At 67.6% G+C, this 200229-nt stretch carries 178 protein-coding genes, 7 tRNA genes, 3 pseudogenes and 1 riboswitch; of the genes and pseudogenes, 83 read left to right on the top strand and 105 right to left on the bottom strand.

The features are described from left to right. Positions 1 to 30: 30 nt before the first annotated feature. Complete coding sequence (locus tag Q3A80_RS17745) at positions 31 to 1209, bottom strand: tyrosine-type recombinase/integrase (RefSeq protein WP_446330222.1); 1179 nt, start codon at positions 1207 to 1209, stop codon at positions 31 to 33. A gap of 835 nt (positions 1210 to 2044) precedes the next feature. Between Q3A80_RS17745 and Q3A80_RS17740 the strand changes: the two genes are divergently transcribed. The 7 genes from Q3A80_RS17740 to Q3A80_RS17710 all read left to right on the top strand — a co-directional run bounded on the left by Q3A80_RS17740 (position 2045) and on the right by Q3A80_RS17710 (position 9700). Beyond that, positions 2045 to 3070, top strand: a complete 1026-nt coding sequence (locus Q3A80_RS17740) for a LacI family DNA-binding transcriptional regulator (protein ID WP_446330221.1) — start codon at positions 2045 to 2047, stop codon at positions 3068 to 3070. A gap of 89 nt (positions 3071 to 3159) precedes the next feature. After that, positions 3160 to 4188, top strand: coding sequence for an ABC transporter substrate-binding protein (locus Q3A80_RS17735; protein ID WP_446330220.1), 1029 nt, complete (start codon positions 3160 to 3162; stop codon positions 4186 to 4188). 17 nt (positions 4189 to 4205) lie between these two features. Then, on the top strand, positions 4206 to 5030 hold the full coding sequence (locus Q3A80_RS17730) for an ABC transporter permease (protein ID WP_446330219.1): 825 nt from the start codon (positions 4206 to 4208) through the stop codon (positions 5028 to 5030). A 10-nt stretch (positions 5031 to 5040) separates the two neighbouring features. Further along, positions 5041 to 5937: an ABC transporter permease gene (locus tag Q3A80_RS17725; RefSeq protein ID WP_446330218.1), complete on the top strand. Its 897-nt coding sequence runs from the start codon at positions 5041 to 5043 to the stop codon at positions 5935 to 5937. Positions 5938 to 5961: 24 nt separating this feature from the next. Next, positions 5962 to 6993, top strand: coding sequence for an ABC transporter ATP-binding protein (locus tag Q3A80_RS17720; RefSeq protein WP_446330217.1), 1032 nt, complete (start codon positions 5962 to 5964; stop codon positions 6991 to 6993). Between the two features lie 37 nt (positions 6994 to 7030). Then, positions 7031 to 7855: a phosphodiesterase gene (locus Q3A80_RS17715; RefSeq protein ID WP_446330216.1), complete on the top strand. Its 825-nt coding sequence runs from the start codon at positions 7031 to 7033 to the stop codon at positions 7853 to 7855. Positions 7856 to 8500: 645 nt separating this feature from the next. Then, a complete protein-coding gene (locus Q3A80_RS17710) occupies positions 8501 to 9700 on the top strand; it encodes an MFS transporter (RefSeq protein WP_446330215.1) in 1200 nt (399 codons plus the stop codon). Positions 9701 to 9731: 31 nt separating this feature from the next. Here Q3A80_RS17710 and Q3A80_RS17705 read toward each other — a convergent pair whose 3' ends face one another. The 4 genes from Q3A80_RS17705 to Q3A80_RS17690 form a co-directional block, all read right to left on the bottom strand. Then, positions 9732 to 10931, bottom strand: coding sequence for an EamA family transporter (locus Q3A80_RS17705; protein ID WP_446330214.1), 1200 nt, complete (start codon positions 10929 to 10931; stop codon positions 9732 to 9734). A 489-nt stretch (positions 10932 to 11420) separates the two neighbouring features. Further along, positions 11421 to 12209: a molybdopterin-dependent oxidoreductase gene (locus Q3A80_RS17700; protein WP_446330213.1), complete on the bottom strand. Its 789-nt coding sequence runs from the start codon at positions 12207 to 12209 to the stop codon at positions 11421 to 11423. A 28-nt stretch (positions 12210 to 12237) separates the two neighbouring features. Continuing rightward, entirely contained in the window at positions 12238 to 12870 is a 633-nt protein-coding gene (locus tag Q3A80_RS17695; RefSeq protein WP_446330212.1) for a cytochrome b/b6 domain-containing protein, read from the bottom strand. Between the two features lie 103 nt (positions 12871 to 12973). Then, positions 12974 to 13255 carry a pentapeptide MXKDX repeat protein gene (locus tag Q3A80_RS17690; RefSeq protein WP_446330227.1) on the bottom strand — a complete coding sequence of 94 codons (282 nt, stop codon included), beginning with the start codon at positions 13253 to 13255 and terminating at the stop codon, positions 12974 to 12976. 267 nt (positions 13256 to 13522) lie between these two features. Beyond that, positions 13523 to 13639: riboswitch (TPP riboswitch) on the top strand. A 123-nt stretch (positions 13640 to 13762) separates the two neighbouring features. Between Q3A80_RS17690 and thiC the strand changes: the two genes are divergently transcribed. From thiC to Q3A80_RS17665, 5 genes are all read left to right on the top strand, one after another. Continuing rightward, positions 13763 to 15694 carry a phosphomethylpyrimidine synthase ThiC gene (gene thiC / locus Q3A80_RS17685; protein ID WP_446330211.1) on the top strand — a complete coding sequence of 644 codons (1932 nt, stop codon included), beginning with the start codon at positions 13763 to 13765 and terminating at the stop codon, positions 15692 to 15694. A gap of 254 nt (positions 15695 to 15948) precedes the next feature. Beyond that, positions 15949 to 16164 carry a glycine zipper 2TM domain-containing protein gene (locus tag Q3A80_RS17680; RefSeq protein ID WP_440625286.1) on the top strand — a complete coding sequence of 72 codons (216 nt, stop codon included), beginning with the start codon at positions 15949 to 15951 and terminating at the stop codon, positions 16162 to 16164. A 216-nt stretch (positions 16165 to 16380) separates the two neighbouring features. After that, positions 16381 to 16629: a hypothetical protein gene (locus tag Q3A80_RS17675; RefSeq protein WP_446330210.1), complete on the top strand. Its 249-nt coding sequence runs from the start codon at positions 16381 to 16383 to the stop codon at positions 16627 to 16629. A gap of 140 nt (positions 16630 to 16769) precedes the next feature. After that, the gene (locus Q3A80_RS17670; RefSeq protein WP_446330209.1) at positions 16770 to 17696 is read left to right on the top strand and encodes a DMT family transporter; all 927 of its coding nucleotides are present in this window, start codon (positions 16770 to 16772) and stop codon (positions 17694 to 17696) included. Between the two features lie 515 nt (positions 17697 to 18211). After that, positions 18212 to 19492 carry an EAL domain-containing protein gene (locus Q3A80_RS17665; RefSeq protein ID WP_446330208.1) on the top strand — a complete coding sequence of 427 codons (1281 nt, stop codon included), beginning with the start codon at positions 18212 to 18214 and terminating at the stop codon, positions 19490 to 19492. Between the two features lie 51 nt (positions 19493 to 19543). On the opposite strand, the gene arfB is transcribed toward Q3A80_RS17665, so the two are convergent. From arfB to recC, 4 genes are read right to left on the bottom strand one after another with little or no spacing between them, the layout of a single operon-like run. Beyond that, positions 19544 to 19948, bottom strand: a complete 405-nt coding sequence (gene arfB / locus Q3A80_RS17660) for an alternative ribosome rescue aminoacyl-tRNA hydrolase ArfB (RefSeq protein WP_446330207.1) — start codon at positions 19946 to 19948, stop codon at positions 19544 to 19546. Further along, positions 19945 to 22251 carry an AAA family ATPase gene (locus Q3A80_RS17655; protein ID WP_446330206.1) on the bottom strand — a complete coding sequence of 769 codons (2307 nt, stop codon included), beginning with the start codon at positions 22249 to 22251 and terminating at the stop codon, positions 19945 to 19947. The genes arfB and Q3A80_RS17655 overlap by 4 nt, the downstream gene beginning before the upstream one ends. Next, a complete protein-coding gene (gene recB, locus Q3A80_RS17650) occupies positions 22248 to 25952 on the bottom strand; it encodes an exodeoxyribonuclease V subunit beta (RefSeq protein WP_446330205.1) in 3705 nt (1234 codons plus the stop codon). Before recB ends, Q3A80_RS17655 begins: the two co-directional genes overlap by 4 nt. Beyond that, entirely contained in the window at positions 25949 to 29287 is a 3339-nt protein-coding gene (gene recC / locus Q3A80_RS17645) for an exodeoxyribonuclease V subunit gamma (RefSeq protein ID WP_446330204.1), read from the bottom strand. Before recC ends, recB begins: the two co-directional genes overlap by 4 nt. Before the next feature lie 181 nt (positions 29288 to 29468). On the opposite strand from recC, the gene Q3A80_RS17640 reads away from it, so the two are divergent. Further along, a complete protein-coding gene (locus Q3A80_RS17640; RefSeq protein WP_446330203.1) occupies positions 29469 to 31760 on the top strand; it encodes an FUSC family protein in 2292 nt (763 codons plus the stop codon). A 302-nt stretch (positions 31761 to 32062) separates the two neighbouring features. Next, positions 32063 to 33430, top strand: coding sequence for an amino acid permease (locus Q3A80_RS17635; protein ID WP_446330202.1), 1368 nt, complete (start codon positions 32063 to 32065; stop codon positions 33428 to 33430). 172 nt (positions 33431 to 33602) lie between these two features. Here the strand turns inward: Q3A80_RS17635 and Q3A80_RS17630 are convergent, their stop codons facing one another. Beyond that, positions 33603 to 33770 carry a hypothetical protein gene (locus tag Q3A80_RS17630; protein WP_014897547.1) on the bottom strand — a complete coding sequence of 56 codons (168 nt, stop codon included), beginning with the start codon at positions 33768 to 33770 and terminating at the stop codon, positions 33603 to 33605. A 243-nt stretch (positions 33771 to 34013) separates the two neighbouring features. Between Q3A80_RS17630 and Q3A80_RS17625 the strand changes: the two genes are divergently transcribed. Genes Q3A80_RS17625 through Q3A80_RS17615 form a run of 3 tightly spaced genes read left to right on the top strand, consistent with a single transcriptional unit; the run spans position 34014 to position 37501 of the window. Beyond that, positions 34014 to 35057, top strand: a complete 1044-nt coding sequence (locus tag Q3A80_RS17625) for a Fe(3+) ABC transporter substrate-binding protein (protein WP_446330201.1) — start codon at positions 34014 to 34016, stop codon at positions 35055 to 35057. Beyond that, positions 35047 to 36723, top strand: coding sequence for an ABC transporter permease (locus Q3A80_RS17620; RefSeq protein ID WP_446330200.1), 1677 nt, complete (start codon positions 35047 to 35049; stop codon positions 36721 to 36723). The genes Q3A80_RS17625 and Q3A80_RS17620 overlap by 11 nt, the downstream gene beginning before the upstream one ends. 4 nt (positions 36724 to 36727) lie before the next feature. Continuing rightward, positions 36728 to 37501, top strand: coding sequence for an ABC transporter ATP-binding protein (locus Q3A80_RS17615; protein WP_446330199.1), 774 nt, complete (start codon positions 36728 to 36730; stop codon positions 37499 to 37501). Positions 37502 to 37709: 208 nt separating this feature from the next. On the opposite strand, the gene Q3A80_RS17610 is transcribed toward Q3A80_RS17615, so the two are convergent. The 4 genes from Q3A80_RS17610 to Q3A80_RS17595 form a co-directional block, all read right to left on the bottom strand. Beyond that, complete coding sequence (locus tag Q3A80_RS17610) at positions 37710 to 38180, bottom strand: Lrp/AsnC family transcriptional regulator (protein WP_446330198.1); 471 nt, start codon at positions 38178 to 38180, stop codon at positions 37710 to 37712. A gap of 307 nt (positions 38181 to 38487) precedes the next feature. Beyond that, positions 38488 to 39129 (bottom strand): NAD(P)-dependent oxidoreductase, encoded by a 642-nt coding sequence (locus Q3A80_RS17605; RefSeq protein ID WP_446330197.1) that lies wholly within the window; start codon positions 39127 to 39129, stop codon positions 38488 to 38490. Between the two features lie 132 nt (positions 39130 to 39261). Further along, a complete protein-coding gene (locus Q3A80_RS17600; protein WP_446330196.1) occupies positions 39262 to 39717 on the bottom strand; it encodes an Rrf2 family transcriptional regulator in 456 nt (151 codons plus the stop codon). A 92-nt stretch (positions 39718 to 39809) separates the two neighbouring features. Then, on the bottom strand, positions 39810 to 40238 hold the full coding sequence (locus tag Q3A80_RS17595) for a hypothetical protein (RefSeq protein WP_446330195.1): 429 nt from the start codon (positions 40236 to 40238) through the stop codon (positions 39810 to 39812). A 201-nt stretch (positions 40239 to 40439) separates the two neighbouring features. On the opposite strand from Q3A80_RS17595, the gene Q3A80_RS17590 reads away from it, so the two are divergent. From Q3A80_RS17590 to Q3A80_RS17560, 7 genes are all read left to right on the top strand, one after another. Then, positions 40440 to 40778, top strand: coding sequence for a hypothetical protein (locus Q3A80_RS17590; RefSeq protein WP_446330194.1), 339 nt, complete (start codon positions 40440 to 40442; stop codon positions 40776 to 40778). Between the two features lie 265 nt (positions 40779 to 41043). Then, entirely contained in the window at positions 41044 to 42237 is a 1194-nt protein-coding gene (locus Q3A80_RS17585; RefSeq protein ID WP_446330193.1) for an ammonium transporter, read from the top strand. 198 nt (positions 42238 to 42435) lie between these two features. After that, positions 42436 to 44394: a PhoX family protein gene (locus tag Q3A80_RS17580; RefSeq protein ID WP_446330192.1), complete on the top strand. Its 1959-nt coding sequence runs from the start codon at positions 42436 to 42438 to the stop codon at positions 44392 to 44394. 610 nt (positions 44395 to 45004) lie between these two features. Continuing rightward, entirely contained in the window at positions 45005 to 45829 is an 825-nt protein-coding gene (locus Q3A80_RS17575; protein ID WP_446330191.1) for an IclR family transcriptional regulator, read from the top strand. 244 nt (positions 45830 to 46073) lie between these two features. Continuing rightward, complete coding sequence (locus Q3A80_RS17570) at positions 46074 to 47447, top strand: MdtA/MuxA family multidrug efflux RND transporter periplasmic adaptor subunit (protein ID WP_446330190.1); 1374 nt, start codon at positions 46074 to 46076, stop codon at positions 47445 to 47447. Positions 47448 to 47462: 15 nt separating this feature from the next. Beyond that, complete coding sequence (locus Q3A80_RS17565; protein WP_446330189.1) at positions 47463 to 50582, top strand: MdtB/MuxB family multidrug efflux RND transporter permease subunit; 3120 nt, start codon at positions 47463 to 47465, stop codon at positions 50580 to 50582. 3 nt (positions 50583 to 50585) lie between these two features. Continuing rightward, on the top strand, positions 50586 to 53894 hold the full coding sequence (locus tag Q3A80_RS17560) for an efflux RND transporter permease subunit (RefSeq protein WP_446330188.1): 3309 nt from the start codon (positions 50586 to 50588) through the stop codon (positions 53892 to 53894). A gap of 66 nt (positions 53895 to 53960) precedes the next feature. Here the strand turns inward: Q3A80_RS17560 and Q3A80_RS17555 are convergent, their stop codons facing one another. From Q3A80_RS17555 to Q3A80_RS17540, 4 genes are all read right to left on the bottom strand, one after another. Further along, on the bottom strand, positions 53961 to 54923 hold the full coding sequence (locus tag Q3A80_RS17555) for an AraC family transcriptional regulator (protein ID WP_446330187.1): 963 nt from the start codon (positions 54921 to 54923) through the stop codon (positions 53961 to 53963). Between the two features lie 31 nt (positions 54924 to 54954). Continuing rightward, positions 54955 to 56058, bottom strand: coding sequence for a porin (locus Q3A80_RS17550; protein WP_446330186.1), 1104 nt, complete (start codon positions 56056 to 56058; stop codon positions 54955 to 54957). Positions 56059 to 56147: 89 nt separating this feature from the next. After that, positions 56148 to 58343, bottom strand: coding sequence for a molybdopterin cofactor-binding domain-containing protein (locus tag Q3A80_RS17545; protein WP_446330185.1), 2196 nt, complete (start codon positions 58341 to 58343; stop codon positions 56148 to 56150). Further along, positions 58327 to 58767 carry a (2Fe-2S)-binding protein gene (locus Q3A80_RS17540; RefSeq protein ID WP_446330184.1) on the bottom strand — a complete coding sequence of 147 codons (441 nt, stop codon included), beginning with the start codon at positions 58765 to 58767 and terminating at the stop codon, positions 58327 to 58329. The genes Q3A80_RS17545 and Q3A80_RS17540 overlap by 17 nt, the downstream gene beginning before the upstream one ends. A gap of 252 nt (positions 58768 to 59019) precedes the next feature. On the opposite strand from Q3A80_RS17540, the gene Q3A80_RS17535 reads away from it, so the two are divergent. Then, complete coding sequence (locus tag Q3A80_RS17535; protein WP_446330183.1) at positions 59020 to 59403, top strand: VOC family protein; 384 nt, start codon at positions 59020 to 59022, stop codon at positions 59401 to 59403. Between the two features lie 99 nt (positions 59404 to 59502). Here the strand turns inward: Q3A80_RS17535 and Q3A80_RS17530 are convergent, their stop codons facing one another. Continuing rightward, positions 59503 to 61005, bottom strand: a complete 1503-nt coding sequence (locus tag Q3A80_RS17530) for an NYN domain-containing protein (RefSeq protein ID WP_446330182.1) — start codon at positions 61003 to 61005, stop codon at positions 59503 to 59505. A gap of 260 nt (positions 61006 to 61265) precedes the next feature. On the opposite strand from Q3A80_RS17530, the gene Q3A80_RS17525 reads away from it, so the two are divergent. Then, entirely contained in the window at positions 61266 to 61892 is a 627-nt protein-coding gene (locus tag Q3A80_RS17525; protein ID WP_446330181.1) for an SDR family oxidoreductase, read from the top strand. 92 nt (positions 61893 to 61984) lie between these two features. Here Q3A80_RS17525 and Q3A80_RS17520 read toward each other — a convergent pair whose 3' ends face one another. Next, complete coding sequence (locus tag Q3A80_RS17520) at positions 61985 to 62536, bottom strand: peroxiredoxin (protein WP_446330180.1); 552 nt, start codon at positions 62534 to 62536, stop codon at positions 61985 to 61987. A gap of 282 nt (positions 62537 to 62818) precedes the next feature. Here Q3A80_RS17520 and cdpA point away from each other — a divergent pair, with 282 nt between their 5' ends. After that, complete coding sequence (gene cdpA, locus Q3A80_RS17515; RefSeq protein ID WP_446330226.1) at positions 62819 to 64558, top strand: cyclic di-GMP phosphodiesterase CdpA; 1740 nt, start codon at positions 62819 to 62821, stop codon at positions 64556 to 64558. A gap of 28 nt (positions 64559 to 64586) precedes the next feature. Further along, positions 64587 to 66119, top strand: coding sequence for an HDOD domain-containing protein (locus tag Q3A80_RS17510; RefSeq protein ID WP_446330179.1), 1533 nt, complete (start codon positions 64587 to 64589; stop codon positions 66117 to 66119). 102 nt (positions 66120 to 66221) lie between these two features. On the opposite strand, the gene Q3A80_RS17505 is transcribed toward Q3A80_RS17510, so the two are convergent. The 16 genes from Q3A80_RS17505 to hpnI form a co-directional block, all read right to left on the bottom strand. After that, positions 66222 to 67016 (bottom strand): ABC transporter substrate-binding protein, encoded by a 795-nt coding sequence (locus tag Q3A80_RS17505; RefSeq protein ID WP_446330178.1) that lies wholly within the window; start codon positions 67014 to 67016, stop codon positions 66222 to 66224. 356 nt (positions 67017 to 67372) lie between these two features. Further along, complete coding sequence (gene astE, locus Q3A80_RS17500; RefSeq protein WP_446330225.1) at positions 67373 to 68407, bottom strand: succinylglutamate desuccinylase; 1035 nt, start codon at positions 68405 to 68407, stop codon at positions 67373 to 67375. A 7-nt stretch (positions 68408 to 68414) separates the two neighbouring features. Continuing rightward, positions 68415 to 69755 (bottom strand): N-succinylarginine dihydrolase, encoded by a 1341-nt coding sequence (gene astB / locus Q3A80_RS17495; protein ID WP_446330177.1) that lies wholly within the window; start codon positions 69753 to 69755, stop codon positions 68415 to 68417. A 14-nt stretch (positions 69756 to 69769) separates the two neighbouring features. Continuing rightward, positions 69770 to 71233, bottom strand: coding sequence for a succinylglutamate-semialdehyde dehydrogenase (gene astD, locus Q3A80_RS17490; RefSeq protein WP_446330176.1), 1464 nt, complete (start codon positions 71231 to 71233; stop codon positions 69770 to 69772). A 7-nt stretch (positions 71234 to 71240) separates the two neighbouring features. Then, complete coding sequence (astA, locus tag Q3A80_RS17485) at positions 71241 to 72272, bottom strand: arginine N-succinyltransferase (RefSeq protein WP_446330175.1); 1032 nt, start codon at positions 72270 to 72272, stop codon at positions 71241 to 71243. Further along, positions 72269 to 73318, bottom strand: coding sequence for an arginine/ornithine succinyltransferase subunit alpha (aruF, locus tag Q3A80_RS17480; RefSeq protein WP_446330174.1), 1050 nt, complete (start codon positions 73316 to 73318; stop codon positions 72269 to 72271). The genes astA and aruF overlap by 4 nt, the downstream gene beginning before the upstream one ends. Before the next feature lie 31 nt (positions 73319 to 73349). Further along, positions 73350 to 74582, bottom strand: a complete 1233-nt coding sequence (locus tag Q3A80_RS17475; protein WP_446330173.1) for an aspartate aminotransferase family protein — start codon at positions 74580 to 74582, stop codon at positions 73350 to 73352. A 943-nt stretch (positions 74583 to 75525) separates the two neighbouring features. Continuing rightward, positions 75526 to 76566 (bottom strand): GlxA family transcriptional regulator, encoded by a 1041-nt coding sequence (locus tag Q3A80_RS17470; RefSeq protein WP_446330172.1) that lies wholly within the window; start codon positions 76564 to 76566, stop codon positions 75526 to 75528. Positions 76567 to 76587: 21 nt separating this feature from the next. Next, complete coding sequence (locus tag Q3A80_RS17465; protein WP_006488736.1) at positions 76588 to 77388, bottom strand: ABC transporter ATP-binding protein; 801 nt, start codon at positions 77386 to 77388, stop codon at positions 76588 to 76590. A 21-nt stretch (positions 77389 to 77409) separates the two neighbouring features. Then, positions 77410 to 78123: an ABC transporter permease gene (locus Q3A80_RS17460; protein WP_446330171.1), complete on the bottom strand. Its 714-nt coding sequence runs from the start codon at positions 78121 to 78123 to the stop codon at positions 77410 to 77412. Further along, positions 78120 to 78809: an ABC transporter permease gene (locus Q3A80_RS17455; RefSeq protein WP_009690868.1), complete on the bottom strand. Its 690-nt coding sequence runs from the start codon at positions 78807 to 78809 to the stop codon at positions 78120 to 78122. Before Q3A80_RS17455 ends, Q3A80_RS17460 begins: the two co-directional genes overlap by 4 nt. Positions 78810 to 79075: 266 nt before the next feature. Further along, the gene (locus tag Q3A80_RS17450; RefSeq protein ID WP_446330170.1) at positions 79076 to 79633 is read right to left on the bottom strand and encodes a hypothetical protein; all 558 of its coding nucleotides are present in this window, start codon (positions 79631 to 79633) and stop codon (positions 79076 to 79078) included. 88 nt (positions 79634 to 79721) lie between these two features. Continuing rightward, positions 79722 to 80777 (bottom strand): HpnL family protein, encoded by a 1056-nt coding sequence (locus Q3A80_RS17445; RefSeq protein ID WP_446330169.1) that lies wholly within the window; start codon positions 80775 to 80777, stop codon positions 79722 to 79724. Continuing rightward, positions 80774 to 81658 (bottom strand): hopanoid biosynthesis-associated protein HpnK, encoded by an 885-nt coding sequence (gene hpnK / locus Q3A80_RS17440; protein ID WP_446330168.1) that lies wholly within the window; start codon positions 81656 to 81658, stop codon positions 80774 to 80776. The genes Q3A80_RS17445 and hpnK overlap by 4 nt, the downstream gene beginning before the upstream one ends. 3 nt (positions 81659 to 81661) lie before the next feature. Continuing rightward, positions 81662 to 83104 (bottom strand): hopanoid biosynthesis associated radical SAM protein HpnJ, encoded by a 1443-nt coding sequence (gene hpnJ, locus Q3A80_RS17435; protein WP_446330167.1) that lies wholly within the window; start codon positions 83102 to 83104, stop codon positions 81662 to 81664. Between the two features lie 172 nt (positions 83105 to 83276). Further along, positions 83277 to 84452, bottom strand: coding sequence for a bacteriohopanetetrol glucosamine biosynthesis glycosyltransferase HpnI (gene hpnI, locus Q3A80_RS17430; protein WP_446330166.1), 1176 nt, complete (start codon positions 84450 to 84452; stop codon positions 83277 to 83279). A 638-nt stretch (positions 84453 to 85090) separates the two neighbouring features. Here hpnI and Q3A80_RS17425 point away from each other — a divergent pair. After that, positions 85091 to 86089, top strand: a complete 999-nt coding sequence (locus tag Q3A80_RS17425; protein ID WP_446330165.1) for an LLM class flavin-dependent oxidoreductase — start codon at positions 85091 to 85093, stop codon at positions 86087 to 86089. 39 nt (positions 86090 to 86128) lie between these two features. Here the strand turns inward: Q3A80_RS17425 and Q3A80_RS17420 are convergent, their stop codons facing one another. Continuing rightward, the gene (locus Q3A80_RS17420; RefSeq protein WP_446330164.1) at positions 86129 to 87190 is read right to left on the bottom strand and encodes an alpha/beta fold hydrolase; all 1062 of its coding nucleotides are present in this window, start codon (positions 87188 to 87190) and stop codon (positions 86129 to 86131) included. Positions 87191 to 87379: 189 nt separating this feature from the next. On the opposite strand from Q3A80_RS17420, the gene pdxY reads away from it, so the two are divergent. The 3 genes from pdxY to Q3A80_RS17405 all read left to right on the top strand — a co-directional run bounded on the left by pdxY (position 87380) and on the right by Q3A80_RS17405 (position 92281). After that, positions 87380 to 88240: a pyridoxal kinase PdxY gene (gene pdxY, locus Q3A80_RS17415; protein ID WP_446330163.1), complete on the top strand. Its 861-nt coding sequence runs from the start codon at positions 87380 to 87382 to the stop codon at positions 88238 to 88240. Between the two features lie 392 nt (positions 88241 to 88632). Continuing rightward, a complete protein-coding gene (locus tag Q3A80_RS17410) occupies positions 88633 to 90777 on the top strand; it encodes a phosphocholine-specific phospholipase C (RefSeq protein WP_446330162.1) in 2145 nt (714 codons plus the stop codon). A 355-nt stretch (positions 90778 to 91132) separates the two neighbouring features. Continuing rightward, the gene (locus tag Q3A80_RS17405) at positions 91133 to 92281 is read left to right on the top strand and encodes a branched-chain amino acid ABC transporter substrate-binding protein (RefSeq protein ID WP_446330161.1); all 1149 of its coding nucleotides are present in this window, start codon (positions 91133 to 91135) and stop codon (positions 92279 to 92281) included. 241 nt (positions 92282 to 92522) lie between these two features. Here Q3A80_RS17405 and Q3A80_RS17400 read toward each other — a convergent pair whose 3' ends face one another. Further along, positions 92523 to 93284 (bottom strand): FadR/GntR family transcriptional regulator, encoded by a 762-nt coding sequence (locus Q3A80_RS17400; RefSeq protein ID WP_446330160.1) that lies wholly within the window; start codon positions 93282 to 93284, stop codon positions 92523 to 92525. Between the two features lie 422 nt (positions 93285 to 93706). Between Q3A80_RS17400 and gudD the strand changes: the two genes are divergently transcribed. Further along, the gene (gene gudD, locus Q3A80_RS17395) at positions 93707 to 95059 is read left to right on the top strand and encodes a glucarate dehydratase (RefSeq protein WP_446330159.1); all 1353 of its coding nucleotides are present in this window, start codon (positions 93707 to 93709) and stop codon (positions 95057 to 95059) included. A 98-nt stretch (positions 95060 to 95157) separates the two neighbouring features. Here gudD and Q3A80_RS17390 read toward each other — a convergent pair whose 3' ends face one another. From Q3A80_RS17390 to Q3A80_RS17380, 3 genes are all read right to left on the bottom strand, one after another. Continuing rightward, a complete protein-coding gene (locus Q3A80_RS17390; RefSeq protein ID WP_446330158.1) occupies positions 95158 to 95622 on the bottom strand; it encodes a DUF2214 family protein in 465 nt (154 codons plus the stop codon). Between the two features lie 37 nt (positions 95623 to 95659). Then, positions 95660 to 96463 (bottom strand): hypothetical protein, encoded by an 804-nt coding sequence (locus tag Q3A80_RS17385; protein WP_446330157.1) that lies wholly within the window; start codon positions 96461 to 96463, stop codon positions 95660 to 95662. Positions 96464 to 96687: 224 nt separating this feature from the next. Further along, positions 96688 to 97752 carry a glycosyltransferase family 4 protein gene (locus Q3A80_RS17380; protein ID WP_044844742.1) on the bottom strand — a complete coding sequence of 355 codons (1065 nt, stop codon included), beginning with the start codon at positions 97750 to 97752 and terminating at the stop codon, positions 96688 to 96690. Positions 97753 to 98313: 561 nt separating this feature from the next. Between Q3A80_RS17380 and Q3A80_RS17375 the strand changes: the two genes are divergently transcribed. Then, on the top strand, positions 98314 to 100143 hold the full coding sequence (locus Q3A80_RS17375) for an ABC transporter ATP-binding protein (protein WP_446330156.1): 1830 nt from the start codon (positions 98314 to 98316) through the stop codon (positions 100141 to 100143). A 99-nt stretch (positions 100144 to 100242) separates the two neighbouring features. Here Q3A80_RS17375 and otsA read toward each other — a convergent pair whose 3' ends face one another. Continuing rightward, positions 100243 to 101622 carry an alpha,alpha-trehalose-phosphate synthase (UDP-forming) gene (gene otsA, locus Q3A80_RS17370; RefSeq protein WP_446330155.1) on the bottom strand — a complete coding sequence of 460 codons (1380 nt, stop codon included), beginning with the start codon at positions 101620 to 101622 and terminating at the stop codon, positions 100243 to 100245. Further along, the gene (gene otsB / locus Q3A80_RS17365) at positions 101619 to 102371 is read right to left on the bottom strand and encodes a trehalose-phosphatase (protein WP_446330154.1); all 753 of its coding nucleotides are present in this window, start codon (positions 102369 to 102371) and stop codon (positions 101619 to 101621) included. The genes otsA and otsB overlap by 4 nt, the downstream gene beginning before the upstream one ends. Positions 102372 to 102652: 281 nt before the next feature. Here otsB and Q3A80_RS17360 point away from each other — a divergent pair, with 281 nt between their 5' ends. Genes Q3A80_RS17360 through Q3A80_RS17350 form a run of 3 tightly spaced genes read left to right on the top strand, consistent with a single transcriptional unit; the run spans position 102653 to position 104639 of the window. After that, positions 102653 to 103300 (top strand): SCO family protein, encoded by a 648-nt coding sequence (locus tag Q3A80_RS17360; RefSeq protein WP_446330153.1) that lies wholly within the window; start codon positions 102653 to 102655, stop codon positions 103298 to 103300. Between the two features lie 15 nt (positions 103301 to 103315). Continuing rightward, positions 103316 to 103756 (top strand): copper chaperone PCu(A)C, encoded by a 441-nt coding sequence (locus Q3A80_RS17355; RefSeq protein WP_446330152.1) that lies wholly within the window; start codon positions 103316 to 103318, stop codon positions 103754 to 103756. A gap of 10 nt (positions 103757 to 103766) precedes the next feature. Continuing rightward, a complete protein-coding gene (locus tag Q3A80_RS17350; RefSeq protein WP_446330151.1) occupies positions 103767 to 104639 on the top strand; it encodes a cytochrome c oxidase assembly protein in 873 nt (290 codons plus the stop codon). Between the two features lie 19 nt (positions 104640 to 104658). Here the strand turns inward: Q3A80_RS17350 and Q3A80_RS17345 are convergent, their stop codons facing one another. After that, positions 104659 to 105150 carry a GNAT family N-acetyltransferase gene (locus tag Q3A80_RS17345; RefSeq protein ID WP_446330150.1) on the bottom strand — a complete coding sequence of 164 codons (492 nt, stop codon included), beginning with the start codon at positions 105148 to 105150 and terminating at the stop codon, positions 104659 to 104661. Positions 105151 to 105298: 148 nt separating this feature from the next. After that, entirely contained in the window at positions 105299 to 106165 is an 867-nt protein-coding gene (locus Q3A80_RS17340) for a pirin family protein (RefSeq protein WP_446330149.1), read from the bottom strand. A 110-nt stretch (positions 106166 to 106275) separates the two neighbouring features. On the opposite strand from Q3A80_RS17340, the gene Q3A80_RS17335 reads away from it, so the two are divergent. Beyond that, positions 106276 to 107193 carry a LysR family transcriptional regulator gene (locus Q3A80_RS17335; protein ID WP_446330148.1) on the top strand — a complete coding sequence of 306 codons (918 nt, stop codon included), beginning with the start codon at positions 106276 to 106278 and terminating at the stop codon, positions 107191 to 107193. Positions 107194 to 107353: 160 nt separating this feature from the next. Next, a complete protein-coding gene (locus Q3A80_RS17330; RefSeq protein ID WP_446330147.1) occupies positions 107354 to 107860 on the top strand; it encodes a GAF domain-containing protein in 507 nt (168 codons plus the stop codon). A 124-nt stretch (positions 107861 to 107984) separates the two neighbouring features. Here the strand turns inward: Q3A80_RS17330 and map are convergent, their stop codons facing one another. Continuing rightward, positions 107985 to 108791 (bottom strand): type I methionyl aminopeptidase, encoded by an 807-nt coding sequence (gene map / locus Q3A80_RS17325; RefSeq protein ID WP_446330146.1) that lies wholly within the window; start codon positions 108789 to 108791, stop codon positions 107985 to 107987. Next, entirely contained in the window at positions 108791 to 109027 is a 237-nt protein-coding gene (locus tag Q3A80_RS17320) for a ParD-like family protein (protein ID WP_446330145.1), read from the bottom strand. Before Q3A80_RS17320 ends, map begins: the two co-directional genes overlap by 1 nt. A 143-nt stretch (positions 109028 to 109170) precedes the next feature. Here Q3A80_RS17320 and Q3A80_RS17315 point away from each other — a divergent pair, with 143 nt between their 5' ends. Next, a complete protein-coding gene (locus tag Q3A80_RS17315) occupies positions 109171 to 109800 on the top strand; it encodes a helix-turn-helix domain-containing protein (RefSeq protein WP_446330144.1) in 630 nt (209 codons plus the stop codon). A 38-nt stretch (positions 109801 to 109838) separates the two neighbouring features. Continuing rightward, the gene (locus Q3A80_RS17310) at positions 109839 to 110387 is read left to right on the top strand and encodes an N-acetyltransferase family protein (RefSeq protein ID WP_446330143.1); all 549 of its coding nucleotides are present in this window, start codon (positions 109839 to 109841) and stop codon (positions 110385 to 110387) included. Positions 110388 to 110519: 132 nt separating this feature from the next. Here Q3A80_RS17310 and Q3A80_RS17305 read toward each other — a convergent pair whose 3' ends face one another. From Q3A80_RS17305 to Q3A80_RS17295, 3 genes are all read right to left on the bottom strand, one after another. Continuing rightward, entirely contained in the window at positions 110520 to 111185 is a 666-nt protein-coding gene (locus Q3A80_RS17305) for a TetR/AcrR family transcriptional regulator (RefSeq protein WP_446330142.1), read from the bottom strand. 45 nt (positions 111186 to 111230) lie between these two features. After that, positions 111231 to 111923 carry a DAPG hydrolase family protein gene (locus Q3A80_RS17300; protein ID WP_446330141.1) on the bottom strand — a complete coding sequence of 231 codons (693 nt, stop codon included), beginning with the start codon at positions 111921 to 111923 and terminating at the stop codon, positions 111231 to 111233. Between the two features lie 243 nt (positions 111924 to 112166). After that, positions 112167 to 112286, bottom strand: a tRNA-Cys gene (locus Q3A80_RS17295). Between the two features lie 75 nt (positions 112287 to 112361). Between Q3A80_RS17295 and Q3A80_RS17290 the strand changes: the two genes are divergently transcribed. Continuing rightward, entirely contained in the window at positions 112362 to 113294 is a 933-nt protein-coding gene (locus Q3A80_RS17290) for a hypothetical protein (protein WP_446330140.1), read from the top strand. 264 nt (positions 113295 to 113558) lie between these two features. Beyond that, entirely contained in the window at positions 113559 to 114476 is a 918-nt protein-coding gene (locus Q3A80_RS17285) for a hypothetical protein (RefSeq protein WP_446330139.1), read from the top strand. Between the two features lie 1962 nt (positions 114477 to 116438). Here Q3A80_RS17285 and Q3A80_RS17280 read toward each other — a convergent pair. After that, positions 116439 to 116504, bottom strand: a pseudogene (locus tag Q3A80_RS17280) (SEC-C metal-binding domain-containing protein); the annotation flags it as partial. 104 nt (positions 116505 to 116608) lie between these two features. Continuing rightward, positions 116609 to 117314 (bottom strand): annotated as a pseudogene (locus Q3A80_RS17275) (SOS response-associated peptidase family protein). Between the two features lie 76 nt (positions 117315 to 117390). Here Q3A80_RS17275 and Q3A80_RS17270 point away from each other — a divergent pair. The 6 genes from Q3A80_RS17270 (at position 117391) to Q3A80_RS17245 (ending at position 120534) form a co-directional block, all read left to right on the top strand. Continuing rightward, on the top strand, positions 117391 to 117858 hold the full coding sequence (locus Q3A80_RS17270) for a hypothetical protein (RefSeq protein WP_446330138.1): 468 nt from the start codon (positions 117391 to 117393) through the stop codon (positions 117856 to 117858). A gap of 100 nt (positions 117859 to 117958) precedes the next feature. Beyond that, complete coding sequence (locus tag Q3A80_RS17265) at positions 117959 to 118366, top strand: PAAR domain-containing protein (RefSeq protein WP_446330137.1); 408 nt, start codon at positions 117959 to 117961, stop codon at positions 118364 to 118366. Positions 118367 to 118370: 4 nt separating this feature from the next. Continuing rightward, on the top strand, positions 118371 to 118874 hold the full coding sequence (locus Q3A80_RS17260) for a DUF4123 domain-containing protein (protein ID WP_446330136.1): 504 nt from the start codon (positions 118371 to 118373) through the stop codon (positions 118872 to 118874). Then, positions 118867 to 119346, top strand: a complete 480-nt coding sequence (locus Q3A80_RS17255) for a hypothetical protein (protein WP_446330135.1) — start codon at positions 118867 to 118869, stop codon at positions 119344 to 119346. The genes Q3A80_RS17260 and Q3A80_RS17255 overlap by 8 nt, the downstream gene beginning before the upstream one ends. Beyond that, entirely contained in the window at positions 119231 to 119824 is a 594-nt protein-coding gene (locus Q3A80_RS17250; protein WP_446330134.1) for a restriction endonuclease fold toxin 5 domain-containing protein, read from the top strand. The genes Q3A80_RS17255 and Q3A80_RS17250 overlap by 116 nt, the downstream gene beginning before the upstream one ends. A gap of 2 nt (positions 119825 to 119826) precedes the next feature. Next, positions 119827 to 120534 carry an immunity 52 family protein gene (locus Q3A80_RS17245; RefSeq protein WP_446330133.1) on the top strand — a complete coding sequence of 236 codons (708 nt, stop codon included), beginning with the start codon at positions 119827 to 119829 and terminating at the stop codon, positions 120532 to 120534. 35 nt (positions 120535 to 120569) lie between these two features. Here Q3A80_RS17245 and Q3A80_RS17240 read toward each other — a convergent pair. From Q3A80_RS17240 to uvrC, 7 genes and pseudogenes are all read right to left on the bottom strand, one after another. Beyond that, a pseudogene (locus tag Q3A80_RS17240) lies at positions 120570 to 121076 on the bottom strand (DNA adenine methylase); the annotation flags it as partial. A 282-nt stretch (positions 121077 to 121358) separates the two neighbouring features. Then, positions 121359 to 121432, bottom strand: a tRNA-Cys gene (locus Q3A80_RS17235). Positions 121433 to 121531: 99 nt separating this feature from the next. Beyond that, a tRNA-Gly gene (locus Q3A80_RS17230) sits at positions 121532 to 121607 on the bottom strand. A 51-nt stretch (positions 121608 to 121658) separates the two neighbouring features. After that, positions 121659 to 121734, bottom strand: a tRNA-Gly gene (locus Q3A80_RS17225). A 52-nt stretch (positions 121735 to 121786) separates the two neighbouring features. Continuing rightward, a tRNA-Gly gene (locus Q3A80_RS17220) sits at positions 121787 to 121862 on the bottom strand. A 144-nt stretch (positions 121863 to 122006) separates the two neighbouring features. Next, complete coding sequence (gene pgsA, locus Q3A80_RS17215) at positions 122007 to 122594, bottom strand: CDP-diacylglycerol--glycerol-3-phosphate 3-phosphatidyltransferase (RefSeq protein WP_006757520.1); 588 nt, start codon at positions 122592 to 122594, stop codon at positions 122007 to 122009. A 108-nt stretch (positions 122595 to 122702) separates the two neighbouring features. Continuing rightward, positions 122703 to 124742, bottom strand: a complete 2040-nt coding sequence (uvrC, locus tag Q3A80_RS17210) for an excinuclease ABC subunit UvrC (RefSeq protein ID WP_446330132.1) — start codon at positions 124740 to 124742, stop codon at positions 122703 to 122705. Between the two features lie 76 nt (positions 124743 to 124818). Between uvrC and earP the strand changes: the two genes are divergently transcribed. The 3 genes from earP to Q3A80_RS17195 all read left to right on the top strand — a co-directional run bounded on the left by earP (position 124819) and on the right by Q3A80_RS17195 (position 128369). Next, positions 124819 to 126015 carry an elongation factor P maturation arginine rhamnosyltransferase EarP gene (gene earP / locus Q3A80_RS17205; RefSeq protein WP_446330131.1) on the top strand — a complete coding sequence of 399 codons (1197 nt, stop codon included), beginning with the start codon at positions 124819 to 124821 and terminating at the stop codon, positions 126013 to 126015. A gap of 138 nt (positions 126016 to 126153) precedes the next feature. Then, entirely contained in the window at positions 126154 to 126711 is a 558-nt protein-coding gene (efp, locus tag Q3A80_RS17200; RefSeq protein ID WP_034206788.1) for an elongation factor P, read from the top strand. Between the two features lie 272 nt (positions 126712 to 126983). Then, positions 126984 to 128369 (top strand): sigma-54-dependent transcriptional regulator, encoded by a 1386-nt coding sequence (locus Q3A80_RS17195; RefSeq protein ID WP_446330130.1) that lies wholly within the window; start codon positions 126984 to 126986, stop codon positions 128367 to 128369. 162 nt (positions 128370 to 128531) lie between these two features. Here Q3A80_RS17195 and nagZ read toward each other — a convergent pair whose 3' ends face one another. The 22 genes from nagZ to Q3A80_RS17085 all read right to left on the bottom strand — a co-directional run bounded on the left by nagZ (position 128532) and on the right by Q3A80_RS17085 (position 148486). After that, positions 128532 to 129560 (bottom strand): beta-N-acetylhexosaminidase, encoded by a 1029-nt coding sequence (nagZ, locus tag Q3A80_RS17190; protein WP_446330129.1) that lies wholly within the window; start codon positions 129558 to 129560, stop codon positions 128532 to 128534. 16 nt (positions 129561 to 129576) lie between these two features. After that, positions 129577 to 130017: a holo-ACP synthase gene (acpS, locus tag Q3A80_RS17185; RefSeq protein ID WP_446330128.1), complete on the bottom strand. Its 441-nt coding sequence runs from the start codon at positions 130015 to 130017 to the stop codon at positions 129577 to 129579. A 69-nt stretch (positions 130018 to 130086) separates the two neighbouring features. Next, on the bottom strand, positions 130087 to 130863 hold the full coding sequence (pdxJ, locus tag Q3A80_RS17180; protein WP_446330127.1) for a pyridoxine 5'-phosphate synthase: 777 nt from the start codon (positions 130861 to 130863) through the stop codon (positions 130087 to 130089). Further along, on the bottom strand, positions 130860 to 131699 hold the full coding sequence (gene recO, locus Q3A80_RS17175) for a DNA repair protein RecO (protein ID WP_006751876.1): 840 nt from the start codon (positions 131697 to 131699) through the stop codon (positions 130860 to 130862). Before recO ends, pdxJ begins: the two co-directional genes overlap by 4 nt. Next, complete coding sequence (era, locus tag Q3A80_RS17170; protein WP_040143767.1) at positions 131686 to 132585, bottom strand: GTPase Era; 900 nt, start codon at positions 132583 to 132585, stop codon at positions 131686 to 131688. The genes recO and era overlap by 14 nt, the downstream gene beginning before the upstream one ends. Before the next feature lie 60 nt (positions 132586 to 132645). Continuing rightward, positions 132646 to 133950: a ribonuclease III gene (gene rnc, locus Q3A80_RS17165; protein WP_446330126.1), complete on the bottom strand. Its 1305-nt coding sequence runs from the start codon at positions 133948 to 133950 to the stop codon at positions 132646 to 132648. Positions 133951 to 134103: 153 nt separating this feature from the next. Beyond that, positions 134104 to 134997 (bottom strand): signal peptidase I, encoded by an 894-nt coding sequence (gene lepB, locus Q3A80_RS17160; RefSeq protein ID WP_446330125.1) that lies wholly within the window; start codon positions 134995 to 134997, stop codon positions 134104 to 134106. Between the two features lie 16 nt (positions 134998 to 135013). After that, positions 135014 to 136807, bottom strand: a complete 1794-nt coding sequence (gene lepA / locus Q3A80_RS17155; protein ID WP_446330124.1) for a translation elongation factor 4 — start codon at positions 136805 to 136807, stop codon at positions 135014 to 135016. 266 nt (positions 136808 to 137073) lie between these two features. Beyond that, the gene (locus tag Q3A80_RS17150) at positions 137074 to 137310 is read right to left on the bottom strand and encodes a glutaredoxin family protein (RefSeq protein ID WP_446330123.1); all 237 of its coding nucleotides are present in this window, start codon (positions 137308 to 137310) and stop codon (positions 137074 to 137076) included. A 7-nt stretch (positions 137311 to 137317) separates the two neighbouring features. Further along, the gene (locus tag Q3A80_RS17145) at positions 137318 to 138817 is read right to left on the bottom strand and encodes a DegQ family serine endoprotease (protein ID WP_446330122.1); all 1500 of its coding nucleotides are present in this window, start codon (positions 138815 to 138817) and stop codon (positions 137318 to 137320) included. Between the two features lie 16 nt (positions 138818 to 138833). Continuing rightward, on the bottom strand, positions 138834 to 139886 hold the full coding sequence (locus tag Q3A80_RS17140; RefSeq protein ID WP_446330121.1) for a MucB/RseB C-terminal domain-containing protein: 1053 nt from the start codon (positions 139884 to 139886) through the stop codon (positions 138834 to 138836). 5 nt (positions 139887 to 139891) lie between these two features. Continuing rightward, entirely contained in the window at positions 139892 to 140509 is a 618-nt protein-coding gene (locus Q3A80_RS17135; RefSeq protein ID WP_446330224.1) for a sigma-E factor negative regulatory protein, read from the bottom strand. 88 nt (positions 140510 to 140597) lie between these two features. Beyond that, positions 140598 to 141197 (bottom strand): RNA polymerase sigma factor RpoE, encoded by a 600-nt coding sequence (rpoE, locus tag Q3A80_RS17130; protein ID WP_006752490.1) that lies wholly within the window; start codon positions 141195 to 141197, stop codon positions 140598 to 140600. A 91-nt stretch (positions 141198 to 141288) separates the two neighbouring features. After that, positions 141289 to 141753 (bottom strand): hypothetical protein, encoded by a 465-nt coding sequence (locus Q3A80_RS17125; protein ID WP_446330120.1) that lies wholly within the window; start codon positions 141751 to 141753, stop codon positions 141289 to 141291. 11 nt (positions 141754 to 141764) lie between these two features. Further along, a complete protein-coding gene (gene fabF / locus Q3A80_RS17120; protein ID WP_446330119.1) occupies positions 141765 to 142997 on the bottom strand; it encodes a beta-ketoacyl-ACP synthase II in 1233 nt (410 codons plus the stop codon). 161 nt (positions 142998 to 143158) lie between these two features. Continuing rightward, complete coding sequence (gene acpP / locus Q3A80_RS17115) at positions 143159 to 143398, bottom strand: acyl carrier protein (RefSeq protein WP_004197638.1); 240 nt, start codon at positions 143396 to 143398, stop codon at positions 143159 to 143161. A gap of 144 nt (positions 143399 to 143542) precedes the next feature. Beyond that, positions 143543 to 144292: a 3-oxoacyl-ACP reductase FabG gene (gene fabG, locus Q3A80_RS17110; protein ID WP_040143757.1), complete on the bottom strand. Its 750-nt coding sequence runs from the start codon at positions 144290 to 144292 to the stop codon at positions 143543 to 143545. A 36-nt stretch (positions 144293 to 144328) separates the two neighbouring features. After that, the gene (gene fabD / locus Q3A80_RS17105; RefSeq protein ID WP_446330118.1) at positions 144329 to 145261 is read right to left on the bottom strand and encodes an ACP S-malonyltransferase; all 933 of its coding nucleotides are present in this window, start codon (positions 145259 to 145261) and stop codon (positions 144329 to 144331) included. A gap of 85 nt (positions 145262 to 145346) precedes the next feature. Then, entirely contained in the window at positions 145347 to 146336 is a 990-nt protein-coding gene (locus Q3A80_RS17100) for a beta-ketoacyl-ACP synthase III (protein WP_446330117.1), read from the bottom strand. Beyond that, on the bottom strand, positions 146337 to 147443 hold the full coding sequence (gene plsX / locus Q3A80_RS17095) for a phosphate acyltransferase PlsX (RefSeq protein WP_446330116.1): 1107 nt from the start codon (positions 147441 to 147443) through the stop codon (positions 146337 to 146339). It abuts the gene before it with no gap. Between the two features lie 129 nt (positions 147444 to 147572). After that, entirely contained in the window at positions 147573 to 147752 is a 180-nt protein-coding gene (gene rpmF / locus Q3A80_RS17090; protein WP_006051932.1) for a 50S ribosomal protein L32, read from the bottom strand. Between the two features lie 98 nt (positions 147753 to 147850). Continuing rightward, positions 147851 to 148486, bottom strand: coding sequence for a DUF177 domain-containing protein (locus Q3A80_RS17085; protein ID WP_446330115.1), 636 nt, complete (start codon positions 148484 to 148486; stop codon positions 147851 to 147853). Positions 148487 to 148742: 256 nt separating this feature from the next. Here Q3A80_RS17085 and Q3A80_RS17080 point away from each other — a divergent pair, with 256 nt between their 5' ends. Together Q3A80_RS17080 and Q3A80_RS17075 are read left to right on the top strand one after the other, a co-directional pair. Beyond that, positions 148743 to 149372, top strand: coding sequence for a Maf-like protein (locus Q3A80_RS17080; RefSeq protein WP_446330114.1), 630 nt, complete (start codon positions 148743 to 148745; stop codon positions 149370 to 149372). Then, positions 149369 to 150091: an SAM-dependent methyltransferase gene (locus Q3A80_RS17075; protein WP_446330113.1), complete on the top strand. Its 723-nt coding sequence runs from the start codon at positions 149369 to 149371 to the stop codon at positions 150089 to 150091. Before Q3A80_RS17080 ends, Q3A80_RS17075 begins: the two co-directional genes overlap by 4 nt. Positions 150092 to 150169: 78 nt before the next feature. Here Q3A80_RS17075 and Q3A80_RS17070 read toward each other — a convergent pair whose 3' ends face one another. Genes Q3A80_RS17070 through Q3A80_RS17055 form a run of 4 tightly spaced genes read right to left on the bottom strand, consistent with a single transcriptional unit; the run spans position 150170 to position 153251 of the window. Continuing rightward, positions 150170 to 151162, bottom strand: a complete 993-nt coding sequence (locus Q3A80_RS17070) for a S49 family peptidase (RefSeq protein WP_446330112.1) — start codon at positions 151160 to 151162, stop codon at positions 150170 to 150172. 12 nt (positions 151163 to 151174) lie between these two features. Continuing rightward, positions 151175 to 151585 (bottom strand): Rieske (2Fe-2S) protein, encoded by a 411-nt coding sequence (locus Q3A80_RS17065; RefSeq protein ID WP_446330111.1) that lies wholly within the window; start codon positions 151583 to 151585, stop codon positions 151175 to 151177. Then, positions 151582 to 152241 carry an HAD-IA family hydrolase gene (locus Q3A80_RS17060; protein WP_446330110.1) on the bottom strand — a complete coding sequence of 220 codons (660 nt, stop codon included), beginning with the start codon at positions 152239 to 152241 and terminating at the stop codon, positions 151582 to 151584. The genes Q3A80_RS17065 and Q3A80_RS17060 overlap by 4 nt, the downstream gene beginning before the upstream one ends. A 5-nt stretch (positions 152242 to 152246) precedes the next feature. Next, a complete protein-coding gene (locus tag Q3A80_RS17055; RefSeq protein ID WP_446330109.1) occupies positions 152247 to 153251 on the bottom strand; it encodes an RluA family pseudouridine synthase in 1005 nt (334 codons plus the stop codon). Positions 153252 to 153975: 724 nt separating this feature from the next. On the opposite strand from Q3A80_RS17055, the gene Q3A80_RS17050 reads away from it, so the two are divergent. From Q3A80_RS17050 to Q3A80_RS17025, 6 genes are all read left to right on the top strand, one after another. Further along, positions 153976 to 157146, top strand: a complete 3171-nt coding sequence (locus Q3A80_RS17050) for an Rne/Rng family ribonuclease (protein ID WP_446330108.1) — start codon at positions 153976 to 153978, stop codon at positions 157144 to 157146. A 132-nt stretch (positions 157147 to 157278) separates the two neighbouring features. Next, a complete protein-coding gene (moaA, locus tag Q3A80_RS17045) occupies positions 157279 to 158391 on the top strand; it encodes a GTP 3',8-cyclase MoaA (protein WP_446330107.1) in 1113 nt (370 codons plus the stop codon). A gap of 28 nt (positions 158392 to 158419) precedes the next feature. Beyond that, positions 158420 to 159037: a molybdenum cofactor guanylyltransferase MobA gene (mobA, locus tag Q3A80_RS17040; protein ID WP_446330106.1), complete on the top strand. Its 618-nt coding sequence runs from the start codon at positions 158420 to 158422 to the stop codon at positions 159035 to 159037. Positions 159038 to 159142: 105 nt separating this feature from the next. Continuing rightward, a complete protein-coding gene (gene moeA / locus Q3A80_RS17035) occupies positions 159143 to 160438 on the top strand; it encodes a molybdopterin molybdotransferase MoeA (RefSeq protein WP_446330105.1) in 1296 nt (431 codons plus the stop codon). Between the two features lie 37 nt (positions 160439 to 160475). Beyond that, the gene (locus Q3A80_RS17030; RefSeq protein ID WP_006476519.1) at positions 160476 to 160751 is read left to right on the top strand and encodes a hypothetical protein; all 276 of its coding nucleotides are present in this window, start codon (positions 160476 to 160478) and stop codon (positions 160749 to 160751) included. Continuing rightward, complete coding sequence (locus tag Q3A80_RS17025) at positions 160748 to 161233, top strand: N-acetyltransferase family protein (RefSeq protein ID WP_446330104.1); 486 nt, start codon at positions 160748 to 160750, stop codon at positions 161231 to 161233. Before Q3A80_RS17030 ends, Q3A80_RS17025 begins: the two co-directional genes overlap by 4 nt. A gap of 90 nt (positions 161234 to 161323) precedes the next feature. Here Q3A80_RS17025 and rmuC read toward each other — a convergent pair whose 3' ends face one another. The 5 genes from rmuC to pncB all read right to left on the bottom strand — a co-directional run bounded on the left by rmuC (position 161324) and on the right by pncB (position 167289). After that, positions 161324 to 162799 carry a DNA recombination protein RmuC gene (gene rmuC, locus Q3A80_RS17020; protein WP_446330103.1) on the bottom strand — a complete coding sequence of 492 codons (1476 nt, stop codon included), beginning with the start codon at positions 162797 to 162799 and terminating at the stop codon, positions 161324 to 161326. Further along, positions 162796 to 163785, bottom strand: coding sequence for a 2-hydroxyacid dehydrogenase (locus Q3A80_RS17015; RefSeq protein ID WP_446330102.1), 990 nt, complete (start codon positions 163783 to 163785; stop codon positions 162796 to 162798). Before Q3A80_RS17015 ends, rmuC begins: the two co-directional genes overlap by 4 nt. Before the next feature lie 81 nt (positions 163786 to 163866). Beyond that, the gene (locus Q3A80_RS17010; RefSeq protein WP_446330101.1) at positions 163867 to 165297 is read right to left on the bottom strand and encodes a sodium:proton antiporter; all 1431 of its coding nucleotides are present in this window, start codon (positions 165295 to 165297) and stop codon (positions 163867 to 163869) included. Between the two features lie 43 nt (positions 165298 to 165340). Continuing rightward, the gene (locus Q3A80_RS17005) at positions 165341 to 166003 is read right to left on the bottom strand and encodes a LutC/YkgG family protein (RefSeq protein ID WP_446330100.1); all 663 of its coding nucleotides are present in this window, start codon (positions 166001 to 166003) and stop codon (positions 165341 to 165343) included. Between the two features lie 86 nt (positions 166004 to 166089). Continuing rightward, positions 166090 to 167289, bottom strand: coding sequence for a nicotinate phosphoribosyltransferase (gene pncB, locus Q3A80_RS17000; RefSeq protein ID WP_446330099.1), 1200 nt, complete (start codon positions 167287 to 167289; stop codon positions 166090 to 166092). Positions 167290 to 167567: 278 nt separating this feature from the next. On the opposite strand from pncB, the gene fdxA reads away from it, so the two are divergent. From fdxA to Q3A80_RS16960, 8 genes are all read left to right on the top strand, one after another. After that, entirely contained in the window at positions 167568 to 167891 is a 324-nt protein-coding gene (gene fdxA / locus Q3A80_RS16995; RefSeq protein ID WP_011544919.1) for a ferredoxin FdxA, read from the top strand. Positions 167892 to 167995: 104 nt separating this feature from the next. Further along, a tRNA-Asn gene (locus Q3A80_RS16990) sits at positions 167996 to 168071 on the top strand. Between the two features lie 73 nt (positions 168072 to 168144). Continuing rightward, positions 168145 to 168220 (top strand) — tRNA-Asn (locus tag Q3A80_RS16985). 107 nt (positions 168221 to 168327) lie between these two features. Further along, positions 168328 to 168813, top strand: a complete 486-nt coding sequence (locus Q3A80_RS16980; protein WP_446330098.1) for a CreA family protein — start codon at positions 168328 to 168330, stop codon at positions 168811 to 168813. A 61-nt stretch (positions 168814 to 168874) separates the two neighbouring features. Continuing rightward, on the top strand, positions 168875 to 169777 hold the full coding sequence (locus Q3A80_RS16975; RefSeq protein WP_446330097.1) for an AraC family transcriptional regulator: 903 nt from the start codon (positions 168875 to 168877) through the stop codon (positions 169775 to 169777). 260 nt (positions 169778 to 170037) lie between these two features. Continuing rightward, entirely contained in the window at positions 170038 to 170814 is a 777-nt protein-coding gene (locus tag Q3A80_RS16970) for an AzlC family ABC transporter permease (RefSeq protein WP_446330096.1), read from the top strand. After that, positions 170811 to 171149 carry an AzlD domain-containing protein gene (locus Q3A80_RS16965; protein WP_446330095.1) on the top strand — a complete coding sequence of 113 codons (339 nt, stop codon included), beginning with the start codon at positions 170811 to 170813 and terminating at the stop codon, positions 171147 to 171149. Before Q3A80_RS16970 ends, Q3A80_RS16965 begins: the two co-directional genes overlap by 4 nt. A 160-nt stretch (positions 171150 to 171309) precedes the next feature. Beyond that, positions 171310 to 172083, top strand: a complete 774-nt coding sequence (locus Q3A80_RS16960) for a DUF4088 family protein (protein ID WP_446330094.1) — start codon at positions 171310 to 171312, stop codon at positions 172081 to 172083. A 117-nt stretch (positions 172084 to 172200) separates the two neighbouring features. On the opposite strand, the gene Q3A80_RS16955 is transcribed toward Q3A80_RS16960, so the two are convergent. After that, positions 172201 to 172617, bottom strand: coding sequence for a hypothetical protein (locus tag Q3A80_RS16955; protein WP_446330093.1), 417 nt, complete (start codon positions 172615 to 172617; stop codon positions 172201 to 172203). 279 nt (positions 172618 to 172896) lie between these two features. On the opposite strand from Q3A80_RS16955, the gene Q3A80_RS16950 reads away from it, so the two are divergent. From Q3A80_RS16950 to fumC, 3 genes are all read left to right on the top strand, one after another. Continuing rightward, entirely contained in the window at positions 172897 to 173115 is a 219-nt protein-coding gene (locus tag Q3A80_RS16950; RefSeq protein ID WP_006753074.1) for an RNA-binding S4 domain-containing protein, read from the top strand. A 138-nt stretch (positions 173116 to 173253) separates the two neighbouring features. After that, the gene (gene norM / locus Q3A80_RS16945; protein ID WP_446330092.1) at positions 173254 to 174642 is read left to right on the top strand and encodes a multidrug efflux MATE transporter NorM; all 1389 of its coding nucleotides are present in this window, start codon (positions 173254 to 173256) and stop codon (positions 174640 to 174642) included. Positions 174643 to 174783: 141 nt separating this feature from the next. Next, positions 174784 to 176178, top strand: a complete 1395-nt coding sequence (gene fumC, locus Q3A80_RS16940; RefSeq protein ID WP_446330091.1) for a class II fumarate hydratase — start codon at positions 174784 to 174786, stop codon at positions 176176 to 176178. A gap of 57 nt (positions 176179 to 176235) precedes the next feature. On the opposite strand, the gene Q3A80_RS16935 is transcribed toward fumC, so the two are convergent. Together Q3A80_RS16935 and Q3A80_RS16930 are read right to left on the bottom strand one after the other, a co-directional pair. After that, a complete protein-coding gene (locus Q3A80_RS16935) occupies positions 176236 to 176748 on the bottom strand; it encodes an acyl-CoA thioesterase (RefSeq protein WP_446330090.1) in 513 nt (170 codons plus the stop codon). 133 nt (positions 176749 to 176881) lie between these two features. Then, positions 176882 to 177022: a hypothetical protein gene (locus tag Q3A80_RS16930; RefSeq protein ID WP_006753078.1), complete on the bottom strand. Its 141-nt coding sequence runs from the start codon at positions 177020 to 177022 to the stop codon at positions 176882 to 176884. Positions 177023 to 177202: 180 nt separating this feature from the next. Here Q3A80_RS16930 and Q3A80_RS16925 point away from each other — a divergent pair, with 180 nt between their 5' ends. Then, on the top strand, positions 177203 to 177910 hold the full coding sequence (locus tag Q3A80_RS16925; protein ID WP_446330089.1) for an ArsR/SmtB family transcription factor: 708 nt from the start codon (positions 177203 to 177205) through the stop codon (positions 177908 to 177910). Positions 177911 to 178072: 162 nt separating this feature from the next. After that, on the top strand, positions 178073 to 180592 hold the full coding sequence (locus tag Q3A80_RS16920; RefSeq protein ID WP_446330088.1) for a DUF6600 domain-containing protein: 2520 nt from the start codon (positions 178073 to 178075) through the stop codon (positions 180590 to 180592). Positions 180593 to 180699: 107 nt separating this feature from the next. Here Q3A80_RS16920 and Q3A80_RS16915 read toward each other — a convergent pair whose 3' ends face one another. Next, positions 180700 to 181671 (bottom strand): thymidylate synthase, encoded by a 972-nt coding sequence (locus Q3A80_RS16915; RefSeq protein WP_446330087.1) that lies wholly within the window; start codon positions 181669 to 181671, stop codon positions 180700 to 180702. A 41-nt stretch (positions 181672 to 181712) separates the two neighbouring features. Further along, the gene (locus Q3A80_RS16910) at positions 181713 to 183110 is read right to left on the bottom strand and encodes a sigma 54-interacting transcriptional regulator (RefSeq protein ID WP_446330086.1); all 1398 of its coding nucleotides are present in this window, start codon (positions 183108 to 183110) and stop codon (positions 181713 to 181715) included. Between the two features lie 541 nt (positions 183111 to 183651). Here Q3A80_RS16910 and Q3A80_RS16905 point away from each other — a divergent pair. Together Q3A80_RS16905 and Q3A80_RS16900 are read left to right on the top strand one after the other, a co-directional pair. Then, entirely contained in the window at positions 183652 to 183945 is a 294-nt protein-coding gene (locus Q3A80_RS16905) for a hypothetical protein (RefSeq protein WP_446330085.1), read from the top strand. Between the two features lie 290 nt (positions 183946 to 184235). Then, positions 184236 to 184736 carry a dihydrofolate reductase gene (locus Q3A80_RS16900; protein WP_446330084.1) on the top strand — a complete coding sequence of 167 codons (501 nt, stop codon included), beginning with the start codon at positions 184236 to 184238 and terminating at the stop codon, positions 184734 to 184736. 90 nt (positions 184737 to 184826) lie between these two features. On the opposite strand, the gene pmbA is transcribed toward Q3A80_RS16900, so the two are convergent. Beyond that, positions 184827 to 186197, bottom strand: a complete 1371-nt coding sequence (gene pmbA / locus Q3A80_RS16895; protein ID WP_446330083.1) for a metalloprotease PmbA — start codon at positions 186195 to 186197, stop codon at positions 184827 to 184829. A 127-nt stretch (positions 186198 to 186324) separates the two neighbouring features. On the opposite strand from pmbA, the gene yjgA reads away from it, so the two are divergent. Further along, complete coding sequence (gene yjgA, locus Q3A80_RS16890) at positions 186325 to 186930, top strand: ribosome biogenesis factor YjgA (protein WP_446330082.1); 606 nt, start codon at positions 186325 to 186327, stop codon at positions 186928 to 186930. Next, complete coding sequence (gene mog, locus Q3A80_RS16885) at positions 186914 to 187528, top strand: molybdopterin adenylyltransferase (protein WP_446330081.1); 615 nt, start codon at positions 186914 to 186916, stop codon at positions 187526 to 187528. The genes yjgA and mog overlap by 17 nt, the downstream gene beginning before the upstream one ends. Before the next feature lie 34 nt (positions 187529 to 187562). Here mog and orn read toward each other — a convergent pair whose 3' ends face one another. Next, complete coding sequence (orn, locus tag Q3A80_RS16880) at positions 187563 to 188183, bottom strand: oligoribonuclease (RefSeq protein ID WP_446330080.1); 621 nt, start codon at positions 188181 to 188183, stop codon at positions 187563 to 187565. A gap of 117 nt (positions 188184 to 188300) precedes the next feature. On the opposite strand from orn, the gene Q3A80_RS16875 reads away from it, so the two are divergent. The 3 genes from Q3A80_RS16875 to Q3A80_RS16865 all read left to right on the top strand — a co-directional run bounded on the left by Q3A80_RS16875 (position 188301) and on the right by Q3A80_RS16865 (position 190878). After that, positions 188301 to 189560 (top strand): M48 family metallopeptidase, encoded by a 1260-nt coding sequence (locus tag Q3A80_RS16875; RefSeq protein ID WP_446330079.1) that lies wholly within the window; start codon positions 188301 to 188303, stop codon positions 189558 to 189560. Beyond that, complete coding sequence (gene rsgA, locus Q3A80_RS16870) at positions 189557 to 190498, top strand: ribosome small subunit-dependent GTPase A (protein WP_446330078.1); 942 nt, start codon at positions 189557 to 189559, stop codon at positions 190496 to 190498. Before Q3A80_RS16875 ends, rsgA begins: the two co-directional genes overlap by 4 nt. Before the next feature lie 62 nt (positions 190499 to 190560). After that, positions 190561 to 190878: a putative signal transducing protein gene (locus tag Q3A80_RS16865; protein ID WP_059465154.1), complete on the top strand. Its 318-nt coding sequence runs from the start codon at positions 190561 to 190563 to the stop codon at positions 190876 to 190878. A gap of 78 nt (positions 190879 to 190956) precedes the next feature. Here the strand turns inward: Q3A80_RS16865 and Q3A80_RS16860 are convergent, their stop codons facing one another. The 6 genes from Q3A80_RS16860 to rpsP all read right to left on the bottom strand — a co-directional run bounded on the left by Q3A80_RS16860 (position 190957) and on the right by rpsP (position 195084). Beyond that, positions 190957 to 191895: a CobD/CbiB family protein gene (locus tag Q3A80_RS16860; RefSeq protein WP_446330077.1), complete on the bottom strand. Its 939-nt coding sequence runs from the start codon at positions 191893 to 191895 to the stop codon at positions 190957 to 190959. A 120-nt stretch (positions 191896 to 192015) separates the two neighbouring features. Then, on the bottom strand, positions 192016 to 192702 hold the full coding sequence (locus Q3A80_RS16855; RefSeq protein ID WP_446330076.1) for a CoA pyrophosphatase: 687 nt from the start codon (positions 192700 to 192702) through the stop codon (positions 192016 to 192018). Positions 192703 to 192789: 87 nt separating this feature from the next. Continuing rightward, complete coding sequence (gene rplS, locus Q3A80_RS16850; RefSeq protein ID WP_011883860.1) at positions 192790 to 193182, bottom strand: 50S ribosomal protein L19; 393 nt, start codon at positions 193180 to 193182, stop codon at positions 192790 to 192792. Between the two features lie 133 nt (positions 193183 to 193315). Then, on the bottom strand, positions 193316 to 194110 hold the full coding sequence (gene trmD / locus Q3A80_RS16845) for a tRNA (guanosine(37)-N1)-methyltransferase TrmD (RefSeq protein ID WP_446330075.1): 795 nt from the start codon (positions 194108 to 194110) through the stop codon (positions 193316 to 193318). After that, the gene (rimM, locus tag Q3A80_RS16840) at positions 194107 to 194787 is read right to left on the bottom strand and encodes a ribosome maturation factor RimM (protein ID WP_446330074.1); all 681 of its coding nucleotides are present in this window, start codon (positions 194785 to 194787) and stop codon (positions 194107 to 194109) included. Before rimM ends, trmD begins: the two co-directional genes overlap by 4 nt. A 42-nt stretch (positions 194788 to 194829) precedes the next feature. Beyond that, the gene (gene rpsP, locus Q3A80_RS16835) at positions 194830 to 195084 is read right to left on the bottom strand and encodes a 30S ribosomal protein S16 (RefSeq protein WP_006476550.1); all 255 of its coding nucleotides are present in this window, start codon (positions 195082 to 195084) and stop codon (positions 194830 to 194832) included. A gap of 153 nt (positions 195085 to 195237) precedes the next feature. Here rpsP and Q3A80_RS16830 point away from each other — a divergent pair, with 153 nt between their 5' ends. Next, positions 195238 to 196377, top strand: coding sequence for a PQQ-dependent sugar dehydrogenase (locus Q3A80_RS16830; protein ID WP_446330223.1), 1140 nt, complete (start codon positions 195238 to 195240; stop codon positions 196375 to 196377). Between the two features lie 108 nt (positions 196378 to 196485). Continuing rightward, positions 196486 to 196953, top strand: a complete 468-nt coding sequence (locus Q3A80_RS16825; RefSeq protein WP_151063712.1) for an NINE protein — start codon at positions 196486 to 196488, stop codon at positions 196951 to 196953. A 17-nt stretch (positions 196954 to 196970) separates the two neighbouring features. On the opposite strand, the gene Q3A80_RS16820 is transcribed toward Q3A80_RS16825, so the two are convergent. Together Q3A80_RS16820 and Q3A80_RS16815 are read right to left on the bottom strand one after the other, a co-directional pair. Next, a complete protein-coding gene (locus Q3A80_RS16820; RefSeq protein WP_446330073.1) occupies positions 196971 to 198149 on the bottom strand; it encodes a PA0069 family radical SAM protein in 1179 nt (392 codons plus the stop codon). 103 nt (positions 198150 to 198252) lie between these two features. Further along, positions 198253 to 198741, bottom strand: coding sequence for an Lrp/AsnC ligand binding domain-containing protein (locus Q3A80_RS16815; protein WP_006762687.1), 489 nt, complete (start codon positions 198739 to 198741; stop codon positions 198253 to 198255). 145 nt (positions 198742 to 198886) lie between these two features. Between Q3A80_RS16815 and Q3A80_RS16810 the strand changes: the two genes are divergently transcribed. Continuing rightward, positions 198887 to 200173, top strand: coding sequence for a D-amino acid dehydrogenase (locus Q3A80_RS16810; protein WP_446330072.1), 1287 nt, complete (start codon positions 198887 to 198889; stop codon positions 200171 to 200173). Positions 200174 to 200229: the final 56 nt, after the last annotated feature.

Below are 200229 nucleotides of genomic sequence, written 5' to 3'. Positions count from 1 at the left end.
AAACACCGCCCCAATTTTGCGATGACACAACTACCCACCACACGCTGACGCCAGATAATCGCCCCACCACTGCATCATCTTCCGGCGCTCCGGCAGGTACTCCGCGTGGTTGTACGCCGCCCGGATGCTGTCGCGTTCGCTATGGGCCAGCTGGCGTTCGATCCAGTCCCGGTTGAAGCCGTGTTCGTTGAGGATTGTCGACGCAAGGCCCCGAAAGCCGTGCCCCGTCATCCGTGAGTGGTAGCCCATCCGATACAGCGCGAAGATGATCGTGTTTTCGCTCATCGGCTTCTTAGAGCTGGACCGGCTCGGGAAAAGGTACTGACTATCGCCGTTCAATTCTCGCAGCTTCGCCACCACCTCAAGAGCTTGCTTCGACAACGGCACGATGTGCGGCGTGCGCATTTTCATTTTCTCGGCCGGGATGCGCCACTCCTTCTTCTTCTCGTCGATCTCGGTCCACTCAGCGAACCTCAATTCGATCGTCCGAACGAAAGTCAAAGCCATGAACCGCATCGCAAGTCGCGTCTGGTAGTCTCCATCATACGTGTCGATCTTGCGCATCAGCTCAGGGAGCTCGGCTTCGCTCACACGCTTCATGTGCACGACGGTACGGGTCTTCAGCGCGCCGCGGAGATCCGGCGCAGGGTCACGCTCAGCCCTGCCGGTGGCGATCGCATACCGAAAGATCTGGCTCGTTGCCTGGATGGTCTTGTGCGCAAGCTCGATGGCGCCACGCGACTCGATCTTTCGAATCACCGCAAGCAGCTCCGGCGCCGATACCTCGCTGATCGGGCGTGCACCGAGCACCGGAAACAACTCGCGCTCGAGCAGCTTCATGATTCGTACAGCGTGGCCCTCACTCCACGACTCCTTTCGCTGTTCATGCCACTCCCTGGCGATGGGCTCGAACGAATTCACGCGGCCTAGGATGCGCTGCGCCTTTACGCGCTTCTTTTCGTGCGATGGATCGAGGCCGGCGCGCAACTGGTCCTTGATCTCGTCGCGGGCTTTCCTAGCAGCCAGCAATGTGACGGCCGGATAGACCCCGAGGGCCATCCGTTTCTCCTTGCCGTCGATGCGATACTTCAGGCGCCAGTACTTCGAGCCGTTCGGCATAACCTCGAGGTACATGCCCTGGCCGTCGGCCAGCTTGTAGGACTTTTCGAGAGGCTTGGCCGCACGGACAGCGACATCGGTCAGGGGCATTTGAGCAAGGGGGCATTTCGATGCCCCAAATGAAGGAAACTGCCCCCTACGATGCCCCCTGATTCTGTGGGTGTCAATGGGAAAGCATGGGGCAAGATGGCAACAAAAAGCCCCGCAAGTGCTTGACTGACGGGGCTTTTTGGCAAACTATGGAAACACTTGGGAGTATGTGTGGTGCCGGGGACCGGACTTGAACCGGCAAGCCAATTAAGGCGGCGGATTTTCGTCACACTGCTTCTTTCGAAGTCGGCGTCGTCGGAACGACACCGTTCGTGCGCTGGACTATGCCTTCGCCGTCGCGCCGGGCGGGATCGCCGCCCATGCGCCTTAGGCGCCCCCCGTCTAGTCTCTACACCTTCCTCGCCGCAGTCGAGCCGCGAGGCTTGGCTCGGCGTTGCCTCGACGCGCGTCGCACATCAGGGGTTTCGCCGAATTTGAAGGGTTCTGCACCGGCCGTTTCCGGCCGGGCACTCAATCGTTTAAGTCCGCTATGTTTACCAATTTCATCACCCCGGCAAAAGGGCGGACGCGATTCTACCATTGCTTGCACATGCGTTCGCTGATTCGGACACGGCACATCGCGACGCAGCACGTTTGCCGCCCGCCTCCGCGCCGGATTTCATCGGTCGTGGCCGACATCGATACGACACCGCGCGCGATTTCCTCCCGCGCCGCAGCAACCGCCGATACAATCGAATCCGCCCTGCTCCCCGGGCATCAAACGTCTGATGTTTGTATCGTGCTTTTTTGCGAAACAGACGTCTCGCGCGTCATCGCGAAGTCACAAACGTTTTCGATAATTTGCCCGTCGAAAACGTTTACATCGCGTCACGCCATGACCCCCACCATCAAGGATGTCGCTGCCCTCGCGGGCTTCTCGATCGCCACCGTATCGCGTGCGATCAATGCGCCGCATACCGTCAGCCCCGCGACGCTCGCGACGATCCGCACCGCCATCGACACGCTGCAGTTCCGCCCGAGCCCGCTCGGCCGGCAGCTGCGAGGCGAGCGCACGCGCCTCGTCGGCGTCGTGCTGCCGACGCTGTCGAACCCGGTGTTCGCCGATTGCCTGCACGGCATCGACGAGCTCGCGACCGCGGCCGGCTTCAAGCTGATCCTGATGACGACCGAATACGATGCGGCGCGCGAGCGCCACGCGATCGAGACGCTGCGCGAGCAGCGCGTCGAAGGGCTGATCCTGACCGTCGCCGACGCGGACACGCATCCGCTGCTCGACATGCTCGACCGCGACGGCCCGCACTACGTGCTGATGCACAACGACACGCAACGCCGCCCGTCGGTGTCGGTCGACAACCGCCGCGCCGCGTACGACGGCGTGCGGCTGCTGACCGCGCGCGGCCATCGCCGCGTGCTGATGCTCGCCGGCTCGCTCGCAGCATCGGATCGCGCACGCCAGCGTCATCTCGGCTATGCGCAAGCGCTCGAGGAAGCCGGTGTCGCGACGCTGCCGCCGGTCGAAGTCGACTTCAACGCGGCCGAGCTGCCCGACGCGGTGCTCGCGCATCTCACCGCGCAAGCCACGCGCCCGACCGCGCTGTTCTGCAGCAACGACCTGCTCGCGATGGTCGTGATGCGCGGGCTGCGCCGCGCGGGCTTCTCGATTCCCGACGACCTGTCGGTGCTCGGCTTCGACGGAATCGCGATCGGCGAGCTGCTCGCGCCGCCGCTCGCGAGCGTCGCGACGCCGAACCAGGACATCGGCCGCCACGCGTGGCGGCGCCTCGTCGAATGCATCGGCGGCGCGACGATCGAACGCACGTCGCTGATCCTGCCGCACACGGTGCGCGACGGCGCGACGGTCGCGCCGCCGGCCGCCGGCCTGCAGTTGCGCCACGCATGAACGCGCGCGCCGCGCGATCGTGCGCGGCGTGGCGAGATACGCCGCGAGCTATCCACGAAATACCCCGCTACCCCGCCCGGAGACCCACCGTGTCCTTTCGCCTGACCTCGCTGCTGCGCATGCTCGCAGCCCCCGTTGCCTGCGCCGCGCTCGTCGCGTTCGCACCCGCGGCCCATGCCGACGACACCGCGATCTGCTACAACTGCCCGCCCGAATGGGCCGACTGGGCCGCGCAGATCGCGGCGATCAAGCAGAAGACCGGCATCCGCGTGCCGTTCGACAACAAGAACTCGGGCCAGGCGATCGCACAGCTGATCGCCGAGCAGAAGAGCCCGGTCGCCGACGTCGTCTACCTCGGCGTGTCGTCGGCGTTCCAGGCGAAGGACAAGGGCGTGATCGCGCCGTACAAGCCCGCGCACTGGAACGACATCCCCGCGAACCTGAAGGATCCGCAAGGCTACTGGTTCGCGATCCACTCGGGCACGCTCGGCTTCTTCGTGAACAAGGACGCACTCGACGGCAAGCCGGTGCCGCGCTCGTGGGCCGATCTGCTGAAGCCGGAATACAAGGGCATGGTCGGCTACCTCGATCCGTCGAGCGCGTTCGTCGGCTATGCGGGCGCGGTCGCGGTGAACCAGGCGCTCGGCGGCAGCCTCGACAACTTCAAGCCGGGCCTCGACTGGTTCCGCAAGCTGAAGGCGAACGCGCCGATCGTGCCGAAGCAGACGGCCTATGCGCGCGTGCTGTCCGGCGAGATTCCGATCCTGCTCGACTACGACTTCGACGCGTATCGCGCGAAGTACAAGGATCACGCGAACGTCGAATTCGTGATTCCGACCGAAGGCACGATCGCGGTGCCGTACGTGATGAGCCTCGTGAAGGGCGCGCCGCACGATGCGAACGGCAGGAAGGTGCTCGACTTCGTGTTGTCCGACGAAGGCCAGAAGCTGTGGGCGAACGCGTATCTGCGGCCGGTGCGCGCGCAGACGCTCGGCGCCGACGTCGCCGCGAAATTCCTGCCGGCGAGCGAATACGCACGCGCCAAGCCGGTCGACTTCGGCAAGATGGCGGCCGGCCAGCAGGCATTCGGCCAGCAGTACCTGCAGGTGATGCAGTAAGCGGCCGGCCCCGAACCATGCTCGACCTGACTTTCCCGCTGCGCTGGCGCGTCGCGCTCGTCGCGCCGGCGCTCGCGGTGTTCGCCGCGTTCTGGCTGTTGCCGATGGTATCGCTCGTGCAGGTGTCCGCCGACGGCGCGCTCTTCAAACAGTACGCGGCACTGCTCGGCAATGCGCGCTACATGAAGAGCCTCGGCGAAACGGTCGCGTTGTCGGCCGGCGTCACGCTCGCGACGCTCGCGCTGTCGACGATCTCCGGGCTGCTGCTCGCGCGCCGCGAATTCGCGGGCAAGCGCGTACTGCTCGCGCTGCTCACGTTCCCGCTCGCATTTCCGGGCGTCGTGGTCGGCTTCATGGTGATCATGCTCGCCGGGCGGCAAGGGTTGATCGGGATGCTGTCCGCGAAGCTGACCGGCGACAAATGGGTGTTCGCGTATTCGGTGGGCGGGCTGTTCGTCGGTTACCTGTACTTCTCGATTCCGCGCGTGATCGTCACCGTGATCGCGGCCGCGTCGAAGCTCGACGCATCGCTCGAGGAAGCCGCGCGTTCGCTCGGCGCGTCGCCGTGGCGCATCTTCGTCGACATCGTGCTGCCGGCGCTCGCGCCGGGGCTGATCGCGGCCGGCGCGATCTGCTTCGCGACCGCGATGGGCGCGTTCGGTACCGCGTTCACGCTCGCCACCGACCTGAACGTGCTGCCGATGACGATCTACACCGAGTTCACGCTGAACGCGAACATCGCGACGGCGGCCGGGCTGTCGATCGTGCTCGGCATCGTCACGTGGAGCGTGCTCGCGCTCGCGCGCCGCTTCACCGGACACACCGCCGCTGCCGCGGCCTGAGGATTCCTTCATGCAATCGCTTTCCGGTTCGTCCGCGCCGTCGCCGGCGCCCGCCCCGTCGCATGCGAGCGGCACCGCTCGGCGCGCGCCGCGCGTGTCCGGCGCGCGCGCGATCGCCGCGCTGCAATGGGGCGTCACGCTGCTGCTGTGCGCGTTCCTGATCGTGCCCGTCGTGATGTCGGTCCTCGCGGGCGTTACCGTCAACTATTTCCGCGGACTGTCGAGCGGCCTCACGCTGCGCTGGCTCGAACAGGTGTGGCAGCAATATCAGGGTTCGGTCGCGCTGTCGCTCGGCGTCGCGTTCGCGACGCTCGCGATCGTGCTCGTCGTCGGCGTGCCGGCAGGCTATGCGCTCGCGCGCAGCAAGAGCCGCGCCGCCCGCGCGCTCGAGGAAGCGCTCGTGCTGCCGGTCGCGCTGCCGGGCCTCGCGTCGGCGCTCGCGCTGCTGGTCGTCTACGGCGGCTTCACCGCGTTCCGGATGAGCCTGTGGTTCATCGTCGTCGGCCACGTGGTGTTCACGCTGCCGTTCATGGTGCGCGCGGTCGCAGCGGTTGCGGCCGGTGCCGACCTGCGCACGCTCGAGGAAGGCGCGGCGAGCCTCGGCGCGTCGTTCGTCACGCGCTTCGTCACGATCGTGCTGCCGAACCTGCGTCCCGGCATCGTCGCGGGCGCGCTCGCGGTGCTCACGCTGTCGATCGGCGAATTCAACCTGACGTGGATGCTGCATACACCCGATACCAAGACGCTGCCGGTCGGGCTCGCCGATACCTACGCATCGCTGCGTCTCGAAGTCGGCAGCGCGTACACGATCGTGTTCCTGCTGATGACGCTGCCGCTGCTCGTCGCGATGCAGTGGCTCGGCGTCGATCCGTCCGGCACGCGCGCGGCGAAGCGCCGCCCGCGCTGATCCCGCGCAGAACCTATCGCTCCCATGAAACTCGATTCCACTCCCATCACCCTGACCCGCTGCGCAAAGACGTTCCGCGGCACGCGCGTGCTCGAACCGCTCGATCTGTCGATCGGCGCCGGCGAAACGCTCGTGCTGCTCGGCCCGTCGGGCTGCGGCAAGACGACGACGCTGCGCCTGATCGCGGGCCTCGACACGCCGGATGCCGGCGGCACGATCGCGTTCGGCAACGACGACGTCACCGCGCTGCCGATCGAACGCCGCCAGGTCGGCATGGTGTTCCAGAACTACGCGCTGTTTCCGAACCTGACGGTACGCGGCAACGTCGGCTACGGACTGAAGATCCGCAAGACCGACCCGCGCGCGCTGCGCGAACGCGTCGACGAACTGCTCGCGATGATGCGGCTCGACGCGCATGCGGACAAACCGGTCGACCAGCTGTCGGGCGGCCAGCGCCAGCGGGTCGCGCTGGCGCGCGCGCTTGCGGTGCGCCCGCGCGTGCTGCTGCTCGACGAGCCGCTGACCGCGCTCGACGCGAAGCTGCGTGACGTGCTGCGCCGCGACATGAATGCGCTGCTGCGCGAGCTCGGCGTGACGACCGTCTACGTGACGCACGATCAGGCGGAGGCGATGGAGCTCGGCGACCGGATCGTCGTGATGGGCGCGGGCCGCATCGAGCAGATCGGCACGCCGCGCGACATCTACTACCGGCCGGCGAACCGCACGGTCGCGCAGTTCATCGGCACGCTGAACCGGCTTGCGGGACAATGGCGCGACGGCGCGCTCGTGACGACCGGCGGTTCGATCGTCACGCCGCACGCCGCCGACGAGTGGTTCTTCCGCCCGGAGGACGCGCAGCTCGCCGATCCCGCGCATGCGCCGCTGCGCGGCGCGATCGGCGCGTGCGCGTTCCTCGGCGAGCGCACGCGGCTCACGATCGAGCATGCGGCGCCCGATGCGCTCGTGATCGACGTGCCGGGCCGCATCGAGCTCGCGCGCGGCACGGCGGTCGGCATCGCGATCGCGGCGGAAGGGCTGATCGCGCTCGCCTCGTAATACCGCCCACAATAACCAGACACTCCGAGGAACGACGATGCTGCTTGCTCAAATCAGCGATCTTCACATCAAGCGTCCGGGCCAGCTCGCGTACCGGCGCGTCGACACGGCCGCCGCGCTCGCGCGCTGCGTCGCGAAGCTGAACGCGCTGGTGCCGCGCCCCGACGCGGTGCTGATCACGGGCGACCTGACCGATTTCGGCCACGACGACGAATACCGTCATCTGCGCGCGCTGCTCGCGCCGCTCGAGATTCCGTATTACCTGATGGTCGGCAATCACGACGATCGTGCGGGCCTGCGCCGCGCGTTCGCCGATCGCCCCGAGCTGCAGGACGGCGAGTTCGTGCAGTACGCACTGGATGTCGGGGCCGTGCGCGTGCTCGCGCTCGATTCGCAGGTGCCCGGCACGAGCAGCGGCGATCTGTGCGATGCGCGGCTCGCGTGGCTCGCCGCGCAGCTCGACGCGGCGCGCGACCGGCCGGTGATCGTCGCGCTGCATCACCCGCCGTTCGTCTCCGGGATCGGCCACATGGACGCGCTGCGCCTCGCACCTGCCGCCGCCGCGAAGCTCGATGCATTGCTGCGCGGCTATCCGAACGTCGAACGCGTGCTGTGCGGACACGTGCACCGGACGATGTTCACGCGCTTCGGCGGCACGCTCGCGTCGGCCGTGCCGGCGCCCGCGCATCAGGTCGCGTTCGATCTGCGCGCGGACGCGCCGTCCACGTTCCGGCTCGAACCGCCCGCGTTCGCGGTGCATCGCCATACGCCGGACGCGGGGATGACGTCCCATCACGTGTATGTGGACGAAGGCGACGGACCGTATCCGTTTTATGAGCCGAGCGGGGAATTGGTCGACTGAGCCTGCGCATTGCGCGCATGACGGGCGGGTGAGGCGGGTGGCGTGCGTTGCGGGTGATCGCGGGGCGATAGCAGGTCATAGCGATCACTCGAGGCCCGTCGTGCCGCGAGTGCGCGGCCGGCCGCGTGTGCGCCTATCCGCCCGCTTGCCTGTCTGCCTGTCTGCCTGTCTGCCTGTCTGCCTGTCCGCCTGTCCGCCTGGCCACCTGTCCGCCTGTCCGCCTGTCCGCCTGTCCGGCTAACGGCTAACGGCTAACGGCCCCGACGCCCCTGACTGCACGGCTCGCCGCTGCCCCCCCGCGCGGGACCGTATATTCGCCCGCCTCCCCTGCTCCCCGGCCGTTTGGCCGTTTGGCCGTTTGGCCGTTTGGCCGTTTGGCCGTTTGGCTTCTTGGCTTCTTGGCTTCTTGGCTTCTTGGCTTCTTGGCTTCTTGGCTTCTTGGCTTCTTGGCTTCTTGGCAGCTTGGCAGCTTGGCAGCTTGGCTGCCTGGTCGCCTGGCTGCGCGGCTCCCGCCGCCCATCCCCCTCGCCGGCAGAATTCCCGGTGCTCCGGTATGATCGGCAGCCTCGATCGGCGCACCGGCCGCCTGCGCAACCGCTGTTGCGCGGCGCGCCCCGCGCCGCCCCACTCCGTTCCGTTGCAGCCATGTCCTCCGCCTCCACCGAACGTCCGACCGACGCCGTCTCGCCCCATTACTCGCGCAGCCTGCTGTTGCTGCTCGCGACGATCGCGGGTGTGTCGGTCGCGAACATCTACTACAACCAGCCGCTGCTCGACAGTTTCCGCTCAGCCTTTCCCGACGGCGCGTCGTGGATCGGCGCGGTGCCGACCGCGACGCAGCTCGGCTACGCGGCCGGGATGTTCCTGCTCGCGCCGCTCGGCGACCGCTTCGATCGCCGCGGGCTGATCCTGATGCAGATCGCGGGCCTGTCGATCGCGCTGATCGTCGCCGCGACCGCGCCGTCGCTGGCGGTGCTCGCCGTCGCGAGCCTCGCGATCGGCGTGCTCGCGACGATCGCGCAGCAGGCCGTGCCGTTCGCAGCCGAAATCGCGCCGCCGGCCGAGCGCGGCCATGCGGTCGGCACCGTGATGAGCGGCCTGCTCCTGGGGATCCTGCTGGCGCGCACGGCAGCCGGCGTCGTCGCCGAATATTTCGGCTGGCGGGCGGTGTTCGGCGCGTCGGTGGCGGCGCTGGTCGCGCTCGCCGCGGTGATCGTGTTGCGGCTGCCGCGCAGCTCGCCGACGTCGACGCTGCCGTACGGCAAGCTGCTCGGCTCGATGTGGCATCTGGCAGTCGAACTGCGCGGGCTGCGCGAGGCGTCGCTGACGGGCGCCGCGCTGTTCGCCGCATTCAGCGCGTTCTGGCCGGTGCTCACGCTGCTGCTGGCAGGGCCGCCGTTCCATCTGGGTCCGCAAGCCGCGGGCCTCTTCGGCATCGTCGGCGCGGCCGGTGCGCTGGCCGCCCCGTACGCAGGCCGTTTCGCGGACAAGCGCGGCCCGCGCGCGATCATCTCGCTCGCGATCGCGCTGCTCGCGGCGTCGTTCGTGATTTTCGCGCTGTCGGGGACGAGCCTTGTCGGGCTCGTGATCGGCGTGATCGTGCTGGATGTCGGCGTGCAGGCCGCGCAGATCTCGAACCAGTCGCGCATCTACGCGCTGAAGCCCGAGGCACGCAGCCGCGTGAACACCGTGTACATGGTGTGCTACTTCATCGGCGGTGCGCTCGGCTCGTCGGCCGGCGTCGCCGCGTGGCGCGCATTCGGCTGGACCGGCATGTGCGCGGCGGGGCTCCTCTTTACGGCGCTCGCCGGCGGGTTCCACTACCGCGGCGCACGGCGCGGCTGACCGCGGCTGACCGCGGCCGGACGCGCCGGCGTCACGCATCGGCGCGCGACGCGGCCGGTTCGCCGGCCGGTGGCGCCGTGAATGCCGGCGCGGGATCCATCACCGCGGCCGGGTCCACGACGGCGCCCGGTGCGGGCACCGCGAGCGGTACCGCGGAAGGCGCGAGGATCGGCGCCGGATCCGGCATCGCGGGCTGATCCGGCGCGGCTGCCGCCGCCGCTGCAGATTCGGCGGCGACGCTGGCGCCGGCGGTAACGCCGGCCGCGGCTGACGAAGCGTCGGCCGCCGCGCGCGCCGCGGGCCGGCGCGCGGGATCGAACAGGAACGACAACCCGACGCTGCCGAGGATCGCGACGGTCGCGACCACGGTCGCCGTCGTCACCGGTTCGCCGAGCATCAGCGCGCCGAGCGCGACCGCGACGATCGGGTTCACGTACATGCAGCTGCTCGCGATGATCGGGCTCGTATGGCGGATCAGGTAGCCGTACGCGACATACGCGGCCATCGTGCAGAACACCATCAGGTACAGGAACGCGAACACCGGCCCGGCCGCGACCTGCTCGATGCGCTCGCCCATCAGCCACGCGGCGAGCGTGGACAGCAGGCCGCCGAGCCCGATCTGCAGCGACGTCGACAGGAACAGGTCCGACGGCAGCTTGAGCCGCGTCGCGAGATGCGCGCCGCCCGCCCAGAACAGCGCGCCGGCCAGCACGCAGATCGTGCCGAGCGCGGAGTTCGCGGCGGCCGCGCCGCCCGAGTTCAGTACGACGATGCCGACCATCCCGAGCGCGACGGCCGCCCACTCGCCCTTCGTCACCGGCCGGCCGGCGACCGCCGCGATCACGGTCGCGAACAGCGGCACCGTGGCCACCATCACCGCAGCCGAGCCGCTGCTGACGGTGCGCATGCCGAGCGCGATCGTGCCCGAGGACAGCGCGACCAGCATCGTGCCGACGATCGCCGAGTTGCGGATTTCCAGCAAAGTCGGCCATTCGGGCTTGCGGCGCAGCGCGAAGATGAAGAGGCCGATGCCGCCCAGCAGGTTGCGCAGCCCCGACAGCAGCAGCGGCGGGAACGACTGCAGCGCGAAATGCAGCCCGCTGTACGTCGAACCCCAGACGAAATAGATGAAGACGAGGGCCAGCGCGACGCGGCCGCCGCGGCTTTGCGGCAGGCGGATCCGGATCGGCAGGCGGGCCAGGAAATCGAGAAGGCGGTCGAGCGGCGTCATCGTTCAGCCCGCCCGCACGATGAGTCGCGTGCTCCGCTGAAAGGCGCCGGCGAGGCCGGCAAGCGATCCCGACGGGACCAGGAAGGCGGAAGCGAACGTGCGGAACGACATGGCAGTGCGAACGGCGACGAATGAAAACCGGCAAGCGGCGGCTGAGGGTCAGGAAAACGTGCGCGAACCGCTTCGGCCGCCCACGCTCGGCATTATGGCATCAAGAATTCGAAAGCATCGTAAGACCCGACTGAAAGGATATCGGCTGATGTTTCGGCGCGACATCCGCGGCGAGCCGGACCGGTTGAATCCGCGGCCGGACACGCGCTGCGCGGGGCGCTCCGCCGCTTCCGCGCAGCGCGATCGATACCTCGGCCTGCCGGCCGGTCATGCACTTCACGGGTCGCTTCGCGCTTATGGTGTGACGCTCGGCATGCCTGTCCCGCAGCCGGCGTACCGCGCGTTCCGCGTAACGCGCGCGTCACGGCGCCCGGCCGCTCACGATCCGCCGAACCAGTTGTAGCCCTGATCGACCCAATAGCCGCCCGGGTAGGTATCGGTCACGAAGATTTCCATGATGTGCTTCGGATTCTTGTAGCCGAGCTTGGTCGGCATCCGCAGCTTCATCGGAAAACCGAACACCGGCGGCAGACGATGGCCGTCGTAGTCGAACGCGAGCAGCGTCTGCGGGTGCAGCGCGGTCGGCATGTCGATGCTTTCGTAGTAATCGTCCGCGCATTTGAAGCCGACGTACTTTGCATGCGGATCGGCGCCGGCGCGTGCGAGGAACGCGCCGAACGGCGTGCCACCCCAGCGGCCGATCGCGCTCCACCCTTCCACGCAGATGTGCCGCGTGATCTGCTCCGCGTGCGGCAGCGCGTACAGCTCGTCGAGCGTCCATACGCGCTTGCCCGTCACGCGGCCCGACAGCACGAGCCGGTACGTCGACGCGTCGACGTGCGGCACCTCGTCGATGCCGTAGTACGCGTTGAACGGGAACGGCCGCGTGATGTCGGCTTCGGTGTAGGTCGGCGCGAGCCGCTCGCCGCTGAAGAGCCACGCCTGCACGCGATCGTTCAGCCGCGATACGCGCTCGAGAAACGTGTTGACCGATGCGTCGTCGTGCAGCGTGCAGCCGGTCAGCATCGTCAGGCCGCCGAGCGTCAGGATGCGCCGGTTGAACAGCCGCCGCGACGGCATTTCGAGTTCGCGGCGCACGTCGAGCTCGAGCGACTTGCGATCGAGCGCCCAGCGCGTACCGTCGCGCTTTACTTCGGATTCCGACATGATGATTTCCTTCACCCGATGTTGACGGTCAACGGCCGCGCAGCATCGCGAGCAGCGAGCGCGGCACGAGCAGCGCCATCGCGACGTGTACGACGAAGAATGCGACAAGCAGCGACATCGCCCAGAAGTGCACGATGCGCGCGTCGTCGTAGCCCCCGAACAGTTCGCGCAGCAGCGGGAACTGCACGGATTTCCAGATCGTGAGCCCGGACAGCACCAGCACGACGAGATCGGCGATCGCGACCAGATACGCGGCACGCTGCACCGCGTTGTAGACGCTCAGGTCGTCGTGTGCGAGGCGCCCGCGCAATGCCGCACGCACGTCGCGCCACACCGATGCAGGCGTGACCGGCAGCAGCTTGCGCGCGAGACGGCCGGTCGCGATCGCCATCGTCAGATAGAACAGCCCGTTGCCGACGAGCAGCCACATCGCCGCGAAATGCCATTGCAGCGCGCCGCCGAGCCAGCCGCCGAGCGTGATGCCGTGCGCAAACGTGAACGACGGATAGATCGGCGACGCATCGTAGATGCGCCAGCCGGACAGCGCCATCAGGATGGCCGCGAGCGCGTTGAGCCAGTGGCTCGCGCGCACCCACAGCGGATGAATCGGGCGCGCGGGCGGCGCGGCGGCCGCACGCCCGGTGGCGGGAACGGTTTGCATGATGAAGACTCCCGAAACGTGTCGTCGAGGCGGGACAAAACGAGACGCAGGCGGGCGGCCGTCGTCGTGCATGCGCGCCGGCCGCGCGCCCTGCCCGGCGCCGTCAGTTCGACGGCGCCATCTTGTCGCCCGACATCGGCTTGCCCATCGCGTCGTGCGACATCGCGTCCTTCTTCATCGCATGCTTCTTCATGGCGCCCTTCTTCATCGCACCATCCTTCGCCATTGCATCGTGGCCCATCGCGTCTTTCGCCATCGCGTCGTGACCCATCGCGTCCTTCGACATCGACGAACCGTTTTGCGACATCGCGTCGTTCTGCGCGTATGCGCCCGTTGCAAGCGTGGCGAAAGCCGCGACACAGGCGGCGATCAATACGTTTTTCATGACATCTCTCCGGAACATGGGTTTGAGGAGCCCAATAGACGGACGACGTCGCGCGAAATGACAGCCGGTTCGAAAATATTTTTCGCTGGCCCCGGCGCCGCGCGATGCTGCACTGCTGCGCCACTGCGGGCCGGGTTCCCGGCGCGGGCGGCGGCAATCCATGATGCGGCGCATCGCCGGCCCACCGCGCCCGCGTGGCCGGGCCGGTGCCGGCAAACCGCTGCACTGCCGGTTGAAACCGCCGCCAAGCCGGTGTATCGTGTGCCCTTGCTAACGCGGGGGTCCTGCAATGCGTTCGGTCGAACAACCGGCATTGCGGGTGAGAAATACCCTTTGAACCTGATCTGGATAATGCCAGCGCAGGGAAGCGTACGGATTCCGCCGCCATCCTTCTGACGAATCCGCCGCCTCACCAAACCTCGTCTCCTGCTTAGCTCGAGCCCCACATTCGTCAAGGGCTCCGGGCAAGCGCCGAAGCGCGTGTCCGGCGCTCACACAGGAGATTGCATGAACGCCAATCCGAAGTTTCTGTCTGCCGACGCCCACGTCGATGCCGCTGCCGTCGCGCCGCTGCCCAATTCGCGAAAGGTTTATGTAACCGGCTCGCAGCCCGACATCCGCGTGCCGATGCGTGAAATCACGCAGGCCGACACCCCGACCGGCTTCGGCGGCGAAAAGAATCCGCCGATCTACGTGTACGACACGTCGGGCCCGTACACCGATCCGGACGCGAAGATCGACATCCGTGCGGGCCTGCCCGCGCTGCGCCAGCGCTGGATCGAAGCGCGCGGCGACACCGAGGTGCTCGACGGCCTGTCGAGCCAGTACGGCCTCGAGCGCGCGGCCGACCCGGCCACCGCCGACCTGCGCTTCCCGGGCCTGCACCGCAACCCGCGCCGCGCGCAGCCGGGCAAGAACGTCACGCAGATGCACTACGCGCGCCAGGGCATCATCACGCCGGAAATGGAATACATCGCGATCCGCGAGAACCAGCGCCGCGCCGAGTACATCGAGAGCCTGAAGTCGAGCGGCCCGAACGGCGCAAAGCTCGCCGCGATGATGGGCCGCCAGCACCCGGGCCAGGCGTTCGGCGCCGCGGCCTTCGGCGCGAACGCGCTCGCCGAGATCACGCCCGAGTTCGTGCGCGACGAAGTCGCACGCGGCCGCGCGATCATCCCCGCGAACATCAACCACCCGGAATCGGAGCCGATGATCATCGGCCGCAACTTCCTCGTGAAGATCAACGCGAACATCGGCAACTCGGCCGTCACGTCGTCGATCGGCGAGGAAGTCGACAAGATGACGTGGGCGATCCGCTGGGGCGGCGACACGGTGATGGACCTGTCGACCGGCAAGCACATCCATGAAACGCGCGAGTGGATCATCCGCAACAGCCCGGTGCCGATCGGCACCGTGCCGATCTACCAGGCGCTGGAAAAGGTCAACGGCAAGGCCGAGGACCTCACGTGGGAAATCTTCCGCGACACGCTGATCGAGCAGGCCGAGCAAGGCGTCGACTACTTCACGATCCACGCGGGCGTGCGCCTGCAGTACGTGCCGCTCACCGCGAACCGGATGACCGGCATCGTGTCGCGCGGCGGTTCGATCATGGCGAAGTGGTGTCTCGCGCATCACAAGGAAAGCTTCCTGTACGAACACTTCGAAGAGATCTGCGAGATCATGAAGGCGTACGACGTGAGCTTCTCGCTCGGCGACGGCCTGCGTCCCGGCTCGATCTATGACGCGAACGACGAAGCGCAGCTCGGCGAGCTGAAGACGCTCGGCGAGCTCACGCAGATCGCGTGGAAGCACGACGTGCAGGTGATGATCGAAGGTCCGGGCCACGTGCCGATGCAGCTGATCAAGGAGAACATGGATCTCCAGCTCGACTGGTGCAAGGAAGCGCCGTTCTACACGCTCGGGCCGCTGACCACCGACATCGCGCCGGGCTACGACCACATCACGTCCGGCATCGGCGCCGCGATGATCGGCTGGTTCGGCACCGCGATGCTGTGCTACGTGACGCCGAAGGAGCACCTCGGGCTGCCGAACAAGGACGACGTGAAGGAAGGGATCATCACGTACAAGCTCGCCGCGCACGCGGCCGACCTGGCCAAGGGTCATCCGGGCGCGCAGGTGCGCGACAACGCGCTGTCGAAGGCGCGCTTCGAGTTCCGCTGGGAAGACCAGTTCAACATCGGCCTCGACCCGGACAAGGCGCGCGAATTCCACGACGAAACGCTGCCGAAGGATTCGGCGAAGGTCGCGCACTTCTGCTCGATGTGCGGCCCGCACTTCTGCTCGATGAAGATCACGCAGGACGTGCGCGAGTTCGCGGCACAGCAAGGCGTGTCGGAAAGCGAGGCGCTGAAGAAGGGGATGGAAGTCAAGGCCGTCGAATTCGTGAAGACGGGCGCCGAAATCTATCACCGCCAGTAAGACCGCAAGCGAACGATGCGACCGCCGCCGGCCGCAGCGTGACGCACTGCACGAAGCCCGCTTTCGAGCGGGCTTTTTTGCGTGCGCGCCCGCATCCCGCGTGCCTGCGCCGGCAGGCGAAACAATTCATTACGAAAGCGCGGAAGCCTTAACAAGTCCTTACAGCAGCCCTGCGGGTCGGCGCGTAGATTGGGGTCATGCGCGATCGTCAACCGGTCGCGCAACCTCCAGTCACTACCACAAGGACAACGATCATGAGCTATTCGATTCGGCGTTTTGGGGTATGCGCGCTGCTCGTTGCGACGGTGGCCAGCCTGTCGGCCTGCGATTCGATGACACGACGCCAGCGCGATACGGCAATCGGTGCCGGCGTCGGCGGTGTAGCGGGCGCGGCAATCGGCGGCAATGCGCTGTCGACGCTCGGCGGCGCGGCAGCCGGCGGCCTCATCGGTAACCAGGTCGGCAAGTAAGCCACGTCCGCGCCCGGCGTGACAGGGCGCGTTGCGTTTCAACCGGACGGCGTTTCCGCGATGCGGAAGCGCCGTTTTTGCATCGAGCGCCCCGCTCGTCGGGACATGCGGCGAAGCCTGTGCGGAAATGATCGGTTACCGTTTTACGCACCGTGTCATCGATGGGCGGCCTAAGCTTAAGCATCTGCCGATTGCCGGCCCCGCCGGAGTGACATCATGAACAGGACTCTCGTCGCCGCGGTACTCGCGAGCGCGACACTCGCGGGCTGCTACTACCCATACGGCTACTATCCGTCCGGCTATTACACGGCGGCGCCGGTCCAGCCCGCGCCCGTGTACGTCGACCCCGGCCCCGCGTACTACTATCCGGCCCCCGTGTATGCGCCGGCATGGGGCGGTTACTGGGGCCCGGCGCTGTCGCTGAATTTCGGGTTCGGCGGACGCGGCGGCTGGCGCCATCACTGAGCGAACGAACCGGTCGCGCGGCCGGTTCGCGCCGGCGGCAAGCGGATGTCCCGTTTCTTGTCGTTTCATCCGATCGTGAAACGACGGCCGGTAACGCGGTGTAAGATTCACCGCATTCCGTCCCCCGCCTGCCGCCTCCGATGTCGCCCAAGAACGCCTTTCTGCTGACCATTCTCGCTGCCCTGTGGGGCGCGTCGTTCCTGTTCATCCGGGTCGGCGTCGCCGAATTCGGTGTGGCGCCGCTGATGGCGCTGCGGGTGGGCATCGGCGCACTGTTTCTCACCGGCCTCGCGCTGACGCGCTTCAAGCCTGCCGAGCTCGGTGCGCGACTGCGCCGGCACGCGTGGCCATTGTTCGTCGTCGGCGTACTGAACTCGGGCGCGCCATTCTGCCTGTTCGCGTATGCCGAACTGACGCTGTCGGCCGGCGTGACGTCGGTGATCAACGCGACGACGCCGCTGTGGGGTGCGCTCGTCGCATACCTGTGGCTCAAGGACAAGCTGTCGCTGCCGCGTGCGCTCGGTCTCGTGATCGGTTTCGCCGGCGTGCTCACGCTCGTGTGGGATCAGATCGCGAACGCGCACGGCAGCACCGGCGCGAGCGCGACCGCGCTTGCCGCCGCCGCAGCACTCGGCGCGACGCTGCTGTACGGCATCGCGGCCAACTATACGAAGCGCAAGCTCAGCGGCGTCGATCCGCTCGTCAACGCGACCGGCAGCATGATCGGCTCGACCGTGCTGTTGCTGCCGTTCGCGATCGCGACCTGGCCGGCCGCGGCGGTCGGCGCGCACGCGTGGGGTGCCGTGCTCGCACTCGGCATCGCGTGCACGGGCATCGCCTACTTCATCTTCTTCTACCTGATCGCGCATATCGGCCCGGCTCGCGCGATTACCGTGACCTTCGTGATTCCGGTGTTCGGTCTGCTATGGGGCGCGCTGTTCCTCGGCGAACATGTGTCGGTCGTCATGATCGAAGGCTGCGCGATCGTGCTCGTCGGCACCGCGCTCGCGACCGGCGTGATCAAGCGGATTCCCGGGCTCGGGCCACGCGGCGGCGCAGCGGTCTGAGCGGCACGCGGGGCCGGGATTCCGCCGGTTGGCCGTTTCGGTGTGCGGCCGACTCTGTGCGGCGACGCGCCGACCGTCGGTTCGAAAGTACCGTACGCCCGGCAGCGCATGGCGATGCGCACCACGTTTTTTACCGATGCCGATGGCCGCGTACCGATCGCGCGGCCGCGCTGCGTTCCCGCCGACTGCCCGCGACCGCCGACACCGCCGCCGCACGCCTTCGCCATTCTTCGCACGCAATGCACGCGGCACGCGCGACGCTGTCGCGCCGTGCGCGGCCGCCGGCCGTTGCGTTCGCGCACGCCGGTGCGGGCTGCCCCGCGACAGTACCTGTGTAGCGTTTGCGTCTGGAGTTACCCTGATACGCGCATCGCGCCATTCCCGTTACACTCGGAACACTCATCCGCAGAAGGCGGTCACGATGCACCACGTTCTTTTGCGTGCGCCTGAGCGTGCGACGGCTTCTGCGTGGCGGCACGGCACCGCCCCTCCGTTCGCCCCAGGGCACCGTTGACATGAAGCCCTCCCGCGACCTCTCGCTCGAATCCCTGCTCGAACGCCTCACGCCGACACCCAGCGGCTGGATCGCCACGTACCGCGACTCGACGCTGCGCAGCGTGTTTCAACCGGTACTGTCGATCACGCACAAGCGCGTGGTCGGCTACGAGGCGCTGCTGCGCGTCGTCGATCCGAACGGCACGCTGGTGTCCCCGGTCGCGCTGTTCGACAAGACGCGCGCCGCCGCCGATGCGCTGCTGCTCGACCGACTCGCCCGCTGCCTGCATACGGCGAACTTCGTCGCACAAGGAATCGGCGACGGCTGGCTGTTCCTGAACGTGACGCCGCGCGTGCTCGATTCGGGCCTCGTGCAACGCGAATTCGTCGAGGCACTGTGCCGGCATTTCGCACTGCCGCCGAACCGGATCGTGCTCGAAGTGGTCGAGCAGCCGGCACGCGACGAAGCCGCGCTCGCCCGCACGATCGACATGATCCAGCACCGCGACTTCCTGATCGCGATCGACGATTTCGGCACCGGATTCTCGAATTTCGATCGCGTGTGGCGCGCACGGCCCGATATCGTCAAGCTCGACCGCTCGCTCGTCGAGCGCGCGAACGCGTCGGCCGACGATCGCCGGATCATGCATCATCTCGTATCGATGCTTCACCAGGCCGGCGCGATGGTGCTCGCCGAGGGCGTCGAAAGCGACGATGCGCTGCAGACGCTGATGGAGGCCGACATCGATTTCGTCCAGGGCTTCCAGTTCGGCCAGCCCGATGCATCGATCGCGCACGCGAGTGCCGCAGCGCCCGCGATGCTCGATGCCGCGTGGCAACGCTTCATTGCGCAGCGGCACACGCCGGCGATCGCCGAGCAGCCCGGCTTCGATGCGATCGAACGGCTCGTGCTCGCCGGCGCGGCGGCGTTTTCCGCGAGCGGCAGCCTGCAAGATGCCGCGCAACGCGTGTTCACGGTACCGGCCGCGCGCCGCGTATTCGTCACGGACGAGATCGGCGAACAGTTCCTGCCGTCGATCGGCGCACGCCCGGAAGACAGCCAGGCCGGCGGCACACGGCTCGCGCCGCTGTTCCCCGAAACGCACAGCAACTGGTCGCGGCGCCCGTATTTCCAGCGCGCGGTCGCGGCGCCGGGGCGCGTCGCGCTGATGGGCCCGCACTTCTCGCTGACCGAAGGCCGCGATTGCTACACGGCCGCCGTCGCGATCCGCGCGCAGAGCCGCCTCATCGTGTTCTGCGTCGACTTCGTGCTCGACAGCGCGGGAACCGTGATGCGGTAGCGGGCTCGGCAACGGATGTTCGCGTACCGCCCACACCGATCCGGACTTTCGTCAGTCGATCACCTTCCCTCTTCCCGACTTCACCATGCTGCGGCGCGACTTGTGCTCGAGCCGCCGCTCCTTCGACGCGCGCGTCGGCCGTGTCGCGACCCGCGCGCGCGGCGTGAACGCGACGCTGCCGATCAACGCATCGAGTCGCGCGAGCGCCGCCTCGCGGTTTTTCTCCTGCGTGCGGTATTCCTGCGACTTGATCACCACGACGCCGTCGCGCGTGATGCGCTGGTCGGACAGCGCAAGAAGCCGCTCCTTGATGACGGGCGGCAGCGACGACGCGCGGATGTCGAAGCGCAGATGAATCGCGCTGGACACCTTGTTGACGTTCTGCCCGCCGGCGCCCTGCGCGCGCACGGCGGTCCACTCGACATCGGCGGGATCGAGCGTGTAGCGGATCATCATCGCGACGTCTCCTTGCGGCGCCGCGCGAGCGCCTCGTCGACGCGGGCCGCGAGACCGGAATCGCGTTGCGTGCGCGTCGCGACGGCCTGCGCGAGCACGCGCCGCGGGCCGATCACCTGCACGCGCGTGCGAGCGCGCGTGACGGCGGTATAGACGAGCTCGCGCGTGAGCACACGCCCGAACGATGCGGGCAGCACGAGCGCGGCCTCGTCGAATTCGGAGCCCTGCGATTTGTGGACCGTCAGCGCGAATGCCGTTTCGTGCGGCGGCAGCGCGGCGGGCGACACCGCGCGCGCGGTGCCGTCCGCGCGCCGGAACCACACGCGCAGCACGCCGTGCGCATCCGGCAACGCGATGCCGATGTCGCCGTTGAACAGGCCGAGTGCATAGTCGTTGCGCGTCACCATGACGGGCCGCCCGGTGAACCAGTGCGCGCCGACCGCGAGCGGCACGCGCGCGGCATGCCGCACGTGCGCCGCCACCAGCGCGTTGACGTGCTCCGCGCCGCGCGCACCCGCGCGCGTCGCGCACAGGATCCGGAAACGGTTGAGCGCATCGAACAACGGCAACGGGTCGGGCACCGGCTCGGACAACGCGGTGCGCAATGCATCGAGATATGCGCCGAACCGGCGCGCGAGGCGCTCGACCGTCGACGCCGCCAGCGTGTCGCCCGCATCATCGTGGAACGACGCGGCAGCGGTATCGTCGGCAGGCAGCGCATCGAGCGCGGCCTGCACGTCGCCGCGGCGGATCGCGAGCGACAGGCGGCCGATCGGCGAGTCGAGACCGAAACGGTAGTTGCGTTCGAGCCATACGACGCAGTCGGCGAGCGGTGCGGGTGCGCGTCCGGATGCGGGCGACGTGGCGGCAATGTCGTCGGCTTGCGTTGCGACAGCCGATTGGAGCGCGGCATCGAACGGTGCAAGCTCGACCGCGTCGAGCCACGCGAGTTCGTCGCCTTCGATCCATGCAGGATCGGGGGCTGCAATACCGGGCCGGATGTCATCCGGCGCCGCAGGCGGCGATGCAGCAGGGGCCGGCGCGACGTCGGCAGGAATGGCGACTTCGTCCTGCGGGTCATCGTCGAACAGCGAAGCCTGGCGCGTATCCACATGGCGCCGCGGCGCCGGCTTGCGCGCGGCTGTCGTCTGCAACGGTGCGGAAGCCTGAGCCTGAGCCGACGCTGGAACGGAAGCCGACATTGGAGCCGCGACCTCCGCCGCCACGTCGCCGTCCGGCACCGGCAACGCCGCGACGAATGCCGCTTCGTCGATCCCGAGCGCATCGGCGATGCGCTTGCGCGCCGCAGCGGTAAACGTCGGCCGCGCGCTGAGTTCGGCGAACACCGCGCCGGCCTCGACCGCGGCCAGCTGATCCTTGTCGCCGAGCAGCACGAGCCGCGCGCCCGGCGCGAGCGCGTCGAGCAGATGCGCGGCAAGCGCGACGTCGATCATCGACGCCTCGTCGACGACGATCAGGTCGTACGGCAGCGGATTGTCGCGATGATGACGGAAGCCCGTCGCCCCGCCGCCGCCCAGCAGCCGATGCAGCGTGTAAGACGTGTCCGGCAGCCGCGCGGCCAGCTCCGGCGGCAGGTCGCCCGCGCGCGCATGCAGCGCTTCCTGCATCCGCTGCGCCGCCTTGCCGGTCGGCGCCGCGAGCGCGATGCGCAAGCCCGGGTGCGCGTCGAGCAGACAGGCCAGCACGCCGACGACCGTCGTCGTCTTGCCGGTGCCGGGGCCGCCGCTGACGATCGTCACGCGCCCCGTCAGCGCAACGATCGCCGCGACGCGCTGCCAGTCCACTTCGCCCGTCGCCGGCCCGAAGTAGCGCGCGAGGCTGTCGCGCAACCGATCGGGCGCGAGCGCATCGTCCGGAGCGGCGATGCCGGCCTGCGCGACCAGTGCATCGGCGAGCCGCCGCTCGTAGTCGAAATAGCGCGACAGATAGAGATGGTCGTGCCGGTCGACGATCAGCGGCCGCTCGTCGCCGCGCGCGAGCGTGCCGAATGCCACCAGACCGCTCGCGGCGAGCGCCGCGCGCACGTCGTCGACCGGTTCCTCGTAGCGCTGCGCGAGCGCGGCGAGCGATACGCATACGTGCCCGCCCGCGGTCGCGCGGCTCGTCGCGAACGCAGCACGCGCCGCCCAGCGCGCGGCCGCGGCCGGCGCACCCGCGCGGCGCGACAGATCGCCGATACGGCGCGCGAAGCCTTCCGCGAGCGCAATGCCGAAATCCGCGGGCTCGGGCAGGCGCGCGACGAGGCCGCCGGTGAATTCGAGCGTATCGTCCGGTGCGTTCATGCGCGGCCCCCTTCCATCATCCGGTCGAGCGCGTCGACGAGCTCGCGCGCGGGCCGCCGCGCATGCACGCCGGCCGGCTCGCCGCCGCTGCGCCAGTCGGGTCGCACACCGCGCACGAACAGGTACAGGTAACCGGCGATGTGCGTATCGTAGTCGTAGCCGGGCAGCCGCCCGCGCAGATAGCGATGCAGCGCGACCGTATAGAGCAGCGCCTGCAGGTGATACGCGTGATCGGCCATCGCGACGTCGAGCGCGCGCGGGCCGTACGCATCGGGCGTATTGCCGAGATGGTTCGACTTCCAGTCGACGATCCAGAACCGGCCGTCGTGTTCGACGATCATGTCGATGAAACCCTTGATGAAACCGGCGAGCATGCCCGCCTCGAGCGCAACGTCCGGATAGCCGTGCGCGACCAGCAACCGGCGCAACGCGCCCAGCTCGAGCGACGGCGCCGGGAACAGGAACCCCATTTCGTCGAGCCGCTTCGCGGGATCGAGATCCGCAAGCCGCATGCCCGGCACGAGTTCCGTGCGCACGACGTCGCCGACGAGCCGCGCCATCATCGCCGGCAGGCGCTCGGCCAGCTCGGGCTCGGCTTCGACCGGCCGGTCATGCAGCGCGCCGAGTGCGGCCTGATGCCAGGAATCCGGCTCCGTGAACCGGCTCAGTTCGAACAGGCGGTGCAGGCACTCGCCCGCGGCCGCGCCGCGCGGGAACACGAGGATGTCGTCATCGGGCGGCTCGGCCGCGACCGCGTCGGCAACGGCGAACACACCGTCGGGCGCCACCGCGGCCAGCGCATCGTGATCGGGGCGCAATTCGTCGTCCGGCACGATCGCGACGCCCGCCTCCTCGCGCGCCATCGACGCGGTCAGCGAACTGAAGCTCGCCATTCGCCACGCGTCGCGCAGCACGCGCGTCGCATGGCGTGCCGCGAGCGTCTGCGACGCATCGTGGCCGGCCGCGAGCCGCTCGCGGCGCGCCGGCACCGGCAGTGGCGCGACGCTCACGGGGCCGCCTGCCAGCGCTTGCCACGCCGTGTCGAGCGCCGCTTCGTCGGGCGGCTCGTCGAGCCACGCGTCGAACGACTGGCCGGCGCCGGCCACGAGCCAGTTCAGCACGCTGCGCCGCGCTTCGCGGGTCGAGCGCGACGACAGATACGGACCGGCGACGAGATAGCACCGATAGACCGCACGCGTGAGCGCCACGTAGACGAGCCGCGCGCGCTCTGCCGCCTGCTCGCGCAGCGCCTGACGCGCCGCATGCTCCGCGGCTTCGTCGTCGCAGCCGTAATGCAGCACCGCATCGCCCGCGTCGTCGTGATACTCGCGTGCGTCGGGCAACCCCGACGCGGGCGGCTCGCGCAGCGCGCCATCGTTCAGGAACGGGCAGAACACGACCGCGTACTCGAGGCCCTTCGACTTGTGCACGGTCACGATCTGCACGAGGTTGCGATCGGATTCGAGACGCAGCTGCGCCTCCTCGCCGCCGCCGTCGAGCCGTTGCGCGGCGAGCCAGCGCAGTGTCGGCGCGATGCCCGGCTGCGCGGACGCGCGTGCCTGCGTCAATTCGGCCAGATGGTTGATGTCGGTCACGCGGCGCTCGCCGTCCGCACCTGCCATCAGGCGCTCGGCGATCCGCAGCTCGCGCGTGAACGTGCGCCACATCACCGCGAATCCGCGTTCGCGCCACAGCAGCCGATAGCGCGAGAAGCGCTCGACCCAGCTCATCGCATCCGCACTGTCGGCCGCTTCCCGCGACGCGTCGCCGTCGCCCTGCTCCATGCGCCACAGCGCACCCGCGTCGAGGCCGAACCAGTCGGCCGCAAGCGCCGCGCGCAGCCGCCGCAGGTCGCCGGGCGCGTCGATCGCCGCCAGCACGCGCTCGAGCTGCTCCGCGTCGCCGGTCGAAAACACCGATGCCTGCGCGAGTTCGACGCTGCCGATTCCCCACGCGGCAAGCACGCGCTTCACGAGGCTGCCCTGCCGGTGCGTCTGCACGAGTACCGCGATGTCGCCCGGCGACAGCGGCGTGTCGCCGAGCCGCGCACGCCCTTCGCGCGCGCCGCGCATCAGCCTGGCGATCTCGGCCGCGCATGCCTGTGCGGCCTGCGCCTGCGCATCGCGCTTGAGCAGCGTGCCGTCGCCGCCCGGCAGCGCCCAGATCCGGAAATCGCCGGCCGGGCCCGGGTCGGTCTCGTCGACGAACGGCGGACGCACACGCGTGCCGGCCCGCACCGCGTAGTAGTCCAGGCCGTCGAGCACGAACGCGCGCGGGTTCGACATGAAGAAGCGGTTGCACGCATCGACGATCGCCGGCGTCGAGCGCTGGTTCACGGCGAGCGTGTAGCACGCGCTCGCGCTCGCGCGCGCGGCGAGATAGGTGTGCAGATCCGCCGCACGGAAACTGTAGATCGCCTGCTTCGGGTCGCCGACGAGAAAGAGCGGGCCGCCCGGCGCAAAGATCCGGTCGAAGATCGCGAACTGCAGCGGGTCGGTATCCTGGAATTCGTCGATCAGCGCGGCCGGATAGCGTGCGCGCAGCGTGTCCGCAAGCCACGGATGCGCGTGCAGCGCGTGATACAGGTTCGCGAGCAGATCGTCGAACGACACGACGCGACGCGTGCGCTTGCGCTCGGCCAGCGCGGCCGGTGCGGTGTCGAGCCAGTCGGCGATCAGCGCGAGCCAGCGCGCGCGCTGCGCGGCCTCGGCCGCGGCCACCGCCGCTTCGAGCGCATCGGCCACGTCGAAGAACGCGTGTTCGGGCGTGGCGCCGCCCTTCTTCGTCGCTTTCACGAGCGCGGTGCGCGTGAGCTTGAGCGCCGCCTTCGGCAGCGCGGCCGCCGCATTGCCCTGCGCGAAATGCGCGGACCACGCAGCGAGCGCGTCGGCCACTGCGTCGGGCTTGTGCGAACGCTGGTTGAGCGCAGGCTGCGCGGTGCGCAACAGCGCGTCGATCGCGTCGCGCTCGTCGGCCCACATCCGCGCGGCCTCCGCAAAACATTCGGCGGCGGCGGCCTCCGCCGCTTCGTCCGGCTCGACGACGCCGTCCCAGCGCAGTGCGGCGAGCGGCTTCTTCAGCCGGCGCGCGAGCTGCGCATCGAGCGCAGCCGGGCCGGCCCCCGAATCGACGAGCCACGTCGCGAAGCCCGGCCAGCGGGTAGCCATCGGCTCGACGCGCGTGCGCCAGAAATCCGCCGCCAGCTCGAAGCGCAGCGCCGCATCGTCCGCCTGCATGTCGAACGCGAACGGCATCGCGGCCGCGAACGGCGCTTCCTGCAACGCACGCTGGCAGAACGCGTGGATCGTGTGAATCGCCGCCTGGTCGAATGCGCGCAGCGCGCGCCGGATCCGCTTCGCCGCGGTCTCGGGATCCAGTGCGCCGGTTGCGCCGAGCGTCGTCTCGAGCAGCCGCGCGACGAACGGATCGCCACCGTCGTCGCCGGTATCGAGCGCATGCGCGAGCTGCGCGAGCCGCCCGCGGATCCGCTCGTGCAGTTCTGCCGTCGCCGCCTTCGTGAAGGTCACGACGAGGATTTCGTCGGCGCCGAGATCCTTTTCGAGCAGCAGGCGCACGTACAGCGCACAGATATTCCACGTCTTGCCGGTACCGGCCGATGCCTCGATCTGGTTGACGCCGTCGAGCGGACACGCAAACACGTCGAGTTCGAGCGCCGCCTGCGGCTGGGATGCGGCGCTCATGCGACCTCCTTCAGGTGCTCCAGCATCGGCTCGAACACCAGCCGCGCGAGCGTGCCGAACGGTTCGTCGAGCGACGGATGCGCGCCGCGCCAGGCGATCGCGATGGCCGGATCGTCGGCTTCGCTCGCGACGCGCTCGTTGATCCATACGGTCGCGGCCTTCGCCTCGCCGTCGGACACACGCGCCCATGCGCTGCGCGGAAAGAACCGCAGCGGCATGCGCCGGCCGGCGCGGAACAGCGCGGCCAGCGGCGCGAGATGCTCGAGCGGCGCCGCGACCGGCGTGAGTTCGAACGCGCCGCCGCTGCCGAACCACAGCGTGCGGCACGGGCCGCCGGGCTCCACCGCGCAGTAGACGAGATGCGCGAGCCACGCGGACAGATAGTCGCGCGCGCTCGGCCGTGCATAGCGATAGATGATCTGGCCGGTCGGCGTCAGCCGGTTCAGCGTGCCGTGCAGTTCGAGCGGCGCACTCACTGCATCGCCGCGCAGCGTCGCGTCATCGGCGCCGAACAGCGCCTGGTCGGTCTCCGGCCATGCGGGTGCGATCACGAGCGTGAACGGCCGCCGCTCCGTCCCGTCGGCCAGCGCGCGGCGCACGTTCGACGCCAGTTGCGTCATCGACCCGAGCGCCTGGTCGCGCCACACGGCGCCCGTCGCGCCGCCCGGCAGTTCCGGGCTGGCGTCCGCGATGCGCAGCGCATGGTCGTGCACACCGCCTTCGTCCGCTTCGATCAAAAGCGGCAGTACGCGCTCGGCCAGCGCGTCGCTGCCCGCGAAGTCGAGCGCGAACGGCTCCGTGTCGAGCAGTTCCGCCTGCGCGTCGGACAGCACGATGCCGAGCCGCGCGCGCAGCAGCGCGCGGGCCGGATGCCGCCAGAAACGCTCGAATTCGCCGAACGCGACGGGTTCGACCGGCTCGGCCGGCAGCGGCTGCGCGAAGAACGGCTGCGCGCGCGACGCGTCGCGCGCGGCTTCGGCCGCCAGCAGCGACGCGAGCGTCGCGCGCTCCGCGTCGTACGACGCCAGTTCGCTGCCGGGCCGGAAATACTCGGCCGCGAACGGCTGCAGCGGATGCTCGACGATGAACGCGCGCCGCGCGGCATCGACGGCGTCCGGCGCGGCATCCGCGCCCGCCGTGACGATCGCCAGATGGTCGAGCAGTTCGTCGACGAGCGCTGCGGGCGGCAGCGGCGCGTTGTCGCGAATGCTGCGCCCCGTGTACGCGATCAGCAGCCGGTCGCGCGCGGCGAGCAGCAGGTCGAGGAACAGGTTGCGTTCGTCGTCGCGGCGCTGGCGGTCGCCGAGCTTCGGCAGCACGGCCATCAGGTCGAATTCGTCGGCGCGCGCGAGGCTCGGCAGCACGCCGTCGTCCATCCCGAGCAGGCACACGACGCGGTACGGCAGCCCGCGCAGGCTCGTCAGCGACGAGAACGTGACGCCACCCCACGGCACGCCGCCGCGCGCCGGATCGTCGAGCGCGGCTGCCAGCCCCGCGCGCACCACAGCCGCGGGCAATGCTTCGTCGGGCGCACCTTCCGTCATCGCGGCAAGCATCGCGTCGAGCGCATCGCGCACGCCGGCGAGTGCATCGGCGTACGCGGCGCCCGAGTCGAAGAACCGCGCGAGCGTGTCGGCGAACAGCTCGCTCCAGGCCCGTGGCGTGTGCGCGTCGGCGAGCCGCCTGGCGAAACCGTCGAGGTCGTCGGTGAAGCGCGCGAGCCGGCCGAGCAGTTCGGCCTCGCTGCCGGTGGCCGCCTCGATCGGCAGCCACGCGCCGACCGGTGCCGCGCCTTCGGGCATCGCATAGCCGAGGAACAGCCGCGCGAGCGCATCGGAGAACGTATGGCGCGGCGCCGGCACCGCCGCATCGTCGCTCTCCAGCGGCGACAGGCCGCGCCGCGCGCCGGCGGCCGCGAGCCAGGTCTGCACCGTTTCGAGCGCGGCCGCGTCGATGCCGTAGCGCGCGGCGACCGCGTCGACGCGCAGCCATTCGACCAGCTCCGGCGCGCCGACCTGCCGCTCCGGCAACGCAAGCCATTCGAGCAGCACGCGCGCGACCGGGTTCGCCTGCGACGGCGGCAGCCCGGTGATCCGGTAAGGCACGCGCGCGCCGCCGGTACCCGCCGTGCCGAACACCGCATCGATCAGCGGCCCGGCTGCGGCCAGATCCGCGACCGCCACGAGCACGTCGGACGGCTGCAGTGTCGCGTCGGCATCGAACCACGCGAGCAGGCGGTCGTGCAGCACCTCGAGCTGGCGCGCGAGGCTGTGGCACACGTGCACCTCGATCCCGCGCTCGGCCGGCGCGTCGCCGAGCTCCGCTTCCGGCTGCAGATCGAGGATCGCGTTCTGCACGCGCGCGAGCCAGGTCGGCGCGGGATTCCCGACGAACCGCGACGCATCGCCCGACGCGGCGCTTTCAGTCAGTTCGTGCAGCATGTGCAACTGAGCCTGCGTCTGCCTGCCCCACTCCGCCAGCAGCGGATGACCGACTTCCTGGTAGTCGAGCCGGCCGGCCGCGTCGAGCGCCTCCGCATGCGCGGCGGTGACGATGTCGAACCAGAACTCGCGGCACGGATTGAGCGCATAGACGCGCACGTCGATCCAGCGCGACAGCTCGCGCAGCAGCGCAACGTGCAGCGGCGGCATCGTCGGCAGCGCGAACACGCTGACCGATTCCGGCCAGCCGGCGCGCGCGACGGTTTCGGGATCGAGATGGCGCGCCTCCACGAGGAAGCGATGCGCGGGCGGCGTGCCGCTGTCGCTCAGCTCCGCGAGCAGCGCGCGCCACAGTGCGGCCTGCCACCGCTCGTCGTCGCGCGCGGCGTCGCCGATCCCGCGCGGCGCGGCGTCGCCCGCGAGCACCGATTCGCCGGCCTGCCACGCGGCCAGCCATTCGGGCCGATAGGTCAGGTAATGATCGAGCACGGCCGCGACGCGCTGCGCGAGCTCGTAGCGCATCGCGTCGTCGGACGCGGACAGATACGCGGCGAGCCGCGGCGACGCGAGCCACGGCGCGCCGCCCGCCGCCTGCGCAAACAGCCGGTAGCAGCGCCACACGAGGCGGTCGGGTGCGAACGGCGAGCGCGCGGGCACCGTCAGCACGCGGCCGATCTGCGCCCACAACCATTGCGCGAGATACGTGAACTCGACGTTCGCGCACACGCCGTGGCGCGCGGCGATGTCGAGCTCGAGACGGCGGCGCAGCGCCGCGCTCGGCACGATGACCTGTTGCGGCGCCCACGGGCCGTTGCGGGCCGGAAACGCGGCCAGGTCGTCGAGCAGCGCGTCGGCCAGCGTTTCGTGACGGTTCGAATAGAAGAGATGGAGCATGAAGCGGGTATCTGGGCGTCGCGCCGGCCGGGCCGCACGAACGGGAGCACCAAGGATAGCAAAAGGACCGCCGCGGCGAACCTCGTCCGAAAGGCCAGGTTTTGCGGACCGCGAAATACGATAGACTCGTCGCCAGTCAATACGCCGCCCCGGGCGTCTTCGTCTGTCATTCAGCCCATCGATGCGCTACTCGGTCGAAATCAGAAAGTTTTTCTACAGCCAGTACTTTTTCGGCGGCCTGCGGATCGCGGTCGGCGTGTCGTTGCCGGCCGTGCTGTGCCTGATCGTGTTTCACAACCGGGAGCTCGGCTTCACGATCTCGACCGGCGCGCTCGGCGCATGCGTGGTCGACATGCCGGGCCCGCTGAAGTACAAGCACAACGAAATGCTCGCGTGCAGCGTGATCGGTTTCCTGGCCGCGCTCGCAACCGGCCTCGCGACACCGAACATCTTCGCGCTGTGGCTGACGATCGTGCCGCTCACGTTCGTGCTGTCGCTGATCGTCGTCTACGGCAACCGCTGGCCGCAGATCAGCTTCGCGACGCTGTTCATGATGGTGATGACGCTCGAGGAGAAATTCACGCCGCTGCAGGCGTTCGTCAACGCCGGCTGGATTCTCGCGGGCGGCCTCTGGTACACGTACTGGGCGACGCTCGTCTCGCAATGGCAGGCGCGCCGGATCGAGCAGCAGGCACTCGCCGAAAGCCTGTTCGCGTGCGCCGACTACCTGCTCGCGCGCGCGCAGTTCTACGATCTCGACGCCGATCTCGACGAGTGCTACCGCAATCTGGTCGCCAAGCAGATCACCGCGGTCGAAACGCAGGAAACCGCGCGCGACATCGTGCTGCGCAACCTGCCGAAGCTGCGCCGCGGCAAGCTCGATCCCGGCCGCACGACGATGTACAACCTGTTCATCAACAGCGTCGACCTGCACGAGCTGTTCGTCGGCGCGCACACCGACTACCCGCTCGTGCGCAATACGTTCGGCGGCTCGGACCTGATCATTTTCTATCGCGACCTGATCCGCAAGGCGGCCGCCGATCTCGAAGAGATCGGCCTCGCGGTGCTCGAGAACCGCGCGCCGCATTCGCGCATCAGCGTGAAGGCCGAACTGCGCGCGATCGAGTACGAGATCGAGCTGATGCGCAAGAAGAACTTCCCGGCGAGCAACGCGGAAGCGTATGCGGCGGTGCTCGCGACGTTCCGGCGCATCTGGAGCGCGACGCGCCTGATCGACCGGATGCGCCGCAACCTGTCGGGCCATGCCGACCCGCAGCAGACGGAACTGAAGATCGACAAGGCGCTCACGCGCTTCCTGCAGCGGCGCCGGATGTCGCCGCTGTTGATCTTCTCGAACCTGAACATGCGCTCGCCGAGCTTCCGCCACGCGCTGCGCGTGACGATCGCGGTGGCGGTCGGCTTCTGGCTCGGCCGGCTGCTGCCGCTCACGAACGCGTACTGGATCGTGATGACGACCATCATCATCCTGAAGCCCGGCTATTCGCTCACCAAGCAGCGCAACGCGCAGCGGATCGTCGGCACGCTGATCGGGTGCGCGGCGAGCCTCGCGCTGATCTACACGGTGAAGGAACCGCATCTGCTGATCGCGATCATGTTCGGATCGATGGTGATGAGCTACAGCCTGCTGCTGTTCAACTATGCGGCGAGCGTCGTGTTCACGTCGTCGTACGTGCTGCTGATGTTCCACCTGCTCGCGCCGGGCAGCATGCGCATCATCGGCGAGCGCGCGATCGACACGGTCGTCGGCTGCATGATCGCGATCGCCGCGAGCCGCCTGTTCCCGTACTGGGAATACCGGTTGATGGGCAAGCTCGTGACCGACATGCTGACGTCGACGCGCAAGTATTTCGAGGCCGTGTGGCGCGCCGGGCGCGGCGCGTCGCCGCCGCCGGTGCCGGCCGCCGACGGCGCGGCCGTCGTGCCGGTCGTCGCCGCGGCGATCGAAACGCCGGCGAGCACGCTCGACGACGACTATCGCTACCGTCTCGCGCGCAAGGACGTGCACATCGCGTTCGCGAACCTCGGCCAGGCGTTCCAGCGGATGATGATCGAGCCGAAGGCGCATCAGCGCTTCGTGCCGGAGCTGAACGACCTGCTCGTGCAGACGCACGTGCTCGGCGCGCAAATCACCGCGGCCGCGCCGTTGATCCGCAGCGCGTGCGCGGCCGACGAACATCTCGCGCACGACGACGCGCTGCACCGCGGCCTGTCCGCCGTGCTCGAGAACCTCGAAAAGGCGGAAGCCGGCGAGCCGCCGCCGGCCGATCAGATCGACGCGACGAAACAGCTCACGCGCGACCTCGATGCAATGGTCGTGTCCGCGGAAAAATCCGATGCGGTGGGCGCCGAGCTCACGCACGACCTGAAGGTGCTCGCGCACCAGTGCAAGCAGATGCTCGCGTCGTCGCTGCTGATTCGCAAGGATGCAAGCGTGATCCGGCTGCCCGCATGAGTGCATGACGTTATGCCGTCGCCGGCCGGCCGCGCAGGCACGCGGGCCGGCCGGCGGCGCTCCCGCCGTTCCCGCATCCCCGTTCCGCCGAAGCATGGCCGGCTCGCCGCACACGGCCGCCGCGCACGCCACACGCCGGCCCCACGCCCGGTTTCGCCGCTTGCGCCAGTCAGGGAATACCCGATTCCGGTCCCATGGCCCGGCTTGTTATCATTCGTTCACATTTAAGTTGTATAGACAACTTGAGCCAACAGGACCGGCCCCGCTCGCCCGGTCCGTCGCATAACGATATCGGAGACTCGATGAAAAACTTGCAGCGCCATCTGAGCGCGCGGCACATCCGCTTTCTCGCGCTGGGTTCGGCGATCGGCACCGGCCTGTTCTACGGCTCGGCGTCGGCGATCCAGCTCGCGGGCCCGGCCGTGATCCTGGCGTACATCCTCGGCGGCGCGGCCGTCTACATGGTGATGCGCGCGCTCGGCGAAATGGCCGTGCGCGAGCCCGTCGCCGGCTCGTTCGGCCATTACGCGACCGAGAACCTCGGCCCGTTCGCCGGTTTCGTCACCGGCTGGACCTACACGCTCGAAATGGTGATCGTCGCGATCGCCGACATCACCGCGTTCGGCATCTACATGGGCTTCTGGTTTCCGGACGTGCCGCAGTGGATCTGGGTACTCGGCGTCGTCGCGGTGATCTGCGGGTTGAACCTGTGCCACGTGAAGGTGTTCGGCGAGCTCGAGTTCTGGCTGTCGATCATCAAGGTCGGCGCGATCGTCGCGATGATCGGCGGCGGCGTCGCGATCCTGCTGACCGGCATGCACTTCGGCCATTCGGCCGACGTGCCGACGTTCGCGAACCTGTGGAACCATGGCGGCTTCTTCCCGAACGGAATCGGCGGGCTCATCGCGTCGCTGTCGGTCGTGATCTTCGCGTACGGCGGCATCGAGGTGATCGGGATGAGCGCCGGCGAGGCGAAGGATCCGGAGCGCGTGATTCCGCGCGCAATCAACGCGGTGCCCGCGCGCATCCTGCTGTTCTACGTGCTGACGATGGTCGTGCTGATGTCGATCAGTCCGTGGACCGGCGTCGGCAGCGACGGCAGCCCGTTCGTGCAGATCTTCTCGGCGCTCGGCGTGAAGTCGGCCGCGACGATCCTGAACCTCGTCGTGATCAGCGCGGCGATCTCGGCGATCAACAGCGACATCTTCGGCGCGGGCCGGATGATGTTCGGGATGGCGCGGCAAGGCCAGGCGCCGCGCGTGCTGATGTCGACGTCGCGGCACGGCGTGCCGTGGGTCACGGTGCTCGTGATGGCCGGCGCGCTGCTCGTCGGCGTGCTGCTCAACTACCTGATGCCGAAGGACGTGTTCCTGGTGGTCGCGGCGATCGCGACGTTCGCGACCGTGTGGGTGTGGCTGATGATCCTGCTGTCGCAGGTCGCGCTGCGCCGGCGCCTGTCGCGCGCGGAAGTCGCGGCGCTGAAGTTCAAGGTGCCGCTGTGGCCCGTCGCGCCCGCGCTGACGATCGCGTTCATGGGTTTCGTGATCGTGATGCTCGGCTGGTTCGAGGACACGCGTGTCGCGCTCTACGTCGGCGCGGCATGGCTCGCGCTGCTCGCGGCCGTCTTCTATGGACGGATCCGCCCGAAGTTCGCACCTGCGTCACGTTGACGCATGACTGATTCTCGATGCGGCGCGCCGGTCTCGACGCCCGCGTCTTCCCCGGCGCAACGCGACGCATCGCGTCGCCCGCCGCAGCCGCTGTTCTTCTCTTCCCCCGTTCCCGCGCGTCGCTGACGGCCCGATCCGGGCCGCGCAGCGATCGCGCACGTCCGCACCGGCGTCAGTGCGACGCGGCGCTCGCGCTCGCGGCCTCGGCCGGATGGGCTTCGTCGTACGCGCGCTTCTGCGAGATCGCGTTGTACAGGATCGTCCCGATCACGAGCAGCACGGCCACGACGATCAGGATGCTCACGTTGCGGACAGGGTTCTTCTTGCGCTGATCGTTCATGGTCGGTGCGGCTCCGTCGAATTCGTTGAAGCGGGCATTCTACGCGCTTGTATGCGCGCCGCATCGTGCTGTCGCGTGCTCGGTCGTTCGCGCCTTCCTCGCACCTTTCTCTACCTTTCATTTGATAATCATTCCCATTCCGATCTAGAATCCGAAATCTTTCGCTTTGTAATGTTTCGGGTCGCTCGGGCGGCAGGCACGCCCCGGAACGCTTCTTCGTCCGCCTGCCTCACCGGAGTCTCCATGTCGAATCTGCGCACCCGCCTGCTGCCGCTCGCCGGCGCCCTCGCCGTTGCCGCCGCCGCGTTCGCGCCGCTTGCCCAGGCGGCCGAGGAAGTGAGCCTGTACACCACCCGCGAACCGAAGCTGATCCAGCCGCTGATCGACGCGTTCACGAAGCAGAGCGGCGTCAAGGTCAACACGGTATTCGTGAAGGACGGCCTGCTCGAGCGCGTGAAGGCCGAAGGCGCGCAGTCGCCGGCCGATGTGCTGATGACGGTCGACATCGGCAACCTGCTCGATCTCGTCGACGGCGGGCTCGCGCAGCCGGTGCGCTCGAAGGTGCTCGACGATGCGATTCCCGCGAACCTGCGCGGCGCGCAGGGCGACTGGTATGCGCTGTCGCTGCGCGATCGCGTGCTGTACGTCGAGAAGGATCTGAAGGTCGACGCATTCCGCTACGAGGATCTCGCCGATCCGAAATGGAAGGGCAAGGTCTGCATCCGTTCGGGCCAGCATCCGTACAACACCGCGCTCGTCGCCGCGATGATCGCGCACGATGGCGAAGCCGCGACCGAAAAGTGGCTGCGCGGCGTGAAGGCGAACCTCGCACGCAAGGCGACGGGCGGCGACCGCGACGTCGCGCGCGACATTCTCGGCGGCATCTGCGACGTCGGTCTCGCGAACGCGTACTACGTCGGCCACATGAAGAACGCGGAAGCCGGCACCGATGCGCGCAAGTGGGGCGACGCGATCAAGGTCGTGCGCCCGACGTTCGCGAACGCGAAGAGCGGCGGCACGCACGTAAACATCAGCGGCGCGACCGTCGCGAAGCGCGCGCCGCACAAGGCCAACGCGGTGAAGCTGCTCGAATATCTGGTGTCGCCGGAAGCGCAGGCGCTGTATGCGCAGGCGAACTACGAATATCCGGTGCGCGCGAACGTGAAGCTCGACCCGGTGATCGCGAGCTTCGGCACGCTGAAGGTCGACCCGCTGCCGCTCGCCGACATCGCGAAGCACCGGAAGGCGGCCAGCCAGCTCGTCGACAAGGTCGGCTTTGACAACTGATGCATCGTTTGCCCGCGCGCGCCGCCAGCCATTCCGGTTGCGCGCGGGCAGCTTCTGGCTGACCGCCGCCGCCACGATCGCCGCGGCGGTCGCGGCGCCGCTCGCGGTGCTGGTGGCCGCCGCGTTCGGCGCCGATCTCGCGCACTGGGCGCATCTCGCCGAATTCGTGCTGCCGCAGGCGCTCGTCAATACGCTGCTGCTGCTCGCGGGCGTCGGCGCGATCGTCACGGTGATCGGCACGGGCTGCGCGTGGCTCGTCACCGCGTACGACTTCCCCGGCCGCCGGATGCTGACCTGGGCGCTGCTGCTGCCGCTCGCGGTGCCCACCTACATCGTCGCGTTCGCGTATCTGGACCTGCTCCACCCGATCGGCCCCGTGCAGGGCGCGATCCGCTGGCTGCTCGGCTTCGACAGCCCGCGCCAGTTCCGCCTGCCCGACCTGCGCTCGCTGCCCGGCGCGATCTTCGTGCTGGGCTTCGTGCTGTACCCGTACGTGTACCTGAGCACGCGGGCGATGTTCGTCACGCAGTCCGCGAGCCTCCTCGAAGCCGCGCGCACGCTGGGCGCCGGACGCATCGCGACGTTCTGGCGCGTCGTCGTGCCGCTGGCGCGGCCCGCGATCGCGGTCGGCGTGAGCCTTGCGCTGCTCGAAACGCTGAACGACATCGGCGCGTCCGAATTCCTCGGCGTGCAGACGCTGACGGTATCGGTCTACACCACGTGGATCACGCGCTCCGATCTCGCCGGCGCCGCGCAGATCGCGCTCGCGATGCTCGCGATCGTCGTCGGCATGATCGCGCTCGAACGCTACGGGCGCCGCCGCCAGCGCTACGCGCACGGCCGGCGCATGCGCCCGATCGCGCCGCGCAGGCTGACCGGCGCGGCCGCGTGGTCCGCCGCCGCGCTCGGCTGGCTGCCGGTCCTGCTCGGCTTCGGTGCGCCGGCCGCGTATCTCGCGGTCGAGACCGGCAAGCGGCTGCATCTGGTCGGCGGCGTGTCCGCGCAGTTGCTGACCGGGCTCGCGAACACGCTGACGATCGCCGCCGCCGCAACCGCCGCGACGCTCGCGTGCGGGCTCGTCGTCGCGTGGGCGGCCCGTGCGCAGCGCGACAGCGCGCGGGCGGGCCCGGCCCGCTTGTGCGCGCGGATCGCAAGCCTCGGTTACGCGGTGCCCGGCACCGTGCTCGCGATCGGCCTGCTGATCCCGTTCGCGGCGTTCGACCGGCTCGTCGCCACCGCACTCGGCCGCGACGGGCTGCTGCTGATGGGCTCGGCGGCCGCGCTCGTGATCGCGTACACCGTGCGCTTTCTCGCGATCTCGGCCGGCAGCATCGAAGCAGGCCTCGCGCGCATTCCGCCGTCGCTCGAACAGGCCGCGCGCTCGCTCGGCGAGACGGCTGGCGGCACGCTACGCCGCGTGCACCTGCCGCTGTTGCGGCCCGCACTCACGACGAGCGCGTTGCTCGTGTTCGTCGACGCGATGAAGGAACTGCCGGCGACGCTGCTGCTGCGTCCGCTGAATTTCGACACGCTCGCGACCTGGCTGTATGCGGAAGCCGCGCGCGGCACCTACGAGGAAGGCGCGGTCGCCGCGCTCGCGATCGTGCTGGCCGGGCTCGTGCCCGTGATCCTGCTCGCGCGCACCCGTCACAAGATCGGAGCCTGACACCGTGAACCTGCTCGAACTCGACGACGTCTGCGTCGCCTACGACACGCCGCACGGCCGCCGCACGGTGGTCGACGGGCTCAGCCTCGCGCTGCCGCGCGGCGACATCGGCTGCCTGCTCGGCGCATCGGGCTGCGGCAAGACCACGGCGCTGCGCGCGATCGCGGGCTTCGAACCCGTGCGCATGGGACGCATCGTGCTGGACGGCACGCCGGTCGCGGCGCCGTCGCTCGACGTGCCGCCCGAGCGGCGGCGCATCGGGATGATGTTCCAGGACTATGCGCTGTTCCCGCACCTGAGCGCGGCCGACAACGTCGCGTTCGGGCTGCGGCGGATGCCGAAGGCCGAACGGCGCGCGCGCGTCGCCGACATGCTCGCGCTCGTCGGCCTCGCGGAATCCGGCAGCGCGTATCCGCACGAATTGTCGGGCGGCCAGCAGCAACGCGTCGCCCTCGCCCGCGCGCTCGCGCCGTCGCCGGAACTGCTGCTGCTCGACGAGCCGTTCTCGAATCTCGACGTCGATACGCGCGAGCGCCTGGCGTTCGAGCTGCGCGACATCCTGAAACGCACGGGGCATACGGCGATCCTCGTCACGCACAACCAGGCGGAAGCGTTCGCGATCGCCGACCGGATCGGCGTGATGAAGGATGGCCGGCTCGCGCAGTGGGACACGCCGTATGCGCTGCACCACCATCCGGCGAGCCCGTTCGTCGCGGAATTCGTGCGCCGCGACGCGCTGGCGGACGAACGCGCACGTGCCATGGCCCGCGGCCGTTGAGCGCACGAGCCCACGACGGCGACGGCGCCGGCCCGCGTCGGCGGCGCCTGCACGCTAACGCTCACAGGGATACCGCGGCCGACGCGCCGATTTCAACGTGTCGTACGCGGGCGCTCGCGCGCTGCTCGCATCGGCGGCTGCGGCGCGCGTCAGCGTCGATATCGAAAGCTGCGGCCGCACGGCCGACCAGCGAGCGCCGTTCCGCGTGCTACATCGGCTCGGACAGGTCGCGCACCGGCAGCGCGGTCGAATACTTGATCTGCTCCATCGCGAACGACGAGCTCACGTCGAACAGCGGCACCGCGCGGATCAGCCGCTTGTACACGCGATCGTAATCGTCGATGCCGGCCACCACGACGCGCAGCAGATAGTCGGTCTCGCCGCTCATCCGGTACACCTCGACGACTTCCGGCATGTCGCGCACGGCCTGCGTGAAACGCTGCGCCCATTCCTCGGTGTGCTGGTTCGTGCGGATCGCGACGAACACGGTCGTGCCGACGCCGAGCTTGCGCGGATCGCACAGCGCGACCTGCGCGCGGATCGCGCCGGTCTCCTTGAGCCGCTGCACGCGCTTCCAGCACGGCGTCTGCGACAGGTTCACGCGCTGCGCGAGTTCCGCGATCGGCAGCGTGGCATCCGCCTGCAACAGCTCCAGCAGCTTGCGATCGATGGCATCCATTTACCCGGTCCCTCGTAGATAGAAATTTTTTCTATGCATCGTGCATGACGGGGAACAATATGGAAACCACAACGCGGCGTCGACCGGGATAAATACCGATCACGCAACGAACGCGCAGCCATGCGTACGATCCCGTGTACGCCGGCCTGTCGATCGTCGGCACACCAGACGAAACAGGCGACTCCACCCGTCGAGGTGGAATCGCCTGATGTCGTTGCTACCGCGCGGGCCGCGCATGGCGAAGCTCGCACACATACGGCGAATGCTGCGACCGCAGTGCTTGCGCGCCGCGCCGCCGTGCCGTCGCTCAATACGCGACCGTCGCGATCTCGCGCACGAAGCTTTGCTGCTCGAGCGCATCGACGAACGCGACCGCGTAGTCTTCCGCCGAGATCTTGCTGTTGCCCTGCGCGTCCGCGATCAGCTTGCCGACGCCCGTGCGGAACGTGCCCGTGCGTTCGCCCGGTGCGATCAGTGCGGCCGGCGCGAAGAACGTCCAGTCGAGATCGCCGACCGTCTTCAGATACTCGAGCGCATCGCGATGCGCGAGCGCGACCGCCTTGTACGCATCCGGGAAACCTTCGGTGTCGACGAGTTGCTTGCCGGGCGCGACTTCCAGCGAACCGGCGCCGCCCACGACGACGAGCCGCTTCAATCCGGCCTGACGCGTGCCGGCCACGAGCGCCTGCGCGGCCGCGACGACCTTCGCGGCGTCGTCCTGCTTCGGGCCGTACGCGCTCGCGACGACGTCGTGGCCCGGCAGCGCGGCCGCGATGCTGGCCGCATCGAACAGGTCGGCCGCCTTCGCGGTAATGCCGTCGCCGGCCGCGCCGGGACGACGCGATAGCGCGGTCACGCGATGACCGCGCCGTGCGGCTTCCGCCGCGATACGCGAGCCGATCATGCCGGTGGCGCCAAACAGTGCGATGTTCAAGGTACGTTGCGTCATGTCGATTCTCCAGTAAGAAAAAAGTAACTAAAGGAATTACATATAAGACCGAAAAAAAACGGAGTGAAACTCCGTCGTGCCGGCCGCCGCGCATGCGCGCCGCCCAGCGCCCGCCGCCTTCGTTGCCTGCGCTCAGCCGCCCGCACTGCCCGCCGGCCGGTTGCGCTGCTCGGATTCGAGCACGTCTGCCGTGACGTGCGCGAGCGTGCGCGTGGCGAGCGACGCTTCCATCGCCCGCTGCGCGTCGCCGATATAGTCGATCAGCACGCCCTGGATGTGCCGCCCGACGAGACACGCGGGATTCGGCGCCTCGCGGTGCAGCGCGAACAACTGCGCATCGTCGACCGCGCGATACACGTCGAGCAACGTGATCTCGCCGGGCTCGCGCGCAAGTAGCGCGCCGCCGCCCGCACCGAGCTGCGACGTGGTGAGCCCCGCGGCCGCCAGCATCGACAGCAGCCGCCGAATCAGCGCCGGATTCGTGTTCACGCTGCCCGCGATGATGTCGGACGACAGCGGCACGCCTTCCTGCATCGACAGCAAGGCAAGCACGTGAACGGCAAACGCGAACCGGCTGCTGGTATTCATTCCTCACTCACTCGGCGACGCCGGCCTGAACCGCGTCCGGCGACAATGTGTAACCACTATAATTACATTTTGCGGATCGCGCAAGCGCGGAATTACTCGCCGCTGGCGGGCTTCGCGCCGGACGCGTTCTGCTGGCTCCACTGCTGGAGCTTCTTGCCGGCCTCCGCCATCCGCGCACCGGCTTCGGATGCCGCATGCGCGACGACCGCGGACGCGGCCGCGTCGAACTGCGCCTGCGCGGCCGATGCGAGGCCGCTCGCGGACAACGGCGGCACGGCCGACGCCGCGGACGCGATGCCGGCCTTCGCGGCATTGAGCTGCTGGTTGACGGTGCTCGCCACCTGGTCGAGCGCCTTGGCCGCGCTGTTGGCGGCGTCGGCAGCCGCGCTCGCGGCCGTATCGGGTTGCGTGGCCGGCGTGCCGGACTTCTCGCAGCCCGCGAGCAACAGCACCGCACCGACGGCCGCAGCCGCCAGCACGGCCCCGGGCGCGCGACGCGCCCGCGTAGTCTTCATCTTCATCAGCAATCTCCGGCCATGCGCCGCACGGCCTGAATGGTTGGACCGACGACGATGATACCGCCTGTGGAACAGGGCCAATGCCCACCGCCGATTGAATATGCGTTGCAATTTCGGATTCGTCTGATTCAATCGCGGGCGCGCCAACACTAAAGTGGGCAGGCTTTCATCCGCTTCGCCCGCTTTTCCGCTTCCCGCTTCATCATGACTTTCCTCATCGACTGGTTCATCGCGCTGGCCGCCGTGCTCGCCGCCACCGTATTTCTGTGTCTTCGCGCACCGTCCGCGCAGCGCCTGCGTACATCGGGCCGCCCGCGCCGGATCGCCTCCGCACGCCTGCTCGCGCAGGCCGTTCTCGGCTTCTGGACGGCCGCGCTGATCGTCGCGCAAGGCATCCTCGGCCCGACCGGCGACAGGCAGTCGCTCGCCGGCTTCGCGGCATTGGGCTTCGCCGCGCTCGGGCTCGCGACCGTCGCCGCATACTGGTCCGCGTGCGCATTGCGGTTGCGCCGGCCGCGCGTACTGTTCGCCGCGCGCCGCTGACGCGCCAGACCGGTGCATCGCGACGCACCACGTCGCACCGCGCGGTGCGTCGCACGCACCAGTTCCGCCCGCGCCGCACCATGCGCGTGCACCGCCGCGGCCGCCCCGACTGCCGGCACGCCGCCCCGATTCCGTGCACGCTTCACCGGAATGCCGCACCACACGGCCTTGCACACCGCGTTCCGCACCAATTGCACGCAGCCGTTCACCAAGTTGGCCCGGTATTTGCATTCCTTGCCCGTTTTTTGCGCAAGGAAGCCACGGCATGGATGGTCTGAAATCCGGCGTCGACACACTGTTCCTGTTGATCGGCGCCGTCATGGTGCTCGCGATGCACGCGGGCTTTGCATTCCTCGAGCTCGGCACGGTCCGCAAGAAGAACCAGGTCAACGCGCTCGTGAAGATCCTGGTCGACTTCTCGGTATCGACGCTGGCGTACTTCTTCATCGGCTACACGATCGCGTACGGCGTCGAGTTCTTCGACGACATCGGCAAGCTGTCGCAGCACAGCGGCTACGCGCTCGTGCGCTTCTTCTTCCTGCTGACGTTCGCGGCGGCCATTCCGGCGATCGTGTCCGGCGGCATCGCGGAACGCGCGAAATTCAATCCGCAGCTCGTCGCGACGCTGATCATCGTCGGCTTCATCTATCCGTTCTTCGAAGGGATCGCGTGGAACGAGCGCTTCGGCGTGCAGGCATGGCTCACGCACGCATTCGGCGCGCCGTTCCACGATTTCGCGGGCTCGGTCGTCGTGCACGCATTCGGCGGCTGGGTCGCGCTGCCGGCCGTGCTGCTGCTCGGCGCGCGCCACGGCCGCTATGCAAAGGATGGCCGGATCGCCGCGCACCCGCCGTCGAACATCCCGTTCCTCGCGCTCGGCGCGTGGGTGCTCGCGGTCGGCTGGTTCGGCTTCAACGTGATGAGCGCGCAGACGCTCGACAAGATCAGCGGCCTCGTCGCGGTGAACTCGCTGATGGCGATGGTCGGCGGCACGCTTGCCGCGTGGATGGCCGGCCGCAACGATCCGGGCTTCACGTACAACGGACCGCTCGCGGGTCTCGTCGCCGTGTGCGCGGGCTCCGACGTGATGCACCCGATCGGTGCGCTCGTCACCGGCGCGGCGGCCGGCGCGGTGTTCGTCGCGATGTTCACCTGCGTGCAGAACAAGTGGCGCATCGACGACGTGCTCGGCGTGTGGCCGCTGCACGGGATGTGCGGCGCGCTCGGCGGCGTCGCGGCCGGCGTGTTCGGCCAGCCCGCGCTGGGCGGCCTCGGCGGCGTGTCGTTCGTGTCGCAGCTGATCGGCACGCTCGGCGGCATCGTCATCGCGACCGCGGGCGGCACGCTGGTGTACGGCGCGCTGAAGGCGACCGTCGGCCTGCGCCTCGATCGCGAAGCCGAATTCGACGGCGCCGACCTGTCGATCCACCGGATCTCGGCGACGCCCGAACGCGATTGAGCCTCGTCGCTGCGTGACGCGGGCACCCGGGCGGGAGCCCGCGTCACGTCGCCCGGCACATCATTACGTTTTCAATTCAAAAAACTTTCATCCAGCATCCCTACACTTCGATCCAGTTTTCAACTTGCCTTCGCGAAGCTTGCCGATCGCCTGCTTGTCGCGAAGGCCATTCTTCCAACATCTGAAACTGGACTCCACATGCCCGCGTTGCCCAATGCTTCCCGTCGCCAGGCCCTGAAGATCCTTGCCGGCGCGCCCATGCTGCCCCTCTCCGGCCTCGCGCTGCCGGCCCTGCTGACGGGCTGCGGCGGCGACGATGCGACCGCAGTCACGACACCCGCCGCCGCCTACACGTCGGCGGCGTTCTCCGCGATGGCCGCGCCGACGCTCGACAACGCGGCCGCGATGGCCACGACGACGGTCGGCTCGACGCTGTCGGTGTCGTTCTCGGACGGCTCGTCGCGCAACTTCAAGCTCGCGTATCGGCCGTTCTTCGTGACGGGCGACATGGTGCCGGACGGCAACGGCGGCACGATCCTCGCGGGCGGCTACTACGACATCAACAACCAGCCGATCATCGACCGTTCGGTCGCGGGCAAGGAGCGCCAGTTCTATTCGGACTGCCCGGACGGCAGCTCGCTGCTGACGCTGAAGAACGCGAACGTGCCCGGCGTGAAGGGCAACACGGTGTTCGCGGTCGTACAGTTCGAATACACGACGCGCGACCAGGCGAGCGCATCGCAGTACGGCCAGCTGCCGTCGCCGATTGCGGTGATCACGCTCGACCAGGATCCGTCGAACGGCGCGCTGAAGGTCGTCAAGTACCACAACGTCGACACGTCGAAGGCGCACGGCCTGTGGATCACGTGCGGCGCGAGCCTGTCGCCGTGGGGCACGCACCTGTCGAGCGAGGAATACGAGCCGGACGCGACGAAGGCCGCGACCGACGCGCAGTTCAAGGCATTCAGCAAGAACACGTTCGGCGACGAGACGAAGGCGAACCCCTACCACTACGGCCACCTGCCCGAGATCACGGTGAACCCGGACGGCACCGGCACGGTGAAGAAGCACTACTGCCTCGGCCGCATCTCGCACGAGCTGATCCAGGTGATGCCGGACCAGCGCACCGTGATGATGGGCGACGACGCGACCAACGGCGGCCTGTTCATGTTCGTCGCCGACAAGGCGGCCGACCTGTCGGCCGGCACGCTGTACGTCGCGAAGTGGACGCAGACGTCGTCCGCCGGCGCCGGCAGCGCGACGCTCACGTGGCTGAAAATCGGCCACGCGACGAGCAGCGAGATCGAGACGCTCGCGAACACGCTGAAGGCGTCGGACATCATGGACCTGACGACGACCGACCCGAACGACGCGAGCTACACGAAGATCCACTTCGGCGGCAAGTTCAACTGGATCCGCGTGAAGCCGGGGATGGAAAAGGCGGCCGCGTTCCTCGAGACGCACCGCTATGCGGCGCTGATCGGCGGCAGCATGGCGTTCACGAAGCTCGAAGGCACGACGGTCGACGCGAAGGACAAGATCGTCTACACGGCGATGTCGCGGATCGAGACGTCGATGGTCAAGGGCAACGCGGTGTCGCGCGACGTCGCGGTGGACAAGAAGATCGCCGCGGGCGCCGTCTATGCGCTGAACCTGAAGGGCGGCCAGCGCGACACGTCGGGCGCCGCGATCGACAGCGAGTGGGTACCGGTCGACATGAGCGCGCCGGCCGCGCTCGTCGGCGAGGACCTCGCCGCGGCCGATGCGCTCGGCAACCTCGCGAACCCGGACAAGATCGCGAACCCCGACAACCTGAAGTTCTCGGAGAAGCTGCGCACGCTCTTCATCGGCGAAGACTCGGGCATGCACGTGAACAACTTCCTGTGGGCATACAACGTCGACACGAAGTCGCTCGCGCGCGTGCTGTCGTGCCCGGCCGGCGCCGAATCGACGGGCCTGCACGCGGTCGACGAAATCAACGGCTGGACCTATGTGATGAGCAACTTCCAGCACGCGGGCGACTGGGAATCGCCGCTGCACGACAAGGTCAAGCCGACGCTCGATCCGCTCGTGCGCGCGAACTACAAGGACCGCTTCGGCGCAAGCGTCGGCTACCTGACCGCCGAGCCGACCAGCATCAAGCTCGCGAAGGCCTGAGCGCGGCGCACGACGGGGACGCGCCGCCCGGGCGCGCCCGTCGCATGGCGCCGCCGGCCGGGCATCCGCTCTTCATCACGTTTCATTCGTCGGCGCTCCACGCCGTTCATGCGCGATGCCCGTCCGGGCGTCGCGCTTTTTTTGCGCGTGTGCGTTTCGCGCGCGCCGGCGGCACGCATGCACGCATGCGCACGCCCGGCCAAACGGGCTGTTTTCGGCGATCGGGGATAATACGGGCCTGACGCGTCCGGGCGGACGGGCAAAAAAAAAGCGCCACGGAGACCGTGGCGCTAAAAAAGTTCTAGCCATTCCGAGGGCCGTGCTAGAACCTGAGAGACTGCGCGAAACACCGTTGCCGGTTAAACTCCTGAAACGATGTTTCGAAAACGTGAGACATTCTTTCCGTTTCCGCCCGACAAGTCAAGCGGTATTTGCACCGGTTTCTGCACTTTCCGGCAATGCAGCTTTGAGCGTTTTCCTAATAAACCAAGGGTGAACCCGTAAAATCCCATGCGATGAACGATTCACCCATGGAACATGCATCTTTTGACAATCATCGTACGATACCAACAAAATTGAAATCGAGTTTCGGAAATAGAGAGAATCCCTCGTGTCGACACCTGTAACGCCTCCCGCGCCCCGAGACCGCGAATCGTCGCCCGACGAGATCACCGCGCTGGCGCGCGGCCTCGCCGTGCTGCGTCGCATCGCGGCCGCCGACGCCCCGGTCAGCAACCGCGAGCTGACCGAACTGACGGGCATCCCGAAGCCGACCGTGTCGCGCATCACCGCGACGCTCGTGAGCGCGGGCTTCCTGTTCCAGCTGCCCGACAGCGAGCGCTTCGTGCTGACCGCATCGGTGCTGGAACTGAGCCATGGCTTCCTGCGCAACTTCGACATCCGCGCACGCTCGCGGCCGTTCATGATCGAACTCGCCGAGCGTACGTCGCTGTCGGTGCACCTCGCGGTGCGCGACCGGCTCGACATGGTCGCGATCGACGTGATCCGCCCGCGCTCGGCCGTGCTGGTCACACGCCTCGAGATCGGTTCGCGGATGGACATCGCACGCACGGCGGTCGGCCGCGCGTATCTCGCGGCGCTGGAGGACGACGAGCGCCGCACGCTGCTCGACGCGCTGCGCGCGACGGCAGGCGACGACTGGCCGCACGTGTCGGCACGGCTGAACCCGGCGCTCGACGATGCGATGCGCGACGGTCACGCGATCGCGGTCGGCGAATGGCGCGAAGGGCTGAACGCGGTCGCCGCCGGCTTCATCGGCCCGTCCGGCCAGCGCTATTCGGTGAACTGCGGCGGCGCGTCGAGCCAGTGCCCGCCCGAATGGCTGCAAGAGCACGTGGTGCCCGCGCTGCGCGAATGCATCGCGAAGATCACCCGCGAGATCGGCGGCGCGCCCGCGCGCCGCAGCGCCGCGTAATCGTTTCGTCATCGTCCCGTCGCGTTCTGTAACGACCGTAACCCGTTGAAAGATAGACCGCTGGACTGTAACGGGGACGGGACGTAGGATCATGCCCATCGTCGCGCCGCATTCGCGGTGCGCACCGCTCTTTCCCGCGCGAACCGGAAGGGCCCGGACCGAGCCGGCCCTTTCGCACCGCCTATCCACGCGCCGCTCCACGCCCGTTTCCCGGCACGCCGCGCCGTCTTCCTGACAGAACACGATGGACAACCAACAAAAGCCCACGCCCCCTTCGAACGACCCTGCTTCGCCCGCCCCGCGCCGATCGCGTCGCACGCTCGCGCTCGGCACGCTCGCGGTCGTCGTCATCGGCGGCCTGCTGTGGTGGCATCCGTGGAACCGTACGCCGGCCGGCGCGCCGGCGGCGGGCAGCGCGGCATCGGCCGCGAACGCCGGCGGCGGCCATCGCGGCCGCGGCGGCCCCGCGGCGATGGCGAACGTGCCGCAGCCCGTGTCGGTCGCGACCGCGACGCGAGGCGAGATGCCGATCGTGCTGTCCGCGCTCGGCACCGTGACGCCGCTCGCGAGCGTGACGGTCAAGACGCAGCTGTCGGGCTACCTGCAGTCGGTCGCGTTCCAGGAAGGCCAGATCGTCAAGAAAGGCGACCTGCTCGCGCAGATCGACCCGCGTCCGTACCAGGTCGCGCTCGCGAACGCCGAAGGCACGCACGCGCGCGACGCGGCGCTGCTAGCGACCGCCCGCATCGACCTGAAGCGCTACCAGACGCTGCTGTCGCAGGACTCGATCGCGTCGCAGACGGTCGACACGCAGGCGTCGCTCGTCAAGCAATACGAAGGCACGGTGAAGACCGACCAGGCGGCGATCGATTCCGCGAAGCTGAATCTCGCGTACGCGCGCATCACGGCGCCGGTGTCGGGCCGCGTCGGCCTGCGCCAGGTCGACCCCGGCAACTACGTGACGCCGGGCGACACGAACGGCATCGTCGTGATCACGCAGCTGCAGCCGATGAGCGTGATCTTCACGACGTCGGAAGACAACCTGCCGCAGATCGTCAAGCAGGTGAACGCGGGCCAGAAGCTGTCGGTCACCGCATACAACCGCAACAACACCGTGCCGCTCGAAACCGGTTCGCTCGAAACGCTCGACAACCAGATCGACACCAGCACCGGCACGATCAAGCTGCGCGCGACGTTCGCCAACAAGGACGGGCTGCTGTTCCCGAATCAGTTCGTGAACACGCGGCTGCTCGTCGACGTGATGCGCGATGCGACGATCGTGCCGACGGCCGCGGTGCTGACCGGCTCGATCGGCCAGTTCGTGTACATCGTGAAGCCCGACAACACGGTGACGGTGCGCAAGGTCAAGGTCGGCCCGGTCGACGGCGAGCGCACGAGCATCCTCAGCGGCGTCGCGCTCGGCGAGCGCGTGGTCACCGACGGCTCCGACCGGCTGCGCGAAGGCTCGAAGATCTCGATCCCGGCCGACAAGCCGAACGGCGCATCGGGCGCCCGCGGCGCCGGCGCCTCGGCTGCGTCGGGTGCCTCGGGCACGGCCGGCCATCGCGGCGGACACAAGCACGGCGCGTCGCAGGCCGCGGCCTCCGCGGCCCAGTAACGCGCGGGCCGCTCGATGAATCCATCCCGTCTCTTCATTCTCCGGCCAGTCGGCACCGCGCTGCTGATGGCGGCGATCATGCTGGCCGGTCTCGTCGCACTGCGCTTCCTGCCGCTCGCCGCGCTGCCCGAGGTCGATTACCCGACGATCCAGGTCCAGACCTTCTATCCGGGCGCGAGCCCCGAGGTGATGACGTCGGCCGTCACCGCGCCGCTCGAGCGGCAGTTCGGGCAGATGCCGTCGCTGAACCAGATGTCGTCGCAAAGCTCGGCCGGCGCGTCGGTGATCACGCTGCAGTTCTCGCTCGACCTGCCGCTCGACATCGCCGAACAGGAAGTGCAGGCCGCGATCAACGCGGCGGGCAACCTGCTGCCGTCGGACCTGCCGGCCCCGCCGATCTACGCGAAGGTGAACCCGGCCGACGCGCCGGTGCTGACGCTCGCGATCACGTCGAAGACGCTGCCGCTCACGCAGGTGCAGGACCTGACCGACACGCGCCTCGCGATGAAGATCTCGCAGATCGCGGGCGTCGGCCTCGTCAGCCTGTCGGGCGGCAACCGGCCGGCCGTGCGGATCCAGGCGAACCCGACCGCGCTCGCGCAGTACGGGATGAACCTCGACGACCTGCGCACGACGATCTCGAACCTGAACGTGAACACGCCGAAGGGCAACTTCGACGGCCCGACGCGCGCGTACACGATCAACGCGAACGACCAGCTCACGAGCGCCGACCAGTACAACGACGCGGTCGTCGCCTACAAGAGCGGCCGGCCGGTGATGCTGACCGACGTCGCGAAGGTGGTCGCCGGCTCGGAGAACACCAAGCTCGGCGCGTGGGTCAATTCCGAGCCCGCGATCATCCTGAACGTGCAGCGCCAGCCGGGCGCGAACGTGATCGCGACCGTCGACGCGATCAAGGCGCAGCTGCCGAAGCTGCAGGAGACGCTGCCCGCCGCGCTCGACGTGCAGATCGTCACCGACCGCACGACGATGATCCGCGCGGCCGTGCGCGACGTGCAGTTCGAGCTGCTGCTCGCGGTCGCGCTGGTCGTGCTGGTGATGTACCTGTTCCTCGCGAACGTCTACGCGACGATCATCCCGAGCCTGTCGGTGCCGCTGTCGCTGATCGGCACGCTCGCGGTGATGTACATGGCCGGCTTCTCGCTGAACAACCTGTCGCTGATGGCGCTCACCATCGCGACCGGCTTCGTCGTCGACGATGCGATCGTGATGATCGAGAACATCGCGCGCTACGTCGAGGAAGGCGACACGGGCCTCGAGGCCGCGCTGAAGGGGTCCAGGCAGATCGGCTTCACGATCATCTCGCTGACGGTGTCGCTGATCGCGGTGCTGATCCCGCTGCTGTTCATGGGCGACGTGGTCGGCCGCCTGTTCCACGAATTCGCGATCACGCTCGCGGTGACGATCGTGATCTCGGCGATCGTGTCGCTCACGCTCGTGCCGATGATGTGCGCAAAGCTGCTGCGCCATTCGCCGCCGCCCGAGAGCCACCGCTTCGAGGCGCGCGTGCATCGCGCGATCGACCGGGTGATCGCGCGCTACGCGGTCGCGCTCGAATGGGTGCTGAACCGCCAGCGCTCGACGCTCGTCGTCGCGCTGCTGACGCTCGCGCTGACCGCCCTGCTCTACGTGTTCGTGCCGAAGGGCTTCTTCCCCGCGCAGGACACCGGCGTGATCCAGGCGATCACGCAGGCGCCGCAGTCGATCTCGTACGGCGCGATGGCCGAACGCCAGCAGGCGCTCGCGACCGAGATCCTGAAGGATCCGAACGTCGACAGCCTCACGTCGTTCATCGGCGTCGACGGCAGCAACATCACGCTGAACAGCGGCCGGATGCTGATCAACCTGAAGGCGCGCGACGCGCGCTCGGAGTCGGCCGCGCAGATCATCCGCGACCTGCAGCAGCGCGTCGCGAGCGTGACCGGCATCACGCTGTTCATGCAGTCGGTGCAGGATCTGACGATCGACTCGACCGTGAGCCCGACGCAGTACCAGTTCATGCTGACGAGCCCGAATCCGGACGAGTTCGCGACCTGGGTGCCGAAGCTCGTCGCGCGGCTGCAGAAGGAGCCGTCGCTCGCCGACGTCGCGACCGATCTGCAGAGCAACGGCCAGTCGGTCTACATCGAAATCGACCGCGCGAGCGCCGCGCGTTTCGGCATCACGCCGGCGACCGTCGACAACGCGCTGTACGACGCGTTCGGCCAGCGCATCGTATCGACCATCTTCACGCAGTCGAACCAGTACCGCGTGATTCTCGAGTCGGAGCCGAAGGAGCAGCATTACGCCGAATCGCTGAACGACATCTACCTGCCGTCCGCCGGCGGCGGCCAGGTGCCGCTGTCGTCGATCGCGTCGTTCCACGAACGACCGTCGCCGCTGCTGGTCGCGCACCTGTCGCAGTTCCCGTCGACGACGATCTCGTTCAACCTCGCGCCGGGCGCGTCGCTCGGCGAGGCCGTGAAGGCGATCGGCGCGGCCGAGAAGGACATCGGCCTGCCCGGCTCGTTCCAGACGCGCTTCCAGGGCGCGGCGCTCGCGTTCCAGGCGTCGCTGTCGAACCAGCTGTTCCTGATCCTCGCGGCGGTCGTCACGATGTACATCGTGCTCGGCGTGCTGTACGAGAGCTACATCCATCCGATCACGATCCTGTCGACGCTGCCGTCGGCCGGCGTCGGCGCGCTGCTCGCGCTGATGATCACCGGACACGATCTCGACATCATCGGGATCATCGGGATCGTGCTGCTGATCGGCATCGTGAAGAAGAACGCGATCATGATGATCGACTTCGCGCTCGAGGCCGAGCGCGTCGAAGGCAAGCCGCCGCGCGAGGCGATCTACCAGGCGTGCCTGCTGCGCTTCCGGCCGATCCTGATGACGACGCTCGCTGCGCTGCTCGGCGCGGTGCCGCTGATCGTCGGCGCGGGCGCCGGTTCCGAGCTGCGCCAGCCGCTCGGGATCGCGATCGCGGGCGGCCTGATCGTGTCGCAGGTGCTGACGCTGTTCACGACGCCGGTGATCTATCTCGGCTTCGACCGTCTCGCGCGCCGCGTGCGCGGCTGGTTCGAGCGGCACGGCCCGGGCGCCGACGCCGGCAAGCACACGGGTGCGTAAGCGATGAACCTGTCGCGCCCCTTCATCACCCGCCCCGTCGCGACGACGCTGCTCGCGCTCGGCGTCGCGCTCGCGGGCCTGTTCGCGTTCATCAAGCTGCCGGTGTCGCCGCTGCCGCAGGTCGACTTCCCGACCATCTCGGTGCAGGCGTCGCTGCCCGGCGCGAGCCCGGAGACCGTCGCGACCAGCGTGACGAGCCCGCTCGAACGGCATCTCGGGTCGATCGCCGACGTCAGCGAAATGACGTCGACCAGCACCGTCGGCAACGCGCGGATCATCCTGCAGTTCGGGCTGAACCGCGACATCGACGGCGCCGCACGCGACGTGCAGGCCGCGATCAATGCGGCGCGCGCCGACCTGCCGGCATCGCTGAAGAGCAACCCGACGTACCGCAAGGTGAACCCGGCCGATTCGCCGATCATGATCGTGTCGCTCACGTCGGAAACGTCGTCGCCGGCGAAGCTGTACGACGCCGCGTCGACGGTGCTGCAGCAGTCGCTGTCGCAGATCGACGGGATCGGCCAGGTCACGGTCAGCGGGTCCGCGAATCCGGCCGTGCGCGTCGAGCTCGAACCGCATGCGCTGTTCCACTACGGGATCGGCCTCGAGGACGTGCGCGCGGCGCTCGCGTCCGCCAACGCGAACAGCCCGAAGGGCGCGATCGAGTTCGGCCCGAAGCACTACCAGCTCTATACGAACGACCAGGCGTCGAAGGCGTCGCAGTACAGCGACCTGGTCGTCGCGTACCGCAACGGCGCGGCCGTGCGGCTGTCCGACCTGTCGGAAGTCGTCGACGGCGTCGAGGATCTGCGCAACCTCGGCTTGTCGAACGGCAAGCGCGCGGTGCTCGTGATCCTCTACCGCTCGCCCGGCGCGAACATCATCGAGACGATCGACCGCGTGCGCGCGGCGCTGCCGCAGCTCACCGCATCGCTGCCGGCCGACATCACGGTCACGCCGGTGCTCGACCGCTCGACGACCATCCGCGCGTCGCTGAAGGACACCGAGCACACGCTGCTGATCGCGGTCAGCCTGGTCGTGATGGTCGTGTTCCTGTTCCTGCGCAACTGGCGCGCGACGCTGATTCCGAGCGTCGCGGTGCCGATCTCGATCGTCGGCACGTTCGGCGCGATGTACCTGCTCGGCTTCTCGATCGACAACCTGTCGCTGATGGCGCTGATCGTCGCGACCGGCTTCGTCGTCGACGATGCGATCGTCGTGCTCGAGAACATCACGCGCCACATCGAGAACGGCAAGCCGCGGCTGCAGGCCGCGTTCGACGGCGCACGCGAAGTCGGCTTCACGGTGCTGTCGATGAGCATCTCGCTCGTCGCGGTGTTCCTGCCGATCCTGCTGATGGGCGGCATCGTCGGGCGGCTGTTCCGCGAGTTCGCGCTGACGCTGTCGCTCGCGATCGGCGTGTCGCTCGCGGTGTCGCTGACCGTCACGCCGATGATGTGCGCGCGGCTGCTGCGCGAGCCGCACGACGTGCACGAGGAAGGCCGCTTCGGCCGCTTCCTCGAGCGCTTCTTCACGCGGATGCAGCGCGGCTACGAACGCTCGCTGTCGTGGGCGCTGCGCCGGCCGCTGCTGGTCCTGCTGATCCTGTTCGCGACGATCGGGCTGAACATCTACCTGTACATCATCGTGCCGAAGGGCTTCTTCCCGCAGCAGGACACCGGGCTGATGATCGGCGGCATCCAGGCCGACCAGTCGACGTCGTTCCAGGCGATGAAACTGAAGTTCTCCGAGATGATGCGGATCGTGCAGTCCAATCCGAACGTGAAGAGCGTCGCGGGTTTCACCGGCGGCACGCAGACCAACTCCGGCTTCATGTTCGTCACGCTGAAGGACCGCACCGAGCGCAAGCTGTCGGCCGACCAGGTGATCCAGCAGCTGCGCAAGCCGCTGTCGGACGTCGCGGGTGCGCGCACGTTTCTGCAGGCCGCGCAGGACATCCGCGTCGGCGGCCGGCAGAGCAGCGCGCAGTACCAGTTCACGCTGCTCGGCGATTCGAGCGCCGAGCTGTACAAGTGGGGGCCGCTGTTGACGGAAGCGCTGCAGAAGCGCCCCGAGCTGACCGACGTGAACTCCGACCAGCAGCAAGGCGGCCTCGAGGCGATGGTGACGATCGACCGCGCGACTGCCGCGCGGCTCGGCATCAAGCCCGCGCAGATCGACAACACGCTGTACGACGCGTTCGGCCAGCGCCAGGTCTCGACGATCTACAACCCGCTGAACCAGTACCACGTCGTGATGGAAGTCGCGCCCAAGTACTGGCAAAGCCCCGAGATGCTGAACCAGGTGTGGATCAGCACGTCGGGCGGCAGCGCGAACGGGTCGCAGACGACCAACGCGGCGGCCGGCACCTTCGTCGCGACGGCGGCCGGCACGTCGAGCGCCGGCACGGCCGCCACGAGCGCCGCGGCCATCGCGTCCGACTCCGCGCGCAACCAGGCGCTGAACTCGATCGCGTCGAGCGGCAAGTCGAGCGCGTCGTCCGGCGCGGCCGTGTCGACGTCGAAGTCGACGATGATCCCGCTGTCCGCGATCGCGACCTTCGGCCCGAGCACGACGCCGCTGTCGGTGAACCACCAGGGCCTGTTCGTCGCGACGACGATCTCGTTCAACCTGCCGCCCGGCGTGTCGCTGTCGCAGGCGACGCAGGTGATCTACCAGACGATGGCGCAGATCGGCGTGCCGCCGACGATCGTCGGCAGCTTCCAGGGCACCGCGCAGGCGTTCCAGCAGTCGCTGAACAACCAGCCGATCCTGATCCTCGCGGCGCTGCTGGCCGTCTACATCGTGCTCGGGATCCTGTACGAGAGCTACATCCATCCGGTCACGATCCTGTCGACGCTGCCGTCGGCCGGCGTCGGCGCGCTGCTCGCGCTGCTGCTGTTCAAGACCGAGTTCAGCATCATCGCGCTGATCGGCGTGATCCTGCTGATCGGTATCGTGAAGAAGAACGCGATCATGATGGTCGACTTCGCGATCGACCAGACGCGCAACGGCCACAAGTCGTCCTTCGACGCGATCCACGAGGCGTGTCTGCTGCGCTTCCGGCCGATCATGATGACGACGATGGCGGCGCTGCTCGGCGCGCTGCCGCTCGCGTTCGGCCATGGCGACGGCGCCGAGCTGCGCGCACCGCTCGGGATCGCGATCGCCGGCGGCCTGATCATGTCGCAGGTGCTGACGCTCTATACGACGCCGGTCGTGTATCTGTACATGGACCGGCTGCGCGTGTGGAGCGAGAAGCGCCGCAACCGCCGCGGCAATTCGGGCGGGCCGGCGGTGGCGGGCGAGTAAGCGGCCGCCATGCATTGAGCGGCGGGGCCTTCGGTACCGCCCCGCCGCCGGCATCGCGCTGCGCGGTCACCCATGCCGCGCGAGGTCGTACAGATCCTGTGCGTTGCGCGCGTAGCGGCGCGGCGCCATCCCCGACCAGCGATGGAACGCGCGCGCGAACGCCTTCTCCGATGTATAGCCGACGCGCTCGGCAATCTCGATCAGCCGCAGCCGGCCGCGCGCGAGTTCGCCGCTCGCCAGATACATCCGGTAGGCCGTCAGGTGACCGATCGGCGTCTCGCCGACCAGTTCCGCGAACCGCGCGCAAAAACGCGAACGTGACATGCCGGCCTCGGCCGCAAGGCTCGGCAGCTGCCAGTTGCGCCGCGGATCGCGGTGCATCAGCGCCATCGCGCGGCCGATCTGCGCATCGGTCAGCCCGCGCAGCCAGCCTGTGTGATTCGCCGACGACTGCAGGTGCGCGCGCAACAGCTGCACGAACAGCACGTCGGCCAGGCGCGTCGCGGCGACCGCCCAGCCGGGCTGGCACGCCATCGATTCCTCGATGAAGCTCTGCAGCGTGCTCGCGAGCCACGGCGCGACGGCCGCGTCGTTCGCGCGCACGTGGATCAGCGGCGGCAACACGGAGAACAGCGGGCTGCGCACGATGTCGCGATAGACGACGATCCCGGTATAGAGGTCGCTCGTCGCGCCGCCGCCGCCCGCGACGAATTCGAGCGGCGTGTCGAAGCGCGGCCGGATGCCCTTGTCCGCCATCAGCGTGTCGAACGGCACCGGCGGCTCGTCGAGCGACGACGCCATCACGTGCTCGTCGCCGTGCGGCAGCAGCACGAAGTCGCCGGGTTCGACGTGCACGGGTGCCGCACCGGCGACCGACAGGAAGAACGGGCTGCCCGCGCAGGTGCGAAACGGCGCGCCCGCGACGGCCGGCTTGCGGATCGCCCACGGCGCGCTCAGCGTGAAGCGCCCGGTGACGACCGCATCGGCCCGCAGGCCGGTCAGCACGTCGCTGAGAAGATCGGTCGTCATCGTCGCAGTCTCCGTGGTGCGCGCCGCAGGCTCAGAAGCGCTGCTGGAGGCCCGCCATCACGCCGGCCTGGTTCCGGCCGGCGCCGACGGTGCCGCCGGCTGCCACCGCCGACGTGCCGAGCGCGCTGTTCGTCATGTAGCCGACGGACGTATAGACCATCGTACGCTTGGACAGGCTGTAATTGGCGCGCGCGACGAACAGATTCGAGTCGTAGCGGCCGCGCAGCAGGTAGCGCAACGCCTGTGCGTCGAATGATAGCGCCGGCGTCGCGTAGACCGTGCCGCCCGCGAAGAACAGGTCCGACTGGCTGTGCACGGCGGCCGCCGTGTTGCGGCGGATCCAGCCCGCGCCGAGCTTCGCGATGCCGAACTTCACGTACGCGTCGACGATCGTGCGCGTGTCCGTGTAGCCGGGGCTCGACAGCGGCGCCGACGCGCCCGTGCCGCCGTGCATCACGTCATACGAAGCGGCCGCGCCGAACTGCGGCGCGTCGTACGCGACCATCATCGTGTACTGGCGGCATGCGACCGGGTCGCCCGCGACGTTGCCCGCGCAATTCGTCGCGGACGGGCCGGCCGGCCCCGCGCCGTCGCGCCCGGTGCTGTAGGTGCCGCCGAGCGTCAGGCCGCCGAAGCGGCCGAGGTAGCCGGCCGCGTTGTCGCTGCGCGCGTTCGGCAGGTAGCTGTCGAAGCTCGCCATCGAATGGATCGACGGGCCGATCACATCGGCCTCGAGCAGCACCCGCATCGACATGTTCATCTGCCGCCCGAGCGTGAGCGTGCCGTACGGCGACTCGATGCCGACGTTCGCCTGCCGGCCGAAGAGCCGGCCGCCATAGTTCAGTGCGCCCGAGTTCAGCGCGAAGCCGTTCTCGAGCACGAAGAACGCGCGATAGCCGCCGCCGAGATCCTCGACGCCGCGCAAGCCGAAGCGCGACGGCACTTCGCCGGTCAGCGACGGCATGCCGACGACCGACCCGCCGCCCGCCGCGTGGTTGTAGTACTGCACGCCGGTATCGACGATTCCGTACAGCGTCACGCTGCTCTGCGCATGCGCGCCCGGCGCGGCGGCAGTGGCGGCAGTGGCGGCGGCCGCGAAAGATACGGCCGTCGCGGCCGTGCGGAAGGCTTTCATGAGTGTCTCCAGACCTATCGTGTAGTTGTGCTTGATATCGGCCGGCGACGCATCGCGCGCCGTCGGCCCTGGCGGGAACGGCGAAAAGCTCAGGTCGCGAGCGGCGTCGGGAACGGCATCGAGCGCGGCCGCTCGCCGGTCGCGCGCCAGATCGCGTCGGCGACGGCCGGCGCGACGGGCGGCAACGCGACTTCGCCGCAACCTTGCGGATCGCGATCGCTGTCGACGATCACCACGTCGATCCTCGGCATCGCGGCAAGGCCCAGCAGCGGGTAGTCGGCGAAATTGCGCTGCACGACCGCGCCGTGCTCGAACGTGATCTCGCTCCGGAACGTATTGGTCAGCGCGAAGCCGACGCCGCCTTCGACCATCTCGCGAATCAGCAGCGGATTGATCGCACGGCCGCAGTCGATCCCGCACACGATCCGCTCGAGCTTCACGTTGCCGCCCGTCACGCGCACCTCGGCGATCGTCGCGACGTACGTGCTGAACGCGCCGCCCCGCCCGGTGTACAGCGAATACGCGACCCCGCGCGACACGCCGGCCGGCGCGCGGCCGAACCAGTTCGCGCGGGCGGCCGTCGCGTCGAGCACGCGCAACGCGAGCGCATCGTGCTTCAGCAATGCGCGCCGGTATTGCACGGGATCGGCGCGCACGGTGTGCGCGAGCTCGTTCACGAAGCTCTCGAGGAAGAACACCGTCGACGTGCTGCCGACGCTGCGCATGAAGCTGACCGGAATCGGCTGCATCACCGTGACCGAGTCGACGAGCAGGTTCGGCACCTCGTAGCTCAGGTCGTACAGGCCGTCGAGCATCGTCTCGTCCCAGCCGCCGGCCTTCTCGTAACGGTCGCGCTTGATCGCCGCGTACAGCGAATGGCCGGCGACGCGCGCATGCAGCGCGACCGGCAGCCCGTCGCTGCCGAGCGCCGCGCGAAACCGCGCGGACGCGCACGGGCGGTAGAAGCCGTGACGGAGATCGTCCTCGCGCGAGCGGATCACCTTCACCGGCCGCCCGAGCGCGTTCGACGCGACGGCCGCATGCACGACGAAATCGGGCACGTACTTGCGGCCGAAGCTGCCGCCGAGAAACGTCGTGTTGACGATGACCTTGTCGGCCGGCACGCCGAACAGCGCCGACAGCGTCCAGCGCACCTTGTCCTGCCCCTGGATCGGCCCCCACACTTCGATCTCGCCCGCCCGCACGTGCACGGTCGCGTTGACCGGCTCCATCGTCGCGTGGACGATGTACGGCGTGTGGTAATCGGCTTCGACGACCGTGCCCGCCTCCGCAAGACGGCGCGCGGGCTCGCCGATCCGCGTGGCGACCACCGCATGTTCGGCCTGCAGCGCGCCCTTGCGCTGTGCGAGGATCGTCGCGCTGTCGAACGGCGGCGTCGTGCCCGCATCCCATACGACGTCCGCCGCGTCGCACGCCTTCTTCGCCTGCCAGTAGCTGTTGGCGACCACGATCACCGCATCCTTCGCGAGTACGACGTCCGCGACGCCCGGCATCGCGCACAACGCGTCGCGGTTCTTCACGGCCGTCGGCCGGCCGTTCAGCGTCGGCGCCATCGTAAGCGCGCCGACCAGCATGCCCGGCACCTGCACGTCGATGCCGAAGATCGCGCTGCCGTCGACCTTCGCGGGCACGTCGAGCTTGTGCAGCGGACGACCGATCAGCGTGTGCGCGGACGCCGGCTTCATGCGCGGCTGCGGGTCGGGCGGCAGCTGCGCGGCCGCGTCGACGAGCGCGCCGTACGACAGCGAGCGGCCGCTCGGTGGATGGATCACGCGGCCGTCGCGCGTCACGCACTGCGTGTCGCGCACGCCGAGCCGCGCGGCACCGGCGCGCAGGAACGCCGAGCGCGCCTGCGCGCCGGCGACGCGCAGCCGCGTGTAGAACATCGTCGCCGACATCGATGCGCCGACGAACTGCTGCGGCGCCTCGTTCGCGGCGTCGATCCGGTACGCGTCGCGCCCGGTGACGAATTCGACCGTCACGCTGCGCCAGTCGGCATCCATCTCGTCGGCGAGCACCTGCGGCAGCCCGGTGTACACGCCCTGCCCGACTTCCGCCTGCGACAGGCCGATGATCGTCCGGCCGTCGGCGTCCACGCGCACCCAGTCGTTGATCTCGCGAAAGCGCGTGCCGTCGCCGGCCGCATGCACGACCTCGCCGTACGCGAGCGGCAGCAGCAGGCTGCCCGCCAGCGCGACGCCGCCCTTCAGGAACCCGCGCCGCGCTGCATCCGGCGCCCGCACCGCGTCAGCCGGCCGCGACATGGATCGCCTCGCGGATGCGTTGATAGGTCGCGCAGCGGCACAGGTTCGTGACGGCCTGGTCGATCTGCGCGTCGGTCGGCTTGCGGTGTTGCGCGAGCAGCGCGGCGGTCGCCATCACCATGCCCGACTGGCAGTAGCCGCACTGCGGCACGTCCTTCTCGATCCACGCGCGCTGCACCGGGTGCGAGCGGTCGCGCGACAGCCCCTCGATCGTCGTGACGGTGCGGCCCGCGACGCTCGCCGCCGGCAGCACGCACGAGCGCGCGGCCTCGCCGTCGAGATGCACGGTGCAGGCGCCGCACGCGCCGATGCCGCAGCCGTATTTGGTGCCGGTGAGCCGGGCCGCGTCGCGAATGACCCACAGCAGCGGCGTGTCGGGATCGCCGTCGAAATCGAACGGCCGGCCGTTCAGCGTGAAGCGCATCGTCTGTCTCCCTGTTGCGCATCGCCGGTTCGTCATCCGGCGGATGACGGCGATGGTTGACAGAGATTCTTCGCGGCGCAAAAAGCCGCGCCAATGACCTTTGTTCCCGAAAAAGTAGCCGATCGTCCAGATCGTTTCAGCCGACGATTCGCGCTCGACGGCTGCGTGCGCCGCCTCGCGTGCTTGCGCGCCCGCGGCGATGGACTATCGTATGTCGATGCCCACCGTTGCACACCGTGCCGGGAACCCGCCATGAACGTCCAGCTGAACCATACGATCGTCTGGTGCCGCGACAAGCGCGCGTCGAGCCGTTTTCTCACCGAGCTTCTGGAACTGCCGGCGCCGACGCCGTTCGGCGCGATGCTGGTCGTCCAGCTCGACAACGGCGTGTCGCTCGATTTCTACGAGAAAGAGGGAGAAATCGCGGCGCAGCACTACGCTTTCCTGATCGACGAGGCCGGCTTCGATCGCGTGCATGCACGCATTCGCGAGCGCGGGCTCCCGCACTGGGCCGATCCGGCGAAGCGGCAGCCCGGTGAAATCTACCGTCACAACGGCGGACGCGGCGTGTACTTCGACGATCCGGACGGCCACTTCCTCGAAGTGATGACGCAGCCGTACGTGCTGAACGGGTGACGGAGTGCGCCGGCCGGCGCGGCACCGGCCGACGTGAAGACGTGATCGTGCGACGACGGGGCGGCGCCGTTGGCCGGGCGCCGCCCCGTCCGGCCGCCGTTACTCGGCAGCCGCTGCCGTCTTGCGCGGACGACGCGCGCGCGGCGCCGTCTTGCGGGCCGGCTTCTTCGGCTTGGCCACGGTTGCCGGTTCGCCCGCTGCTTCACCGGCCGGCTCGGCAGCCGCTGCAGGCGGTGCGGCGTCCGGCGACGCCTGCGCAGCCGCAGCCGATGCACCGTACTCGCCGGCCGCAGGCGCCGCGCGCTCGGCCGCAGTGTGCCGGTCGTCACCGTGTGCCGCAGCGCGATGCGTCGCTTCGGCGTGCTTGCCTTCCGCATGCGGGTCGCCGCCGTGCGCGGTCTCGTCCGGCTTGACCGCCGCCTGACGGCCGGCACCCTTCGCGTCACCGCCCTTCTTCGCGCCGGCCTTCTTCGCCGCGCTCTTGCGTGCGCGCTTGCGGCCGTCCTTCGCTTCACCGTGCGTATCGACCGCTTCGACCGCTTCGACCGCATCGGCCGCGTCCGCCATGGCTGCCGGCACGGCCGGCACTTCGCTCGCGACGTCGCCGGCGATGGCCTCTTCCACGTCGGCCTGCACGCTTTCGTGCGCGGCCGCTGGCGCCCGCTTTCCGCGATGGCGCGATTCGCGCTCCGCCGGCGCCGGCTCCGCATGGCGCCCGCCGTGACCGTGCTGCGCGCCGCCCGTATCGCGAGCGGCGATCATCGGTTCGAGCGAAGCCGACTGCCGCGGCCGCGACACGAACGCGCCCGACTTGTCGTCGCGCCCCACTTCGAGCAGGCCGCGCGCCTGCGCTTCGTCGAGCAGGTTGCCGAATGCGCGGAAACCGTAATACGACTCGTTGAAGTCGGGCTTGCGGCGCTTGATCGCGCTCTTGAGCACCGACGCCCAGATCTTGCCGACGTCGTCGCGCTCGGACGCCAGTGCGTCGAACGTCTCGACCGCGAGCGCGATCGCTTCGCTGCGCCGCACCTCGAGCTCCGGCTTGCGCGACGGTTCGTCGGCGCGCTTCGCGCCGCCGTTGCCCGTACGCTGCTGCTGTTCGCGCTTCGCGAGCGCACGCTGCTGCTCGCGCACCAGGTCGTCGTAGAAAATGAATTCGTCGCAGTTCGCGACCAGCAGGTCCGACGTCGACTTCTTCACGCCGACGCCGATCACCTTCTTCGCGTTCTCGCGCAGCTTCGACACGAGCGGCGAAAAATCCGAGTCGCCGCTGATGATCACGAATGTATCGACGTGCGACTTCGTGTAGCAGAGATCGAGCGCATCGACGACGAGCCGGATGTCGGCGGAATTCTTGCCCGACTGGCGCACGTGCGGAATCTCGATCAGCTCGAAGCTCGCCTCGTGCATCGACGCCTTGAAGCCCTTGTAACGCTCCCAGTCGCAATAGGCCTTCTTCACGACGATGCTGCCCTTCAGCAGCAGCCGCTCCAGCACGGGCTTGATGTCGAATTTCTCGTACTTCGCGTCGCGCACGCCGAGCGCGACGTTCTCGAAGTCGCAGAACACGGCCATGCTGACGTTGTCCAGGGGTAATGCCATGTGTACTCCAACCGGTTGGCCGCCGCGTTGTATTGCGTAGCGGCGAAAAATGCATCGCGCACATGATAGCCGGTCGGCGGGTCGATCCCGCAATCGGCGCGCGCGACGATGCGGCCGACGGGGCGCCGCACCCGCGCCGATGACCGCGCGGCGGTGCCGCCCCAATTACGCGCGCGCCGCCGGCCCAAATCGACATACACTTGAGTATCGGTCGTCCGTCCCTATCTGGATGGATGACGCATCGAGCAAGGAGCGGTTTCATGACGACGAAGGTACTGCTGATTGGCGCGACCGGCCGCACGGGCCAGGCCTGCGCGGATCTGCTGCTCAAGCAGCCGGAATTCGAGGTCACGGCGCTGGTGCGCCGGCACGGCTACGCGCTGCCGGGCGCGAAGGTCGTCGAGGCCGACCTGACGGGCGATTTCTCGCACGCGTTCCAGGGCATCACGCACGTGATCTACGCGGCCGGCTCTGCCGAATCGGAAGGCGCCACGCAGGAAGAGCAGATCGATCGCGACGCGGTCGCGCGCGCGGCCGAGCATGCGCTGGCCTACAACGTGCAGAAGCTGGTCGTGATCAGTTCGCTGACCGCGTACTGGCCGGAGCGCAGCGACGGGCTGCGCCATTACTCGCAGATGAAGCGCGAAGGCGACGACCGCGTGATCGCGTCGGGCATCGACTACGTGATCCTGCGCCCCGGCCCGCTTGCGGACGGCCCGGGCGTCGGCAAGATCGCGCTGACCGAGGAGCCGCTCGACGCGCCGCCGCCGGTGTCGCGCCAGGACGTCGCATGGGCCGCGATCGAGGCGATCAAGCTCGGCATTTCGCGCAAGGTCATCGGCTTCGTCGGCGGCAGCGTGCCGATCGAGCAGGCGTTGCGCGCGTAACCGAAGGCCCGCGCCGCCGCCGCGGCGGCGCGCTTCGTCGTGCCGGCGGCCCGCGATGCGGGCCGCTTTACTGTGGGCTTACTGCGCGCCGCTCACTGCTTCGGATGCGTGTCGGCCCACGCCTTCACCGCAGCGAGCGTGTTCTCGACGTGCTTGTCCGGCGACAGGCTCGTGTATTCGTACAGCACCTTCCCTTCCGGCGAGATCACATACGACACGCGGTTCGCGCGATCAACCGCGGGCAGCTTCGCGTCGTATTCGCGGATGATCTTCGCATCCGGATCGGCCGCGACCGGGAACTTGCTGCGGCACTCGCTCACCGAGAACTTCGTCAGCGTGTCGATGTTGTCGGCCGATACGCCGATCACCGTCGCGCCGTAAGCCTTGTAACGATCGACCGCATCCGCGAACGCATGCGCCTCGATCGTGCAGCCCTTCGTGAATGCCGCCGGGTAGAAGTACAGCACGACCGGCCCGTGCTTCAGCGCGTCGGCGAGCGAGTACGTGTAAGTCTTGCCGCCGAGCGACGCCTGCGTCGTGAAATCGGGCGCCGCATCGCCGGGCTTCAGTTGCGCCTGTGCAACCAGCGCATGACCGGCGACCAGCAGCGCCGCCGCGGCGCCTACCCATAGTTTTCGCTTCATCTGCGTCCTCATTTCTTATAAAGTCAGCCCGATGTAGGCCAAGCCGGCGTTCGCCAGTCGAACGCCGGGATGCACGCCCCGGCCCGGCAGCCGCGCGCTGCGCGGCCGGCCGGCCGGTTAAAGATTCCGCGCGGGCTGCCGTTAATCCTTCCGGACAACCGGTTCCAGCCCTAATCGTCAGCGAGAAACATGGAAGCCAACAGGAAACAGACGCCACGCAAGGGCTCCTGGCGCAGCGCCTTGCATACGCTGCGCCGCTTCGCCTGGTCGGGCGGCGCGCTGATGCCTGCGCGCGCCGGCGCGCCGCGCCGCGACGACACCGTGCGGAACTGGCTGGAACAGACGGTCGGCACGGTGGACTTCCTCGCCCATGTCGACCGCGAACTGCGCTTCCTGTACGTGTCCGATGCGAGCCTGCGCTTCATCGGCTACCACCGCGACTACCTGCACACGCTGACGCTGCGCGACCTGATCGCCGAACAGGATACCGCGGCGCTCGAAGGCCTGCTTGCACGCGCCGCACGCTCGGGCCAGGTCGAGAAGGCGACGCTGTGCATCGTGAAGTCGCTCACCTATCCGCTCGACGTCGAGATCCGCGCGTTCAAGAGCCGCCATCACGGCGTCGACGGCTTCGCGATCGCCGCATTCGACGTGTCGGCATGGCGCGCGCTCGAGGCGCGGCTCACGTACGAGATGCACCACGATCCGATGACGGGGCTCGACAACCTATCGGCGCTCGTGCCCGCGCTGATGCGCGCGCAGCAGGCCGCCGATGAAACCGGCACCTGCGCGGCGCTGCTGCTGCTCGACCTCGACGACTACCAGCGCATCAACCGCGCGCTCGGCTACGACGCCGGCGACGCGCTGCTGCGCCAGACCGCGCAGCGGCTGCAGGCGCTCGTCGCGCCCGACGAGCAGCTCGCGCGCGTCGCGAGCGACAAGTTCGCGATCGTGTTCACCGCGCCCGACCGCGCACGCGCGAGCGACGCCGCGGATGCGCTCGCGCGCCGGCTGCAGGCCGCGGTGCGCGAACCTTACGTGTACCAGGGGCAGACCGTCCACCTGTCCGCGAGCATCGGCATCGCACTGTATCCGGACGAACGCGCGGCGCCGCACCGTGCGCAGCATCACAGCCCGCTGCTGCGCCGCGCCGACCATGCGCTCGCGCAGGCGAAGGCGTCGGGCGGCAATGCGCTCGCGTTTCATGCGCCCGTCGACGATCCGGCCGACGCCGAGCGGCTCAAGCTCGAGGCCGACCTGTACGACGGCGTGCGCAACGGCGAGTTCTCGCTGCACTTCCAGCCGATCACGCGCAGCCAGTCGGGCGCGGTGGTCGGCGTCGAGGCGCTGATCCGCTGGCGCCATCCGGTGCACGGCCTCGTGCCGCCGGCGACCTTCATTCCGCTCGCCGAATCGATCGGCCTGATCAACTACCTCGGCAACTGGGTGCTCAAGGCCGCGTGCATGCAGCTCGTCGCATGGGACCGCCAGGGGCTCGCGCTGCAGTACGTGGCGGTCAACGTGTCGCCGCAGCAGTTCCGCGACCCGCGCTTCACGCAGAGCGTGCGCGAGGCGATCGCGCTGACCGGTCTCGACCCGCGCCGCATCGTGCTCGAAATCACCGAAAGCCTGCTGATGCACGATCCCGCGCAGGCCAAGGGGCTACTCGAGGAACTGACCGAGCTCGGCATCCGCTTCGCGATCGACGATTTCGGCACCGGCTATTCGAGCCTCGCCTATCTGCAGCGCTTCCCGCTCGCGAAACTGAAGATCGACCGCAGCTTCGTCGAGAACCTGCTGACGTCGCGCAACGACCGCGCGATCGTGTCGGCCGTGGTCGGCCTCGCGCAGACGCTCGATCTCGAGCTCGTCGCGGAAGGCGTCGAAACGGAAGCACAACGCGAACTGCTGACCGAAATGGGCTGCAACCACATCCAGGGCTGGCTCGTCTGCCAGGCACTGCCGTCCGAAGAGCTCGCACGGCGCTTCGAGGCGCAGCAGCTGCGCCTGCACGCCGCCTGACGCCGCACGGCGAACCGGACGAATCCGTATGTCAATCACCGCACACCTGCCCCGCACGGCGCTGCTCGACAAGCTGTGGGCCCGGATGAACGAACGGGGCGACTTCCCGCTGCTGTCGGAATCGCTGCGCGCGACGATGGCCGCGATGAAGAACGACGATCTCGACTTCACCGCGCTCGTGCGCGTCGTGCTGTCGGATTTCGCGCTCACGCAGAAAGTGCTGCGGCTCGCGAACTCCGCGATGTACATGGCGTTCGGCGGCAACATCACGACCGTCACACGCGCACTGATGGTGCTCGGGATGGACACCGTCGGCCATCTGGTCGTCGGGCTGAAGCTCGTCGATCACTTCCACCACAGCACGCCGCGCCGCATCGACGCGAAGCTCGAGCTGAACCGCGCGCTGCTGTCCGGCTGCGTCGCGCGCAAGCTGACCGAGCATGCGGAGCTGCGCGGCGGCGAGGAAGCCGTCGTCTGCACGCTGATGCGCCAGGTCGGCAAGCTGCTCGTCGTCTGCTACCTCGACAGCGAATGGGACCGGATCCGCCGCCGCGCCGCCGAGCTGGACGGCGACGATGCGGCCGCGTGCGTCGACGTGCTGGGCGTCGGCTTCGACCAGATCGGCCTCGAGGCCGCCGCGAGCTGGCGGCTGCCCGACGTGATCCGCGCCGGGATGTCCGACGGCGACGGCCGCGCCGCGCGCGCTGACGTCGCCGACGCAGCGGACGAGGACGACGACGATCGCGACGACTGCCCGCGCCCCCATGACGCGTGCGCCGACGACAGCGCCGAGCGCGTGCGCTGGCTGCGCGCGGTGAGCCGCTGCTCGACCGATGTGGCCGGCGCGCTCGCGATGCCGGCGAGCCCGCAGCGCGACGCGCGCATCGCGGCGCTCGCGCAGCACTACGGCGCCGAGCTGGAGATCGAGTCCGACGCGCTCGTCGAAATCGCCGAGCGGCTCGCGCGCGAGGAAGCGAGCGACACCGTGATGCGCGAGATCGTCGAGCTGCGCGCGAACGCGGACGCGATCGCACGCGCGCAGGCCGAACCGGAGGCGTGCCTCGAAGCCGGCCTTGCCGACCTGCGCGCGCTGCCGTCCGAGCACGTACTGACGCCGGTGCTCGCGCTCGCATCCGAGAGCCTGCTCGCCGGTCTCGCGTTCACACGCACCGTGATGTTCGTGCGCCGTGGCGACGGCACGTTCGCCGCGCGGCTCGGCTTCGGGCCGGACGTCGACGCGGCGCTCGAGCGGCTCGCGTTCGACGAGCGCTTCGAGCCGGACGTGTTCCATCTCGCGATCACGAACTCGGTCGGCATCTTCATCGAGCAGGCGCAGGAACCGAAGATGGTGAAGCGGTTGCCCGCGTGGTACCTCGATGCGCTGCCCGACACGCGTGCGTTCGTGCTGCTGCCGGTGCGGGTCGGCGCGACGACCGTCGCGCTGCTGTACGGCGACTGGGCCGGCGCGCAGCCCGCGCGCAAGATCACGCAGCAGGAGATGAGCGTGCTCAACGAGCTCGCGCGCGAACTGGGACGGTTCTTCCCCGCGCAGCCGGCGTGATGCGCGCGGCGGCCCGTCCGCCGGCCCGCGCACGCAATCCGCCCCCCAAAAGCAAACCGGCCGCGAACGCGGCCGGCTGCATCGTACGACGGATCGAAACGCTTACTTGAGCGTGACCGGCACGCTGAAGTACTTCTTCGCGAGGGTGTCGATCGTGCCGTCCGCCTTCAGTTCCTTCAGCGCCTGGTCGAGCGCGGTCTTCAGCGCCGCGTCGTTCTTGCGCAGGCCGAAGCCGACGCCCGAGCCGAGGATCTCGGCATCGCTGACCGTGCCGCCGGCGAAGCCGAAGCCCTGGCCTTGCGGCTTCGTCAGGAAGCCCTTCGAGCCCGCTTCCGAATCCTGGAACGTCGCGTCGAGACGGCCCGACTTCAGGTCGGCGTACGCGAGGTCCTGGGTCTGGTACGGCACGACTTCGACGCCGGCCGGCGCCCACTTCTTCTTCGCGTACGCTTCCTGGATCGTGCCCTGCAGCACGCCGACGCGCTTGCCCTTCAGCGATTGCGGCGTCGGCTGCAGGCCGCTGCCCTGCTTCGCGATCAGCTGGTTCGGGATCGTGTAGATCGGATCGGTGAACGCGATCGCGTGCTTGCGCTGGTCGGTGATCGTCATGTCCGAGTTGATCGCGTCGAACTTGCGCGCCTGCAGCGCGGGGATCAGGCCGTCGAAGTCGTTCTCGACCCACACGCACTTCGTCTTCAGCTTCGCGCACACCGCGTTGCCGATGTCGATGTCGAAGCCGGTCAGCTTGCCGTCGGGCGTCTTGTATTCGAACGGCGCGTACGAGGCCTCGACGCCGAAGCGGATCTCCTTCAGATCCGCCGCCATCGCGCTGCCTGCCGCCACGGCCGATGCCGCCACTACCGCGTGCGCGGCCACTTTACGCCAATCCAACTTCATCAGGTGTTCTCCTCGATACTCGAATGTTCCGGAACTACGGGCGCATGCATCATTGCAGGGTCGAATGACGCCGGCAATGCCGACGCCGCGCCTTGATGCGGCGCAACAGCCGCAAGGCCGCGATTGTACCAATCCGCGCGGCCCGACATGGCAAAGCGGCTGCCGGCCCGCGATGGTGCACTGCGGGTGCCTGCGGCCGGCGCGCGGCTCGGCGAACTTGCAAGACGGTGTCGCAAATATGCAATTGCGGCATGGCGGCCGCCGGCGCGGCGGACATGCGTCATCGCAAAAAAGGAAAATGTCGCGAGCGGTGCGCGGGCCGCGGGTCGCCGCGGCCGCGCGCCATGAGCCGCCGTTCAGACCAGCGCGGCCAGCGTGTCGCGCGTCGTGTCGACGACGAGCAGGCCCGCGCGCAAACCCGGCTTCACGGTCGGATTCGGAAACACGATGCGCTCCTCGTCGTGCTGCACCGTGTAACGGTAGTCGCCGTCCTGCGCGAGCACGGTACCGCGCGGGAACGCGGTGAAGTTCGCGACGTCGGCCGCGACGAACAGCTCCAGCGCGTCGCTCTGCTTCGTGATCTGGTCGATCACGGTGAACACGCGCGGCAACGGCGCGGCGACGTCACGCTGCTCACCCGACACCAGCTTGCGCACCGCGCGATCCGCCGGCGCGAACCGGCCGAGGTCGTTCTGCCCGAACGGCCGCACCTTGCCGAGCTCCAGCGTGCACGCGAGCGCGCCGCAATGCTCGGCCGTGAAATGCGAATACGTGTTGCCCTTCGCGGTATGCAGCAGCACGGCCGCGATGCGCGCGTCGCCGAGCCATTCGATCATCGTGCGGGTTGGCGGCGTGCCCGTGTGCGGCAGCAGCGCGAACTGCTCGAACACCGATGCGCGGATCGCCGTATGCATGTCGATGTGCCAGCGCACGCTGCCCGCCGGCGCGGCCGCGAAGAACGCGGCGGCCGCGGCTTCGAGCTGCGCGGCGCGCGGCGCTTCGCGGCTCGCCGGCACCTGGGCGTGACGGCCGCTGAACAGGCGATTCAGGTCGTCGTCGAGATAGCGTTCGCCCGCGCGCATCGCCGGCACGTTGCCGAGCACGACGAGCAGCCGGCATGCGAGCGGCAGCGTGCCCGCGGCGAGATCGCGCACGAGCATCGACAGCAGCTCGATCGGCGCGGTCTCGTCGCCGTGCACACCGGCCGACACGAGCACGCTCGCGCGCGCGGCCGCACCGGCATCGCCCGCATCCGGCTCGAGCGCGAGCAGCCCGTCGCCGAGCCAGCGCCAGCGCACCGCGCCGTTCGCACACGCGCCCTCTTTCATCACCGGCGCATCGCCGGCCAGCGTGAACGCGAGGAAGTCGTCGAGCAACGCGGCGGCCGGCATGCGCGCCTCAGCGCTGGAAGTCATACAGCGATCCGACGCGCAGGATCTGCGTGAGCTCGTCGAGCGCCGTGCGCGATTCGTCGAGCAGCGACGGATCGGCGAGGTCTTCCGGCGCGAGACGGTCGCGGTAGTGCTTGTCGATCCACGCGTCGAGCGACGCGAACAGCGTGTCGTTGATCCACACGTTCGACGTGACGGCCGCGCGCTCCGCGTCGTTCAGCACGACGCGCAGGCGCAGACACGCGGGGCCGCCGCCGTTCTTCATGCTTTCGCGCAGGTCGAACACGAGCACGTCGCGAATCGGGCCGTTGCCGGCCGCGAGCCGGTCGAGATACGCGGCGACGTTCCCGTTCTCGCGGCACTCCTGCGGCACGACGAGCACTTGCGAGCCGTCCGCGCGCGACAGCAACTGGCTGTTGAACAGGTACGACGTCACCGCGTCGTTCACGCTCACCGCTGCGTCCGGCACCTCGATCACGTTCAGGCGCGCACCGCGAGCGTCGAGCGCGGCCGTCAGCGTGTCGTAGATCGCCTGCTTGTTGACGAACGCGCGCTCGTGCGTGAACAGCGTGTCGCGGTTGCCGACCGAGATCACGTCGTTGTGGAACACGCCCGCGTCGATCACGTCCGGGTCCTGCTGCGCGTAGACCGTCGCCGTTTCCGCGAGACCGTGGCGATGCGCGACCGCGCGGCTCGCCTCGAACGTCTGGCGCGCCGGGAAGCGCTTCGGCTCCGGCCCGCGGCGATATTCGGCGCGGCCGTACACGAAGAACTCGACACCCGGCTTGCCGTATTCGGCGCAGAAGCGCGTATGGTTCGCCGCGCCTTCGTCGCCGAGCGCCGGCGTGCCCGTCAGCGCGTCGTGCACCGCGAAGTGCACGGGGTCCGCGAACAGCGTCGACAGCGTGCGGCGCGTCGCTTCGTGCTCGATCGCGCGATGCAGCTTGCTGCACAGGTTCGCCGGCGTGAAATGCACGCGACCGTCGCTCGTGTCGGCCGACGGGCTGACGGTTGCCGCGTTCGCGGTCCACATCGCCGACGCCGAGCTCGCCGCGGCGAGCAGTTCGGGCGCCTGCTTCGCGGCCTTCGCGATCACGTCCGCGTCCTTGCCGGAGAAGCCGAGCTCGCGCAACAGGCGCAGCGACGGCCGCTCCTGCGGCGGCAGCACGCCTTGCGCGAAGCCGAGATCCGCGAGCTGCTTCATCTTGCGCAGCCCCTGCTTCGCGGCCGCCTTCGGATTCGCGGCCGACTTCTCGTTGTTCAGCGACGCCACGTTGCCGAACGACAGCCCGGCGTAGTTGTGGGTCGGGCCGACGAGTCCGTCGAAATTGGCTTCTTGTGCGTTCATCGTCGTTCCCTCGATCAGAAATGCAGGCCCGGCGACAGGCTCGCGGGCAAGGTCAGTTGCGTGCTTTCCACCGACGCCATCGGATACGCGCAATAGTCGGCCGCGTAGTACGCGCTCGGCCGATGATTGCCCGAGCGGCCCGTGCCGCCGAACGGCGCGGCCGACGATGCGCCGTTGGTCGGGCGGTTCCAGTTGACGATCCCCGCGCGGATGGTGCGGCGGAAGTGCTCCCATGCGTGCGCGTCGTCGGCGAGCAGCCCGGCGGACAGGCCGAACGCCGTGTCGTTCGCGCGCTCGATCGCTTCGTCGAACGTCGCGTAACGGACGATCTGCGCGAGCGGGCCGAAGTGCTCTTCGTCCGGCAGGTTCGCGACGCCGGTCACGTCGATGATCGACGCGTTCACGAAGCCGAGGCGCGGATCGCGCTGCGTCATCGCGATGATCGGCTTCGCGCCCTGCTCGATCAGGCGCGTCTGCGCATCGACGAGTTTCGCCGCCGCGCGCGCCGAGATCACCGCGCCCATGAACGGCTGCGGATCGGCATCGAACACGTCGGCGGTGATCTTCGACGTGACGTCGGTGAAGCGCGCGAGGAAGCGGTCGCCGAACGCGCCGTGCGGCACGAAGATGCGGCGTGCGCACGTGCAGCGCTGGCCGGCCGACAGGAATGCCGACTGGATCGTATGGTGCACGGCCGCGTCGATGTCCTCGACTTCGCCGATCACGAGCGGGTTGTTGCCGCCCATCTCGAGCGCGAGCACGATTTCCGGACGGCCGCCGAACTGCTTGTGCAGCAGCGTGCCGGTGTCCGAGCTGCCGGTGAAGAACAGCCCGTCGATCTGGCGATGATTCGCGAGCGCGATGCCCGTGTCCTTCTCGCCCTGCACGAGGTTCAGCACGCCGGCCGGCAGCCCGGCGTCGTGCCACACCTCGACGGTTGCGCGCGCAACGCCCGGCGCGAGCTCGGACGGTTTGAACACGACCGTGTTGCCCGCGATCAGCGCCGGCACGATATGCCCGTTCGGCAAATGGCCGGGGAAGTTGTACGGACCGAACACCGCGACGACACCGTGCGGGCGATGGCGCAGCACCGCGACGCCGTCGGCCATGTCCTGGCGCTTCTCGCCGGTGCGTTCCTGGTATGCCTGGATCGAAATGCCGACCTTCGCGGCCATCGCCGCGACTTCCGTGCGGGCTTCCCACAGCGGCTTGCCCGTTTCGCGGCCGATCGCGGTCGCGATCGCTTCCTTGCGTTCGGTGAGCAGCGCGGCGAAGCGCTTGACGATTTCGCAGCGCGCTTCGAAGTCGAGCGCCGACCAGCCGGCGAACGCGCGCCGCGCGCTGGCGACCGCACGGTCGACGTCGGCCGCCGACGCGCTCGCGCCCTGCCACGCGATCGCGTCGGTGCCCGGGTTGCGTGACGCGAAGACGGGGCCCGAGCCTGCGACCCAGGCGCCGTCGATGAAGAGTTCCGTCATGATTCGTTTATCCCTGTTTGACTTTGAGCGGCAGCACGCGGACCGGATCGCCGGCCTTCACGTCGAGCGCGGTGGCATCGTCGGCGGACAGCACGAACGAGCCGTTCGCGACCACGCCCGGCGCGACGCCGACGCGGAAATCGTCGAGCGACGTGTTCGACACGAGCGACTTCGGCGCGCCTTCCCGCGCATCCGGCACGCCGATCGCGACCGGCACGACGACGCTCTCGCGCACCGTGCGCAGGTCGTTCACGTGGCATTCGAGCACCGGCCCCGCGTCGAAGATGTCGACGTGGTTCTGGTAGCGCAGCCCTTCGGCTTCGAGCATCTTGCGGGCCGGCAGCGTGTCGCGGTGCGTGAGGCCGACCGCGTCCTGCGCGTCCTGCGGCAGCAGGTCGACGTACACCGGATAGCGCGGCATCAGTTCCGCGAGGAACGACTTGCGGCCGTGCGAGCTCAGGTAGTCCGCTGCATTGAAGTCGATCTGATAGAAGTGCGAACCGACCGCGCGCCAGAACGGCGACGTGCCGTCTTCGTCGAAGTGGCCGCGCAGTTCCGCGCAGATGCGTTCCGGGAAGCGGTCGCGGAACTGCGCGATGAACATGAACCGCGAGCGCGACAGCAGGCCGCCGACGCCGCCCGTGCGATAGCGCGGGCTCAGGAACAGCGAGCACACTTCCGCGTAGCCCGTCAGGTCGTGCGAGATGTTCAGCGCGGACATGCGCGTCCACACGCCGAGCTCCTGGCTCGCATGCACGACCGTGCTCACGCGATAGTTGTAGAACGGTTGCTCGAGCCCGACCTGCGTCTCGATTCCGCACACGCCCGCAATGTCGCCCGTCTTCGAATCTTCCATCACGAAGAAGTAGCCGGCTTCGCCGGGTGCCGCGTGGCCTGCGAGCGTGCGGCGCGAGCGTTCGATGCGCGCGGCGAGCGCGTCGCGGTCGGGCTTGAACGTGGTCAGGCCCGGCCCGGTTTCCTGCGCGAGCGACACGAGCGCGTCGACGTCGCCCGTTTGTACGACCCGAACGACGATCATGCTGCGTCTCCCTTCGATTCTTCATCGTCGCGGCGATGCAGCGGCACGCAGCGCACGACATCGCCATCCTTCACATCGAGCGCCGCGCGCACGTCGCCGGCGAGCGGTGCATCGCCGGTGGCCGGCAGATCGGCCAGCACGCAGCGGAACGATGCGCCGCTGCCCGTCGACACCATGTACGCGACGTCGCCCTGCTGGCGCGCCGCTTCGCGCACCGTGCGCTCCGCGCCGTGCTTCACGCAGGCGGTGCGGTCGACCTGGGCGGTCAGCACCGGGCCCGCGTCGAAGATGTCGACGAAGCGGTCGGGCTCGAAGCCTTCCTCGAGATGGATGTCGTACGCGAGCAGCGCCGTCTCGTTCGGCTCGCCGAGCACGCGCTGCGCGGCTTCCGGCAACAGCGGCACGTAGAGCGGATACGCGGGCATCACTTCCGCGATGAACGTGCGGCTGCGGCCGCCCGACGCGATGTCGACGTCGGTGAAGTCGCGGCCGAAGAACTTGCGGCCCACCGCTTCCCAGAACGGTGACGCGCCCGTGTTGTCGCTCACGCCGAGCAGCAGCGTGAACACTTCCGGCGTGAAGCGGCGGCGATTCGCGGCGATGTACATCATCCGCGCACGCGAGATCAGGTGCGCGGCCGCGTCGCCGCGCAGCGACGGATCGACGTAGAAGCCGGCCAGCCGGCTCTTGCCGGTCAGCTCGTGCGACATCGTGAGCGCGTGGATCTTGCGGTTCACGTGCAGCTCGCGCGACGCGTGGATCAGTGCGTCGTTGCGGAACGCGTAGAACGGTTCCGAGTAGCCGGCCGCGGCCACGATGCTCGCCGTGCCGAGCAGCTTGCCCGTCGACGAATCCTCGAGCACGAAGAGGTAGAACTCCTCGCCGGCGAAGTCGACGTCCGCGCGAAACGAATCCTCGGAGAGCGCCACGCGCGCTTCGAGCGCCGCGCGGTCGTGCGGCAGCGAGTGCAGGACCGGCTGCGCGGTGCGCGCCATGTGCGCGAGCGCATCGAGATCCGTGAGTTTGCCGGGGCGAACAAATAGCATCGTCGTTCCTGTCTGCGATGGGATGCGCCGATCAGCGCGCGGTGGCTTCCTGGGCCGCGAGCACTTGCTCGACTGCCTTCTCGAAGCGCTTCACGCCTTCGTCGAGCAGGTCGAACGGGATCACCAGCGACGGGACGAAGCGCAGCACGTTCGGGCCGGCGATCAGCATGATCAGGCCGTTTTCGGCGGCGGCGGTGACGAAGTCCTTCGCGCGGCCGTCGAATGCGGCGGTGAGTTCCGCGCCGACCAGCAGGCCCTTGCCGCGGATGTCCTTGAAGATGCCGAAGCGTGCGTTGATGCGTTCCAGCGCGCCCTTCAGCCGCACGCTGCGTTCGCGCACGCCTTCGAGGAGTGCCGGGTCGGCGATCAGTTCGACGACCTTGTCCGCGATCGCCGATGCGAGCGGGTTGCCGCCGTACGTCGTGCCGTGCACGCCGACCTTGAAGTGCGCGGCCAGTTCGTTCGTCGTCAGCATCGCGCCGATCGGGAAGCCGTTGCCGAGTGCCTTGGCGGTCGTCAGGATGTCCGGCGTGACGCCCGTGTCCATGTACGCGTAGAACTGGCCGGTGCGGCCGACGCCCGTTTGCACTTCGTCGAAGATCAGCAGTGCGTCGTTCGCGTCGCACGCTTCGCGCAGTGCCTTCAGGAATGCCGGATCGGCCGGGATCACGCCGCCTTCGCCCTGCACCGGCTCGACGATCACCGCGCAGGTTTTCGGGCCGATCGCGGCCTTCGCGGCTTCGATGTCGTTGAACGGCAGGTGCTTGATGCCTTCCGGCACCGGGCCGAAGCCTTCCGAGTATTTCGGCTGGCCGCCGACGCTGACCGTGAAGAACGTGCGGCCGTGGAACGACTGGACGAACGACACGATTTCGTATTTGTCGGCGCCGTGGCGGTCGAATGCGACGCGGCGGGCGAGCTTCAGTGCGGCTTCGTTCGCTTCCGCGCCCGAGTTCGCGAAGAATGCGCGGTCGGCGAAGGTCAGCGATTCGAGGCGCTTCGCGAGGCGCAGCACCGGCTCGTTCGTGTAGCCGTTGCCGATGTGCCAGAGCTTGCGGCCTTGTTCGTACAGCACCTTCAGCAGTTCCGGGTGGCCGTGGCCGAGCGACGTCACCGCGATGCCGCACGCGAAGTCGACGTACTCGCGGCCGGCCGTGTCCCACACGCGGGAGCCCTCTGCACGGTCCGGCACGAACGGTGCGGGGGAAAATACCGGCACCATCACTTCGTCGAATGTCTGGCGGGTCACGGTCGAGGTCGTCATGGTCGTTCCTTTCGGTTTCGTAAGAGGGTTCAACAGGATCAAGTTTAGGTAAGGGTGACGCAAGCGTCTTGCGGATTTGCGACGGGTTCTATCGGAAGCGGATAGGGAGCTTTATTTTGCCTTCCCGGCGGAGGTTCTCTTTTGTCGGGCCGTTCGGTTTTTTTGGGCGTTTGGGTGGTGGTGCGCCTGCGTTTTCGTGAAGCACCTGCGATCGTGTCGGTCTATTAGCGTCGCCCCTCCGCGGGGCAGCGGTCACTTTTCTTTGTCTTGCCAAAGAAAAGTAACCAAAAGAAAGGCGCCCGGATAACGCATGACCTCCCGGTGCCATGGCCACCGGAGTGGCCACCGCCTAAGTGTCCGCGCCAGGTCAGAACCCGGAGTGGTTCGAGCAATGGGTCCGACACCTCTCAACACCCCGCGGAGCGGTATACCGCCGGCGAGCTCCATCCTCGCTTCGCTCGGCTGCAAGGTACCTCAGTCGCAATGCATGCGCCCGCACGCAATAAAAGCGCCGTACTGATCAGTTCCCCAAATTAGCGAGGCGCCGCTATGCAGCACGACGGTGTCGATTTACTGCATGCATGCGCCATCCGTCGCGATTGCGGAAACCAATAGCGATAGCGTTGAAAATGGGATGGGCGGACCCGTCGGCCGAGCGAAGCGAGGACGGAGCGAGCGGGAGGTATACCGCTCTGTTGGGTGGTGCGTGGTGTCAGACCCATTGCTCGAACCACTCCGGGTTCTTTCCTGGCGCGGACACTTAGGCGGTGGCCACTCCGGTGGCCATGGCACCGGGAGGTCATGCGTTATCTGAGCGCCTTTCTTTTGGTTACTTTTCTTTGGCAAGACAAAGAAAAGTGACCGCTGCCCCGCGCAGGGGCGACGCTAATAGACCGACGCGATAACAGGTGCTTCACGAAAAACGAAGCGCCCCGCAAAAAACTCAATCCTTCCCGCGCTCGACAAGCGCGCCCCCGCGAGGCTCACTGCCGCCGCCAGTCTGCTTCTCGAGCCAAGCCCGCCGATCTTCCCGAGGCGTCACCCCGAACCTTTCGCGGTAAGCATTGGAGAAATGCGCAGCAGAAGAGAACCCGCAAGCGAGAGAGACTTGAACGACCGACTTGCTGGTCCGCTGCAACTGAGTGCGAGCCTTGAGCAACCGAAGATTGAGGTAATACTTGGACGGCATGGCCCCGAGATACTGCCGAAAGAGCCGCTCCAACTGCCGGCGTGAAACGCCAACGAGCCCGGCGATCTCATCGGTAGTCAAAGGATCCTCGACATTGGCTTCCATCAAAAGCAACGCGTCATTGAGCCGAGGATGCCGCTCGCCCGGCGCGGTCACAAACGGAATCCGCTGCCGCTCCTCGCCGCTGCGCAGCGTGCCGGCCCCGAGCGCATCGGCAATCCGCTCCGCGAGATCGGCCCCATGTTCGCGGCCGATCATGGCCAGCATGAAATCGACGGTGGCTTGCCCGCCCGCACAGGTCGCCCGATCGCGATCGATCTCGAAGATCTGCTGCGTGACGATCGACCGCTCGAACTGCTCGGCGAACTGCTGATACGTCTCCCAGTTCACGCTCACGCGATACCCGGAAAGCTGCCCGGCCATCGCGAGCCACCACACGCCGTGGTGAATCCCGGTCACGACCGGCGTGCGCTGCCCGACCCGCGCGAGACTCGCGAGAAACAACCGGTAGTCGGCAAACTGCTGAAACCGCTCCGACACGACGATCAGCCAGTCACACGCGATCGCATCGTTGAACGCCGCATCGGCATGCCACTGCGCGCCGCCGGCGAGCGGCACCGGCCGCCCGTCCCACGAACACACCTGCCAGCGATACAGCAAACGCCCGTCGATCTCGTTCGCGAGATGCAACGCATCGACGATCGGACCCACACCCGACATCGACACGGGCGGCAATGCAACGATCGCCACCTGCGTCGTGCGGGTGGCGCCTGCGGGACGAGACACCGGTACCACGTATGAAACCCGCCCTTCGCGTTACTTGAGACTGCCCGACAGGAACTGCTTCAGACGCTCGCTCTGCGGACGCACGAGCACCTCCTTCGGGTCGCCCTCTTCCTCGGTCCGCCCCTGATGCAGGAACATCACGTGGTTCGACACGTTGCGCGCAAAACCCATCTCGTGCGTGACGACGATCATCGTGCGGCCTTCCTCGGCCAGCTTCTGCATCACCTTCAGCACTTCGCCGACGAGCTCCGGATCGAGCGCCGAAGTCGGCTCGTCGAACAGCATCACGTCCGGATGCATCGCGAGCGCGCGCGCAATCGCAACCCGCTGCTGCTGGCCGCCCGACAGATGCGACGGATACTGCTTCTCGACGCGCGGCGGCAAGCCGACCTTCTCCAGGTACTCGCGCGCACGCTCCTCGGCTTCCTTCTTCGAAATGCCGAGCACGTGCACCGGCGCTTCCATCACGTTCTCGAGCACGTTCATGTGCGCCCACAGATTGAAGTGCTGGAACACCATCGCAAGCTTCGTGCGGATGCGCTGCAACTGCTTGTGATCGGCAACCTCGAGCGCACCGGCGCGGTCGGTCTTCGTGCGCACGGCCTCGCCGTCGACGACGATCTGCCCCGCATTCGGCCGCTCGAGAAAATTGATGCAGCGCAGGAACGTGCTCTTGCCCGACCCGCTGGCGCCGATGATGCTGATGACGTCGCCGGCCTTCGCGTTCAGCGACACGCCCTTGAGCACCTCGTTATCGCCATAGCGCTTGTGAATGTCGACCGCGGCAAGCTTGACGGAAGCGGACGCGCTCGTTTGAGTGATCTCGGCCAACTGGCTCTCCTCGAAGTGAAATCAATGACGGCCGGCCGCGAGATACGCGAGCCAGTGGCGCTCCGCCCGGCGAAATGCCGCGACGAGTGCGAACGATACCGCAAGATAGATCAGCGCGGCGATTCCGAACGACTGGAACGCCATGTAGGTCGCGGAATTGGCGTCGCGCGCGACCTTCAGGATGTCGGGCACGGTCGCCGTGAACGCGACGGTGGTCGCGTGCAGCATCAGGATCACCTCGTTGCTGTACAGCGGCAGCGCGCGGCGCAGCGCCGACGGCAGGATCACGCGGCGGTACATCGTGAACGGCGACATCCCGTATGCGCGCGCGGCCTCGACCTCGCCGTGCGGAATCGCGCGAATCGCGCCCGCGAAGATCTCGGTCGTGTACGCGCAGGTGTTCAGCGCAAACGCGAGAATCGCGCAGTTGAAGCCGCTGCGGAAGAACGCGTCGAGCAGCGAGTGCGACCGCACGAACTCGAGGCTATACATGCCGGTGTACATCAGCAGCAGCTGCACGTAGAGCGGCGTGCCGCGGAACACGTATGTGTAGAACCGCACCGGCATCGACAGCCATTTGTTCTTCGACACGCGCGCGACCGCGAGCGGCACCGCACACACGAAGCCGAGCGAAATCGACGCAACAAGCAGCCACAGCGTCACAGCAAGGCCGGAGAGGCGCTGGCCGTCCCAGTAAAGGAACGCCTTGCCGAATTCCTGGAGGATCTCGATCATAGTTCTGCGTGCCGCACGCCCATGGAATAACGCTTCTCGAGCTGGATCAGCACGAGGTTGGAAACGGTCGTGATCGCAAGGTAGATCAGCGCCGCGACGAGGATGAAGAAGAACATGTTGAACGTGCTCTTGCCGGCGTCCTGCGCGGCCTTCACGACGTCCGCGAGGCCGATGATCGACACCAGCGCGGTCGCCTTCACGAGCACCTGCCAGTTGTTGCCGATGCCCGGCAGCGCGAAACGCATCATCTGCGGAAACATGATCCGCACGAACACGCGCATCCCGCTCATCCCGTATGCGGCGCCGGCCTCGAGCTGGCCGCGCGGCACCGACAGGAACGCGCCGCGAAACGTCTCGGTGAAATACGCGCCGTAGATGAAGCCGAGCGTCAGCACGCCGGCGACGAACGGGTCGATGTCGATCTGGTCCCAGCCGACGAGGTCGGTGAACTGGTTCAGCCAGATCTGGATGCTGTAGAACAACAGCAGCATCAGGACGAGATCGGGCACCGAGCGGATCAGCGTCGTATAACCGGTCGCGATCGCTCGCAACACCCGGTTGTGCGACAGCTTCGCCACCGCGCCGATCAGTCCCAACGCCACCGCAGTGGCGAGCGACAGCACCGACAGCTCGATGGTCTGCACGGTGCCGGCCCACAGGACGGGACCAAAGCCGTAAAGGAACACGCGCGTCTCCAGTGTTGATATGAACACCGGCGCGCATACCTGTCCGGCGCCGGGCTGACGCGGATAGTCGCAAGCGAAATTGATTGCCTCAAATCACCGTACGCGGCATTGCTGCATCGCAGCAATTCTTCCCACCATTTGTGCGCATGGGCTACGCTGCTGTTTCAAAAGGAAAAAACCCGCTCCCTGACAGTCCGATGACACGCGGGGAAGCGGGTTTTTTGCAATTTTCCGGTCGCTTTTTCGATATAGCGCCGGCGGCCGGTTTACCGCCCTTTGAGGATGTCGGAGCGCGAAGTCGTATAGACAAGCCCGTCCGGGCCGAAATGGACGTTGAAGAACGCGTCGGTGTTCACGCCGTCCTCGAGCCAGCGCCAGCTCCATACCGTCTCGGGCTTCAGCGGGTACTGCGCGATGTCGCCCGGCTTGCCGAGCAGGCGCCGCACCTCGTCCTCGTTCATCCCCGGGCGCACCTTCGCGAAGTTCTCGGCGGTCAGCACCTGCGTCGCGCCCAGGTAGAGCCCGTTCGCGTCGAGATCGACGAACCACGTCTGGTTGCCCATCGGCCCGCGCGGATATTCGAGGCGTTTGGAGCCGTCGGTGAAAGTGCGCTCGGTCTCGGGCTTGCCCATCGTGTCGCGCACGTCGGCCTCGGTCGAGACGCCGGCCTTCAGCCCCTTGAGCAGCAGCGGCGCCGGCTTGATCGCAGTGAAGAAGTCCTTGATGCGTTGCACGTCGAGATGGCCTTGCTGGTCGTCGCAGCCGGTCAGCGCCAGCGCGGCGGCCAGCATCGTCACGGGAAGCAGCCGGAAACGAAAAATCATCGGAAGAAATGCGCGTCGAGAAAACACGCGGCAAGGATACCCGCGCTGCGCCAAAAGCGCGAGACGGACCGCACGGCCCGTGTCGCGTTCAATGCGTGGTTTCGGTCTGCCGCTCGGCGTCGCGGCTCGCCGGGTGACGTGCGCGCGATTCGGCCGGAACCCCGGCCGGCGCCCCGCTGATGCGGCGCCGCGTGCGCACGAGTTCGGCAAGCTGCCACGAACCGAGCGCGAGGCACCCGAACAGCACCTCGCGGCCGCGCTTGACCAGCGCAAGCGACAGCGCGGTGTCGCGATCGACACCGAACATCTGCGCGAGCAGCACGACGGTCGCCTCCTGCACGCCGAGGCCGCCAGGCACCATGAACGCCGCATGCCGCACGGCCTGCGTCATCGCCTCGATCGCGATCGCGCCGCCGATCGACACCGGATGGCCGAGCAGCGCGAGCGCCCAGTAGATTTCGAGCGCGCCGAGCACGTAGCCGGCCAGCTGCCAGAAGAACGCGCTGAACAGCAGCGCCGTGCGCGACATCAGCGCGTCGATGTCGGCATCGAGCCGCCGGCCGTCGACGCCCTGCAGCAACCGGTGCGAATCGCCGAGCAGACGCCCGGCGAACCGCTCGATCGCATGGAAGATTCCGCCGCGCCGCATCAGCACGACGCCGAGCACCGGCAACGGCAGCGTCAGCAGCAGCGCCAGCCCGATCGTGCCGCCGCCCATGTCGTGCGTGGTCGCGAGCAGCAGCACGAGGCCGAGCGCCGCGAACGCGTACTGGACGACGATCGTCACCAGCACCTCGACGATCACCGACGCGGTCACGCGGCTCGCGTCGGGCACCTGCCAGCGCGCCAGCCGGATCCCGACCAGCTCGCCGCCGATGCCGACCACCGGCAGCAGCCGGTTCACGGCCTCGCGCACGGTCGCGATCCACCACAGGAACGGCAGCGACGCGCGCCGGTCGAGCAGCTGATGCCACGCATACGCATCGAGCAACAGCGGCAGCGCGTGGAACGGCACGAGCCACAGCAATGCGAAGCCGGCGCGCTCGAGCATCTGCGTCACGTCGCCGATGCCTTCGTGCAGCCCCAGCGCGAGCAGGATCCCGATGCCGATCGGCCAGCCGAGCCATTTGATCCACTTCGTCATGACGGCTGCGCCCCCGCTTCGCGCGACGCTCGCACGCCGCGCGGCGCCGCACGCTGGCCGAACACATCCGCAAACCCGCCGGTCGCGACACCGGCCGCCTGCAGCGCGGCCGCGACGCGCGGCGACAGCAGTGCGTCCAGCTCGTCGACCGGACGGTAACCGGCCATCGTCGGCGTGATCGGGCCGTCGCCGGCCTCGGCCGGATGACAGTAGATTTCGCCGACGCCGGCCGGCAGCGCGGCGAGCGCGTCGAGCAGCACGGCTTCGTCCATCGCGCCCGTATGCTCGATTCCGACCACGTAGTCGTTGTGCGCGAGCCCCGCGCGGTCGAGCCGCGCGCGCACCAGCGCGATCCACGGCTTGAGCAGCGCGGGCGCGCTCGTTTCGTAAGGCAGCCGCACCGCACGCAAACCGTAGTCGCGGCCGATCTCGATGATCAGCGACAGCACGGTCGGATGCAGATGGAAATGCTTGTGCGCGTTCACGTGGTCGAGCGGCAGGCCGCTCGCCGCGAACGCGTCGAACTGCGCGCGGATCTCGCGGCGCAGCTGCGCACGCACGTGCGGCAGGAAGAAGAAACGGCAGCCGTCCTTCGCCATCGCGTCGCCGAAGCGCCCGTCGGGGCCGACGAGCGCGGGAATGTCACGGGCAGGCAGCGTGGCGGGGCCGTCCGCGAGCACCAGATGCAGGCCGACGGCGAGCGACGGCAGCCGCCGCGCGCGTTCGATCGCATCCTGCGCCGCGGGCGCGCCGACCATCAGGCTCGCGGCGTTCAGCACGCCGTCGCGATGCGCGCGCTCGACCGCCGCGTTGACGCGCGGATGCAGCCCGAAGTCGTCCGCGGTGAAGATCAGCGCCCGCGCCGCCCGCTGCGTCGTCACGAATCAGGCCTCGTGCGCGCGCAGGAAGCGGAAGAACTCGACGCCTTCGCGCAGCCGGCGCTTCATCATGTCCCAGCTCGTCAGCATCTCGCGGACGATCTCCCAGATCTTCGACGGACGGAAGTAGAACTGCCGATAGAACTGCTCGAGATGGTGATAGATCTCGTCGCGCGACAGGTGCGGATAGCCGATCGCCGCGAGCTGCACGCCTTCCTTGCTGACCAGGTTGATGGTCTTGTTCTCTTCCATCCAGCCGTTCTCGACGGCCTGCTTGTACAGCGTCGTGCCCGGATACGGCGCGGCGAGCGACACCTGGATCGTGTGCGGATTGATTTCCTTCGCGTACTCGATCGTCTTCTTGATGGTGTCCTGCGTCTCGCCCGGCAGCCCGAGGATGAACGTGCCGTGGATCTTGATCCCGAGCTTCTTGCAGTCCGCGCTGAAGCGGCGCGCGAAATCGGTGCGCACGCCCTTCTTGATGTTCACGAGGATCTGGTCGTCGCCGGACTCGAAGCCGACCAGCAGCAGGCGCAGGCCGTTTTCCTTCATGATCTTCAGCGACTTGTACGGCACGTTCGCCTTCGCGTTGCACGACCACGTCATGCCGAGCTTGCCCAGACCGACGGCGATCGCTTCGGCGCGCGGCAGGTCGTCGGTGAAGGTGTCGTCGTCGAACATCAGTTCCTTCACTTCCGGCATGTTGTCGCGGATCCACTTCGCTTCCGCGAGCACGTTCTCGACCGAGCGCGTGCGGTAGCGATGGCCACTGACCGTCTGCGGCCACAGGCAGAACGTGCAGCGCGACTTGCAGCCGCGGCCCGTGTAGATCGATACGTACGGATAGTTCAGGTAGCCGATGAAGTAGTTGTCGATCTTCAGGTCGCGCTTGTAGACGGGCGCGACGAACGGCAGTTCGTCCATGTTCTCGAGAATCGGACGCGCTTCGTTGTGCTCGATCGAGCCGTCCTTCGCGCGCCAGCTCAAGCCCTTGATCTCCGCGAACGGCTTGCCTTCGGCGAGTTCCTTGCAGGTGTAGTCGAATTCCTCGCGGCACACGAAGTCGATTGCGTCGCTTGCCGTCAGCGAGTTGTGCGGATCGACCATCACCTTCGCGCCGACCATGCCGACCAGCATCGACGGCTTCATCTTCTTCAGGTCCTGCGCGAACATCGCGTCGGTCGGGAACGACGGCGTGCTCGTGTGGATGATCACGAGGTCGTAGTCGTTGGCGATCTTCAGCGTTTCCTCGACCGACAGCCCGTCGGCCGGCGCGTCGACGACGCGGCTGCCCGGCACGAGCGCGGCCGGCTGGGCAAGCCACGTCGGGTACCAGAAGGAACGGATTTCGCGCTTCGCCTGATAGCGCGAGCCGGCTCCGCCGTCGAAGCCGTCATACGAAGGGGCCTGCAAGAACAGCGTTTTCATGAATGCTCCGGTAGCCTGCATAGTTCGATTCGTTTCAACGATTCAGTCAATCAACCGCGGGCCGCCGTGCCGGCGCCCGCCTCTCTGTCATGTCGCGTCGCGCGGCCGTGCCGCGCGGCGCGTCTCGGCCCGCAGGCCGGATTCGTCCGGGAACGGGCGCATGCCGGTTCCCCGTGGCGCGTACGCCGGTACGCTAGCGGCCGTCCGCGCCTTCCGCCACCGCCGCCGCGCGCTCGCCGCCGACGACCGTCATCCGTGCGCCGCGCCACACGACGTGCGTGCCGAACGCGGCCGCGAGCCATTCGAGCGCAAGCAGCGTATCGCGCACCGCGACGAGCGGCAGGTCGCGCCAGAACGCGCGCCAGCCGTCCTCGCCGCGCGCGTGCAGCACGAGCCGCCCGAACGTGCCCGCGATGGCCGCGCCGGCCGCGAGCGTGCCGGCGACCGTGCCGTCCAGCCGCAGCGCGAGCGCCGCGCCGATCGCGAGCCACGGCGCGGTAAACGTGATGAACAGGAACGCGAAGCCAGCCGGGTTCAGCGAACGGATCGTGCGCAGCCAGCGCGTCTCGCGGTGCCAGAGCGGCCCGAACGACGGCTCGATCACGTCGGTCGCGACCTCGACCTCGGACAGCACGGTGCGGCGCCCGCGGCGGCGCGGCAATTCGGCCAGCCAGAAATCGTCGGCGAGTTCGTCCTTCAGCGCGGGCAAGCCGCCGATCCGGTCGAGCGTGTCGCGCGTGAGCGCGAGCGTCGCGCCGAAGCCGAAGCGGCTCGAGCGGCCGAGATGCGCGATCCGCACCGACGGCGCGAACCACGCGTCGACGAACTGCGCGCCGATCCGCGTCCAGAAGCCGCCGACGCTGCGCGCATGATACAGGCACGTGACGACGCCGACCGACGCGTCGGCGAGCGGCGCCGTCACGCGCTCCAGATAGTCGGGCTTCACCGCGATGTCACTGTCCGCGATCACGATGCGGCCGTACTTCGCGCGTTCGGCGAGATTGATCAGGTTGCTGACCTTCAGGTTCTTGCCGTGCACGCGCGCATCGACCACGAGCGTGATGTCGCACTCCGGATAGTCGGCGCGCAGCCGCTCGACGACGGCGATCGCCGGATCCGACGCCGACGCGACCCCGAACAGCACTTCGTGGCGCGGGTGGCGCTGCTCGCAGAACGTCGCCAGGTTCTCGTACAGGTGCGGCTCCGCGCCGCACAGCGGCTTGAGCACGCTGACGGGCTCGAAGCCGTCGCGCGCGGCGGTGCGCGGCGTGTGCGGGCGCGGTGCGAACGCCGCGACGAGCGCATAGCCGGCCGCGGCCAGCGTGAACGCGGTCAGCAGCCAGTCGAGCAGCGTGACGGTCGGCATCATGCGCGACGCCCCCCGGCGACCCGGGCGCCACGCCGATCGATCGAATCGGGTTGAACGTGATGGGAAATTCCGACAGCAACGAACGCGGGCACGACCCGACTCCTTGTTCCAGCAGCGTCTGTGTAGGGAGGCACGGCCCGTTTCGCGAAAAAGCGGCCATGCCCGGCTTCGCGTGGCACATCCTCGCGCGCGGCCCGGACGGGATGCGGGAAGATTCGAATGGCGACCATCGGCACAACAGGGCAAGCGCGGATTTTAGCAGTCCGCGTGCACCCGCGCTCGGCGCCTGGTGAAACGCACTGGTGCGATTTCGGCAAAGCTGCGGGGCCGGTGAACCATTCTGGTGCAACCGCGTTCACGTTAGCGTAAGCGCTTTGCAGGCGTATTGCAGTCTTGAAAATCAAACGTTTCGTGCAAATTTGTACGTCGATGCGAAGACACGCCCAATCGCCGTAAAGATCGGTAATTATTCGGCGATTGGATCGATTTTTGCAACGATCGCAATGCGCTGCCTTGCACCCCTGAAAGGCGCATGGGTATCCGCGCGCCGCCAGCGCGTTCCGGAACCCTTTGGCAAAATCGTCGGCATCTGTTGCGCATGCGCATCACCGCGCCCCCTCCCCTTCGAAGGCCACCCGATGATTCCGTTTTCCGTACTCGACCTCGCCCCCATTCCCGCCGGCGCCGACGCTGCACAGGCGTTCCGCAACACCGTCGACCTCGCGCAACATGCGGAACGGCTCGGCTACCGGCGCTACTGGCTCGCCGAGCATCACAACATGCCGGGTATCGCGAGCGCCGCCACCGCGGTCGTGATCGGCCATGTCGCGGGCGCGACGAAGACGATCCGCGTCGGCTCGGGCGGAATCATGCTGCCGAATCACGCGCCGCTCGTGATCGCCGAGCAGTTCGGCACGCTCGCGTCGCTGTATCCGGGGCGCATCGATCTCGGGCTCGGCCGCGCGCCCGGCACCGACCAGACCACGTCGCGCGCACTGCGCCGCGACCTGATCGGCAGCGCCGATTCGTTCCCGGACGACGTCGCCGAGCTGCAGCGCTATTTCGCGGAACCGGTGCCCGGCCAGCGCGTGCGCGCGGTGCCCGGCGCGGGGCTCGACGTGCCCGTGTGGCTGCTCGGTTCGAGCCTCTTCAGCGCGCAGCTGGCCGCGATGCTCGGGCTGCCGTTCGCGTTCGCGTCGCACTTCGCGCCCGACTACCTGATGCGCGCGCTGGAGATCTACCGCGCGCAATACCGGCCGTCGGCCGCGTGGCCGAAGCCGCATGCGATGGTCGGCGTGAACGTGTTCGCGGCCGATACGGACGACGACGCGCGGCGTCTGTTCACGTCGCTGCAGCAGCAGTTCATCAACCTGCGCCGCGGCACGCCGGGCAAGCTGCCGCCGCCCGTCGACGTGCTGGAGGCGAGCGAGTTCGAACTCGCGAACGTCGCGCATGCACTGTCGTTCGCGGCCGTCGGCTCGCGCGATACCGTGCGCGACAAGCTGCGCGAGCGGATCGCACAGACGGGCGCGGACGAGCTGATCATCACCGCGCAGATCTACGATCACGCGGCGCGCGTGCGCTCGTTCGAGCTCGCCGCGCAGATCCGCGACGAACTCGCGAACGAAACCCGCTGAGCGCACGCGCGTGCCCGCGCCGGCACGTTCGCCGCTGCGCTACTGCGCGTGCGCGGCGCCCATTCCGTCGAGCAGTGCCTTGTGGAACGCGTCCGGATCCTGGATCTGCGGCGCATGCCCGAGCGCGGGGAATTCGACGAGCTGCGCGCCGGGAATCGCCGCCTGCGTGCGCTTCGCCAGTTCCGGGTAACGGCCGAGCTTCGCGTGCACGTCGGGCGGCGCGACGTCCTTGCCGATCGCGGTCGTGTCCTTGTCGCCGATCAGGAGCAGCGTCGGCACGCGGATCGCGCCGAGCTCGTACACCACCGGCTGCGTGAGGATCATGTCGTACAGCAGCGCGGAATTCCATGCGACCGCGTCGCGGCCCGGGCCGCGATACATGCCGGCGAGCATCTGCACCCAGCGTTCGTACGACGGCGCCCACTTGCCCGCGTAGTAGGTCGCCTGCTCGTAGCGGCGGATGCCTTCGGCATTGGTCTTCAGCTCGCGCGCGTACCAGTAGTCGACGGACAGCGGCGGCACGCCGAGCGCCTTCCAGTCCTCGAGGCCGATCGGATTCACCAGCACGAGCTGGTCGGTCGCCTTCGGATACATCAGCGCATAGCGCATCGCGAGCATCCCGCCCGTCGAATGGCCGACGAACGTCGCCGACTTCACGCCGATCGACTCGAGCAGCGCGTGCGTGTTGCGCGCCAGTTGCTGAAAGCTGTACTGGTAGCGCTCGGGCTTCGACGACTTGCAGAAGCCGATCTGGTCCGGCGCGATCACGCGATAGCCGGCATGGCTCAGCACGCCGATCGTGTCCTCCCAGGTCGCCGCGCAGAAGTTCTTCCCGTGCAGCAGCACGACCGTGCGGCCGTTCGGGTGCGCCGGCTGCACGTCCATGTAGACCATCTCGAGGGTTTCGCGCTGCGACACGAACGCGTAGCGGTGCTCCGGCTCCGGATACGCGAAACCTTCCAGGCGCGGGCCGTACGCGGGCCCGTCGTTGCCGGCGGGCGCCGCGACTGCGGCCGCGGCCGGCGTCGCGCAGGCCGCGGCGACGCCCGCGCCGAGCACGGCGGCGCGGGCAAGGGACAACATCTTGCAAATCGAAGGCATGGCGCTCACGGTAAGGGGGAAACGCATGCGGGCCGCCGGCATGCAGGCATCCGGCGGCCTCGCGCCCCGCGATTCTACGCGGTCGGGCTGACGACGGCGCGCAACAGTCGCCCGCCGCACGACTTCCGCGCGCGCGACGATCTCGGGTATCGTGTGACGTGACCCTGAAACGCCTGCAGGCGCATATCCATGAAAAACGTCCTCAGCATTCAGTCGCACGTCATCTACGGCCACGCCGGCAACAGCGCGGCCGTGTTCCCGATGCAGCGCCTCGGCGTCAACGTCTGGCCGCTCAACACTGTCCAGCTGTCGAACCACATGCAGTACGGCCACTGGGCCGGCAGCGCGATCGATGCCGCGAAGATGGAGCAGCTCGTCGACGGCGTCGCCGCGATCGGCGCGCTCAAGCGCTGCGATGCGGTGCTGTCCGGCTTCGTCGGCTCGCCGGCGCAGGCGCGCGCGACCGTCGAGATCGTGCGCGCGGTGAAGGCGATGAACCCGAACGCGTGGTACTTCTGCGATCCGGCGATGGGCCAGACGGGCGGCATCCGGCCCGAGCCCGGCGTCGAGGAATTCATCGTGCAGGAAATGCCGGCGCTCGCCGACGGCATGTCGCCGAACCACACCGAGCTGCAGAAGCTCGCCGGGCGGCGCATCGAGTCGGTCGCCGAAGCCGTCGACGCGTGCCGCGCGCTGATCCGCCGCGGCCCGCAGATCATCCTCGTCAAGCACCTGCACGACCGCAACAGCCCGGCCGACCGCTTCAACATGCTCGCCGTCACCGAAACCGAGGCATGGATCGGCCAGCGCCCGCTGTATGCGTTTCCGCGCCACCCGGTCGGGGTCGGCGATCTCACCAGCGCGATCTTCGTCGCGCGGCGGCTGCGCGGCGACTCCGTGCGCGCGGCGTTCGAGCACACCCTCGCGGCCGTGCACGCTGTCGTGAAGGCGACCTACGATGCGCGCCGCTACGAGCTCGAGCTCGTCGCCGCGCAGGACGAAATCGCGCGGCCGAGCGAATGGTTCGGCGCGTGGGTGACCGACGCCTGACGCGTACGCATCGCCAACCTCGTCGCCGCTCCCCGCTGCTCCCCGCTGCTCCCCGCTGCTCCCCGCCGTTCTCCGCCGTTCTCCGCTCCTCCGGCGTGCGATGCGCCGCCCGCCTCGCCTCTCGCCTCTCGCCTCTCGCCTCTCGCCTCTCGCCTCTCGCCTCTCGCCTCATCCCCGCAGTCCCCCAGCCCCCAAGTCCCGCATCAACGCACCGCCGGCCGAGTGCAATCCGATCCGCGCGTGCAAACGTTTCCGGACTTCACAGGAATGACACCGAATCCCCGCTATGCTCGCGGCGGCGCGACCGGCGCAGCCGCATCCTGCGACCCGGGCGCGTCCGCCTTTGTCCGCATGTCCCGCCAACCGGCTCCCCTTTACGCACGATAACGACCATGACCCGATCGAACCGTCGTGACTTCCTGCGCGTTGCCGCCGGCACTGCCGGCGCCGCCGCGCTGAACCTGTTCCCGCCCGTGATCCGCGATGCGCTCGCCATTCCCGCGAACCGCCGTACCGGCACGATCCGCGATATCGAACACATCGTGATCCTGATGCAGGAGAACCGCTCGTTCGACCACTACTTCGGCACGATGCGCGGTGTCCGCGGTTTCGGCGACCCGCGCCCGCTGCGCCTCGCGAACGGCAAGTCGGTGTTCCACCAGCCGGTCGGGCCGGCCGAGCTGCTGCCGTTCCACCCGGGCGCCGACAAGCTCGGCATGCAGTTCCTGCAGGACCTGCCGCACGGCTGGCAGGACATGCACGCCGCGTGGAACAAGGGCCGCTACGACCAGTGGGTGCCGAACAAGGGCACCACGACGATGGCGTACCTGACGCGCGACGACATCCCGTTCCACTACCAGCTCGCGGACGCATTCACGATCTGCGACGCGTATCACTGCGCGATCCCGAGCTCGACCGACCCGAACCGCTACTACATGTGGACCGGCTACGTCGGCAACGACGGCACGGGCGGCGGCCCGGTGCTCGGCAACGAGGAAAAGGGCTACGGCTGGACGACCTATCCGGAAGTGCTCGAGCAGGCCGGCGTGTCGTGGAAGATCTACCAGGACGTCGGCACTGGCCTCGACGCGAACGGCTCGTGGGGCTGGACGCAGAACCCGTACATCGGCAACTACGGCGACAACTCGCTGCTTTACTTCAACCAGTACCGCACCGCGCTGCCCGGTACGCCGCTGTACGACAAGGCGCGCACCGGCACCAACATCAGCGCCGGCGGCACGCTGTTCGACGTACTGCAGCAGGACGTGAAGAACGGCACGCTGCCGCAAGTGTCGTGGATCTGCGCGCCGGAAGCGTATTCGGAACATCCGAACTGGCCGGCCAACTACGGCGCGTGGTACATCGAGCAGGTGCTGAAGGTGCTCGTGTCGAACCCGGACGTGTGGAGCAAGACCGCGCTCTTCATCACCTACGACGAGAACGACGGCTTCTTCGACCACGTGCCGCCGCCGTTCGCGCCGCAGTCGCGCGACAACGGCCTGTCGACGGTCGCGACGACCAACGAGGTATTCACCGGCGACGCATCGCACATGGCCGGCCCGTACGGGCTCGGGCCGCGCGTGCCGATGCTCGTCGTGTCGCCGTGGACCAAGGGCGGCTGGGTCTGCTCGCAGACCTTCGATCACACGTCGCTGCTGCAATTCATCGAAGCGCGCTTCGGCGCGCAGTATCCGGTGACGGCCGCCAACGTGTCGCCGTGGCGCCGCGCGGTATGCGGCGACCTGACGTCGGCGTTCGACTTCGCGACCGCCGACGCCGCATGGCCGACGCTGCCCGACACGAGCGGCTACGCGCCGCCCGACCGCCTGCGCCACCCCGACTACATCCCGGTGCCGCCGGTCGCGCAGCAACTGCCGAAACAGGAGGCCGGGCTGCGTCCGGCGCGCGCGCTGCCGTACGAGCTGTTCGTGCACGGCCGCGTCGAAGCCGCGAGCGGCCGGTTCCGGCTGACCTTCGCGAACACGGGCCGCGCGGGCGCGGCGTTCCAGGTGCAGTCGCGCAACCGCGTCGACGGCCCGTGGGCGTACACGGTCGAAGCCGGCAAGCGGATCGCCGACACGTGGAGCGCCGCCGCGTCGCTCGGCCTGTACGACCTCGACGTGTACGGCCCGAACGGCTTCTACTGCCACTTCCGCGGCCCGGTCGCGACCGGCGTCGGCAGCGCGAACGCGAATCCCGAGGTGATCTACGGCTACGACGTCGCGAACGGCAACATCACGCTGCGCCTGATGAACCGCGGCCACAAGGCCGTGCGGCTCAAGGTGACGAACGCGTACGGCGACGGCGGCGCGCGCACGTTCGAGCTCGCGCCGGGCGCGCACGTCGACGACTACTGGGATCTGCGCGGCAGCCACGGCTGGTACGACCTGACCGTCAGCGACGGCCGCCTGCTCGGCTTCCTGCGCCGCTTCGCGGGCCACGTCGAGACCGGCCGCCCGAGCACCAGCGACCCGGCGATCCGCACGAGCGCGTCGCACGACGCCGCCGAAACCGCGTCGGACGCGCTGTCCGACTGACGATGGCGCATGCGGCGCGGCCTCCCGCGGGGCCGCGCCGCGCGCCCCGCCCTGCCTCCCGTCCGCTCGTGACGGGAAACTCCCGATACCGGCCGCCCGTGCTCGCGCGGAAGCTATGCGCAAATCCGCATCGAATGCGCGGCAAATTGCCAAGACCCGTGCATATCGGCGACCTATATATCGAGGCGATCGGGGCTCCTCGCCGAGCCTGACGGGAGATTGTTCCGGGAATCATCAGCATGCCAAGCTCCCCGCCCGATTCCGAGAAGCGGTCGAACCGCCCGCCCGTCGCACGTGCCCGGCCTGCCGGCTGCGTGCGGTACCCACCCGCTGGTGTAGAACAAGAGGAACGAACATGAAATTCCGTCATTCCCTGTTGTCGGTATCGGTCGTATCCGCGGTAGCCCTCCTCTCGCAACACGCCGCGCAGGCCGCCGACGCGACCGACGTGAAGGTCGGCTTCGCCGCGCCGCTCACCGGCGTGAACGCCGGCTACGGCAAGGACCTGCAGAACGGCGTGCAGCTCGCGCTCGACGATGCGACCGCGCAGAAGGTGCAGATCGCCGGCAAGCCCGCGCACTTCAACCTCATCGTGCAGGACGACCAGGCCGACCCGCGGATCGGCGTGCAGGCCGCGCAGGCGCTCGTCGACCAGAACGTGTCGGTGGTGGTCGGCCACTTCAACTCGGGCACGACGATTCCGGCGTCGGTGGTCTACGACAAGGCCGGCATCCCGGTGATCGACCCGGCCGCCACCAACCCGACGCTCACGTCGCGCGGGCTCGCGAACATGTTCATGGTGATCGCGACCGACGGCCAGAACGCGGGCAACGCGGGCAAGTACGCGGTCGACGTGACCAAGGCGAAGCGCATCGCGATCATCGACGACCGCACCGCGTTCGGCCAGGGCGAGGCGGACGAGTTCGAGAAGGCGGTGAAGGCGGCCGGCGGCAACATCATCGGCCGCGAGTTCACCAGCAACCAGGCGGTCGACTTCCGCGCGCAGATCACGAGCCTGAAGGGCAAGAATCCCGACCTGATCTTCTTCGGCGGGCTCGATTCGCTCGCCGCGAACTTCATCAAGCAGATGCGCCAGCTCGGGCTGAACGCGCAGTTCGTCGGCGGCGGCGGCGTGAAGGACAACGAGTTCATCAAGATCGCCGGCCCGGCCGCGGAAGGCGCGATGGCGTGGGAATACGGGCGTCCGCTCGACGAGCTGCCGCAAGGCAAGGACTTCGAGCAGCGCTTCAAGAAGCGCTTCGGCGTCGACGTGCTGTCGTACGCGCAGTTCGGCTACGACGCCGCGTGGGCCGCGATCAAGGCGATGCAGGCGGCCAACTCGACCGATCCGAAGGTCTATCGCCCGGCGCTGAAGAAGATCGACTTCGAAGGCGTCACCGGCCGCATCTCGTTCGCGAACGACGGCTCGCTGAAGAGCGGGATGTCCACGCTGTACCAGGTGAAGAACGGCGCGTGGAAGACGATCGTGACGAAGGGCGGTTGATCCGGGAAGGAATCGGCGGCCCGGGCAGCCGGGCCGGCCCGCGTGAGGCGGCAGCGGGAACGCTGCCCCACGCCCTCTCGCCCCGCGATGCGGGAACGGCCGGGTGCGACGCGCAGAAACAACCGCCCGGCCGTGGATCGAGCAGCGTAGTCGGCGCGACCTCATACGATGTCCGACGTTCAGGCGGCGCTTGTCACGGCCCGCGACGGTACGCGGGCCGTGACGACGGCTACACGCTCCGTCAGCCGGCCTGCGTATCGCGTTCCGCTTCGGCCGCCTCGTGCGCGCGGCGCAGCCGCTCGCGGCTGTTGGTCAGGTGCGTGCGCATCGCGGCGCGCGCGGCCTCCGGGTCGTGACGCGCGATCGCCTCGTAGATGTCCTCGTGCTCGTGGTTGAGCCGACCGACGTAGCGCTCGAGATCGTCGCCGGCGAAGCGCGCCGAATTCACGCGCGTGCGCGGGATGATCGACGCGCCGAGCTGCGTCATGATGTCGACGAAATAGCGGTTGCCGGTGGACTGCGCGATCTGCAGGTGGAACTGGAAGTCGAGTTGCGCGGTGTCGCGGCCGCCGCCCGCCCCCGATGCGATCGCATCGAGCGCGCGCCGCAACGCGGCCAGGTCGCTGTCGTTCGCGCGCTGCGCGGCGAGGCTCGCGCATTCGCTTTCGAGGCTGATCCGCAATTCGAGCACCGCGAGCACGTCGCGCAGCGTCATGATCGTCGCGGGATCGATGCCGAGCGTCTGGCGGCGCGACGGCTCGAGCACGAAGCTGCCGATGCCATGGCGCGTCTCGATGAGGCCGCTCGCCTGCATCCGCGAGATCGCTTCGCGCACGACCGTGCGGCTGACGCCCTGCGCCGCCATGACTTCGGTTTCGGTCGGCAGCTTGTCGCCGGGACGCAGCGTGCCGTTTTCGATCTGCGCGGTCAGCGCGTCGACGACATCTTGTGCGAGGCTGCGTGCGCGACGGCGCGGCGCTGCGGGAAGCGTGGGCACGGACATGAGGCCGGTTCCTTGTTGAATGATCGTAATGTGAGCCGAGGGTTTACGCGGGGTTTGAGCGAACGCCGATGATTCATTATACTGCGTCACAAGTCATCCGACGACTGATGATCTCGGCACGGATCTCCTGTTGACCGCGGCAAGCGCGCTGCGCGAGCCGGGTTCCGTAGTCGCGATCGACCGGCGGTCGTACTTCAGCACGCCTGCCGGCGCCCGGTTTCGCGGTCCGCCGAAGCGCGCCTGTGCGCTTGCTCCGGTTCGCCGCGGCACCGGCATCGAGCTGGTCGCCCCACCCTTTCGGGTTGCTGTCGACATGCGGGGCTTGCGCGCCGCGCACGTCGGTTGTCGAATGATCGCACCTCCCGCCGCGCGCGGCAAAGCTTTTGCCGCACGGCATCGCTCACTCTTTCGCCATCGCCGCCATGAACGCCGTCACTGCCTCGCCTTCCCATGACACGCCGCGCATCGTCGACCTGCAAGCCATTCCGGTCGCCGGCCACGACAGCATGCTGCTCAACCTGAGCGGCGCGCACGGCCCGTTCTTCACCCGCAACCTCGTGATCCTGAAGGACAGCGCGGGCCGGACCGGCGTCGGCGAAGTGCCGGGCGGCGAGAGCATCCGCCGCACGCTCGACGACGCGCGCGCGCTCGTCGTCGGCCAGCCGGTCGGCAACTACCATGCGGTGCTCAACGACGTACGGCGCACGTTCGCCGACCGCGACGCGAGCGGCCGCGGACTGCAGACGTTCGACCTGCGCACGACGATCCACGCGGTCACCGCGCTCGAAGCCGCGCTGCTCGACCTGCTCGGCCAGCATCTCGGCGTGCCCGTCGCGGCCCTGCTCGGCGAAGGACAGCAGCGCGAGCGCGTCGAGATGCTCGGCTACCTGTTCTTCGTCGGCGACCGCACGAAGACCGCGCTGCCGTATCGCGACGGCCGCGGCGCGACCGACGACTGGACGCGCGTGCGCGACGAAGCCGCACTGACGCCCGAGCAGGTCGTGCGACTCGCCGAAGCCGCGCATGCGCGCTACGGGTTCAACGATTTCAAGCTGAAGGGCGGCGTGTTCGAAGGCGCGCGCGAGGTCGAGGCAGTGACCGCGCTGGCCGAGCGCTTCCCGGACGCCCGCGTGACGCTCGATCCGAACGGCGCGTGGTCGCTCGACGAGGCCGTGCGGCTGTGCCGCGACCTGCACCACGTGCTCGCGTATGCGGAAGATCCGTGCGGTGCGGAAAACGGCTACTCGGGCCGCGAGGTGATGGCCGAATTCCGCCGCTCGACCGGGCTGCCGACCGCGACCAACATGATCGCGACCGACTGGCGCCAGATGGGCCACGCGGTGCAGTTGCAGGCCGTCGACATTCCGCTTGCCGACCCGCACTTCTGGACGATGCAGGGCTCGGTGCGCGTCGCGCAGATGTGCCGCGACTGGGGCCTCACGTGGGGCTCGCATTCGAACAACCACTTCGACGTGTCGCTCGCGATGTTCACGCACGTCGCCGCCGCGGCGCCCGGCCAGGTCACCGCGATCGACACGCACTGGATCTGGCAGGACGGCGAACGCCTGACGCGCGAGCCGCTGAAGATCGAGAACGGGCTCGTGGAAGTGCCGAAGCGGCCGGGTCTCGGCATCGACATCGACATGGATGCGGTCGCGGTGGCACACGAGCTGTACAAGCAGCACGGGCTCGGCGCGCGCGACGATGCGGCAGCGATGCAGTATCTGATTCCGGGATGGACGTTCAACAACAAGCGTCCGTGCCTCGTGCGCTGAGCGCGGCACGCACCGGGCGGCGAGTCCGCCCGGCCGGCAGACGATGCGCCGGGTGCCGACGAATCAGTACCAGGCCGGCCGAACCTAGCCGGCCGCACCTACCCGGCCAGCCCGATCCCCCGCGCCATCCCCGACGCGGCGAACACGATCACCATCACGAGCAACGCCTGCCAGTGGCCGATCCGCACGTAGGTTCGCGCACGGCCCAGGTCGGGCATCTGCCGCTTGCGCGCGGCGATGCGCCAGCGGATCAGCCCGAGCATCGGCACGATCTCGAGCAGCAGGATCAGCACCAGTGCGGTCATCTTCAGGTGAAAGAGCGGCTCGTGAAGGTAATACGCCGAGCCTTTCTCGAAGCCGCCGAACGCACGCATGAGCCCCGTCGCGATCAGCACCAGCGCGGACACGCCCCACACCGCATCGGCCTTGAACACGCCCGGCAGGTCGGCGGCCTGCGCCGACGCGATGACCCGGCGCAGCGCGCGGTTGCGCCCCGCGATCGCCGCGAACGCGACGCCGAACGCCATCAGATGAACAGCTGCGAGCAACCAACGGACGATCATTGCGCCTCCTTGTCGCCCGCGCGCCGCGCAGGCCTTGTCAGACGATCTGCTTGAGCGCCGCGTCGAGCGCGAGCACCGCGACGCGGTCGCCCTCGGTCGCGACCGGCGCGCGCATCACGATCTGCCGGTTGTGGCCGACGGCCGCCGGCGAATCCCACAACAGCTCCACCTTGGGCCGCCGGAACAGGCTGCCGCGCCGCAGCGGCGCGGCGGCGGCCGGCTGCCCGGCCTGCTCGCCGGCGGCGGGCGCGACCCGGCCCGGCCAGCGCACCGACAGTTCGCGCGCGTCGTACTGGCCCACCTTGCGGCTTTCCATCCATACGATCGCGGTGCGCGTCAGCGTATCGAGCGAAATCGCGTAACGGCCGACCGCGAACCGGCGTGCGGCCACGTTGGTGCGCCACAGCGGCCGCGGGCGGCACATCCACACGATCGCCGCATACAGCGCCGGCGCGGCGACGAGCCAGCCGTTGGTCGCCGTCACCGCGTGCAGCGCACGGCGCCAGCCGGCTGCCCACGCGAACGCGCCGATCGACCATACGGCGAACAGGAAACCGATCAGCGCGAATACGCGCAGTGCCTGGCGCAGCCACTGCGGCAGCGGATGGAACGGCCGCTCGGCGCGCGCGGCGGCGCCCGGCAGTGCGAGCAGCAGGAAGATCAGGACGAGATAGACGAACGCCCACGGCGACGACACCATCGCCGACAGCGACGCGCGATAGCCCATCTGGGACATCGAGAACAGCCAGCGCGCGAACAGCACGAGACCGATCGCGCGCAACGCGAAGATCACGCCGGCGCCGGGGGCCGGCGCTGCGCGCGTGGTTTTCGTTCTCGCCAAGACTGCTCTCCTCTCGATGATCGTGCGGGGCCGGATTTCACGGCACGGCCATTATAGGGACATTACCGTCTGGACAGACGGCAGGATCGCGTGCCGGATCGCTTCCGGCGCCGGGCGCGGCGAGAATACAACAGATCGGCGCAGCAGATGTGACAACGCCCCGCCGGGAACCCGGACGGGGCGTCGCTGACAGCCGCGGCCGCAGTGCGGCCGGCGGCCCGGCATCAGCCTGCGTTGACTTCGCGCAGCACGGTGCGGCGCTTCTGGCGCAGCAGTTCCTCGTAGCCCTTCACGTAGTTCTGCGCCATCACCTTCGACGAGAAGCGGGCTTCGAACGCGGCGCGCACCTTCTCGCGCGGCAGCGTATCGAGGCGCTTGAGCGCCGCGACGGCCGACAGTTCGTCTTCGACGACGAAGCCCGACACGCCGTTCTCGATCACTTCCGGCACCGAGCCGCGCTTGAACGCGATCACCGGCGTGCCGCAGGCCATCGCCTCGATCATCACCAGGCCGAACGGCTCCGGCCAGTCGATCGGGAACAGCAGCGCATGCGCGTTGCCGAGGAATTCGGTCTTTTCCGACTCGCTGATTTCGCCGATGTACTCGACGTGCGGCAGCGCGAACAGCGGCTTGATCTTCTCTTCGTAGTAAGCGCGGTCGGCCTTGTCGAGCTTCGCGGCGATCTTGATCGGCAGGCCGGCCTGCTCGGCGATGCGGATCGCGGTATCGACACGCTTTTCCGGCGAGATGCGGCCGAGGAACGCGAGGTAGCTCGGCTTCACGTTCGGAATCGGCGTCAGCAGGTTTTCCGGCAGGCCGTGATACACGGTCGACAGCCAGTTCGCCTGCGGCAGCGGGATGCGCTGGTTGTCGGAGATCGACACGACCGGCACGTCGCTGAATGCGTTGAAGATCGGCTGCAGTTCCGGCAGGTCGAGACGGCCGTGCATCGTCGTCAGATGCGGGACCGGCTGGCGCGAGAACAGCGAGAACGGGTAGTAGTCGATGTGGCAGTGCAGCACGTCGAACTCTTCCGCGCGACGGCGCACCTGTTCGAGGAGCAGCATGTGCGGCGCCATCACGTCGCGGATCGTCGGGTCGAGGCGCAGCGCCTGCGGCCAGCACGCTTCGAGCTTCGCCGACGTTTGCGAATCGCCGCTCGCGAAGAGCGTGACGTCATGCCCCATCTCGACGAGTGCTTCGGTCAGATAGGACACCACTCGCTCGGTACCACCGTAAAGCTTCGGGGGAACCGCTTCGTGCAACGGAGCGATTTGGGCGATTCGCATGCGTAACTCCTAAAAAATCGGCTAAAAACCAGGTATGGGTCGGCAACCTGCCGGCGGTCCGGGCCGGATGCAGTCGTCCTATCATCGGACGAATCACCTGCCGGGAGCGTCGAAACCCGCGCTGCTCAAGGAGCGTCGGCGACGCGACAGGCATAGAACGTTTGAAACGAAGACCCGTTGACAGGGGTTCGTAAAAACCTGGAATCGAACCCGGAGCCGATTATCTAGGGTTAATCCCGATACGGCGCACAACATTTCAAACACTTTACTTTGTTACAAAGGCGCAACACTTTGCAACCCGCGGACTCGGGCGTCCGTTCTAGAGTGGAAGGCCTTTTTGGCGTTCCATGTCATCTCGTCGCTGCCGGCATCGCGATTCCGGCGCATGCGGCAGGACGGATGCCGGATTTTATCTCAAAATTGATCGCGCGCCCCCTGATCCAGGCAAGATTCGCGCAGCGCAATGCACGGCCTTGTTTACAATGCCGGATTGTTCAGTCCGGGCGATCATGGCTGCGATCCAGCCGCCCCGCCCAATCACCGAATCACCGCACGCATATTTTGGAATCTCTCACCCCTGCCCAGCGCAACGCCCACAACGCGAAGCTGTCGAGCTATGCGCATCGGCCGCTCGCGTTCCTGTTCCGCTACATCCGCCTGCACCCCGTCGCGCACCTGATCGTGCTCTGCAGTGTGCTGGCCGCCGTCGGCTGCGCGCTCGGCTCGCAATACGCGATCAAGCACCTGATCGACGTGCTCGCGGCCGGGCGCCATCATCCGGGCCCGCTGTGGAGCGCGTTCGCACTGCTGGTCGGACTGATCGCGGCCGACAACCTGCTGTGGCGCGTCGGCGGCTGGGTTGCCGCGCATACGTTCGTCGCGGTCACCGGCGATCTGCGGCGCGACCTGTTCCAGTACCTGATCGGCCATTCGCCGACGTACTACTCGGAAAAGCAGCCGGGCACGCTCGCCAGCCGCATCACCGCGACGTCGAACGCCGTCTATACGTCGGAGAACACGATGGCGTGGAACGTGCTGCCGCCGTGCATCGCGGTGATGGGCGCGATCCTGATGATCATCGTCGTGAACCCGTTGATGGCCGCCGGCCTGCTCGGCTGTTCGGCCGTGCTCGCGATCGTGCTGTTCAAGCTCGCCGGGCGCGGCTCCGCGCGCCATCACGCGTTCGCGGCGAAGGCCGCCGCGGTCGACGGCGAGCTCGTCGACGTGATCGGCAACATGGGCCTCGTGCGCGCGTTCGGGATGACGCTGCGCGAACAGAAGCGCTTCAGCGCGACGGTGAAGGCCGAGATGGACGCGCGCCAGCAGAGCCTGCTCTATCTCGAGAAGCTGCGCCTGCTGCACGCGGTGATCACCGCGATGCTGTCCGCCGGGCTGCTCGGCTGGGCGCTGTGGCTGTGGGACCAGGGCCGCGCGACTTCCGGCGACATCGTGCTCGTCAGCTCGCTCGGCTTCACGATCCTGCACGGCACGCGCGATCTGGCAGTCGCGCTCGTCGACGTCACGCAGCACGTCGCGCGGCTGTCCGAAGCCGTGAAGACGCTGCTCGAGCCGCACGGGATGCCGGACCGCTCCGACGCGCAACCGCTGTCGGCGAAGGGCGGACGCGTCGACTTCGAGCGCGTGACGTTCGCGTATCCGCACCGCCGCGCGATCCTCGACCACTTCGACCTCCATATCGAGCCGGGCCAGCGCGTCGGCCTGATCGGCAAGTCGGGCGCCGGCAAGTCGACCGTGCTTGCGCTGCTGCAGCGCTTCTACGACACGCAGGACGGCGCGGTGATGGTCGACGGGCAGGACGTGAAGGCGATCACGCAGGACAGCCTTCGCCATGCGATCGCGCTCGTGCCGCAGGACATCTCGCTGCTGCACCGGACCATCTACGACAACATCGCGTACGGCCGCCCCGACGCGACCCGCGACGAAGTGCTGGCCGCCGCGCGCGACGCGCGCTGCTCGGAGTTCATCGAGGCGATGCCGGAAGGCTATGACACGATCGTCGGCGACCGCGGCGTGAAGCTGTCCGGCGGCCAGCGCCAGCGCATCGCGATCGCGCGCGCGATCCTGAAGGATGCGCCGATCCTGCTGCTCGACGAAGCGACGTCGGCGCTCGACAGCGCGTCGGAGGAAGCGATCCAGAGCGCGCTCGACCGGCTGATGGTCGGCCGCACGGTGATCGCGATCGCGCACCGTCTGTCGACGCTGCGCAACTTCGACCGGATCATCGTGATGAGCAACGGCAAGGTGATCGACGACGGCAGCCCCGACGTGCTGCGCAGCCGTCCGGGCCTGTACCGCGACCTGCTCGCGAAGCAGCACGGCCGCCATCACGCACCCGACGGCACCGCGCCGACCGGCGAACGCGTGGCCTGACGCCGCGACACGCAGTAGCCGATAAAAAAGCCGCCGTGCATGTGAAGCACGGCGGCTTTTTTCATGCTGTCGTGCGGCCCGCGCCGCGCGGCGCACCGGTCAAACGCGCTGCAGGTCGCGCAGGAAGTTGTCGCGCCACACCGACACGTTGTTCTCGCGAAGTTGCGCGATCATGTCCGCATAGCGCGCGCGCCGCTCGGCGAGCGGCATCGTCAGCGCCTGCGACAGCGCGTCGGCCATCCCGTCGATGTCGATCGGATTGACGATCAGCGCGCCCGTCAGCTCGCGCGCGGCGCCCGCGAAACGCGACAGCACCAGCACGCCCGGATCGTCCGGATCCTGCGCGGACACGTACTCCTTCGCGACGAGGTTCATCCCGTCGCGCAGCGGCGTCACGAAGCCGACGCGCGCGAGGCGATACAGCGCGGCCAGCACCTGCCGGTCGTACTGCCGGTGAATGTAGAGAATCGGCGCCCAGTCGAGCTCCGCGTAGCGGCCGTTGATCCGCCCCGACTCCGCTTCGAGCTGCAGGCGGATGTCCTGGTATGCGCGCAGGTCCGCACGCGTCGACGGTGCGATCTGCAGGAACGATACGCGATTGCGGATCGACGTCTGATGCTCGAGCAGCTTCTCGAATGCGCGGAAGCGCTCGACGAGCCCCTTCGAGTAATCGAGGCGGTCGACGCTCATGATCAGCTGGCGCCCGCGCAACGACGTAGCCAGCGTGCGCACGGCCTTGCCGTTCTCGCCGGCCTGCGCGAGCGACGCGATCTCGTCCGGGTACACGCCGATCGGATAGGCAGCCGCGCGCAACGAATGGCCGAACGCGTTCACGCGCACCGTGTGCCCTTCGCGCGCGACTTCGCCGCCGGCCTCGAACTCGATGTAGTCGCAGAACGCGCGCAGGTCGGGCTCGGTCTGGAAGCCGAGCAGGTCGAACGCGCACAGCGACTCGACGAGCTCGCGATGCGGCGGCACGTTGACGAGCACCTGCGCGGCCGGAAACGGGATGTGCAGGAAAAAGCCGATGCGGTTCTTCACGCCGGCCGCGCGCAGTGCACGTGCGAACGGAATCAGGTGATAGTCGTGCACCCAGATCACGTCGTCGTCCTGCAGCAGCGGCACGAGCTGCTGCGCGAGCCACACGTTCACGCGGCGGTAACCGTCGAACTCGTGGCGGTCGTACTGGATCAGGTCCGCGCGGTAATGGAACGCGGGCCACAGCGTCGCGTTCGAGAACCCGCGGTAGTACTGGTCGTAATCGCGGCGCGACAGCCCGATCGTCGCGAACGTGACCGGACCATGCTCCTCGACGCGGATCTGCGGCGCCCCGGACGCGACGACTTCGCCGCTCCAGCCGAACCACATGCCGCCCGTCTCCTTCAGCGCATCGTATACGCCGATCGCGAGGCCGCCCGCCGCCGGTTCGCCTTCCGAAATCGGTGCGACGCGGTTTGAAACGATGATGAGTCGGCTCATGCGCCCGGCTGCTCCCCACCAAGCCAGCGGGCGATCTGCGCATGCAGCGCGTCGACCGAATCGAGCCGCATGCGCGCGGACGTCTCGCCCGCGCCGACCTTGATCGACAGGCCGCCACGCGCGTTGACCACCGCGAAGCCCTTCTCGTCGGTCAGGTCGTCGCCCGCGAACAGCGGCACGCGGCCCGCGAACGGCGGCTCGTCGAGGAACGCGGCCAGCGCGCGCCCCTTGTCGACACCCTTCGGCTTGATCTCGAACACCATCTTGCCGGGCTGCAGCACGTAGGCGTCCGCATATTCGGCGACGAGACGCTCGGCCGCTTCGCGCGCGGCCGGCTCGCGCTCCGGTGCATTGCGATAGTGCAGCGCGACGGCCGCACCCTTGATTTCGAGCAGCATGCCCGGATGACGGTCGACCACGCCCGCGAGCTCGCGCTCGATGCGCAGCAGCCGTTCGTCGTTGAAGCCGATGCGCTGCGTGTCGCCGTTCGCGTCGCGCCGCTCGGCGCCGTGCAGGCCGGCGATCGGCAGATCCGGCATGTTCAGGAACGTGTCGAGGTTGTCGATCCCGCGCCCGGACACGACGGCGACCGCGCCGTGCGAGCGGCGCCGCAGTTCATCGAGCAGCGTCAGCAGCGACGGCGGCACGTGAATGCTGTCGGGCGTCGGCGCCAGCTCGACGAGCGTGCCGTCGAAGTCGAAAAAGAACGCGGTATCGGTCAGGGACAGGGAAGCCGGAACGGATTGCATCGATTCGATGGTCTGAGGAGCGGCCTGCAAGCGCGGGCCGCCGCTGCGAGAATGGAATTGTGCGCATCTTACCGCGCCTGCGTACCGAGATGGGCGAATCCGGCGCCGCGCGCATCGTACGCGGCCGTCCGCGTCAACTGCGACATATTGCCCCGCTCGCCCGTGCCGTACGGGTTTCGAAAGGACGCGGGCGCGGGAATTGCGCTACAGTCGGCACCGCCGGCCGCGCGACGCATGGCGCCGCGCCGGCCGGCGACCGTTCCGTCCGATCGAGCCCCAGGATGTCGTCTGCCCGTCCCGCGCCGCACCGGCGCCGCTTCAGCTTCACCCGCTTCGTCCGCACGGCCGCTGCGCTGGGCGCCGCCGTCGCGCTCGCCGCTTGCACGCACGACGAGCCGAACTGGCACCTGACCAACGTCACCGGCCACCTGCCCGACCTGTCGTTCACGCTGACCGGCGGCGACGGCCGCCCGGTCGATGCGAATGCGTTTCGCGGCCGCGTCGCGCTCGTCTACTTCGGCTACACGCACTGTCCGGACGTCTGCCCGGAAACGATGGCGCGGCTGATGGAAGTGCTCGCGAAGCTCGGCCCGCAGGCGAACGACGTGCGCATCCTGTTCGTGTCCGTCGATCCCGCGCGCGACACGCCGCAGGCGATGCAGTCGTACGTCGCCGCGTTCGACGCCGCGCATGCGCGCGGCCTGACCGGCACCGACGGCCAGATCGAATCGCTCGCGAAACGCTACCGCGTCGCGTACCAGATGGAACAACGCGATCCGTCCGGCGGCTACGAGGTCACGCACAGTTCGGCCGTCTACATCTTCGACGCGAACGGCCGCGCGCGCCTGCTCGCCACCGACGGCGACTCGCCCGACGCCATCGCCGCCGACGTGCGCCGGATCATCGACACCGCCCCCGCCACTTCCTGAATGCCGAACACCGACATGAAGACGACCCTCAAGACCTTCGCCCTCCTCGCCGCGCTGTGCACCGGTGCGCACGCATACGCCGCCGGCGCGATCACCGCGCAGAACGCGTGGGTGCGCTGGCTGCCGAACCAGCTGCCCGCCGGCGGCTACGTGACCATCGTCAACACGGGCGACAAGCCGGTCGATCTCGTCGACGTCGACAGCCGCGACTACGGGATGGCGATGCTGCACCAGACCGTGTCGAACGGCTCGACGCAGAAGATGGAAATGGTCGACAAGCTGACGATCCCCGCGCGCGGCAAGGTCGACATCGCGCCGGGCGGCTATCACTTCATGCTCGAGGAGCCGAAGCACGCGATCAAGCCGGGCGACACCGTGCACCTGCGCCTGAAATTCTCCGACGGCGAAACGGTCGACGCGCCGTTCGCCGTGAAGTCGCCGGCCCAGGCGAAGTGATGCGCGCGCGATGAACGTCCTGTACTGGCTCGATCCGTGGGAACCGTCGCCGACCGTGGTCGTCGCGGTGCTGGCGGCCGCCGTGCTGTTCGCGCGCGGCGCGAAGAAGGCGAAGGTGTCGCCGCTGCGGCAGTTCTCGTTCTGGTTCGGCCTCACGGCGCTCTACATCGCGCTGCATACGCGGCTCGACTATTTCTTCGAGCACGAATTCTTCATGCACCGCGCGCAGCACCTCGTGCTGCATCACCTCGGGCCGTTCTTCATCGCGCTCGCGTACCCGGGCGCGGCGATCCGCGCGGGCATTCCGTTTCGCTGGCGGCAGCGCTTCGTGCGCCCCGCGCTCGCATGGGCGCCCGTGCGCAAGACGCTCGACGTGGTGTTCCATCCGGTCGTCGCCGTCGTGCTGTTCGTCGGGCTGATCTATTTCTGGCTGCTGTCGCCGATTCATTTCATCGCGATGCTCGACTGGCGTCTGTATCGCGTGATGAACTGGAGCATGGTGATCGACGGGCTGCTGTTCTGGTGGCTCGTCGTCGATCCGCGTCCCGCGCCGCCCGCGCGGCTGTCGCCGGGCCGCCGGATCCTGATCGTCGTCGCGGCGATCCCGCCGCAGATCGCGCTCGGCGCGCTGATCTTCTTCACGCCGCACGAGCTGTATCCGATCTACTCGATCTGCGGACGCGCGTTCACGTGGCTGAGCCCGCTGCGCGACCAGCAGATCGGCGGCCTGCTGCTGTGGATTCCCGGTTCGATGATGAGCGTGATCGGCGCGCTGATCGCGCTGCGGCACTGGCTGCGGCTGTCCGCGCGCGGCCGCCTGATCGACGAACGGGCCGCCGCACGGCGCGCGGAACGCCCGTCGGCGACGCGCGCCGCCCACTGACGGCTGCCCGCGCCGCGCGTCAGCCGCGCGCGCGGGTCATCCACACGTGCGGGATGCCGTCCTCGTCGTGCACGTCCGAGCTCGGCACGAAGCCGAACGCGCCATAGAAACGCTGCAGATGCGCCTGCGCATGCAGGCTCACCTGCGGCTCCGGCCACTGCGCGCCGATGTGCTCGAGCGCGCGCGCAATCAGCGTGTTGCCGAGGCCCGCGCCGCGAAACGGCGCAGTCGTCAGCACGCGGCCGATGCGCACGTCGCTGTGCTGCGCATCCGGCAGCAGCACACGCAGATAGCCGGCAAGACGCCCCGCCGGATCGAATGCGGCCAGATGCCACGCGGTCTGATCCGCATCGTCGATGTCGCGATACACGCAGTTCTGCTCGACCACGAACACGGCGCTGCGCGCGTCGAGAATCGCATAGAGCTCACGCGTCGTCAGCGCGTCGAAGGATTTCCAGCGCCAGTCCAGATCGGCGGCGCGCGAGGATGCGGCGAGTGCGGAAGCGTTCATGTGCGGTCCTGATTCGGGCGCGCCGGCCGGCGCGCGGCAACCGTCGATTATGCCTCGAAGCGCACGCGGCCCGCGACCGCCTTCCGCACATGAAAAAAAGGCCCCGCATCGCGCGGGGCCTGTCCGTCAGGCCGGTGTCAAACCGGTGTCAGGCCGGCATCCGGCCGAAGCGGCCGCTGTTGAAATCGTCGATCGCGGCCCGGATTTCCTCTTGCGAGTTCATCACGAACGGACCGTATCCGACGACCGGCTCATCGATCGGCTCGCCGCTCAGGATCAGCAGCTTGACGTCGCCGTTCGCTTCGAGCTCGACGTCGAGACCGTCGCGGCTCAGTTGCACGAACTGCGCTTCGCGGGCGACCGTCTCGCCGTTCACCAGCAACGTACCGCTCAGCACGACCACCGCGAGCGTACGCCCTTCGGCGATCGGGAACCGCGCACGGCCGCCGGCTGCAAGCCGCACGTCCCACACGTCGATCGGCGTGTGCGTGCGGGCCGGGCCGCGCCGCCCGTCGAATTCGCCTGCGATGATCCGCGCACGGCCTGCGCCGTCCGGCAGCTCGACCACCGGGATGTCCGCGTCCAGAATCGTCTGATAGCCGGGCGCATTCATCTTGTCGGCGGCAGGCAGGTTGACCCACAGCTGCACCATCTCGAGCGGACCGCCGCGCTTCGTGAAGGCCTCCGAGTGGAATTCCTCGTGCAGGATCCCGCTCCCGGCCGTCATCCACTGCACATCGCCCGGGCCGATCGTGCCGCCCGCGCCGGTCGAGTCGCGGTGAGCGACTTCGCCGTCATAGACGATCGTCACCGTTTCGAACCCGCGGTGCGGGTGCTGGCCCACGCCGCGCGGTGCCGACGCCGGCTCGAAGTTCGCGGGCCCCGCGTAGTCGAGCAGCAGGAACGGGCTCAGGTGCGTGCCGTGCGACTGATAGCTGAACATCGAACGCACCGGGAAACCGTCGCCGACCCAATGGCCGCGCGGCGCACTGTAAACACCCTGGATCTTCTTCATTTGCCTTCTCCGAATTGCGGCGAAACACGTGTTTCGCATCCTGAGTAGCAATATAGAGGTGGAACGATCGATCCGGTAGACTGCCGAAATCGCACTCAGCGTTCTATTTCATGAACGATAACGAACGGGATCTGAACGATCTCTACTACTTCGTGCAGGTAGTCGAGCACGGCGGCTTCGCGCCGGCCGGACGCGCGCTGAACATGCCGAAATCCAAGCTGAGCCGCCGCATCGCGCTGCTCGAGGCGCGGCTCGGAATGCGGCTGATCCAGCGCTCGACGCGCCGTTTCACCGTCACCGACGTCGGCCAGACCTATTACGCGCATTGTCGCGCGATGCTCGTCGAGGCCGACGCCGCCGACGAGGCGATCGCGCTGCTGCACGAAGAGCCGCGCGGCATCGTGCGGGTCAGCTGCCCGGTCGTGCTGCTCGACTCGCTGGTCGGCACGATGATCGCCGCGTTCATGGTCGCGTGCCCGCGCGTCGAGATTCACCTGGAGGCGACCAACCGGCGCGTCGACGTGGTCGGCGAAGGAATCGACGTCGCGATCCGCGTGCGTCCGCCGCCGCTCGAAGACAGCGATCTCGCGCTGCGCGTGCTGGCCGAGCGCGGCCAGTGCCTCGTCGCGCGCCCCGCGTTGCTGCACGAGCATGGCGTGCCGGCCGTGCCGGCCGACCTCACGCGCCTGCCGAGTCTCGATCACGGCGTGCCGCAAGCCGCGCACGTGTGGCGGCTGCGCGGCCCCGACGGCGCGCACGCGGAAATCCACCACCAGCCGCGGCTCGTGACGGGCGGCATGCTCGCGCTGCGCGCGGCGGCCGTCGCGGGGGTCGGCATCGTGCAGTTGCCGACGATGATGGTGCGTGACGAAGTCGCGCGCGGCGAACTGGTCACCGTGTTGCCGGACTGGGCGCCGCGCCGCGAGATCGTGCACGCGGTGTTCGCGTCGCGGCGCGGATTGCTGCCCGCCGTGCGCGCACTGCTGGATTTCCTCGCGGAACGATTCGCCGAACTCGAGCCCGATTGAGCGGGTTCGGCGGCGTCATTGCAGCGCATTCGGCACCGTGCCGCGCGAACCGAACGCTGCAGAGGAGCCGCGCGTGCCGTAGACTGCGGGACGCGCATCGCGCTTTTCGCGATCCGCCATTCACAACCTCCGCCGTTCACTCCCTTTTCGCCATCCAGCCATGTTCACGCTGTCCACCGACCCTCACGCCTCCAAGGCAGAACTCTATGCGACGCTCGTCGAGCAGGCGCGCGCGCTCGTCGAATCGGAGCGCGACCTGATCGCGAACGCCGCGAACTTCTCGGCGCTCGTCTATCACTCGCTCGACCGCCTGAACTGGGCCGGCTTCTATTTCTTCGACGGGACGGAACTCGTGGTCGGGCCCTTCCAGGGCAAGCCCGCGTGCGTGCGGATCGCGCTCGGCAAGGGCGTATGCGGCACGGCCGCGCAGACCCGCGAGACGCAGGTCGTACGCGACGTGCATGAATTCCCCGGCCATATCGCGTGCGACGCCGCGTCGGAATCGGAAATCGTCGTGCCGCTGGTGGCCGCCGACGGCACGCTGATCGGCGTGTGGGACGTCGACAGCCCCGTCGCCGCGCGTTTCGACGACGAAGACCGCAACGGGATGGAAGCGCTGTGCCGCGTGTTCGTCGAACACGCGTGGCAGAAGGCGCGCGGTCGATAAGCGTCACGCTGCCGGCCGCGGTTGCAGAAACACTCGCCCGCCGATCGCACTGCTTGACCGCCAATGACACGGGCCCCGACGGGGCCCGTTTTCGTTGCGCCGATGCGTGCGCCTTCCGCACGCGTCAGGCCGCGTGCGTGCCGGAAGCCGCCGCGAACATCTGCGGTTTCACGTCGTCCGACAGGATCTCGACGCCCTGCTCCGTCACCACGACCATGTGCTCCCATTGCGCGGACAGCGAGTGGTCCTTCGTGACGACCGTCCAGCCGTCGGCCAGCACGCGCGTATCGCGCTTGCCTGCATTCAGCATCGGCTCGATCGTGAAGATCATCCCGGCGCGCAGCGGCACGCCGGTGCCCGGACGGCCGTAGTGCAGCACCTGCGGCTCGTCGTGATACACGTCGCCGATGCCGTGCCCGCAGTATTCGCGAACCACGCTGAATCCTTCGCGATGCGCGACCTGCTGGATCGCGTAACCGACGTCGCCGAGCGTCGCGCCCGGACGCACCGCGCGAATCCCCGCATGCATCGCCTCGTAGGTCACCGCGACCAGCCGGCGCGCCAGTTCGCCCGGTTCGCCGACGAAGTACATGCGGCTCGTGTCGCCGAACCAGCCGTCCTTGATCACCGCGATGTCGAGGTTCACGATGTCGCCGTCGCGCATCGGCCGCGACGACGGAATGCCGTGACAGACCACGTGATTGACCGACGTGCACAGCGTTTTCGGATAGCCGTGGTAGCCGATGTTCGCGGGAATCGCGCCGAGTTCGTCGACGATGAATTCGCGGCAGCGCGCGTCGAGCTCGTCGGTCGTGACGCCCGGCTTCACGTGCTCGGCGATCATCGTCAGCACCTGCGACGCGAGCTTCGCGGCTTCGCGCGACTTGGCGATTTCCGCAGCCCCGCGGATCGGGATTTCGCGCTTCGCCATTACGCCGCCTGCTCGATGCCGTGGGCCGCCGGCTCCGCCGGGCCGGCGTCACCGCCGCGGGCTTCGGTTTCGATCAGCATCCGGCAGATATCGCCGTAGGACAGCGACGGATTGAGTTCCGACAGCATCCCGACGCGCAGCCAGTGCTCCGCTTGCGCATTGATCGAGCGGCTCAGCGCGGTGCTGGTCGAGCGCAGCCGTTCGTGCATGTGCTCGGAGATCTTGATGATTCCCATATGTCTCTAATTAAACGAAATGTAGTCGTTTCGTATATTACGCGCGCGTCAACCGGCGGGCAAGTGCGTGGTAGGCCAACCGAGGCTCAGTCCAGGCCATCATGTTGACGCCGATTTCCAGTTTGATGGACAATCCATCCATCATGCAAGAACCCGCTAACGCCAACGCCGCCGCCGACGACACCGGCATCAACGATCGCATCGCGCGGCGCGTGCGCGAGCTGCGTACGCTACGAGGCTACACGCTCGATGCGCTCGCCGCGCGTTCCGGCGTCAGCCGTTCGATGATCTCGCTCATCGAGCGCGCATCGGCCAGCCCGACGGCCGTCGTGCTCGACAAGCTCGCGGCGGGCCTCGGCGTGTCGCTGGCCGGTCTGTTCGGCGGCGATCGCGACGGCGCGCTGGTGCAACCGCTCGTCCGGCGCGCGCAGCAGACGGAATGGCGCGACCCGGCGTCCGGTTACGTGCGGCGCAATCTGTCGCCGCCCGGCTGGCCGTCGCCGATCCAGCTTGTCGAGGTCGACTTCCCGCCCGGCGCGCGCGTCGCGTACGACTCCGGCGGCCGCGAAAGCGCACTGCATCAACAGGTGTGGGTCGTTCATGGGCGCGTCGACGTCACATTGGGCGACCAGCTTCACGAACTTCACGAAGGCGACTGTCTGGCCATGCGGCTCGACCAGCCGCTGATCTTCAGCAATCCGTCGTCGCACGCCGCGCGCTACGTCGTCGCGATCTGCGATGCGGCGGCCGTCGGCGGCGTGCGCAGTGCGTGAAGCGCTCACGCACCATCGAAAGTGAAACAGGAGCCACTATGAACAGCCCGAAGCCGCGCGACGACGTGCGCCTGATCGATTGCAGCGAAGCCGAGCATGCGTCGGCGATCCTCGAGATCCTGAATGACGCGATCGTGAATTCGACCGCGCTGTACGACTACCGGCCGCGCCCGCCGGAAGCGATGGTCACGTGGTTCGCGACGAAGCGCGCCGGCGGTTTTCCGGTCGTCGGCGCAGTGGACGAAGCGGGCACGCTGCTCGGTTTCGCGAGCTGGGGCACGTTCCGCGCGTTCCCCGCGTTCAAGTACACGGTCGAACACAGCGTGTACGTGCATCGCGACCATCGCGGCCGCGGGCTCGGCGAACTGTTGCTGCGCGAACTGATCCAGCGCGCGCGGCAAGCCGACGTGCACGTGCTGGTCGGCTGCATCGACGCGGCGAACGCCGGCAGCGTCGCGCTGCATACGCGGCTCGGCTTCGTGCATGCAGGCACGGTCGCCGAAGCGGGATTCAAGTTCGGGCGCTGGCTCGATGCGGCGTTTTATCAGCTGAAGCTCGAGACGCCCGCGCAGCCGGTGGATGGGTAGGCGCAATCCGGACGCTCGCCGGCTTCCCGGCCGGGTCGACAGCCAATAGATCAATCAACCGATCGCCGGCGCGCTACCGCTGGATACGCTTCGATTGCGCCGTGCGTGCGGTTGATGCTGTGCCGACGGCACTCACGCTCCGTCACCGCGGTGCCGCTTGCCGTCCGCGACGACCAGACGCGAAAGCACGATCATGCATGCATCCAGATGGGCCGCCACGCTGCCTTCCGGAATCGGACGCGTTATCCCGATCGCCATCTGGCGCAACGGCTCGGCCACCGCCATCGCCAAAATGGCGTTCGCCATCAGCGCAGGCTCGGGCGCGTGAAGCAGCCCCTTTTCGTGCTGCTTTCGCAGCCACTCCGCGAGCATGGCGCGACCGCGTTCGATGCCGTTTTGCAGATAGCTGTCCATCAGTTCCTGCTTGCCGGGAAACTCCGACGTCAACACGCGGAACACTCGGATCGCGGTCTCCGACAACGCCCGCATGCAGATGCTTTCGAGAATTCGCCGAAGCGCGTGGATGACGTCGTCGCCATCAACCGGCTCCGCGTGCATGGACGCAGCATAGCCATCGGACCATTGCCGGACTGCCTGGCCGACCAGCTCCTGCCGATTCGCCGCGTAACGGTAGACCGTTTTCTTCGCGACGCCCGCATGCGCGGCGATTGCCTCCATCGTGACGGCCTCATAGCCCCTTTCCAGCAGCAGATTCATGCAGCTCGACAACAGAGCCTGCCGCACGCTTTCTTCGTCGCGCGGCGGCCGTCCGCGCGGATTTTTCTTCGGTTCGTCCATCTGATCGCTCGGCAAAAACGCGTCGTTATCGTCCAGTCAGCCCGACTACCACGGAAGCGGAACGCTCTCGCCGTTCGCGTGTTCGCCGTAGTACAGAGAAGGCAAAAAGCGCGACAGGAAAGTGAATTCCGTGTAGCAGTGCTTCATCAATGCGAGCCCCATCGCTTCATCGGGCGCGTCGTGTCCATCTGCATTGTCCAATCCGAGCACGAATCGGCTGCGCAGTACGCAGCCGAACGGCGTATCGCGCACGACGTGCAGCATTTGTCCGCTGAGCGGATCGCCGTTCTCGTCCACCGCTATCGGGTCGCCGAAGCCGATGCGGGCGGCGATGATCGCCGACACGCTGTCGTCGGAGAAGGCCCTTGCGACTTTTTCGGCGCCGAAGATGTGTTCGGGGTCGTGAAATTTCAGCGTGGCGGCCACAGGCGGAATGTCGGCCAGCGCCTCGACCGCACGGATGGTGGCGCCGTGATAGCTACGACCTTTTTTCCACGCGTCGTCCCATCCGCGATGTTCGACATGATCGACCGGATGCCACCACTTGATGTGTCCGGTCGTTTCGAAGAACTTGAACCACCAATCGAGCATCCGTCCTTTGCAACCGTGAAGATCGGTACGGACAGCCACGAGCACGCTGCGGTCTTCCAGCCGTTGCACGCCTGTTTCCAGCATCATCGGTGCGGGATCGAGAAGAGCCGCATGGTCGAGCCAAGGGCGGGCAGATTGGGACGTCATCTGGATTCTCCTGCGGGTGAAGGTGCTTTCATCATATAGGAAACGCACAGCGTTTCCTATATCTTCACCTTGGAAAACCAACACGTCTACGGTCGCGTCGCGCGGCCGAGCCGCCTCTCGTTGTTCAGTCCGTTTTCGGCAAACGCCAGAACCCGCGCGCGGCGCAGTCCGGATAGACCGGCCCGCCGATGAAGTGATAACGGATGAGAAAAGCAAAAAGCCCCGCCGAAGCGGGGCTTTTTCTGGAGGCGCGAGCCGGAGTCGAACCGGCCTAAACGGCTTTGCAGGCCGTCAGCAATTCATAAATATCAATGAGTTGCGATATTTAACAACCGGCATTAGACGCGCACTGCCTTCCGCGACAATATTCTTACATTTGTATTTACAATGTGCTTCCTCAGAGCGAAGCCACATTCCGCACTTACCACGATCAGCCACATGTCTACACAAGAATATTTCTGGTTGCACGTCCCGCTTGAAACCCTTTCGGGGCAATCGCTTAAGGTTCGCCAAAACGAGTACATCGACGTGCTCGGCCGACGCGCCCGTCTGCTTGAACAAGACCTACCGCGCATTTCGGAGTTTGTCAGTGCCGACGCCGCCGTCGTCAAGCAGTGGCTACTGTTCGACCCGATAACGAAAGTCGAAGCCGAGACTTTGCTCGCTGAGTTGCGCGCAAAACTGCCAGTCCTGTCAATGCGCATGGGAGCCCCCTTTCGGGTTAGCAGCGGAACGCTGGAAGTGGCGCAGACCAGAATGTATAACGGCCCACTGCCGACTTTGATCCCTCAAGATTTTGAACCTTCACCTGTTTGGGGCAGCATGGCCTACGCTTGCGAATGGGTGGGGAGCACCGCATTGGGGCCGGGATTGGACGAATGCCCTGCCGTGTCCGACGAGCGCCTACTCGCTGCTCTCGACTTGTATGTAGCAGCGGAATACGACGCTTTGCCACGATCAAGATTTTTGGCCTATCTCACGATCCTTGACTCCCTGGCAGAACCTCCCAAGCGAAGTGATACCGCAATAGCGTGGCTAGATAGGAAGATTAAGGAAGCTGAAGTTCTTAAAGACTCGGGCTTAATATCCAGTCTGAAGAATCTGAAGCTCGGGTCGCGTGGAGCGGCCGTTCGCGAGCTAGTACGACGAGCAGCAAACGCCGAGGGGTATTCACAAGACGAGTCCCAATCGTTCGTCGATTTGAGCAAAAGCCTGTATTCGACTCGATCTAGCCTATCGCATGCAGGAACGTCGAAAGTACTGGATGTCGGCACCGCGACGCGATTGGTTAAACTTGTTCTCGACGCGGCCATCAAGAATCCTGTTGTACTAGACATCAATTCAGCATTGTCTAACAGCGCTCAATGTTGATGTGCGATCCAGTAGTTCAGGGGATGGAATGATAAGCACAAGGCTTGTCCAGCAAGGCTCCCATCCCTTGCTGTAGCAAGTTTGTAGCACGTGAAAAAGCCCGCTCGCAGCGGGCTCTTGTGCTTCTGAATCCAGATCCAGCCACTGGGTTGCAAAGCACTTGCAGCGCCCGATGATGCAGCAGTACCTGCACCTTATCTGACAAGGCTTCGCGTACAAACCTACGCCAAGACCCACGCTCCCCCCTTCATGGAGTAACCCGGTATGCTGTTTCTTGTAGCGATGGATTTGGTTGCTGACGCCGACTCGATAGCAGTTCAGCTTCTGTCTAACCTTGGCTATAAGCCGAAGGCGCGCGATACGGCCCTCGACCGGTTCGCCATCCTGTTCACGCGTGCCGAGCGTACGATTCCGCCCGTGCCTTATGAGGTGCGTTTTTCGGACGATATTCGACAGAATCCGAAGTACAGGACGCACAGAAAGGCTCTTGACGAGATAGTGTCGCGATTGCGCAAAGGCGAAAGCGTTCACCCGTATCTTTCAAAGCGGGCGGTTCGCGCCGCGTATCAGGATACGCTTCTCCTGACATGGGGCATTCATCACTTGCACCTGAACAGTATCAACACCGTTGACAAGCGGGGGTTCGTCGCACGTAAGCATGGGGAATCCGAGCTATTGCTACTGCGCATCAAAGACGATACGGCTTACCTGATAGACATCGTTTCCCACGGCGAGCCAGACCTTTTTGACAATCCGCGATTGCTCGAAGTCGTCGACCGAAACTGGCCCGAACTACACTTTGCTCCCAAAGCGCTAAGGGCCGAAGCATTTCGTCCAGACCAGGTCAAAGCGTTACGCTCAAATCACGCGAATTTTGCCATACACGTGAACGGGCGCGCGATCCTGCCCAATGGGGGAGTCACAGCAACAGGGGTGCCCATTGAGGTCTATGGGTGGTATTGGGCGCTTCACGCTGAACTGCGCAATGTCGAAGCGGACGTTCGCCGCCGGTTCAACGAATTTTTCCCACATAGCGCCTCGCCGCTGTTGTGCTTGCCCGCCGTCCAAAATGTGCGGCTAATCGCGATCGAACCGGAGTTCTTTGTTCTGCAACATCACGAAACGCAGCGGGTCTGCCATGCTCGCCGCGTCGTTGAACAAAGGCAACAGGTTCCCGCCTGAGGACGCGCTCTAGCGCGCGCTCGTCAGCGTCCTCGTCATACCCCGTATGTGCTGATGAACGTGCTGTACAGGCGATAGATATCGGTTGCGATTGCACGCCCCGTGCTGTTCCGAATTCTTGACATCGTGTGAGTCACAGCGTCCCGCAACACTTCTCCATCTTGTGACACTTCTGGGCCGTACCGGGTGAGGCGGCGCATGATGCTTTGCCAACTATCGCGAAGTTCAGGCGGCAATTCCTCAATGGAGAGCTGCCTTAAGACCCAATGTGCGCCGCGAACTCGGTCCCTAACGTCGCCTTCCCACGTGGCGAGTCGATAAAGAGAGTTTGTCAGCTTTTCACGAACCCGCGAATAGCGTCGCATGCTCTCGCCTTCCTGTGAGTTAACCACCAAAAATAGCCGCTTGCTACGCCAGTTTCGCCTCTTGCTGCTGCAACACCGCATTCGCGCATCTTTCAGCGTAAATTTCCACAAGATCCTCTCTCGAAAACTCCTTCAGTTCTTCGATATCTGGATGCTCCGCCATGACCTCAAGGAGACGCTCCTTCGGGATGCCCTTGAAGCCGTCCAATAAAAAGTAGAACAATTCGAGAGGCGTCTTGATACCACCGCGCGAAGCTTTAATCTCGACACCGAAAAAGGTATCAGGATGTCGGCGATAAGCCGCCAGTTCCTCTGGCGACAGGGGAACCGTACATATGACCGACTCGCCGGTATCTAGTTGATAAGCCCCGTATGCGATTGATTTTGCTTCATCAACCGTCGCCGACGTAAGCTTCCCTGGTCTCGCGACGCCCTTCGAGTCAGAGATCATGTAGGTGTCCCCTATCGCAAGGCGAGGCGTCCGATGTTCCGCAAACGCTAACTCCGGAGCACTTCCGTCAAAGGTGACCGGGATTGACGAATGTTCCCGAATGGAGTCGAGCAGTTGATGCATGTCGGCGTGAGCCTTGCGGCCTTGATGGGCCGCTCTTAGTCCCGGGTACGCTGTATCCATCTTGAAATCCGGAATTTGGAAGCCCTCGGCCAGTAGAGCAGACTGGATATTGGTGCCCTCAAGATCAAGATCATGCGGTCGATTGGTAACGAAGATGTAGGCGGGGGGAAGTGGTTGGCCGTTGCAACTACGCCCCTCGAATCCGCGAAGATCGGAAAGGGCCTTCGCAAGTAACTTTGGCATGTCGCCCCGATCTGTTTCCTCTTGAGTATCTATGAAGTCGATACCGATAAATACAATCCGGGGATGCTTCGCCGTCTTCCGCAATGCACGTTGCAGAAGCCGCCCCAACCTGAACGAACCGGTCCCCGCCTCGACATTCCGTCTCTTAGCCTCGACAGAGTACTTTCCCCCTGTTTTTCGACATGTCGCGGTAAATTCCACATGTGACGACTCTCTGTCGTCCTCATCCTCAAACGCAATGTCAAATCCGGCTCGAATCATTGTGGCTGCTACAAACGTCTCATATCTTGCCCCTTGAAACATCTCCGGGTGCTTGATTCTGTTGAGTAGCTTCTGCTGCAGCTCAGCATTGTGCTCAAGAGAATAGAGATCGTACGCAAGTTGAAGCCACGCCTCCGTAGCACCATTCATTGGTGCACCGTGAATTTTTCCGACTTCTTTGATGGTCGCTTGCTGCAATAGGCAAACGTAGTGATACCACCGTGCAATCGGGTGGCGCTCTTCAAGCGGCTTCGCCAACTCGGCGTTGCCCCACTCCGGCCCCAACACAGCGGGCAGGTAGTGGCCAAGAAAGTCGTGGACTGTTTTCCACTTATCGGAGTACATCAGCTTCTTGCCCACCGCCACAAACCTTTTGCCGTTGTGGACAATTGAAATGAACGGTCGACCAAAGCCCTGCTGCTGTTCACGCTGCCTTTCATGAGCCTTGATACGATCGAGCATCAGGCGACCTCGCTGCATCACCTGATCAATCGTGGGGGCGCTCATCGCCGGCTGCGCTTGACCATGGCAACGCTTGTATTTTTTGCCGCTGCCACATGGACAGCGCTCGTTTCTGCCGACCTTCCTACCGCTACTGGTCATGTCGCCCCGCCTCGAACATACCGGTTGAGTGCAGCCAGCTTATCGCAGGCTTTCTGCGTTTGACGGCACTTGAGTGCTCGTGCACGTTATTTGGGCTCTGCAAGCATGTCTTCAGCCGGATAGAGTTGCAACATCGCGCGCGCTGCCTCGACATTTGGCGTCGTGAGCCACTCCTCCCAGTCTTCTGGCCGCAGAATTACGACCGACCGCTTCTCGTCGGCCGGCCTGTGCATGCGCGACATCAGCGGGTGACCGTCGGCGTTGACCGTAAGCATTGCCATCGCATTGACCTCCGTGCCATCCCGGCGACGCAGCGTTTGCCAGATGCCGGCGACGCACATGGTAGGCCGATCGATCACGCCGATGCGCTGCCACACGCACGGCCCTAGCATCCATTTGCCATCCTCGCCTTCATAGGCCTGCGGATACGACGGTTCGACGACGTATTTGGCCGGGATCAGGCAGCGCCCCCCCGGCTCGCCATGTTGGAGCGAATAGCCGCGACTTCCCGACGTTGTCATCACGCACGTTCATCAGCGTGCGCATGATGTCCGGCTTCTTGCCGGCCGCCTTTGCCGCTTCAATGCGCTCCTTCTGGACCGCGCGCGGCACGAAGCCGAAGCCCGCGATGAGCCGCCTGAACTGCCCGTCGACGTAGCCGACGATCGGTGCGTCGTAGTCTTGGTAAATCTCGGGCTTCCAAGGCGTCCAGCGGTACAGTTCGGTAAAGTTGTCGATCCGCAGCTCGCTCAGGCTCGGATCCTCGCCGGGCGCTATGTAATTCGTGCACATCGACGTCCCCAATTTTCGGTCTTGACCGAACCATCTTACCTCGCGATACACTGTGTTTTTATACAGTAGTTGAGCCGTGATCAAACCTCAGTGGGCATACTTTTGGGAGTATCGGTTCCTCGGCGAAGAGGAATGGAAACGCACGCCCAACGAGTTGACCGAACGCGAGCTGGCGTCGTGGATCGAGGCCGTCTACGACCCGCTTCTGCCGGCGCAATCACGCCGCATCGAAGCAGGCAAGGTTGACCGCAATCGCGTCCCGCTCAGGGACCGCCGCGTCAAACTGAAGCCGACCATGCCGGACTTCGATGCGCCCACCGATTCGGAGTTGCGCGCACTATGGGGCGACTACACCGACCCGCAGGTGAGGTTGCTGATCCTTGAAATTCTCGCGCTGAGAAAGTCAATCGAGCGGGTGCAGGATTGGTTCGACTATGTCGACAAGCACATCGACAACAAGGGCGATCTTGGCGGCGGTCAAGGGCCGCTGCAACGCCTGCGGCACCTGCTGAGGGACGAGAAGCAGCGTGCGACCATGCTGTAGCCGGGTTGACACAATTTGACGGATCGCACCACCGGCTGCGAGTCGACCGCTCTCGCGGAAGTGGTAAATTCATACGAAAACCACACCTACGAGAGAACATATGGCCCGGTCCATGATCTGCGTCGGCGACACGACGACGCACGGCGGGCGCGTGCTGGAGGGCACCGCGACCGCCACCATTGACGGCAAACCCATTGCCGGCGTGGGGCACAAGGTACTTTGCCCGCAGTGCAAAGGCATCTTCCCGATCCTGCCCGCCAGCGGCCGGCGCTACCCGCACCAAATTGCAGGCCGTGAAACGGCCATCGAGGGCATGAAGACCGCGTGCGGCGCGACGTTGATTGCATCACAGTCTTCCGCGACGCTCGACGACGTCGGAGCCGGCGAAGCAACGACCGGCGGCGCAGCCTCTGCCGCCGCTGCAGCGTTGGCCCCTTCCCCCACGCTCTGTCTCGAATGCCTGAAATCCGCCGCCGAGAATGCGGCGACAATGATCGCGCGCGGGTGAGCCCATGACCGACGTATCGATCGAAGGGTTCTTCTTCAAACGTCAACAGCAGCTGACGATGCAGGTGCATCTGTACGCCCTCGTCGATGGTCTTCTGTTCGCGGATGCGGCCGGCGGATCGCCTCCTCAACGGTCGCAGGCGGCCGTCGCCCTGTTCGACGGCACACCGGACGCGTCGCTCGCCGACGCAGGCCCGTGGCTGCTCGACTGGGAACGGGCGTCCGGCAGCGCTCGACGCGTACTGTCTGTGATGGCCGGCGGTGCGACCGGCGTCTCATGGCTCATCAGCGCCTATCCGATCGAATCGCTCGCGGACGAGCTGCGTCGCCGCCTCGACGTGCGCCTGCCTGACGGCCGCACGGCCCTCCTCCGGTTCTACGACGCCCGCATCATGGCGGACATGGCATCGCTGATGGAGCTCACGCAGCACATGCAGTTCTTCGTCCCGACATTCAACTGGCTCGTGGAGGTGAACGGAAAATTGAAGGGAGTGCACCCGCATGCTTGAGCTGACACGCGAACAGATCGCCGGCCTCGCCGAGATCGATGCGCGCGGATATGTCGAACGCACCCGGCTAGACCTCGTCAAAGCGGACCCGAAGCTGGCCGACGACGAAACTCTGGCGACACGCCTCTGGAACGCATACGTCGCGGCTCGCCAGCTCGGCATTCAGTCCGACGAGAACGTCGCGGCGTTCCTTCGAATCGAGGCATACGCTCCGAAGTTTTACGAAAAGCCGGCCACGCGCGCGTGGCTGACTCGTCCTGGACGCTCGGCTGACGAACGCTTTCACGATTACCTTCGCGTCATCAAATGGCGCATCGAACATCAGGAACAGAACGGGGGGTCTCGAAATGGCGGGATTGGTAGTACCGGTGATCGAAGCGGCGGCGGTGGAACTTGGGCCGCTATTGGCGCGCGCTGGCGTAGCCTTGTTGGGTGGGGCAGCAGTGGCCGGAACGGGGAGTCTGTCGGGTGATACGCCGAAGGACCAAAGCAAGGCGACGCCCGACGTCCGTGCGGTGCCTCGTACTGGTGAAAAGTGCAAGCAATGCCCGCCCGAACTAGGAGGTGCGCCGGTCCGACGCCGTTACAACATGAATCGCGGGCCTCGTGAGTATCAAGGGCGCATCACCGGACGGCCGTATAGCATCGAGGAAGGATGGAGCGAGGAGTGGGCATGGAATGGCACCGACTTCGATGGATTCCAACAACCGGCGTGCCTCCTGCAGGAAGCGAAGGGCGACTATGACCAATTCTTCGATAGCGAGACGAAGAAGCCGGTCACGTGGTTCAAGGGGTTTTCTAAAATCACGGTGGAAATCGAAGAGCGAGCAATGAAGGTACATGCCAACCCACCAACCAAACTCCAGTACTATTTTCAGACTCCGCTAACGATGTCCTACTTCCGCACAACTCTCGCAGAAAACGGGATTCCCTACGTTGTCACTGGCTGAATATGAAAATCACCTCCCGCTTCAGAGATCCGCAGCATGATGCGTCCGACCTGCCCGTCGTCTTCGAACAGCTCGGATCAGTCGCGCACGCAATACACGCTCACGCGCCCCGGCTCGCCCAATGGTTCCTGACAGGCGATTCGAAAGAGGAAGCGCGTCTGTATCCTGCGTTCGAGAACTGGAAGCCTACAACGGCTGCACTGGCGGTGTTGCGAACCGAATTCGAAGGCGCGGAGCATCGGCCGCAAATTATCTCGTTGTGGGATGGCGGCGATGATCAACGCAGTGGTGCGACATTGACCTATCTCGTCGCAACCAAAGAGCGACCCAAGAAAATCGAAGCGGACTTCAATGACGAACGATTGCTTTCAGCCGACCAAGCCGCTGCAATCGTCGAGGCTATTGTCCAGCACACCGCGCCGGCATACGTGACGGTCGAGCCTCAGGGTTATGTCGACAAGCAAGTCTTCGACGACAAGCCCGGCGTCGGTTGGATGCTGTACCTACCGAAGGTCATTACGCAACAACAGGTGCCAGAGGCACGCGCCCTAATCCCGGTCCCCTCTTCCGGAAAGCAAACCGGCACCATCGTCGTCAGCGTGATCGACGGCCCGTTTTCCATCGAAAAGCCGGAACACGTCGAAGTCGCGAATCGAATCGAGATCCGCCTCGTTGACCAGGATCTACTGCCGAACTACGCGGGCATTTGAGGGAGATGGGGCAACTGCCCCACAGACCACCCTCTTCAGAACAGTCCGACAGGCTGCGCCGCGTCATCCCAACTGAAGATGATCAGCTCGTTGCGCTCGACGCCCTTGTGACCGCCGGCAACCGTATACTGGAGCGGCACCGTCTCGATGTGAAAACCTTCAAACACGCGCCGGATGTCGGAATGGTCGTTCAAGCTGACAATTGCTCGCCCCTTAATTTTGCGAAGACGATCCGCAATCTTCTCGTATTCCTCGAAGGCAAACTCGACGCCGTAACCGCGTGTTTCGTAGTACGGCGGATCGAGATAAAAAAGCGTGTGCGGACGGTCGTATCGTTCCATGCATTCGCTCCAATGCATCCGCTCGATGTACGCACCCGCGAGGCGCAAGTGCGCGGCTGACAGTTCTTCTTCCAAACGAAGCAGGTTCAGTCCGGGCGGCGCAGTCGTCGCGGTACCAAACGTCTGACCGTGCACAATGCCGCCAAAGCAGCTTTTCTGCAGGTAGTAGAACCGAGCTGCACGTTGGATATGGGCGCGCGTTCAAGTGATTCGTTCCGGCGCAGCGCGGCTCATCGAGACGATCAAATCACCAGTCCACGGGCGAACGAAGGCCACGTTCGGGAGGGTCGTAGTCGCTTGGCGGCCATGCGCTGATGCGAACTCGCCTATACGGCCAAAGAGCCGATTTAGGCGTGGTTACGCGTGTTTCTTGAGTGGTTAGAGGCGACTTTGTACCACCCTAGACGACTTTCTTACAAGGATGAAAGCGGGGGTCGGAAAAAGAAAAAGCCCTGATTTATCAGGGCTTTTTCTCTTCTTACTTGGAGGCGCGAGCCGGAGTCGAACCGGCCTAAACGGCTTTGCAGGCCGCTGCATAACCGCTTTGCTATCGCGCCAAAAGCGGACTGTCCGAATGCCGTGAGGCAAGCGACAGATTTTTATTCGAGGACCGGGAGTCCATCAAATAAAAAGGGAAGCGTGGCTTCCCCATTACCTGGAGCGGGAGACGAGTCTCGAACTCGCGACCTCAACCTTGGCAAGGTTGCGCTCTACCAACTGAGCTACTCCCGCATTGTCCTGCACCTGCAGCGCTTTGCCATTCAACACGCTGCCAGAAAAATCTGGAGCGGGAGACGAGTCTCGAACTCGCGACCTCAACCTTGGCAAGGTTGCGCTCTACCAACTGAGCTACTCCCGCATTGTCCTGCACCTGCAGCGCTTTGCCACTCAACACGCTGCCAGAAAAAATCTGGAGCGGGAGACGAGTCTCGAACTCGCGACCTCAACCTTGGCAAGGTTGCGCTCTACCAACTGAGCTACTCCCGCGCATTGCTGCGACACTGCTTCCCCGTCACACACTTACTTCGTCGTGCAGCGGAGAAGCGAGATTATGTCGAAGGCACATTCGTGTGTCAAGGGCTTTTCCAGCCCTTTTTCCAAAAAGCTGCTCACCCCGCTCCGCGACGCGGGTTACGCACCGCCGCGCTCGCGGATCTGCGGCCATGCGAGCTTCATGTAGTACAGCATCGACCAGATCGTCAGCACCGCCGCGAGATACATCAGCCACTCGCCCCACACGCGCGTGTCGATCGTCGCGATGCCGAGCGGCAGCGGGCCGTAGTACAGCAGCATCGGGATCGCGACCATCTGGCATGCGGTCTTGAACTTGCCGAGCTGGTTCACCGCGACGCTCTTCGACGCGCCGATCTGCGCCATCCACTCGCGCAGCGCCGAGATCGCGATCTCGCGGCCGACGATCACGAGCGCGATCGCCGCATCGACCCGCGAGATCTGCACGAGGATCAACAATGCGGCCGTCACCATCAGCTTGTCCGCGACCGGATCGAGAAATGCGCCGAACGACGACGTCTGGTTCCACTTCCGCGCGAGAAAGCCGTCGAACCAGTCGGTCAGCGCGGCGAGGATGAAGATTGCCGCCGCCGCGAGATTGCGGTGCGCGCCGCCCATCACCGTGTCCGGCAGATAGAACACGCCGACGACGAGCGGAATCAGCACGATCCGGACCCACGTCAGGAAAATCGGGAAATTGAACGGCATGGCATGCGGGTCAGTAAAGGATTCGCAATTGTGCCGTGTCGACCGGCCCGCCACAAGAACGCGGGAACGCGCGCTCGCGGGGCGGAAAGTGCCGGTCGCACGGCCGCGTCAATGAAGCTGCTTGTAGATCTGCTCGGCGAGCGCGTGCGAGATGCCGTCGACGCTCGCCAGTTCCTCGACGCTGGCCGCGACGACGCCGCGCAGCCCGCCGAACCGCGCGAGCAGCCGCTGGCGGCGCTTCGCGCCGACGCCTTCCAGCTCCTCGAGCCGCGACGTCTGGCGCGCCTTCGCGCGCTTCGCGCGCATTCCGGTGATCGCGAAGCGGTGCGCCTCGTCGCGGATCTGCGCGACGAGCATCAGCGCGGCGCTCTCCTTGCCGAGTTCGAGCGGCGAGCGGCCGTCCGCGAACACCAGCGTCTCGAGGCCGACCTTGCGTCCCTCGCCCTTCGCGACGCCGACCAGCATCGACGTGTCGAGCCCGAGCTCGGTGAACACCTGGCGCGCGATCTCGACCTGCCCCTTGCCGCCGTCGATCAGCACGATGTTCGGCAGCAGGCTCGATGCCTCGGCCTGGCGCGTCGATTCGCCGTCGATGCCGGCCGCGTCGTCGGCGGCCGCCGCCTGCGCGGCCTGCTCGACCATCTTCTCGTAGCGGCGCGTCAGCACCTGCCGCATCGCCGCGTAATCGTCGCCGGGCGTGATGCCGGTGATGTTGTAGCGCCGGTACTCGCCCGACTGCATCTTGTGATGGTGATAGACGACGCACGACGCCTGCGTTGCCTCGCCCATCGTATGGCTGATGTCGAAACACTCGATGCGCAGCGTCGCGAGATCGTCGCATTCGAAGCCGAGGGTCTCCGCAAGCGCGCGCGTACGCGCCTGCTGCGAGCCCTGCTCGGACAGCAGCCGCGCGAGCGCGAGCCGCGCATTCTGTTCGGCCATCGACAGCCACGCGCGCCGCTGCCCTTGCGGCTGCCGCACCAGCGACACCTTGTGGCCGGCCTGCTCGGACAGCAGCTCGAGCAGGTCGTGGCTTGCCGGCGCGTGGCTCACGACCAGCACGGGCGGTACGCGGTTGCCGAGATAGTGCTGAGCGATGAACGCGTCGAGCACCTCGGCCTCGACCGATGCGCCGGCGTCGCGCGCGCCGGCCGCCTCTTCCGCGGGCTGGTCGGGCAACGCCGCAGCGCTTGCGCCGGCCGGGTCCGCGTCGTCCGCCGCATCGGCATCGTCCCCGAGCCCGCCTTCGGCCAGCGTCAGCGCGCTTTCGACGTGCGTCGGGAAATAGGCCTTGTCGCCGAGATGCCGGCCGCCGCGCACCATCGCCAGGTTCACGCACACGCGTCCGCCCTGCGCGACGACCGCGAGGATGTCGACGTCGCTGTCGCTGCCGACCTCGATCGCCTGCTGGTGCAGCACCGTCGCGAGCGAGCTCATCTGGTTGCGCACCGCGGCGGCCTGCTCGAACTTCAGCTCGGCCGCGAATGCGTGCATCTTCTGCTCGAGCTCCTTCATCACTTCCGACTGCCGGCCGAGCAGGAAGCGCGCGGCGTTCGACACGTCGATCGCGTAGTCGTCCGCGGAAATCGCGCCGACGCACGGCGCCGTGCAGCGTCCGATCTGATGCAGCAGGCACGGCCGCGTGCGGTTGTTGAAGACCGAGTCCTCGCAGGTACGCAACTGGAACACGCGCTGCAGGATCTGGATGCTTTCGCGCACGGCCCACGCGCTCGGGAACGGTCCGAAATACTGGTTCTGCTTGTCGACCGAGCCGCGGTAATACGCCATGCGCGGAAAACGGTGCGCGGTGAGCTTCAGGTACGGATACGACTTGTCGTCGCGAAACAGGATGTTGTAGCGCGGCGCGAGCGCCTTGATCAGGTTGTTCTCGAGCAGCAGCGCCTCGGCCTCCGAGCGCGTGACCGTCGTCTCGATGCGCGCGATGCGCGTGACCATCATCGCGATGCGCGGCGACAGCTGCGTCTTCGTGAAATAGCTCGACACGCGCTTCTTCAGGTCGCGCGCCTTGCCGACGTAGAGCACGGCTCCGGCCGTGTCGTAATAGCGGTAGACGCCCGGCATGTGCGGCAACTGCGCGAGGATCTTCTTCGGTTCGAACGGGAGGTCGGCGGCTTCTGGGGATGTCATGCGTGATCCGGGTGCCTTGTGGCGCGGAACGGGTCCATTAGAATCGTCAGTTTAGAGCATTCACCGGCCCGCTTCGATGCCCAGCACCGCCCCCGCCTCTTCCGCGTCCCCCGCACCGCTCGCGCCCGGCGAACCGATCGCGTGCGACCTGTTCTGCACCGTGATCGACAACTTCGGCGACATCGGCGTGTGCTGGCGCCTCGTGCGCCAGCTCGCGCACGAGCACGGCTGGCAGGTGCGCCTGTTCATCGACGACCTGCATACGTTCGCGCGGCTGCAGCCGGGGGTCGATCCCGATGCCGCGCGGCAGACGGTCGACGGCATCGCGATCGAACACTGGCATGCGGAAGTCGGCGATGCGCTCGAGATCGCCGACGTCGTGATCGAAGCGTTCGCGTGCGAGCTGCCCGGCGCGTATCTCGCGGCGATGGCCCGCCGCACACGCCGTCCGGTGTGGATCAATCTCGAATACCTGAGCGCGGAGGACTGGGTCGCCGATTTCCATTTGCGCCCGTCGCCGCATCCGCGCTATCCGCTGCTGAAGACGTTCTTCTTCCCGGGGCTGTCGGCCGGCACCGGCGGCGTGCTGAAGGAGCGCGACCTCGACGCGCACCGCATCGCATTCGAAACGAACGCCGCGGCGCGCGCCGCGTGGTGGCGGGAATCGACCGGCGGTGCGCCGCCCGCGCCCGGCACGGCGGTGGTCAGCCTGTTCGCGTACGAGAATCCGGCAGTCGACGCGTTGCTCGCGCAGTGGCGCGACAGCCCGTCGCCCGTCGTCGCACTCGTACCGGCCGGGCGCGTGTCGCCGGCCGTCGCGCGCTATTTCGGGGTCGAGTCGTTCGGGCCGGGCGCACGCGCGACGGCCGGCAACCTGACCGCGTACGGGCTCGCGTTCGTCCCGCAGGCCGACTACGACGCGCTGCTCTGGGCCGCGGACATCAATTTCGTGCGCGGCGAGGACTCGTTCGTCCGCGCGCAGTGGGCGCGCAAGCCGTTCGTGTGGCACATCTACCCGCAGGCCGACGATGCGCACCTGCCGAAGCTCGACGCCGCGCTGGCGCATCTGTCGGCCGCGCTGGACGCCGCGCCGCGTGCGGCGCTCGAGCGCTTCTGGCACGCGTGGAACGGCGCCGGCACGCCGGACTGGGCGGATTTGCTGCAACACCGTGCCGCGCTCGACGCCAACGCGGCCCGCTGGGCGGACGCGCTCGCGAGCATCGGCGATCTCGCCGGAAAGCTGGCGGAATACGCAAAATCTCAGTTAAAATAAGCGGTTATCCGACGGCTGACCACGCAAGCGCTCGCGTTTGAGCTTGGGGCGCCCACCGGAACGCACCCCCGCTTGCGCCGTCAGCCGTTGCGCAACGCTCAGGCACCTATTTATTTGATTGGATCAGGACAGTTTTTTATGAAGACCGCACAGGAACTCCGCGTAGGCAACGTCGTGCAGATCGGCAGCGACGCATGGGTCATCGCCAAGACGGAATACAACAAGTCGGGCCGTAACGCCGCCGTCGTCAAGATGAAGATGAAGAACCTGCTGACGAACGCAGGCCAGGAATCGGTCTACAAGGCGGACGACAAGTTCGACGTCGTCGTGCTCGATCGCAAGGAAGTGACGTACTCGTACTTCGCCGACCCGATGTACGTGTTCATGGACGCCGACTACAACCAGTACGAAGTCGAAGCGGAAATGATGGGCGAAGCGCTGAACTACCTCGAAGACGGCATGGCTTGCGAAGTCGTGTTCTACAACGAGAAGGCGATCTCGGTCGAACTGCCGACGATCCTGGTTCGCGAGATCACCTACACGGAACCGGCCGTCAAGGGCGACACGTCGTCGGGCAAGGTGCTGAAGAACGCCAAGCTGGCAACGGGCTTCGAACTGCAGGTGCCGCTGTTCTGCAATACCGGCGACAAGATCGAAATCGATACGCGTACCAACGAATACCGCAGCCGCGCGTAATCCCCTGCGATTTTTCGTATCGAACAAAGCGCCCTGCGGGGCGCTTTTTGTTTGTCCGGCCCCAACAGCAGCACGCTTCGGTGTCGTGGCGAACACAAAATCCAGCACTAAAGGTATTCAATTTGTATCATCGGTAACTGTTTTATAGCGACAGAGAAATAATGCGCGTCAGGCGTTCGGCGGGGCATAAAATCGGTTTTTAATCTGACATGCGGCTGCGGCCGGCCTCGGTGGCCGACAGCTCGCCTCTCTTGACTCGACTCGCGTCCACCATGCCACACGCCCTGATTGTCGAAGACGATCCAAACAGTCTGTCCGGCCTGACCGCGCTGCTCGCTGCAGACGGCTTCTCCGTCGACACGGCCACGTCGCTCGCCGAGGCGCGCACGGCGCTCGGCCGCTCGATTCCCGACGTCGTCCTGGTCGACCTGAACCTGCCGGACGGCAGCGGGTTCGACCTGCTCCAGCATCTGCCGCAGCAGCAGCCGAACGGCTCGCTGCCGGTGATCGTGCTGACGGGCAACGCGACGGTCGAGAGCGCGATCGAAGGCCTGCGTCACGGGATCTGGGACTACCTGCTGAAGCCGATCAACATTCCGCGCCTGCGCAGCCTGCTGGCCCGGATTCCGCGGCCCTACGAACTGATCGACGAAGTGCAGACGCTGCGCGCGTCGCTGCGCCATCTCGGCCGCTTCGGCGCGCTCGTCGGCCGCAGCGAAGCAATGCAGCACGTGTACGACATGATCGAGCACAACGCGCGCACCGAAACGGCCGTGCTGTTCGCGGGCGAAGCCGGTACCGGCAAGAAGCTGGCCGCGCGCACGCTGCACGACCTGAGCCGGCGCCGCAAGGGGCCGTTCGTGTCGTTCGACTGCCGGACGATCGCGCAGGCCGGCCGCCACGGCGCGTCGCTCGACAGCGTGCTGTTCGGCCACGAGCGCGGCGCGTTCGACGGCGCGGAGCGGCGCGAATCGGGCCTGTTCGAACAGGCGGGCGGCGGCACGCTGTTCCTCGACGAAATCACCGCGCTGCCGCTCGTGCTGCAGGAAGCGCTGCTGCATGCGCTCGACTCGCAGAACTTCATGCGGATCGGCGGCACGAGCTCGATCGCGAGCGATTTCCGGCTGATCGCGGCCACGCGCCGCCCGGCCCGCGAGGCGGTCGCCAACGGCACGCTGCGCGAGGATCTGTGGCTGCGCCTCGATGCGGCGTCGATCACGATGCCGCCGCTGCGCGAACGCGACGGCGACGCGCTCGCGATCGCGGATGCGCTGATCGACGAGCTGAACCGCGAAGCGCGCGCGACCGGCCGCAGCACGACCGACAAGCGCGCGGCGCCCGGCTTCGTGCGCGAATGCCTGTCGTACGAATGGCCCGGCAACGTGCGCGAACTACAGGAGCGCGTGCGCTTCGCGTACGATGCGTCCGGCGATTTCATCGAGACGCTGCGCGCGGGCGAAGCGAGCTTCGCGGCCGGCGCCGCGCTGAACGGCAGCAGCGTGCAGATCAAGGTCGGCACCCCGCTGTCCGACGTCGAGGACCTGCTGATCCGCGCGACGCTGGACGCGGTCGGCGGCACGCGCCATCGCGCGGCGACGCTGCTCGGCATCAGCCCGAAGACGCTGTACAACAAGCTGCAGCGGATGAAGGTCAACTGAACCGAACGGTCGGCGCTCGCCGGGGGCGTTGTCGAGATTTGACGGTTAGTTGCATAACGTCCGTCACCGCTCCCCGTACCGCCCAATGAAAAAGCCGCGCAACCGCGCGGCTTTTCGTTTTCGGCAACCGGCCATCGCGCGGCGTCGCGCCGCCCTGTCCGGTTACGCCAGCGCGCTGCTCAGCAGCGTCTGCGCGCGGACATACTCGGGCTGCGCGATCAGCTTGTCCCACTTGAGCGCCTTGCCGCGCGCCCGCATCCGCTTGATGCGCCGCACCGACTCGGCCGACGCCTGCGCGTTCAGTTCGTTCAGCACGACCTCGGCCGCGTCCGGCTGGTTGCACACGAGCACCATGTCGCAGCCGGCGGCGAGCGCCGCATCGGCCGCCTGCGTGAGCGTGCCGCCTTCGCGTGCCGCTTCCATCGACAGGTCGTCGCTGAAGATCGCGCCGGTGAAGCCCAACCGCCCGCGCAGGATGTCCTGCAGCCACACACGCGAGAAGCCGGCCGGCCGCTTGTCGACCTGCGTGTAGATCACGTGCGCGGGAATCACCGCGGACAACGACAGGCCGAGCCAGTCGTACGGCGCGACGTCCTGCTCGAGGATCGCGTCGAGCGGCCGGTCGTCGGTCGGCAGCGCGACGTGCGAGTCGGCTTCCGCGAAGCCGTGCCCCGGAAAATGCTTGCCGCAGTTCGCCATGCCCGCGAGCGACAGCCCGTGGTTCAGGCTCTTCGCGAGCAGCGTGACGACGCGCGGGTCGCGATGGAACGCGCGATCGCCGATCACCTTCGAGTGCCCGTAGTCGAGGTCGAGCACCGGCGTGAAGCTCATGTCGATCCCGCATGCGCGCAGTTCGGCGGCCAGCACGTAGCCGACCGCGGTCGCGACCTTGGTCGCGAGCAGCACGTCGCGATCCCACAGCTCGCCGAGGCGGCGCATCGCCGGCAGCACGGTGAAACCGTCGGTGCGGAACCGCTGCACGCGACCGCCTTCGTGATCGACGGCGATCAGGATGTCGTCGCGCACCGCACGGATCGAATCGGTCAGTGCGGTCAACTGCGCGCGGTCCTGGAAATGCCGCGCGAACAGGATCACGCCGCCGGTGTTCGGATGCGCAAGGCGCCGCGCATCGTCGCGCGACAGGGTCGTGCCGACGACGTCGAGCATGACCGGGCCGGGAGTCGTTTTCATCGAATCGGGAAGTCCGTCAGGGAGTGGTTCGGGGAGCAAGCGCGGGCGGGGCCGGCGCGACGGCATCGGTCTCGGCGATCACGAACGACACCGCGTAGTCGCGTTCGTCGCTGACCGTCACGCGTGCGGTGATGCCGCGCGCGGCGAGCCAGTCGGCCAGTTCGCCCGACGCGACGACGTACGGTTCGCCGCTGCGCTGGTTCAGGGTCTGCAGCGCGCGCCACGTCATCGGCCAGTGCATGCCGAGCCCGATCGCCTTCGAGAACGCTTCTTTCGCGGAGAAACGCGTCGCGAGAAACGCGATGCCGCGTGCCTCGGAACGCGCGCGGCGCGCATGGAACACGCGCAGCTCGTCGGGGCCGAGCACCTTCTCGGCGAACCGTCCGCCCGTGCGCTCGAGCACGGCCGCGATGCGGCTCACCTGGACGACGTCGGTGCCAATACCGTAGATCGCCATGTCAGCACCCGCCGCGATGCCCGGACGATGCCGGATCGCGATCGACGTGCGCGCGCTCGCGATGCATCGTCAGCGCGCGCCGCCGTGCAGCGCGGCGACGCGTGCGGCGACCATGATCGCCTTCATCTCGCGCACCGCGTTGTCCCAGCCCGCGAAGATCGCGTGCGCGACGATCGCGTGGCCGATGTTCAGTTCGACGATGCCGTCGATCGCGGCGATCTGCTGCACGTTCGTGTAATGCAGGCCGTGCCCGGCGTTGACCTTCAGGCCCAGTTGCGCGCCGGCCTGCACGCCCGCGACGATACGTTCGTATTCGCGCTGCTGCTCGGCTTCGTCGTGCGCATCGGCGTAGCGGCCGGTATGCAGCTCGATCACCGGCGCACCCGCTTCGTGCGCGGCGCGGATCTGCGTTTCGTCCGGATCGATGAACAGCGACACACGCACGCCCGCGTCGGCGAGCTGCTTGCATGCGGCGCGCACGGCCTCGAAGCGGCCCGCGACGTCGAGGCCGCCTTCGGTCGTCAGCTCCTCGCGCTTCTCGGGCACGAGGCACGCGTCGTGCGGCCGCACGTCGCACGCGATGTCGAGCATCTCGGCCGTCACCGCGCATTCGAGGTTCATCCGCGTCTTCAACAGCGGGCGCAGCTTGCGCACGTCGGCATCGACGATGTGGCGGCGGTCCTCGCGCAGGTGCAGCGTGATTGCGTCCGCACCGGCCTCTTCGGCAGCGAGCGCCGCGCGGATCGGATCGGGATAGGCCGTGCCGCGCGCGTTGCGCAGCGTCGCGACGTGGTCGATGTTCACGCCGAGGTCGATGGCGGTGGGCGTTGTCAGGAAGAAGCTCATAGGTTTTGCAGGTCGATCAGGATCTGGCGCGTGGCAAGCGGCGTACCGCCGAGATAGGTGTTCAGCAGGAAGCGCATCAGCGTCTTGCTTTGCGCGACCGTCTGGGCTCGATGGTAATCGTCCTGCTCCATGTCGAGCAATGTCTGACCGGTAATCACCGGCCAGTGCGACGGCACGTCGTCGTCGGCGTTGCGCACGCCGCGCTCGGGATCGAACACGTAGCGGCGATCGGGTTCGACCGCGCGGCGCGCGACCGTCCGGTTCAGCGCCATCGCATAGCCGGTCTCGCGCAGCAGCACGCGCTCGAACGAGCGCAGCACCTGCACCGCCGGTTCGCCGTGCGCAAGGCGCGTGAGCGTCAGCACGTAATGGTTGAACAGCGGCGGCTGCGGATCCTCGCGCGCGCAGAATTTCACCAGCAGCTCGTTCACGTAGAAGCCGCACAGCAGCCCGTCGCCGCCGAGCGGCAGCATCCCGCCGACCCACTCGGCGCCCGTCAGCGTGCGCACTTCGGATTTGCCGGACCACGACAGCAGCAGCGGCTGGAAGGTCTGCAGCACGCCGCGCAACGCGGAGTGCGGGCGCTTCGCGCCCTTCGCGACGAGCGCGAGGCGGCCGTGATCGCGCGTGAGCACGTCGATGATCAGGCTCGTTTCGCGGTATGGATAGCTGTGCAGCACGAACGCCGGCTGCTCGGCCACGCGGAAATCGGACGTGCGAGACGTCGCACGCCGCGCCTTGCGACGCGGCGGTTCGGGCGGCGCCGGCAGCGGCGCGTCGTTCGCGCCGGCCGTCACCGCGTCTTCGGTCGACGTCAGCGCGTCATTCGTACCCATAGGCGCGCAGCCCCGCCTCGTTGTCGGCCCAGCCGCTCTTCACCTTCACGAAGGTCTCGAGATACACGGGGCCGTCGAACAGCTTTTCCATGTCCATCCGCGCTTCGGTGCTGATCTGCTTGAGCTTCTCGCCCTTCTTGCCGATCACCATCGCCTTGTGCGAATCGCGCTCGACGAGGATCGTCGCGAAGATGCGCTTCAGGCGCCCTTCCTCCTCGAACTTGTCGATCAGCACGGTGCTCGTGTACGGCAGCTCGTCGCCGGTCCAGCGGAACACCTTCTCGCGCAGGATTTCGGCCGCGAGGAAACGCGAGCTGCGGTCGGTCAGCTCGTCCTCGCCGTAGATCGGCTCGCCTTCCGGCAGGTACGGCTTGATCGTGTCGAGCAGGCGCTTGATGTCTTCCGGACGCTGCGCCGACAGCGGTACGAGCTCGGTGAATTCGCGCAGCCCGCTCATCTGCTGCATGAACGGGAACAGCGACGCCTTGTCGGCCACGCGGTCGATCTTGTTCGCGATCAGCAGCGTCGGCATGCCGGGCGGGATCAGGTCGAGCACCTTCTGGTCATCGGGCCCGAAGCGGCCGGCTTCGATCACGAACAGGATCACGTCGACCGACGTGAGCGTCGACGTGACCGCGCGGTTCAGCGAGCGGTTCAGCGCGGTGCTGTGACGGGTCTGGAAGCCCGGCGTGTCGACGAACACGAATTGCGCGTCGTCGAACGTGTTGATGCCGGTGATGCGATGGCGGGTCGTCTGCGCCTTGCGCGACGTGATGCTGATCTTCTGGCCGACGAGTGCGTTCATCAACGTCGACTTGCCGACGTTCGGACGGCCCACGATCGCGATCATGCCGCAGCGGAAACCGGTAGGAGCGGGAGTGTTCATATCGTTTGGGAGACAGGTTCGGAACCGGCCGCGCGGCGCGCGGCACGATCGATGGGCGATTCAGTGGCCGGCATCGGCCGCGCGCGCCTGGGCGGCAGCGAGGCTGGCGCCGCCGGCCGGCGTCTCGGTGTCGGGCGCCGCGGCGTCGCGGGCGCGCGGCGCCGCACGCGACGCGGCTTCGGAACCGGAAGCCGGCTTGTCGGTGGACGGCGCGGCCGGATCGGTCGGCTGGGCCGCCGGCTTGTCCGCTGCACGGGGTGCGCCTTCCGCGGGCTTGTCGGCGGGCTTGTCCGCGCGCTCGGCCGGCTTGTCCGCCGCGCGCGAGCCGGGTTCGTTGCGATCGGACGGCTTTTCCGGCGGCTTCTCGGACGGCTTGTCGGCAGGTTTGTCCGCGGGCTTGTCGGTCGCCGGTTTCGCGGGCCGGTCGGCCTTGTCCGCAGCGGTTTCCACATGCGCCGCGCGAATCGCAGCCATCGGGGCCTGAGCCGGCCGCTCGGCCGGCTCGGCGCCGGCACCGGCACCGGACGCCGCGGCCGCAGCCTTCGCGTCGCGCGCCGCCGCCCGCTCCTTCCGTTCCGGAGAGCGCAAGTCGAGCGCTTCCTGCACGCCCTTCACGCCGGGCACGATTTCGGGCTCGACATGCTTCGACCCGCGCGCATTCTTCGAACGCTTCGGCTTGGCAGCCAGCATCGGCGCGGCCGCCAGCACCTCGTCGAGCGCCTTCTTCGCGGCAGCCTGCTCGGCCGCGCGGCGGCTCGCGCCGGAGCCCGACACCTTCACGTCGAGCTTCGGTACCGTGCACTCGACCTCGAACTGCTGATTGTGCGCCGCACCATGCGTCGCGACGACCGTATAGGTCGGCAGCGCGATCTTGTGCCCCTGCAGGTATTCCTGCAGCAGCGTCTTCGCGTCCTTGCCGAGCGTGCGCGGATCGATGTGGTCGAGAATCGGGATATAGAGGCGCTTGATGACCCCTTGGGCGGCTTCGAAGCCGCCATCGAGGAACACGGCCCCGATGATGGCTTCGAACGCGTCCGCGAGGATCGACGGGCGACGGAAGCCGCCGCTGCGCAACTCGCCCTCGCCCAGGCGCAGCCCTTCGGAAATATTCAGGGCCTGAGCGATTTCGTACAGCGACTGCTGCTTGACGAGGTTGGCGCGCACGCGCGACAGGTCGCCTTCGTCCAGCTTGCCGAAACGCTGGAACAAAAGGGCTGCCACCGCGCAATTCAGAACGGAATCGCCGAGAAACTCGAGCCGTTCGTTGTGCGTGGCACTGTGACTGCGATGGGTCAAAGCCTGGCGCAACAATTCCGCATTGCGAAATTCGTAGCGCAGCCGGCTTTCCAGCTGGGATAGGGGCATGTGCAGGAGTATAACGCGGGCGCCGGTCGGGCCGAAACGGCACGGCCGGACGCGAAAAGGCGTGACGAGGCGGTGTTACCGCCGGTTCTTAAAGTAGTTCGGCAATACGCGACGCGGCCCGTGCGTCGCGCATTGCGTGCGAGCCGGATGCGATCAGTTGAAGGAACCGATGCGCTTCAGGTCGCCGAAATTCATCCAGATGAAGAACGCGCGGCCGACGATGTTGTTGTCCGGCACGAAACCCCAGTAGCGGCTGTCCGCGCTGTTGTCGCGGTTGTCGCCCATCATGAAGTAGTGGCCGGGCGGCACCTTGCAGATCACGCCGCGGCTGTTGTATGTGCAGTTGTCGCGATACGGATAGTCGTAGGCGCCCATCACGAACGGGGGCACGGCCGGATTGTTCAGGATCGCGTTCTTCTTCGTGCCGATCGTTTCCTCGAACTGCTTCGCGTAATTCTGGCGCTCGTCGTCGAAGAAATCGGGCAGCGGCGTTTCGGGCACCGGCTGGCCGTTGATCGTCAGCTGCTTGTCCTGGTAGGCAACCGTGTCGCCCGGCAGGCCGATCACGCGCTTGATGTAGTCGACCGACTCGTCCTTCGGATAACGGAACACGACGACGTCGCCGCGCGACAGCGGGCTGCCCTGCGTGATCTTCGTGTTCGTGACCGGCAGGCGCAGCCCGTATTCGAACTTGTTGACGAGAATGAAATCGCCGACCAGCAGCGTCGGCACCATCGAGCCCGACGGGATCTTGAACGGCTCGACGACGAACGAACGCACGACGAACACGGCCAGGATCACCGGGAAGAAGCTCGCGGTGTACTCGAGCCACCACGGCTGACGCAGCTTTTCGTCGCGCAGCTTCGAACGCGTCTGCACCGCGTTTTCATCCGCGAAGCGCTTGTCGATGCGCGACTGCTGGCGATCGAACTCCTCGATCGCCGCATCGGCCGCCTTGCGTCGCCGCGGCAGGAACACCAGTTTGTCCAGCACCCACGCTACGCCCGTCACGACGACGAGCACAAAAAGAATCAGCGCAAAATTCATAAAAGGATCAGTCCTGTTATTTGTCTTCGACGCGCAAGATCGCGAGGAACGCCTCCTGCGGGATCTCGACCGAACCCACCTGCTTCATGCGTTTCTTACCTTCTTTCTGCTTCTCGAGCAGCTTCTTCTTTCGCGTGATGTCGCCGCCGTAGCACTTCGCGAGCACGTTCTTGCGCAGCGCCTTGATGTTCTCGCGCGCGACGATGTGCGCGCCGATCGCGGCCTGGATCGCCACGTCGTACATCTGGCGCGGGATGATCTCGCGCATCTTCGCGGCCACTTCACGGCCGCGATACTGCGACTGCGAGCGGTGCACGATGATCGACAGCGCATCGACCTTGTCGCCGTTGATCAGCATGTCGACCTTCACGACGTCCGACGAACGGTATTCCTTGAACTCGTAGTCCATCGACGCGTAACCGCGCGACACCGACTTCAGGCGATCGAAGAAGTCGAGCACGATCTCGGCCATCGGGATCTCGTACGTGAGCTGCACCTGGCGGCCGTGATACTGCATGTTGATCTGCGAGCCGCGCTTCTGCTCGCACAGCGTGATCACCGAGCCGACGTAATCCTGCGGCATGTACAGGTTCACGGTGACGATCGGCTCGCGAACCTCGGCGATGCGGCCGGGCTCCGGCATCTTCGCCGGGTTCTCGACCATGATCGTCGAGCCGTCGCTCTGCACGACCTCGTAGACGACCGTCGGCGCGGTCGTGATGAGATCCATGTCGAACTCGCGCTCGAGCCGCTCCTGCACGATTTCCATGTGCAGCAGCCCGAGGAAGCCGCAGCGGAACCCGAAGCCGAGTGCCTGCGACACTTCGGGCTCGTACTGCAGCGACGCGTCGTTGAGCTTCAGCTTCTCGAGCGATTCGCGCAGCGCGTCGTACTGGTTCGCCTCGACCGGATAGAGGCCGGCGAACACCTGCGGCTTCACTTCCTTGAAGCCCGGCAGCGGCTCGGTCGCGGCCTTCGCCGCATGCGTGACGGTGTCGCCGACCTTCGCGGCCGTCAGTTCCTTGATGCCGGCGATGATGAAGCCCACCTGCCCGGCCGACAGCGATTCGAGATTGCGCGACTTCGGCGTGAACACGCCGATATGCTCGACCGGATACTGCGCGCCGGTCGCCATCATCTTGATCTTGTCCTTCGGACGCAGCGTGCCGTTGACGATGCGCACGAGCATCACGACGCCGACGTAGTTGTCGAACCACGAGTCGATGATCAGCGCCTGCAGCGGCGCAGCCGGATCGCCCTTCGGCGGCGGCACCTTCGCGATCAGTGCTTCGAGCACGTCCTCGACGCCGAGACCCGTCTTCGCGCTGCAGCGCGTCGCGTCGGTCGCGTCGATGCCGATCACGTCCTCGATTTCCTCGATCGCGTTCTCGGGGTTCGCGGCCGGCAGGTCGATCTTGTTCAGCACCGGCACGACTTCGACGCCGAGCTCGATCGCCGTGTAGCAGTTCGCGACCGTCTGCGCCTCGACGCCCTGGCTCGCGTCGACCACGAGCAGCGCGCCTTCGCACGCGGACAGCGAACGGCTGACTTCGTACGAGAAATCGACGTGCCCCGGCGTATCGATCAGGTTGAGGTTGTAGACCTTGCCGTCGCGGGCGCGATAGGACAATGCGGCCGTCTGCGCCTTGATCGTGATGCCGCGCTCGCGTTCGATGTCCATCGAGTCGAGCACCTGCGCTTCCATTTCGCGGTCGGCGAGGCCGCCGCATACCTGGATGATGCGATCCGCGAGCGTCGACTTGCCATGGTCGATGTGCGCGATGATCGAGAAATTGCGAATATGATCCATTCAGTGCCGATCAAGCGAAAAAGGCGCGCTCGACGACTGCGGAGCACGCCTTGTAAGTCGGTGAAAAAACGGCTTATTTTAGCCGAAAAGGCCTTTGCCGGGCGGTAATTTGGACGCTCGGTCAGGGACGCCCGGTAGAGACACCCTGCCACGGAGGCCGCTCAGGCGCGCCCGGCTACGGGCGCCCTGTCTGAAACACGTTGGCTGCCCTAGCCGGCCGCCGCCGCCTCCTCACGGGGCGCGATCGACCAGCACCCGGCCCACGTTCAGCGCCGGGCCGCGAGCGCGCCGCGCACCCTCACGTCGTCGAAGCGGTGGCGGCACACTTCCGCGCCGTCCAGCAGCAGCACCGGCACGTCCTCGTCATAGCGGGCGACGAGCGCCGGATCGGTGTCGATGTCGACGTAGTCGACGGCGACGCCGAATTCGGCCGCGACCGGCGCCAGCGCGTCGCGCATGTCGTCGCACAAATGGCACCAGCCGCGGCCGTAGAGCGTGAACATCGGCGCGTTACTTCTGCGTCGGGCGCGGACGCACCGGCACGAATTGCGTGTTGTCGCCGCGCCGCACGAGCACCGCGACCGCCTTCTGCGGATCGAGCTGCGACGTCACTTCGGCGAACTGCTTCGCGCTCGTGATGTCGGTGTCGCCGACGCGCAGCACGATGTCGCCGCGCTGCAGCCCCGCGCGCGCGGCCGGACCGTCGACGCCGTCGATCTGCACGCCGTTCTTCAGCTTCAGCGACTTCATCTGCTCCGCCGGAATGTCGCTGACCGTCAAGCCGAGCGAATTGGCCTGACGCGGCTTCTGCGGCGCGTTCTTGCGCTGCTCGGCCTTCGCGGCCGTTTCCGTCGGCGTCTCGGCGATCGTGATCGGCAGATCGCGCGCCTGGCCCTTGCGCCACACGCTGACGGTCGCCTTCGTGCCCGGCTTCGTGTCGCCGACCATGCGCGGCAGATCCGACGCGGTATCGACCGGCCGGCCGTTGAACTTCAGGATGATGTCGCCCGGCTGGATGCCCGCCTTGTCGGCCGGGCCGCCCGGCTCGACGCTGCTGACGAGTGCGCCTTCCGCCTTCGGCAGCCCGATCGAGTCGGCCACGTCCTTCGTCACCTCGCCGATCGCGACCGCGATGCGGCCGCGCGTGACCTTGCCGGTCGCCTTCAGCTGGTCGGCCACGCGCATCGCCTCGTCGATCGGGATCGCGAACGAAATGCCCATGAACCCGCCGGTGCGGCTGTAGATCTGCGAGTTGATGCCGATCACCTCGCCCTGCATGTTGATCAGCGGGCCGCCCGAGTTGCCGGGGTTCACCGCGACGTCGGTCTGGATGAACGGCAGGTAGTCGCCCGTGTTGCGGCTCTTCGAACTGACGATGCCGGCCGTCACAGTGTTGTCGAGGCCGAACGGCGAGCCGATCGCGACGACCCACTCGCCGACCCGCACCTTGTTCGAATCGCCGATCGCGACGACCGGCAGGTTCGACGCCTGGATCTTGACGACGGCCACGTCCGTGCGGTCGTCGACGCCGATCAGCTTCGCCTTGAATTCGCGCTTGTCGGTCAGCGTCACGTAGATCGTGTCTGCATCGTCGACGACGTGCGCGTTCGTCATCACGTAACCGTCGGCCGACACGATGAAGCCCGAGCCGACGCCGCGGTTCTGCTCGGTGTCGGGCGGATTGTCGGGCGCCGGCGCGCTCTTCGGATTGCCGTTGCCGCTACCGTTGCCGGGCGCCTGCGGCAGCGGAATGCCGAAGAAGCGCCGGAAGAATTCCGACATGTCGCCGTTGTCGAAGCCCGGCGGAAGCACGCCGCGCGGGCCGGGCACCGGCACGTTCGCGGTAGTCCGGATGTTCACGACCGCAGGCCCCACCTTTTCGACCAGATCGGCGAAATCGGGCAGGCTGGCAGCGGGAGGCGTGACAGCGGCCGCGGTTTGCGGGACGAGCGGCAGGCAGGCACACAGCGCCGCCGCCGCGAGCACTTTGCGCAGCGTGAGTTTCGTCATGTCGGAAGCCGTAGCGTTACTTGGAAGCCTTGTATTCTATGGCAGACGCGAACTGCTGCAACGTGGCCGGCGGCACTTCGCCGAGCACGGTGATCCAGTAGTCGCCGCGGCGCTTCACGAGCACGTGGGTCGCGCCGGTGCTGCCCGCGCCTTCCTTGCGCGTATTCTTTTCGGCCGGTTCGATGAAGACGGAGATCGTCGCGAGGCCGTCGGTGAAGACGGCCTGATCGACCGGAATCGGCGGATCGCCGGCGTCGCGCGCGGCCATCGGCCGGCGCACCTCGCGAATCTTCCGGAAGCCGGCGATGGTCGGCGCGATCTGCCAGCCCTGCGCCTCCATGTCGACCGTCGCGACCGGCGGGCGGACGACCGTCCAGCCGCTCAGGTTGCGCATCCCGGCCGCGATCGCCGACTTGTCGCCGGCGGCCCCGCCCGTCTGCAGTTGCGAGAACGCGACCTGCTCGAGCACGTGATCGTTCGCGTCGAGCGTCTGCGAGCGCAGCAGCAGCCCGGTGCGGGCGTCGGCCCACAGCTTGTACGTGAAGCGGTACGCATCCTTCGGCACGAGTTCGACGACCTGCGCGTCGATCCCCGCGACCCGATCCTTGCCGAGCAGCTTCGCGTCATAGACGGACATCACATGGTCGCCGCCCGCGCCGAGCAGCGCGGGAAACGAGTCGCGCGTCTGGCGGCGTTCGACCACGCACAGCTTGCGTTCGGGCACGAACGTGTACAGCTCGTCGTTGTGCCGCAGTACCTTGCGCGGCTTGCCGTCGAGCGATTCGATCCGCTCGAACTCGCCGTCGCGGGACGCGACGTGCGCGATGCGCGACGACTGGACGTACCCGCCGCGCTGGTAGACGAACGTGCCCTCGTAGCTCTGCTGCTGCGCCGCCTGCTGGATACGGTCGAGCCACTCCGCCGCGCCCTTGCGGGTCGCGACGGGGTCGTCCGGTTGCTGGGCGCTGGCGGGGAGGGATTGAACGGACAACAGGGCGGCTGCGCAAAGCAGGAGGGCCGGCAGCCGCTTCCATCCGGAGATGGCGTGATTCAACTGCAATGTCCGCATCGGGTTTATTGGCCTGGCGTGGTGGTCACGGCAGCGCGGATCAGCGGCATCGAGCCCGTGACGACGGGCTGCTGCGCGAATTGCTGGTGCGCTTCAAGGTATTGGTCGAGACTCGCGTCGCGGATGATGTTGACGTCCTGCAGGCCCGGCTGGGCCGATGCCTGCGCAACCGTCACGCGCTGCAGGTTGCCGTTCTGCGGCGCGCCTGCCGACGCGACCTGGACGGCCCCCGGTGCACCGGCCGTCTGCATCTGCGGGACGACGATCCACGTCAGCGTGGCGGCCGCTGCGGCCACCGCGAACGCGGGCACGACCCGGCGGCGCAGCGACAACAGCTTGCGCGCGACCGGCGCGGCGGCCGGTGCGAGCAGGTGCGGCTCGCTTTCGAGCGCGGCCGACATGCGCGCGGTGAACGCAATGCTGGTTGCCGGCGACAGCGCGAGCTCGTCCGAGCGCAGCGCATCGCCGATCAGGTGGTAATGGGCCCACGCAGCGCGATCCGCGCGGTCGAGCTCAGCCAGAAACTGCCCGTGATCCGGGCCGTCGAACAGTTCACCGTCGACCAGAGCGGAAAGGCGCTCGCCGCGCGAGCACGCTTGCGACTGCGTATTGACCGACCCCATGATGCTCCCCATCTTGCACACACCCCGTCGTGACTTCACGACTCTATCCGTAACTAGACCCCGACCCGCGTCGTTGCGCCCGTCGCGCTTACCAGCGCTTGCCTTCGGGCGTATCGAGCAGCGGACGCAATTTAGCAGCGATCGCCTCGCGCGCCCGGAAGATCCGCGACCGGACCGTCCCGATCGGACAATCCATCATTTCCGCGATCTCTTCGTAGCTCAGGCCCTCGATCTCGCGCAGCGTGATCGCCTGGCGCAGTTCTTCGGGCAGGACGGCCATTGCAGCGTTGACCGTCTCGGCAATCTGCTTGCTCATCAACATCGACTCAGGCGTGTTGATATCCCTTAGTTGGTCTGCGTCGGAGAAAGTTTCCGCTTCCTCGGCATCGGCCTCGGTGGAGGTCGGCGCCCGGCGGCCCTGCGTCGCAAGGTAGTTCTTCGCCGTATTGACGGCAATCCGGTACAACCACGTGTAGAACGCCGACTCGCCGCGAAATTGCGGCAGCGCACGATACGCCTTGATGAACGCGTCCTGGGCCACATCCTCGACCTCCGCGGGATCCCGCACGAGGCGCGAGATCAGCCGGATGATCTTGCGGTGGTATTTGGAGACCAGGAGTTCGAACGCTGCCTTGTCGCCTTTCTGTACGCGCTCGACCAGAGCCTGATCGATTTCTTTTTCACTCACCTGACAAATCCGTTAACTAGGGATGCAACGCGGAGCGTTATTGTAGCGTTCCGGCGACGGCCGCTGGTTACGGCAGGTAACCGCGCCGCCATCACGCCCGCCCCGCCGCGCCCGCGGTACGCGCCAGCACCGACAGCGCGCTGAACGACGCGGCGTCGAGCGCATCGGCCGGAATCAGCAGCGGCCGGGCGCGCCGGGCACCCTGCCCGACCGACAGCACGAGCAGCAGGCTGCTCCAGTGTGCATGGCCGGTCACGCGGCCCCGGGCCAGCAGGCGCCCGGTGCGGCCAAACGCCGCAATCTCCCCGAACGCATCGATCTGCAGCTCGGCCGGCAGCCGGCAGGCACAGGCCCGCGCAGCGCACACGGCGAGCAGCGCAGCCGTGGCCGCGGACACGCACGCGCCGGCGGCCGCACCGGCCCGCGGCGCCCAGAACAGGTACGCGGACGCGGCGGACGCCGCGACGAACGCAGCCAGCACGACATACGACACGGCCGAGGCCCGCAACGCAAAGCGCTGCGGACGCCCGGCCGGAGCATCGAATGGACTCGTCAAGCGATTCTTCGTCAGACGCGCTTGAACACCAGCGTGCCGTTGGTACCGCCGAAGCCGAAGTTGTTCTTCACGGCCACGTCGATCTTCATGTCACGCGCGGTGTTCGCGCAGTAATCGAGATCGCACTCGGGGTCCTGGTTGAAGATGTTGATGGTCGGCGGCGACACGTTGTTGTGCAGCGCGAGCACCGTGAACACCGATTCGAGGCCGCCTGCGCCACCCAGCAGGTGACCCGTCATCGACTTCGTCGAGTTCACGACGAGCTTGTACGCATGCTCGCCGAACGCCGCCTTCACCGCGTCCGACTCGTTCTTGTCGCCGAGCGGCGTCGACGTGCCGTGCGCGTTCAGGTACTGCACTTCATCCGGGTTCACGCCGGCGTCGCGCAGCGCCGCGACCATGCAGCGGCGCGGGCCATCCATGTTCGGCGCGGTCATGTGGTACGCATCGCCCGTCATGCCGAAGCCCGAGACTTCCGCATAGATCTTCGCGCCCCGCGCCTTCGCCGCTTCGTACTCCTCGAGCACCATCACGCCCGCACCCTCGCCCAGCACGAAACCGTCGCGATCCTTGTCCCACGGACGGGACGCGGTGGCCGGATCGTCGTTGCGGGTCGACAGCGCACGCGCGGCCGCGAAGCCGCCGATGCCGAGCGGCGACACCGTCGATTCGGCACCGCCCGCGACCATCACGTCGGCGTCGCCGGCCTGGATCAGGCGCGCCGCGAGGCCGATGCTGTGCAGACCGGTCGTGCAGGCGGTGACGGCCGCGAGGTTCGGGCCCTTCAGGCCGAACATGATGCTCAGGTGGCCCGAGATCATGTTGATGATCGAACCCGGCACGAAGAACGGCGAAATGCGGCGTGCGCCGCGATCGACGTAGGTCTGGTGCGTGTCTTCGATCATCGGCAGGCCGCCGATGCCGGAGCCGACCAGCACGCCGATGCGTTCCGCATTGGCTTCGTTCACTTCGAGGCCGCTGTCCCTGATGGCCTGGACGCCGGCTGCGATGCCGTAATGGATGAACGTATCCATGTTGCGGGCTTCCTTCGCCGGGATGTATTCCTCGGCGCTGAAACCCTTCACTTCGCCGGCGAAGTGGCAAGCGAGGTTCGACGCATCGAACTTCGTGACGGTGGCGATGCCGGACTTGCCGGCGACGAGATTGGCCCAGCCGTCGGCAACATTATTGCCAACAGGCGAAATCAGCCCCAGGCCTGTAACGACAACACGACGGCGGCTCACGGTAACCTCTTTTCCATTGGATGACAAAAGCAAAAGCCACAGTGGCCACAGGAACCAGCCCTGCGAGCCCTGTGGCTGTTAGTCCGTCCGGCGCGGTTGCCGGCAGGATGGCGCGTCAAACGCGAAGATCGCGGCGACGTGGCAGACAAGCGCGAAGGCGCTTACGCCTTGACGTTCGCGCGAGCGTAGTCGATCGCTTGCTGAACCGTCGTGATCTTCTCTGCTTCTTCGTCCGGGATTTCCATGCCGAACTCGTCTTCCAGAGCCATCACCAGTTCGACGGTGTCGAGCGAGTCGGCGCCCAGGTCGTTCACGAACGAAGCTTCGTTCTTGATCTCGGCTTCGGCGACGCCCAGTTGTTCAGCGACGATCTTCTTGACACGTTGTTCGATGTTGTCCATTACCCCTCCGAGGGAAAGTTCAGATTTACAAGTGCGCGCATTTTATCAGGTTTGCTGACGCCAAAACGCGCGTTGGCTTGATGGTCGATCAAGCGCCGATCCGCCTGAAAATCGGGATACGGCGCGGATGGTAAACGAAAACCGTTACGACATGTACATGCCGCCGTTCACGTGCAGCGTCGTGCCGGTGATGTAACCGGCCTGCGGCGATGCGAGGAACGCGACGGCATGGGCGATGTCTTCCGGGCTGCCGAGGCGGCCGAGCGGAATCTGGGTCTTGAGCGCGGCCTGCTGTTCTTCCGGCAGCGTCTTCGTCATGTCGGTGTCGATGAAGCCCGGCGCGACGCAGTTCACCGTGATGCCGCGGCTGCCGATCTCGCGCGCGAGCGCGCGGGTCATGCCCGCCACGCCGGCCTTCGCGGCCGCGTAGTTGGCCTGCCCCGGGTTGCCGGCCGAGCCGACCACCGACGTGATGTTGATGATGCGGCCGCCGCGGGCCTTCATCATCGGGCGCAGCACCGCACGCGACAGGCGGAATACCGACTTCAGGTTGGTGTCGATCACCGCGTCCCAGTCCTCGTCCTTCATCCGCATCGCGAGCTGGTCCTGCGTGATGCCCGCATTGTTGACCAGCACGTTGAGCGCGCCGAATTCCTTCACGGTCGCGTCGATCAGCGCTTCGGCAGCCGCCGCGTCATTGACGTTCAGCACCGCGCCGCGGCCCGTCACGCCCGCTTCCGCGAACCCGGCGGTGATCGCGGCAGCGCCCGATTCGCTCGTCGCCGTGCCGATCACCGTCGCGCCGAGGCGCGCGAGTTCGAGCGCGATCGCCCGGCCGATGCCGCGCGACGCGCCGGTCACGATCGCGACCTGTTTATCGAGAGTCTTTTCCATGAATCGAATATCCGTTTCTTGAGGAAAGGCGCCGCGTCACGCGGTCGCGAGCTTCAGTGCTTCGTCGAGCGAAGCCGGATCGAACACCGACGCGCCGACCAGGTTGCCGTCGATGCGTTTCGTCAGGCCAGCCAGCACCTTGCCCGGCCCGCATTCGATCACGTGCGTGACGCCCGTGCCCGCGATGTGCTGCACGCATTCGACCCAGCGCACCGGGCCCGCGGCCTGGCGCACCAGCGCGTCCTTGATCGCGGCCGGATCGCCGACCACCGCGACGTCGATGTTGTTGACGACCGGGATCTGCGGCGCCTTCACGTCGACGTTCGCGAGATAGTCGCGCAGCTGGTCCGACGCCGGCTTGAGCAGCGACGAGTGGAACGGCGCCGACACCGGCAGCGGCAGCGCGCGCTTCGCGCCCTTCGCCTTCGCGATCTCGCACGCCTTCTCGACGGCCGCCTTCGCGCCCGCGATCACGACCTGCGCCGGCGCGTTGAAGTTCACGGCCTCGACGACACCCGCTTGCGCGGCTTCGGCGCACACCGCGCGCACCGTGTCGTCATCGAGACCCAGGATCGCGGCCATGCCGCCCTGGCCGACCGGCACGGCCGTCTGCATCGCCTGCGCGCGGAAGCGCACGAGCGGCACCGCGTCCTTGAACGCGATCGCGCCTGCGGCGACCAGCGCCGTGTACTCGCCGAGGCTGTGGCCCGCGACGATCGACGGCGCCGGGCCGCCGGCCTGCTGCCATGCGCGATAGCACGCGTACGCGGCCGTCAGCATCACGGGCTGCGTGTTGGTGGTCAGATTCAGCTCTTCGGCCGGACCTTCGGCGATCAGCTTGCCGAGATCCTGATTGAGTGCATCGGATGCTTCCTGGAGCGTCTCGCGCACGACGGCGAGGTCGGCGAATGCGTTGAGCATGCCGACCGACTGCGAGCCCTGCCCCGGAAATACGAATGCAAATTTCATATCGTCCCCAATTGAATCGATTCGGACGGCGCGCGCGAACGGCGCGCCGGTTCGGGATCCGCACGCGGCAGTGGCGCGCCGCGGATCAGAAGCGGAAGACCGACGCGCCCCAGGTGAAGCCGCCGCCGACGCCTTCGATCAGCACGTGCTGGCCGCGCTGGATGCGACCGTCGCGCACCGCGGCGTCGAGCGCCAGCGGGATCGATGCAGCCGACGTGTTGCCGTGCTGGTCGACCGTCACGACCATGCGCTCCTGCGGCAGGCCGAGCTTGCGGCAGGTGCTGGTCATGATGCGGATGTTGGCCTGATGCGGAATCAGCCAGTCGACCTGCTCCGGGGCGAGATTCGCCTTCGCGAGCGCCTCGATCGCGACCTTTTCGAGCACGTTGACGGCGAGCTTGAACACGGCCTGCCCGTCCATGTGCAGGAACGCGCTGCCGTCGATCACGCCGCGATTGACGTTGCCCGGCGTGCACAGGATGTTCGAATAGCTGCCGTCCGCGTGCAGCGCGCTGCCGAGCACGCCCGGCTCTTCCGACGCGGACAGGATCACCGCGCCCGCGCCGTCGCCGAACAGCACGCAGGTCGTGCGGTCCTTGAAGTCGAGAATGCGCGAGAACGTCTCCGCGCCGACGATCAGCGCCGTGCGGTGCTGGCCGCTGCGAATGAAGCTGTCGGCCGTCGCCATCGCATACGCGAAGCCCGAGCACACGGCCTGCACATCGAACGCGGCGCCGCCGTTCTTGATGCCGAGCTTGTTCTGCAGCAGGCAAGCCGTGCTCGGGAACACGAAATCGGGGGTCGAAGTCGCGACGATGATCAGGTCGATCGACTGCGGATCGATGTCGGCCGCGTCGATCGCACGGCGCGCCGCTTCGAGCGCGAGATCGCTGGTCGTGACGTCCGGTGCGGCGAAATGGCGCGCGTGGATGCCCGTGCGCGCAACGATCCATTCGTCGCTCGTCTCGATGCCTTCCTTCGCGAGACGATCGGCGAGCTGCTGGTTCGTGACGCGGTCGGGCGGCAGATAGCTGCCCGTGCCGAGCACGCGGGAATAGAGAGTCGATTGGGCCATTTATGCTTTAGAGGATTGCGCAGCGGAAGGTTCGGCGTGATGGCCTGCGGCCGGGCTCGTCTGGCCTGCGCCGCCTGCGTCGTGTTCGCCGTCGCCGAGCGACACCGAATTGTCCGCCATCGCGCGCGTGAGGCGCTCCAGCACGCCGTTTTTGACGGCATCATACCCGCGTTTGATCGCCCACTCAAACGCGTACGCATCGGCCGAACCGTGGCTCTTGATCACGAGGCTCTTGAGCCCCAGCAGCGCCGCGCCGTTGTACTGGCGGTGGTCGACGCGTTTCTTGAAACGCATCAGCACCGGCAGCGCGAGCAGCGCCATCAGCTTCGACATCAGCGAACGGCCGAACTCCTCGCGGATGATGTCGGACAGCATCTGCGCGAGCCCTTCGGAAGTCTTCAGCGCGACGTTGCCGACGAAGCCGTCGCAGACGATCACGTCGACCGTACCCTTGTAGATGTCGTTGCCTTCGACGTTGCCGCGGAAATTCAGCGTGCTGGCGCGCAGCAGTTCGCCTGCGCGCTTGATCGTCTCGTTGCCCTTGATGACTTCTTCGCCGATGTTCAGGAGACCGATCGTCGGACGCTCCTTGCCTTCGAGCGCGGCGACGAGCGCGTGCCCCATCTCCGCGAACTGCAGCAGGTGCTGCGGCTCGCAGTCGACGTTCGCGCCGAGGTCCAGCATCATCGTGTAGCCGGTCGGGTTCGGCAGCGCGAACGCGATCGCGGGCCGCTCGATGCCGGGCAGCGTCTTGAGCACGTAACGGGAAACGGCCATCAGCGCGCCGGTGTTGCCGGCGGAGATGCAGGCCTGCGCCGCGCCTTCCTTCACGTGGTTGAGCGCGACGCGCATCGAAGAATCCTTCTTCTTGCGCAGCGCGACTTCGACAGGGTCGTCCATCGCCACGACTTCGGTGGCGGGCACGATGGTCAGCGCGGGATCGTCGAGGGCTTTCAGCTTCTTCAGCTGAGCGCGGATCGCGCTTTCGATGCCGACGAGCATCAGGTGCGCATCGGGATGCGCGCGGACGAACTTGACTGCCGCGGGAACGGTCACGGACGGGCCGTGGTCGCCTCCCATGCAATCGATTGTGAGCTTTACGGTCATGGAATGCGACGAATTTCAGGCACAAAAAAGCGGCAGTTGAATGCCGCCTTTTTGTTGAGCCAGGAAAGTGTCAAGCGAACCAGTTGTCACGCGAACGGCGATCGTAGCGCGCAACGCGTGACTTGACGCTTAGTCGTTCTTCGTCTTGACGACTTTCTTGCCGCGATAGTAGCCGTTCGGGCTGACGTGGTGACGCAGGTGCACTTCACCCGTGCTCGGCTCGACTGCCAGCGGCGCTGCCGTCAGGAAATCGTGCGAACGATGCATGCCGCGCTTCGACGGCGACTTCTTGTTTTGCTGGACTGCCATGACTAACTCCTAAATAATTTTCCGGATTCTAACACAGCCCGATCCGGCGCTTAACTACCCTGGCCCAAAGCCCTTACGCCTTCCCGCGCCACAACTGCTTAGTGTTTCTTGCTGCCGTCCCCGTCCTTCTTCAACGCTTCCAGCGCTGCGAACGGATTCGGCCGTTTGCCTTCGTCCTCGTCTTCGGCGGACTCGTCGTCCGCGTCTTCCGAAGGACCGCTCGCACCCGACACGAGGCTTTCGTGAACTGCCGGGCAAACCTCGTGCTTGGGCACGAGCGGCAACGAAAGCAGCAACTCCTCTTCGATCAAGTCGACGAGATCGAACTGGCGCGAGCCCACGATCACATCGGCTTCATCGTCGTCGAGCGGAAATTCTTCAGCTTCGTCTTCGGTCGCAACGACCCGGTACGTCATGTCGACGTCGAACGTCTGGTCGTACGGGGTCATGCAGCGCTGGCACGTGAGCCATGCATGGCCGTGCACCGCGAGACGCAGATACGGCTGCTGCCCGTCGGTGCCGTCGTCCTGCAGCTCCTTCTGGGTGAACCCCTCGGCCTGCCACGTGAAGACCGTGTCGCGATCGGGCGCGTCCGCCGGCACTTCGTTCAGCATGCGCGGCAGTTGCGACAGGCGCACCGCACCCGCTGCCTGGCGCCCGCTGCGGGCGAATTCGAACAGGTCGACTGCATGCGGATCAAGCGCTGCCGCAGGCTTGCCAGAAGAGGTGTTCATGTTGCGCTCCTGTCCACGGGCTGACTTGCGGGATCCGGCTTGCTGACGTCGCTCATTCGGCGCCGCCCTCGTCCGTGATCTCGGTCACGCACGATTGACGTACTTTACTTCCGAAGACCCGGCAGGCGCCACCACAACGAAAGCCTGCCGACGAAAAGCGGGAAAGCATACCTGTTTTACCTTTTACGGTCAATCACTTATGCTTGCGTCCGCGCAACGCCGCATCACACCTGACGATTCACCGACCCAACCGACCATGCCGGATACCGTTTGCCGCCCGCCGCGGCTGATTCTCGCCTCCAGTTCCCGCTACCGCCGCGCGCTCCTCGAGCGCCTCGGCGTGCCGTTCGACGTCGTGTCGCCCGACCTCGACGAAACTCCGCTCGCCGGCGAAACGCCCGCCGCGACCGCGCTGCGCCTTGCAGGCGCGAAGGCGCGGGCCGTCGCGGCGACCATCGACGCGCCGGACGGCGTGCTCGTGATCGGGTCGGACCAGGTCGCGACGTTCGACGGCCTGCAGATCGGCAAGCCCGGCACGCACGAGCGGGCGCTCGCGCAACTCGTGTCGATGCAGGGCCGCGACGTCGAGTTCCACAGCGCGCTCAGCCTGTACGACAGCCGCACCGGCGAAACGCACAGCGAGGACGTCGTCACGCACGTGCGCTTTCGCACGCTGCCCGAAGCCGAACTCGATGCGTACCTGCGCGCGGAAACGCCGTACGACGTCGCCGGCAGTGCGAAGTCCGAAGGGCGCGGGATCGCGCTGCTCGATGCGATCGACTCCAGCGACCCGACGGCGCTCGTCGGGCTGCCGCTGATCGCGCTCACGCGGATGCTGCGCGCCGCCGGCTATCCGCTGTTCGCCAACCACGGAGACCGCGCATGACGGCCGGCACGCTCTATCTCGTTCCGAACACCCTCGGCGAAGGCGACGCGTCGATGCTCGCCGCCGTGCTGCCCGCGGCCGTGCAGGCGCGCGCCGGCACGCTCGGCTATTACATCGGCGAAAACGCGAAAACGACGCGCGCGTTCCTGAAAAAAATAGGCACGACGCGGCCGATCCAGGAAATCGACATTCGAGAACTGAACGTCAACACGCCGGCCGGCGAGGTCGACCGGCTGCTCGCGCCGGTGCTGGCGGGCGCGGACGCCGGGCTCGTGTCCGAGGCCGGCTGCCCCGCCGTGGCCGACCCTGGCGCGTTGCTCGTGCGCCGTGCGCACGAGCGCGGCGTGAAGGTCGTGCCGCTCGTCGGGCCGAGCTCGATCCTGCTCGCGCTGATGGCGTCGGGCCTGAACGGCCAGAGCTTCGCATTCAACGGCTACCTGCCCGTCGATGCGGCCGCGCGCGCGAAGCGCCTGCGCGAACTCGAGCAGCTGTCGCGCAAGGCGCGCCAGACGCAGATCTTCATCGAGACGCCGTACCGGAATCACGCGATGCTCGACACGCTGGTTGCGACCTGCGCGCCGTCGACACAGATCTGCGTCGCGGCCGACCTGACCCTGGAAACCGAGACGATCGCCAGCCGCTCGGTGGCCGACTGGAAAAAAGCGCCGGCGCCGAACCTGCACAAGCGCCCGGCGATCTTCCTGCTGCTCGCGAACTGACGCTCTGCCCTCGGCACCACCCACGGCGGCACGGGACCCCGCCCCGGTTCGCTGCCGCGCCGGTCGGCCGGCCGCCGCTCAGCGCAGGCTGAACGACGCGCCGCCGGCGGCGAGCGCCTTCATCGCCGCACTGCCGACCGCCGCGCCGAACTTGCGCGCGACGCGGTTGGTCAGGCTTTCCTTCACCGTGTAGTCGACGAGATCCGGCGCCTTCAGCACGTCGCGCGCGACCGTGTCGGTCGTGCCGTAGCCGTCGGCGAGCCCGAGCTCGACGCTCTTCTCGCCCGTCCAGAACAGGCCGGAGAACATGTCGGGCGTCTCGTGCAGCCGCTTGCCGCGGCCGTCCTTCACGGCCTTGATGAACTGCGCATGGACCTGGTCGAGCAGTGCCTGCGCATGGGCGTCCATCTTCGGCGTCTCCGGCGAGAACGGGTCGTAGAAGCCCTTGTTTTCGCCCGACGTGTGCAGGCGGCGCTCGACGCCGAGCTTGCCCATCAGGCCCGTGAAGCCGAAGCCGTCCATCAGCACGCCGATCGACCCGACGATGCTCGCCTTGTCGACGAAGATCTTGTCGGCGGCCGACGCGATGTAATAGCCGCCCGATGCGCACATGTCGGTCACGACGACGTACAGCGGTTTTTCCGGATACTTCTTGCGCAGCCGGCGGATCTCGTCGTAGACCATCCCGGCCTGCACCGGGCTGCCGCCCGGGCTGTTGATCCGCAGCACGACGCCGGCCGTGCCGTCGTCGTCGAACGCGGCATCGAGCGCCGTGTTGATGTCGTCCGCGTTCGCGTTGGTACCGGCCGCGATCTCGCCGTCGATCGTCACGAGCGCCGTATGGCGCCCGCTCGCCGAGAACTTCGAGTCGCTCGAGAAATCGATCAGCGCGAACGCGAGCAGCACGAACACGCCGAGGAACGCGAAGCGGAAGAAGATCTTCCAGCGCCGCGCCGCGCGCTGTTCCCTGACGGCCGCGAGCGCGATCCGCTCGAGCGCCGCGCGCTCCCAGTTCGGTTCGCGGCTGTCGGGGCGGGACGAGGAATCAGGGGTATTCGGTTGGTCGGCCATGCGGTGGTGTCGTCAATCGGTCGTGGCGGGAGGCGTCGGCGCCGCGGGACGCAGGTCGGCATCGGGCACCCAGAATACCGCACGCCCGTCGGGCGTGTCGCGCTCGTCCACCTCGACGGGCCGCAGTCGGCCGCCGCGGCACGGGCCGCCCACGCACTTGCCGGTATCCGGCGCGTAGATCGCGCCGTGCGTCGCGCACATCAGGTACAGGCCCGACGATTCGAAAAATTGCCCTTCGGCCCAGTCGAGCTCCATCGGCACATGCGCGCAACGGTTCAGGTAACCGTATGCGCGGCCGTCGTAGCGCACGAAGAACACGACCGCCTGCTCGCCGCGCAGCGTGGCGTCGACGCGCACGCCGGCGCCGCCGTCCGTCAGCGCGTCCGACGCGCACACGCGCACGGCGTCCGCCGCCCCGCTCATGCGTGCTCCCGCAGCCATGCCGCCAGCGCGACGACGTCCGGCGCGACGAAGCGCGGCGACAGCGCCGCCAGCGCATCGGCCGTGTGTGCGCCATACGATACGCCGACGCCGGCGGCCCCGGCGCTCGCAGCCATCTGAAGGTCGTGCGTGGTGTCGCCGATCATCACGGTGCGCGCCAGATCCTGCCCCAATTCTCGGGAAAGCTCGTGCAGCATGGCCGGATGCGGCTTCGAGAACGTCTCGTCCGCGCAGCGCGTCGCATCGAACACGCTCGTCAGCTTCGACTGGTCGAGCACGCGGTTCAAGCCGACCCGGCCCTTGCCGGTCGCGACCGCGAGCAGGTAGCCCAGGTCGCGCAGTTCCGCGAGCAGTTCGCGCACGCCGGCGAACAGCTCGATGCGCTCATCGTCGAGCAAGTAGTGATAGCGGTAGCGCTCGGCCAGCCGCGGATAATCGGACGGATCGAGGGTCGGAGCGGTAATCTGCAGCGCGTCGCGCAGCCCGAGGCCGATCACGTATCGGGACGCCTCGTAGGACGGCGTGGGCAGGCCGAGATCGCGGCACGCGGCCTGGATGCTGTACGCAATATGCGCAGTCGAATCCATCAGCGTGCCGTCCCAGTCGAAGACGATCAGATCAAATTGCTGTCGGGCCATGCGAGTCAGGCGGTATCGCGCAGAGCGCTGAGTTGATCGAGGAAGCGCCGGCATTCGTCCGGCAGCGGCGCGTCGAACTGCAGCGCGTCGCCGGTCAGCGGGTGCGCGAGCTTCAGGCGGTGCGCATGCAGGAACATCCGTTTCAGCGACGGCTGCGCGTTTGCGCGCGCCAGTGCCTTGTTCAGTGCGAAATCGCCGTACTTGGCGTCGCCGGCGATCGGCAGGCCGAGATGCGCGAGGTGCACACGGATCTGATGGGTCCGACCCGTTTTGAGTTCCGCTTCGACGAGTGCGTAGCCGGGCCACGTATCGAGGAGGTTGAACACCGTATGCGACGGCAGCCCGTCGTCCTGCACGCGCACGCGCCGCTCCCCTTCCGCGGTCGAGTACTTGAACAGCGGCGCCTTCACCGCGCGGCGCCGGCCCCAGTCGGGCTGCCATTCGCCGTGTCCGCAGGCGAAGTAGCGCTTGTCCATCCGGTTCTCGCGGATTTGCTCGTGCAGGCCGACGAGCGCCGAGCGTTTCTTCGCGAGCATCAGGATCCCGGACGTCTCGCGGTCGAGCCGGTGCACGAGTTCGAGGAATTTCGCGCGCGGGCGCGCCTGGCGCATCTGCTCGATCACGCCGAACGCGACGCCGCTGCCGCCGTGCACCGCGACGCCGGCCGGCTTGTTGATGACGAGCATCGCGTCGTCTTCGTACAGCACGTCGAACTGCGCGGGCGGGACGATCGGCGTGTCGGCGCGCGCGAGGTCGGCAGCCGCGACGCGCACGGGCGGCACGCGCACGAGGTCGCCGAACGCTAGGCGGTACTGCGCGTCGACCCGGCCCTTGTTGACGCGCACTTCGCCGCTGCGCAGGATCCGGTAAATATGGCTCTTGGGCACGCCCTTACAGACGCGCAACAGGAAGTTGTCGATCCGCTGACCGGCCGAGTTTTCGTCGATCTGGATCATCGAGACCTGGCCGCTTGCGACTGAATTCTGGGATATTTTGCCTAACTCATTCATACTGAATATAATTTTGCCCAGCCTGACGTTGAGGGTGGCCTGACAGGCCGGCCCCGGCTGAATCGGGCAAGGCGCAAGCGCAAACCGTTATTTTACTTGCGCCGGGGGTCCGCTGCTCGCCCCTAATCAAAGAGATGCAGCAAGTTGCACGCACGGCGCTGCCCGTCGGCAAGGATTTCGCCCACAGGCGGATTCGGTCGGCAAGGCGCCGCGGTAACGGAAAGTTGGTTGAAAAGAATTTGATCGGCAGCCCGACGGCGCGAAGTGCGTCCGCAGGCTGCAGGTTGCGAAAATTACGGCGTTGCGCCCGATTTGGCCCCGCGAAGCGTGCGGGGCTTGGCGACGTCAAACCAGGGAAGTACACCCCAGGCGGGAAAGTCGGGCTGGATTCGATACTCCCCGCTGCGGCCCAAGCCGCAGCATCTGCCGCCCGTCGGCGCGCGCGACGCATTGCGCGCGCCCCGTGGCAGTGCCCCGGTCTCAGGCTTAGCGCGCTTTCGCAGCGTGCGGTGTGTGGACGCCGTGCTTTGAAGCCGTGTTCGCAGGTGCCCTATGGCCGCCGGCCCCGTCTTTCGGGCCCAAGCGCCTCTTCAGGCAATTCTCCCCGCCACCCTTCCCGCTCCAGCGTGCTCGTGACAACACAACAAGGCGCGGCCTGCCGTCGTTCCCGCCCTCGCGACTGACAACCGCGAGGCGCCGGCAGCAGAGCCGCCTGGAGTCGTTCATGAAACGCATGCTGTTCAATGCGACGCAGCAGGAGGAGCTGCGCGTCGCCATCGTCGATGGGCAAAAGCTCATCGACATCGACATCGAAACCGCCGGGCGCGAACAGCGCAAAGGCAATATCTACAAAGGTGTCATTACCCGCATCGAGCCGTCGCTCGAAGCGTGCTTCGTCAACTACGGCGAAGACCGCCACGGCTTCCTGCCGTTCAAGGAAGTCGCCCGCCAGTACTTCAAGGAAGGCATCGACATGCGCTCGGCGCGCATCCAGGATGCCCTGCGCGAAGGCCAGGAGCTGATCGTCCAGGTCGAGAAGGAAGAGCGCGGCAACAAGGGCGCCGCCCTCACGACGTTCATCTCGCTCGCCGGCCGCTACCTCGTGCTGATGCCGAACAACCCGCGCGGCGGCGGCGTGTCGCGCCGGATCGAAGGCGACGAGCGCCAGGAACTGCGCGAAACCATGGCGCAGCTGCAGATTCCGGACGGGATGAGCATGATCGCCCGCACCGCAGGGATCGGCCGCAGCGCCGAGGAACTGCAGTGGGACCTGAACTACCTGCTGCAGCTGTGGCGCGCGATCGAAGCGGCGTCGCAAAGCGGCAACCCCGGCCAGCCGATGCTGATCTATCTGGAATCGAGCCTCGTGATCCGCGCGATCCGGGACTATTTCCAGCCCGATATCGGCGAAATCCTGATCGACACGAACGAAATCCACGATCAGGCCCGCGCGTTCATGGACATCGTGATGCCGGACAACGTCGCAAAGGTGAAGCGCTACCACGATGACGTGCCGCTCTTCTCGCGCTTCCAGATCGAGCACCAGATCGAGACCGCGTACTCGCGCACGGTGCCGCTGCCGTCGGGCGGCGCGATCGTGATCGACCACACCGAAGCGCTCGTCGCGATCGACGTGAACTCGGCGCGCGCGACCAAGGGCGCGGACATCGAGGAAACGGCGACCCGCACGAACCTCGAGGCGGCCGACGAAGTGGCCCGCCAGTTGCGCCTGCGCGACCTCGGCGGCCTGATCGTGATCGACTTCATCGACATGGAGTCGGCCAAGAGCCAGCGCGAAGTCGAACAGCGCCTGAAGGATGCGCTCAAGCACGACCGTGCGCGCGTGCAGATGGGCAAGATCTCCCGCTTCGGCCTGATGGAGCTGTCGCGCCAGCGCCTGCGCCCGGCCCTGTCGGAAGGCAGCCACGTGACGTGCCCGCGCTGCAACGGCACCGGCCACATCCGCGACACCGAATCGTCCGCGCTGCAGGTCCTGCGGATCATTCAGGAAGAAGCGATGAAGGAAAACACCGCGGCGATCCACTGCCAGGTGCCGGTCGAGGTGACCGCCTTCCTGCTCAACGAAAAGCGTCAGGAAATCAACAAGATCGAGTCGCGCTTCAAGGTCGGCATCGTGCTGATCCCGAACAAGCACCTCGATACGCCGCACTACAAGCTCGAACGCCTGCGCCACGACGACGCGCGCCTCGACGATCCGCGTGCATCCTGGAAGATGGCCGAGGAAGCCGCCCGCGAACTGGAGTCGGAAACCGGCTACAGCAAGCGCGCGGCCGACGTGAAGCCGAAGCAGGAAGCAGCGGTCAAGGGCATCACGCCGGAGAGCCCGGCACCGCAGCGCGCGGTCGAGGCAGCGCCCGCGCCGGCTCCGGCCCCCGCACCGGTCGCCGCGGCAAGCGGCGGCTTCATCGGCTGGCTGAAGGGCCTGTTCGGCATGTCGCCGGCGCCCGCGCCCGCGCCGGTTGCACCGGCACCGGCGAAGGAACCGGCCGCCCGTCCGGCCCGCGAGCGGACCGAGAAGACCGAGCAGCGCGGCGGCGATCGCAACCGCAACCGTCGCGGCGGCGCCCAGCAGGCCCAGGGCGGGCGCGACCAGGCAGCGGCAGGCCGCGGCCAGTCGCCACGCCAGGAACGCGAAGGCAAGGAAGCGCGCGAGCCGCGTGAACCACGTGAGGGTCGCGAACCGCGCGAAGCCCGCGAGCCGCGCGAAAACCGTGAAGGCCGTGAGGGTCGCGAAGGTCGCGAGGGCCGCGGCCCGCGCGAAGGCCGCGAAGGTCGCGAGCCGCGTGAAAGCCGGGAGCCGCGCGAACCGCGCGAGAACCGCGAACCGCGCGAGCGCACCGAGCAGCCGGAAGCCGTCGAAGCAGCCGGCCGCGGCGAGCGCCAGGAACGCGGTGAACGTCGCGAGCGCGGCGAGCGCCGCAAGCCGACGCAACATGCGGCTACGCTCGAGACCGTGACCCGTGGCGAGAACCATCCGGAAGCAGAAGCCGAGCAGGCCCTCGCAACCGCGCTGCCGGGTGCCGACGTGGCTGCCGACGCGGAAGCCGGTGCACGTGACGGCGAGGAACGTCGTCGCCGCCGCCGCGGTCGCCGCGGCGGTCGTCGCGAGCGCGAGGACGAAGGCGCAGTCGTGGACCAAGGCGTGGACGGTGAAGCCGCCGCGCAGGTCGTGACGACGGAAGCCCCGAGCGCGGGCGAGCCGGCCCACACGGCCGCACCGGTCGCGGCGGCTGCGGTGGCAGGCGTCGCTGCTGCAGGCGCCGCCGTTGCCGAAGCCGCAGTCGAGCGGCGCGCCGAAGCGGTCGCGCCGGCCGCGGTCGACGAGCAACCGGCACCGGTTCGCGTCGAAGCGACGCCGGTCGCGCCGATCGAGCCGGCTCCGGCCGCCGAATCGGCACCGGCCGCTCCGGCAGCGGAACCGGCTCTGGTCGCAGCAGTCGCACCGGCTGCCGCGGCGGAGGCCGGCCCGGCTCCGGTCGCGGTGTCGCCGACCGACGCGTTCGAAGTGCCGGCCGCGCCGGTTGCCGTCGAAGCGCAACAGCCCGCGCCCGTCGAGCAAGCCGCACCGGCACCGGCCGCCGCAGCCGAAGTGGCTCCGGCAGCGGTCGAACCGGCTCGCGTCGAGGCCGCACCGGTGCAAGCCGTTGCTGCACCGGCGCCCACGCAACCGGCCGCTGCCGCCGCTTCGTCGAACCTCGACGTCGTGCTGGAACAAGCCGGCCTCGTGTGGGTGAACACGGACGCCGACAAGCTGCGCGCCGCGCAGGAAGCCGCGTCGCGCCTGCCGCGTCCGGCTCGCGTGCCGCGCGAACGCAAGGCGCTGCCGCCGGTCGACTCGACCCCGATGCAGCAGGTCGAAACGTCGCAGCGTTAAGCGGCGCTCCGCCCGACCAGAAAAAGCCCGCCCTCCGGCGGGCTTTTTCTTTTCCGCGCTGCGGGTTTCCGCCCACCGGTCCGGGGAGCCGCTTGCGGCTAGAATAGAGATCTGGCTCGCACTTCTTTCAACATGTCCCGACGCATCATTCCTCTCACCGACGTCAGCGGGATGCCGGATGTCTCCGGCGTCGCGCACGCGCCCGACGGCGCCCTGGCCGACGCGTTCGCCCGGCCGCTGCGCGACCTGCGCATCTCGGTGACGGATCGCTGCAACTTCCGCTGCGTGTACTGCATGCCGCGCGACGTGTTCGACAAGGACTACCCGTTCCTGCCGCACAGCGCGCTGCTCACGCACGAGGAGATCGAGCGCGTCGCGCGGCTGTTCGTCGCACACGGCGTCGAAAAGATCCGGATCACCGGCGGCGAACCGCTGCTGCGCAAGAACCTCGAATTCCTGATCGAGCGCCTCGCGCGCCTGACGACCCACGACGGCCGTCCGCTCGACCTGACGCTGACCACCAACGGCTCGCTGCTCGCGCGCAAGGCGCGCGCGCTGAAGGATGCCGGCCTCACGCGCGTGACGGTCAGCCTCGACGCGCTCGATGACGCGCTGTTCAAGCGCATGAACGACGCCGACTTCGCGAGCGCCGACGTGCTCGACGGGATCTTCGCCGCACAGGCCGCGGGACTCGCACCGGTCAAGGTCAACATGGTCGTGAAGCGCGGCACCAACGACGGCGAAATCCTGCCGATGGCCGAACGCTTCCGCGGCACCGGCGTGATCCTGCGCTTCATCGAATACATGGACGTCGGCACGTCGAACGGCTGGAACATGACCGAGGTGCTGCCGTCGGCGGACGTCATCGCGCGGATCGCCGAACGCTTCCCGCTTGTGCCGCTCGAGCCGCACACCGCGGCAGAAACCGCGCAGCGCTGGGGCTATGCGGACGGCCGCGGAGAGATCGGCGTGATCTCGAGCGTCACGCAGGCCTTCTGCGGCGACTGTACGCGCGCGCGGCTGTCGACCGAAGGCAAGCTGTACCTGTGCCTGTTCGCGTCGACCGGCCATGACCTGCGCGCGCTGGTGCGCGGCGGCGCGAGCGACGCCGAGATCGCGACCGCGATCGCCCGGATCTGGCAGGCCCGCACCGACCGCTATTCGCAGCTGCGCGGCAGCGCGGCCGCCGACGCTGCGGCCGACCGCGCCGGCAAGCGCGTCGAAATGTCGTACATCGGCGGCTGACGCGCGCCCGCCGCCCCCGATTCCCGCGATGTCCGCTTTCGCCTCGCCTTCCATCGCCGGCCTGCTGCTCGCGGGCGGACGCGCGACGCGCATGGACGGCGCCGACAAGGGCCTGCAGCTGCTGGACGGCACGCCGCTCGCGCTGCACGTGCTTCGGCGGCTCGCACCGCAGGTCGACGAAACGCTGATCAGCGCGAATCGCAACGTCGAGCGGTACGCCGAACTCGGCGCGCCGTTCGACGCGCGCATCGTCGCGGACGACACGCCCGATTTCCCCGGCCCGCTCGCGGGCCTGCTCGCCGGCATGCGCGCAGCGCGCGCACCGCTCGTCGCGTGTGCGCCATGCGACACACCGTACTTGCCGGCCGATCTCGTCGCGCGGCTGCACGCCGCGCTCGACGCGCAGCAGGCCGACATCGCGATGGCGGTGACCGTCGACGCACAGCACGCGCGCTCGCCGCAGCCGACGTTCGCGCTGTTGCGCACGTCGCTCGCCGACGACCTGGCCGCCGGCCTCGCGGCCGGCGAGCGCAAAGTGCGTGCGTGGTACGCACGCCACAAGACGGTCGAAGTCGAGTTTCGCGACGAGCGTGCGTTTTACAATGCCAACTCCTGGCAGGAACTCGCCGCGCTTGCCCGCCGCTGACGGCATGCGGCACCGTTCCCGCCCGCCGCATGCGCCTGCGCGCTCGGGCGCCCTCGTCGCGCCACCGGCCACGAACCCGATACGCCTTGCGGCGCCGTCAGACTGATGATCACGCACTCCTCGCCCGCCTCCCGAACCGCACCCGATTCCGCGGCCCCGCTGTCGCTCGCCGATGCGCAGGCGCTCGCGTGCCGATTCGCGGTGCCGGTCGACGCGTGCGACACGGTGTCGCTGCGTGATGCACTGGACCGCGTGCTCGCGGCCGACGTGAATGCGCCGTTCGACATTCCCGCGTACGACAACTCGGCGATGGACGGCTATGCGTTCGACGGCGGCGCAGCGGCGCTCGCATCCGCGGCCGACATCGTGCTGACGGTCGCCGGCACCGCGTACGCCGGCCATCCGTTCGACGCCGCGGTCGCGCCCGGCGCATGCATCCGGATCATGACCGGCGCACCGATGCCGGCCGGTTGCGACACCGTCATTCCGCAGGAACGCGTGCGCGTCGATGGCGACGTCGTCCGCTTCGCCGCGCACGATGTCGCGCGCGGCGCGAACTGCCGCCGGGCCGGCGAGGATCTCGCGCGCGGCGCGTGTGCGCTCGCCGCCGGCCGCATCCTGCGCCCGTCCGACCTCGGGCTGCTCGCGTCGTTCGGCCTGCGCGAAGTCGCGGTGCGGCGCCGGATCCGCGTCGCCGTGTTCTCGACCGGCGACGAACTGCGCGAACCCGGCGAGCCGCTCGGCCGCGGCACGCTGTACGACAGCAATCGCGGGATGCTGATCGCGATGCTCGAACGACTGCACGCCGACGCCTTCGATCTCGGGATCGTCCGCGACGATCCGGCCGCGCTCGAACGCGCGCTGCGCGACGCCGTCGCGGCCGACGCCGACGCGGTGATCACGTCCGGCGGCATGTCGGTCGGCGAAGCCGACTTCACGCGCGACGTGATGGCGCGGCTCGGCGACGTGACGTTCGCGAGCCTCGCGCTGCGGCCCGGCCGGCCGCTCGCATGCGGCACGCTCGCGCGCGCCGGCGAAGACGCCGGCCACGTGCTGTTCTTCGGGCTCCCCGGCAATCCGGTCGCGTCCGCCGTGACGTTCTACGCGATCGTGCGCCCCGCGCTGCTGACGCTGGCGGGCGCGCACGTGCCGCCGCCGGCGATGTACGCGGCGCGCAGCACGCACGCGCTGAAGAAGCGCCCGGGCCGCACCGAATACCTGCGCGCGATCGCGACGCGCGCCGCCGACGGCGAGTGGCACGTCGCGCCGGCCGGTTCGCAGAGCTCCGCATCGCTGAGCGGCCTCGCGGCCGCCAACTGCTTCATCGTCCTGGGCCACGATACCGCGGCAGTCGACGCGGGCGCCCCGGTCGACATCCTGCCGCTCGACGGCCTGATCTGAATTCCAATCGGTACATCTCTACGGGGGCAATCCGCACATGAAGAAACAAATCTCGTCGATCGCCGCGGGGCAGACCGCGAAGGCGCTGATCCTCGTCTACCTGACGTTCAGCGTGCCGATCGTGCTGCTCGGCATCCTGGTCGCGTACATCCGCTACGGGATGGTCGAGCTGAGCACGATCCTGAGCGCGCTGCTGCTGAACGCGATCCTCGGTTTCGTGCTGCTGTGGATTGCCTGCCACGCGTACAACTGGGTCGCGTCGCGCTTCGGCGGCATCGAGATCGTGCTGTCCGATCCGCCGGAGGAAGCGTGAGCGGCGCACCGCTGATCCGCGCGGCCGACGCGCGCGACGTCGGCGCGATCCTCGCGCTGATGCGCGAGCTGGCCGAGTTCGAGAAGCTCACGCATCTGTTCGTCGCGACCGAAGCCGATCTCGCCGATGCGCTGTTCGGCGCGCATCCCGCGGCCGAAGCGCTGGTCGCCGAGCACGACGGCGCGATCGTCGCGTATGCGCTGTTCTTCCACAACTATTCGACGTTCCTCGGGCGTCGCGGCCTGTATCTCGAGGATCTGTACGTGCAGCCGTCGCAGCGCGGCTCGGGCCTCGGCACCGCGATGCTGCAGCACCTCGCGGCACTCGCCGTCGAGCGCCGCTGCGGCCGCTTCGAATGGTCGGTGCTCGACTGGAACCGGCCGGCGATCGATTTCTACGAGAAGATGGGCGCGACCGTGCTGCCCGAGTGGCGCATCGTGCGCGTCACCGGCGACGCGCTGGACGCGCTCGCCGCACGCTGAACGCGGGCCGGCCACGACGCCGGTCGCCGCTGCAAAAGAGGACGGGCGCCGCGGCGCCCGTTTTTTGTTCCCGCCGGTTTCGGCCATGCATCATGCATCGTCGGCGTCGGCGCCGTCGGCGGCGTCCGCGCCGAGCAGCCCGGCCGCCGTGTCGCCCGGCAACGCCTCGACCTGCTTCAGCTTGCGGTTCATCACGCGGGTGCGCTGCTCGGCCGCCTCGATCGAGCGCGTGACCGTTTCGAGCTGCGCCTTCGTGCGCGCGAGCACGTCGCCGAACTTGCCGAATTCGGTCTTCACCGCGCCGAGCACCTGCCACACCTCGCTCGAGCGCTGCTCGATCGCGAGCGTACGGAAACCCATCTGCAGGCTGTTCAGCAGCGCGGTCAGCGTGGTCGGCCCGGCCACCGTCACGCGATAGTCGCGCTGCAGCAGATCGGTCAACCCCGGGCGGCGCAGGATCTCCGCATAGAGCCCCTCGGTCGGCAGGAACAGCAGCGCGAAATCGGTCGTGTGCGGCGGCGCGACGTACTTCTCGGCAATCGTACGCGCCTCCATCCGCACGCGCGCCTCGAGCGCACGCGCCGCTTCCTCGACCGCAACCGAATCGGCGCGCTCCTGCGCATCGATCAGCCGCTCGTAGTCCTCGCGCGGGAATTTCGCGTCGATCGGCAGCCATACCGGCGGCGCGTCGCGCGTGCCGGCCTCGCGCCCGGGCAGCCGGATCGCGAACTCGACGCGTTCGGTGCTGCGGGGCACCGTCGCGACGTTCTTCGCATACTGGTCGGGCGTGAGCATCTGTTCGAGCAGCGCCTCGAGCTGCACCTCGCCCCACGTGCCGCGCGTCTTCACGTTCGTCAGCACCTTCTTCAGGTCGCCGACGCCGGCCGCGAGCGTCTGCATCTCGCCGAGCCCGCGGTGCACCTGCTCGAGCCGGTCGGACACGAGCTTGAACGATTCGCCGAGCCGCTGCTCGAGCGTCGCATGCAGCTTCTCGTCGACGGTGCGGCGCATCTCCTCGAGCTTCGCCGCGTTGTTCGTCTCGATTTCCTTCAGCCGCTGCTCGAGCGTCGCGCGCACTTCGCCGATCCGCCGATCGTTCGCTTCCGTCAGCTGCGTGAGCTGCCGGTTCAGCGTATCGCCGAACAGCCGCAGCGCGACGGTCTGCTCGTCGCGCGCCTGCTGCGCCTGACGCTGCACGCTCTCGCGCATCGCGTCGAACTGCTGCGCGTTGCCGGCGACGAGCTTGCCGAGCTGCTGCGCGAAGCCGTCGATCTGGTTGTTCTGCACGGTCGCGATGCTCGTCAGCTGCGTCGCGAGCGTCTGCTGAAGCTGCGAGAAATTGCCGGCCAGCTCGGTGCGCGAGCCGCGTGCATTCTCGACGATCTCGCCACGCAACTCGCGTTCGAGCCGCTCGAGCGCGAGCGCCTGCGCGTGCGCGGCGTCCTCGATCTGGTCGCCGAGCACGGCCGCATCGTCGTGACGGCCGCCGCGCATGATCGCGACGATCGCCACCGCGAGCGCGACGGCCAGCACGACGACCGCCGCCAGCAACAGCGTCGTCGTCATGCGCGCGGCTTCCCGATCACGTCCGGGTTGATCGGATTCGGCGGCCGCCCCGCGCGCGGGCCTTCGCCGAGCGCGGCGATCAGGTTGTCGGCCGCGAGGTTCGCCATCGCGCGGCGCGTCTTCTCGGTCGCGCTCGCGATGTGCGGCGTGAGCACGACGTTCGGCACCTCGAGCAGCGCCGGATGCACGCTCGGCTCGCCTTCGTACACGTCGAGGCCGGCCGCGGCGATCGTCCCGGCGCGCAGTGCGGCGGCCAGCGCCGCGTCGTCGACGATGCCACCGCGCGCGATGTTGGTCAGCGTCGCGGTCGGCTTCATCTTCGCGAGTTCGGCCGCGCCGATCGTGTGATGGTTCTCCTTCGTGTACGGCAGCACCAGCACGACGTGATCGGCACGCGCGAGCAACGCGTCCTTCGACACGTATTCGGCATTCAGCTCGGCCTCGATCTCGGGCGCGACGCGCGAGCGGTTGTGATAGATCACCTGCATCCCGAAGCCGCGTGCGCGGCGCGCGAGCGCCTGGCCGATGCGCCCCATCCCGATCACGCCGAGCGTCGAGCCGAAAATGTCGCTGCCGAGGAAACCGTCGTACGCCCACTTCCGCCAGTGGCCGGCGCGCAGCCAGTGCTCGGATTCGGCGATCCGGCGCGCGGCCGCCATCATCAGCGCCCAGCCGAAATCGGCGGTCGACTCGTTCAGCACGTCGGGCGTGTTGGTGCCGAGCACGTTCGCCGCGTTGAACGCGGCCATGTCGAAATTGTTGTAGCCGACCGCCATGTTCGCGACGACGCGCAGGCGCGGCGCCGCCGCGAGCGTGGCCGCGCCGACCGGGTCGCCCGCCGTCAGCGCGCCGTCCTTGTCGGCGAGACGCGCGGCGAGCGCGTCGGGGGCAAGCGCGTCGCCGTTGTTCCAGTCGACTTCGAAATACTGCTCGAGCCGTTCGATCACGTCCGGAAAAATCGGACGTGCGACCAGGATCTTCTGCATCGCCATCTCCGCATGCCGCGGCCGGAACGCGGCGCGCCGTGCGCCGCCGGGACCGTCCGCGCTTGGTTGAAAATCGTCAGCCTACGCCGTGAAGAAGATCCACGACGTCAGCAGGAATACCGGCACCAGTATCACGAGCGCCCAGCCGAGATACGCGAAGAAGCTCGGCATCTTCACGCCGCGCGATTCCGCGATCGCCTTCACCATGAAGTTCGGCGCATTGCCGATATAGCTGTTCGCGCCCATGAATACCGCGCCCGCGGAAATCGCGGCGAGCGTCGTCGCGCCCGTCGTCATCAGCGCTTGCGCATCGCCGCCCGCGAGATTGAAGAACACGAGGTAGGTCGGCGCGTTGTCGAGGAACGACGACAGCAGGCCGGTCGCCCAGAAGTACATCGCGTCGATCGGCTTGCCGTCGGGCCCCGTGACGAGATGGACGATCTGCGCGAACGCGCCGTCGGCACCCGCGCGCAGGATCACGATCACCGGCGCGATCGTCACGAAGATGCCCGCGAACAGCTTCGCGACTTCCTCGATCGGCGCCCAGTTGAACGCGTTGCCCTCGCGTGCCGAACGCGGCGTCAGCGCGAGCGACGCGAGCGCGACGACGACGAGCGCGACGTCGCGCACGAGGTTCTGCAGCGCGACGTGCGTGCCCCACACGTCGAACGCGATGCCCGGTTTCCAGATGCCGCTCATCAGCACGAGGCCGATCACGGCCGCGAGCAGCACGAAATTGATCTTGCCGTCGATCGACAGCGCGGTGTCGTCGGGCGTCGGGTCGAGCGCGGCCGGCCGCTCCTCGCCGCCCTTCCGGTAGAAGTACGTATCGAGCACGAAGAACAGCGTCAGCAGCACCGCGCAGATGAACAGCATCGGCAGCGCGAGGTGCGTGGTCGTCCAGAAGAAGCTCACGCCGTTCAGGAAGCCGAGGAACAGCGGCGGATCGCCGAGCGGCGACAGCGAGCCGCCCGCGTTCGCGACGAGGAAGATGAAGAAGATCACGACGTGCACGACGTGCTTGCGGTTGTCGTTCGCGCGCAGCAGCGGCCGGATCAGCAGCATCGCGGCGCCCGTCGTGCCCATCACGCTCGCGAGCAGCGTGCCGAGCGCGAGGATCGCGGTGTTCAGCTTCGGCGTGCCGTGCAGGTTGCCGTTCACGCAGATGCCGCCGGCGACCGTGTACAGCGCGGTCAGCAGCACGATGAACGGGATGTACTCCTCGAGCAGCGCGTGCACCAGCGTGCCGAACGCGGCGCCGGCACCGAACGCGGCCGCGAACGGCGCGAGGAACGCGATCGCCCAGGCCGCGGCGATCTTGCCGAAGTGGTGATGCCAGAACACCGGGGCGACGAGCGGGAACACCGCGATCGACAGCAGGATCCCGGCGAACGGGATGCCCCAGAGTGCGGACAGCGTGGCACCGTCGAGCGTGGCGGCCGATGCGAGCGCTGGAGCGGCGCCAAGCGCGGCTCCCGACGCCATGCCCGCCCAGGCGGCATGTCGTTTCATGCAGAACTTCCTTGTTCGAGTGAGAGGAAATGCAGCGGGCGCGTCATGCGCCGCGCACGATGATCGCGTGCACGCGGTACGGGCCGTGTGCGCCGAGCACGATGGTCTGTTCGATGTCGCCCGTGCGCGACGGGCCCGATACGAAATTGACCGCGCGCGGCAGTTCGCCGCGCTCCGCGCGAATCAGCGCGAATGCGTCTTCATGGCCGGCGACGATGCGCGACGCCGGCACGATCGCGATGTGCGTCTCCGGCAGCAGGCCGGCCGATGCGTAGGTGTCAGGGCCGGACAGCAGCACCAGCGAACCCGTTTCGGCGGTCGCGCAGAAGCAGCCGGTCAGGCCGACGAGATCGCCGTCGCGCGGCTTGCGGCATTCGACCGACAGACCGGCGCCGGCCCAGTCGAGCTCGGCCAGCGTGCGCCACGCGACGGCCTGCAGCGGCAGGCCGTGCGCGGCCAGATAGCGTGCGGCGGCAGCGGGCGCGTCGGCCAGCATCGCGACTTCGTCGACCGTCGTCGACAGGCGCGCCGCTTCGTCGACGAATGCGGCGACGAGGTCGGCCGGCACCGGCGGGCGCGGCCCCTCGGGATGACGGGCGAGATAGTCGGCGACGCCGTCGCGCTCCGCTGCATCGGGTTCGGGCGCGCGTCCTTGCGCCGCGCGAATGCGTGCGAGGATCTGGCGACGGGCAGCGGAAGTGTCCATGAACGGTCCTCGTGACGTTGGCGTGCGATTCCGTCCGATTATACCGGCCGCCCCCGCCGCGACGCACCTGGGCGGACGGCCGACGCCTACTGCGACGCGTCGTCGTCGGCCGGCTGCGCGATGCCGAACACCTGGCGCAGGTACGCGAGATACGCCTTGTCGTCGCACATGCTCTTGCCCGGCGAATCCGACAGCTTCGCGACCGGCTGCCCGTTGCAGCGGACCATCTTGATCACGATCTGCAGCGGCACGTAGCCGAGGTCGTTCGTCAGGTTGGTGCCGACGCCGAACGCGAGCTTGCAGCGGTTGCGGAACCGTTCGTACAGCTGCATGACCTTCGGGATGTCGAGCGCGTCGGAGAACACGAGCACCTTGGTGCGCGGGTCGCAGCGGTTCGCCTCGTAGTGGCGCAGCATGCGCTCGCCCCATTCGAACGGATCGCCCGAATCGTGGCGCGCGCCGTCGAACAGCTTGCAGAAGTACATGTCGAAGTCGTTCAGGAACGCGTCCATCCCGTACACGTCGGACAGCGCGATCCCGAGGTCGCCGCGATACTCCTTCGCCCACATCTCGAAACCGTAGGTCTGCGAATCGCGCAACCGCGGGCCGAGCGCCTGGCAGGCCTGCAGGTATTCGTGCGCCATCGTGCCGAGCGGCGTCAGGTCATGCTTCATCGCGTAGAACACGTTGCTCGTGCCCGCGAACTGCGGCCCGAGCCCGTCGCGCAGCGTGAGCGCGACCTCCTCGTGCCACACCTTCGAGAAGCGCCGGCGCGTGCCGTAGTCGGCGATCTTGCAGTCGGCGAACTCGGGCTTCGCGCCGAGCAGCTTGATCTTCTCGCGCAGCCGTTCGCGGCCTTCGCGATAGTCGGGCTCGCGCTGCGTGTTGCGGAAGTAGACCTCGTTGACGATCGCGAGCACCGGGATCTCGAACAGGATCGTGTGCAGCCACGGCCCGTCGATCACGATGTCGATCTCGCCGTTGCCCTTCGGCGAAGGCGTGATCGAGATGTACTTCTCGTTCAGGTGAAACAGCGCGAGGAATTCGACGAAATCGCTCTTGATGAAGCGCATGCGCCGCAGGTAGTCGAGTTCGACGTCGGTGAAGCGCAGCGAGCAGAGGCCGCGCACCTCGTCGCGGATCTCGTCGATGTACGGCACGAGATCGACGCCCGGCGTGCGGCATCGGAAGCGGTACTCGACGTTTGCGGCAGGAAAGTGATGCAGGACGACCTGCATCATCGTGAACTTGTAGAGATCCGTGTCGAGCAGCGAAGTGATGATCATGGTTGCGGCACCGCCAATATCGTGACACGGCCCGGCGCACCGCGCGCCGCCCGGTCTGTCGGCCATGTTACCCGAATGCGGGCCCGACCATCGCGAAACCGCCTGCCGTGCCCGCCGCATCGCGCGGGCCGGCTGCGCCCGCGGTCGGCCCCATAAACTAATCACGAAACGATATAAGCCGGAAAGCCGACCACGCGATGCGGGTTTTGCGCTTCAGTTACAATGCCGCTTTTGGCGCAAACGCCACCCCATATATACCGCCAAGCAGGAGCGTTTTAATGACTCACGTTGTGACCGAAGGCTGCATCAAGTGCAAATACACGGATTGCGTGGATGTGTGCCCGGTGGATTGCTTCCGTGAAGGTCCCAACTTTCTCGCCATCGATCCGGACGAGTGCATCGACTGCGCCGTGTGCGTCGCCGAGTGCCCGACCAATGCGATCTATGCCGAAGAAGACGTTCCGGGCGACCAGCAGCAGTTCACCGAGCTGAACGCGGAGCTGGCGAAGAACTGGCCGTCGATCACGAAGACCAAGCCGGCACCGGCCGACGCGGACGAGTGGAAGGACGTGCAGGACAAGCTGCACCTGCTCGAGCGCTGATCGCGCAGCGGCGCCCGCGAAAAAATTTGCGTGCCTCCGCTCAAAGGTGTTGACAGGTTAGCCAACGCTCCATACAATCTCGTTTCTCTGCTGTTGTTGTTTGTTCCCCGATAGCTCAGTCGGTAGAGCGCCGGACTGTTAATCCGTAGGTCCCTGGTTCGAGCCCAGGTCGGGGAGCCAAAAACGCAAAGGCCCGTTGAAAGTGGACGGGTTTTTTGTTGGCCACCGAACACACGCAGATGTACCGATTTATTCCCCGATAGCTCAGTCGGTAGAGCGCCGGACTGTTAATCCGTAGGTCCCTGGTTCGAGCCCAGGTCGGGGAGCCAGACAGCGAAAGGCCCGTCAGTCGACGGGCCTTTTGTTTTTCCGGCACCGGTCGGCCATCGCCGCGCATGCTAGAGTTTCTGTCCCGCATTCGCATCCGGTTCCGTCGATGAAGCACCGCCTCCTTTCCGCCGCACCGTTCGCCGTCCTGCTCTCCGCATTGGCCGCCGCGCCGCTCGCGCACGCGGAGGAAGTCGGCAGCGTCAACACCCATTTCCGCGTGACGGGCTCCGACCGCGTGGTCGTCGAAGCGTACGACGATCCGCTCGTGACGGGCGTCACCTGCTACGTGTCGCGTGCGCGCACCGGCGGGATCAAGGGCACGCTCGGCGTCGCCGAGGATCCGAGCGAAGCGTCGATCGCATGCCGGCAGGTCGGCCCGCTCAGCTTCAAGGAACCGCTCAAGCAGCAGACCGACGTGTTCAGCGAGCGCATGTCGTTCATCTTCAAGACACTGCACGTCGTGCGCGTGGTCGACAAGAAGCGCAACACGCTCGTCTACCTGACCTACAGCGACCGCATCGTCAGCGGCAGCCCGAAGAACGCCGTGACCGCCGTGCCGATGCCGGCCGGCACGACGATTCCGGTCAAGTAAGCGCGCGCTGCGCCGGGCGCGCGAGCGATACACTGTCGACTCGACCGCCCCGCGCCCGACCATGCCCGCCGCCCGCCTCCCCGACTCCGCACGCTACTGGCGCACGCCGCTGCTGCCGGATGCGGATCTGCTCACGGCCACCTATCGCGACCACACGTTCGCGCCGCACTGGCACGACGCGTACACGATCCCCGTGATCCTCGAGGGCGCGGAGCGCTACACGTGTCGCGGCACCGGTCATGTCGCCGAAACCGGCACCGTGCCGGTGATCAATCCCGGCGAAGTCCACACCGGCTCGCGGGCGACCGACGAAGGCTGGTGCTATCGCGTGAGCTACGTGCCGGTCGAGTACCTCCGCGCACTCGCGAGCGCGATCGCAGGCCGGCCGCAGGATGCGCCCTGGTTCCCGTCCGACGTGATCCGCGACACCGATCTCGCGGCACGGCTCGCGCTCGCGCACCGGATGATGGAAGCCGGCAGCGAACGCAGGCCGCCCGGCCACGCACACGCGGCGCCGGCGGACGACGCGCCGATCGTCGCCGCGCCGCGCGCGTACGATCCGCTCGCCGCCGAAACGGCGCTGCTCGATGCGCTGTCGACGCTGATCACGCGCCATGCCGACGCGCAGCTGCAGCCGGCGCTGCTCGCCGCCGACGAACCGCGCGTCGGCGCGATGCGCGAGCGGCTCGCCGCCGATCTCACGGGCACGGTCACGCTCGACGACGTCGCGCAGGCCGCCGGCCTGTCGCCGTTTCATGCCGCGCGGCTGTTCACCCGCACGACCGGCATGCCGCCGCATGCGTGGCGCAACCAGCTGCGGCTGCAGCGCGCGCTGGCGCCGCTGCGCGCCGGCGTGCCGATCGCCGATGTCGCGGCGGCCAGTGGCTTCGTCGACCAGAGCCACTTCACGCGACATTTCAAACGGATGTTCGGCGTGCCGCCCGGCCGCTGGCAGGCGCGCTGACGGGCGCGCTCGCATCGCGGCGTCCGCCAATACGCGGTGTCGGTGTCGGTGTCGGTGTCGGTGTCGGCTTCGGCTTCGGCTTCGGCTTCGGCTTCGGCTTCGGCTTCGGCATCGGCTTCGGCTTCGGCTTCGGCTTCGGCATCGGCATCGGCATCGGCATCGGCATCGGCATCGGCATCGGCACGCAGCTTGCGTCGCCGAGTGCCGCGGGCGCAAGAACATACAAGCCGCCACCGCGGCGGCCCGCTATCCTCCGTGACATGGAGAAGCGTCCCTTGAACCCTGCACCCGCCCCCTCTTCGCCGCCGCCCCGCCGGCCGCTCAACGAATGGCTCGACGGCGCGCGCGACACGATCCCGATGATGATCGGCGCCGCGCCGTTCGGCGTGATCTTCGGCACGCTCGTCGGCGGCGGGCCGCTCGCCGCATGGCACGGCGCGCTGATGTCGCTCGCCGTGTTCGCGGGCTCCGCGCAGTTCATCGCGCTCGGCCTGATCGCCGGCAGCGCGAGCTTCGTCGTCGTGCTCGCGACGACGCTGATCGTGAACCTGCGTCACCTGCTGTACAGCGCGACGCTCGCGCCGTACGTCGCGCACCTGCCGCTGCGCTGGCGCGCGACGCTCGGCGCGCTGATGACCGACGAGGTGTTCGCGGTCGCGTACGCGCACTACCGGCATTTCCCGCCCGGCGCGATCGGCCCTCACTACTTCTTCGGGTCGGGCCTTGCGATGTACCTGAACTGGCAGGTCTGGACGCTCGCGGGCATCGGCTTCGGCGCGGCCTTCCCGGGCCTTCAGTCGCTGGGCCTGGACTTCGCGATGGCAGCGACCTTCATCGCGATCGTCGTCCCGCAACTCGGCACGCTGCGCTATCTGGCCGCCGCCGCGACGGCCGGCACGCTCGCGTATTTCTGGCAGGGCTGGCCGTACAAGCTCGGGCTGCTCGGCGCGGTCGCCGCCGGCGTACTGGTCGGCGTCGCGCTCACGCTGCTGCACGGACGTTCGCGCACCGATTCCCGCACGGAGACCGCATCGTGAGCTATGCGCTGCTGATCCTCGGGATGGCCGCCATCACCTATGCGATCCGGACGACGCTGTTCCTGTTCGGCGAGCGGCTGACGTTCCCGCCGCTCGTGCGCACCGCGCTCGGCTTCGTGCCGGTCACCGTGCTGACCGCGATCATCGTGCCGATGACCGTCTCGCCGCACGGCGGCACGGCCGAACTGAGCTTGCGCAATCCGCAGCTCGTCGGTGCGCTCGCCGCGGTGCTCGTGTCCGCGACGACGCGCCGGCCGCTCGTGACGATCGCGGTCGGGCTCGCGGTGTTCTTCTTCTGGCAAGGGATCGTGATGCCGCACTGGCTGCCGGCCTGAACCGGCTGCTGCCGAGCTGCGCTCAAGTTTTCGTGCGGCGGGCCGATATCACGAATGAAGACCCGCCATCGGCCTCGGCGCGAACCGGTCCGTCGACGCTGCGCCCGCACCGGTGCGCGGCGCGGCCGCCGGCCCGCGCGGGCCGCCATCGAGACGATTCATGGGCCAGATCACCCTTTCCCTGAAAGACGACACGCTTGCGTCCCTGCGCAAGGACTACGACGCATTCGTACGCGTATCGCTGAAACTCGACCCGCAGTTCGCGACGCCGTCGTTCGAGGATTTCCTGCGCGCCAAGCTGCTCGACAACATGGTGCCGCTGACCGAGCATGCCGTGCAGCGGATGCTCGAAGGCGGCCAGTATGCGTGGGCGAAGCGCACGCTCGACAAGGAATTTCCGGACGTCGTCGCGATCCTGATGCGGCAGGCCGGTGAATTCGGCTTCGGCTTCGCGTCGCGCTCCGAATGGACGCCGGACGAACTCGCGAAGGCGTGCCGCGACTGGGCCAAGGCGATCGTCGCCGAAGCGCAGGGCGACCCGTCGCTCGTCGACCCGCTCGCCGCGCAGATCAAGAGCGCGGTGCAGGACATCCAGGCGCTCGAGGAAATGATGCAGACGCCCGCGTGGCGGCTCGCGGAATCGCTGCGCCAGCGCATCTACGAGGCCAAGCTCGCGTGCGAGATGAGCGTGGGCAGCGCCGCGCGCGACAAGCTCGGCGAACTGCGCGGCCTGCTGCGGCTCGGGCTCGCGCACGGTTCGTTCCAGAAACAGGAAGCGCAGCAGATCATGGAATACCTGCGGCTGCTGAAACCCGAGATCTTCGTCGACGAGCCGTACGACGTGTTCGCGCGGCTCGCCGCGTGGCTGCGCAGCGTGTTCGCGCCGGTCACGCGGCCCGCCCCGGCGCCGGGGACGGAACAGCGCCGGCCATGACGGCCTGCTGCCGCGCATGAAGAACGGCCCGGTTCGCGCGACGCGAACCGGGCCGTCGGTCGATCGCCGTCACGACGCGCCGTCCGGGGCGAACGTCGCGCGACGATCCGGCACCGCTTACTGCGTGGCGCCCGACGCGGACGCACCGCCCTGCACGCCGGTCGACGCGCCGCCTTCGACCGCTTCGTCGCCGACCTTCGACTTCGGCTTCGCCGAGCCGGCGTGATGCTTGGCGGACTTCATTGCATGCTTCGCGTGCTTCTTGGCCGAGTGGACCGACGATGCCGCCGTATCGGTCGCGCCGTCGGCCGCCGTGCCAACCGCATCGGTCGCGCCGCCGACCGCATTGCCCGACGCGTTCGCGCCGGCACCGCCCTGCATGCCCGCACCAGCGCCTGCGCCGGCCGCCGGCGTTTGCGTCTGCACGCCGGCACCTGCGGTGCCCTGCGTCGCGGCGCCGGTCTGCGCAAAGGCGGCCGACGTGGCGAACGCCGTCAGCGCGGCACCGATCAGCATCGTACGAATCTTGGACATGACAATCCTCCTCAAGAAGTTGTGGGCGCGGAGCGCGTCGATGCGCTCCGTCGCGTCCCCCGCCGCAACACGCGGCAGGTACGACGAAAGACCCGCGGCCCGCACCGTCGGTTCTCGAATCTCTCAGACTGTTACCCACCGTTTCATTTGCTGACGTATCGCTCACAGTCCTTAACAACTGCGGTGCGCGACCCCGCCCGCGCGGCCGCGCTCGCGTGCCGGCCAGCGGTGCCGTATGATGCGGGGCGATTCCTCCCGCGCGTCGCGCGCCCCTTCGTCATGCCCAATCTGGATTTCACGCTGACCGGCGAATACGTCGAGCTGCACAACCTTCTGAAGATCACCGGCCTCGCGGACAGCGGCGGCACCGCGAAGATGTTCGTCGCGTCCGGCGCGGTGAAAGTCGACGGCGTGGTCGAACTGCGCAAGACCTGCAAGATCCGTGCGGGCCAGGTCGTGCTGTTCGGCGATACGCGGATCGCGGTACACGACGCGTAGCCCACGCGCGCAGCGTTTCCCTGACCGCGACATGGCCATCGGCGCGCGTTCGACACCGTTCGAATAAAGCCGTAAGCTAGCCGTCTCTCAAAATAAATACAGACAGCGCGGGCCCGCACCCGCGCGAGCGCCCATTCCATGTCGCATTCCGGTCTTACGCGGACGGCCGCCGCGCCGCCGTCCCTGTCCAGTCACGCCGCCGATACCGCGCGCCTCGCCGCCCCGCTCGCGATCGCGCAGCTCTCGCAGATGGCGATGAGCGTCACCGACACCGTGCTGCTCGGCTCGCTCGGCCCCGATTCGCTCGCGGCCGGCGGCCTCGGCGCGAACTTCTTCTTCGTCATCGTGACCGTGCTGCAGGGCGTGCTGTCGTCGATCAGCGTCAGCGTCGCGCATGCGCGCGGCGCGCAGGCCGAACACCGCGTGCCGCACATCTACTGGACCGGCTTCGTGCTGTCCGTGCTGCTCGCGATTCCGGCGATCGTCGCGCTGTCGCTGTCCGAACCGATCCTGCTGATGTTCCACGAGCCGTCGGCGCTCGCGCGTCACGTCGGCGAGTACACCGGCATCCTGCGCTTCGCGGCGCTCGGCAGCCTGATCGGCGTCGGGCTGATGCGCGCGTTCCTGCCCGCGATCGGCGCCGCGCGGCGGCTGCTGTGGGTGTCGATCGGCGGCGTCGGCGTCAATGCCGTGCTGAACTACGGGCTGATCCACGGCGCATTCGGCTTGCCGCGGCTCGGCTTCCTCGGCTCCGCGGTCGCGACGACCATCACGATCTGGCTCACCGCGCTCGCGCTGATCTGGCTGCTGCACGGCCGCCAGCGGTTCCGCCATTTCGTCGTCGCCGCGCGTCCGAAACTCCCGGTGATGGGCGAGCTGATCGGCATCGGCTGGCCGGTGGCGATCACGTACGGGGTCGAATCGACGCTCTTTCTCGCCACGGGCCTGACCGTCGGCGTGCTCGGCGCGACGTCGCTCGCCGCGCACCAGATCGCGCTGAACGTCGCGTCGGTCGCGTTCATGGTGCCGCTCGCGATCGGCCAGGCCGCGAACGTGCGGGTCGGCTACTGGGTCGGCGCCGGCCAGCCGGTCGCCGCCCGCCACGCGGGCTTCGTCGCGCTCGGTCTCGGCATCGCGTTCATGTCGCTGTCGGGGCTCGTGCTGATCGTCGCGCCGCATGCGATCGTCGGCCTGTACCTGCATCTGGACGACCCGGCGAACGCGGCGACCGTGTCGCTGGCCGCGTCGCTGCTCGGCATCGCCGCGGTGTTCCAGATCGTCGACGGGATGCAGACGGTCGGCTCGGGCGCGCTGCGCGGGCTGCGCGACACGCGCATCCCGATGCTCGCGGCGACCTTCGGCTACTGGGGGATCGGCTTCCCGACCGGTTACTGGCTGGCGTTCCATGCGGGGCTCGGCGCACGCGGCCTGTGGTGGGGACTCGCGGCCGGCCTCGCGAGTGTCGCCGTGCTGATGGCCTGCCGCTTCCACATGAAGACCGCGTCGCTCATCGCGTCCGCGCGCTGAGCGCGACACGACGCGAAATCGCGGCCGGCGCTATGCTTGTCGATTGAAGACCCAAGACGCCGCGCGAGCGGCGCGACTGCCTCACGATACGCCAGACGCCGCGCGACGCGCGGCCTTTCCCCTTTCCAGGAGGAGTGCATCATGAACGAAGCAGTTCGGATGGAACGCGACACGTTCGGCGAGATCGCCGTGCCGGCCGACCGGCTCTGGGGCGCGCAGACCGAGCGCTCGCTGCAGAATTTCCGGATCTCGACCGAGAAGCAGTCGCCCGAGCTGATCCACGCGCTCGCGATCGTCAAGCGCGCCGCGGCCGCCGTGAACCGGTCGCTCGGCGTGCTCGCCGACGACAAGGCGCGCGCGATCATCGACGCGGCCGACGAGATCATCGCCGGCAAGCATCCGCGCGAATTCCCGCTCGCCGTATGGCAGACGGGCTCCGGCACGCAGACCAACATGAACCTCAACGAGGTGATCGCGAACCGCGCGAGCGAGCTGCTCGGCGGCGAGCGCGGCGAAGCGCGCAAGGTTCATCCGAACGACGACGTGAACCGCGGCCAGTCGTCGAACGACGTGTTCCCGACCGCGATGCACGTCGCGGCCGCATACGCGATCGTCAATCACCTGCTGCCCGCGCTGCGCACGCTGCGCGCGACGCTCGACGCGAAATCGAAGGCCTTCGCCGACATCGTGAAGATCGGCCGCACGCATCTGCAGGACGCGACGCCGCTCACGCTCGGGCAGGAATTCTCCGGCTATGTCGCGCAGCTCGACCAGGGCGTGCGGCACGTCGAATCGGCGCTGCCGCACCTGTACGAGCTCGCGCTCGGCGGCACCGCGGTCGGCACCGGCCTGAACGCGCATCCGGAATTCGCGGTGCGCGTGGCCGACGAGATCGGCCGGCTGACGAAGCTGCCGTTCGTGACCGCGCCGAGCAAGTTCGAGGTGATGGCGGCCGCCGACGCGCTGGTGTTCGCGCACGGCGCGCTGAAGACGGTCGCGGCCGGCCTGATGAAGATCGCGAACGACGTCCGCTGGCTCGCGAGCGGGCCGCGTTGCGGGCTCGGCGAACTGTCGATTCCGGAAAACGAGCCGGGCAGCTCGATCATGCCGGGCAAGGTAAACCCGACGCAGTCGGAGGCCGTGACGATGCTGTGCTGCCAGGTGTTCGGCAACGACGTCGCGGTGAACGTCGGCGGGGCGAGCGGCAATTTCGAGCTGAACGTGTTCCGGCCGATGATCGCGCACAACGTGCTGCAGTCGGTGCGCCTGCTCGCCGACGGCGCACAGAGCTTCAACGATCACTGCGCGGTCGGCATCGAGCCGAATCGCGCGCGCATCGACCTGCTGCTGAACGAATCGCTGATGCTGGTGACGGCGCTCAATCCGCACATCGGCTACGACAAGGCCGCGCAGATCGCGAAGAAAGCGCACAAGGAAGGCACGACGCTGAAGGCCGCCGCGCTCGCGCTCGGCTACCTGACCGACGCGGAATTCGATGCGTGGGTGCGGCCCGAGCAGATGATCGGATCGCGGTAAGTGGTTTCGATGCGATGACGGAGCGGGCGCGCGCAGTGGGCGCGGCGCCCATTTCCGTCAGACCGTGCCCTTCGCGACTTCGTCGGGCTTCATCTCGACGATCTTGTCGAGTGCGGCGCGCACGTCGGCCGCATACTTCGCGAGCACCTTCTGCTCGTCGGTCTCGGGCACGAACGGCGGCACCGGCACCGGGTTGCCGTTCTCGTCGACCGCGACGAACACGACGAGGCAGTCGGTGGTCTGGCGCAGCACGCCGCCCTTCGGATCGCCGGCATGCACCGACACGTGGATGTGCATGCTGGTGCGGCCCGTCGCGACGACGCGCGCCTTCAGCTCGACCAGGTTGCCGACGAGGATCGGCCGCTGGAAGCGGATGTTGCCGACGCTGACTGTCACGCAATAGCGGCTCGACCAGACGGCCGCGCACGCATACGCGACTTCGTCGATCCACTTCATCAGCGCGCCGCCATGCACCTTTCCGCCGAAGTTCACGGACGACGGCTCGGCGAGGAAGCGGAAGACGGTTTCGGTGCGGTCGAGGGCGGCCGGTACGGGGGACGGTTGGGACATCTTGTTGGCTCCAGGCGGCATGGGTACTGCGATCGGCGCATTATACGTTGCACTGCGGCAACCGGTCGCGGCCGCGCCGAGCGCGCGCCCGGCGCCCGGCGAGCCGGCATCGGCCCCGGCACCCCGCGCGCCGTCAGCGGCGCACCGTGATGCCCTGGTCGATGGTGCCGTACATCTCGAGGCTGCCGCCCCGCTCGCCGGCGGCGCCCGCGCCGCCCTGCGCACAGGCCGCGCAGACGAGCGCGGCCGCCAACAGGCAGAAAATCGTCTTCATCGTTGCATCGTGTCGCATCCGGCGGCCCGCTGCCGCCGCGTCCGGCCATTCTACGCGTGCGCGGCCGGCGGCCGCGGTTCGCCCGCCGCCGCGCCGCATCCGACATTTCAGCCGACCCCGAAACATCGAATCGGCCGCACGCCTACACTGCAGTCATTCCGCCAGAGACGAGACACGACGATGACCGATCAAGACGATCACCATTTTCCGGGCCTGAGCCGCATCGGCGCGCTGATCGCCGATCCCGGCCGCGCGGCGATGCTGTGGGTGCTGATGGACGGCAGCGCGCGGCCGGCCGGCGAACTGACGATGATCGCGGGGCTGTCGCCGTCCGCGGCCAGCGCCCATCTCGCGCGCCTGACCGAAGGCGGGCTGCTCGCGCTCGATATCCGCGGCCGGCACCGCTACTACCGGCTCGCGTCGGCCGACATCGCGGCGTCGCTCGAGGCGCTCGCGAACGTGGCCCGCGCGGCCGCACCGAACCGCCCGGTGCCGCCGCCGTCGCGCACGGTGCCGGCCGAGCTGCGCTATGCGCGCACCTGCTACGACCACATGGCCGGCGAGCTGGCGGTCCGCATCTTCGACGGGCTCACCGCGCGCGGCTGGCTGCAGGCCGACGGCGACGCGATCGACACCACCGAGCGCGGCGCGCAGGCACTCGCGCGCTGGGGCATCGACGTCGCCGAGCAGCGCGCGCGCCGGCGCCGCTTCGCGTGCGGCTGCCTCGACTGGAGCGAGCGCCGCGCGCATCTCGGCGGCGCGCTCGGCGCGGCGCTGCTCGACAGCTTCTGCGCGCACGGCTGGATCGAGCGCACCGCACGGCCGCGCGTGCTGCGCGTCACCGTGCCCGGACAGCAGGTTTTCGACGACTGGCTTACGTCCGCTTGACGCGCGGATTGCGACCGCACGACAACGGCGCGCGATGGACAGGTTTTGTTACATCGCGTGCTAGTCGATTTACAAAACACCGAGCACTGAAACAGGCGCAGCGGATATCGTGAACTGGACGGCGCGAATCGACGCGCCGCAACAACGACGAAGACGCTCATCATGGCCTCCCTGTTCCCCCTCACGCGAACCGCCCGCTGCACGCTGCTCGCGTTCGCCGCGCTGGCCGCCCTGCCCGGTGCGTTCGCGCAATCGACGCAGGCGCCGCCGTATGCAGCGGCCGCCCGCCAAGCGGGCGGCGACCCGCCGGGCCGCGTCGCCCGGCTGAACTACATGTCGGGCGCCGTGACGACGGAGCCGGCCGGCACCGATACGTGGTCGTACGCGGCCGTGAACCGGCCGCTGACGACGGGCGACCAGCTGTGGAACGATGCCGGCGCACGCTCGGAGCTGCACATCGGCTCGACCGCGGTGCGGCTCGGCGAATCGACGAGCCTGTCGGTGCTGAACCTCGACGACACGACGACGCAGCTGAAGGTCGGTCTCGGCACCGTGTCGACGCACGTGCGCGCGCTGCCGCCCAGCGGATCGTACGAAATCGACACGCCGAATCTCGCGCTCGGCATCGCGGGCCCCGGCGACTATCGCGTCGACGTCGCGCCGGACGGCGCGAGCACGACGGTCACCGTGCGCAGCGGCAGCGCGACCGTCTACGGCAGCAACGGTCAATACCCGCTGTCGCCGGGGCAGCAGGTCACGTTCACCGGCACCGACCTGCAGGTCGCGCAGCAATCGGCCGCGCCGGCCCCCGATCCGCTCGACCAGTGGGCGGCAAGCCGCGACGCGGCCGAGCAGCGCTCGGTGTCGGCCCGCTACGTGTCTCGCGACATACCCGGCTACCAGGATCTCGACGCGAACGGCACATGGCGCGAAACGCCGAATTACGGCGCGGTCTGGGTGCCGAACGACACGCCGGCCGACTGGGCGCCGTATCACGACGGCCACTGGATCTGGCAGGCGCCGTGGGGCTGGACCTGGGTCGACGACGCGCCGTGGGGCTTCGCGCCGTATCACTACGGCCGCTGGGCCTATGTCGACGACAGCTGGGCGTGGGTACCGGGCCCGATGGTCGTCAGCGAGCCGCCCGTCTACGCGCCGGCGCTCGTCGCGTTCGTGGGCGGCGGCGGCGGTCCAGACTGGAGCGTCGCGCTGACGGTGGGCGGCGTCGCCGCGGCCGGCTGCGCATGGTTCGCGCTCGGCCCGGGCGAAGCCTGGCATCCCGGCTGGGGCGGCTGGAGCCCGCAATACTACGATCGCGTGAACCGGAACATCGTGGTCAACAACGTCACGGTGAACAAGACCGTGAACGTGACGAACATCACCAACATCACGAACATCAACAAGACGTACGTGAACTTCCGCGCGCCGCACGCGATCACGGCCGTGCCGGCGTCCGCGTTCGTGCACGGCCAGCCGGTCTCGCGCTTCGCGCAGCGCGTCGATCCGCAGCAATGGCGCAACGCACACGTGATGCCGGGCACGCCGGGCATTGCGCCGGTGCGCCAGAGCTTTACCGGCGCGCTGCGCAACGCCAGCTACCGTCCGCCGGCGGCGATCGGCCAGCACCCGTTCGTCGCGACGCGCAATCCGGCCGTGCCGGCCGCGTATCGCGACCAGGCGGCCGCGCATCTCGCGCGGCAGGGCGAGCACGTGCCGGGCGCGGGCGCGCCCGTCGTCAGGACCAGCGTGCCGGCCGACTATCGGCCTCGTCCGGTCCGCGTGCCGGGCAATCCGAACGCCGGTGCGTGGGCGATGCGCAACGTGCAGCTCGTGAATCCGCACGGCCCGGTCGTGCAGCCGGCGCGCGCGCCGCGCGAAGACCGGCCGGCCCCGGCGCAGGCACAGGCCGCAAGGCCGGGTGAGCCAATGGCTGGGATTCCGAATGGCGCCCGGCCGGGTGCGCCGATGCCGGCCATCCCGAACGGCGCGCGGCCGATGAACGGCGCAGCCCCCGGTGCACCGTCGCCGCGCGTACCCGACGGCACCGCACCGCGCGCGCCGGGCAGTTCGATGCCGCATCCGGCGTTCGGCGCCGGCAATGGCGTCCCGCATCCGCCGGCTGCCGCCAACGTGCCGAACGGACACGATGATCCGCACGCAGCCGCAGCGCCGGCGCCCGTCTGGATGCAGCCGCACACGCCGATGGAACGGCAGCGCCCGACGCCGCCGGCCGCGCTCCATGCGGCCGGCCAGAACGCGCTGCCGCCCGTGCGCAGCGCGGCGCCCGTCCCGCACCCGGAAGGCGCGCCGGGCACGCAACCCGGGGGGCGGCAGGAAACGCCGCGCGCGCTGCCGCAACCGCGGCTCGACACGACCGCGCAGCTCGAGCAGCCGCGACCGCGGCCCGATTTCGCGGCCCCGGCCCAGCATGCGCAGCCGCGGCCCGAGCGCGCCGTGCCGGCGCCACAACCGCGCCCCGAATTCGCTGAACCTGCGCCGCACCGCGAAGTCGCGCCGCCGCACGCGAACGAGTACCGGCCGCCGGCGCCCGTCGCGCGCGAAATGCCGCGACCGCAGCCGCAGGCGCCGCGCATGGAACCGCGCCCGCAGCCGGCCCCCCGCATCGAGCCGCGCCCGGCTAATCCGCCGCCCGGCGGGCACGACGAGCGACGCCACCAGTAACCGTCGCCGGATGAAACGAAAAGGCCCGACCGGCACTTGCCGGTCGGGCCTGCTTCTTGGTGTAGGGCGCGATTCGCGTGATCCGCGTCGCGCCCGGAGCCGCGGGCTCAGACCGCCATCGGCGCGGTCAGCGGCTCGTGGTGCCGGTAGCCGACCAGCGAGAAGTCGGACGGCTCGACCCGTTCGAGCCATTCGGGCGCATAGACGCCCGTCTTCGCGTAGTCCGGCACGCGCTCCGCGATCTCGAGCCGCGGACTGTCGTACGGCTCGCGCGTCAACTGCTGCTGCAGCATGTCGAGCTGGTTCTCGTAGATGTGCGCATCGCCGATGAAATAGGTGAACCAGCGCGGCGTATAGCCCGTCAGCCGGCCGACCAGCGACAACAGCGCGGCGCCTTCCGTCAGGTTGAACGGCGTGCCGAGTCCGACGTCGTTGCTGCGGATGTACAGGCACAGCGAGATTTCGCGTTTCGTGACGTTCGGCAGGAATTGATACAGCAGATGGCACGCGGGCAGCGCGATCTGGTCCAGCACGGCCGGATTCCACGCATGGAACAGGATGCGGCGGTCGGCCGGGTTCTCCATGATCGTGTCCAGACACTGGCGCAGCTGGTCGATCGCCTTGTACAGCAGCACCTTCGGCGCGCCGTCCTCGTCGAAACGCGTGACGATCCGGAAACCGCGGCGCGTCGCATCCGCGATCTGCGCGTCGGCGCGCGCGTCGAGCACCTTGTAGCCGGGCCACTGGCGCCACTGGACGCCATACACGTCGCCGAGATCGTCGACGCCCCGGCGGTACGGATTCGCGAGCCACTGCGCGTTGTCGTTCGCGTTCGCGTCCCAGACCTTGCAGCCGAGCGCGCGGAAATCGGCCGCGCTGCGCGACGCACGCAGGAAGCCGACCAGTTCGCCGATCGCGGACTTGAACGCGAGCTTCTTGGTCGTGACGGCCGGGAAACCTTGCTGCAGGTCGAACCGCAGCATCGCGCCGGGCATGCTGATGGTGCGGATGCCCGTGCGGTTCTCCTGCCAGGTGCCGGTGTCGAGGATGGTGCGAACGAGGTCGAGATACTGTTTCATGCGGGTTCCTTCGGCCGCGAGGGCGGCCGCACCCGCCAATTTTAGCAAGCGTGGCGCGGAACCTCCGGGACCGGCGGCGGAAACGCTCCCAGCGGGTCGCCGCGATCGCGCATGCCGTGCGCGCACATCAGCCGGTAGAGCGTCACCCGCGACACGCCGAGTTCGCGCGCCGCATCGGCGAAACGGCCGCGATGGCGCAGCAGCGCCTGCTCGATCGCCTGCCGCTCGGCCGCCTCCCGCGCCTCGGTCAGCGACACGGGCGCGAGGATCGCGAATTCGTTCAGTTCGAGATCGGCCGCGGTAATCATCCGGCCCTCCGACATCACGATCGCGCGGCGCACGCGATTGATCAGCTCGCGCACGTTGCCCGGCCACGAGTAGCCGTAGAGCGCAGCGATCGCGTCCGGCGAGAAGCCGCGCAGCCGGCGATGCGCATCGCCCTTGAAACGCTCGAGCATGTGACGCGCCAGCAGCTCGATGTCCTTGCCGCGCGCGCGCAGCGGCGGCTCCTCGATCTTCAGCACGCACAGCCGATGGAACAGGTCCTCGCGGAAGCGCCCTTCGCGCAGCGCCGTCTCCATGTCCACGTGCGTCGCGCAGATCACGCGCACGTCGACCGGCACCGACGCATGCGCGCCGAGCCGCTCGATCTTGCCTTCCTGCAGGAAGCGCAACAGGCTCGCCTGGCTTTCGAGCGGCAGGTCGCCGATCTCGTCGAGAAACAGCGTGCCGCCGTTTGCGGCCTCGACGCGGCCGATCTTGCGCTGGTTCGCGCCCGTAAACGCGCCGCGTTCATAGCCGAACAGTTCGGCCTGCAGCAGCGTCGACGGAATCGCACCGCAGTTGATCGCGACGAACGGCGCATGCGCGCGCGCCGAGCGCTCGTGAATCGCGACGGCCGTCAGTTCCTTGCCGGTACCCGATTCGCCGGAGATGAACACGGGCGCATCGGTGGTCGCGACGCGCCGGATCGTCCGGAACAGCCCGAGCATCGCGTCGCAGGTGCCGACCATCTCGCCCTCCGCGCGCCCGGCGCCCACGGGCGACGCGACGGGATCGGTCAGCGCGACCATGCCATGCGCATGGCCGACGGTCTCGACGATGCGCGACGTCTCGTACGGCATCGTCACGTAGTCGAAACAATAGTCGCGAATCAGATGTCGCAGCGTGGCGTCCTGCAACTGGCCGCGGCGGGTCGCCGCAATCCAGCCGATGTGCTGGATGCTGAGGCACGGCTCGAGTTCGCGCAGATCCGCGGGCCTGAAACCCGGCGAGAAATCGAGCAGGCCGGCGGTGGCAACGCCGTGCTGCACGACCCGCCGCACGTCGCGCGCACTTTCCGCGAGATCGACGCGCCACCCGCATTCGTCGAAATGCCCGCGCAACGCGTCGTTCGGTTCGCGCGAGAAATAGATCACATGCCGCTGCTCGGCTCCCATATCCCCACCCCGTTCATCAACCGTCTAACGATTGCCGCACACGCAAGCCGCGTGCGAAAAGGATCGAATCGGATCGAATCGGGTCAGCCGAAGCGGCTCGATTCGCCATGCCGATGCTCGGCAACGACAAGCCTCGCATGATGGCGCTTATATCGCGTCCAGTTGTTTTGTGGTCACGACAGCTTGGTTATAGGCGCCGAATACGACATGCCGATTGCGGCGCGAATGGGCGAGCGGTCGAATCGCTCAGCGGTCGGCGCATATCAATCATCTGCACATAGGGCGCGCAGCGATACGCTCATGCATCGACACACGCGCCGATTTTCAACCTTGCCGCGTGCCGGTTGAATCCGCAGTATTCCGGAGCCCGCTCGTTTCACGGCTGAAACATTTCCCGGCATTTTGGCTCGCGCGTCACCGTGCCCGCTTGCGGAGCGCAAGCCCGACAACGCTCTTCGGCCGATGGCATGCATTTCGCTGAATCCGTAACAGACCGGAGAAAGCGACCATGCGAATACCTTTTTCACTGTCTTTCGGACAGGTGGCGATTGCATTCGCGCTTGCGTGTCCGTTCTTGCCGGCGCACGCGGAAGAAAGCGCGAAACCCGAACGCGCGCTGTTGCTCGCCGATAACATGCCGGGCATGCATCACGACAGCCGGTTCGGCATCGTGCCGGTCGCGGTGCCGCAACCGCGTTCGTCCGACGACACGTCGGTGACGCTGTGGGACGAGATCACCCCGCCGGCGCGGCTGCCGGTGCCGATCCCCGTGCCGCGTCCCGGCGACGCGCAGCACGCGCTGGAGCGCAGCGCAACGAACCGCATTCATCAATGATGCGCCTGCAACGGACTGGGCATCACAATCGATAAGGATTGCATACCGAATCGAACGATGCCGGCCGACTTCGGCTGCGTCGACGCCGCGACGCGAACCGTTTCTTGTGTCCGTCCCCCGGCGGGCACTCTTTTTATTCCGCACGTCACGGCGCGCAGCGCCGCGCATCGTCGCAGCCTGCGGCGATGCGCGGGCATCCGGGCTCGCCGGCGCCCCTCCACGCCGAAGCGGCCGCCTGCCGTCATTCCGGTAGAATCGGCGCCATTCCGGCTTTCCTCTTTCCCGATTTCATGACGACGTTGACCCTGATCGTCGCGCGCGCCCGCAACGGCATCATCGGCCGCGACAACCAGTTGCCCTGGAAACTCCCGGAGGACCTCGCGTTCTTCAAGCGCACGACGATGGGCGCGCCGATCGTGATGGGCCGCAAGACCCACGAATCGATCGGCCGGCCGCTGCCGGGCCGCCGCAACATCGTCGTCACGCGCGACGCCGCGCGCCGCTTCGACGGCTGCGACACGGTCACGTCGCTCGCCGACGCGCTCGCGCTTGCCGCACGCGACGGCGCGGCCGAAGCGTTCCTGATCGGTGGCGCGCAACTCTATGCGGAAGGGCTCGGGCTCGCCGACAAGCTGATCGTCACCGAGATCGATGCGGACTTCGACGGCGACGCGTCGTTTCCCGCGCCCGATCCCGCGCACTGGCGCGAAGTATCGCGCGACCCGCACCAGGCGGCCGCGCCGAACACGTTCGGCTATGCGTTCGTCGTCTACGAGCGCACGCGCGGCTGACACGCGGCACGCGACATACCATGAAAAAGCCCGACCGGCTCACACGCGCCGGTCGGGCTTTTCTGTTTCCGGCGGCCGAAGCCGCGCCGCTCATTGCCCGGCGATCGTCATCTGTTCGATCAGCACCGAGCCGGTTTCCTTCGTGCCGCGCACGATCGAGTCCGCGCCGATCGCGACGATGTGCCGGAACATCTCCTGCAGCGTGCTCGCGACCGTGATTTCCTCGACCGGATACTGGATCACGCCGTTCTCGACCCAGAAGCCGGCCGCGCCGCGCGAATAGTCGCCCGTCACGTAGTTCACGCCCTGCCCCATCAGCTCGGTCAGCAGCAGGCCCGTGCCGAGCTTCTTCAGCATCGCGTCGAAGTCGTCGCCCGGCTGCGTGTTCGAGCTGCGCAGCGCGAGGTTGTGCGAGCCGCCCGCGTTGCCGGTCGTCTGCGTGCCGAGCTTGCGCGCCGAATAGGTCGACAGGAAGTAGCCTTCGACGACGCCGTCCTTCACGACGCTGCGCGCACGCGTGCGCACGCCTTCCTCGTCGAACGGCGCGCTGCCCATCGCGCGCGGCACGTGCGGATCCTCGACGACCTGGACGTGCGGTGCGAACACCGGCTTGCCGAGGCTGTCGACGAGGAACGACGTCTTGCGGTACAGCGCGCCGCCGCTGACCGCCTGCACGAACGCGCCGAGCAGGCCGGCCGCGAGCGGCGCCTCGAACAGCACGGGCACCTTGCGCGTGTCGAGACGGCGTGCGCCCATCCGCGCCAGCGCACGCTCGGCCGCGTAGCGCCCGACGGCCTCCGGCGCGGCGAGATCGACCGCGCTGCGCTTCGACGAATACCAGTCGTCGCGCTGCATGTGGCGCCCGCTGCCGGCGATCGGCGCGCACGCGATGTAGTGGCGCGAGTACGGATAGCCGGCGAGGAAGCCGCGCGACGTCGCGAGCACGAACTGCGAATGCTGCGCCGACACGCTCGCGCCTTCCGAGTTGCGGATCTGCGGGCTGACCGCGAACGCGGCGTCTTCCGCGCGGCGTGCGAATTCGACGGCCTCGTCGGCCGTCAGCGCCCACGGATGATAGAGGTCGAGGTCGCGCGGGTCGGTCTCGAGCAGTTCGGCTTCGGCGAGGCCGGCCGCATCGTCCTCGGCCGTGAAGCGCGCGATGTTGTAAGCGGCGGCGACCGTATCCTTGATCGCGGCCGGCGAGAAGTCCGACGTGCTCGCGTTGCCGCGCTTCTTGCCGATGAACACCGTCACGCCGACCATCTTGTCGCGGTTGTGTTCGATCGTCTCGACCTCGCCGCGGCGCACCGATACCGACAGGCCGTCGCCTTCGGAGATTTCGGTCGCGGCGTCGGTTGCGCCGAGCGCCTTCGCGTGGCGGAGGATGTCCGACGCGATTTCCTTGAGCTGGTCCTGCGTGTGCGGGAAATAGCGCGCTTGTACGTCGAGATTGGCTGCCATCGTCTTGGTATCCGGTGGCGGGCGGGCGCCCGCATGGTCAAAATGTTGCGTATCCCGCGATCATAGCAAGGTCCGGGGCCATATACCGACAAGCTTGGGGTGTCCGCGCCGCGATACAATGCCGCCCATGACACGCAAAACCCGAATCCAGCCGATCGAGCATGCCGCCGAAGACGACGACAATGGCTACGATCGCCCCAGCAAATCCCAGTTGAAGCGCGAGATGCACGCGTTGCAGGAACTCGGCCAGGCGCTGGTCGACCTGCCGAAGGACGCGCTCAAGCGCATGCCGATGCCCGAAGATCTCGCGGACGCCGTACGCGAGGCGCGCCGGATCACCGATCACGAAGGCAAGCGCCGCCAGCTCCAGTACGTCGGCCGCGTGATGCGCTCGCTGACGGACGACGAAACGGCCGCGCTGCGCACCGCGCTCGACGCGCAGCGCGGCGTGAACAAGGCCGCGACGGCCCGCCTGCACTGGATCGAGCGCACGCGCGAACAGCTGCTCGCGAGCGACGACGCGCTGACCGAATTCCTCCGGCAGCACCCCGAAGCGGACATCCAGGAAGGCCGCACGCTGATCCGCAACGCGCGCAAGGAAGCGCAGCAAGGCAAGCCGCCGCGCTATTTCCGCGAGCTGTTCCAGTGGATCAAGACCGCGAGCGGCACGGACGAAGCGGACGGCGACGAAGCGCCGGACGACGCCGGAGACGACCATGACGACGAAGCGTAACCACCCGGACGAACTCGTGGTCGGCCTCGTGTCGATCAGCGACCGCGCCAGCACGGGCGTCTACGAGGACAAGGGGATCCCGGCGCTGCAGGAATGGCTCGCCGGTGCGCTGATCTCGCCGTGGCGCGCCGAAACACGGCTGATCCAGGACGACGCGCCGACGATCTCGGCCACGCTGACCGAACTCGTCGACGTCGCCGGCTGCGATCTCGTGCTGACGACCGGCGGCACCGGCCCCGCGCGCCGCGACGTGACGCCGGAAGCCACGCTGGCCGTGGCGACGAAGGAAATGCCGGGATTCGGCGAACAGATGCGGCAGATCAGCCTGAACTTCGTGCCGACCGCGATCCTGTCGCGGCAGGTCGCGGTGATCCGCGAAACGGCCGGGGGCGACCATGCGGCGCTGATCATCAACCTGCCCGGCCAGCCGAAGTCGATCCGGGAAACGCTCGAAGGGCTGCGCGATGCCGACGGCAAGTCGACCGTGCCCGGCATCTTCGCGGCCGTGCCCTATTGCATCGACCTGATCGGCGGCCCGTACATCGAGACCGACGCCGCGGTGGTCGCGGCGTTCCGGCCGAAGAGCGCGCGGCGCTGAACGCGGATCGGGCGCCGCATGGGTGCCGGCGCGCTCAGGCGGCCGGCACGGAATCGCTTGCCGGCGCCGACGCGGCCGGAATCAGGAAATGCTCGCGGTAGTACTTCAGCTCGTCGATCGACTCGTGGATGTCGGCGAGCGCGGTGTGCATCGCGCGCTTCTGGAAGCCCTTGTAGATCGCGGGCTGCCAGCGGCGGCACAGCTCCTTCAGCGTGCTGACGTCCAGGTTGCGGTAGTGGAAGAACCGCTCGAATTCCGGCATCCAGCGCGCCATGAAACGGCGGTCCTGGCAGATCGAGTTGCCGCACATCGGCGACTTGCCCGGCGACACGTATTGCGCGAGGAACGCCTGCAGCTGCGCGGCGGCCTCCGCCTCGGTCACGGTCGACGCGCGCACGCGGTCGATCAGCCCGGAACGGCCGTGCGTCGACTTGTTCCAGTCGTCCATCTTCGCGAGCGTTTCGTCGCTCTGGTGGATCGCGAACACGGGGCCTTCGACCGCGATGTCGAGCGTGGAATTGGTCACGACGACCGCGATTTCGATGATGCGGTCGTTATCCGGGTCGAGGCCCGTCATCTCCATGTCGAGCCAGACGAGGTTCAACTCGTTGCGCACGAGCGCGGGCTGGCTGGCGGAAGCGGCGGTATCGGTCATGAGTCATCCTGGAAAATGGCGGACGGCGCACGGCGCCGCCCGGGCGGCCGGCATCGCATGAGCGGGCCCGGGCCGCAAGAACATATAATTCTCGCATAGAACCCTTTGGCGCCTTCGATGTCACCCTTTTCGTTCACCCTGCTGTTCGCGATCGCCGTGCTTGCGATGGTCGTCACCAAGCTGTGGCTCGCGTCGCGGCAGATCCGCTTCGTCGCCGCGCACCGCAACGGCGTGCCCGAGCAGTTCAGCAGCACCATTCCGTTGACCGCCCACCAGCGCGCAGCCGACTACACGGTCGAGCGCACGCGGCTCGCGATGTTCGAGATCGTCGTCAGCGCGGCCGTCCTGGTCGGCCTCACGCTGCTCGGCGGCGTCGGCGCGCTCGACACGCTGCTGACGGGCTGGCTCGGCCGCGGCTACGCGCAGCAGGTCGCGCTCGTCGCCGCGGTGCTCGCGATCACCGGCGTGATCGACGTGCCGTTCGAGTACTACCGCCAGTTCGGCATCGAGCAGCGCTTCGGCTTCAACCGGATGACGAAACGCCTGTTCTTCACCGACATGCTGAAAAATACGCTGCTCGGCGCCGTGCTCGGCCTGCCGCTGCTGTTCGTCGTGCTGTGGCTGATGAACCAGGCCGGCAGCTTGTGGTGGCTGTGGACGTGGATCGTCTGGGTCGCGTTTCAGATGCTCGTGCTGCTGATCTACCCGACCTTCATCGCACCGCTGTTCAACAAGTTCGAGCCGCTGACCGACGAAGCGCTGCGCACGCGCATCGAGTCGCTGATGAAACGCTGCGGGTTCGCGGCGAAGGGGCTCTTCGTGATGGACGGCAGCCGCCGCTCCGCGCACGGCAACGCGTATTTCACCGGGTTCGGCGCATCGAAGCGGATCGTGTTCTTCGACACGCTGCTCGCGCGGCTGTCCGGCCAGGAAATCGAGGCCGTGCTCGCCCACGAACTCGGCCACTTCAAGCGCCGCCACGTGATGAAGCGGATGCTCGTATCGTTCGTGCTCAGCCTCGTGCTGCTCGCGCTGCTCGGCTGGCTCGCGCAGCGCACGTGGTTCTACACGGGGCTCGGCGTCACGCCGTCGCTCGACTCGAGCAACGCGGGCGCCGCGCTCGTGCTGTTCTTCCTCGCGATTCCCGTGTTCCTGTTCTTCGCGACGCCGTTCAGCAGCCTCACGTCGCGCAAGCATGAATTCGAGGCGGACGCGTTCGCGGCCAGCCAGACCGACGCGCAGGATCTCGTCAGCGCGCTCGTGAAGCTCTACGAGGACAACGCGTCGACGCTCACACCCGATCCCGTCTACACGGCCTTCTATTACTCGCATCCGCCCGCGTCGCAGCGGATCGACCGCCTGATGCAGCACGCATGAGCCGGCCGACCTCCCGCAAGCCGGCCCCGCGCGCATCGGGCGCGCCGCGTGTCGAAGGCCGCGTGATCGCGGCGCACGGTCGCCACTACATCGTCGCGCCCGACGACGGCGGCCCGATGCTGCAGTGTTTCCCGCGCGGCAAGAAGAGCGAGATCGCGGTCGGCGACCGCGTCGCGTACGAACAGGCATCGGCCGACCAGGGCGTGATCGTCGAAATCGGCGAGCGGCGCAACCTGCTGTACCGCTCCGACCAGTTCAAGTCGAAGCTGTTCGCGGCGAACCTCGATCAGTTGCTGATCGTGCTCGCGACCGAGCCCTATTTCAGCGAGGACCTGCTCGGCCGCGCGCTGATCGCGGCCGAGGCGAACGAACTGAAGCCGCTCGTCGTACTGAACAAGATCGACGTCGAGGCCGCGCTGCCGGTTGCGCGCGAACGCCTCGCGCCGTACCGCGCGCTCGGCTACGACGTGCTCGAACTGTCGGTGAAGGGCGCGCCCGACGACGCGCGCGCGCAGCTGATGCCGCATCTGGCCGGCCATTCGACGATCCTGCTCGGCCAGTCCGGGATGGGCAAGTCGACGCTCGTGAACCTGCTCGTGCCCGATGCCGAAGCCGCGACCCGCGAGATCTCGGCTGCGCTCAACAGCGGGCGCCACACGACGACGTTCACGCGCCTCTACCCGCTCGACGGCGGCGGCGCGCTGATCGATTCGCCGGGTTTCCAGGAGTTCGGCCTCTATCATCTGACCGAAGGCCGCCTCGAGCGCGCGTTCCCGGAATTCCGCCCGTTGCTCGCGGATTGCCGTTTCTATAATTGTCATCATCTGCACGAGCCCGGCTGCGCGATTCTCGAAGCCGTCGCCGACGGCCGCATTGCGCCGTCCCGGCATGCGCTTTATGCGCAACTCGTGCACGAGGCGAGCCAGATCGTTCGCTGAGTCCTCGGCGCACGGAAGGCGGCCGGACCGAACTAGGCCGGCCCTCATCGACAGGAGCCGCGATGCGTTTCAAGGCGCCCGACCTGGCCACCGCGCAGCACTGGGCGAACGTGCTGCAGGTGGCCGGTATCGGTTGCGAGCTGCACAACTGCTACGCGACCGGCGCGCTCGGCGGCCTCCCCGCCGACGCGTGCGCGCCCGAGCTGTGGCTCGACGACGAGCGCGACGATGCGCTCGCGCGACGCCTGCTCGACGCCGCATCGCACGGCCCGTCGGCCGGTGCCGCGCCGTGGCGCTGCCGGCAGTGCGGCGAGGCGCTCGAGGCGCAGTTCACGGCCTGCTGGCAATGCGGCGCCGTGCGCGATCCGCTCGACGACTGAACGCCAACGCGCGGGCCCACAGCGAAAAGGCCGGCATCGAGCCGGCCTTTTCATTTCATCGCGTGCTGCGCGAGCGCGTCACGACACCCAGACCGCCAACGTCAGCATCAGCAGCAGGATCATCCACAGGATCACCGCACGCCATACCAGGCCGACCGCCGACTGCAGCGTGCGCGGCGTGCAGTCGTCGCCGACCGTCAGCGGGCCGCTGTCGCCGACCGCCAGTGCATCGAGGCTCGACGGCTCCGCGAGCGGCCCGGCGAGACGCGCGCCGAGCGCGCCGCTGCCGGCCGCGAGCAGCACGCCGTCGTTCGGGTCGGGCCACTGGCGCGTGTGATTGCGCCACGCGTAGATCGCGTCCTCGAAGTTGCCGACGATCGCGAAGCCGAGCGCGGTCAGCCGCGACGGAATCCAGTCGATCACGAAGAATGCGCGCTGCGCGAACGTCGAGAACGCGGCCGTGCGCTCGTCGCCCGGCGTCGACCAGCTGCGCGCGAGATATTCGGAGATGCGGTACAGGACGGCGCCGGCCGGACCGATCGGCAGCACGTACCAGAAGAACACGCCGAACACGTGGCGATGCGATGCAACGACCGCATGAATCAGCGTATGGCGGACGATTTCGCCGACCGGCATGTCGACCGTGTCGAGGCCCGTCCACTCGTGCAGGATCTCGCGCGCACGCGGCACGTCGTCGTTGTTGAGCGCGAGATGGATATCGGTGAAGTAATGGCTGAACTGGCGGAAGCCGAGCGTGAAATACACGACGACGACGTTCCAGATGAACGCGAGCACGAAGCTCACCTTGTACAGCAGGAAGTAGATCAGCGCGACGACCAGCACCCACGGCAGCACGACCGCGAGCCACGCGAGCACGCCATGTTTTTGCTTGCCGGCGTCGAGACCATGCGCGACGGTTTCCGCATGAAACTGGAACAGCGCGAATACCGGATTGCTCGGCGACAACGCGCGGACCTGTTCGATGATGAGAGCGAGGAGAACCGAAAAGAAAGTCATGCGTGGCGCCGTCTTCGGAGTTATGTCATTTTTTGCATAACGATAGCACAGCGTAAGCGACGGATGGCTGCCGGCGCGACGGGCCGCGGGCCGGCCGCGCGCGCCGGGCTGGACGGGAGCCTATCCGGCCGCCAAGAAGCGGTACAGATTGCGCAACATGCCGGCAGTTGCGCCCCAGATGAAGTAATGCCCGGCCGATGCGTCGTTCGGGTAAGGCATCGCAAAAAAACGACGCTCGCCGCCTTCCCAGCGGAACACACGCACCTGGTGGTTCGCGGGACTCATCAGGAACGCGAGCGGCACCTCGAAGATCTCGGCGACTTCGAACGTGTCGGCCTGGACGGTAAACGGCGGATGCACGAGCGCCACCACGGGCGTCACGCAGAAGCCGGTCCCCGTCAGGTAGTCGGGCAGCGCACCGAGGACCTCGACCGGCTCGGCGGCCAATCCGATCTCCTCCTTCGCCTCGCGCAACGCGGTCGCGGTCGCATCGCGATCGAACGGCTCGCGTCGGCCGCCGGGGAAGCTGATCTGTCCGGCATGATCGTTCAGGTGGTCCGCGCGCTGGGTCAGCAGCACGGTGAGGCCGGTGTCGCGAACGACGAGCGGAATGAGGACGGCGGCACTGCGCGGATCGACGCCCTCCTGCAACCGCACTTCGGCGGGTTCCACGCTCCACTCGAGCGTGCGCGCGAAACGTTCGCGCAACCCGGACGGCGTCATCAGCCGGGGATCGAGGGACGGCAGGCCGGCGCCGGTGCCTTCGACCGGCAGCACTTCAGGGTCAATGATGGGGCGGCGATTCAATGGGGCTCTCGGATTCGTGTCGTATCGAGCATATTGTCGCGCCAGAATGAAAAAAGCACCCGGGAGGGTGCTTTTTCCTTACAGCTCTTACTCTTGGGAAGCTGCTGCGGTGCGATCCTTCGACACCAGCTTTTCCTTGATTCGAGCCGACTTGCCCGAACGCTCGCGCAGGTAGTACAGCTTCGCACGACGCACATCACCGCGACGCTTCACGACGATGCTCGCCAGCAGCGGCGAGTAGGTCTGGAACGTACGCTCGACGCCTTCGCCCGACGAGATCTTGCGGACGATGAAGTTCGAGTTCAGGCCGCGGTTGCGAATCGCGATCACGACGCCTTCGTAAGCCTGAACGCGCTTGCGGTTACCTTCAACCACGTTCACGTTCACGATCACCGTATCGCCCGGGGCGAATTCGGGAATCGTCTTGCCGGCGAGCGCGCGCTCGATCTCTTCCTGCTCAAGTTTTGCGATCAGATTCATCACTGACTCCTAAAGCCATCTTGTCGGCGTTTGCACCCGCCTGCTTCCAGGCCTGGCCCCGATAGAGGATGGATTCACATCAGGCACCGCGCACGCATGCACGGCACCGCCATTTCCCGCCCGCGAAACCGCCTCAGGAGGCGTCTTTCGCTTCGCGTGCGAGGTTCGCAAGCCACGCCTCGTCGGCACGACTCAGCAACTTCTCGCGGCGCGCACGGACGATCAGGTCCGGCCGCTTCCGCAACGTATTCCTCAATGCTTCCTGGCGCCGCCACTTCTCGATCTCGGCATGATGCCCGCCGAGCAGCACGTCCGGCACGCGCACCCCTTCGTATTCCTCGGGGCGCGTGTAATGCGGACAATCGAGCAGCCCGTCGACAAAGCTGTCCTGCACGGCCGACTGCGCATCGTTCAGCACGCCGGGCAGCAGGCGCACGACGGCATCCATCATCGCCATCGCCGGCAGTTCGCCGCCGGACAGAACGAAATCGCCGAGGCTGATTTCCTCGTCGACGCAACGGTCGAGCAGACGCTGATCGATCGCCTCGTAGCGGCCGCACAGCACGATGACACCCGGCTCCTGCGCCATCCGCGTCGCCCGCTCGTGCGTGAACGGCGCGCCCTGCGGCGACATCATCACCACTCGTGTGCTCGCGATGCCCTGCTCCGCCTGCGCTGCCTTCGCCGCATCGATCGCGGCCTCGAGCGGCTTCGCCAGCATCACCATGCCCGGACCGCCGCCGTACGGGCGATCGTCGACCGTACGGTAGTTGTCCGTCGTGAAATCACGCGGATTCCAGGTGCGCAGCCCGAAGCGTTCCTGCTTCACGGCCCGGCTGGTGATACCCCAGTCGGTCAGTGCGCGGAACATTTCGGGAAAGAGCGTGACGACGTCGAACTGCACCGCGCTCTCCGTAACCTGGTTCATGAGTAATCGGCTTCCCAGTCGACGACGATGCGACGTGCCGCCTGATCCACCGTCTTGACATAGACGCCGACGAACGGGATCAGCCGTTCGCTGGTGGTCGGCTGGCCATCCTTGCCGACTGCCGGATACTCGACGCGCATGATCGAATGCACGCCGTTGTCGATCATCCCGCTCACTGTCCCGAGCGCCACCGATTGCTCGTTGACGACGTCGAGACCGATCAGGTCGACCCAATAGAATTCGTCCGCGGCCAATGCCGGGAAATCTTCCCGGCGCACGAACACGCGAAAGCCGCGCAAAGCCAGTGCGGCATCGCGGTCGCTGACACCCGCGGATTGCGCGACGACCGTGTCGCCGTGCGTCTTCGACTGCAGGATGCGGGCGGACAACCGCTCCCCACCCCGTTCCAGCCACCAGCGGCGCGCGTTGAGCAGCGCATCGCCGCCGCGGCCTGCGTCGGCATGCGTCGCCACCTTGACCCAGCCTTTCAGGCCATAGGCGTCGACCACCGCCCCGACCTCGACAGCATCGTCGGGCCAGGCTTGCACCGCTTCGAGGCTGCCCTGCTCGGCAGCCTTACCGGCGTTCGCGACAACGTCGCGTTCGACCGGCTTGCGGACGAATGCGCCAAACGACGCTCGCCCGCGCTTTGCGTTACCGGAATCGTGACCGGACATCAATGCTCCTTGCAGCCGGCACGACCGGCACACCGCGCCATGTTAGGCGGCCGGTTGCGCCTTTTGCGCTTCCTTCACGAGACGCTGGACGGTCGGCGACAGTTGCGCGCCAACACCTTGCCAGTACGTCAGGCGATCCTGAGCGATACGCAGCGACTCGCCCTTCGTGGCGACCGGGTTGTAGAAGCCGACGCGCTCGATGAAGCGGCCGTCACGACGGTTGCGCGAATCGGTAGCGACGATGTTGTAGAACGGGCGCTTCTTCGAGCCGCCGCGAGCCAGACGGATGATAACCATATGAAATCCTTCGGGAAAACCGGGTTCGAAACTACTGAAACGTGCGATTATAGCCGGAAACCAAAGCCACAACAAACACTTACGCGCAAAAATTCCGCAGACGCCCTGTCCGCCGGGCATACAATCGTCGTGTTCCCGATGCCTCCCGCCGCCATGCCGCTATTTTGCGCCGCCCCGGCACACCGTGCGCAGCACCGCCTCGCGGGCATGCTGGCCGGCCTCGTCGCCTGCGTTGCGTCGGCTGCCGCTGGCGCCGCGCCGCCGGTGAGCGAGCTCGTCGTGCCGCCCGGGTTCCACGTCGACGTGCTGACCGACGCGGTGCCGGCCGCACGCGAAATGGCGTGGTCGCCGCGCGGAATCCTGTACGTCGGCTCGCGGGAAGGCCGCGTCTACGCGTTTGCGATGCACGAGGGCCGGATCACAGCCCGCCACGTGATCGCATCGGGGCTCGACATGCCGGTCGGCGTCGCATACCGCGACGGCGCGCTCTATATCTCCGCCGTGTCGCGCATCCTGCGCCTCGACCAGATCGACGACCGGCTCGCGAAGCCGCCAGCGCCAGCGGTCGTCACGGACGCGCTGCCGACCGACCACCATCACGGCTGGAAATTCATCGCATTCGGCCCCGACGGCAAGCTTTACGTGCCGACCGGCGCGCCATGCAACGTGTGCCTCGCCGATCGCAACCGCTACGCGATCATCGCGCGCATGAATGCCGACGGCAGCGGACGCGAGGTATTTGCCCGCGGCGTGCGCAATACCGTCGGCTTTGCGTGGCACCCCGACTCGGGCGAACTGTGGTTCACCGACAACGGCCGCGACCTGATGGGCGACGACGTGCCCGACGACAAGCTGAACCGCGCGCCGCGGGCGGGCCTCGACTTCGGCTTTCCCTACTGTCATGGCGGCGACCGGCCCGACCCGGAATTCGGAAGCCCCGACGTGTGCCGCCGCTATGTGCCGCCCGTGCTGAAGCTCGGCGCGCACGTCGCGGCACTGGGCATGCGCTTCTATACGGGACCGATGTTTCCGGCGTCGTATCGGAACAACGTCTTCATTGCCGAGCATGGTTCGTGGAACCGCAGCACGAAGGTCGGCTACCGCGTGATGCGCGCGGTCGTGTCCGCCGACGGCAGTCACGCACGCCAGACGCCGTTCATCACGGGCTGGCTGCGCGCGGACGGCACCGTATGGGGACGGCCGGCCGACGTACTGCCGCTGCCGGACGGCTCGCTCCTCGTGAGCGACGACTACGCAGGTGCGATCTACCGCGTCACCTATGCGGCACCTTGACGCAGGCGACGGATGACCGGCCCCGACCGGGCATCGTAGAATGCGTGCCGGGCCGAGCGCCCGCGCCGACCCGCCGGCGCCCATGCCAACGATAATCCGCCGCCACCCATGTCCAGCAGCACCGCACCGTCCCGCCGCTTCCGCTCCAAGACGCTCACCGCCGCCCTCGCATTCCTGTTCGGTTCGCTCGGCGCGCATCGCTTCTATCTGTACGGCTTTCGCGACGTGTACGGCTGGGCACACCTGCTCGCGACGATCGTCGGGATTCCGGGCTTTCTGCTGCTCGCGGCGACCCAGCGCACGGCCAGCCTTGGCTGGTGGCTCGCCGTGCCCGGCGCGATCTCGCTGCTGGCCGCGTTCCTCGCCGCACTCGTCTACGGGCTGCGCCCCGACGAAAAATGGGATGCGCAGTTCAATGCCGAGACGGGCAAGCAGAGCCGCTCGGGCTGGACGGTGATCTTCATCGTGATCTTCTCGCTGCTGATCGGTGCGTTCCTGCTGATGACCGCGCTCGCACTGTCGTTCCAGACGTACTTCGAATCGCAGGTCGAAGCGGCGAAGCAGATTTCGCAGTAAGCGCCGCCGCGCGCCGGTCAGAACAGGCTCAGCTGCATGTCGTCGCGCGACTTCGCGCCGGCTGCGCCCGCCACCGGGCGCCGAGCTGCCGCGGCGGCCACCGGTGGGCCGCGAAACCGCGACATGTCGAGAATGCCGTTGCTGCGCTCGTTCAAGCCGAGCCGCTTGACGGCCTGACGGAAGCGCTGCCGCAACAGGTCGGCCCAGATCCCTTCGCCCTTCATCCGTTTCGAGAAATCCGAGTCGTAATCCTTCCCGCCGCGCATGTCGCGCACGCGGTTCATCACGCGCTCCGCGCGGTCCGGAAAATGCGCGGCGAGCCAGTTCTTGAACAGCGGCGCGACCTCCCACGGCAAGCGCAGGATGATGTAGCTCGCGTGCGTCGCGCCGGCTTCCGCACATGCCTCCAGCACGCGCTCCATGTCGGGCTCGGTGACGAACGGGATCATCGGCGCAATGCTCACGCCGACCGGCACGCCCGCGTCGCGCAGCGCGCGGATCGTCCGCAGCCGGCGCGCCGGCGTCGCCGCGCGCGGCTCGAGCGTGCGCGCGAGCTCGGCGTCGAGCGTCGTGATCGTGACCGCCGCCATCACCTGCCCGCGTTCGGCCATCGGCGCGAGCAGATCGAGATCGCGCTCGATCAGCGAGGATTTCGTGATCGCGGCGAACGGCAGCCCGTGATCGTGCATCACCTGGATCACGCTGCGCGTGATGCGCAGATCGCGCTCGACCGGCTGGTATGCGTCGGTGTTGACGCCGAGCGCGATCGGCTCGGGCACGTAACGCTTGCGCGAAATCTCGCGCTCGAGCAGTTCGGCCGCGTTGACCTTCGCATAGATCCGGCTCTCGAAATCGAGCCCGGGCGACAGGCCGAGGTAGCTGTGCGTCGGCCGGGCAAAGCAGTAGATGCAGCCGTGCTCGCAACCGCGATACGGATTGAGCGACACGCTGAACGGAATGTCCGGCGACTGGTTGTGCGTCAGGATGCTCTTCGCGCGCTCCTCGAACACCTGCGTGCGCAGCGGAGCAGGCAGATCGGTGTCGTCCGATTCGCGCGTCCAGCCGTCGTCGACCGCTTCGCGCAGCGCCGTTTCATAGCGCCCCTGCAGATTGTCGACCGCGCCGCGCCCCTTGCGGGGCGCGGGCGGCGCTATCGGAAATTCGTTGTCGGACAGACCGTCCATGCGCTCACCCATTCGCCTGCACCCAATACTGTACATTTATACAGTATTGGGTGCAGCGTGCCAAGGGCGAGATAAAGGGTCCGGCTGACAGCCCGGCAACGGGCCGCGGCAACGGTCACTCGCCGACCGAAATCGTCAGCGTCTCCTTGATTTCTTCCATCACGACATAGCTTTTCGACTGCACCGCGCCGGGCAACTGCAGCAGAATGTCGCCGAGCAGCTTGCGATAGTCGGCCATTTCGCCGATCCGCGCCTTGATCAGGTAGTCGAAATCGCCGGACACGAGATGGCATTCGAGCACCTCGTCGATCTTCATCACTTCGCGGCGGAACTGCTCGAACATGTTGCCGCCCTTGTGGCCGAGCGTGATCTCGACGAACACAAGCAGCGCCGCGCCGAGCTGGCCCGGATCCACGCGCGCGTGGTAGCCGGTGATGACCCCGTCGCGCTCCATCCGCCGCACGCGCTCGATGCACGGCGTGACGGTCAGCCCGACCTGTTCCGCGAGGTCCTTCATCGCCATCCGGCCATCGTCCTGGAGCAGTTTCAGGATGCGCCGGTCGAGCTTGTCGAGGGAGCGTACTGGCTGACGTTGCGTTCTCATTTGTTTCTTCTGAAAACCTGAAAAATACGATAACAAAACCTACACATTCGACAATACCATAGCGCAAAACACTAGATCAGCTAGAGGTTACACGGAGACGCAAGTGCGCCCGGCCTCGACCTGATTCCTTCCATCTGGAGCAGCTATGCGAGTCGTCATTCTGGGCAGCGGTGTGGTGGGCGTGGCAAGCGCGTATTACCTCGCACGCGCCGGTCATGAAGTCACGGTGATCGACCGGGAGGCCGGCCCGGCCCTCGAGACGAGCTTCGCGAACGCGGGCCAGATTTCGCCCGGCTATGCGGCGCCGTGGGCCGCGCCCGGCGTGCCGCTGAAGGCCGTCAAGTGGATGTTCGAGAAGCATGCGCCGCTCGCGATCCGCCTCGACGGCACGCGCTTCCAGCTTCAGTGGATGTGGCAGATGCTGCGCAACTGCACGGCCGAGCGCTATGCGGTCAACAAGGGCCGCATGGTCCGTCTCGCCGAATACAGCCGCGAGTGCCTGCAGGCGCTGCGTGCGGACACCGGCATCCAGTACGAAGGCCGCACGGGCGGCACGCTGCAGCTGTTCCGCACGCAGCAGCAGCTCGACGGCGCGGCGAAGGACATCGCGGTGCTGCAGGAAGCGAACGTGCCGTTCGAACTGCTGTCGCCGGCCGAGCTCAAGCACGCCGAACCGGCTCTCGCCGCCGTGTCGCACAAGCTGACGGGCGGCCTGCGCCTGCCGGGCGACGAAACCGGCGACTGCCAGCTGTTCACGACGCGCCTTGCAGCGCTCGCCGAATCGCTCGGCGTGAAGTTCCGCTACAACACGCCGATCGACGCACTCGCGATCGCCGGCGGCAGGATCGCCGGCGTGCAGTGCGGCAGCGAGACGGTGCGCGCGGATGCGTACGTTGTCGCGCTCGGCTCGTACTCGACGAACTTCATCGCGAACCTGATGAAGATCCCCGTCTATCCGCTGAAGGGCTACTCGATCACCGCACCGATCGTCAACGAGGCAGCCGCGCCCGTGTCGACGGTGCTCGACGAAACGTACAAGATCGCGATCACGCGTTTCGACCAGCGCATCCGCGTCGGCGGCATGGCAGAGATCGTCGGTTTCGACAAGAACCTGCGCGCGGCGCGCCGCGAAACGCTCGAAATGTGCGTGAACGACCTGTTCCCGGGCGGCGGCGACACGTCGAAGGCGACGTTCTGGACGGGCTTGCGCCCGATGACGCCGGACGGCACCCCGATCGTCGGCCGCACGCCGGTGTCGAACCTGTTCCTGAACACGGGTCACGGCACGCTCGGCTGGACGATGTCGTGCGGGTCGGGCCAGCTGCTCGCCGACCTGATCTCGGGCAAGAAGCCGGCGATCCAGGCCGACGACCTGTCGGTCCACCGCTACCTGAAGGACGTGGCCGGCCAGACGCGCCCGGCATACGCGTAAACCGGAACGGTCCGCGGCGACGCGGGTCCGTTGCATCGGCAAGAAAGGCGCCCTCG

It is taken from the genome of Burkholderia sp. SR8 (genome assembly GCF_052851275.1).
The sequence above is the reverse complement of the archived record's forward strand: the minus strand, read 5'-3'. Positions and strand labels throughout refer to the sequence as shown.

Bases quoted from the DNA above. Each gene is read 5' to 3' on its own strand.
- Q3A80_RS17055 (WP_446330109.1), bottom strand. From the start codon at position 153,251: ATGAATGAGTTAGGCAAAATATCCCAGAATTCAGTCGCAAGCGGCCAG.
- Q3A80_RS17030 (WP_006476519.1), top strand. From the start codon at position 160,476: ATGAAGAAACAAATCTCGTCGATCGCCGCGGGGCAGACCGCGAAGGCG.
- astA (WP_446330175.1), bottom strand. From the start codon at position 72,272: ATGATCGTCGTTCGGGTCGTACAAACGGGCGACGTCGACGCGCTCGTG.
- Q3A80_RS17075 (WP_446330113.1), top strand. From the start codon at position 149,369: ATGACGGCCGGCACGCTCTATCTCGTTCCGAACACCCTCGGCGAAGGC.
- Q3A80_RS16930 (WP_006753078.1), bottom strand. From the start codon at position 177,022: ATGAAGACGATTTTCTGCCTGTTGGCGGCCGCGCTCGTCTGCGCGGCC.
- Q3A80_RS17540 (WP_446330184.1), bottom strand. From the start codon at position 58,767: ATGCGCTTCACGCTGAACGGCCGGCCGTTCGATTTCGACGGCGATCCC.
- Q3A80_RS17740 (WP_446330221.1), top strand. From the start codon at position 2,045: ATGACCCCCACCATCAAGGATGTCGCTGCCCTCGCGGGCTTCTCGATC.
- hpnI (WP_446330166.1), bottom strand. From the start codon at position 84,452: ATGATGCCGACCGTCACGCTGCTCGACTGGCTGCTGACCGCGTTCACG.
- Q3A80_RS17310 (WP_446330143.1), top strand. From the start codon at position 109,839: ATGAACAGCCCGAAGCCGCGCGACGACGTGCGCCTGATCGATTGCAGC.
- pdxY (WP_446330163.1), top strand. From the start codon at position 87,380: ATGAAAAACGTCCTCAGCATTCAGTCGCACGTCATCTACGGCCACGCC.
- plsX (WP_446330116.1), bottom strand. From the start codon at position 147,443: ATGACCGTAAAGCTCACAATCGATTGCATGGGAGGCGACCACGGCCCG.
- Q3A80_RS17555 (WP_446330187.1), bottom strand. From the start codon at position 54,923: ATGACGACCGATCTTCTCAGCGACGTGCTGACCGGCCTGCGGGCCGAT.
- Q3A80_RS17420 (WP_446330164.1), bottom strand. From the start codon at position 87,190: ATGCCTTCGATTTGCAAGATGTTGTCCCTTGCCCGCGCCGCCGTGCTC.
- otsA (WP_446330155.1), bottom strand. From the start codon at position 101,622: ATGAGCCGACTCATCATCGTTTCAAACCGCGTCGCACCGATTTCGGAA.
- Q3A80_RS17080 (WP_446330114.1), top strand. From the start codon at position 148,743: ATGCCGGATACCGTTTGCCGCCCGCCGCGGCTGATTCTCGCCTCCAGT.
- Q3A80_RS17135 (WP_446330224.1), bottom strand. From the start codon at position 140,509: ATGGGGTCGGTCAATACGCAGTCGCAAGCGTGCTCGCGCGGCGAGCGC.
- uvrC (WP_446330132.1), bottom strand. From the start codon at position 124,742: ATGACATCCCCAGAAGCCGCCGACCTCCCGTTCGAACCGAAGAAGATC.
- Q3A80_RS17580 (WP_446330192.1), top strand. From the start codon at position 42,436: ATGCCCGCGTTGCCCAATGCTTCCCGTCGCCAGGCCCTGAAGATCCTT.
- Q3A80_RS17550 (WP_446330186.1), bottom strand. From the start codon at position 56,058: ATGAAAGCCTTCCGCACGGCCGCGACGGCCGTATCTTTCGCGGCCGCC.
- Q3A80_RS17195 (WP_446330130.1), top strand. From the start codon at position 126,984: ATGCCACACGCCCTGATTGTCGAAGACGATCCAAACAGTCTGTCCGGC.
- lepB (WP_446330125.1), bottom strand. From the start codon at position 134,997: ATGAATTTTGCGCTGATTCTTTTTGTGCTCGTCGTCGTGACGGGCGTA.
- Q3A80_RS17070 (WP_446330112.1), bottom strand. From the start codon at position 151,162: ATGGCCGACCAACCGAATACCCCTGATTCCTCGTCCCGCCCCGACAGC.
- gudD (WP_446330159.1), top strand. From the start codon at position 93,707: ATGAACGCCGTCACTGCCTCGCCTTCCCATGACACGCCGCGCATCGTC.
- Q3A80_RS17725 (WP_446330218.1), top strand. From the start codon at position 5,041: ATGCAATCGCTTTCCGGTTCGTCCGCGCCGTCGCCGGCGCCCGCCCCG.
- Q3A80_RS16865 (WP_059465154.1), top strand. From the start codon at position 190,561: ATGCGTTTCAAGGCGCCCGACCTGGCCACCGCGCAGCACTGGGCGAAC.
- Q3A80_RS17560 (WP_446330188.1), top strand. From the start codon at position 50,586: ATGAACCTGTCGCGCCCCTTCATCACCCGCCCCGTCGCGACGACGCTG.
- Q3A80_RS16910 (WP_446330086.1), bottom strand. From the start codon at position 183,110: ATGGGAGCCGAGCAGCGGCATGTGATCTATTTCTCGCGCGAACCGAAC.
- Q3A80_RS16825 (WP_151063712.1), top strand. From the start codon at position 196,486: ATGTCCAGCAGCACCGCACCGTCCCGCCGCTTCCGCTCCAAGACGCTC.
- rmuC (WP_446330103.1), bottom strand. From the start codon at position 162,799: ATGACGACGACGCTGTTGCTGGCGGCGGTCGTCGTGCTGGCCGTCGCG.
- Q3A80_RS17265 (WP_446330137.1), top strand. From the start codon at position 117,959: ATGGCCCGGTCCATGATCTGCGTCGGCGACACGACGACGCACGGCGGG.
- rplS (WP_011883860.1), bottom strand. From the start codon at position 193,182: ATGAATCTGATCGCAAAACTTGAGCAGGAAGAGATCGAGCGCGCGCTC.
- Q3A80_RS17600 (WP_446330196.1), bottom strand. From the start codon at position 39,717: ATGAATACCAGCAGCCGGTTCGCGTTTGCCGTTCACGTGCTTGCCTTG.
- Q3A80_RS17345 (WP_446330150.1), bottom strand. From the start codon at position 105,150: ATGAACGCTTCCGCACTCGCCGCATCCTCGCGCGCCGCCGATCTGGAC.
- Q3A80_RS16950 (WP_006753074.1), top strand. From the start codon at position 172,897: ATGCCCAATCTGGATTTCACGCTGACCGGCGAATACGTCGAGCTGCAC.
- Q3A80_RS17635 (WP_446330202.1), top strand. From the start codon at position 32,063: ATGAAAAACTTGCAGCGCCATCTGAGCGCGCGGCACATCCGCTTTCTC.
- Q3A80_RS17145 (WP_446330122.1), bottom strand. From the start codon at position 138,817: ATGACGAAACTCACGCTGCGCAAAGTGCTCGCGGCGGCGGCGCTGTGT.
- Q3A80_RS17335 (WP_446330148.1), top strand. From the start codon at position 106,276: ATGAACGATAACGAACGGGATCTGAACGATCTCTACTACTTCGTGCAG.
- Q3A80_RS16970 (WP_446330096.1), top strand. From the start codon at position 170,038: ATGGAGAAGCGTCCCTTGAACCCTGCACCCGCCCCCTCTTCGCCGCCG.
- earP (WP_446330131.1), top strand. From the start codon at position 124,819: ATGCCCAGCACCGCCCCCGCCTCTTCCGCGTCCCCCGCACCGCTCGCG.
- rpmF (WP_006051932.1), bottom strand. From the start codon at position 147,752: ATGGCAGTCCAGCAAAACAAGAAGTCGCCGTCGAAGCGCGGCATGCAT.
- Q3A80_RS17570 (WP_446330190.1), top strand. From the start codon at position 46,074: ATGGACAACCAACAAAAGCCCACGCCCCCTTCGAACGACCCTGCTTCG.
- Q3A80_RS17260 (WP_446330136.1), top strand. From the start codon at position 118,371: ATGACCGACGTATCGATCGAAGGGTTCTTCTTCAAACGTCAACAGCAG.
- moeA (WP_446330105.1), top strand. From the start codon at position 159,143: ATGATCACGCACTCCTCGCCCGCCTCCCGAACCGCACCCGATTCCGCG.
- efp (WP_034206788.1), top strand. From the start codon at position 126,154: ATGAAGACCGCACAGGAACTCCGCGTAGGCAACGTCGTGCAGATCGGC.
- Q3A80_RS17410 (WP_446330162.1), top strand. From the start codon at position 88,633: ATGACCCGATCGAACCGTCGTGACTTCCTGCGCGTTGCCGCCGGCACT.
- pncB (WP_446330099.1), bottom strand. From the start codon at position 167,289: ATGATCATCACTTCGCTGCTCGACACGGATCTCTACAAGTTCACGATG.
- arfB (WP_446330207.1), bottom strand. From the start codon at position 19,948: ATGATGATCCGCTACACGCTCGATCCCGCCGATGTCGAGTGGACCGCC.
- Q3A80_RS16920 (WP_446330088.1), top strand. From the start codon at position 178,073: ATGGCCTCCCTGTTCCCCCTCACGCGAACCGCCCGCTGCACGCTGCTC.
- astB (WP_446330177.1), bottom strand. From the start codon at position 69,755: ATGAACGCACAAGAAGCCAATTTCGACGGACTCGTCGGCCCGACCCAC.
- norM (WP_446330092.1), top strand. From the start codon at position 173,254: ATGTCGCATTCCGGTCTTACGCGGACGGCCGCCGCGCCGCCGTCCCTG.
- astD (WP_446330176.1), bottom strand. From the start codon at position 71,233: ATGACGGAACTCTTCATCGACGGCGCCTGGGTCGCAGGCTCGGGCCCC.
- Q3A80_RS17380 (WP_044844742.1), bottom strand. From the start codon at position 97,752: ATGCGAATCGCCCAAATCGCTCCGTTGCACGAAGCGGTTCCCCCGAAG.
- Q3A80_RS17360 (WP_446330153.1), top strand. From the start codon at position 102,653: ATGTCGTCTGCCCGTCCCGCGCCGCACCGGCGCCGCTTCAGCTTCACC.
- Q3A80_RS17405 (WP_446330161.1), top strand. From the start codon at position 91,133: ATGAAATTCCGTCATTCCCTGTTGTCGGTATCGGTCGTATCCGCGGTA.
- Q3A80_RS17005 (WP_446330100.1), bottom strand. From the start codon at position 166,003: ATGGACACTTCCGCTGCCCGTCGCCAGATCCTCGCACGCATTCGCGCG.
- Q3A80_RS17330 (WP_446330147.1), top strand. From the start codon at position 107,354: ATGTTCACGCTGTCCACCGACCCTCACGCCTCCAAGGCAGAACTCTAT.
- Q3A80_RS17355 (WP_446330152.1), top strand. From the start codon at position 103,316: ATGAAGACGACCCTCAAGACCTTCGCCCTCCTCGCCGCGCTGTGCACC.
- Q3A80_RS17730 (WP_446330219.1), top strand. From the start codon at position 4,206: ATGCTCGACCTGACTTTCCCGCTGCGCTGGCGCGTCGCGCTCGTCGCG.
- trmD (WP_446330075.1), bottom strand. From the start codon at position 194,110: ATGAACCAGGTTACGGAGAGCGCGGTGCAGTTCGACGTCGTCACGCTC.
- Q3A80_RS17510 (WP_446330179.1), top strand. From the start codon at position 64,587: ATGTCAATCACCGCACACCTGCCCCGCACGGCGCTGCTCGACAAGCTG.
- Q3A80_RS17400 (WP_446330160.1), bottom strand. From the start codon at position 93,284: ATGTCCGTGCCCACGCTTCCCGCAGCGCCGCGCCGTCGCGCACGCAGC.
- aruF (WP_446330174.1), bottom strand. From the start codon at position 73,318: ATGCTATTTGTTCGCCCCGGCAAACTCACGGATCTCGATGCGCTCGCG.
- Q3A80_RS17505 (WP_446330178.1), bottom strand. From the start codon at position 67,016: ATGAAGTTGGATTGGCGTAAAGTGGCCGCGCACGCGGTAGTGGCGGCA.
- pdxJ (WP_446330127.1), bottom strand. From the start codon at position 130,863: ATGAGCTTCTTCCTGACAACGCCCACCGCCATCGACCTCGGCGTGAAC.
- Q3A80_RS17065 (WP_446330111.1), bottom strand. From the start codon at position 151,585: ATGAGCGGGGCGGCGGACGCCGTGCGCGTGTGCGCGTCGGACGCGCTG.
- Q3A80_RS17710 (WP_446330215.1), top strand. From the start codon at position 8,501: ATGTCCTCCGCCTCCACCGAACGTCCGACCGACGCCGTCTCGCCCCAT.
- Q3A80_RS16935 (WP_446330090.1), bottom strand. From the start codon at position 176,748: ATGTCCCAACCGTCCCCCGTACCGGCCGCCCTCGACCGCACCGAAACC.
- Q3A80_RS16810 (WP_446330072.1), top strand. From the start codon at position 198,887: ATGCGAGTCGTCATTCTGGGCAGCGGTGTGGTGGGCGTGGCAAGCGCG.
- Q3A80_RS17585 (WP_446330193.1), top strand. From the start codon at position 41,044: ATGGATGGTCTGAAATCCGGCGTCGACACACTGTTCCTGTTGATCGGC.
- Q3A80_RS17655 (WP_446330206.1), bottom strand. From the start codon at position 22,251: ATGAACGCACCGGACGATACGCTCGAATTCACCGGCGGCCTCGTCGCG.
- fabD (WP_446330118.1), bottom strand. From the start codon at position 145,261: ATGAAATTTGCATTCGTATTTCCGGGGCAGGGCTCGCAGTCGGTCGGC.
- Q3A80_RS17690 (WP_446330227.1), bottom strand. From the start codon at position 13,255: ATGAAAAACGTATTGATCGCCGCCTGTGTCGCGGCTTTCGCCACGCTT.
- astE (WP_446330225.1), bottom strand. From the start codon at position 68,407: ATGCCGGCCGCCGCGTTGCTCGACGACTTCCTCGCGTTCACGCTGGCC.
- recO (WP_006751876.1), bottom strand. From the start codon at position 131,699: ATGGGTACGAATGACGCGCTGACGTCGACCGAAGACGCGGTGACGGCC.
- Q3A80_RS17625 (WP_446330201.1), top strand. From the start codon at position 34,014: ATGTCGAATCTGCGCACCCGCCTGCTGCCGCTCGCCGGCGCCCTCGCC.
- Q3A80_RS17100 (WP_446330117.1), bottom strand. From the start codon at position 146,336: ATGGCCCAATCGACTCTCTATTCCCGCGTGCTCGGCACGGGCAGCTAT.
- nagZ (WP_446330129.1), bottom strand. From the start codon at position 129,560: ATGAAAACGACTCCCGGCCCGGTCATGCTCGACGTCGTCGGCACGACC.
- Q3A80_RS17700 (WP_446330213.1), bottom strand. From the start codon at position 12,209: ATGTCGGAATCCGAAGTAAAGCGCGACGGTACGCGCTGGGCGCTCGAT.
- Q3A80_RS17300 (WP_446330141.1), bottom strand. From the start codon at position 111,923: ATGACGTCCCAATCTGCCCGCCCTTGGCTCGACCATGCGGCTCTTCTC.
- Q3A80_RS17670 (WP_446330209.1), top strand. From the start codon at position 16,770: ATGTCGCCCAAGAACGCCTTTCTGCTGACCATTCTCGCTGCCCTGTGG.
- acpP (WP_004197638.1), bottom strand. From the start codon at position 143,398: ATGGACAACATCGAACAACGTGTCAAGAAGATCGTCGCTGAACAACTG.
- Q3A80_RS16830 (WP_446330223.1), top strand. From the start codon at position 195,238: ATGCCGCTATTTTGCGCCGCCCCGGCACACCGTGCGCAGCACCGCCTC.
- Q3A80_RS16975 (WP_446330097.1), top strand. From the start codon at position 168,875: ATGCCCGCCGCCCGCCTCCCCGACTCCGCACGCTACTGGCGCACGCCG.
- lepA (WP_446330124.1), bottom strand. From the start codon at position 136,807: ATGGATCATATTCGCAATTTCTCGATCATCGCGCACATCGACCATGGC.
- rimM (WP_446330074.1), bottom strand. From the start codon at position 194,787: ATGTCCGGTCACGATTCCGGTAACGCAAAGCGCGGGCGAGCGTCGTTT.
- Q3A80_RS17520 (WP_446330180.1), bottom strand. From the start codon at position 62,536: ATGAAGCGAAAACTATGGGTAGGCGCCGCGGCGGCGCTGCTGGTCGCC.
- Q3A80_RS17705 (WP_446330214.1), bottom strand. From the start codon at position 10,931: ATGACGCCGCTCGACCGCCTTCTCGATTTCCTGGCCCGCCTGCCGATC.
- Q3A80_RS17290 (WP_446330140.1), top strand. From the start codon at position 112,362: ATGTCTACACAAGAATATTTCTGGTTGCACGTCCCGCTTGAAACCCTT.
- recB (WP_446330205.1), bottom strand. From the start codon at position 25,952: ATGAGCGCCGCATCCCAGCCGCAGGCGGCGCTCGAACTCGACGTGTTT.
- Q3A80_RS17390 (WP_446330158.1), bottom strand. From the start codon at position 95,622: ATGATCGTCCGTTGGTTGCTCGCAGCTGTTCATCTGATGGCGTTCGGC.
- Q3A80_RS16980 (WP_446330098.1), top strand. From the start codon at position 168,328: ATGAAGCACCGCCTCCTTTCCGCCGCACCGTTCGCCGTCCTGCTCTCC.
- Q3A80_RS17060 (WP_446330110.1), bottom strand. From the start codon at position 152,241: ATGGCCCGACAGCAATTTGATCTGATCGTCTTCGACTGGGACGGCACG.
- Q3A80_RS17595 (WP_446330195.1), bottom strand. From the start codon at position 40,238: ATGAAGATGAAGACTACGCGGGCGCGTCGCGCGCCCGGGGCCGTGCTG.
- rnc (WP_446330126.1), bottom strand. From the start codon at position 133,950: ATGCCCCTATCCCAGCTGGAAAGCCGGCTGCGCTACGAATTTCGCAAT.
- Q3A80_RS17695 (WP_446330212.1), bottom strand. From the start codon at position 12,870: ATGCAAACCGTTCCCGCCACCGGGCGTGCGGCCGCCGCGCCGCCCGCG.
- Q3A80_RS17525 (WP_446330181.1), top strand. From the start codon at position 61,266: ATGACGACGAAGGTACTGCTGATTGGCGCGACCGGCCGCACGGGCCAG.
- Q3A80_RS17050 (WP_446330108.1), top strand. From the start codon at position 153,976: ATGAAACGCATGCTGTTCAATGCGACGCAGCAGGAGGAGCTGCGCGTC.
- Q3A80_RS17535 (WP_446330183.1), top strand. From the start codon at position 59,020: ATGAACGTCCAGCTGAACCATACGATCGTCTGGTGCCGCGACAAGCGC.
- Q3A80_RS17255 (WP_446330135.1), top strand. From the start codon at position 118,867: ATGCTTGAGCTGACACGCGAACAGATCGCCGGCCTCGCCGAGATCGAT.
- Q3A80_RS17640 (WP_446330203.1), top strand. From the start codon at position 29,469: ATGCGCTACTCGGTCGAAATCAGAAAGTTTTTCTACAGCCAGTACTTT.
- Q3A80_RS17315 (WP_446330144.1), top strand. From the start codon at position 109,171: ATGCAAGAACCCGCTAACGCCAACGCCGCCGCCGACGACACCGGCATC.
- Q3A80_RS16960 (WP_446330094.1), top strand. From the start codon at position 171,310: ATGGGCCAGATCACCCTTTCCCTGAAAGACGACACGCTTGCGTCCCTG.
- Q3A80_RS17590 (WP_446330194.1), top strand. From the start codon at position 40,440: ATGACTTTCCTCATCGACTGGTTCATCGCGCTGGCCGCCGTGCTCGCC.
- Q3A80_RS17015 (WP_446330102.1), bottom strand. From the start codon at position 163,785: ATGCAGAAGATCCTGGTCGCACGTCCGATTTTTCCGGACGTGATCGAA.
- Q3A80_RS16900 (WP_446330084.1), top strand. From the start codon at position 184,236: ATGACGACGTTGACCCTGATCGTCGCGCGCGCCCGCAACGGCATCATC.
- Q3A80_RS17245 (WP_446330133.1), top strand. From the start codon at position 119,827: ATGAAAATCACCTCCCGCTTCAGAGATCCGCAGCATGATGCGTCCGAC.
- moaA (WP_446330107.1), top strand. From the start codon at position 157,279: ATGTCCCGACGCATCATTCCTCTCACCGACGTCAGCGGGATGCCGGAT.
- Q3A80_RS17745 (WP_446330222.1), bottom strand. From the start codon at position 1,209: ATGCCCCTGACCGATGTCGCTGTCCGTGCGGCCAAGCCTCTCGAAAAG.
- Q3A80_RS17530 (WP_446330182.1), bottom strand. From the start codon at position 61,005: ATGGCATTACCCCTGGACAACGTCAGCATGGCCGTGTTCTGCGACTTC.
- hpnJ (WP_446330167.1), bottom strand. From the start codon at position 83,104: ATGCAGGCTACCGGAGCATTCATGAAAACGCTGTTCTTGCAGGCCCCT.
- mobA (WP_446330106.1), top strand. From the start codon at position 158,420: ATGTCCGCTTTCGCCTCGCCTTCCATCGCCGGCCTGCTGCTCGCGGGC.
- Q3A80_RS17630 (WP_014897547.1), bottom strand. From the start codon at position 33,770: ATGAACGATCAGCGCAAGAAGAACCCTGTCCGCAACGTGAGCATCCTG.
- acpS (WP_446330128.1), bottom strand. From the start codon at position 130,017: ATGGCGATCTACGGTATTGGCACCGACGTCGTCCAGGTGAGCCGCATC.
- fabG (WP_040143757.1), bottom strand. From the start codon at position 144,292: ATGGAAAAGACTCTCGATAAACAGGTCGCGATCGTGACCGGCGCGTCG.
- Q3A80_RS16875 (WP_446330079.1), top strand. From the start codon at position 188,301: ATGTCACCCTTTTCGTTCACCCTGCTGTTCGCGATCGCCGTGCTTGCG.
- rsgA (WP_446330078.1), top strand. From the start codon at position 189,557: ATGAGCCGGCCGACCTCCCGCAAGCCGGCCCCGCGCGCATCGGGCGCG.
- Q3A80_RS17605 (WP_446330197.1), bottom strand. From the start codon at position 39,129: ATGACGCAACGTACCTTGAACATCGCACTGTTTGGCGCCACCGGCATG.
- pgsA (WP_006757520.1), bottom strand. From the start codon at position 122,594: ATGCCGTTCAATTTCCCGATTTTCCTGACGTGGGTCCGGATCGTGCTG.
- recC (WP_446330204.1), bottom strand. From the start codon at position 29,287: ATGCTCCATCTCTTCTATTCGAACCGTCACGAAACGCTGGCCGACGCG.
- Q3A80_RS17150 (WP_446330123.1), bottom strand. From the start codon at position 137,310: ATGTTCACGCTCTACGGCCGCGGCTGGTGCCATTTGTGCGACGACATG.
- Q3A80_RS17665 (WP_446330208.1), top strand. From the start codon at position 18,212: ATGAAGCCCTCCCGCGACCTCTCGCTCGAATCCCTGCTCGAACGCCTC.
- Q3A80_RS17475 (WP_446330173.1), bottom strand. From the start codon at position 74,582: ATGACGACCTCGACCGTGACCCGCCAGACATTCGACGAAGTGATGGTG.
- Q3A80_RS16955 (WP_446330093.1), bottom strand. From the start codon at position 172,617: ATGTCCAAGATTCGTACGATGCTGATCGGTGCCGCGCTGACGGCGTTC.
- Q3A80_RS17140 (WP_446330121.1), bottom strand. From the start codon at position 139,886: ATGCGGACATTGCAGTTGAATCACGCCATCTCCGGATGGAAGCGGCTG.
- Q3A80_RS17720 (WP_446330217.1), top strand. From the start codon at position 5,962: ATGAAACTCGATTCCACTCCCATCACCCTGACCCGCTGCGCAAAGACG.
- Q3A80_RS16925 (WP_446330089.1), top strand. From the start codon at position 177,203: ATGACCGATCAAGACGATCACCATTTTCCGGGCCTGAGCCGCATCGGC.
- yjgA (WP_446330082.1), top strand. From the start codon at position 186,325: ATGACACGCAAAACCCGAATCCAGCCGATCGAGCATGCCGCCGAAGAC.
- Q3A80_RS17545 (WP_446330185.1), bottom strand. From the start codon at position 58,343: ATGTCGCGGCCGGCTGACGCGGTGCGGGCGCCGGATGCAGCGCGGCGC.
- Q3A80_RS17320 (WP_446330145.1), bottom strand. From the start codon at position 109,027: ATGGGAATCATCAAGATCTCCGAGCACATGCACGAACGGCTGCGCTCG.
- Q3A80_RS17285 (WP_446330139.1), top strand. From the start codon at position 113,559: ATGCTGTTTCTTGTAGCGATGGATTTGGTTGCTGACGCCGACTCGATA.
- Q3A80_RS17010 (WP_446330101.1), bottom strand. From the start codon at position 165,297: ATGAAACGACATGCCGCCTGGGCGGGCATGGCGTCGGGAGCCGCGCTT.
- Q3A80_RS17350 (WP_446330151.1), top strand. From the start codon at position 103,767: ATGAACGTCCTGTACTGGCTCGATCCGTGGGAACCGTCGCCGACCGTG.
- era (WP_040143767.1), bottom strand. From the start codon at position 132,585: ATGAACACTCCCGCTCCTACCGGTTTCCGCTGCGGCATGATCGCGATC.
- rpsP (WP_006476550.1), bottom strand. From the start codon at position 195,084: ATGGTTATCATCCGTCTGGCTCGCGGCGGCTCGAAGAAGCGCCCGTTC.
- pmbA (WP_446330083.1), bottom strand. From the start codon at position 186,197: ATGGCAGCCAATCTCGACGTACAAGCGCGCTATTTCCCGCACACGCAG.
- Q3A80_RS17680 (WP_440625286.1), top strand. From the start codon at position 15,949: ATGAGCTATTCGATTCGGCGTTTTGGGGTATGCGCGCTGCTCGTTGCG.
- thiC (WP_446330211.1), top strand. From the start codon at position 13,763: ATGAACGCCAATCCGAAGTTTCTGTCTGCCGACGCCCACGTCGATGCC.
- fdxA (WP_011544919.1), top strand. From the start codon at position 167,568: ATGACTCACGTTGTGACCGAAGGCTGCATCAAGTGCAAATACACGGAT.
- Q3A80_RS17445 (WP_446330169.1), bottom strand. From the start codon at position 80,777: ATGACGAAGTGGATCAAATGGCTCGGCTGGCCGATCGGCATCGGGATC.
- Q3A80_RS16820 (WP_446330073.1), bottom strand. From the start codon at position 198,149: ATGGGTGAGCGCATGGACGGTCTGTCCGACAACGAATTTCCGATAGCG.
- Q3A80_RS16815 (WP_006762687.1), bottom strand. From the start codon at position 198,741: ATGAGAACGCAACGTCAGCCAGTACGCTCCCTCGACAAGCTCGACCGG.
- Q3A80_RS17610 (WP_446330198.1), bottom strand. From the start codon at position 38,180: ATGGATGCCATCGATCGCAAGCTGCTGGAGCTGTTGCAGGCGGATGCC.
- map (WP_446330146.1), bottom strand. From the start codon at position 108,791: ATGGCGAAGCGCGAAATCCCGATCCGCGGGGCTGCGGAAATCGCCAAG.
- Q3A80_RS17085 (WP_446330115.1), bottom strand. From the start codon at position 148,486: ATGAACACCTCTTCTGGCAAGCCTGCGGCAGCGCTTGATCCGCATGCA.
- Q3A80_RS17675 (WP_446330210.1), top strand. From the start codon at position 16,381: ATGAACAGGACTCTCGTCGCCGCGGTACTCGCGAGCGCGACACTCGCG.
- Q3A80_RS17715 (WP_446330216.1), top strand. From the start codon at position 7,031: ATGCTGCTTGCTCAAATCAGCGATCTTCACATCAAGCGTCCGGGCCAG.
- orn (WP_446330080.1), bottom strand. From the start codon at position 188,183: ATGACCGATACCGCCGCTTCCGCCAGCCAGCCCGCGCTCGTGCGCAAC.
- mog (WP_446330081.1), top strand. From the start codon at position 186,914: ATGACGACGAAGCGTAACCACCCGGACGAACTCGTGGTCGGCCTCGTG.
- otsB (WP_446330154.1), bottom strand. From the start codon at position 102,371: ATGCAATCCGTTCCGGCTTCCCTGTCCCTGACCGATACCGCGTTCTTT.
- Q3A80_RS17305 (WP_446330142.1), bottom strand. From the start codon at position 111,185: ATGGACGAACCGAAGAAAAATCCGCGCGGACGGCCGCCGCGCGACGAA.
- Q3A80_RS17340 (WP_446330149.1), bottom strand. From the start codon at position 106,165: ATGAAGAAGATCCAGGGTGTTTACAGTGCGCCGCGCGGCCATTGGGTC.
- Q3A80_RS16915 (WP_446330087.1), bottom strand. From the start codon at position 181,671: ATGAAACAGTATCTCGACCTCGTTCGCACCATCCTCGACACCGGCACC.
- cdpA (WP_446330226.1), top strand. From the start codon at position 62,819: ATGCCTGCGCGCGCCGGCGCGCCGCGCCGCGACGACACCGTGCGGAAC.
- Q3A80_RS17425 (WP_446330165.1), top strand. From the start codon at position 85,091: ATGATTCCGTTTTCCGTACTCGACCTCGCCCCCATTCCCGCCGGCGCC.
- fumC (WP_446330091.1), top strand. From the start codon at position 174,784: ATGAACGAAGCAGTTCGGATGGAACGCGACACGTTCGGCGAGATCGCC.
- Q3A80_RS17565 (WP_446330189.1), top strand. From the start codon at position 47,463: ATGAATCCATCCCGTCTCTTCATTCTCCGGCCAGTCGGCACCGCGCTG.
- Q3A80_RS17450 (WP_446330170.1), bottom strand. From the start codon at position 79,633: ATGATTTTTCGTTTCCGGCTGCTTCCCGTGACGATGCTGGCCGCCGCG.
- Q3A80_RS17460 (WP_446330171.1), bottom strand. From the start codon at position 78,123: ATGATCGAGATCCTCCAGGAATTCGGCAAGGCGTTCCTTTACTGGGAC.
- Q3A80_RS16860 (WP_446330077.1), bottom strand. From the start codon at position 191,895: ATGACTTTCTTTTCGGTTCTCCTCGCTCTCATCATCGAACAGGTCCGC.